At 37.8% G+C, this 221,797-nt stretch carries 187 protein-coding genes, 1 tRNA gene and 1 pseudogene (1 of these 189 cut by a window edge); 126 read left to right on the top strand and 63 right to left on the bottom strand.

Annotation, left to right across the window (positions count from 1 at the left end):
• Positions 1 to 122 precede the first annotated feature (122 nt).
• Positions 123 to 659 carry an isopentenyl-diphosphate Delta-isomerase gene (idi, locus tag ABN212_RS04500; RefSeq protein ID WP_198620624.1) on the bottom strand — a complete coding sequence of 179 codons (537 nt, stop codon included), beginning with the start codon at positions 657 to 659 and terminating at the stop codon, positions 123 to 125.
• Between the two features lie 322 nt (positions 660 to 981).
• Here idi and ABN212_RS04495 point away from each other — a divergent pair, with 322 nt between their 5' ends.
• Complete coding sequence (locus ABN212_RS04495) at positions 982 to 2,085, top strand: glycerol dehydrogenase (RefSeq protein WP_109373143.1); 1,104 nt, start codon at positions 982 to 984, stop codon at positions 2,083 to 2,085.
• Positions 2,086 to 2,140: 55 nt separating this feature from the next.
• On the opposite strand, the gene metA is transcribed toward ABN212_RS04495, so the two are convergent.
• Positions 2,141 to 3,070: a homoserine O-acetyltransferase MetA gene (gene metA, locus ABN212_RS04490; protein ID WP_198620632.1), complete on the bottom strand. Its 930-nt coding sequence runs from the start codon at positions 3,068 to 3,070 to the stop codon at positions 2,141 to 2,143.
• A 338-nt stretch (positions 3,071 to 3,408) separates the two neighbouring features.
• On the opposite strand from metA, the gene aceB reads away from it, so the two are divergent.
• From aceB to aceK, 3 genes are all read left to right on the top strand, one after another.
• The gene (gene aceB, locus ABN212_RS04485) at positions 3,409 to 5,001 is read left to right on the top strand and encodes a malate synthase A (RefSeq protein WP_198632744.1); all 1,593 of its coding nucleotides are present in this window, start codon (positions 3,409 to 3,411) and stop codon (positions 4,999 to 5,001) included.
• A 69-nt stretch (positions 5,002 to 5,070) separates the two neighbouring features.
• Positions 5,071 to 6,378, top strand: a complete 1,308-nt coding sequence (gene aceA, locus ABN212_RS04480; protein ID WP_198626505.1) for an isocitrate lyase — start codon at positions 5,071 to 5,073, stop codon at positions 6,376 to 6,378.
• 87 nt (positions 6,379 to 6,465) lie between these two features.
• Positions 6,466 to 8,175, top strand: a complete 1,710-nt coding sequence (aceK, locus tag ABN212_RS04475) for a bifunctional isocitrate dehydrogenase kinase/phosphatase (RefSeq protein WP_432807461.1) — start codon at positions 6,466 to 6,468, stop codon at positions 8,173 to 8,175.
• An 89-nt stretch (positions 8,176 to 8,264) separates the two neighbouring features.
• On the opposite strand, the gene ABN212_RS04470 is transcribed toward aceK, so the two are convergent.
• From ABN212_RS04470 to iclR, 3 genes are all read right to left on the bottom strand, one after another.
• The gene (locus ABN212_RS04470) at positions 8,265 to 8,906 is read right to left on the bottom strand and encodes a bifunctional 4-hydroxy-2-oxoglutarate aldolase/2-dehydro-3-deoxy-phosphogluconate aldolase (protein WP_198620621.1); all 642 of its coding nucleotides are present in this window, start codon (positions 8,904 to 8,906) and stop codon (positions 8,265 to 8,267) included.
• A 77-nt stretch (positions 8,907 to 8,983) separates the two neighbouring features.
• Positions 8,984 to 10,840: a phosphogluconate dehydratase gene (edd, locus tag ABN212_RS04465; protein WP_349442943.1), complete on the bottom strand. Its 1,857-nt coding sequence runs from the start codon at positions 10,838 to 10,840 to the stop codon at positions 8,984 to 8,986.
• A 308-nt stretch (positions 10,841 to 11,148) separates the two neighbouring features.
• Complete coding sequence (gene iclR / locus ABN212_RS04460) at positions 11,149 to 11,985, bottom strand: glyoxylate bypass operon transcriptional repressor IclR (protein WP_075673076.1); 837 nt, start codon at positions 11,983 to 11,985, stop codon at positions 11,149 to 11,151.
• Positions 11,986 to 12,240: 255 nt separating this feature from the next.
• Between iclR and metH the strand changes: the two genes are divergently transcribed.
• Both metH and ABN212_RS04450 read left to right on the top strand, forming a co-directional pair.
• Positions 12,241 to 15,918, top strand: a complete 3,678-nt coding sequence (gene metH, locus ABN212_RS04455; RefSeq protein ID WP_349442942.1) for a methionine synthase — start codon at positions 12,241 to 12,243, stop codon at positions 15,916 to 15,918.
• Positions 15,919 to 16,051: 133 nt separating this feature from the next.
• Complete coding sequence (locus tag ABN212_RS04450; protein ID WP_232797642.1) at positions 16,052 to 16,630, top strand: hypothetical protein; 579 nt, start codon at positions 16,052 to 16,054, stop codon at positions 16,628 to 16,630.
• Positions 16,631 to 16,670: 40 nt separating this feature from the next.
• On the opposite strand, the gene ABN212_RS04445 is transcribed toward ABN212_RS04450, so the two are convergent.
• Together ABN212_RS04445 and lysC (ABN212_RS04440) are read right to left on the bottom strand one after the other, a co-directional pair.
• Positions 16,671 to 17,348 (bottom strand): hypothetical protein, encoded by a 678-nt coding sequence (locus ABN212_RS04445; protein WP_349442941.1) that lies wholly within the window; start codon positions 17,346 to 17,348, stop codon positions 16,671 to 16,673.
• A 155-nt stretch (positions 17,349 to 17,503) separates the two neighbouring features.
• Positions 17,504 to 18,883 (bottom strand): lysine-sensitive aspartokinase 3, encoded by a 1,380-nt coding sequence (gene lysC, locus ABN212_RS04440; protein ID WP_349442940.1) that lies wholly within the window; start codon positions 18,881 to 18,883, stop codon positions 17,504 to 17,506.
• A 265-nt stretch (positions 18,884 to 19,148) separates the two neighbouring features.
• Between lysC (ABN212_RS04440) and pgi the strand changes: the two genes are divergently transcribed.
• The 3 genes from pgi to ubiA all read left to right on the top strand — a co-directional run bounded on the left by pgi (position 19,149) and on the right by ubiA (position 22,409).
• Entirely contained in the window at positions 19,149 to 20,795 is a 1,647-nt protein-coding gene (gene pgi / locus ABN212_RS04435; RefSeq protein ID WP_198620616.1) for a glucose-6-phosphate isomerase, read from the top strand.
• Between the two features lie 221 nt (positions 20,796 to 21,016).
• Positions 21,017 to 21,526, top strand: coding sequence for a chorismate lyase (ubiC, locus tag ABN212_RS04430; protein ID WP_023583078.1), 510 nt, complete (start codon positions 21,017 to 21,019; stop codon positions 21,524 to 21,526).
• 28 nt (positions 21,527 to 21,554) lie between these two features.
• Positions 21,555 to 22,409: a 4-hydroxybenzoate octaprenyltransferase gene (ubiA, locus tag ABN212_RS04425; RefSeq protein ID WP_100159029.1), complete on the top strand. Its 855-nt coding sequence runs from the start codon at positions 21,555 to 21,557 to the stop codon at positions 22,407 to 22,409.
• Between the two features lie 103 nt (positions 22,410 to 22,512).
• Here the strand turns inward: ubiA and plsB are convergent, their stop codons facing one another.
• Positions 22,513 to 24,996: a glycerol-3-phosphate 1-O-acyltransferase PlsB gene (plsB, locus tag ABN212_RS04420; protein ID WP_109373156.1), complete on the bottom strand. Its 2,484-nt coding sequence runs from the start codon at positions 24,994 to 24,996 to the stop codon at positions 22,513 to 22,515.
• 130 nt (positions 24,997 to 25,126) lie between these two features.
• Between plsB and ABN212_RS04415 the strand changes: the two genes are divergently transcribed.
• From ABN212_RS04415 to ABN212_RS18850, 4 genes and pseudogenes are all read left to right on the top strand, one after another.
• Complete coding sequence (locus ABN212_RS04415; protein WP_006536373.1) at positions 25,127 to 25,498, top strand: diacylglycerol kinase; 372 nt, start codon at positions 25,127 to 25,129, stop codon at positions 25,496 to 25,498.
• 127 nt (positions 25,499 to 25,625) lie between these two features.
• Entirely contained in the window at positions 25,626 to 26,237 is a 612-nt protein-coding gene (gene lexA, locus ABN212_RS04410; RefSeq protein WP_109373157.1) for a transcriptional repressor LexA, read from the top strand.
• A gap of 161 nt (positions 26,238 to 26,398) precedes the next feature.
• Positions 26,399 to 26,653: a type II toxin-antitoxin system RelB/DinJ family antitoxin gene (locus ABN212_RS04405; protein WP_349442939.1), complete on the top strand. Its 255-nt coding sequence runs from the start codon at positions 26,399 to 26,401 to the stop codon at positions 26,651 to 26,653.
• Positions 26,643 to 26,940, top strand: a pseudogene (locus ABN212_RS18850) (type II toxin-antitoxin system RelE family toxin). The gene ABN212_RS04405 and the pseudogene ABN212_RS18850 overlap by 11 nt, the downstream one beginning before the upstream one ends.
• 46 nt (positions 26,941 to 26,986) lie before the next feature.
• On the opposite strand, the gene zur reads toward ABN212_RS18850, so the two are convergent.
• Both zur and ssb1 read right to left on the bottom strand, forming a co-directional pair.
• Positions 26,987 to 27,517: a zinc uptake transcriptional repressor Zur gene (gene zur / locus ABN212_RS04400; protein ID WP_109373158.1), complete on the bottom strand. Its 531-nt coding sequence runs from the start codon at positions 27,515 to 27,517 to the stop codon at positions 26,987 to 26,989.
• 205 nt (positions 27,518 to 27,722) lie between these two features.
• A complete protein-coding gene (ssb1, locus tag ABN212_RS04395; protein ID WP_088494417.1) occupies positions 27,723 to 28,250 on the bottom strand; it encodes a single-stranded DNA-binding protein SSB1 in 528 nt (175 codons plus the stop codon).
• Between the two features lie 252 nt (positions 28,251 to 28,502).
• Between ssb1 and uvrA the strand changes: the two genes are divergently transcribed.
• The 3 genes from uvrA to ABN212_RS04380 all read left to right on the top strand — a co-directional run bounded on the left by uvrA (position 28,503) and on the right by ABN212_RS04380 (position 34,751).
• Positions 28,503 to 31,337, top strand: a complete 2,835-nt coding sequence (uvrA, locus tag ABN212_RS04390) for an excinuclease ABC subunit UvrA (protein ID WP_198620615.1) — start codon at positions 28,503 to 28,505, stop codon at positions 31,335 to 31,337.
• Positions 31,338 to 32,005: 668 nt separating this feature from the next.
• Entirely contained in the window at positions 32,006 to 33,337 is a 1,332-nt protein-coding gene (locus ABN212_RS04385; protein ID WP_109373160.1) for an amino acid permease, read from the top strand.
• A gap of 64 nt (positions 33,338 to 33,401) precedes the next feature.
• Positions 33,402 to 34,751, top strand: a complete 1,350-nt coding sequence (locus ABN212_RS04380; protein WP_198620614.1) for a serine dehydratase subunit alpha family protein — start codon at positions 33,402 to 33,404, stop codon at positions 34,749 to 34,751.
• Positions 34,752 to 34,856: 105 nt separating this feature from the next.
• On the opposite strand, the gene ABN212_RS04375 is transcribed toward ABN212_RS04380, so the two are convergent.
• From ABN212_RS04375 to dnaB, 3 genes are read right to left on the bottom strand one after another with little or no spacing between them, the layout of a single operon-like run.
• Positions 34,857 to 36,053, bottom strand: coding sequence for an aromatic amino acid transaminase (locus ABN212_RS04375; protein WP_109373162.1), 1,197 nt, complete (start codon positions 36,051 to 36,053; stop codon positions 34,857 to 34,859).
• Between the two features lie 53 nt (positions 36,054 to 36,106).
• On the bottom strand, positions 36,107 to 37,198 hold the full coding sequence (gene alr / locus ABN212_RS04370; RefSeq protein ID WP_198620612.1) for an alanine racemase: 1,092 nt from the start codon (positions 37,196 to 37,198) through the stop codon (positions 36,107 to 36,109).
• Between the two features lie 40 nt (positions 37,199 to 37,238).
• A complete protein-coding gene (gene dnaB, locus ABN212_RS04365; RefSeq protein WP_023583065.1) occupies positions 37,239 to 38,648 on the bottom strand; it encodes a replicative DNA helicase in 1,410 nt (469 codons plus the stop codon).
• A gap of 155 nt (positions 38,649 to 38,803) precedes the next feature.
• On the opposite strand from dnaB, the gene ABN212_RS04360 reads away from it, so the two are divergent.
• Together ABN212_RS04360 and ABN212_RS04355 are read left to right on the top strand one after the other, a co-directional pair.
• The gene (locus tag ABN212_RS04360; RefSeq protein ID WP_196532962.1) at positions 38,804 to 39,787 is read left to right on the top strand and encodes a quinone oxidoreductase; all 984 of its coding nucleotides are present in this window, start codon (positions 38,804 to 38,806) and stop codon (positions 39,785 to 39,787) included.
• A gap of 191 nt (positions 39,788 to 39,978) precedes the next feature.
• Complete coding sequence (locus ABN212_RS04355; protein ID WP_109373166.1) at positions 39,979 to 40,293, top strand: hypothetical protein; 315 nt, start codon at positions 39,979 to 39,981, stop codon at positions 40,291 to 40,293.
• A gap of 46 nt (positions 40,294 to 40,339) precedes the next feature.
• On the opposite strand, the gene dusA is transcribed toward ABN212_RS04355, so the two are convergent.
• Positions 40,340 to 41,374, bottom strand: a complete 1,035-nt coding sequence (dusA, locus tag ABN212_RS04350) for a tRNA dihydrouridine(20/20a) synthase DusA (protein WP_198620610.1) — start codon at positions 41,372 to 41,374, stop codon at positions 40,340 to 40,342.
• Positions 41,375 to 41,568: 194 nt separating this feature from the next.
• Between dusA and ABN212_RS18845 the strand changes: the two genes are divergently transcribed.
• From ABN212_RS18845 to potD, 6 genes are all read left to right on the top strand, one after another.
• Positions 41,569 to 41,673: a CbrC family protein gene (locus ABN212_RS18845; RefSeq protein WP_198630301.1), complete on the top strand. Its 105-nt coding sequence runs from the start codon at positions 41,569 to 41,571 to the stop codon at positions 41,671 to 41,673.
• Positions 41,674 to 41,834: 161 nt separating this feature from the next.
• Complete coding sequence (locus ABN212_RS04345) at positions 41,835 to 43,121, top strand: S8 family peptidase (RefSeq protein WP_198626496.1); 1,287 nt, start codon at positions 41,835 to 41,837, stop codon at positions 43,119 to 43,121.
• 546 nt (positions 43,122 to 43,667) lie between these two features.
• Positions 43,668 to 44,783, top strand: a complete 1,116-nt coding sequence (potA, locus tag ABN212_RS04340) for a spermidine/putrescine ABC transporter ATP-binding protein PotA (protein ID WP_311750443.1) — start codon at positions 43,668 to 43,670, stop codon at positions 44,781 to 44,783.
• Positions 44,767 to 45,627, top strand: a complete 861-nt coding sequence (gene potB / locus ABN212_RS04335) for a spermidine/putrescine ABC transporter permease PotB (protein ID WP_109373214.1) — start codon at positions 44,767 to 44,769, stop codon at positions 45,625 to 45,627. The genes potA and potB overlap by 17 nt, the downstream gene beginning before the upstream one ends.
• Positions 45,624 to 46,403 (top strand): spermidine/putrescine ABC transporter permease PotC, encoded by a 780-nt coding sequence (gene potC / locus ABN212_RS04330; RefSeq protein ID WP_036934543.1) that lies wholly within the window; start codon positions 45,624 to 45,626, stop codon positions 46,401 to 46,403. Before potB ends, potC begins: the two co-directional genes overlap by 4 nt.
• A gap of 112 nt (positions 46,404 to 46,515) precedes the next feature.
• Complete coding sequence (potD, locus tag ABN212_RS04325) at positions 46,516 to 47,559, top strand: spermidine/putrescine ABC transporter substrate-binding protein PotD (protein WP_069366989.1); 1,044 nt, start codon at positions 46,516 to 46,518, stop codon at positions 47,557 to 47,559.
• A gap of 149 nt (positions 47,560 to 47,708) precedes the next feature.
• On the opposite strand, the gene ABN212_RS04320 is transcribed toward potD, so the two are convergent.
• The 6 genes from ABN212_RS04320 to ABN212_RS04295 form a co-directional block, all read right to left on the bottom strand.
• Entirely contained in the window at positions 47,709 to 48,011 is a 303-nt protein-coding gene (locus ABN212_RS04320; protein ID WP_198620608.1) for a helix-turn-helix domain-containing protein, read from the bottom strand.
• A 26-nt stretch (positions 48,012 to 48,037) separates the two neighbouring features.
• A complete protein-coding gene (locus tag ABN212_RS04315) occupies positions 48,038 to 49,111 on the bottom strand; it encodes a fimbrial protein (protein WP_198620607.1) in 1,074 nt (357 codons plus the stop codon).
• On the bottom strand, positions 49,111 to 49,629 hold the full coding sequence (locus ABN212_RS04310) for a fimbrial protein (protein ID WP_109373217.1): 519 nt from the start codon (positions 49,627 to 49,629) through the stop codon (positions 49,111 to 49,113). The genes ABN212_RS04315 and ABN212_RS04310 overlap by 1 nt, the downstream gene beginning before the upstream one ends.
• Complete coding sequence (locus ABN212_RS04305; RefSeq protein ID WP_349442938.1) at positions 49,629 to 52,088, bottom strand: fimbria/pilus outer membrane usher protein; 2,460 nt, start codon at positions 52,086 to 52,088, stop codon at positions 49,629 to 49,631. The genes ABN212_RS04310 and ABN212_RS04305 overlap by 1 nt, the downstream gene beginning before the upstream one ends.
• 95 nt (positions 52,089 to 52,183) lie before the next feature.
• Positions 52,184 to 52,864, bottom strand: coding sequence for a fimbrial biogenesis chaperone (locus ABN212_RS04300; RefSeq protein WP_198620605.1), 681 nt, complete (start codon positions 52,862 to 52,864; stop codon positions 52,184 to 52,186).
• A gap of 98 nt (positions 52,865 to 52,962) precedes the next feature.
• On the bottom strand, positions 52,963 to 53,502 hold the full coding sequence (locus ABN212_RS04295) for a fimbrial protein (RefSeq protein WP_198620604.1): 540 nt from the start codon (positions 53,500 to 53,502) through the stop codon (positions 52,963 to 52,965).
• 866 nt (positions 53,503 to 54,368) lie between these two features.
• On the opposite strand from ABN212_RS04295, the gene yddG reads away from it, so the two are divergent.
• The 20 genes from yddG (at position 54,369) to ABN212_RS04195 (ending at position 73,420) form a co-directional block, all read left to right on the top strand.
• Positions 54,369 to 55,283 carry an aromatic amino acid DMT transporter YddG gene (gene yddG, locus ABN212_RS04290; RefSeq protein WP_198620603.1) on the top strand — a complete coding sequence of 305 codons (915 nt, stop codon included), beginning with the start codon at positions 54,369 to 54,371 and terminating at the stop codon, positions 55,281 to 55,283.
• A gap of 211 nt (positions 55,284 to 55,494) precedes the next feature.
• Positions 55,495 to 56,769, top strand: a complete 1,275-nt coding sequence (locus ABN212_RS04285; protein ID WP_198620602.1) for a bifunctional O-acetylhomoserine aminocarboxypropyltransferase/cysteine synthase — start codon at positions 55,495 to 55,497, stop codon at positions 56,767 to 56,769.
• Between the two features lie 128 nt (positions 56,770 to 56,897).
• Positions 56,898 to 57,581 (top strand): hypothetical protein, encoded by a 684-nt coding sequence (locus ABN212_RS04280; RefSeq protein WP_198620601.1) that lies wholly within the window; start codon positions 56,898 to 56,900, stop codon positions 57,579 to 57,581.
• 382 nt (positions 57,582 to 57,963) lie between these two features.
• On the top strand, positions 57,964 to 58,551 hold the full coding sequence (locus tag ABN212_RS04275; RefSeq protein WP_198620600.1) for a TetR/AcrR family transcriptional regulator: 588 nt from the start codon (positions 57,964 to 57,966) through the stop codon (positions 58,549 to 58,551).
• Positions 58,552 to 58,577: 26 nt separating this feature from the next.
• Complete coding sequence (locus ABN212_RS04270; RefSeq protein WP_198620599.1) at positions 58,578 to 59,438, top strand: transcriptional regulator; 861 nt, start codon at positions 58,578 to 58,580, stop codon at positions 59,436 to 59,438.
• Positions 59,438 to 59,956 (top strand): FidL-like protein, encoded by a 519-nt coding sequence (locus tag ABN212_RS04265; protein WP_006536331.1) that lies wholly within the window; start codon positions 59,438 to 59,440, stop codon positions 59,954 to 59,956. Before ABN212_RS04270 ends, ABN212_RS04265 begins: the two co-directional genes overlap by 1 nt.
• A 665-nt stretch (positions 59,957 to 60,621) precedes the next feature.
• Positions 60,622 to 60,900, top strand: a complete 279-nt coding sequence (locus ABN212_RS04260; protein ID WP_004249182.1) for a BMC domain-containing protein — start codon at positions 60,622 to 60,624, stop codon at positions 60,898 to 60,900.
• 20 nt (positions 60,901 to 60,920) lie between these two features.
• Positions 60,921 to 61,205 carry a BMC domain-containing protein gene (locus ABN212_RS04255; RefSeq protein ID WP_006536329.1) on the top strand — a complete coding sequence of 95 codons (285 nt, stop codon included), beginning with the start codon at positions 60,921 to 60,923 and terminating at the stop codon, positions 61,203 to 61,205.
• 14 nt (positions 61,206 to 61,219) lie between these two features.
• Positions 61,220 to 61,498: a BMC domain-containing protein gene (locus ABN212_RS04250; RefSeq protein ID WP_006536328.1), complete on the top strand. Its 279-nt coding sequence runs from the start codon at positions 61,220 to 61,222 to the stop codon at positions 61,496 to 61,498.
• Positions 61,499 to 61,571: 73 nt separating this feature from the next.
• On the top strand, positions 61,572 to 63,239 hold the full coding sequence (locus ABN212_RS04245; RefSeq protein WP_198620598.1) for an acetaldehyde dehydrogenase (acetylating): 1,668 nt from the start codon (positions 61,572 to 61,574) through the stop codon (positions 63,237 to 63,239).
• A gap of 26 nt (positions 63,240 to 63,265) precedes the next feature.
• A complete protein-coding gene (locus ABN212_RS04240) occupies positions 63,266 to 63,529 on the top strand; it encodes a EutN/CcmL family microcompartment protein (protein WP_064721253.1) in 264 nt (87 codons plus the stop codon).
• Positions 63,530 to 63,536: 7 nt separating this feature from the next.
• Positions 63,537 to 64,685: a 1-propanol dehydrogenase PduQ gene (locus ABN212_RS04235; RefSeq protein ID WP_198620597.1), complete on the top strand. Its 1,149-nt coding sequence runs from the start codon at positions 63,537 to 63,539 to the stop codon at positions 64,683 to 64,685.
• A gap of 56 nt (positions 64,686 to 64,741) precedes the next feature.
• On the top strand, positions 64,742 to 68,173 hold the full coding sequence (gene cutC / locus ABN212_RS04230; RefSeq protein WP_349442937.1) for a choline trimethylamine-lyase: 3,432 nt from the start codon (positions 64,742 to 64,744) through the stop codon (positions 68,171 to 68,173).
• A gap of 100 nt (positions 68,174 to 68,273) precedes the next feature.
• Complete coding sequence (gene cutD, locus ABN212_RS04225) at positions 68,274 to 69,224, top strand: choline TMA-lyase-activating enzyme (RefSeq protein WP_198620595.1); 951 nt, start codon at positions 68,274 to 68,276, stop codon at positions 69,222 to 69,224.
• 13 nt (positions 69,225 to 69,237) lie between these two features.
• The gene (locus ABN212_RS04220) at positions 69,238 to 69,765 is read left to right on the top strand and encodes a BMC domain-containing protein (RefSeq protein WP_349442936.1); all 528 of its coding nucleotides are present in this window, start codon (positions 69,238 to 69,240) and stop codon (positions 69,763 to 69,765) included.
• Positions 69,765 to 70,409 (top strand): phosphate propanoyltransferase, encoded by a 645-nt coding sequence (locus ABN212_RS04215; protein ID WP_198620593.1) that lies wholly within the window; start codon positions 69,765 to 69,767, stop codon positions 70,407 to 70,409. The genes ABN212_RS04220 and ABN212_RS04215 overlap by 1 nt, the downstream gene beginning before the upstream one ends.
• A gap of 17 nt (positions 70,410 to 70,426) precedes the next feature.
• Positions 70,427 to 71,131 (top strand): hypothetical protein, encoded by a 705-nt coding sequence (locus ABN212_RS04210; protein ID WP_349442935.1) that lies wholly within the window; start codon positions 70,427 to 70,429, stop codon positions 71,129 to 71,131.
• A gap of 35 nt (positions 71,132 to 71,166) precedes the next feature.
• Positions 71,167 to 71,583: a DMT family transporter gene (locus ABN212_RS04205; protein WP_198620591.1), complete on the top strand. Its 417-nt coding sequence runs from the start codon at positions 71,167 to 71,169 to the stop codon at positions 71,581 to 71,583.
• An 84-nt stretch (positions 71,584 to 71,667) separates the two neighbouring features.
• Complete coding sequence (locus ABN212_RS04200) at positions 71,668 to 71,994, top strand: DMT family transporter (RefSeq protein WP_004245856.1); 327 nt, start codon at positions 71,668 to 71,670, stop codon at positions 71,992 to 71,994.
• A 172-nt stretch (positions 71,995 to 72,166) separates the two neighbouring features.
• Positions 72,167 to 73,420 (top strand): protein-tyrosine phosphatase family protein, encoded by a 1,254-nt coding sequence (locus tag ABN212_RS04195; protein WP_349442934.1) that lies wholly within the window; start codon positions 72,167 to 72,169, stop codon positions 73,418 to 73,420.
• Between the two features lie 70 nt (positions 73,421 to 73,490).
• Here the strand turns inward: ABN212_RS04195 and ABN212_RS04190 are convergent, their stop codons facing one another.
• Both ABN212_RS04190 and ABN212_RS04185 read right to left on the bottom strand, forming a co-directional pair.
• Complete coding sequence (locus ABN212_RS04190) at positions 73,491 to 76,568, bottom strand: MexW/MexI family multidrug efflux RND transporter permease subunit (RefSeq protein ID WP_349442933.1); 3,078 nt, start codon at positions 76,566 to 76,568, stop codon at positions 73,491 to 73,493.
• Positions 76,569 to 76,580: 12 nt separating this feature from the next.
• Positions 76,581 to 77,687, bottom strand: coding sequence for an efflux RND transporter periplasmic adaptor subunit (locus tag ABN212_RS04185; RefSeq protein ID WP_196532939.1), 1,107 nt, complete (start codon positions 77,685 to 77,687; stop codon positions 76,581 to 76,583).
• Between the two features lie 208 nt (positions 77,688 to 77,895).
• On the opposite strand from ABN212_RS04185, the gene soxR reads away from it, so the two are divergent.
• Positions 77,896 to 78,345 (top strand): redox-sensitive transcriptional activator SoxR, encoded by a 450-nt coding sequence (gene soxR / locus ABN212_RS04180; RefSeq protein WP_196532938.1) that lies wholly within the window; start codon positions 77,896 to 77,898, stop codon positions 78,343 to 78,345.
• A 6-nt stretch (positions 78,346 to 78,351) separates the two neighbouring features.
• Here the strand turns inward: soxR and ABN212_RS04175 are convergent, their stop codons facing one another.
• From ABN212_RS04175 to ABN212_RS04145, 7 genes are read right to left on the bottom strand one after another with little or no spacing between them, the layout of a single operon-like run.
• Positions 78,352 to 78,783 carry a hypothetical protein gene (locus tag ABN212_RS04175; protein ID WP_198620588.1) on the bottom strand — a complete coding sequence of 144 codons (432 nt, stop codon included), beginning with the start codon at positions 78,781 to 78,783 and terminating at the stop codon, positions 78,352 to 78,354.
• Positions 78,773 to 79,465 (bottom strand): MoaD/ThiS family protein, encoded by a 693-nt coding sequence (locus tag ABN212_RS04170; protein WP_198626480.1) that lies wholly within the window; start codon positions 79,463 to 79,465, stop codon positions 78,773 to 78,775. The genes ABN212_RS04175 and ABN212_RS04170 overlap by 11 nt, the downstream gene beginning before the upstream one ends.
• A complete protein-coding gene (locus tag ABN212_RS04165; RefSeq protein WP_349442932.1) occupies positions 79,446 to 80,006 on the bottom strand; it encodes a type III secretion protein in 561 nt (186 codons plus the stop codon). Before ABN212_RS04165 ends, ABN212_RS04170 begins: the two co-directional genes overlap by 20 nt.
• A complete protein-coding gene (gene sctJ, locus ABN212_RS04160; RefSeq protein ID WP_349442931.1) occupies positions 79,990 to 80,751 on the bottom strand; it encodes a type III secretion system inner membrane ring lipoprotein SctJ in 762 nt (253 codons plus the stop codon). Before sctJ ends, ABN212_RS04165 begins: the two co-directional genes overlap by 17 nt.
• 2 nt (positions 80,752 to 80,753) lie before the next feature.
• Complete coding sequence (gene sctI, locus ABN212_RS04155; protein ID WP_151436217.1) at positions 80,754 to 81,038, bottom strand: type III secretion system inner rod subunit SctI; 285 nt, start codon at positions 81,036 to 81,038, stop codon at positions 80,754 to 80,756.
• Between the two features lie 23 nt (positions 81,039 to 81,061).
• Positions 81,062 to 81,316: a type III secretion system needle filament subunit SctF gene (sctF, locus tag ABN212_RS04150; RefSeq protein WP_198620585.1), complete on the bottom strand. Its 255-nt coding sequence runs from the start codon at positions 81,314 to 81,316 to the stop codon at positions 81,062 to 81,064.
• 51 nt (positions 81,317 to 81,367) lie between these two features.
• Positions 81,368 to 82,438 (bottom strand): hypothetical protein, encoded by a 1,071-nt coding sequence (locus ABN212_RS04145; protein ID WP_349442930.1) that lies wholly within the window; start codon positions 82,436 to 82,438, stop codon positions 81,368 to 81,370.
• 296 nt (positions 82,439 to 82,734) lie between these two features.
• Between ABN212_RS04145 and ABN212_RS04140 the strand changes: the two genes are divergently transcribed.
• The 19 genes from ABN212_RS04140 to ABN212_RS04050 all read left to right on the top strand — a co-directional run bounded on the left by ABN212_RS04140 (position 82,735) and on the right by ABN212_RS04050 (position 101,625).
• The gene (locus ABN212_RS04140; protein ID WP_198620583.1) at positions 82,735 to 83,490 is read left to right on the top strand and encodes a helix-turn-helix domain-containing protein; all 756 of its coding nucleotides are present in this window, start codon (positions 82,735 to 82,737) and stop codon (positions 83,488 to 83,490) included.
• On the top strand, positions 83,474 to 84,418 hold the full coding sequence (locus ABN212_RS04135; protein WP_349442929.1) for a hypothetical protein: 945 nt from the start codon (positions 83,474 to 83,476) through the stop codon (positions 84,416 to 84,418). The genes ABN212_RS04140 and ABN212_RS04135 overlap by 17 nt, the downstream gene beginning before the upstream one ends.
• The gene (gene sctC, locus ABN212_RS04130) at positions 84,387 to 85,184 is read left to right on the top strand and encodes a type III secretion system outer membrane ring subunit SctC (protein WP_349442945.1); all 798 of its coding nucleotides are present in this window, start codon (positions 84,387 to 84,389) and stop codon (positions 85,182 to 85,184) included. Before ABN212_RS04135 ends, sctC begins: the two co-directional genes overlap by 32 nt.
• Positions 85,185 to 85,188: 4 nt before the next feature.
• Positions 85,189 to 86,265, top strand: coding sequence for a type III secretion system gatekeeper subunit SctW (gene sctW, locus ABN212_RS04125; RefSeq protein ID WP_198620581.1), 1,077 nt, complete (start codon positions 85,189 to 85,191; stop codon positions 86,263 to 86,265).
• Positions 86,266 to 86,292: 27 nt separating this feature from the next.
• On the top strand, positions 86,293 to 88,398 hold the full coding sequence (locus ABN212_RS04120) for an EscV/YscV/HrcV family type III secretion system export apparatus protein (RefSeq protein WP_349442928.1): 2,106 nt from the start codon (positions 86,293 to 86,295) through the stop codon (positions 88,396 to 88,398).
• Between the two features lie 8 nt (positions 88,399 to 88,406).
• The gene (locus ABN212_RS04115) at positions 88,407 to 88,820 is read left to right on the top strand and encodes a type III secretion protein (protein ID WP_196532927.1); all 414 of its coding nucleotides are present in this window, start codon (positions 88,407 to 88,409) and stop codon (positions 88,818 to 88,820) included.
• 3 nt (positions 88,821 to 88,823) lie between these two features.
• A complete protein-coding gene (gene sctN, locus ABN212_RS04110; protein WP_198620579.1) occupies positions 88,824 to 90,125 on the top strand; it encodes a type III secretion system ATPase SctN in 1,302 nt (433 codons plus the stop codon).
• A gap of 13 nt (positions 90,126 to 90,138) precedes the next feature.
• Positions 90,139 to 90,573 (top strand): type III secretion protein, encoded by a 435-nt coding sequence (locus ABN212_RS04105; RefSeq protein WP_311747291.1) that lies wholly within the window; start codon positions 90,139 to 90,141, stop codon positions 90,571 to 90,573.
• Entirely contained in the window at positions 90,551 to 91,861 is a 1,311-nt protein-coding gene (locus ABN212_RS04100; RefSeq protein ID WP_349442927.1) for a hypothetical protein, read from the top strand. Before ABN212_RS04105 ends, ABN212_RS04100 begins: the two co-directional genes overlap by 23 nt.
• A gap of 50 nt (positions 91,862 to 91,911) precedes the next feature.
• Positions 91,912 to 92,781 carry a FliM/FliN family flagellar motor switch protein gene (locus ABN212_RS04095; RefSeq protein WP_349442926.1) on the top strand — a complete coding sequence of 290 codons (870 nt, stop codon included), beginning with the start codon at positions 91,912 to 91,914 and terminating at the stop codon, positions 92,779 to 92,781.
• Between the two features lie 4 nt (positions 92,782 to 92,785).
• Complete coding sequence (locus ABN212_RS04090) at positions 92,786 to 93,445, top strand: EscR/YscR/HrcR family type III secretion system export apparatus protein (RefSeq protein ID WP_349442925.1); 660 nt, start codon at positions 92,786 to 92,788, stop codon at positions 93,443 to 93,445.
• Complete coding sequence (sctS, locus tag ABN212_RS04085; protein ID WP_072069116.1) at positions 93,445 to 93,699, top strand: type III secretion system export apparatus subunit SctS; 255 nt, start codon at positions 93,445 to 93,447, stop codon at positions 93,697 to 93,699. Before ABN212_RS04090 ends, sctS begins: the two co-directional genes overlap by 1 nt.
• Before the next feature lie 5 nt (positions 93,700 to 93,704).
• On the top strand, positions 93,705 to 94,478 hold the full coding sequence (gene sctT, locus ABN212_RS04080) for a type III secretion system export apparatus subunit SctT (protein WP_349442924.1): 774 nt from the start codon (positions 93,705 to 93,707) through the stop codon (positions 94,476 to 94,478).
• Positions 94,471 to 95,529, top strand: coding sequence for an EscU/YscU/HrcU family type III secretion system export apparatus switch protein (locus ABN212_RS04075; protein WP_198626474.1), 1,059 nt, complete (start codon positions 94,471 to 94,473; stop codon positions 95,527 to 95,529). Before sctT ends, ABN212_RS04075 begins: the two co-directional genes overlap by 8 nt.
• Positions 95,530 to 95,681: 152 nt before the next feature.
• Positions 95,682 to 96,197, top strand: coding sequence for a type III secretion system translocator chaperone SicA (gene sicA, locus ABN212_RS04070; protein WP_198620572.1), 516 nt, complete (start codon positions 95,682 to 95,684; stop codon positions 96,195 to 96,197).
• The gene (gene sctE, locus ABN212_RS04065; protein WP_349442922.1) at positions 96,190 to 98,328 is read left to right on the top strand and encodes a type III secretion system translocon subunit SctE; all 2,139 of its coding nucleotides are present in this window, start codon (positions 96,190 to 96,192) and stop codon (positions 98,326 to 98,328) included. The genes sicA and sctE overlap by 8 nt, the downstream gene beginning before the upstream one ends.
• 28 nt (positions 98,329 to 98,356) lie before the next feature.
• Positions 98,357 to 99,208: a type III secretion protein gene (locus tag ABN212_RS04060; RefSeq protein ID WP_198620570.1), complete on the top strand. Its 852-nt coding sequence runs from the start codon at positions 98,357 to 98,359 to the stop codon at positions 99,206 to 99,208.
• Positions 99,209 to 99,211: 3 nt separating this feature from the next.
• Positions 99,212 to 100,429 carry an IpaD/SipD/SspD family type III secretion system needle tip protein gene (locus tag ABN212_RS04055; protein WP_232806295.1) on the top strand — a complete coding sequence of 406 codons (1,218 nt, stop codon included), beginning with the start codon at positions 99,212 to 99,214 and terminating at the stop codon, positions 100,427 to 100,429.
• Between the two features lie 152 nt (positions 100,430 to 100,581).
• Positions 100,582 to 101,625 (top strand): IpaD/SipD/SspD family type III secretion system needle tip protein, encoded by a 1,044-nt coding sequence (locus tag ABN212_RS04050; RefSeq protein ID WP_349442919.1) that lies wholly within the window; start codon positions 100,582 to 100,584, stop codon positions 101,623 to 101,625.
• Positions 101,626 to 101,723: 98 nt separating this feature from the next.
• Here the strand turns inward: ABN212_RS04050 and ABN212_RS04045 are convergent, their stop codons facing one another.
• The 6 genes from ABN212_RS04045 to ABN212_RS04020 form a co-directional block, all read right to left on the bottom strand.
• A complete protein-coding gene (locus ABN212_RS04045) occupies positions 101,724 to 103,670 on the bottom strand; it encodes a TonB-dependent receptor plug domain-containing protein (RefSeq protein ID WP_198620627.1) in 1,947 nt (648 codons plus the stop codon).
• 156 nt (positions 103,671 to 103,826) lie between these two features.
• Complete coding sequence (gene modD / locus ABN212_RS04040) at positions 103,827 to 104,675, bottom strand: ModD protein (protein WP_349442918.1); 849 nt, start codon at positions 104,673 to 104,675, stop codon at positions 103,827 to 103,829.
• Positions 104,672 to 105,496, bottom strand: coding sequence for a class I SAM-dependent methyltransferase (locus ABN212_RS04035; protein ID WP_198626469.1), 825 nt, complete (start codon positions 105,494 to 105,496; stop codon positions 104,672 to 104,674). Before ABN212_RS04035 ends, modD begins: the two co-directional genes overlap by 4 nt.
• Complete coding sequence (locus ABN212_RS04030) at positions 105,483 to 106,277, bottom strand: ABC transporter ATP-binding protein (protein ID WP_198620567.1); 795 nt, start codon at positions 106,275 to 106,277, stop codon at positions 105,483 to 105,485. Before ABN212_RS04030 ends, ABN212_RS04035 begins: the two co-directional genes overlap by 14 nt.
• Positions 106,274 to 107,272 carry a FecCD family ABC transporter permease gene (locus ABN212_RS04025; protein WP_198620566.1) on the bottom strand — a complete coding sequence of 333 codons (999 nt, stop codon included), beginning with the start codon at positions 107,270 to 107,272 and terminating at the stop codon, positions 106,274 to 106,276. Before ABN212_RS04025 ends, ABN212_RS04030 begins: the two co-directional genes overlap by 4 nt.
• Positions 107,269 to 108,300: an iron ABC transporter substrate-binding protein gene (locus ABN212_RS04020; protein WP_349442916.1), complete on the bottom strand. Its 1,032-nt coding sequence runs from the start codon at positions 108,298 to 108,300 to the stop codon at positions 107,269 to 107,271. The genes ABN212_RS04025 and ABN212_RS04020 overlap by 4 nt, the downstream gene beginning before the upstream one ends.
• A 231-nt stretch (positions 108,301 to 108,531) precedes the next feature.
• Here ABN212_RS04020 and gntR point away from each other — a divergent pair, with 231 nt between their 5' ends.
• The 4 genes from gntR to ABN212_RS04000 all read left to right on the top strand — a co-directional run bounded on the left by gntR (position 108,532) and on the right by ABN212_RS04000 (position 112,828).
• Positions 108,532 to 109,527, top strand: coding sequence for a gluconate operon transcriptional repressor GntR (gene gntR, locus ABN212_RS04015; RefSeq protein WP_198620564.1), 996 nt, complete (start codon positions 108,532 to 108,534; stop codon positions 109,525 to 109,527).
• Between the two features lie 323 nt (positions 109,528 to 109,850).
• Positions 109,851 to 110,405, top strand: a complete 555-nt coding sequence (gene gntK / locus ABN212_RS04010) for a gluconokinase (RefSeq protein WP_198620563.1) — start codon at positions 109,851 to 109,853, stop codon at positions 110,403 to 110,405.
• On the top strand, positions 110,402 to 111,739 hold the full coding sequence (gntU, locus tag ABN212_RS04005) for a gluconate transporter (RefSeq protein ID WP_198620562.1): 1,338 nt from the start codon (positions 110,402 to 110,404) through the stop codon (positions 111,737 to 111,739). Before gntK ends, gntU begins: the two co-directional genes overlap by 4 nt.
• Positions 111,740 to 111,889: 150 nt before the next feature.
• Entirely contained in the window at positions 111,890 to 112,828 is a 939-nt protein-coding gene (locus tag ABN212_RS04000) for a methyl-accepting chemotaxis protein (RefSeq protein ID WP_198620561.1), read from the top strand.
• Between the two features lie 67 nt (positions 112,829 to 112,895).
• On the opposite strand, the gene ABN212_RS03995 is transcribed toward ABN212_RS04000, so the two are convergent.
• From ABN212_RS03995 to ABN212_RS03965, 7 genes are all read right to left on the bottom strand, one after another.
• A complete protein-coding gene (locus ABN212_RS03995; RefSeq protein WP_349442913.1) occupies positions 112,896 to 114,128 on the bottom strand; it encodes an SGNH/GDSL hydrolase family protein in 1,233 nt (410 codons plus the stop codon).
• Positions 114,103 to 115,305: an SGNH/GDSL hydrolase family protein gene (locus tag ABN212_RS03990; protein ID WP_349442912.1), complete on the bottom strand. Its 1,203-nt coding sequence runs from the start codon at positions 115,303 to 115,305 to the stop codon at positions 114,103 to 114,105. Before ABN212_RS03990 ends, ABN212_RS03995 begins: the two co-directional genes overlap by 26 nt.
• On the bottom strand, positions 115,292 to 116,710 hold the full coding sequence (locus ABN212_RS03985; RefSeq protein ID WP_198626463.1) for an MBOAT family O-acyltransferase: 1,419 nt from the start codon (positions 116,708 to 116,710) through the stop codon (positions 115,292 to 115,294). Before ABN212_RS03985 ends, ABN212_RS03990 begins: the two co-directional genes overlap by 14 nt.
• A 163-nt stretch (positions 116,711 to 116,873) precedes the next feature.
• A complete protein-coding gene (locus ABN212_RS03980) occupies positions 116,874 to 117,668 on the bottom strand; it encodes a protein bax (protein WP_160230737.1) in 795 nt (264 codons plus the stop codon).
• 275 nt (positions 117,669 to 117,943) lie between these two features.
• Positions 117,944 to 119,098 carry a DUF4056 domain-containing protein gene (locus ABN212_RS03975; protein WP_109373272.1) on the bottom strand — a complete coding sequence of 385 codons (1,155 nt, stop codon included), beginning with the start codon at positions 119,096 to 119,098 and terminating at the stop codon, positions 117,944 to 117,946.
• Entirely contained in the window at positions 119,098 to 120,240 is a 1,143-nt protein-coding gene (locus tag ABN212_RS03970; protein ID WP_198620557.1) for a BamA/TamA family outer membrane protein, read from the bottom strand. The genes ABN212_RS03975 and ABN212_RS03970 overlap by 1 nt, the downstream gene beginning before the upstream one ends.
• Positions 120,240 to 121,226 (bottom strand): hypothetical protein, encoded by a 987-nt coding sequence (locus tag ABN212_RS03965; RefSeq protein ID WP_198620556.1) that lies wholly within the window; start codon positions 121,224 to 121,226, stop codon positions 120,240 to 120,242. Before ABN212_RS03965 ends, ABN212_RS03970 begins: the two co-directional genes overlap by 1 nt.
• Positions 121,227 to 121,581: 355 nt before the next feature.
• On the opposite strand from ABN212_RS03965, the gene ABN212_RS03960 reads away from it, so the two are divergent.
• On the top strand, positions 121,582 to 122,043 hold the full coding sequence (locus ABN212_RS03960) for a regulatory protein RecX (RefSeq protein WP_349442911.1): 462 nt from the start codon (positions 121,582 to 121,584) through the stop codon (positions 122,041 to 122,043).
• 4 nt (positions 122,044 to 122,047) lie between these two features.
• Here ABN212_RS03960 and ABN212_RS03955 read toward each other — a convergent pair whose 3' ends face one another.
• The gene (locus ABN212_RS03955) at positions 122,048 to 122,920 is read right to left on the bottom strand and encodes a LysR family transcriptional regulator (protein WP_198620554.1); all 873 of its coding nucleotides are present in this window, start codon (positions 122,918 to 122,920) and stop codon (positions 122,048 to 122,050) included.
• Positions 122,921 to 123,345: 425 nt separating this feature from the next.
• Between ABN212_RS03955 and ABN212_RS03950 the strand changes: the two genes are divergently transcribed.
• The 10 genes from ABN212_RS03950 to caiF all read left to right on the top strand — a co-directional run bounded on the left by ABN212_RS03950 (position 123,346) and on the right by caiF (position 141,641).
• A complete protein-coding gene (locus tag ABN212_RS03950) occupies positions 123,346 to 130,188 on the top strand; it encodes a neuraminidase-like domain-containing protein (protein ID WP_349442910.1) in 6,843 nt (2,280 codons plus the stop codon).
• A 55-nt stretch (positions 130,189 to 130,243) separates the two neighbouring features.
• The gene (locus ABN212_RS03945; protein ID WP_349442908.1) at positions 130,244 to 134,572 is read left to right on the top strand and encodes a SpvB/TcaC N-terminal domain-containing protein; all 4,329 of its coding nucleotides are present in this window, start codon (positions 130,244 to 130,246) and stop codon (positions 134,570 to 134,572) included.
• Between the two features lie 62 nt (positions 134,573 to 134,634).
• The gene (locus ABN212_RS03940) at positions 134,635 to 134,952 is read left to right on the top strand and encodes a phage holin family protein (protein ID WP_349442907.1); all 318 of its coding nucleotides are present in this window, start codon (positions 134,635 to 134,637) and stop codon (positions 134,950 to 134,952) included.
• The gene (locus tag ABN212_RS03935; RefSeq protein ID WP_349442906.1) at positions 134,949 to 135,338 is read left to right on the top strand and encodes a M15 family metallopeptidase; all 390 of its coding nucleotides are present in this window, start codon (positions 134,949 to 134,951) and stop codon (positions 135,336 to 135,338) included. Before ABN212_RS03940 ends, ABN212_RS03935 begins: the two co-directional genes overlap by 4 nt.
• Entirely contained in the window at positions 135,335 to 135,691 is a 357-nt protein-coding gene (locus tag ABN212_RS03930; RefSeq protein WP_198626458.1) for a hypothetical protein, read from the top strand. Before ABN212_RS03935 ends, ABN212_RS03930 begins: the two co-directional genes overlap by 4 nt.
• Positions 135,582 to 135,863: an Rz1-like lysis system protein LysC gene (lysC, locus tag ABN212_RS18840; protein WP_420094326.1), complete on the top strand. Its 282-nt coding sequence runs from the start codon at positions 135,582 to 135,584 to the stop codon at positions 135,861 to 135,863. The genes ABN212_RS03930 and lysC (ABN212_RS18840) overlap by 110 nt, the downstream gene beginning before the upstream one ends.
• A 31-nt stretch (positions 135,864 to 135,894) precedes the next feature.
• Positions 135,895 to 138,726 carry an RHS repeat domain-containing protein gene (locus tag ABN212_RS03925; RefSeq protein ID WP_349442904.1) on the top strand — a complete coding sequence of 944 codons (2,832 nt, stop codon included), beginning with the start codon at positions 135,895 to 135,897 and terminating at the stop codon, positions 138,724 to 138,726.
• Between the two features lie 387 nt (positions 138,727 to 139,113).
• Positions 139,114 to 139,725, top strand: coding sequence for a lytic polysaccharide monooxygenase (locus ABN212_RS03920; RefSeq protein ID WP_198632564.1), 612 nt, complete (start codon positions 139,114 to 139,116; stop codon positions 139,723 to 139,725).
• A 288-nt stretch (positions 139,726 to 140,013) separates the two neighbouring features.
• Entirely contained in the window at positions 140,014 to 140,676 is a 663-nt protein-coding gene (fsa, locus tag ABN212_RS03915) for a fructose-6-phosphate aldolase (protein ID WP_109373285.1), read from the top strand.
• 572 nt (positions 140,677 to 141,248) lie between these two features.
• Complete coding sequence (gene caiF / locus ABN212_RS03910) at positions 141,249 to 141,641, top strand: carnitine metabolism transcriptional regulator CaiF (RefSeq protein WP_100158920.1); 393 nt, start codon at positions 141,249 to 141,251, stop codon at positions 141,639 to 141,641.
• Between the two features lie 71 nt (positions 141,642 to 141,712).
• On the opposite strand, the gene caiE is transcribed toward caiF, so the two are convergent.
• The 6 genes from caiE to caiT form a co-directional block, all read right to left on the bottom strand.
• The gene (gene caiE, locus ABN212_RS03905) at positions 141,713 to 142,306 is read right to left on the bottom strand and encodes a carnitine operon protein CaiE (RefSeq protein ID WP_198626455.1); all 594 of its coding nucleotides are present in this window, start codon (positions 142,304 to 142,306) and stop codon (positions 141,713 to 141,715) included.
• Positions 142,307 to 142,345: 39 nt separating this feature from the next.
• Positions 142,346 to 143,131, bottom strand: a complete 786-nt coding sequence (gene caiD, locus ABN212_RS03900) for a crotonobetainyl-CoA hydratase (protein ID WP_198620545.1) — start codon at positions 143,129 to 143,131, stop codon at positions 142,346 to 142,348.
• 77 nt (positions 143,132 to 143,208) lie between these two features.
• Positions 143,209 to 144,765, bottom strand: coding sequence for a crotonobetaine/carnitine-CoA ligase (gene caiC, locus ABN212_RS03895; protein ID WP_198620625.1), 1,557 nt, complete (start codon positions 144,763 to 144,765; stop codon positions 143,209 to 143,211).
• A 75-nt stretch (positions 144,766 to 144,840) separates the two neighbouring features.
• Positions 144,841 to 146,061, bottom strand: coding sequence for an L-carnitine CoA-transferase (gene caiB, locus ABN212_RS03890; RefSeq protein ID WP_198620544.1), 1,221 nt, complete (start codon positions 146,059 to 146,061; stop codon positions 144,841 to 144,843).
• A 69-nt stretch (positions 146,062 to 146,130) separates the two neighbouring features.
• Positions 146,131 to 147,273, bottom strand: coding sequence for a crotonobetainyl-CoA dehydrogenase (gene caiA / locus ABN212_RS03885; protein ID WP_099074590.1), 1,143 nt, complete (start codon positions 147,271 to 147,273; stop codon positions 146,131 to 146,133).
• A 41-nt stretch (positions 147,274 to 147,314) separates the two neighbouring features.
• Positions 147,315 to 148,829 carry an L-carnitine/gamma-butyrobetaine antiporter gene (gene caiT, locus ABN212_RS03880; protein ID WP_196532892.1) on the bottom strand — a complete coding sequence of 505 codons (1,515 nt, stop codon included), beginning with the start codon at positions 148,827 to 148,829 and terminating at the stop codon, positions 147,315 to 147,317.
• Positions 148,830 to 149,429: 600 nt separating this feature from the next.
• Here caiT and fixA (ABN212_RS03875) point away from each other — a divergent pair.
• From fixA (ABN212_RS03875) to ABN212_RS03800, 16 genes are all read left to right on the top strand, one after another.
• Complete coding sequence (gene fixA / locus ABN212_RS03875; protein ID WP_198620543.1) at positions 149,430 to 150,203, top strand: putative electron transfer flavoprotein FixA; 774 nt, start codon at positions 149,430 to 149,432, stop codon at positions 150,201 to 150,203.
• Positions 150,204 to 150,214: 11 nt separating this feature from the next.
• On the top strand, positions 150,215 to 151,153 hold the full coding sequence (locus ABN212_RS03870; RefSeq protein WP_198632563.1) for an FAD-binding protein: 939 nt from the start codon (positions 150,215 to 150,217) through the stop codon (positions 151,151 to 151,153).
• A 57-nt stretch (positions 151,154 to 151,210) separates the two neighbouring features.
• Positions 151,211 to 152,503, top strand: a complete 1,293-nt coding sequence (fixC, locus tag ABN212_RS03865; RefSeq protein ID WP_198620541.1) for an FAD-dependent oxidoreductase FixC — start codon at positions 151,211 to 151,213, stop codon at positions 152,501 to 152,503.
• Positions 152,500 to 152,787, top strand: a complete 288-nt coding sequence (gene fixX / locus ABN212_RS03860) for a ferredoxin-like protein FixX (RefSeq protein ID WP_023582978.1) — start codon at positions 152,500 to 152,502, stop codon at positions 152,785 to 152,787. Before fixC ends, fixX begins: the two co-directional genes overlap by 4 nt.
• An 87-nt stretch (positions 152,788 to 152,874) precedes the next feature.
• Positions 152,875 to 154,206, top strand: a complete 1,332-nt coding sequence (locus ABN212_RS03855) for an MFS transporter (RefSeq protein ID WP_198626451.1) — start codon at positions 152,875 to 152,877, stop codon at positions 154,204 to 154,206.
• Positions 154,207 to 154,702: 496 nt separating this feature from the next.
• On the top strand, positions 154,703 to 156,340 hold the full coding sequence (locus tag ABN212_RS03850) for an AMP-binding protein (protein ID WP_198620539.1): 1,638 nt from the start codon (positions 154,703 to 154,705) through the stop codon (positions 156,338 to 156,340).
• 66 nt (positions 156,341 to 156,406) lie between these two features.
• Positions 156,407 to 157,642 carry a CaiB/BaiF CoA transferase family protein gene (locus ABN212_RS03845; protein WP_098941845.1) on the top strand — a complete coding sequence of 412 codons (1,236 nt, stop codon included), beginning with the start codon at positions 156,407 to 156,409 and terminating at the stop codon, positions 157,640 to 157,642.
• 36 nt (positions 157,643 to 157,678) lie between these two features.
• Positions 157,679 to 158,506 carry an acyl-CoA dehydratase activase gene (locus ABN212_RS03840; RefSeq protein ID WP_151436161.1) on the top strand — a complete coding sequence of 276 codons (828 nt, stop codon included), beginning with the start codon at positions 157,679 to 157,681 and terminating at the stop codon, positions 158,504 to 158,506.
• The gene (locus ABN212_RS03835; RefSeq protein ID WP_069369783.1) at positions 158,503 to 159,744 is read left to right on the top strand and encodes a 2-hydroxyacyl-CoA dehydratase subunit D; all 1,242 of its coding nucleotides are present in this window, start codon (positions 158,503 to 158,505) and stop codon (positions 159,742 to 159,744) included. Before ABN212_RS03840 ends, ABN212_RS03835 begins: the two co-directional genes overlap by 4 nt.
• On the top strand, positions 159,744 to 160,877 hold the full coding sequence (locus ABN212_RS03830; RefSeq protein WP_349442902.1) for a 2-hydroxyacyl-CoA dehydratase subunit D: 1,134 nt from the start codon (positions 159,744 to 159,746) through the stop codon (positions 160,875 to 160,877). The genes ABN212_RS03835 and ABN212_RS03830 overlap by 1 nt, the downstream gene beginning before the upstream one ends.
• Positions 160,878 to 160,957: 80 nt before the next feature.
• Positions 160,958 to 162,277 (top strand): GntP family permease, encoded by a 1,320-nt coding sequence (locus tag ABN212_RS03825; protein ID WP_109373297.1) that lies wholly within the window; start codon positions 160,958 to 160,960, stop codon positions 162,275 to 162,277.
• A gap of 95 nt (positions 162,278 to 162,372) precedes the next feature.
• Positions 162,373 to 163,512 carry an acyl-CoA dehydrogenase family protein gene (locus tag ABN212_RS03820; RefSeq protein WP_088494521.1) on the top strand — a complete coding sequence of 380 codons (1,140 nt, stop codon included), beginning with the start codon at positions 162,373 to 162,375 and terminating at the stop codon, positions 163,510 to 163,512.
• Positions 163,513 to 163,565: 53 nt separating this feature from the next.
• Positions 163,566 to 164,342, top strand: coding sequence for a putative electron transfer flavoprotein FixA (gene fixA, locus ABN212_RS03815; RefSeq protein WP_198620536.1), 777 nt, complete (start codon positions 163,566 to 163,568; stop codon positions 164,340 to 164,342).
• 11 nt (positions 164,343 to 164,353) lie between these two features.
• A complete protein-coding gene (locus ABN212_RS03810; RefSeq protein WP_349442901.1) occupies positions 164,354 to 165,295 on the top strand; it encodes an FAD-binding protein in 942 nt (313 codons plus the stop codon).
• Positions 165,296 to 165,358: 63 nt separating this feature from the next.
• A complete protein-coding gene (locus tag ABN212_RS03805) occupies positions 165,359 to 166,645 on the top strand; it encodes an FAD-dependent oxidoreductase (RefSeq protein ID WP_198620534.1) in 1,287 nt (428 codons plus the stop codon).
• Positions 166,642 to 166,926, top strand: coding sequence for a ferredoxin family protein (locus tag ABN212_RS03800; RefSeq protein WP_198626447.1), 285 nt, complete (start codon positions 166,642 to 166,644; stop codon positions 166,924 to 166,926). The genes ABN212_RS03805 and ABN212_RS03800 overlap by 4 nt, the downstream gene beginning before the upstream one ends.
• Positions 166,927 to 167,068: 142 nt before the next feature.
• Here ABN212_RS03800 and ABN212_RS03795 read toward each other — a convergent pair whose 3' ends face one another.
• Entirely contained in the window at positions 167,069 to 168,034 is a 966-nt protein-coding gene (locus ABN212_RS03795; RefSeq protein WP_196532881.1) for a helix-turn-helix domain-containing protein, read from the bottom strand.
• A 608-nt stretch (positions 168,035 to 168,642) separates the two neighbouring features.
• Positions 168,643 to 169,290, bottom strand: a complete 648-nt coding sequence (locus ABN212_RS03790) for a CPBP family intramembrane glutamic endopeptidase (protein WP_349442900.1) — start codon at positions 169,288 to 169,290, stop codon at positions 168,643 to 168,645.
• Between the two features lie 122 nt (positions 169,291 to 169,412).
• On the opposite strand from ABN212_RS03790, the gene ABN212_RS03785 reads away from it, so the two are divergent.
• Positions 169,413 to 170,267, top strand: a complete 855-nt coding sequence (locus ABN212_RS03785; RefSeq protein ID WP_198620531.1) for a helix-turn-helix domain-containing protein — start codon at positions 169,413 to 169,415, stop codon at positions 170,265 to 170,267.
• On the opposite strand, the gene ABN212_RS03780 is transcribed toward ABN212_RS03785, so the two are convergent.
• Positions 170,246 to 171,037: a helix-turn-helix transcriptional regulator gene (locus tag ABN212_RS03780; RefSeq protein ID WP_349442899.1), complete on the bottom strand. Its 792-nt coding sequence runs from the start codon at positions 171,035 to 171,037 to the stop codon at positions 170,246 to 170,248. The two genes, ABN212_RS03785 and ABN212_RS03780, sit on opposite strands and share 22 nt — an antisense overlap.
• 442 nt (positions 171,038 to 171,479) lie before the next feature.
• Here ABN212_RS03780 and ABN212_RS03775 point away from each other — a divergent pair, with 442 nt between their 5' ends.
• The 5 genes from ABN212_RS03775 to ABN212_RS03755 all read left to right on the top strand — a co-directional run bounded on the left by ABN212_RS03775 (position 171,480) and on the right by ABN212_RS03755 (position 181,889).
• A complete protein-coding gene (locus tag ABN212_RS03775; protein ID WP_198630406.1) occupies positions 171,480 to 171,749 on the top strand; it encodes a helix-turn-helix domain-containing protein in 270 nt (89 codons plus the stop codon).
• A gap of 131 nt (positions 171,750 to 171,880) precedes the next feature.
• A complete protein-coding gene (locus tag ABN212_RS03770; protein WP_349442898.1) occupies positions 171,881 to 177,067 on the top strand; it encodes a beta strand repeat-containing protein in 5,187 nt (1,728 codons plus the stop codon).
• A gap of 102 nt (positions 177,068 to 177,169) precedes the next feature.
• Complete coding sequence (locus ABN212_RS03765; protein WP_198621027.1) at positions 177,170 to 178,423, top strand: TolC family protein; 1,254 nt, start codon at positions 177,170 to 177,172, stop codon at positions 178,421 to 178,423.
• A 24-nt stretch (positions 178,424 to 178,447) separates the two neighbouring features.
• Positions 178,448 to 180,613 (top strand): type I secretion system permease/ATPase, encoded by a 2,166-nt coding sequence (locus ABN212_RS03760; RefSeq protein WP_198621028.1) that lies wholly within the window; start codon positions 178,448 to 178,450, stop codon positions 180,611 to 180,613.
• Positions 180,614 to 180,629: 16 nt separating this feature from the next.
• Entirely contained in the window at positions 180,630 to 181,889 is a 1,260-nt protein-coding gene (locus ABN212_RS03755) for an HlyD family type I secretion periplasmic adaptor subunit (protein ID WP_198621029.1), read from the top strand.
• A 178-nt stretch (positions 181,890 to 182,067) separates the two neighbouring features.
• On the opposite strand, the gene ABN212_RS03750 is transcribed toward ABN212_RS03755, so the two are convergent.
• The 4 genes from ABN212_RS03750 to aspA all read right to left on the bottom strand — a co-directional run bounded on the left by ABN212_RS03750 (position 182,068) and on the right by aspA (position 186,104).
• A tRNA-Phe gene (locus tag ABN212_RS03750) sits at positions 182,068 to 182,143 on the bottom strand.
• A 296-nt stretch (positions 182,144 to 182,439) separates the two neighbouring features.
• Positions 182,440 to 183,012: a division control transcriptional repressor DicD gene (dicD, locus tag ABN212_RS03745; protein WP_109374260.1), complete on the bottom strand. Its 573-nt coding sequence runs from the start codon at positions 183,010 to 183,012 to the stop codon at positions 182,440 to 182,442.
• 183 nt (positions 183,013 to 183,195) lie between these two features.
• Positions 183,196 to 184,521 (bottom strand): anaerobic C4-dicarboxylate transporter, encoded by a 1,326-nt coding sequence (locus tag ABN212_RS03740; RefSeq protein WP_198621030.1) that lies wholly within the window; start codon positions 184,519 to 184,521, stop codon positions 183,196 to 183,198.
• A 158-nt stretch (positions 184,522 to 184,679) separates the two neighbouring features.
• Positions 184,680 to 186,104: an aspartate ammonia-lyase gene (gene aspA / locus ABN212_RS03735; RefSeq protein ID WP_109374261.1), complete on the bottom strand. Its 1,425-nt coding sequence runs from the start codon at positions 186,102 to 186,104 to the stop codon at positions 184,680 to 184,682.
• Positions 186,105 to 186,478: 374 nt separating this feature from the next.
• Here aspA and ABN212_RS03730 point away from each other — a divergent pair, with 374 nt between their 5' ends.
• From ABN212_RS03730 to ABN212_RS03700, 7 genes are all read left to right on the top strand, one after another.
• Positions 186,479 to 186,985, top strand: a complete 507-nt coding sequence (locus ABN212_RS03730) for an FxsA family protein (protein ID WP_198621031.1) — start codon at positions 186,479 to 186,481, stop codon at positions 186,983 to 186,985.
• A gap of 169 nt (positions 186,986 to 187,154) precedes the next feature.
• Positions 187,155 to 187,448, top strand: coding sequence for a co-chaperone GroES (locus ABN212_RS03725; RefSeq protein ID WP_036914050.1), 294 nt, complete (start codon positions 187,155 to 187,157; stop codon positions 187,446 to 187,448).
• Between the two features lie 52 nt (positions 187,449 to 187,500).
• Positions 187,501 to 189,147 (top strand): chaperonin GroEL, encoded by a 1,647-nt coding sequence (gene groL, locus ABN212_RS03720; protein ID WP_198621032.1) that lies wholly within the window; start codon positions 187,501 to 187,503, stop codon positions 189,145 to 189,147.
• 336 nt (positions 189,148 to 189,483) lie between these two features.
• A complete protein-coding gene (abiEi, locus tag ABN212_RS03715; protein WP_198630401.1) occupies positions 189,484 to 190,017 on the top strand; it encodes a type IV toxin-antitoxin system AbiEi family antitoxin in 534 nt (177 codons plus the stop codon).
• Entirely contained in the window at positions 190,010 to 190,939 is a 930-nt protein-coding gene (locus ABN212_RS03710) for a nucleotidyl transferase AbiEii/AbiGii toxin family protein (RefSeq protein ID WP_198632390.1), read from the top strand. The genes abiEi and ABN212_RS03710 overlap by 8 nt, the downstream gene beginning before the upstream one ends.
• Positions 190,940 to 191,149: 210 nt before the next feature.
• Positions 191,150 to 192,781 carry a Na+/H+ antiporter gene (locus ABN212_RS03705; protein WP_198632389.1) on the top strand — a complete coding sequence of 544 codons (1,632 nt, stop codon included), beginning with the start codon at positions 191,150 to 191,152 and terminating at the stop codon, positions 192,779 to 192,781.
• A 325-nt stretch (positions 192,782 to 193,106) separates the two neighbouring features.
• Positions 193,107 to 193,451, top strand: coding sequence for a DUF4156 domain-containing protein (locus tag ABN212_RS03700; RefSeq protein ID WP_023582946.1), 345 nt, complete (start codon positions 193,107 to 193,109; stop codon positions 193,449 to 193,451).
• A 106-nt stretch (positions 193,452 to 193,557) separates the two neighbouring features.
• On the opposite strand, the gene epmB is transcribed toward ABN212_RS03700, so the two are convergent.
• On the bottom strand, positions 193,558 to 194,586 hold the full coding sequence (epmB, locus tag ABN212_RS03695) for an EF-P beta-lysylation protein EpmB (protein ID WP_349442892.1): 1,029 nt from the start codon (positions 194,584 to 194,586) through the stop codon (positions 193,558 to 193,560).
• 44 nt (positions 194,587 to 194,630) lie between these two features.
• Here epmB and efp point away from each other — a divergent pair, with 44 nt between their 5' ends.
• The 12 genes from efp (at position 194,631) to hycI (ending at position 207,426) form a co-directional block, all read left to right on the top strand.
• Positions 194,631 to 195,197 carry an elongation factor P gene (gene efp / locus ABN212_RS03690; RefSeq protein WP_088494539.1) on the top strand — a complete coding sequence of 189 codons (567 nt, stop codon included), beginning with the start codon at positions 194,631 to 194,633 and terminating at the stop codon, positions 195,195 to 195,197.
• A 954-nt stretch (positions 195,198 to 196,151) separates the two neighbouring features.
• On the top strand, positions 196,152 to 196,772 hold the full coding sequence (locus ABN212_RS03685; protein WP_198621036.1) for a 4Fe-4S dicluster domain-containing protein: 621 nt from the start codon (positions 196,152 to 196,154) through the stop codon (positions 196,770 to 196,772).
• Position 196,773: 1 nt separating this feature from the next.
• On the top strand, positions 196,774 to 198,789 hold the full coding sequence (gene hyfB / locus ABN212_RS03680; RefSeq protein WP_349442891.1) for a hydrogenase 4 subunit B: 2,016 nt from the start codon (positions 196,774 to 196,776) through the stop codon (positions 198,787 to 198,789).
• Positions 198,790 to 198,801: 12 nt separating this feature from the next.
• Positions 198,802 to 199,752 carry a respiratory chain complex I subunit 1 family protein gene (locus tag ABN212_RS03675; RefSeq protein WP_006536164.1) on the top strand — a complete coding sequence of 317 codons (951 nt, stop codon included), beginning with the start codon at positions 198,802 to 198,804 and terminating at the stop codon, positions 199,750 to 199,752.
• 6 nt (positions 199,753 to 199,758) lie between these two features.
• On the top strand, positions 199,759 to 201,210 hold the full coding sequence (locus ABN212_RS03670; RefSeq protein WP_109374268.1) for a hydrogenase 4 subunit D: 1,452 nt from the start codon (positions 199,759 to 199,761) through the stop codon (positions 201,208 to 201,210).
• 12 nt (positions 201,211 to 201,222) lie between these two features.
• Entirely contained in the window at positions 201,223 to 201,873 is a 651-nt protein-coding gene (hyfE, locus tag ABN212_RS03665; protein WP_349442889.1) for a hydrogenase 4 membrane subunit, read from the top strand.
• A 4-nt stretch (positions 201,874 to 201,877) separates the two neighbouring features.
• Positions 201,878 to 203,446: a hydrogenase 4 subunit F gene (locus tag ABN212_RS03660; protein ID WP_198621038.1), complete on the top strand. Its 1,569-nt coding sequence runs from the start codon at positions 201,878 to 201,880 to the stop codon at positions 203,444 to 203,446.
• A 1-nt stretch (position 203,447) separates the two neighbouring features.
• Entirely contained in the window at positions 203,448 to 205,181 is a 1,734-nt protein-coding gene (locus tag ABN212_RS03655; protein WP_109374271.1) for an NADH-quinone oxidoreductase subunit C, read from the top strand.
• An 11-nt stretch (positions 205,182 to 205,192) separates the two neighbouring features.
• Positions 205,193 to 205,747, top strand: coding sequence for a hydrogenase 4 subunit H (hyfH, locus tag ABN212_RS03650; RefSeq protein ID WP_151436131.1), 555 nt, complete (start codon positions 205,193 to 205,195; stop codon positions 205,745 to 205,747).
• Positions 205,744 to 206,526, top strand: a complete 783-nt coding sequence (locus ABN212_RS03645) for an NADH-quinone oxidoreductase subunit B family protein (protein WP_072064386.1) — start codon at positions 205,744 to 205,746, stop codon at positions 206,524 to 206,526. Before hyfH ends, ABN212_RS03645 begins: the two co-directional genes overlap by 4 nt.
• Positions 206,519 to 206,929, top strand: coding sequence for a formate hydrogenlyase maturation HycH family protein (locus ABN212_RS03640; RefSeq protein WP_198621039.1), 411 nt, complete (start codon positions 206,519 to 206,521; stop codon positions 206,927 to 206,929). Before ABN212_RS03645 ends, ABN212_RS03640 begins: the two co-directional genes overlap by 8 nt.
• Positions 206,926 to 207,426 carry a hydrogenase maturation peptidase HycI gene (gene hycI / locus ABN212_RS03635; protein WP_198621040.1) on the top strand — a complete coding sequence of 167 codons (501 nt, stop codon included), beginning with the start codon at positions 206,926 to 206,928 and terminating at the stop codon, positions 207,424 to 207,426. Before ABN212_RS03640 ends, hycI begins: the two co-directional genes overlap by 4 nt.
• A 128-nt stretch (positions 207,427 to 207,554) precedes the next feature.
• Here hycI and ABN212_RS03630 read toward each other — a convergent pair whose 3' ends face one another.
• Both ABN212_RS03630 and ABN212_RS03625 read right to left on the bottom strand, forming a co-directional pair.
• Complete coding sequence (locus ABN212_RS03630; RefSeq protein ID WP_196532870.1) at positions 207,555 to 207,932, bottom strand: helix-turn-helix transcriptional regulator; 378 nt, start codon at positions 207,930 to 207,932, stop codon at positions 207,555 to 207,557.
• A complete protein-coding gene (locus ABN212_RS03625) occupies positions 207,929 to 209,302 on the bottom strand; it encodes a type II toxin-antitoxin system HipA family toxin (protein WP_198626237.1) in 1,374 nt (457 codons plus the stop codon). The genes ABN212_RS03630 and ABN212_RS03625 overlap by 4 nt, the downstream gene beginning before the upstream one ends.
• Before the next feature lie 378 nt (positions 209,303 to 209,680).
• On the opposite strand from ABN212_RS03625, the gene ABN212_RS03620 reads away from it, so the two are divergent.
• The 6 genes from ABN212_RS03620 (at position 209,681) to ABN212_RS03595 (ending at position 215,924) form a co-directional block, all read left to right on the top strand.
• A complete protein-coding gene (locus ABN212_RS03620; RefSeq protein WP_198621042.1) occupies positions 209,681 to 210,670 on the top strand; it encodes a glycosyltransferase in 990 nt (329 codons plus the stop codon).
• 404 nt (positions 210,671 to 211,074) lie between these two features.
• A complete protein-coding gene (locus ABN212_RS03615) occupies positions 211,075 to 212,658 on the top strand; it encodes an ABC transporter substrate-binding protein (protein WP_349442887.1) in 1,584 nt (527 codons plus the stop codon).
• Positions 212,643 to 213,626, top strand: a complete 984-nt coding sequence (locus tag ABN212_RS03610) for an ABC transporter permease (RefSeq protein ID WP_409281887.1) — start codon at positions 212,643 to 212,645, stop codon at positions 213,624 to 213,626. Before ABN212_RS03615 ends, ABN212_RS03610 begins: the two co-directional genes overlap by 16 nt.
• Complete coding sequence (locus ABN212_RS03605) at positions 213,623 to 214,435, top strand: ABC transporter permease (RefSeq protein ID WP_198626234.1); 813 nt, start codon at positions 213,623 to 213,625, stop codon at positions 214,433 to 214,435. Before ABN212_RS03610 ends, ABN212_RS03605 begins: the two co-directional genes overlap by 4 nt.
• Positions 214,429 to 215,226, top strand: a complete 798-nt coding sequence (locus ABN212_RS03600; RefSeq protein ID WP_198621045.1) for an ATP-binding cassette domain-containing protein — start codon at positions 214,429 to 214,431, stop codon at positions 215,224 to 215,226. Before ABN212_RS03605 ends, ABN212_RS03600 begins: the two co-directional genes overlap by 7 nt.
• A gap of 59 nt (positions 215,227 to 215,285) precedes the next feature.
• The gene (locus ABN212_RS03595) at positions 215,286 to 215,924 is read left to right on the top strand and encodes an ATP-binding cassette domain-containing protein (RefSeq protein ID WP_198626233.1); all 639 of its coding nucleotides are present in this window, start codon (positions 215,286 to 215,288) and stop codon (positions 215,922 to 215,924) included.
• Positions 215,925 to 215,999: 75 nt separating this feature from the next.
• Here ABN212_RS03595 and ABN212_RS03590 read toward each other — a convergent pair whose 3' ends face one another.
• The 4 genes from ABN212_RS03590 to ABN212_RS03575 all read right to left on the bottom strand — a co-directional run.
• Entirely contained in the window at positions 216,000 to 218,906 is a 2,907-nt protein-coding gene (locus tag ABN212_RS03590) for an autotransporter domain-containing protein (RefSeq protein WP_349442885.1), read from the bottom strand.
• 156 nt (positions 218,907 to 219,062) lie between these two features.
• Positions 219,063 to 219,929 carry a YjjW family glycine radical enzyme activase gene (locus ABN212_RS03585; RefSeq protein WP_198632384.1) on the bottom strand — a complete coding sequence of 289 codons (867 nt, stop codon included), beginning with the start codon at positions 219,927 to 219,929 and terminating at the stop codon, positions 219,063 to 219,065.
• On the bottom strand, positions 219,901 to 221,442 hold the full coding sequence (locus ABN212_RS03580; RefSeq protein WP_198630394.1) for a YjjI family glycine radical enzyme: 1,542 nt from the start codon (positions 221,440 to 221,442) through the stop codon (positions 219,901 to 219,903). Before ABN212_RS03580 ends, ABN212_RS03585 begins: the two co-directional genes overlap by 29 nt.
• A gap of 226 nt (positions 221,443 to 221,668) precedes the next feature.
• Positions 221,669 to 221,797, bottom strand: the 3' portion of a protein-coding gene (locus ABN212_RS03575; RefSeq protein WP_196532861.1) for a YtjB family periplasmic protein. The gene runs 600 nt beyond the window's last position; 129 of the gene's 729 nt are visible here — the last part of the coding sequence; the start codon falls outside the window, past its right edge; it ends in the stop codon at positions 221,669 to 221,671.

Below are 221,797 nucleotides of genomic sequence, written 5' to 3'. Positions count from 1 at the left end.
CCAGGCATTAAATAAGACGAGAAAGCCAACCCAATGGGTTGGCTTTTTTGCGTTTGGGGTTTTTAAAAAGATCAAAAGAATAAGCAATTGATTTTATATTTAGGTTGTTAATAAGATAATTGCTAAATAATGCCTTGGCTCCAACGAGAAAATTGCTCAATCCCCATCCTATTTAATATATAACGAAACCAAACACTGTAATTTTGTGGGTTTTTTTCAGTGTCTTGATAGAGAGTATCTAAAGAAACCCAACGATAATTCATCACTTCATCTGGATTGCTATGTGGTAATTCGTTACTAAACCCAAGAAATAGATGATCAAATTCATGCTCTATCAGATCATCTGTCACTTTTTCGTTATACAGAATAGTTCCAATAGATTGCATATCACATTGCATACCTAATTCTTCATCTAAACGACGATGAATAGCATCTGAAAGTAATTCGTTTGGAAGCGGATGACTACAACATGTATTTGCCCATAAACCACCAGAGTGATATTTAGATATTGCACGTTGCTGAATAAGTAATTGTTGTTTTGAATTAAAAATAAATATTGAAAAGGCTCGATGTAAGGCGCCTACAATATGAGCTTCAAGCTTTGGCATTGTTCCTAGCTCATTATCATTTTTATCTACGAGAATAACAGCGTCTTCCACAAGAAATCACCTTAATAAAATAATATATTGTTATAGCGTGAATATAACATGACTGTATATCAAATAACGATTTATTGTGTTGTCCTTTTTATGGCATCACAGTGATGATGCCTTTATTATAGTAATAAATACGTAGGTAATCTGCTTTTTTAAAATTATCTAAAAATAACTATTTGTTTTATATAAATTAAAAATAATGAATTTAAATGATTTAGGTAATGGCTATCAGAGAGTTTACTAGATTCATATTATGATGAGAGGTAAGATGAAATACTAATTCTGCTACTGTTTGTAGCAAAATCTAAAATAAAGGAATTTAGTTATGTCATCTATATTACCTCGCTCTGTAACCTCGCCAAAAAAATTCTTTATTGGTAGCCAATTACTGTCTTCTGTCGGTAAATATGTAAAAGATTTTGGTGATAATGCATTTATTATTAGTGATGAGTTTTTTTTAGAAAAAGTAACTAAAGAAGCGGCTCCTTCTCTAAAAGAAAATGGTATTGTTTCACTGGTTGAAAAATTTAATTACGAATGTACTGAGGCAGAAGTTAATCGCCTTGGTAAAATTGCGGTTGAAAATAAAGCAAACGTTATTATTGGGATTGGAGGAGGTAAGACATTAGATGTGTCTAAAGCCGTTGCTTATTATCAACACATTCCTGTTATTTTATTCCCAACTATCGCTTCAACTGATGCACCTTGTACTGCATTATCTGTTTTATACAAAGAAAATGGTGAGTTTGATAAATACTTATTCTTACCACAAAATCCAGATGTTGTTATTGCTGATACCGCTATTATTGCATCAGCCCCACAACGCTTTTTCTCAGCAGGTGTTGGCGACGCCTTAGCAACTTACTTTGAAGCACGAGCTTGCTATCAAGCAGACGGCTTAAATTTAGTCAATCAACGTCCATCACGTACAGGCCTTGGTTTAGCACAACTTTGTTTTGAAATGTTAAGTGAAAACATTGATAAAGCAATGGATGCTATTCGCCACAAAATTACCACTCCTGCATTAGAGCAAACTATTGAAGCAACAATCTACCTAAGTGGTGTTGGTGCTGAAGCCGGTGGTTTAGCAGCTGCTCACGCAGTAAATAATGGTATGTCTGCTGTTGAGTCTTTACACCGAGTTCAACATGGTGAAAAAGTGGTATTCGGTTTATTAACTCAATTAGTGTTAGAAAATGCACCACAAGAAGAAATTGATGAAGTGATCCGTATTATTAAAGCGGCAGAATTACCACTGACACTTGAAGATATGGGCATGAAAGAATTCATTGAAAGCGAATGGCGCACTGTTGCTAAAATCGCCTGTGCTGAAGGCGACACGATGGGTAATATGCCAATGAAAGTGACTGAAGAAGATGTTTATAATGCAATGATCGCAGCTAACGCATTGGCTCATCGTTATAAATAATTCTTAGTTTAGTAATGATTATCTTAAAACCCCAAATTGATTTTGGGGTTTTTCTTTACTCTAATGTTGGATTCATTTGGGTAAGATCGAACGGTGTTATCTGATAAACATAGTAGTTCAACCAATTAGCAAACAATAAATGTCCATGACTACGCCAAGAAGCGATAGGTTTTTTACTCGGATCATTATTAGGAAAATAGTTTTCGGGTAATTTAGGATCTAGCCCCGCTTTAACATCACGATGATATTCATCTGCTAGTGTATTGGGATCGTATTCTGGATGCCCAGTTGCAAAAACAACTCTTTTATCTTTTGATGCAAATAAATAAGCGCCAGCTTCTTCTGATGTTGCAAGGATCTCTAAATCAGTATTGTTTTGAATAAACTCGATAGGAAAACCAGCATAGCGAGAATGCGGAGCAAAGAAAGTCTCATCAAATCCGCGTGTTAACAGTGAAAATGGTGAGCAAGTGTTATGACTATATACGCCTGAAATTTTTTGTTCTAGCGTGTATTTAGGTAGGTCGTATAAGATATTCAATCCAGCTTGAGCAGCCCAACAAATAAAGAGTGTAGAAGTCACATGCTCTTTAGCCCACGTAATGACTTCTTTTATTTCATCCCAATAAGCCACATCTTCAAATTCAACTAGCCCTAATGGCGCACCCGTGACAATAAGCCCATCGAAATTTTGTTCTTTAATTTGGTCAAAATCACAATAGAAAGTATCGAGATGCTCTACCGGGGTATTTTTAGGAACACGAGAGTCAATACGCAATAATTGAATATCAATTTGAAGAGGGCTATTAGAAAGCAATCGTAGAAATTGATTTTCTGTTTCTATTTTTTTGGGCATTAAATTAAGGATAAGCACTTTTAATGGGCGAATATCTTGAATACTCGCTCTACTGGATGTCATAACAAAGACATTCTCTTTTTGTAAACAACGGACTGCGGGTAGCTCATCGGGCACTCTAATTGGCATTTCAATAACCTCTAAAATACATCTAGACATCTAGAAGCCTGAATTTATCTAATAACCTTTTAAATGTCGAGGTCTTCATGTGGTGTATGAAGAATATTCATATAAGAAAAAGCTATATAGCTAAAATCATCAGACATTAACATTCTTTTTTCCGTCTATTATCGATCTCTTCCAGATCCCTCGAATTATTTTGAAATTCTGATTTTTGTACAATAAAAAAACACCGATGTAATCACATTGTTAAAAATTATTTAAATAAAAATGGAATTCATTTTTGATTTTTGTGAAAACTGCATTAATCTTAATCAGGTATGTAAAAGCTTTTAGGGGAATGCAGAATGTCACAATCGTTAACTACAGAAGAATTAAATTTTACGCAATCTTTTGGTGAACAGGAAAAGGATATATTAAATCATGATGTTAAGTGTTTTTTAACTGATTTAGTAAATCATTTCTCAGATAGACGCCATGCTTTATTAGTTGAAAGAGATAACTGGAAACACAGAGTTGATAATGGTGAACTTCCTAATTTTATTTCGGAATCAGATTCCATTATAAAATCAGAATGGAAAGTTAATCCAATACCTAAAGATCTTCAAGACCGTCGAGTGGAAATAACAGGGCCTGTTGATCGCAAAATGGTTATCAATGCACTAAATGCTAATGTGAAAGTCTTTATGGCGGATTTTGAAGACTCCTTAGCGCCTACATGGGACAAAGTAATTGATGGCCAGATCAATTTGCGTGATGCCGTCAAAGGCACTATTTCTTATACCAATGAACAAGGTAAATGTTATCAACTTAAAGCGTCACCTGCGGTATTGATTGCAAGAGTAAGAGGACTCCACCTTCCTGAGAAGCATGTGCTATGGCAAGGGAAGCCTATTGCAGGGGGATTATTTGATTTTGCTTTGTATTTTTACCATAACCACAAAGCCTTATTAGAAAAAGGGAGTGGCCCTTATTTTTACATTCCTAAATTGCAAACATGGCAAGAAGCTAAATGGTGGAGTGATATTTTTCATTTCACTGAAAAGCGCTTTGGTTTAGCAACAGGAACTATTAAAGCCACAGTATTAATTGAAACCTTACCCGCTGTTTTTCAAATGGAAGAAATTCTTTTTCATATGAAAGAGCATATCGTTGGACTCAATTGTGGTCGTTGGGATTATATTTTTAGCTATATCAAGACATTAAAAAATTATCCTGATCGTGTATTACCTGATAGACAAGGGATCACGATGACTCAACCTTTCTTAAGTGCTTATTCTCGCTTGCTTATTCAAACTTGCCATAAACGAGGTGCGTTTGCGATGGGAGGAATGTCTGCATTTATCCCAAGTAGAGATCCTGAGCAAAATGGCATTATTTTGAAAAAGGTATTTGACGATAAAGAGTTTGAAGCAACAAATGGCCATGATGGTACCTGGATTGCTCACCCTGGTCTTGCTGAAACAGTATTAGCTGCTTTTGATCCTATTTTAGGATCTCGAAAAAACCAACTTGATGTTCAACGTAATGAAAAAATTACGGCAGAAATGTTATTAGCACCTTGTACAGGTGAACGTACAGAAAAGGGCATGAGAGCGAATATCCGTGTTGCTGTGCAATATATCGAAGCGTGGATTTCCGGTAATGGTTGCGTACCTATCTATGGATTAATGGAAGATGCAGCAACAGCGGAAATATCGCGTACCTCTATTTGGCAATGGATCCGTCATCAAAAAACACTGTCTGATGGGCAAGTCGTGACTAAAGATCTCTTTCGTAAGATGCTGAAAGAAGAGCTTGAAGTGATACACCAAGAAGTCGGTGATACTCGTTTTAAAGAAGGGCGTTTTAAAGAAGCGGCTTCTTTGATGGATAAGATTACAACCCAAGATGAATTAGTCGATTTTCTGACTTTACCGGGTTACCAACTTTTAAATTAAAAAAGATACGTCAAAGCGTATTTATAAACTGCAAACATCATCACTACCGTATTTATAGGAGCTGTTTTTATGACTATTAGTAGATCAGAGCAAATCGCCCAATTAGAGAAAGAGTGGGAACAACCTCGCTGGAAAGGCATTACCCGTCCTTATAGCGCTGAAGATGTCATTAAATTAAGAGGTTCGGTTAACCCAGAACATACCTTAGCAAGACGTGGCGCTCAAAGGCTTTGGTCATCATTAAATGGAAAATCGAAAAAGGGTTATGTTAACGCATTAGGTGCTTTAACTGGTGGGCAAGCGTTGCAACAAGCAAAAGCAGGGTTAGAAGCTGTTTACCTTTCAGGATGGCAAGTGGCTGCTGATGCTAACACCGCAGCAAGCATGTATCCTGATCAGTCGCTATATCCAGTTGATTCTGTTCCTAATGTTGTTCAACGTATTAATAATACGTTTAGACGAGCTGATCAAATTCAGTGGTCAAATGGTATTGGTCCTCAACATAAAGATTATATTGATTTTTTCCTTCCTATTGTGGCTGATGCGGAAGCAGGTTTTGGTGGAGTATTAAATGCCTTTGAATTAATGAAAGCAATGATTGAAGCTGGAGCGGCAGGTGTTCACTTTGAAGATCAATTAGCAGCAGTGAAAAAATGCGGTCATATGGGAGGAAAAGTATTAGTTCCGACTCAAGAGGCTGTACAAAAGCTTGTTGCTGCACGTTTGGCCGCTGATGTGTCTGATGTGCCAACATTACTTGTTGCCAGAACAGATGCTGATGCTGCCGATCTCTTAACTTCAGATTGTGATCCTTACGATAGTCCATTCTTAACAGGAAAACGTACTCCTGAAGGTTTCTTCTGTACCCATGCGGGTATTGATCAAGCTATTAGTCGTGGACTTGCTTATTCACCTTACGCTGATCTGGTGTGGTGTGAAACATCACTCCCTGATCTGAAAATGGCAGCTAAGTTTGCAGAAGCTATTCACGATAAATATCCCGGAAAAATGCTGGCTTATAACTGCTCGCCTTCTTTTAACTGGAAAAAGAACCTTGATGATCGCACGATCGCGCATTTCCAAGATGAGCTTTCCGCAATGGGATATAAATTCCAGTTTATTACTTTAGCGGGTATTCACAGCATGTGGTTTAACATGTTCGATCTGGCACATGATTATGCCAAGGGTGAAGGTATGAAACATTACGTTGAGAAGGTGCAAGAAAAAGAGTTTGCTGCACTTAATCAAGGCTACACCTTCTCCTCGCATCAGCAAGAAGTGGGAACAGGGTATTTCGATAAAGTGACCACGATTATTCAAGGTGGTATGTCTTCAGTGACGGCACTAACGGGCTCAACAGAAGAACAACAGTTTTAGGTTTCAGCGAACCACAAGTTTTAAAAATATCATTATCTATTTTTGTGGTGATAATTCAGGAGCAGGATGCTCCTCTTTTTCGTGAGGTTGTTAATGACGCCAGAAGATTTAATTGCTCAAACAATTTTACAAGGCTTTGATGCCCAATATGGTCGCTTCCTTGAGATAACCTCGGGGGCACAATATCGTTTTGAGCAAGCGGATTGGCATGGTGTTCAAATCGCGATGAAAGAGCGCATCCGTTTATACGATAATCATGTTGGATTAGTGGTTGAACAACTTAAGTGTATTCGGCATGATATTGATAAAGAAAGTCTTTTTCTACAAAGGGTGAAAGAAAACTATACGCAATTATTGCCCAATTACCCTCGGTTTGAGATCGCAGAGAGCTTTTTTAATTCTGTTTATTGTCGTCTGTTTTACCATCGTGAATTGAATAAAAAAAACCTATTTGTTTTTTCATCTCAACCCGCTTATCGCTTTACACAAGCACCTCGACCGTTATCAAAACAGTTTGTTATTCAGAGTGATTTACCCACATTACTGCAAGACATTTTATCACGCTTACCTTTGCGACTACCGTGGCAAAATAAACAACGCGACATTCACTCTATTTGTAGTGTACTTATCGCTCAATTCTCTTCTGAACAATTGCAGAGTGCGGTATTTCATATCGCAAACGAACTCTTTTATCGTAATAAAGCAGCTTGGTTGATTGGCAAAATAGTGATTAATAATCAATATATTCCATTCTTATTGCCTATTCATAATGTTGAGCAGCAATTACTGATTGATACCTGCCTTATCTCAGCAGATGAAGCGAGTATTGTCTTTGGTTTTGCCCGTTCTTATTTTATGGTTTATGCCCCATTTCCTGCGGCATTAGTTGCATGGTTAAGAGATATATTACCAAGCAAATCTATCGCTGAGCTTTATATGTCAATAGGGTGTCAAAAACACGGTAAAACAGAATACTATCGTGAATACCTCGCCTTTATGAATTTTTCATCGGAGCAATTTATTGAAGCGCCTGGTGTGAAAGGTATGGTGATGTTGGTATTTACATTACCCACTTATGATCGTGTTTTTAAAGTGATCAAAGACAAGTTTGCACCACAAAAAACGATCACTGCGGAGCGTGTAAAAGAGTGCTATCAATTAGTTAAAGAGCACGATCGTGTCGGACGAATGGCAGATACCCAAGAGTTTGAGAATTTTATGATCGATAAGAAAAGAATTAGCCCTGAATTAATGGCTGTTTTTGAACAAGAGATCCCAAATAAGCTAGAAGATCTAGGTGATAAAATACTGATCCGTCACCTTTATATGGAACGGAGAATGATACCGCTCAATATCTATATGGAACAGTGCGATGACAATCAACTTAAAGCTGTTGCTGAAGATTACGGGCAAGCGTTGAAAGAGCTTATTGCAGCGAATATTTTTCCCGGTGATATGCTGTTTAAAAACTTTGGTGTAACTCGGCATCATCGTGTGATTTTCTATGACTATGATGAAATTAGTTATATGACAGATATGAATTTTCGGGCGATCCCTCCTGCTCGCTACCCTGAAGATGAATTAGCGAGCGAGCCTTGGTATAGCGTTGCACTCAATGATGTATTTCCTGAAGAATTTCGCTATTTTCTATGTAGTGATAAGCGAGTTTGTCACTATTTTGAAGCTCAACATCGTGAGCTTTTATCACCAGAATATTGGCAACAGCAACAGCAAAAAATTAAAGAAGGGTATATCGAAGATGTTTATGCCTATTCCCAAACTAAGCGATTTACTTAATAAATTGCCCTAGGAAAAGATAAAAATAAAGATAGGTACAAGGGGATACCTACCTTTATTGGATAAAACCTATTTTTGTACAGAGATAATTAACGCTGAGTACCCGCAACAGCTTCTTTAGCTAATTCAGTAATGCGTTGGAAATCACCTGCTTTCACTGCATCATTAGGCACTAACCAAGAACCACCAATACAAAGTACACTCTCAAGTGCAAGGTAGTTACGGTAGTTTTCTGGTGAAATACCGCCAGTTGGGCAGAAGCGGATTGTTGAGAATGGCCCTGCAATTGCTTTTAATGCCTTAACACCACCATTAGCTTCCGCTGGGAAAAATTTAAATTCATTTAAACCGTAGCTCATTCCCAGCATTAATTCGGAAACTGTTGAAATCCCTGGAATTAAAGGAATAGTTCCCGCAACAGCCGCTTTGAGTAATGCTTCTGTTAATCCTGGGCTAATAGCAAATTGAGCACCCGCTTCAGTAACTTGCGCTAATTGTTGAGGATTAATTACCGTCCCCGCGCCTACAATAGCTTCAGGAACTTCTTTTGCAATACGGCGGATAGCTTCAATTGCACATTCTGTACGTAATGTCACTTCTAAGACTTTTACACCACCAGCGACTAAAGCTTTTGCAATAGGGACTGCATCATCAATATGGTTGATAACAATAACCGGAACAACAGGCCCTGATTTTAGTACAGACTCTGCACTTGTATTCCAATGATCCATGATTGTATTTCCTAATCAGAAAGTGGTGAGCAAATAAATTTAATTTGCTCCTCGTTAAGCCTCAAAACTTGTCTACATTAAAAATCAATGCAACAAGCACCTTGTTCAGCACCTGATAAATGACGGCGTAAATTAATGAATAACTCACGACCACAGCCTGTATTGTTGGCACTTAAATCAGGGATTTCATCTTGGCGAGCATTTAATGTTTGCTCATCGACAAGCAACGTTAACTCACCTGTTTTACCATTAACACGAATGATATCACCATCACGTACTTTGGATAATAAACCACCATTTACAGCTTCTGGTGTAACATGAATTGCGGCGGGAACTTTACCTGATGCGCCTGAAAGTCGACCATCTGTAACTAATGCGACTTTGTATCCTTTATCCATTAACACCCCTAACGGCGGCATTAGTTTATGTAATTCAGGCATCCCATTGGCTTGTGGCCCTTGATAACGCACAACGACCACACAATCTTTATTTAACTCACCAGCTTCAAATTTAGCGGCAATATCATGTTGGCTATTAAAAATAACAGCAGGCGCTTCGATAATTTTATTCTCATCAGGTACCGCAGAGGTTTTCATTACAGCTCTACCTAAGTTACCTTGCATTACTTGTGTACCACCGTGTGATGAGAATGGTGTATTGATATCAGCAATCACATCTTTATCTAAAGAGCTTATCGCACCTTCACGCCAATCAAGTTTGCCGTCATTTAACCAAGGCTCTAAGGTATAGCGTTCAATACCAAATCCAGCAACAGTGTTTACATCACGATGAATTAAGCCTTTTTTCAGTAATTCACGAATGATGAGAGCAACCCCTCCAGCCGCTTGGAATTGGTTAATATCAGCAGGACCATTAGGATAAATGCGAGCAATAAGTGGCACAACTTGCGAAAGTTCAGAGAAATCATCCCAATTAATAATAATACCTGCTGCACGAGCCATTGCGACTAAGTGCATAGTGAGATTAGTGGAACCACCTGTTGTTAACAGGGCAATAATGCCATTTACAATCACTTTCTCATCAACTAATTGACCTATAGGGAGATAGTTACCAGCGTTTTCTGTGAGACGCACAATTTGGCTAGCGGCTGCGTCAGTCAATGCATCACGCAATGGCGTATTAGGATGCACAAAAGAAGCGCCAGGTAAATGTAACCCCATTATTTCCATCACCATTTGGTTGGAATTTGCTGTGCCATAAAAGGTACAAGTCCCAATACTATGATAAGAAGCAGCTTCCGCTTCTAACAAGGCATTACGATCTACTTTACCTTCAGCATAAAGCTGGCGAATACGGACTTTTTCTTTATTGGGTAAGCCGCTAGTCATAGGGCCCGCAGGAACAAAAATAGCAGGAAGATGACCAAAAGAGAGTGCAGCCATCGCTAATCCGGGAACGATTTTATCGCAGATCCCTAAATACAGCGCACCATCAAACATATTATGGGATAAACCCACTGCCGCTGACATTGCAATCACATCACGACTAAGGAGTGATAACTCCATGCCATCTTGACCCTGAGTGACACCATCGCACATTGCAGGAACACCGCCTGCCACTTGTCCCACGGCACCAACAGCATGTAATGCTTTTTTAATTTTTTGAGGATAATCTTCATACGGCTGATGAGCTGACAACATATCATTGTAAGCAGTGATAATGGCAATATCATTATGAACCATATTTTTCAGGCGATTTTTATCATCGGTCTGACAAGCCGCGAAACCATGAGCCAAATTACCACAAGCAAGTTGAGCACGATGTACTGTTTGGCTTTTTGCGGCTTCAATTTTTTTCAGATAAGCACGACGAGTCGATTGTGAACGAGCGACAATACGCTCTGTAACCTGTTTTACTGTTTCATTTAGAGGTGTAAAATCGTTCTGAAAATGGTCATGATCTTTAGGGTTCATAATGATGCTTCCTTTATTCACACAAGGGTGATGAGCTTTACTATTGGCTATAAAAAGAGAATATAAGTATTAGCTATAGTATTTGTTACCGGTAACATTGTTACGGGTAACAAGCAGAGTTGCAATACTCTTAATGCACCTTAAACAACATCTGTGATCAGCATCAATTTTTTAAGGGGAGAAATAACAGTTTTTTAATATTTAACGGAAATAAAGTGTAAAAGCGGTCATTTTAAAAAGCTGAATCGGTTTAATTGCGGAGATACCTTCCTCATTACTTTGCAATGAGGAAGGTGAAAGAGGGCGAATTAACTTTTTACGCCACCGTATTCACGGCTAATTTGTTTTGCTGCTTTTATCACCATCGCACCCAATTCAGTGATACGAGAATCCGTCATTCTAGACACAGGACCTGAAAGCGAAATTGCGGCAAAAGGCTGGTGGTGTTCATCATAAATACAGGCACCAATACAGCGTAAGCCTAAAGCATGCTCTTCATCATCGAAAGAGAAGCCTTGTTTGCGGGCTTGTTCTAAATTTTCTTTTAAGGATGAAGGAAGTGTTCGTGTATGAGGGGTATAAGCCATTAGGCCTTTTTTCTGGAGCAAAGGCAGTAATTTATTTTCTGGTAAAGTGGAAAGAAACGCTTTACCTGCACCCGATGCGTGCATGGGTAATTTACCGCCAATAGGTGCAGACATTCGCATTAACGCATTACATTGCACTTGATCGACAATCACCGCATCAAATTCAATTTGGTCAAGAATTGCCAAATTTACCGTTTCACCTGAGTCTTCCATTAATTGACGTAAGATGGGGTGAACCATAACAAGTAAGTTACGGGTTTGCAGAAAACTACTGCCGACAATAAAGGCGTGTGTACCTACAACCCATAAGCCTAAATCTCCAACTTGGCGAACAAAACCATGCTGTTGAAGTGTAGTGAGTAGGCGGTGTGTTGTGGAATTGGGTAACCCAGCTTGAAAGGCTAAATCAGTTAGGGCGATACCACCTGGAGATTCGGAAATATATTCCAATAATGTCAGTCCACGACTTAATGACTGAACAGGGCCTCCTTGTGCGGTGCTTTGAGTGGCAGTTGTTTTCGTCTTACGCACTTTTTTATTTGTAGGGGAAACTGTCATGCATACACTCCAGAAATGCTATCCATATTAATATCTATTATGAACTATCTCGTGTAATAAAACTCCTCCGATCACCGCATTTTTCAAAACAAAATGTGTGATAAGAAATATTACTGTAATGGGATTTATCGCTAAGTGAAAATCTCTCATCTTCGTCTTAGAAATCTTTATAAAAAGATATGGTAGGATAAAAAAACAACGAAATAACAATAAAGAAAACAAGAACAAAAACATTCTCTATTAAGAGGGAACAACGTGGCAAACATAAAGCAACAACTGACGGAAGCATTAGCAAAACGTATCTTAGTACTTGATGGTGCAATGGGTACAATGATCCAACAATATCAACTGACAGAAGCCGATTATCGAGGTGAGCGTTTTACTGATTGGCGTTGTGATGTCAAAGGGAATAATGATCTTTTAGTTTTAACTCAACCGCAAATTATTGCCGATATTCATAATGCTTATTTTCAAGCAGGCGCTGATATTGTTGAAACCAACACCTTTAACTCGACATCTATCGCGATGGCGGATTATCAGATGGAGTCGCTTTGTTTCGAACTTAATGAAGAAGCGGCAAAATTAGCTAAAGCCTGTGCAGATAAATGGAGTGCCTTAACACCAGATAAACCTCGCTATGTCGCGGGTGTTTTGGGGCCAACCAATAGAACTGCCTCAATATCCCCAGATGTTAACGATCCAGCTTTTCGTAACGTTTCATTTGATAAGCTGGTGGAAGCTTATCGAGAAGCAACGCGCGGATTAATTACAGGCGGTGTTGATCTAATTATGGTCGAAACTATTTTCGACACACTAAATGCGAAAGCGGCTATTTTCGCCATTAAATGTGAATTTGAATCACTCAATATTGAGTTACCTGTGATGATCTCCGGCACTATTACGGATGCATCAGGAAGAACATTAACAGGTCAAACAACAGAAGCGTTCTATCACTCTTTACGCCATGCGGATGCGCTTTCATTTGGCTTAAATTGTGCTTTAGGCCCTAAAGAATTACGCCAATATATTCAAACACTTTCACAAATTTCTGAAACCTATGTCAGTGCTCACCCTAATGCTGGTTTGCCTAACGCCTTTGGAGGCTATGATTTAGATGCCCAAGAGATGGCTGAGCAAATTAAAGAGTGGGCACAAGCTGGTTTTCTCAATATTGTAGGAGGTTGTTGTGGAACCACTCCTGCGCATATTCTCGCCATTTCACAAGCGGTAGAAGGCATTGCACCAAGAGTATTACCTTCCTTGAAAAAAGCATGTCGTCTTTCAGGTCTTGAACCATTAGTCATTGATGAAAATTCACTGTTTGTGAATGTGGGCGAAAGAACCAACGTTACAGGTTCTGCTAAATTTAAGCGCTTGATAAAAGAAGGTAATTACCAAGAAGCGTTAGATGTTGCACGTCATCAAGTTGAAAACGGTGCTCAAATCATTGATATCAACATGGATGAAGGCATGCTAGATGCCGTCGAAGCAATGACACGTTTTCTTAATCTCATTGCGGGTGAGCCTGATATTGCCAAAGTGCCTGTGATGATTGACTCCTCCAAATGGGAAGTGATCGAAGAAGGTCTAAAGTGTATTCAAGGCAAAGGTATTGTTAACTCAATTTCGATGAAAGAGGGTGAAATTCCTTTTCTTGAGCATGCTAGATTGGTGCGTAAATATGGTGCTGCTGTTGTCGTTATGGCGTTTGATGAAGTAGGGCAAGCGGATACCCGAGAACGCAAAATTGAAATTTGTCGTCGAGCTTATCAGTTATTGACCGAGCAAGCGGGTTTTCCTCCTGAAGATATTATTTTTGATCCTAATATATTTGCCGTCGCAACAGGTATCGCAGAACATAATAATTATGCCGTTGATTTTATTGAAGTCTGTGCGGATATTAAATCTCAACTGCCTTATGCCTTAATTTCTGGTGGGGTATCTAACGTTTCATTCTCATTTAGAGGTAACGATCCTGTTCGTGAGGCCATTCACTCTGTTTTTCTCTATTACGCAGTAAAAAATGGTATGGATATGGGGATTGTCAATGCGGGACAACTCGCCATTTATGACTCACTACCTGATGAACTGCGTAACGCAGTTGAAGATGTCATTTTAAATCGTCATGAAGAGAGCACAGATAATTTATTAGCATTGGCAGAGCGTTATCGTGGCACTAAAAGTGATGAGCAAAATCATCAGCTTGCCGAATGGAGACAGTGGAATGTTGAGAAACGTTTAGAATACGCCTTAATTAAAGGGATCACTGAGTTTATTGTTGAAGATACAGAAGCTTGTCGCCAACAAGCATCAAGCCCTATTGAAGTGATTGAAGGGCCATTGATGAATGGTATGAATACTGTCGGTGATTTATTCGGTGAAGGCAAAATGTTTTTGCCTCAAGTTGTGAAATCAGCAAGAGTGATGAAACAAGCCGTTGCTTATCTTGAGCCCTATATCCAAGCGACAAAACAGGCAGGAACTTCCGCAGGTAAAATTTTACTCGCCACAGTGAAAGGTGATGTTCACGATATTGGTAAAAATATTGTCGGTGTGGTTTTGCAGTGCAATAACTATGAAATTATCGACTTAGGTGTAATGGTGCCTTGCGATAAAATTTTGCAAACAGCGATTGATGAAAAAGTCGATATTATTGGTCTTTCAGGGCTGATCACACCTTCACTTGATGAGATGGTGAATGTTGCTAAAGAGATGGAAAGGCGAGGTTTTTCTTTACCATTAATGATTGGTGGAGCAACAACGTCCAAAGCGCATACTGCAGTAAAAATAGAACCTAATTATAGTCATCCTACTGTTTATGTTCAAAATGCTTCAAGAACTGTAGGTGTTGTTGCTGCACTATTATCTGAAACACAAAAAGCCGATTTTGTTGCTAGAACGCGTCGTGAATATGACGTTGTACGCCAGCAATACGCCAGAAAAAAACCTCGTACTCCTCCTGTTTCTTTAGAGGTTGCGCGAAAAAATGCACTACAAATTGATTGGCAAAATTACACACCACCAAAGCCCAATCAATTAGGAGTGCAAGAGATCACGGCAAGTATTGAAACCTTGCGTGAATATATCGATTGGACGCCTTTCTTTATGACGTGGTCTTTAGCGGGGAAATATCCGCGAATTTTAGAAGATGATGTGGTTGGTGAAGAAGCAAAGCGTGTATTTGCCGATGCAAATGCGATGCTGGACAAATTAAGTCGTGAAAAATTATTAACACCTAAAGGGATTATGGGGCTATTCCCTGCAAATCGTCTGGGTGATGATATTGTGATTTATCAAGATGAAAGCCGCCAACAAGTACTTTTGAAAAGCTGTCATTTACGTCAACAAACGGAGAAAAATGATTTTCCTAATTACTGCTTAGCCGATTTTATTGCCCCTGTTGAAAGTGGTGTTGCTGACTATTTTGGTGCTTTCGCAGTCACGGGCGGATTAGAAGAAGATACTCTTGCGAATGTTTATGATAATGCCCATGATGACTACAATAAAATCATGGTAAAAGCGTTATCAGATAGATTAGCAGAGGCCTTTGCTGAATATCTTCACCAACGGGTCAGAACAAAGATTTGGGGTTATAGCGCGGATGAAAACCTCTCTAATGACGAACTTATTCGAGAGAAATATCAAGGAACTCGACCTGCGCCGGGGTATCCTGCTTGTCCTGAGCACACAGAAAAAGCAAAAATTTGGCAATTACTTGATGTTGAAAATCGCATTGGAATGAAACTGACAGATGCTTATGCCATGTGGCCTGGTGCTTCAGTATCGGGCTGGTATTTTAGCCATCCTGACAGTAAATATTTCGCTGTTGCTCAAATTCAAAAAGATCAGGTTGAAGATTACGCAAAACGCCGAGAAATGAGTGTGAGTGAAGTTGAACGTTGGTTAGCGCCTAATTTAGGGTATGAGTCTTAGTTTATTTTTGTTTTCAGATCTCAATAATGTAATAAATAGTGAGGGGATAGCAATATCTCCTTGTTATTTCCTCTAGCCGTTCTCATTAAAGATGTTTAAGCTATAAGCCTGTATCAGAAAAAAGGACATTACAATGAGCTATACTTTGTACCTTCAGAAAACACCACCTGCTGGCGCTGAGGTGCCGTTTCCTTCTTTAGCAAAAGGAAATTATCCATTAAGTGAAGTTTTAATTAATGCTTTTTTAAATCTGATGCAACTAACAGGAAACTTAGATACTGATGCTGTTTTAGATGAAAAAGCATTTGATAAAATTTGGCTAAAAGCAGAAATGACGCCTGCACGAATCGAAGAAGTCGGGGACTATATTTATCATAAAACTCCGACTTCCCCAGAGCCTGTTGAAGAAGAAATAGCATTATTTAAGCAGGCAATGAAAGAAGAAGAAGCGTTGCTTGCTCAAGAGAGTAAAAAAGAAGGGAATATCCCTATTCATAAATTCGCTACTAATGATGGTTGGATTGTCACACCGAAAGAGTGTGAGATTATTGCTTCTACACTTACTGCTAACTTGTTGGAAGATAACCGGCTTTTTGTTGAAAAAATTGCAAAGATGTCTCATATTGCGCATCGTTCTTTAGAAATTGCCTTAATTGATTTTGGTAAGTTTAATCAATTTGCTAAGAAATATGGTGGTTATCGGGTGTATTAAAAATAAAGAGCTTCTTAGTAAGAAGCTCTTTAAAATAAAATTATTGAGTATAATGGCTGGTCTTATTAATTAATGCTAGGTGCTTATCTATTCTTAACGATGTAGTCGGTGTTTGTTTGAAATTTGGCGATAGGTATTCTTGAATAATTTCTATAAAACTTTCCTTTATATTCTTAAGGTTTTCAGAATATTTTGCTATTTCGGTATTTTCATTAAGACTAATTAATTTTTCAATGTTATTTTCATTAAGACTAATTAATTTTTCAATGTTATTTTCATTAAGACTAATTAATTTTTCAATGTTATTCTCATTAAGACTAATTAATTTTTCAATGTTATTTTTATTAATATAATTTAAAATATTATCTTTTTTTTCTTGATATGTTTTTTTTATTTCTTCATTAATAATGTTATCTGAACTAATTAATCTTTCAAAATTTAAAGATATCTGTTCTATTGTTTCTTTAATTAAATATTCATTATTTTTAGTATTTTGTATGAAATTAGTCAATTCAGTATCTGATTGTATTTTCTTATTCAAAGAATTCACATGATATATTGATTTTTCGTTTTTCTGTTTAGCGCTTTGTAACATTGTGTTATTCGTGTTTTGGGTTGATGTTATACTTCCATTTAAGTCATTATTTACTTCTTTTATATAAGGAATGAAATTTGTTTGGGTGATCCTTAAGTGATTAAAACTACCTATTTTTTTCATTGAGATATCCATATTTTTTAATAAAGTGAGGTTGTAGTTTAAAAAAATATAAATGGAGTATCTTTAATAGATAAAGCATTTTTAATAAAGAGTATGAAATATAAAAGAGAAATAATTTCTTATCTCTCTTTTATATATTGATAATTCGTTATTAATTAAAACAATGTATCATGTAATTTACGCACAATATTATCCGCATCTTTGCCATCAACTAATAAACATAAATTGTGAGTACTTGCACCATGGCTTATCATACGAATATTATAATTTTCTAATGTGCCGAAAATTTTAATGCCTAAACCATTCACCTGTGAAAGTGAATTACCAATCACAGCAACTAATGCTAGATCTTCTTCTACTTCAACACGGCATAATGCGGATAATTCAGTTAAGAGTGCATTGGTTAATAAACTCCCCAATGCGTTGGTAGTGCCAGTTGTATCAAGTGTTAACGCAATGCTCACTTCTGATGTGGTTATCACATCAACAGAGATATGATGGCGCGATAAAATAGTAAATATCTCTGCTAAAAAACCTCGTGCATGAAGCATTTTCAGGCTGTGTAATGTGAGTAAAGTTTGTTTTCTACGTAGTGCAATTGCGCGGAATACAGGTGGATTTTCTGTTTGAGCACAAACTAATGTACCGCCTTCTTCGGGGGCTTTGCTAGACCCCACAAACACGGGAATACCACTACGTACAGCGGGTAATAATGTGGCAGGGTGTAAAATTTTAGCGCCAAAGGTGGCCATTTCAGCCGCTTCATCAAAGGCAATTTGATCGATACGATGTGCCTCTGGCACTATTCTTGGGTCAGTACTATAAATACCCGGTACATCCGTCCAAATATCCACACGAGACATTTTGAGTGCTTCACCAATCAGTGCCGCCGTATAGTCGCTACCACCACGTCCTAAAGTTGTGGTTCTGCCTTTAGGCTCTTGACCAATAAAACCTTGCGTTACAATCACGGTTTCTTCTAGACGAGGTTGTATAAGGCTTTGTGTGAGCTCGGTGAGCTGTGCCATATCAGGTTCAGCGTGACAAAATAGATCATTGGTTTTCATCACTTTTCTGACATCAAACCAATCTGCCTGTATGCCTTTTTCACGTAATAATTCAACAAATAGCAAGGTTGACATTAATTCACCGTGACTGACTAATTCGTCTGTCAAGGCATCAGATGTGGCAAGTGAAGCAGCTTCAGAGAGCATCTCAATATTCTCAAGCAGACGATTTATTTCTTGAGAAATAATTTCTGGCTGAGAAAGCTGGTTGATAATTGCATACTCAATATCACGAACTTGTGAGAGCAAAGCTTCCCGTTGTGAAGGCTCTGTACCTGCTGCAAGCTCAATTAACAAATTAGTAATGCCGGCAGATGCCGAAAGAACCACAACACGAACTGACTTTTGTTTCAGGATAATATCTGCACATTTTTCCATTGCTGAAAAGTTAGCAACACTGGTACCACCAAATTTAGCGATAGTGTATGGCGATGATGAAGATGAAGGCGTAGCAGTATTATCAGTCATTGTCGTATTCCTTTAGGCAAAAATGAGATGTTGGACACACTTAGGAATATCGGTTATTAAGTAGAGAGTCAATGCAGAGTGAAGAATAATCAATTTAATTAATAATCAGCTCCACATTATCGGTTTTACCTATGTAAGTAATTAGTACTAGATTTGTTGAATGGTTTTGACCAATATCATCAAATGAGAAAGAATTGACTGTAACTATTAAATGTCAGGCTACAATCTGAGAATATTGGATTGTAATCTTAAGAGAGTATTGTGAATGAAAAATGTAAACCCAACCCAAACCCTAGCCTGGAAGGCATTAGAAAACCATTTCTCGGTGATCAAAAATACCGAGATGAAAACACTGTTTGCTCAGGAACCATCACGCTTTGAGCAATTTTCAAAAACGTTTTCAGACCAAATTCTAGTGGATTTTTCAAAAAACCGTATTACGAAAGAAACATTAGAAAAATTGCAGGCTTTGGCTAAGGAATGTGACGTTAAAGGTGCGATAAATAGCATGTTTACGGGTGAAAAAATCAACCGTACTGAAGATCGTGCTGTATTGCATACTGCATTACGTAATCGTAGCAATACTCCCGTCATCGTTGATGGCAAAGATGTTATGCCTGAAGTTAATGCTGTACTGAATAAAATGAAAACATTCAGTGAGCGCATTATTAGTGGTGAATGGAAAGGTTATACAGGTAAGGCAATTACTGATGTTGTGAATATTGGTATCGGTGGTTCTGATCTTGGCCCTTATATGGTGACAGAAGCATTACGTCCATATAAAAACCATCTTACTATGCATTTTGTTTCTAATGTTGATGGTACGCATATCGCAGAAACACTGAAAAAATGTGATCCTGAAACGACGCTATTCCTTATTGCATCAAAAACCTTTACTACACAAGAAACCATGACAAATGCGCATTCAGCAAGAGATTGGTTCTTAGCCTCAGCTAAAGAAAGTGCATTTGTCGCTAAACACTTTGTGGCGTTATCCACAAACAGCACAGAAGTAGCTAAATTTGGTATTGATACTGCCAATATGTTTGAGTTTTGGGATTGGGTTGGTGGTCGTTATTCATTATGGTCAGCAATTGGTTTATCTATCGCATTATCTGTTGGTTATGACAATTTTGAGCAATTGCTGGAAGGTGCTCATGCAATGGATAATCACTTTAGAACAACAGATGCTGAAAATAACATCCCAATGATCCTCGCTCTGATTGGCATTTGGTATAACAATTTTTTTGGCACAGAAACTGAAGCGATTCTGCCATACGATCAATACATGCATCGCTTTGCGGCTTACTTCCAACAAGGCAATATGGAATCGAATGGTAAGTATATTGATCGTGATGGAAACAAAGTGAGTTATCAAACGGGCCCTATCATTTGGGGGGAACCGGGTACAAACGGACAACATGCGTTTTACCAACTGATCCACCAAGGTACAAAAATTATCCCTTGTGATTTTATTGCGCCTGCAATTAGCCATAACCCACTATCCGATCATCACGCAAAATTGATGTCTAACTTTTTTGCTCAAACCGAAGCTCTCGCTTTTGGTAAAACGCGTGAGCAAGTTGATGCTGAATTTGCCGCAGCAGGAAAAGATCCTAAGACTATGGGATATGTTGCCCCTTTTAAAGTGTTCGAAGGTAACCGCCCAACTAACTCTATTCTGTTAAAAGAAATTACGCCTTATTCATTAGGTGCATTGATTGCAATGTATGAACATAAAATCTTTGTACAAGGTGTTATTTTCAATATCTTCACCTTTGACCAATGGGGTGTTGAATTAGGCAAACAACTGGCTAATCGTATTCTTCCTGAGTTAAAAGGTAAGGAAAGTGTTAACAGCCATGATAGCTCAACAAATAATCTGATTAATCGTTATAAAGCATGGCGTTAATCGAATAAACTGAATATAAGTAGTTGGTTAGATAGAAAGGAGGTTTTTATGACCTCCTTTGTTTTTTGATTGTTTAGTGCTCCATCTGATTTTCTTTTAACGCTTTTTTAGATTATTTATGCGAAATGTTATCAGCTTTTAACTTCCCTTAGTCACATCATGATATCCTTACGCATCATGACTCATACTAGTTAGGATCATCAAAGCGTGATGATGAATAAATGTTCAAAAAATCAATAATTACCCCTGCACCTATTCATTGGCTACCCAGTGAGGAACATGCAAGTATTCAAGAAAGTACATTAAGTTGGTTAATGGAATTAGGCTCCATGACAAGGCGATTTGAACAATATTGCCAAAAAGTCACCGTAATGCCTTATCAAGAAGGGTTTATTGACATTATTGAGCCCGCTGACGAAAGAGCGTGTTTACCCAAAAGTCAGCGTTATTGGTTAAGAGAAGTGGTATTGTGTGGTGACGATATTCCTTGGTTATTAGGGCGGACGTTAGTACCAGAAGAGACATTGACAGGCGAAGACAGAAAACTGGTCAATCTAAGAACCGTTCCACTTGGGCGTTATCTGTTTCAGGAAACAACATTAAGCCGTGATTTTATTCATATCGGGCAACAAAATGGGTATTGGCTACGCCGTTCTCGTTTCCAGCTTTCAGATAAACCTTTATTATTAACCGAGATGTTTCTACCTGCATCACCAGTGTATGAGAAGTAATTAGGGGGAGCTAAAATTGGAGGGAAGTATGACGCAAAGTAAATGGCAAGCATATAGCCGTTTAATGCGTATAGATAAACCTATCGGAGCGCTATTATTACTTTGGCCAACTTATTGGGCTTTATGGATTGCCGCTAAAGGTTTTCCTGATTGGCATATTCTGATTGTCTTTACTATTGGCGTGTTCTCTATGCGTGCCGCTGGGTGTGTAATAAACGACTTTGCTGACCGGAAAATTGATGGCAGTGTTGAACGAACTAAAAATCGACCATTACCTAGTGGAGCTGTGACAGAAAAAGAGAGCAAAATTCTATTTATCGTTTTGGTACTCTTGTCCTTTGCATTAGTTTTAACACTTAATACTATGACTATTTGGCTCTCTGTGGCAGGGCTTGCACTGGCGTGGTTTTATCCTTTCGTTAAACGGTTTAGTAATTTACCCCAGCTTATTTTAGGTATGGCTTTTGGCTGGTCAATCCCTATGGGATTTGCTGCTGTTTCTGAAAGTTTGCCATTAGTGTGTTGGTTATTATTCCTTGTCAATATTATCTGGTCTGTGGTTTACGATACACAATATGCCATGGTTGATCGTAATGATGATATAAAAATTGGGGTTAAATCCACCGCCATTTTATTCGGTCGTTATGACAAAATTATTATCGGTATTTTACAACTGGTGATGTTGGCATTATTAGTGGGTATCGGTATTTTGCTGAATCTGAAAGGTATCTACTACTGGTCGCTATTGTTAGTAACAGCACTGTTTATTTATCAGCAGAAACTTATTGCAGAGCGTGAAAGAGCGCCGTGTTTCCAAGCTTTTATGAATAATAACTATGTTGGTTTTGTTTTATTTGCGGGCATTTTATTTAGTTATTTTTAACGGATCATAAGTGCTAAATGGTTCTCTACAATCGAGTAGAAACAAAAAGGGATAAGCAATGCGCTTATCCCTTTTCTATTTCGGTTATGGCTCTATTTACTGATTATTCATCAGCTTTAGGCTCACTTTTTTCGTCAATAGTTTGTACTGAATTGTTATCTTCAGTGATCCCCACGCTTTCAATGGTTAAGCGAATTTCTGGTGACATTAATTTTGCAATCACTTGGTAAAGAGCAGATGCATCTGCTTTGAGAATATCTTCATTATCATTGAGATACCCTTCTTCACGTAGCGTTGAAACTAAAGTAGAGAATACCGCTTTATCAAAGAACTCAGGTGCGTTGATACCATGCAAGACTGAAAGACGTTGTGCCAAGATACGGCTCTCTTTCTCCAATAATGCACGACTAATTTCGGGTGCAAAATTGAGTAAGGAGAGTGTAATACCATAGCGTTGTAATGTTTCTCTGACGCTGGCGGCTAAAAGCTGTAATGGACGAATACGCGCTGGGTTGATACGTAGTAAGCCATCACTATCAGAACAAATCAGGCGTTGACGGCACAATTCTGCAATCAAAGTATTAATGACTTCAGGGAGTTCTTCTTTCTCATAACGAATAAATAGTTCCGCTTTAATAAGAGGGAAGATTAGCTCAACTTGTTTCATTAAATCATCACGATGGATTTTTTCATGATGTAAGATGATGCTGGCAATTAATGACGGAGTGACCATTAAGTGGATTGTGTTATTACGGTAATAAGTCATTAATACCGCGCTTTCACGAGGAAGTACCACAATATCACCCAGACTGTCTTTTTCGACTTGGAATTTATCTGATTGTAGAGCGTGTTCTAATAAGGTTTCAGCATTTTTATCAGACACAATCATATCTGTCGAATAAGGCACATTGCGTAATAATTGCAGATAACAATCGACTTGCTCTAACAGTTGCTCTCTTGTGAGTGCGCGCTGACGTGATGCCAGCAAGGCTGTTGAAACAAGGTTGATCGCATTAATCGATGCTGCATTATTGATATGAACCATAATGTTATCAGCTAGTGCGCTTACTGCTGGGTTCAACCAACTTGGACGCTGTGGCTCAATGGGATCAATATCATCACGCCATTGTGGTACAGCCTGATTTAAGTATTGTACAACAGAAATCGGCTCACCAAAGTTCACATAGCCTTGACCAAGGTTACGTAATTTACGTAATCCTCTGACCATCTGCATAAAACCTTCTTTCTCTTTTGTTGCTCCACGTAACTCTTTGGCATAGGTTGCCACTTCCATTACGTGCTCATACCCAATGTAAATTGGAACAACAGAGATAGGGCGTGTTTCACCGCGTAACATGGCTTGTACCGTCATTGAAAGTGTCCCTGTTTTAGGATCTAACAATCGACCTGTGCGAGAGCGTCCACCTTCAACAAAATATTCAATGGAGTAGCCTCGTGTAAATAGCTCACCTAAATATTCGCGGAAAATGGTGGAGTAAAGCTTGTTACCTTTAAAGGTTCTTCGGATAAAGAATGCCCCTAAACGGCGGAAAATCGGACCTGCTGGCCAGAAGTTGAGGTTAATACCTGCCGCAATATGTGGGGGTACTAAACCTTGGTGATAAAGCACATAAGAAAGCAGCAAGTAGTCCATGTGGCTACGGTGACAAGGAACATAAACGATTTCATGCCCATCTTGCGCGAGTTTACGCACGCGTTCGGCATTATAAACGTTAATACCTTGGTAGAGCTTATTCCATGTCCAACTTAATACACGATCACTAATACGCACCGCTTCATATGAGAAATTAGCTGCAATTTCTTCCATGATATCAGTGGCATTTTTACGTGCTTTATCAAGTGAGATTTTCTTCGCTTTTGATTCATCTTCAATTGCTTTTTCAATGGCTTTCGATGAAAGCAATTTATTGAAGAGATCTTGGCGTGCTGGCAATTTAGGGCCAACTGCCGCTAAACGCTGACGTGAAAAATGGATACGCGCAACGCGAGCGAGTTTTCGAGCTATACTGGTGTCAGTGCCGTGTTCGTTCGCCATTTCACGCATTGATACAGTGGGTGAAAAACGAACAAAACTATCACGACCTAACCAGAGGATAGCGATAAATTTTTGGATACCGTTAAGCACACGTAAATGTGGAACACCATTATGGCCTTCACGACCTGGAGAGCGTCCAAACATCACAGAAACTGGCAACATCTCAATATCAAGATGTGGGTTATTACGATGTGCATCAAGATAAGCGTGGAATGTCTTCACGGAATCTTTTCGAGGATCGGGCGAGTAGTAACGGAATACTCTTGGGCCGTCATCAATAAAGACGTATGCAGGAAGTTTTGTTCCGCCTATTTCAATAGGTTGCAGTGGATCTGGCAATCCTAATGATAGACATTGCTGTCTTAAAGTCAGTAAGTCCGCCTTGGAATGATAAGGCAGAACATAAAGAAAAGATCGCGACGTATCTAATCCTAATTCAGTGATAGGGTTAGTCGGAACTCGTTTGCTTTTTACCAGTAATTTTAGTGGTAAATTCAATGTGTTATAATATAGTTTACGCCAAGCTGACATAAATAGTTGTAGCCTCTTATTAGCAATACTTCGAAAGCATAACAGAAAGTCTTTCGTAGATCTGTGGTGCTGTGACAATATTAATAGAGAAAAGTGGCAAAATAATCGTTTGTTTTCGATAGAGTTTATTATGGCTAATCAAAATAAAGGTCTTACCCGAATCATTAAAGCTGGTGGCTATTCATACAAAGGCATTCGTGCCGCTTGGATTAATGAAGCCGCTTTTAGACAAGAAGCTATTGTGACCTTGGTTGCAATTATCCTTTCATTTTTCATCGATGTCAGTGGTCTAGAGCGCATTTTACTCATTGGTTCCGTTGTGTTGGTTGTGATCTTGGAACTGGTAAATAGTGCAATAGAAGCCGTTGTCGATCGAATTGGATCTGAATACCACGAATTATCTGGACGTGCAAAAGATATGGGTTCTGCCGCCGTTCTGATTGCTATTATATTGGGATTATTTACTTGGGTAACCATTCTTTGGGGGCATTTCTTCGCATAAAGTTAAAAAATTCGATTTTTGTCGAAAAATAATCCAAAGATGCGTGTTTTATATTCATTTGAGGTTTCAAATCGTCATATACCTGTATATACTCACAGTCTGACTGTATAAACAAACAGGGGGCGGAATGAAAGCATTAACTGCAAGGCAGCAGCAGGTTTACGATTTGGTTCGTGATCACATTTCGCAAACGGGTATGCCACCAACACGGGCTGAAATAGCTTCCCAACTTGGGTTTCGCTCACCAAATGCGGCAGAAGAGCACTTAAAAGCTCTTGCTCGTAAAGGTGTGATAGAAATTGTCTCTGGTGCATCCAGAGGTATCCGTTTGCTAATGGAAGAAGAGCCAGAAGGATTGCCATTAATTGGGCGAGTCGCAGCTGGTGAACCACTTTTAGCGCAAGAGCATATTGAAAGCCATTATCAAGTTGACCCAATGCTATTTAAACCAAGTGCAGATTTTTTATTGCGCGTTAATGGTATGTCAATGAAAGATATCGGTATTATGGATGGCGATTTACTTGCCGTGCATAAAACGCAAGATGTTCACAACGGGCAAGTTATTGTGGCTCGTATTGAAGATGAAGTGACAGTAAAGCGCCTTAAGAAAAGCGGTAATAAAATTGAACTTCATGCAGAAAACCCAGAATTTTCACCTATTATCGTCGATTTACGCGAACAAAACTTTACTGTGGAAGGTTTAGCAGTCGGGGTTATTCGTAACGGTGAATGGCTGTAATTTGTACCAAAGTAAGTCAACACAACTTATTTTATAAAGATGCAGATGATGTGTAAAAGCACAAAATCATCTGCATTTTTTATTTTTTAATTTGTATAAAAAAACACCACTGCACTACAAATGTAATTACAATATGATGAGTTTTAATTATGGAGGTGTTTATGACAACAATACACGTTAGAGTAGACGATGAGCTAAAAAAAGAAGCTTATCAAGTATTTGAAAAAATGAACCTGTCTCCTTCAGATGCTATAAGATTGTTTCTACGTTATGTTTCTGAAAATGAAAAGTTACCTTTCTCTGAAGTTTCTGTCGTTGTTGGTGAACAAGATGAAGATGAGGATATTTTAGCTGTTGTACGTGAGCGTTTGAAGAAACCATGTAAACGTATAAGAGTAAATATTGATGATCTTTAATATTGAGTTTGATAAGCGTGCATTAAAAGAATGGTAGAAACTCGATCAAAGCATTAAAGAACAATTTAAAAAGAAATTAAAAAAATTACAGGAAAACCCTTATATAGAGTGAGTCTGCTCGCTTAAAAGGTTATCTCTCGGGTTGCTATAAGATTAAATTACGAGCATCTGGTTTTCGATTGGTTTACCAAATCATTGATTCAGAAGTCGTTATTTTAGTTATTGCTATTGGTAAGCGTGAAGAAAGTAAAGCGTATTCATTAGCTGAAATGAGAATTCAAAAGTAGAACACGTATTAGCCAGCATTTAGCTGGCTTTTTGTATTTTATAAGCTTAACGAGGCTTATAGTCACCGGTTTTTTTCTGCTTAAGATTATCATCCATACTGTGATCATGATGACAACCTTCAGGATGAGTACACTCTTGTGCTTCGTGGCACTGTGAACATAATCCATGAATTTCGATTACGCTATGTCGTAAATGAAATCCACTCTCTTGTGCCAGTAATGAAATAGAATTTTCGATTTTATGGCTATTTTTTTCAGTGACAGATAAACAACGGTCACAAATTAGCATTACTGATGTGTGTTCAACATCATCAAAATGATGACAAAGTACATAGCTGTTGGTGGATTCTATTTTATGGATAAATCCTTGCTCAAGTAAAAATTCTAATCCACGATAAACCGTTGGCGGTTTTGCTTGTGGTTCAACTTGGCGTAGTAAATCCAATAAGTCGTATGCGCTGATAGCAGAAGGTTGCTGCACTATCAGACGCAATACTGCCAGACGTTGTGAAGTCAGGCGAACACCTCGTTTCTGGCAGATCTTTTCTGCCTGAGCGAGCAATTTCTCTTCATTCATGGGGATCAGATGCTCTCAGACGTTGTTAATGGCGCAGATCTTACCATATTTTTTGAAAGCAAACCTTTGTGTAAAGTGGGGTTTTGTGAAAATAACTTTTCATAGTGTTCTGTCATGATCATCAACAAAAAACCCAGCCTAAGCTGGGTTAATTTTTTAGATGGTTTTAAGATAATTTTTTCTGAAACTAGGTTTCAGGTAAACCTCAAAACGGAATATCGTCATCAAAATCCATTGGTGGTTCATTGTTTGGCGCTGGTGCTGCTGCAGGTTGTTGTGCAGGACGAGATTGTGCGCCACCGCTAAATTGTTGTGATGCTTGTGGCTGTTGTGGTTGACCCCAACCGCCTTGGCCACCTTGTGAAGGTGCGCCATCTTGACCACCACGGCCGCCTAACATCTGCATTGAGCCACCGATATTGACCACAACTTCAGTGCTATATCTGTCTTGACCGCTTTGGTCTTGCCATTTACGTGTCTGTAATTGACCTTCGATATACACTTGTGAACCTTTACGCAGATATTCGCCTGCAATTTCTGCCAGTTTGCCGAAAATTACCACACGGTGCCACTCGGTTTTCTCTTTCATTTCACCGGTTTGTTTATCGCGCCAGCTTTCTGATGTTGCCAGTGTCAGGTTTGCAACTGCACCACCACTTGGCATATAACGGATTTCTGGATCCTGCCCTAAATTACCGATAAGAATAACTTTGTTTACGCCTCTGCTCGCCATGTGCGGTACTCCTGCGAAAGTAAATTTTTTGAAATCATAAGCGAATAAGTTTATCACGTACGCTAAAATTTGAATATGACGCGTGATGAATTTCTCATTTGTGAACATTGTCGAAATTTTTTTGTCTCAAAATGACAGGTTTTCATCGTCATTCAATTTCACTATATATACTGTATATCCATTCAGTTAACTTTGTGTCATAATTATCCGATTCTTTCTTTTTCGGCGACTCTCTCAATCCGGGATATGTTCATGGATAAAATCGAAGTACGGGGCGCTCGCACCCATAATCTAAAAAATATCAATTTGGTCATTCCCCGCGATAAACTTATTGTTATTACGGGACTTTCTGGCTCTGGTAAATCCTCTTTAGCCTTTGATACGCTTTATGCAGAAGGACAGCGGCGCTATGTTGAATCGCTTTCTGCCTATGCTCGTCAGTTTCTTTCGTTAATGGAAAAGCCTGACGTTGATCACATCGAAGGTTTGTCTCCCGCTATTTCGATTGAGCAGAAATCTACGTCGCATAACCCGCGTTCGACTGTGGGAACGATTACAGAAATTCATGACTACCTACGGCTCTTATTTGCACGCGTTGGTGAACCTCGCTGTCCTGATCACGATATTCCATTAGCCGCTCAAACAGTTAGCCAAATGGTTGATAATGTACTTGAGCAGCCAGAAGGCAAGCGCTTAATGCTGTTAGCGCCTGTGGTGAAAGAGCGTAAAGGCGAGCATATTAAGTTACTCAATAATCTTGCTGCCCAAGGTTATATTCGTGCGCGTATTGATGGCGAAGTGTGTGATCTTTCTGATCCGCCGACATTAGAATTACAGAAAAAACATACCATTGAGGTGGTGATTGACCGTTTTAAAGTGCGTGACGATCTCGCCCAACGTTTAGCAGAATCTTTTGAAACAGCATTAGAACTTTCTGGTGGTACTGCTGTTATCTCTGATATGGATGATAACAATGCAGATGATATTATTTTTTCTGCAAACTTTGCCTGTCCTGTTTGTGGTTATAGCATGAGCGAGCTAGAGCCTCGTTTATTCTCTTTTAATAACCCTGCTGGGGCTTGCCCAACTTGTGATGGTTTAGGTGTTCAGCAATTTTTTGATCCTGAATTAGTGATCCAAAATAGAGAGATTTCTCTTGCTGGTGGTGCAATTAAAGGATGGGATCGCCGTAATTTCTATTATTTCCAAATGCTTCGCTCATTGGGTGAACATTACCATTTTGATGTTGAAGCGCCGTTTGATTCGTTACCAGATAATATTCAAAAAGTCATTTTAACGGGTTCAGGCAAAGAGAATATTGAATTTAAATACACAAACGATCGTGGTGATGTTGTTGTTCGTCATCATCCTTTTGAAGGCGTATTAAATAATATGGAACGCCGTTACCGCGAGACAGAATCAAGCGCGGTACGTGAAGAACTTTCTAAGTATATTAGTAATCGTCCTTGTGCTTCTTGTGGTGGTACGCGTTTACGCCGTGAAGCGCGCCATGTGTATGTTGAAAATACTACATTACCTGAAATTGCAGATTACAGCATTGGTCATGCGATGACCTTTTTCCAAAATCTCAAGCTCAGTGGTCAAAGAGCAAAGATCGCAGAAAAAGTCTTAAAAGAGATTGGTGATCGACTTAAATTTTTGGTCAATGTAGGCTTAAATTACCTCACACTTTCTCGCTCGGCTGAAACCTTGTCAGGCGGTGAAGCGCAACGTATCCGCTTAGCCAGCCAGATTGGTGCTGGATTAGTTGGCGTAATGTATGTCTTGGATGAACCTTCAATTGGGTTACATCAACGAGATAACGATCGTCTACTTGAAACACTGATCCACTTACGTAATTTGGGTAATACGGTGATCGTTGTTGAACATGATGAAGATGCTATTCGTGCAGCAGATCATGTTATCGATATTGGCCCAGGCGCGGGCGTTCACGGTGGTGAAATTGTTGCTCAAGGTACGCTTGAAGATATCATCAATAATCCGAATTCATTAACAGGCAAATTCTTAAGTGGTGAACGTCGTATTGCTATTCCAGAGCAACGCGTTCCAGTTGATCGTGAGAAAATGCTGACGATTTTAGGTGCTAAAGGTAATAACCTAAGAAACGTAAATCTGAAATTACCCGTGGGTTTATTTACCTGCATTACGGGCGTTTCAGGATCAGGTAAATCAACGTTGATTAACGATACGTTATTCCCTATTGCACAACGCCAATTAAATGGTGCTACAAATAGTGTTCCTGCACCTTATTTAGACGTTGAAGGTTTAGAGCATTTCGATAAAGTCATTGATATTAACCAAAGCCCGATTGGCCGAACACCTCGTTCAAATCCAGCAACTTATACAGGGGTATTTACACCTATTCGTGAGTTATTTGCGGGTGTACCTGAATCGCGTACTCGTGGTTATACGCCAGGTCGTTTTAGTTTCAACGTAAAAGGTGGTCGTTGTGAGGCTTGCCAAGGTGATGGCGTAATAAAAGTTGAGATGCACTTTTTGCCAGATGTTTATGTACCTTGCGATCAATGTAAAGGTCAGCGTTATAACCGTGAAACCCTTGAAATAAAATATAAAGGGAAAAACATTCACGAAGCGTTGGATATGACCATTGAAGAGGCGAGGGAGTTCTTTGATGCTGTGCCAGCGCTGGCTCGTAAGTTACAAACATTGATTGATGTTGGTCTTTCTTATATTCGCTTGGGGCAATCAGCAACGACTTTATCGGGTGGTGAAGCACAGCGAGTTAAGTTAGCAAAAGAGTTGTCAAAACGTGGTACGGGACAGACGCTTTATATTCTTGATGAGCCTACAACAGGGCTTCACTTTGCTGATATTGAGTTGTTACTTGAAGTACTTCATCAATTACGTGACCAAGGTAATACCATTGTTGTTATTGAGCACAATCTTGATGTGATCAAAACAGCGGACTGGATTGTGGATCTTGGCCCTGAAGGCGGAAGTGGTGGCGGTCAAATTTTAGTGTCAGGCACACCAGAGCAAGTCGCAGAGTTTGAAGGCTCACATACTGCAAGATTCTTAAAACCAATCTTAGAGCGCGGTTATTAAGATCACACCGCTTATTCCTTTATGATCTAAGCGCTACGAACAATAAACTCTTTACGGTTTGTAGCGCACTTTCTTCAAGAAAAGTAAATCCATGGGATATGATAGAATTTAATTCTATCGAAAAAAGTATTCTCTTTGGGCTATACACTTCCTTATCTATTTTTATCTTATTAGCCACCTATTTTTATAAAAAACAGATCAAATGGTTAATTGTGCTGTTTAGTAACAGTATTTTAACCAAATACGAGATAACAAAGCTAAATAGAAAGGATTATCATAGTATATCGTGATAGACAGCACAGTTTATTTGGTGATTTGTTTCAATTGTTATACTTGACTATTATTGTATAACAATAGTTATTTTTCATTATTAATCAATCATTTATTTGTTTGCAAAGGTTACAATAGAGGGAAGGTTATTATTTACTATGCTCTTTGAACAGATAATCCTATTTTTCTCCTTACGATAGAATTTTTTTCCAAATCATTTCGGGCTATCACGATTTATAACAACTTTTTTCTCCGTAATATTCCCTATCATTTACCCATAATAAATAATACCTGCAAAGAGTAAGGCTATTTCGACATCGCAATGTTAGATAGACTTTTTTTACCCCCAAAAATTCGTTTTGCTATTAACAATTACAATATAAAAAGTGAGTACTAATATGGAAACGGCTTCCTCAAAAATAGAGACAACAAGCTATCCCGCAACTAGTGCTGGCGCTCGCCGCGCAGGTATGACAGAACAAGAATGGCGTGCTGCAATTAAATTCGACGGCAATGATGTGGGCTGGGTTATCATGAGTATCGGTATGGCTATCGGTGCAGGTATTGTGTTTTTACCTGTGCAGGTAGGTCTGATGGGATTATGGGTTTTCCTACTATCCTCGATCATTGGTTATCCTGCGATGTACCTTTTCCAACGCCTATTTATTAATACGTTGGCTGAATCTCCAGAGTGTAAAGACTACCCAAGTGTTATCACCGGTTACCTCGGTAAAAACTGGGGTATTTTATTAGGAGCACTCTACTTTGTGATGCTAGTCATTTGGATGTTTGTTTACTCAACGGCAATCACCAATGACAGTGCTTCTTACTTACAAACATTTGGTGTTACGGAAGGTTTACTGTCAGAAAACCCATTCTATGGTTTGATCTTGATTTGTGCTTTAGTCGCTATCTCTTCTCGTGGTGAACAATTACTGTTTAAAGTATCAAGCTTTATGGTACTAACTAAACTGTTTGTTGTTGCTGCGTTAGGGATCTCCATGATTGGTATGTGGCATCTTTATAACGTGGGAGCATTACCACCCGCTGGACGTTTAATCAAAGAAGCAATCATTACATTACCTTTTACCCTGACTTCAATTCTGTTTATCCAAACATTAAGTCCAATGGTTATCTCTTACCGTGGTCGTAATAAAAACCGTGAAGTTGCTCGTCACAAAGCGTTACGTGCAATGAACATCGCGTTCGGTGTGTTGTTCTGTACTGTTTTCTTCTATGCAATCTCATTCACATTAGCAATGGGTCATGATGAAGCAGTTAAAGCGTATGAACAAAATATCTCTGCATTAGCGATTGCTGCAAAATTCTTCCCTGGTGGTTGGGTAACTGTTGTAAGCGTTATGCTAAATATCTTCGCCGTAATGACTGCATTCTTTGGTGTCTACCTAGGTTTCCGTGAAGCGACACAAGGGATCGTTATGAATATTCTGCAACGCTATATTCCAGCAGAAAAAATCAACCAAAAATGGGTACAAAACGGCATCATGATTTTCGCCGTGCTTTTAGCATGGGGTGCAATCATCCTGAATGCACCAGTACTGAGTTTTACCTCAATTTGTAGCCCAATCTTCGGTATGGTGGGTTGTCTTATCCCTGCATACTTAGTGTACAAAGTACCAATGTTACACAAATACAAAGGTGCATCGCTCTACCTGATTATTTTTACCGGTTTACTGCTCGTTATCTCTCCGTTCTTGGCATTCTCATAGTCGCCGACTTCGGTTCTAGTTAGGCATTGTTTTTAAAAACTAAATTAATCCAAGGTGTTAGATTATGAGCCAGAACAAAAATTCTCATTTATGGTCACAGTTTGTTCGTCAGTTACGTGAAGGTGTTAAGCCAGCAGTGGGTTGTACTGAGCCAATTTCATTAGCATTGGCAGCAGCGAAAGCAACTGCGCTTTTAGGCGAGCCTGTTGTTCGTGTCGAAGCTTGGGTTTCACCAAACTTGATGAAAAACGGAATGGGCGTAACAGTGCCGGGAACGGGAATGGCTGGGCTACCTATTGCAGCAGCATTAGGTGCGACAGGAGGAGATCCTGATGCTGGGTTGGAGGTCTTGTTAAAAGCATCCGCTGATGCAGTTGCTCAAGCTAAGACACTGGTTGCTCAAGGTAAAGTCACTGTGGGTGTAAAAGCACCTTGTGAAGATGTTCTTTACTCTGAAGCGAAAGTGTATAGCCAATCTGGTTATGCCATCGTCAGTATCGCAAGAGAGCATACACATGTTGTTCGTTGTGAATGTAACGGTAACGTTGTTTTTGAGGAAGATAAATCAGCGCTTACCAATAATTGTGAATCTACTGATGAAAAACCTTTTACTGATGTTTGTGCTGAAGATATCTATAATTTCGCACTTAACGTGCCAGTGAGTGAAATTGAATTTATGCTCAATGCCGCTCGTTTAAATGGCGCTTTATCAGAAGAGGGACTACAAAACACCTATGGATTAGCCATTGGTCGTACCTTAATTCTGCAACAAGAGAAAGGTTTGTTAGGTAAAGACTTACTTAATGAAATCATGATCAGAGCATCAGCTGCATCTGATGCTCGTATGGGTGGGGCGGTATTACCTGCAATGAGTAATTCAGGCTCAGGTAATCAGGGTATTGCCGCAACATTGCCTGTAATGGTGGTTGCTGAATTTATTAAAGCCGATGATGAAACCTTACTGCGTGCATTGGTTTTATCTCACTTAATGGCAATTTATGTTCATAGCCATTTTCCACCACTTTCCGCCCTTTGTGCTGCAACAACCGCTTCAATGGGAGCAGCCGCAGGAATGGCATGGTTACTCACAAAAGATTTCACCACTGTCAGTATGTCTATCAACAGTATGATTGGTGATATCAGTGGCATTATCTGTGATGGCGCATCGAATAGCTGTGCAATGAAAGTATCAAGTAGTGCAGCGAGTGCCTATAAAGCAGTATTAATGGCGATGCAAAATCAAAGTGTTGCGGGTACTGATGGTATTGTCAGTGACGATGTCGATAGTTCAATAGCGAATCTCTGTGCATTAGCCAGTCGTGCAATGCAACATACAGATATTCAAATCATTGAGATTATGGAAGAAAAAGCGCGTCGTAATGCTGGGGAAAAGAAGCAAGCTGTCAATATATAAAAGGCGAAAACCTAAAGCGGCAGTGATGTTGTGATGCAGTAAAAAGAAATACCTGCTTATAAAAATAGGCAGGTATTTTTTTATCATGGAATTGCGTTGATTAGATTAAATACTCACAGCCGCAAAGGCTTGCGCAATGCGCTGAACATTACTTGTATTAACACCTGCCATACAAACACGGCCAGTACCGACAAGATAAATACCAAATTCGTCACGTAATCTATCAACTTGCGCTTGTGTAAAGCCGGTATAGCTGAACATACCGCGTTGAGTTAATAGATGATCAAAATTCTTTTCAGGCAGAGCAACTTTTAAAGCTTCGACTAAAGTAACGCGCATCTCTTTAATGCGATCACGCATATGCGCGACTTCTTTTTGCCATTGTGCAGTTAAAACTTGGTCTGATAGCACTTTATTGACAATTTGCGCACCATAGTTTGCAGGGCTTGAGTAGATACGACGTACACCTGCTTTCAACTGACCTAATACATGTTCGCATTCAGTGGCATTTTCACACACAATTGATAAGCCACCGGCACGTTCACCGTAGATCCCAAATATTTTTGAAAAAGAGTTACTGATAAGTATCGGTAATCCTGCTTTTGCCATAGTACGAATAGCGTAAGCATCTTCATCTAAATTTTCAGCAAAGCCTTGATAAGCAATATCTAAGAATGGAATTGCTTGGCGAGCTTTTAATACTTCAGTGACTTGATCCCATTGATCTTTAGTCAGATCAGAGCCTGTTGGGTTGTGGCAACATGGGTGCATCAATACGATGCTTTTTTCAGGCAGTTTTTTAAAGCAATCGAGTAGTGCTTCAAATTTTACGCCTTTGGTTTCAGGATCAAAGTATGGGTAATAATTTACCTTGAAACCCGAGCCCGCAAAAATAGAAGCATGATTATCCCAAGTCGGATCACTTATCCACACTTCTGATCTTGGGAAATAGCGATGGAGAAAATCAGCACCTACTTTTAATGCGCCTGATCCACCTAATGTTTGGATTGTGGCAATTTTCTTTTCTGCAATTAGAGGATTATCTGCACCGAAAAGGAGATCTTGAATTTCGCTGCGATAAGGCGCCAGCCCTTCCATTGGTAAATAAAGTGTTGCGGTGGGGGTCATGGCATTAAGTTGCTGACGCGCAACTGAAACTGTTCCTAAAATAGGGGTCTTGCCTTCTTCGTCATAATAAAGACCAATGCTTAAATTAATTTTATCCTGACGTGGGTCTTTGTTATAAACATCCATCAATGAGAGAATCGGATCTCCCGGAAACGCTTCAACCTGTTGAAACACGGCTTCTTCTCCAATCACTTTTAGTGTGTCATAGGGATACAATATCGTGTGTATTATTGTTCGTCTAGGTATTCCATGATGACGCGCGAGGTTAATTTTGTAATCAACTCATAGGCGCTAATACCACTATATTTGGCAATTTCTTCTACGGGCAACACATCTCCCCATAAAATAGCTTCATCACCAACACTATCAATCAGTTCAGTCCCCAAATCGACGCTGATCATATCCATCGAAACTCTGCCAACAATAGGCACTTTTCGACCATTGATCCACACAGGAGTACCTGAAGGTGCACTACGAGGATAACCATCGCCATAACCAATAGCGATCACACCAAGATAAGTGTCTTTTTCACTTACCCATGTTCCACCATAACCAACAGGTTCACCCGCTTTATGTTTACGAACAGCAATCAGGCTTGTTTTCAGTGTCATTGCAGGGGTTAAGCCAAAATCTTTACCTGTTCTTTCATCACCAGTGGGGGAGATACCATAAGTAATAATACCGGGGCGAACCCACTGATAATGAACTTGAGGCCAAAATAAAATACCCGCAGACGCTGCGATAGACTTATCACCGGCTTTATCTTGAATAAAATTTTGAAATAATGTGATTTGTTTTTGTGTTGCTTCAGGAACATCAGGCTCATCAGCGCGACTAAAATGGCTCACAATATTGACAGGTTGTTGTACATTTTTGCAGGCGGAAAGTCGTAAATAGAAGGCTTGCGCATCTTCAGGACGCACGCCTAAACGGTGCATCCCCGTATCGATTTTCATCCATACTTTGACGGGTTCATCTAAGTCGGCCTGTTCTAATGCTTCTAATTGTTCTTGGCTATGAACAACCGTTTCAATGTGGTTGACGACTAAAATAGGTAGGTCAACGATATCAAAAAAGCCCTCTAACAGAAGAATGGGCTTTACAATACCCCCACTTCGTAAGGTTAATGCTTCACCAATACGTGCAACACCAAAACAATCAGCATTGTCCATTAAGGTATATGCTGTTTCTAATAACCCATGACCATAAGCGTTTGCTTTCACGACAGCTATCAGGTGGCTATGTGGGGCATAGTCTCTCACATGCTGAAAATTGTGACGCAGAGCGCGGCGATCTATCACTGCGGTTGCCGCTTTCATATTATTCCAATACTTCCTTTCATTAAGTCAAGGTTAGTGATTATTCATCGTCGTAAGCAGGGCCCGCATAGTTATCAAAGCGTGACCATTGGCCGTTAAAGGTAAGCCTTACTGTACCAATTGGACCGTTACGTTGTTTACCGATGATGATTTCTGCAACCCCTTTTAAATCACTACTTTCGTGGTAAACCTCATCACGATAAATAAACATGATAAGGTCAGCATCTTGCTCAATAGAGCCTGATTCACGTAAGTCGGAGTTAACAGGGCGTTTATCAGCACGTTGTTCCAAACTACGGTTTAACTGTGATAGAGCAACCACAGGAACTTGTAATTCTTTAGCTAACGCTTTTAAAGAACGAGAAATTTCAGCAATTTCTAGTGTTCTGTTTTCAGATAATGAAGGTACTCTCATTAACTGTAAGTAGTCAATCATGATAAGGCTTAAACCGCCATGTTCACGATAGATGCGGCGAGCACGAGAGCGTACTTCTGTTGGTGTTAAACCCGATGAGTCATCGATATACATATTGCGTTTTTCAAGCAAAATACCCATGGTGCTTGAAATACGTGCCCAATCCTCATCATCAAGCTGGCCTGTACGAATTCTTGTCTGATCGACACGAGATAATGATGCCAACATACGCATCATGATTTGGTTGCCGGGCATCTCTAAGCTGAAGATAAGTACGGGTTTTTCTTCCGTCATTGCTGCATTTTCACATAAGTTCATGGCAAATGTGGTTTTACCCATAGAAGGACGTGCAGCAACAATAATTAAATCTGACTTTTGTAATCCTGCGGTTTTTTTATCAAGGTCTTGATAACCACTTGAAACCCCTGTGACACCATCATGAGGTTTTTGATAGAGCTGTTCTATTTTTTCAACAGTCTCTTCTAAAATTGCATCTATTGCTTTAGGGCCTTCGTCTTTATTGGCGCGTGTTTCAGCAATTTGGAACACTCTTGATTCAGCAAAGTCGAGCAGATCTTCACTGGTGCGTCCTTGAGGATCAAAACCCGCATCTGCAATTTCGTTGGCAACTTTTATCATATCGCGAACAACCGCACGCTCTCGGACAATATCCGCATAAGCGTTGATGTTCGCCGCACTTGGCGTATTTTTTGAAAGTTCTGCTAAATAGGCAAAACCACCTACACTGTCTAACTCGGCATTTTGTTCTAATGCTTCGGATAGCGTAATCAGGTCGATAGGTTTGCCTAATTCCAACAAACGTTGCATTTGCGAGAAGATAGTACGATGAGGTCGGCTATAAAAATCTTCGGCGGTGACGCGTTCAGAAACATTATCCCAACGTTCATTATCTATCATCAGACCGCCTAACACGGACTGCTCTGCTTCCAGCGAATGGGGAGGTAGCTTTAATCCCTCCATTTGTCGGTCTTTAATATCAGACATCAGCTTGTCAGTGGTCTTGTTTCTGGCCATAAATCCTGCATAAAATCGAAAAAGTGTCAGTCAGCGTATTAGTATACGCTAACCCAATTATCTGTGCCTTGTAGAAATAGCTATCCTTTGTCATTATCTCCAAAGGTCTTTTTGCGCTCGCTTATTTAACCTCTCATCCTACAAAGGAGATAGTAATGGCTAATCGTATTCAATTTGCAACTCATGGCGATGCAGATGTTCTTGAGTTAGCAACATTTACACCCGCTCCTCTTGGCGATCATGAAGTTCAAGTTGCCAATAAGGCAATTGGTATTAACTATATTGATACTTATGTACGTAGCGGATTATATCCTGTAAGCCAATTCCCAAGTGGATTAGGCACTGAAGCTGCGGGCATTATTATCAAAACAGGCGCTAAAGTGACTTCACTAAAAGAAGGGGACAGAGTTGTGTATGCGCAATCTCCGCTAGGGGCTTATAGCGATACGCATAATGTACCAGAAAATAAAGTAGCACGTCTGCCTGATAATATCTCTTTTGAACAAGCCGCAGCCTCTTTCTTAAAAGGATTAACGGTTTATTATCTCTTCAATGAAACTTATAAATTACAAGCGGGTGAAACCTTCTTATTCCACGCAGCAGCTGGTGGTGTTGGTTTAATTGCTAGCCAATGGGCGAAGGCCATTGGTGCAAAAATGATTGGTACAGCAGGTAGTGATGAAAAAGTTGCCAAAGCAAAAGCCGCAGGTGCATGGGAAGTGATTAATTACCAGACTGAGTCGATTGTGGAACGTGTTTTGGCGCTAACTAATAACCAAAAAGTGCCTGTTGTTTACGACTCTGTTGGTAAAGCAACGTGGTTAGATTCGTTAGACTGCTTGCAGCGCCGTGGCTTAATGGTGAGTTTTGGTAATGCATCAGGTGCCGTAACAGGTGTCGATTTAGGTATTCTTAATAAAAAAGGTTCTCTATATGTGACGCGCCCATCTATTTCGGGTTATATCACAACGCGTGAAGAGCTAGATGCTGCAAGTGAAGCGCTATTTGCATTAATTGGTAGCGGTAAAATTGATGTAAGTGTGCCAGATAATCAGAAATTTGCTTTAGCAGATGCGAAAGATGCTCATCGTTATCTTGAAAGTAGACAATCTCAAGGATCGAGTTTACTTATTCCTTAATTATTATTTATAAAAACTAAAACCTATTTAAAATAAATTAAATAGGTTTTGAATATTTATTATTAATAAATATAAATAATTTCAAGTTTGATTATCAAAAAAAAGCCTTATTTTTATTTTAGATTTATTTTTAACTCTATCTCTTTTAATTTACGTTTTCGTGATTTTTATTAATAGAATATGGAGTGTTTATGCAAAAAGATGAATTAAAGGATTTTATTGATTTTATTTATGAAGATAATAAAGTCAGTAATGTTGAATTACAATTTATTCGTGATGTCGCAGATGAAAAAACAGAAGCATTATTTAAACGCCTTGGTGAAAATAATAATTTATCTGCATTCCAAAAATCAATGGATGTATCAGTTCAATTAATGCAAAATGCTTTTTTTGATATTAAAAAGAAAGAAGGAACAGAAGAAGGTAAACGTGAAGTTAAAGAAGCATTTGAATTTCAAATTGCTTATTTAGTTGCCAATTATAATCGCTTCTTCTCATTACTTTAATGAAAGTAAAACCAGCCCAATGTGGCTGGTTTTATTTTTAATATCGTTATTTTTCAGTTACAAATTTAAGTGCATTTTCTAAAACAGATAAATCAGCGCCCTGTTTATGGGCATTTTCACTTAAATGACGTCGCCATTGTCTAGCGCCTGGAATACCTTGGAAAATCCCCAACATATGACGTGTAACATGACCTAAATAAGTACCTTGTGAGAGCTCTTTCTCAATATAAGGATACATTGCTCTTACCGCAGTGACTGCATTGGCAATAGGTAGCTGGTTGTCAAAAAGCTCATGATCAACATGCGTTAGAATTGACGGGTTTTGATAAGCCTCACGACCTACCATAACGCCATCCATATATTTTAAGTGCTCTTTGGCTTCTTCTAGTGACTTAATACCACCGTTAATTGCCATAGTGAGATGCGAGAAATCGCGTTTTAATTGATAAACACGAGGATAATCTAAAGGTGGAACTTCACGGTTCTCTTTTGGACTTAAACCCGATAACCATGCTTTACGGGCATGAATAATAAAGGTATCACAGTTATTATCACGGCTAACAGTATCAATAAAATCACATAGAAATTCGTAGCTATCTAGCTCGTCAATACCAATACGGGTTTTTACCGTAACAGGAATATCAACGACATCACGCATGGCTTTCACACAATCTGCAACGAGTTGTGCATCTCCCATTAAACAAGCACCAAAACGCCCATTTTGTACGCGATCTGAAGGGCAGCCCACATTTAAATTGATTTCATCATAGCCACGCTCTTGTGCCAATTTTGCACATTGCGCTAAAGCTTGAGGATCGCTTCCACCTAACTGCAAAGAGACTGGATGTTCTTCTTCACTGTATTTTAGATAGTCGCCTTTACCGTGAATGATGGCACCTGTTGTGACCATTTCAGTATAAAGCAGTGTATTTTTACTGAGCTGACGAAAGAAATAACGACAATGACGATCAGTCCAATCGAGCATCGGCGCAACAGAGAAACGGTTCAAATTATATGTATTTGAATGGCTATTAACACGATGATTTTCTGTTGGTTTATTGAGTTCTGTATTTTCTGACATGCTGTAATTCTTTCGTCTATTTAGGCGTTGCTACCCTTATTTTTTTGTGAGGGTAGAAAATGAGGGCGCATTATAGCATAGAGAATAACTAACGCATGGTGGATCTGTGTTTTAATGAACTCAAGAAGAGTCGTCAGAAACAACAAAATAGGAACTTATATGCCAACAGAAAAAAGAGCATTGCCTTATTTTAAATTAAATATCATCCTGAACCGATAAAAACAGGAGCTTTTATCACAGATGATACCGTTATATGTGATTGTTGTGGAAAACTACGCCTACATATTGATTTTAGTTAATGAACATCATTCAAATAATATTAAGTCTATTTTTTAGAACATAGACTTGATATTTATTTTTATAAAATAGCCTATTTATATTATCTCTATTAAAAATGGAAATAGTCACTGCTCAAGGTTTTACGCTATAAAGCGAAAAAATAAAAAGAGGAGCATTGAATATGAACATTAAAAGAAAGATCCTTATAAAATTAAATAATCTTGATTATGATAATAAAAAACTGTCATTTTCTACTTCCCATGAAATGCATCATTCCCTTTTAACTAATATACCTTTAGTTCCGGTAATATCATCTGTTCATCAATTACCACCCAAAAATTATATAGATTCTATTACAATAAACTTTAATGATCTAAATAAATATTATTACCTTAATTTACCAGAGAATAATCATTATTCTTTAGATGAAGTGATTAAAATATTACAACAACACCCTGATATTGAATATGTACAAACGGTGCCGATACAACCTATTGAACCTCCTAATATTACGCCTGATTTTACTCAATATCAGCAATACTTAAATACGCCAGAAAAAACAGTGAATATTAATAAAATTAAAGGATTAGGGATTTGTGAAGCATGGAAGCAAGAAGCATATGGGCAAGGAATACAAGTCGCTGATATTGAATGGGATTTCAATCTTTCTCATCATGATTTATCAACGGATAATATTACGTCGTTATTACCATTTAATGAAAAAACCAGTCAGGCAGATCATGGTACAGCGGTTGCGGGATTAATAATGGGAAAAAATGATGGTAAAGGGATCACTGGACTCGCTTATAAATTAGATATGTTTTATGCCATCTCTGAATTAACTTGTGGGCGTATTGATGCGATTATTGCGAGTAAACGCATATTACATGCTGGTGATATTGTTTTATATGAAATGCAGACAATTTGTGAACATCAAGCTTATGTACCTGCGGATTATGAAATGCATATTTGGGAAGCGACTCGCGCATTAACAGATGCTGGGATCATTGTGATTATGGCAGCAGGTAATGGGGGCGTAGATCTGGATTTACCTGCTTATGAAAGTTACCGACAACGCCATGATAATAACTCAATACGTGTTGGTGCAGGTTCGCCTTATACATTAAATCGATTACCTTTCTCAACGCATGGTTCACCTATTCATGTACAAGCGTGGGGAGAGGATGTTGCAACAGCGGGTTATGGTGATCTGTTTCGAAGTGATGATAACCATACTTATACCGCTAATTTTAGTGGAACATCGTCAGCCAGTGCTTTAGTTGCGGGAGCCGCTGCTGTGATCCAATCTTGGTATAAAGACCGTACAAACAGTGTGTTAACGCCGATACAAATGCGTGACTTATTAATTAGAACAGGCACTTTTCCACTGTTAAATGACAAAATCGGCCCTTTACCAAATGTGAACAACGCAATTTTGTATTTAAAAAAATTAATAAAACGTCATTAAGTACAATAGTATTAATTCCCTTAACACCTCCTAAATATTAGGAGGTGTTATTTAAATTTCATCTATATGATATATAAAGTTTTTATCATCATAATAAGATGAAAATATAAAAAGAATCGTAATTTAATCAACTTTTCTTGTATAAACAACGACCATAAAATAGCGTTGCAAATAAACGAGCTAATAAGTTTTTATAGGAAAATAAGGCGATTAGACAACTTCTAAGAGAAAATTTATTTAATTATAAACTTAATCGATTTTTACGATTTATATAAATTAATAGCATTATGATTTTATTGTGTTTTTAGCATAAACCCTAAAGGGCATGGTTTATGATGAAAAACTTAAATATGAATAGTTTTTCATTGTTTATGCACCTTTTTGCTTTCAATTTCACGTCACTGCGTTTATCATTTTCCGCTTGTACTATACATACGGCGTCGCTGGTTTTGGGCTTCTGTGGAGCATAATGCTCCGGCAGCTCACACAGTCTTTTCCAGTGGCGGTTCTATCTGCATTATTCTTCGGGATAGAGTATTACCTTAAATGACTGAGAAAACATCTCTGACACCAGTTGTCGAATTAAAATCCTTAAGTAAAGGTTTCGACGGAAAACAAATTATTTCCCGCCTCGATCTCACTATCAACCATGGCGAGTTTTTAACCATCCTCGGTCCTTCGGGCTGTGGTAAGACGACGGTTTTGCGTTTAATCGCGGGTTTAGAAGACGTTGACGATGGGCAAATTATCCTTGATGGACAAGATATTACGGATATCCCAGCGGAACAACGTTTTGTAAATACGGTTTTTCAAAGTTACGCGCTTTTCCCACATATGACTGTTTTTGAAAACGTCGCATTTGGTCTTCGCATGCAGAAAACACCTGCTGATGAGATTAATATTCGCGTTGAAGAAGCATTGCGTATGGTGCAACTTGAAGATTTCGCACAACGCCGCCCAGTACACCTTTCTGGTGGACAACAACAACGTGTTGCGATTGCGCGCGCTGTTGTGAATAAACCAAAGGTCTTATTGCTTGATGAATCATTATCTGCACTGGATTACAAATTACGTAAACAGATGCAAAATGAATTAAAAGCCTTACAACGTAAATTAGGGATCACCTTTATTTTCGTGACTCATGACCAAGAAGAGGCGCTGACCATGTCAGACCGGATCGTGGTGATGCGTGAAGGGCGTATTGAGCAAGATGGTACTCCGCGTGAAATTTATGAAGAGCCAACAAATCTGTTTGTTGCGCAATTTATAGGTGAAATTAATATCTTTGATGCGCGTGTGCTCCATCGTATTGATGAAACACGTATTCGTGCTGATGTTGAAGGTCATGAATGTGATATTTATACCACATTACCTGTGACACAAAATCAGCAACTCAAAGTATTACTTCGACCTGAAGATCTCCGTGTTGAAGAAATTCACGATCTTGAAAACCTTCCTGGGTTAATTGGTTATGTTCGTGAACGTAACTATAAAGGCATGACGCTAGATTCTGTTGTTGAAATGGAAAATGGCAAGGTGGTGATGGTCAGTGAATTCTTTAATGAAGATGATCCAGATGTTGATCACTCGTTAGACCAAAAAATTGCAGTAACTTGGGTTGAAAGCTGGGAGGTCGTACTGGCAGATGAAGAAAACACGTAAACTATTTCAAAACATCGTTATTACTGGTGTTGTGGGTTGGTTGATGCTGTTCGTCTTCTTGCCGAATATCATGATCATTGCGACCAGTTTTTTAACGCGTAATGATGCCAACCTTGTCGAGATGGTCTTTACACTCGATAACTACTATCGCTTATTTGATCCGATGTATGCAGAAGTGTTACTGCATTCTATTAATATGGCGGTAGTCGCAACATTAGCTTGTTTATTATTAGGTTATCCCTTTGCTTATTTCCTCGCAAAAATGCCTAAGAAAATACAGCCATTAATGTTGTTTTTATTGATTGTACCTTTTTGGACAAACTCGCTTATTCGTATTTATGGATTAAAAATATTCCTAAGTACGAAAGGTTATTTTAACGAATTCCTGTTATGGATTGGACTTATTGATAAGCCACTCAGAATTATTTATACCCCAGAAGCCGTTGTGCTGGGACTGGTTTATATTTTATTACCTTTCATGGTATTACCGTTATATTCCAGCATTGAAAAGTTAGATAAACCTTGTTTAGAAGCAGCGCGCGATTTAGGTGCTAATAAATTTCAAACCTTTATTCGTATTATTATTCCATTAACAATGCCGGGCATTATTGCGGGTTGTTTACTCGTGATGTTACCTGCGATGGGCTTATTCTTTGTTGCTGATTTAATGGGTGGTGCGAAAAACTTATTAATTGGTAACGTAATTAAGAGCCAATTCTTAAATATTCGTGACTGGCCTTTCGGTGCAGCCACAAGTATTTGTTTAACATTGGTGATGGGATTAATGCTGTTTGTGTATTACCGAGCCGTGAAGCTACTGCATAAGAAGGTAGAAATAGAATGATAGGACGGTTATTGCGTGGTGGATTTATGTCCATTATTTACGCGTATCTTTATATCCCGATCATCATTCTGATAGTTAACTCTTTTAACTCATCACGTTTCGGGATCAACTGGAAAGGCTTTACCACAGATTGGTACGCCATTTTATTTAATAATGACAGTCTGCTTCAAGCGGCAGGACATTCATTAACAATGGCGGTCACCTCTGCGACATTCGCCACATTAATCGGCTCATTAGCGGCGGTTGCACTTTATCGCTACCGTTTTCGTGGCAAAAAATTTGTCGGTGGTATGTTGTTTGTCGTCATGATGTCGCCGGATATTGTGATGGCGATTTCGTTACTTGTACTGTTTATGATCCTAGGTGTTTCATTAGGATTTTGGTCGCTTCTATTTTCACATATTACATTTTGCCTGCCTTTTGTTGTGGTGACTGTGTATTCACGATTAAGTGGGTTTGATGTAAAAATGCTGGAAGCTGCTAAAGATTTAGGGGCAGGTGAATTTACTATTTTACGTAAAATCATTATGCCTCTGGCAATGCCAGCAGTAGCTTCAGGTTGGTTATTAAGCTTTACGTTATCTATGGATGACGTTGTCGTTTCCTCTTTTGTGACAGGGCCAAGCTATGAAATTTTACCACTGAAAATTTACTCAATGGTAAAAGTGGGCGTTTCGCCAGAAGTGAATGCGCTTGCAACCATCCTTTTAGGTCTATCTTTAGTATTAGTATTAATTAGTCAGTTGATCTTAAGAGACAGAACTGGCAAAGCGTAAACATGCATTAGTGCGAGTTTCTCGTACTTTTTGGGGTCTTGAAGACCAATCTGTTGGAGGTAGGCTCACTGCCTATTTGATATTAACGCATCAACCACTGAAGGAAACATAAATGAAAAAGTGGTCCTCAGTACTTGCTGCCAGCGTAATGGCATTAAGTATCGGCACAGCATCGGCTGATGATGGTAAGACATTATATTTCTACAACTGGACGGAGTATGTGCCGCCTGGTCTGCTTGAACAGTTTACGAAAGAAACTGGGATTAAGGTGATTTATTCCACCTATGAATCCAATGAAAGCATGTATACCAAGTTAAAGACCTATAAAGAAGGTGCTTATGACTTGGTGGTTCCTTCTACTTATTTTATTTCTAAAATGAGTCATGAAGGTATGCTACAAAAAATCGATAAATCAAAATTAACCAATTTTGATAATCTCGATCCTAGCCTCTTACATAAATCATTCGATCCAGAAAACGATTACTCCATTCCTTACATTTGGGGTGCGACCGCTATTGGTATTAATAGCGATGAAGTTGATGTGAGTAGCATTACTTCATGGGCAGATTTATGGAAACCTGAATATAAAGATAGCCTGTTATTGACCGATGATGCCCGTGAAGTTTTCCAAATGGCATTATTAAAATTAGGCTATTCGGGGAATACAACCGATCCTAAAGAGATTGAAGAAGCCTATAAAGAGCTACAAAAGCTGATGCCAAACGTATTGGCCTTTAATTCAGATAATCCTGCTAACCCTTATATGCAAGGGGAAGTCAATTTAGGGATGATTTGGAATGGCTCTGCATTTATTGCTCGCGATGCTGGTGCACCTATTGAAATGGTGTGGCCAAAAGAGGGGGGTATTTTCTGGATGGATAGCTTAGCTATTCCTGCTAATGCCAAAAATGTCGAAGGTGCTCATAAACTTATCGACTTCTTATTACGCCCTGAAATTGCAGCAAAAGTGGCTGAAAACATTGGTTACCCAACACCTAATCTCGCCGCACAAAAGCTACTGCCAAATGTGATCACTAAAGATAATTCTCTTTATCCAACAGAAGAGATTATCAATAAAGGCGAATGGCAAAATGATGTGGGTGATGCGACAGTGTTGTATGAAAGCTATTATCAAAAATTAAAAGCGGGACGCTAATCGCATCTTATTTGCTAAAAAGCCACCTTTATAAAGGTGGCTTTTTTTATGTCGAAAAAGGCATAAGGTTTCCATTAAGTTAACAATAAAAATAAATGAGAGAGGTTGTGTAAGCCAAAGATAATTAAAGAAAATAAGCGTGGCTTGTATTATTTTTTTATACAACATTCAGCAACAAGTCGACTGTTTTTTTCTTGCGTTTTGCGTTGTTGTTCAATATTAATTAAATAATTGCTCTGTAGAAAATAACTAATATGAACATCAAATTTTTCAGAAATCAGATAAATAAATTCAATACTTATCCTGTTTGTTCCCCGTTCATAACGAGAAAGTTGTTGTTGGCTTATTCCTAACTCTTGAGCAAAAAGGGCTCCTGAGTATTTTAATTTCTTTCGTAAATGACGTATTCGTTGCCCTATACGAAAATTAATGGTTTTGCTGTTATCAATCATTTAATCAGCCTTAGAAATTCAAATCATTATTGATAAGAAAAAGTCAGACTGGCTAACCCGTTTGCTTTACCAGGTTTTAGTGTTCCAGTCGTGATATAGCGAGTTGACAGGTTTAATGTGTAGTTTTCGTTATTAGAAGTTGTTATATGAAGTAGACGTTGATTAGGTTGTCCAGTCGCGCTGATATCAGGCCCATAAACGACGGGGGTTGGATTATCATTAAAAAGAAACTGTATCCCAATACCCGAAGCATCAGAGTCTGATGTTAGTGTGAGTACATCTGTATTATTAGAATAGGTAGATTGGTCGGTCATGCTGGCATATAGGTGAACATTGGTATCACAAGTGACAGAAATGGGCTTACTTTGTGTTTTTGACGTTGAACCAATGGTTGCCATATCTCGCATTGAGATATCGCCTAATTCATAGGTGAGATTTTTCGTATTGACCGTACAACCTCTGGCTTTAATGGTGATTGTCACAGGGTTAATAGCAACGAGAGAGGTGTTATTACCTTTATGTGCACCACCATATTCAGACCAAGTATTGGCGATAACGGTATAAGGAATATTATAAATACCCGTTTCTAAGTGTTCATCTGTGACAACAAACACTACTTTGCCTTTTAATGAAATGCGGTCAACATTATGGTTAACAGTAGAGCCTGCCGCTGGATAAATAATGGTTGCACCAGAACCATTATTAACATCAATTGGCACATAAGAAACACTGTCATTGTTATCTTTTAGGCCAAAAGCATAGCCAATACCTTTGACTCCGGGTAGTGAATAAATTGGGTAACGATCTCCCCCTTCGTAATAGTAAATACCACTAATTTTTGAGCCTAACGCATTGGCATACAGTGTTTCTACCCAACATTTTTGTAAGAACTGATTTTCACATTTAAAGCCATTAAAAACGGAAGTTTCACCTATCCACGTTGAGGTTATGGGAGTGCCTGTGGGTGTACCATCCGCTGCGCCATCAAAATTCATTGGCGGCGGTGAAACTACAAGAGGATCTGCCACCGCCCATGCCATTTCTGTGGGAAGACAAACAAGGGAAACCAGTAATGTAAGGGGGAATAAAATACGTTTCATTATTGGTACTCCAATAAAAATGTGGTGGTTGCATTGGCTTGTCCTGCACTGACTGGCACTTGAGTGGCGACATAGCGAGCGTAAAATTGCAGGGTATTATCTTGATTAGGTAACAGGGGATAAGATTGGCTTTTATCATTAACTGCGATTGATGTTCTATTTTTATCCATAATTGAAATAGCGACACCTTTTGCGCCATTATCATTAATCGCCAGTAATGTATTATCAGAGAGATCACCCGTACCGTTAAAACTGACTTTCACCGCACTGGCCTCTGGCTGACAGTCCACTAATTTGATACTAAAAGGAATAACTGGTGTTCGTTGTTGGCTCATCGCCGTTGATGTGAAGTCTTTCGTCGCAATGTCGCCAAGTTTCACTGTAATATTTTCTGAGTTTGTCTCAACGGTGCAGGTGTTGCCTGTCACTCGTGCATGAATTTGCACTAAAGTGTCATAGGCATATCCTTTAGTCATAAAAAGGAGTGATAGAGCCAAAATAAGCGTGAGTTTATGCATTATTGGCACTCCTGTGTCATTTTTACAAAAGGTTCATCTTGTTGATTTTCAGGTAATTTATAATTTACTTGGCACTGTTCAGACGCACGACTTCCCCAACGAATATCTAATACGCCTGATTCAGGGACACCAGAAAGGTAAAGTAAGCCATCATCACCAATAATGCCGGATAGGTGATTTTGCTTGTCGGATGCTATGGCACCAAAAGGAAGTGGGCGCCCTTGTCGCTGCAGTGTTAGGAGTAGGCGATATCCTGTTTTAGCATCAAAATTGACTTTGATAACAGCGCCTTGGGTCGGAATAGCTTGCTGAATATTCTGTTCAATTTCGACATTATCAGGAAGTGCTGTGGTATCAAGCGCGACTTTATTTTGGCGATAAGCGGTTGCATAAGGAATAACGGCAAATCCACGCCAGTCGGTATAAATCCCCGTTGCATTATCGATGGGAACGTCTGCGGTTTTGCGAGCATCAACAAGAATGGTATTTGAGCTTAAAGGCTGGCTTAACGTTAAACCTTCGCTGTGAAGTAACATCCCCCCAGCAACGCTATAATTCAGTTGTTGAGCCTCTTTGTTATAGTTATAACCCACATTAAGGTTGCCATAGCGACTTTGATAACCTAATGCTGCGTTACCCGTATAACTTCCGCCTTGATTACTATAGCCTTGCTGAACACTGTAATTGAGCGTGTTATCTTCAAATAATGTGCCTGCTACACCGGCATTATGTGCTGAATAACCATTATCATTATGACTATAGTTATAAGTGAGATAAGCACTATTTACGGATTGATAGCTTGAAGGCATTAATAATTGCAATGGAATCGAAATACCCAAAGAGAGTGTTTGATCGCGCTGACCGCTATTCATCATGCGGTTGTATCCATAAATAATATTGTAAGAGAGGCCTTTTACATTGCCGTTATAACCAGCTTGAAACAGAACATTTTTTTCATTGGTTTCCCAATAATTTTGCCAATTGGTTGTCATGAAAACAGAACCATAATCTCCAAGTTGCTGTGATAAATTCACTTGAAGACTGCCTTTTTTTCTATTGTGTAAATTAAAATAGCGTAATGGTTCTTCTTTATTATTTTCATAGAGATAGCCTGACATTCGAGTATTAAGTGTTTCATCTAGCGTATAAAAACCCGAAGTGGAATAGCGATATCCTAATAATTGAAAATTTGTTCCAAATTGGTTTAATGATTTGGCATAGAGAAAGCGCAGGGAGTACCCTTCAGAAGTGGAATTATCAGGTAATTTACTATGGGCAAAGGTGATATCCGTTGAGAATGCACCTAAAGTTCCCATATTCCGACCTACACCTAGCGCATAAGATTGATAATCAGAGGTAATTAATGCACCACCGTAAGCGGTACTGTCATAAGGAAGACCATAAATAAGATGACCTTGGATAAAGCGAGGCTTTTTATTTTGGCTATCTTGGCGAACTTCACCCGCTTGAATAACAAACTTTTTTTGACCTTCTCGTTGTAAAATAGGTACAGCAGAATAAGGCACAATATAGTCGTGTTTACTTCCATCGTTCTCTTCAACCGAGACATATAAATCGCCACTATTTGAAGTGGGATAAAGATCGCGAATTTCAAATGCACCAGGAGAGACAAAAGTCTGATAAATAACATAGCCATTTTGTCGAATAACAACTTTGGCATTGCCACTTGCAATACCTCTCACAACAGGTGCAAATCCTCGTTGGCTATCTGGCAACATGGTGTCATCACTTTCTAAAGAAACACCTCGGAAATTAACGCTGTCGAATAATGTTGATGAGGTATAACTATCGCCAACTTTTAACTGACTTCTTAATGACACAATATTTCGTTGAAGATAGGTATTGATGTGATCCCATTGATGCTTTCCATTTGATGAATTCCATGTGGAATAATCTCTCAATCGCCAAGCGCCAATATTGATCCCGCTACGTAGATTAAGGTAATAGCTATTATTATGAGAATTTCCCCAATTATTGGCACCACTAAAACTGTAATTTAATAAACCAGCGGTAATTCCGTTATCCCATTTTTCCGGTGGAATATAACCTCGTGCTTGGAGATTTAATGCGGCTTGAGGTACTTGAATTTTTAATGCTTGTTTTTCAATATCATAATTAACGCTGGTATTAGGAATAGAATCCGAAATATCAATACATTCTTTTTCTGATTTTAAATCAAAGTCAGTAATTAACTTAATGTTAATCCCTAGTGACTGTAAAAAAGCTTTATTTAAACAAGGGATCACATTTTTATTATTGCTAATAAAATGAATACTTTCATTTCGTAGATATTCATTATTAAAAATAATATCCAGAGGATAATCACCGGGTTTAATACTGTTTCCTGCTTCAAAATAGCTTAAATCAGTGACTGCTTCAGGTGAATCAGATAAAAATGCAGGATTAAATCGGTTTGCACTATATGAAGGAAATGGCAATATTAATGAAATCGTAATGATGCCAGAAAAAGAAAACAAACTGTATTTTTATTAACCATGATTTTTAACCAACAAGCTAAAAGCAGATGTAATTGTTAATGAGTAATTTCTTTTTTTAATACTGGGGTCTGTGCGCCGTAATCATTAATTGTTTGGAATGAAATTGTATTTTCATTTCGATTTATTTTTCCCAATGTTAATTGGGATAAAGGATTGAGCATGATACTTGATGGAAGTTGACTACCTGTTACGGCTAGATTTACCATCGTAATATAATAAGGCGTTGGATTAGTGGCAATAAGTTCCCCATTTTGATAAGAAAACTTAATTTCATTAGCAAATTTTTCACTATAAGCCGGTAAAATACTTGGGCGATAAAATAATTTAATTCGACTTTGTATCGCAATTTGCATGGTATTTTCTTTCTCAAGCCCTTTTTGTAATGAAGGTATAACTTTTACATTCATCCAAAATAAACTTTCTTTATCTTTTGGTAATGATTTACCGACATACATAATTCTTAATGCATTTTCTTTATTGGCATCTAAAATATATAAAGGAGGCGTAACAATAAAATCAGTTGTTTTATTTCCATCGATATCTGAAACCCATGATTGAATGAGGAAATTATTTTCTTTATCTGAATTCGTTACTACAAGATTCGTTTGTTTAATATTAGAATTATAAACAATACGTGTTGCACCCAATGAAACACCATTAGAATAAGATAATAATGGAAAGAGAAAAACAACAAGGAATATAAGTATTTTTTTCATAATAAAGATACATTAGGTAATGAATACGGGCAATTGTATTTTTGATAGAAAAATATGCCGTCCTTGGCAATAAGATATCAATCAAAAATAATTAGCAATTAAGAGTAGGTAATCATAAAGTTTGTGGTGACGTTTGCGCTACCTGCCTTAACCGCATCTTCAGTTGAAATAAGGGAGGCGTTGTAATGTAATTGGTTTTCACCATCAATCAGTTTTTGAGTTGTAGAAGCTTGGTTTGGTGCAACAATGGCACTAGTAGAATCAGTAATTTTTAAAGCAATATTTTCTGCTGAATTAGCACCTTGTAATGCAAACGCATTTGCATCACCACTTGAAGCCGTACCGTTGAAGGTAATTGCAGCATTAGCTGATACTGTAGTATCACAATTATTTAATTTGATACTAAAAGGAATTCGGTTTGTTTCATCACCTTTCGCTGCGAATTCAACAACACGGAATTGACCTAAGTGAACGGTTTGGTTTGATGAGCTGCTATCAACACCACAAGCCGCATTAACGACAGAACCTTCGAAGTTAACAGAACCGCCATTTACAGTGGTGGTAGTTGCTGCTAATGCAGGTGCTGCAATAACTGCCATTGTTGAAGTAATAATGGCAGATAATAATAACTTTTTCATGCATTGTTCCTATATTTTCAATATATATCTTTGTTTTTAGCTTAATAAAATAAGCTATATTTAACCCTGCTTAATAAATGAAGAAGCAGTGATTAAAATAGGTTTGAGAAGCGTAAATAGAATTATTAATACACCTATTAAAATAAGAACGAATAGATCAAATTTCACATTAAACAGGAATAAAATTCATATTGCACTTAAGTCAAATTAGCGAAAATTATAGATGGGCTAAAAAAATTATAGAAATCGTTTAAAACGATAATTTTTGATAGGTTCGATAGTTAAAAACTACGGATATTCTATTAACTATAGGTAAAAATTAATGTTAAGAAATGGGAAAATACATAAGTTTATATAATGTATGTTAATTTTGAATTTATCTGATTGATATTTATTGTATTTTTTGCAGTCAAATAATGATTATCCAAAATAGATAAGGTGTTTATACGTATAACATTATGTTTCATAATATATATTTTATGATAAAAATATTTACATGGTGAAACAAAAATTTACACGTATTGAGGGGAAAAGAAACGAAATAGAATGTTTTTTTACAGAAATAAAAGATTTAAATTTGCTTTTTCAAAAAAAAATAGAAGTAATATTAATTCATTTTTTTTTGAAATTAGATGTCATAATTTTACAATTTATAATTCTTCTCTCTTTTTTTACAACCAAGGGGAGTGGATCAATATATTTTATTTTCAATATAAATTGTAACAAAATGTTTCATTGCTCAAGATTTCCTTTTTATTTTTGCCTATTCGTTTTTCATTTTTTGCATGATAGTAATTAAAGCAATTACATTGATTCTGTTTTAATATCGGTTCTAATGACCGGATCTTGAACTCGAAGGCAAAAAAATGATATCTAGCTCATCAAAAGGGACATTATATGGCATTGTTGCCATTCTACTTTGGAGCACCATTGTTGGCTTAATTCGTAATATTAGTGAGTATTTTGGTGCTGTAGGGGGTGCCGCACTGATTTATACCACAGGTACACTCTTTCTTATTTTGATTTTAGGTGTACCTAAGTTATCACGCTTTCCTAAACGCTATCTTTTCTGGGGAGGGCTATTATTTGTTACTTATGAAGTCTGTTTATCTTTAGCTTTGGGATTTGCAACAGACAGAACACAAGCCATAGAGCTAGGAATGGTGAATTATTTATGGCCTAGTTTTACACTAGCGCTTGCCGTAATACTTAATAAGCAGCGATTCTCTATTTTACTGATTGTCGGATTATTATGTGCATTTAGTGGATTAGTCTGGGTTGTGAGTGGCGATAATCCGCTGACAATTGACGGTTTATGGAAGAATATTCAAAGCAATCCATTAAGCTATATATTGGCGTTTTCAGGTGCCATTCTATGGGCGTTTTATAGCAATTTAACTCGCCTTATGTCTGGCGGGAATAACGGCATTGTACCTTTCTTTTTATTAACGTCACTTGCATTGTGGGGGCAATACCTATTTTCAGCACCAGTAGAGTGGATCGTGAATACAAAAAGTATCACACTACTATTAATAACGGGTGCGGCTATTGGGCTTGCAAATGCGGCTTGGACAATCGGCATGATCAGAGGCAATGTGACCTTATTAGCCACACTCTCTTATTTTACTCCCGTTATTTCTACTGCATTCTCATCAATATTATTGTCTACCGCACTCTCTTTCTCATTTTGGCAAGGCGTAATGATGGTGACTGGTGGCTCTTTAATTTGCTGGTTAGCCACTCGTCAAAAAAGGATAAAACCACTTAAAATGGCTAAATAGCACAAAAATTAGCTTCAATATAAACCAAATTGCGTATTTATTGAGAAGTGAATTTTATTCGTCTTCCAGTTAATTAATCGAAGTTGAAATTATTTCACTATGCGATAGGTGGAATATCAGCTTATCTATATTAGTTATAGACTAACAGATCCTACTTCGATTTAGTATCTAAGTAATACGATAAGAACAAATGCAATAAAAAGGGATTGCTATGAAACTTGAGACACTTTCTATTCACGCCGGTTATTCACCTGATCCAACCACAAAAGCTGTTGCTGTGCCTATTTATCAAACGACTTCTTATGCGTTTGATGATACGCAACATGGTGCTGATCTTTTTGACTTAAAAGTGCCTGGAAATATTTATACCCGAATAATGAACCCAACCAATGACGTATTAGAAAAAAGGGTTGCGGCATTAGAAGGCGGAATTGCGTCTGTTGCTGTGGCATCAGGTATGGCGGCAATTACTTACGCTATTCAAACTATTGCCCAAGTGGGTGACAATATTGTTTCTGTCGCGAAGCTTTATGGCGGCACATATAATTTAATGGCGCATACATTTCCACGAATTGGTATTGAAGCGCGTTTTGCTCCTCATGATGATATTGCTGCACTTGAAGCGCTAATTGATGAAAATACCAAAGCGGTATTTTGCGAAACAATAACAAACCCAAGTGGGAATATTGTTGATATTAAAGCATTAGCAGATGCTGCTCATCGTCATGGTGTGCCTTTAATTGTTGATAATACGGTTGCAACACCTTATTTGTGCCGTCCTTTTGAACATGGTGCGGATATTATTATTCATTCGTTAACCAAATATATTGGTGGTCACGGTAATTCGATTGGCGGTATTGTTGTGGATTCTGGTAAATTTCCGTGGGCTGAACATAAAGATCGCTTTGAAATATTAAATACACCCGATGTTTCTTATCACGGGGTAAATTATGTTGAGCATTTTGGTGCAGCTGCTTATATAGCAAGATGTCGTGTTGCTCCTTTGCGTGGAACGGGGGCGGCACTATCGCCATTTAATGCTTTTTTAATTCTACAAGGGTTAGAAACGTTGGCGCTACGCATGGATCGCCACACTGAAAATACACAGAAAGTGGCAGAATATCTGCAAAGTCATCCTCAAGTCGCATGGGTTAAATATGCGGGCTTAACTCATCATCCTGAACATGATTTAGCGGTACGTTATATGTCAGGTAAACCTGCGGGTATTCTCTCTTTTGGGATCAAAGGGGGGGCAGAGTCTGGGGCGAAATTTATTGATGCATTGCAACTCATTGTTCGCCTTGTGAATATCGGTGATGCAAAATCATTAGCATGTCATCCAGCATCAACCACTCATCGCCAATTAAATGATGAAGAATTAGAACGTGCAGGCGTTTCACGTGATTTAATTCGTTTATCTATTGGTATTGAACATATTGACGATATTCTTGCAGATTTAGAGCAGGCATTAATGGCCAGTGTTTAATTAGCCATTCAAATAATTCAAATTAAGCCTTCTTTATTTAAAGGAGGTTTTTTTATATTTAAATTTTGTAGTTTTATTAATATCTGACACTTAATTTAATGCTCATCTATTTAATATAAGGATATATTATGAGTGTTGTTTCATTTCTTAGAGATACCGCTAGTCAATTTACTACAGGAGCGCTAAAATCAATCAGTAATATTGTTGATTTTTTTTCTAGTCTTAGTTCTGGTATAACTCGTTTATTTAATAGTAGTGTTTCTTTTAAAAATGTTAGTTCAGAAAACTCTAGAGATAAAGCTGATTATAAAAATAATATATATATGAGAGTATCTAATAAAGCCCCATATAGAGAAGAAGGGGAGAGATTAAATAATGTAGTGGGAAATAACAAATCAAATGAGAGTTTATATTGTGAAATTAAAAATGATTTATATGGTAGTTTAGATTATGAGTCTAATTTAAATAAGGTTATTGTTAAATTTTCAAGTGAGGATTTTTCAGGTATACCAGAAGGTGGAGAATATAAATTGGAGGGCGTTCAGGAAGAAAATATACATGAAGAAACATATAATATAAAAGAGAATAAAAATAGAATATATTATAATGATTGTATTATTAAAACTATAGAGGATTTTAAAAGAGTAAACAATATAAATGAGAGTAATTCTCTCTCGCTTATAAATATATTTTTTGATACGTGTGAAAGTGAATCCGCCAAAGAAGAGCCTATATATGATATTCTTCCATCACTTGAAAAGACTTTAAATAAATATGAGCATAAATTTATGATGATGGGATATAATATATAAGACATTGGTTTTAACTTGGAAGGTATTTCTAATAAAGCACAGAGTAAATACTCTACAATATAATGAATTATATATTTTAATTTAAAATAAAGAGTTCATTTCTCGATGTTCTCTTTATTTTATTTAATCAATGATTTTAATTTTTTTTTGTTTAATATTTGCACGGGATTTTATTGATAGTAATCAAGTTATATTTATTCTCGTTAGGTAATTATATTATTTAGATCAATTCTGTAAAATAATTTTATTTTTTAAATTAAGTTTGATTAAAAATAAAGGAATGTGAAGTCAACTGCATTATTTACATATAATAAGCATCAGTCGAAATCAAATTGATTTCGATCAATAAGGAACATACCGACTGGTCGGTATTATCCTTGTCATGAATACAACTGCGCATCACCGAAAAAAAGACCCAATCCGAGTTCAAGAACAATTATTGGAAGCGGCAAGCATTATTGTGGCTAATGAAGGAATAGCCTCTCTCTCTTTAAATGCCGTAGCAAAAGAAGCAGGGGTAAGTAAAGGTGGATTACTTCATCATTTCCCCGGAAAACTAGAGTTGGTGCACGCGGTCTTTAAGCGTTTATTAGGTATTATGGATAGCCGTATTGCCGTTATTATGGAAAATGATCCTATTGAAGCGGGGCGTTTTTCTCGCGCATATTTAACTTATATTTCTGATTTAAAACAGTCAGACGAAAGTCGCCAATTAGCCATATTGTCTTTAGCCATGCCAAATGAACCTATTATGCGCAAATGCTGGCGAGATTGGATGTTAGAACATTTAGCCAAAGGCGATAAATTAGATAATAGTTATTTAGGGACTTTAATTCGTTATGCTGCCGATGGTCTTTGGTTATCTGAATTAACAGAAGGCCCTACTATCTCACAAGAAGAGCGTAGCGCATTAGTTCAACGATTATCTGAAATGACATTTGACTATATGACAAACACAGCAAATCAGTAATTTTAATCAGGATGAATGAGGGCACAATGAAATACAAAATAAATGCCTTAATTTATTACGACGCAACGGATGGCGCGATATCATTAGAAAAAGAGAGTGTTGATACACATCTTTCTATTACCGCAAATGCGTTACTCTTTTATTTTATTCAGCACCCTGGAGTGGTTAATCGTGATGAAGTATTAAAACGTGTTTGGGATGATAATGGGTTAGTTTCCTCAAACAGTAATTTAAACCAATATTTGAGTTTATTACGAAAAACATTTCGCCATTATGGTATTGAAAATATCATTGTTACCATTGCGAAAGGACGATTAGAATTTAATCCAGATATTTCAGTTGAACTGATTGATGATTCAACGTTATTACCTTCAATTCAAACGAATGAAGAAACGCCTATTTTAGTTAAAGATGAAAATCAAGTCGCTGTTGAAACAACGACACCTTTATCTTTAACGCAAACTCAAATACCTTTAGAGTCTACGCAAGAAGAAGCGCCCCAAAAAACACAGAAACCTGAAATTTGCTGGTATTTAGCCAGCATTGGTTTTTTATTAGGTACAATATTTCTTGCGGTGATCATCTTTTTTAACCAACATCAATCAAAGCCAATTTCACTAACACCATTAACACACAATGATTGTGAATTACTTTCTAATGAAGCCATGATTAATTCTGCAGTAAGTGATAATTATGTTCGCAATTTTGATGCGGTAAGAAAGAAGCTTAATTTACAGTGTGTAAAAGGCGAGCGATTTGTTTTCTTTTATGGTGATAAATTACAAACAAATGGATTAGGGCGGGTATTTTTAGCACATTGTGCAAAGAACGAAGATAACCCATTTAGTTATTGCGATAATTACTTTTACTATTCTTGGAAATACTAATGAAAATCTCAGGGAAACTTTTATGTTTTTTATCGGCCCTGATTTTTATCTTGGTCGCCACTTATGCAGCAACAAGATTATTAACCATTAAAAATGAAGGTGTCATGGTTTGCTCAACCAAAGGCATTATGCGTTTTGAAAATATGGAAGATGAAAATGTAAATGGTAATATTCATTTTTCATTTGGTGCCAATGGTAAAGGATCGATTGTTGTTGAAGGGTATACCACCTCAAAAGCAGGGTGGTTGTATTTACAACGCTATGTGAAATTTGATTATACAACTAAGCGTGTTTCACCGACTGAACGTCACTATTTTGTTAGCCAATGGGATGCTAGTGCATCATCAATTGATGAATCACCTGATGTGATTTTTGACTATTTTATGCGTGAAATGTCAGACAGTCATGATGGGTTATTTATTAATGCACAGAAGCTAAATGAGAAAACATTACTTTTAAGTTCGCTCAATTCACCCCTCTATATTTGTACCTTAAAACCGGGTAGTAAATTCGATTAATTGCCCTGATTATTTGGTCTCATTTTTGCAAAGGTGGCTTGTACATAGCCGCCTTTTTGTTTGTCTAAAACTCAATATATCCCATCCCCTTAATTAATCTTCTTTTCTCACACATTCCTGATTTTAGCTCTTTTGCTTATTCCTTAATTTGAACCGATTGTCTACATGACATTTATAGTAAAGAGTACCCATCTTTATTTTTTATACACCGTAGTAAAGGTTTAATTTTGATAAATACGTTATCAACAAAAAAATAGCACGATTTGTATATAGACTCTATTTAGCCTTTTTCAATTATTGATCTCACGTTCAAATATCAGTGATATTCCGCACATCTTTCCCGTCGATATGTACTGGCTTTTTTCACCTTTTCAACATCCTTCTAACAAAGTTAATTTGCCTGTTTTTTAATCTGTTTTTTATGAAATTCAATAATTTTATAACGATGAAAAAATGAAATTAACAGTATGAAAAGATAAATAGAGGCATAAATAACGCTAAATAGCAGAGTTAAATTCTATATGTGTTCATATCATGGATTTATATTTTGTTTTCTTTTTTGCGCGTTATAGTGATTTTGAAACCAACGTCTGCGTTTAAAAAATCACCACGCAGACACAATGGGCAAACGTAAACCGTTAAACGGCTTCTCGGAGGAAATGAAAATGGGTGATGCATTAGGTCTGATCGAAACCAAAGGTCTGGTGGCATGTATTGAAGCCGCTGACGCTATGTGTAAAGCCGCGAACGTTGAACTTATTGGCTATGAAAATGTGGGTTCAGGTCTCGTGACTGCGATGGTGAAAGGCGACGTAGGCGCAGTGAAAGCTGCAGTGGATTCAGGTGTGGAGTCAGCACAACGCGTGGGTGAAGTTGTTACATCGCTCGTGATTGCTCGTCCTCACAATGACATCAACAAGATTGTTATCAAACACAAGGCATAGTTTCTGCCTTAGGAGAACGTATGGGTGATGCATTAGGACTTATTGAAACTCAAGGGCTGGTTGCTTGTATTGAAGCAGCTGACGCGATGTGTAAAGCGGCAAATGTTGAGTTAATCGGCTACGAAAATGTGGGTTCAGGTTTAGTAACTGCAATGGTGAAAGGTGATGTAGGTGCCGTTAAAGCCGCTGTGGAATCTGGCTTAGAAGCTGCTCAACGTGTTGGTACGGTTGTGACTTCATTAGTCATCGCTCGTCCACATAACGATATTCAAAAAATCGTTGCCCAGTACAAAGTGACTGAATAACGAAGGAAATAAATATGAAAGAAGCACTAGGTCTAGTTGAAACCAAAGGTCTTGTCGCTTGCATTGAAGCTGCTGATGCAATGTGTAAAGCAGCCAATGTTGAACTGATTGGTTATGAAAACGTCGGTTCAGGTTTAGTGACAGCGATGGTGAAAGGCGATGTCGGTGCAGTCAATGCAGCGGTTGAGTCAGGTGTTGAAGCGGCAAAACGTATCGGCACCGTCGTGACTTCTCGTGTTATTGCAAGACCGCATAACGATATCGAGAAAATCGCACAACAGCACAAAGCCTGATTACTCAGGCGTGCTGTAAAGCAAAGAAATAAGTTATTCAGCTAAATTTTTTAACTCCTGTATGGAGGAAGACATGGTTGCATTAGATAAAGATTTGCAATCCAGACAACTGGCTCGTGAGCTAGTTCGTAACGCGAAAAATGCACAACTTGTTTATGCTAAGTTTTCGCAGGAAAAAATCGACAGTATTGTAAAACACATTGCATTTGAAGCCGCTCGTCATGCAGAAGAGTTGGCGAAAATGGCGAACGAAGAAACAGGCTTTGGTAAGTGGGAAGACAAAGTGCTGAAGAATACCTTCGCGTCATTGCGTGTGTATGAACATATGAAAGACATGAAGACCGTTGGCATTATCAATGACGATAAAGTGAAAAAAGTCATGGATGTTGGCGTGCCTTTAGGTGTTATCACGGCGTTAGTCCCTTCAACTAATCCAACATCAACCATTATCTATAAAACCCTAATTGCACTGAAAGCGGGTAATGCGATTATTTTCTCTCCGCATCCAAATGCAAAACAGTGTAGTTTCCGTGCGTTAGAAATTGTTAAAAAAGCGGCGCTAGAAGCTGGTGCGCCAGCAGGTATTGTTGATGGTGTGACATTACTGACTCTGGAAGCGACAAAAGAATTAATGCACAGCAAAGATGTGTCATTGATTTTAGCTACTGGTGGTGAAGGTATGGTGCGTGCAGCTTATGCATCTGGTACGCCAACCATCAGTGGCGGCCCAGGTAATGGTCCTGCATTTATCGAACGTAGTGCGGATATCAAAAAAGCAGTGAGCGATATCATCACCAGTAAAACATTCGATAACGGAGTTATCTGCGCATCAGAGCAATCCATTATCGTAGAACGTTGCATTTATAACGAAGTTCACCGCGAGTTATTAGCGCAAGGTGCTTACTTTATGAATGACGAAGAAGCAACAAAAGTGGCTTCAATGTTACTGCGTGCTAACGGTACGATTAACCCAGCCGTTGTGGGTAAAGATGCGATTTATTTAAGCCAACGTGCAGGCTTTAGCGTACCCACAAATACGCGTGTATTAATCGCATTACAAGATACTGTTTCACCAAAAAATCCGTATTCACGCGAAAAACTATGCCCAATCTTAGGAATGTATATCGAAGAAGATTGGAAATCAGCGTGCGATCGTGTGGTGCAATTACTGACTAACGAAGGTTTAGGTCATACCTTAGTTATTCATACCAAAAATGAAGATGTTATTCGTCAGTTCTCTTTAGAAAAACCCGTTAACCGTATTCTGATTAATACCCCTGCGGCATTAGGCGGTATCGGAGCAACAACCAATATTACTCCTGCACTTACTTTAGGTTGCGGTGCTGTTGGTGGTGGTTCTAGCTCTGACAACGTTGGTCCAATGAATCTACTGAATATTCGTAAAGTAGGTTATGGCGTGCGTACCGTTGAAGAGTTGAAACAACCTTGTCCTTTAGCACAAGAAGCTGCTCAAGTTGCTGTTTCTGCTTGTGCTGTTTCTAGCGCAAATCACCAGACCAGCATTCTTGATGATGACCGTTTTCGTTCACCTTCTTTAACCCCTGTTCATGCTGAATGTGCCACTGCACAACGTCAAACTCAAGGTGATGATCGCTTTGGTACATCTCCTTATGCAACGACAGTCAGTGCTTGTGCGCAGCAAGTGATTGAACAAGGTGATATTACCGAAGAAAACGTGGAACGCATTATCAAGGAAGTTCTCGGACGTCTGAGTAAATAACTCATTGATATAAGGCGATATAAACCATGATCCTCGCAAAGGTAATCGGACACGTAGTAGCGACACAAAAAAGCCCAGAACTTAAAGGTAGCAATTTATTAATGATAGCCACTTTAGATGATGAGCTTAAACCACTGAAAAACAAAACGTATGTTGCAGTGGACAGTGTAGGTGCAGGTATCAACGATGTTGTGTTGGCTGAAGAATACTTTGCACTGAACAAAGATCGTTACAAGGCGATGTCAGTGGTTGCCATTGTTGAGAAGGTTTATCGGGACAGTAAGGAGTAATAACGACATGAGTGAGTTTCTGATAAAACCCAAAATTCAGTTTGGCGCCAATGCACTGGATTTTCTCTCTGGGTTAACTGCCCGCCGCGCATTTGTGGTGACAGATAAAGCAATGGTGAAGTTTGGCTTTGCAAATAAAGTCACTGATAAGTTAATGCAACGAGGTATCGAGTTTCAAGTCTATGATGATGTGGCATCAGATCCTGATATTTCAGCCATTGTTAGTGGTATGAAAATGATGGATGCCAACTATCCAGACTTGGTTATCGCACTCGGTGGTGGGTCTGTTATCGATGCCGCGAAAGCCGTTATGTACTCCCTATGGCATACCCGTAAAGAGAGCAACAGAACAAAACCACAATTTATTGCGATCCCAACCACAAGTGGCACGGGCTCTGAAGTGACCTCTTTTTCAGTGATCAAATCACGCAGTGAAAAACTGGTCTTGGTTGATGAGTTTATGTTGCCTGATGTCGCCATTCTCGATCCTGAGTTGGTGAAATCTGTACCACCTGCCATTACCGCTGATACAGGTATGGATGTCCTTTGTCATGCGCTAGAAGCTTATGTTTCTAAAGCTGCATCTGATTTCTCTGATGCGATGGCAGAGAAAGCCGTCAAGTTAGTCTTTGGTCATCTTATTGATTGCCACCATCAAGGTGACAACTTAATGGCTCGCGAAAAAATGCATAACGCATCTTGTATTGCAGGCATGGCATTTACTAACGCTTCGCTGGGTATTACTCACAGTCTTGCCCACGCATTAGGCGGTGTATTCCACGTTCCTCACGGTCGTGCAAATGCGTTATTGATGACACATGTTGTCGCCTTTAACGCCAACCTTCATGGTGATTGTAATAGTGAAGCAGCAAAACGTTACGCCTATCTTGCTCAAAGCTTAGGGCTTCCGGCTAGCACCGTAAGAGAAGGGGTAACCAGTTTAATCGTCGCCATTAATGTATTGAAAGATGAAATGGGTATGCCGAAGAGTATTCGCGATACCGGTGTCAGTGAAGCGGACTTTTATGCCCGTTTAATGGAAATGGTCGGACAGGCTTTACGAGATAGCTGTACGCCGACAAATCCGCGTGACGTGAACACACACCAATTAGAAACATTGTATCGTCAGGCATTTGCCGGTGTATCACACAGTTAATGCTCAACCGAATTAATACCGATTAGGTCAAGTAAAGAACATCAGGAGAGCCTCACATGGCCAAATATTCTTTGACGCCACGCGTAAAAATGCTGGCAGAACGTTTAGTTTCACGTAATAGCTCAATCAGTACAGAGCGTGCGACAATTTTTGATTCATTAGACAACAGCATTGCAGGTGTTCCTCAAGCGATTAAACCTGCACAGCGTTTTTATGAGTTTATCCGCCATTTTCCAAGCTATATTGCACAAGATGAACTGATTATCGGCAGCCAGTCATCAACACCACGCGGTGCGATTTTTCACTCTGAAGAAGAAGTGCGTAGTGATTCTATCTACCGTTTCTTAAGTATTAATAATAGCGTTGCATCACCTGATTATATGCTGGTGGTAAACCAAGGTTTCTTAGCAATTAAAGCACAGCTTGAAGACAGAATTAGAAGTATTGGTAGTGCCGTAAATCGTAGCAGTATGGACGAAGCTAATTACTGTAAATCAGCTATTTATGCATGTGATGCAGCACTGTATTTCGCACAAATTCTGTCTGCAAAAGCAGAGAATTTAGCAGCAATGGAAGGTAACCCATACCGTAAAGCTGAATTATTAGATAGTGCGACTGTATTACGTAAAGTCCCTGCAAAACCAGCAGAAACCTTTAAAGAAGCGGTTCAAGTATTCTATTTACTGCAATTAGTTTTACATCTGGAAAATGGTAGTTACGCAATCAACCCAATGGGATTTGATAAAGCGTTATATCCATTCTATCAACGTGATATTGACCAAGGTCGCTTAACGCAAGCACAAGCCTATGAAATTGTTGAAAGCGTATGGCTGAAATTAGCGGAGCTTTCAGAAGTGCGCGCAACCAAAGAAGTTGATGGTTACCCAATGTTTGATGCAATGACACAGGGTGTGGATATTAACGATCCACGAGTCAGCATCAACGAACTGTCAGAGATGCTGTTATCAGCTCGCGCTAATCTGTCAACCTTACACAGCTCACTGCAAGTGCGTTTATATAATGGCCGTGTGAATTCACAACCTCAATACGCTGCACCTTCTGCAAATTTTGTTGCAGCACCAAGTGCTGATGCGGGCGAATTCAAAGTAATGGAAGGTTTAACGCCTCGCTTACAACGCTTACGTAATCGCTATTTAGAAGCACGTCCAAGTGTCTCTATTTATAGAGCATTAGCATTTACTGAAATTGTTCGTAATAACCCGGGGTTACCAGCAATTTTACTGCGCGCTAAAGCTTTCCGTCGCGCATGTGAAACCGCACCTATCTTAATTCAAGATGAAGAGCTGATTGTGGGACATCCTTGTGGAAAAGCGCGTGCTGGTGCTTTCTCTCCTGATATCGCATGGCGCTGGGTTCGTGATGAACTCGATACCATGAGCACACGTCCACAAGATCCATTCCAAATTTCAGAAGAAGACAAAAAAGTTATTCGCGAAGAGATTGTTCCATTCTGGGAAGGTCGTTCTTTAGATGAGATCTGCGAAGCACAATATCGTGAAGCGGGTGTGTGGGAATTTAGTGGTGAAACCTTTGTCAGTGACCTTTCTTATCACCAAATTAATGGTGGTGGCGATACTTGTCCTGGTTATGACGTACTGCTTTTCACTAAAGGTATGAACGGTATTAAAGCCGATGCGCAAGCCAAACTGGCTGAATTAAGCATGGAAAACCCTGCTGATATCGACCGTATCTACTTCTACAAAGCATCTATTGAAAGTTGTGAAGGTGTCATTGCTTACTCACATCGCATTGCAGAATATGCGCGTGAATTAGCATCAAAAGAGCGTGATCCACAACGTCGTGAAGAGTTACTGACGATTGCTCAAGTCAACGAAAATGTACCCGCTAACCCACCAAAAACGCTACAAGAAGCATTGCAAAGTATTTGGACAGTTGAGTCATTGTTTGAAGTAGAAGAAAACCAAACAGGTCTTTCTTTAGGTCGTTTAGACCAATACTGCTTCCCAATGTATGAAAACGATATCAAATCAGGGCGTTTAACGCGTGAACAAGCACTGGAAATGATGCAAGCCTTTATCATCAAATGTGCTGAATTAATGTGGATGTCGAGTGAGTTAGGTGCGAAATATTTTGCAGGTTATCAACCATTTATCAACTTAACTATCGGTGGACAAAAACGCTCTGGTGGCGATGCATGTAACGATTTAACTTACTTGATTATGGATGCTGTGCGCTTTGTGAAAGTGTATCAACCATCACTCGCATGTCGTATTCATAACCAATCACCACAGCAATATATGGAAAAAATCGTTGATGTAGTAAAAGCGGGTATGGGTTTCCCAGCCTGTCACTTCGATGATTCTCATATCAAGATGATGCTGCGTAAAGGCTTCGACTTTGAAGATGCACGAGACTACTGCTTGATGGGTTGTGTTGAGCCACAAAAATCAGGTCGTATTTATCAGTGGACATCAACAGGTTATACCCAATGGCCTATCGCAATTGAATTTGTATTAAACCGTGGTCGTATGGTGCTGTTTGATAGCTATCAAGGTTTAGATACAGGCGATTTACGCGACCTGCGTACTTATGAAGATTTCGACCGCGCTGTAAAAGAGCAAGTGGCACATATCGTTCGTTTATCGGCAATCGGTACGGTGATCAGCCAGCGTGTTCATCGCGATGTTGCACCGAAACCATTAATGTCTCTGCTGGTTGAAGGCTGTATGGAACAAGGTAAAGACGTCACTGCGGGTGGTGCGATGGTTAACCATGGCCCAGGTCTGATTTTCTCAGGTTTAGCGACTTATGTGGACTCAATGGCGGCTATTCGCAAACTTGTTTATGAAGATAAGAAATACACCTTAGAGCAAATTCGTGATGCGCTATTAGCTAACTTTGAAGGTCATGACGAGCTTTTACGTGACTGCTTAAATGCACCGAAATTTGGTAACGACGACGATGTTGTTGACCAATATGCGTTAGATATTACGGAATGGACTGAGCGTGAATGCCGTAAATACAAAATGCTCTATTCCACTCTGAGCCACGGCACATTATCTATCTCTAACAATACACCAATTGGCGAATTAACGGCTGCCACACCAAATGGTCGTTTTGCATGGAAACCATTGTCAGATGGTATCAGCCCAACACAAGGCGCAGATAAACATGGTCCAACAGCAATCATCAAATCAATCAGTAAGATGAATGTTGAAACTATGAATATCGGTATGGTTCATAACTTCAAATTCCTGAAAGGTTTGTTAGATACTAATGAAGGACGCCAAGGTTTAATTACCTTATTAAGAACGGCTTCAATTCTGGGTAACGGCCAGATGCAATTTAGCTATGTTGATAATGAAGTACTGAAAAAAGCGCAATTAGAGCCTGAAAAATACCGCGATTTGATTGTTCGCGTTGCAGGTTACAGTGCTTACTTCGTTGAATTATGTAAAGAAGTTCAGGATGAAATTATCAGTCGTACTGTGATTGAGAAATTCTAATCATAGCCATAGGGATGGCACAGGCTATCCCTTTTAATCGACAAGACAAGATTTAAATTTATCGAACAGGGATGTTTGATGCAGATTTGGAGGCGTAAAGATGGAGACGGCGGCAGAAACAAGAGGTCGGATATTTAATATCCAGAAATACTCTATTTATGACGGTGATGGTATTCGTACTCTCGTTTTTTTAAAAGGCTGTAATATCCGCTGCCCTTGGTGTTCAAATCCAGAAGGTCTTAGCAGTGAATTTCAGGTGATGTACTCTCGCGACAAATGTGTAGATTGCGGTAAATGCGTTGATGTTTGTCCGGCGGGTGTTCATTACATGACAACCAATGAAAGTGGTAAACAAGTTCATCGTGTTGATCGCGCTGTTGATTGTATTGGTTGTCGCAAATGTGAAGAAGTGTGTATCTCTGATGCGCTTGATATTATGGGAAAAGATGTTTCTGTTTCTGAGTTAATGAAAATCATCATGCAAGATTATGACTTTTACATCTCTTCAGGAGGTGGTGTCACAATCGGTGGCGGTGAAATGAGTTTACAAACTGATTTTGCGGTTGCGCTTTTACGAGAATGTAAAAAGATGATGATCAATACCGCCGTGGAAACACAAGCAACCACTAATGTGGCGAATTATGAAAAATTAGCGGAAGTTGTTGATCAATTTCTTATTGATATCAAACACATTGATACCACTCAGCATAAAGCGTTGTTTGGCATTGGTAATGAGAATGTCCGCCGTAATCTAGAGCGTTTAATGGATCTTGGTGCAAATGTGGTTGTCCGTATGCCTTTAGTGCGAGGTTATAACGACTCTTATGATGCGATCACTGGCGCGATTAACTACGCAATGGAACTTTCAAAACGCGGTAATCTTCAGCGCATCGATATTCTCCCTTATCACCAATTTGGACGTAATAAATACGAAAAATTGGAAATGATTTACCCAATGAAAACTGATCCCAGTTATACGCCTGAAGAGCTTGACAGCTTAGAAGCCTTCTTTAAGAAATTTGATTTCGATATCCGTCTTGTCCGCCACTAAGTAGGAGAGAAAGATGAACAGTTTAGGTGTGATTGAAACTCGAGGGTTGACTGCAGCCATTCAGGCAGCTGATGCCGCTTGTAAAGCAGCAAACGTGGAAATTATCGGGTACCGAAAAGTGGGTTCTGGGTTGGTATCCGTCTGTTTTCAAGGTGAGATCAGTGCTGTTAAAACAGCGATTGATCATGGTGTTGATGTCGTGAGCCAAAAAGAGTTGGTTATCGGATCATTAGTGATCGCAAGACCAGAGCTAAGTGTTATTACTAAATTACTGACAGTAAAAAGTAAGAAAAAAGCGCTCGCCGTTGCTGAAATAACGCAAGAGACTGCTCTTGAAACAGTCGTTGAAACAATGGCTGAAAAAATAGCTGAAACAAGAGTTGAAGCCCCTGTTAAAAACGAAGTTGAAAACCCTGAAGCTACAAAAGCAGTTGTAGATTTACAGGTTCAAAAGATTGCCTCTGAAACTAAGGCCGCTACAGATAAAGCTCAAAGCAGTAAAAAAGAGATCAAACCAGAAAGCCGCAAAGGTAAAAAATAATGATTAATCAACAACTCATGGGAAAAATTCTCTCTCGCTTACCCGCACATGGCGTAATGTTGGGAGAGACGCAAGGAATGGCTATCCCTGTTGGTATTTCTAATCGTCATGTGCATCTTTCACAGCAAGATGTTGAAGTCTTATTTGGCAAAGGTTATCAACTCACCCCGTTTAAAGATCTTAAACAACCGGGTCAGTTTGCAGCAAAAGAGTGTGTGATTGTTGTGGGATCTAAAGGCTCGATCAGTAAAGTTCGTGTTTTAGGGCCAGTTCGTCCCCAAAGCCAATTAGAAATTTCAAAAGCTGACTGTTTTGCATTAGGTGTAAAAGCGCCAGTACGTGAATCGGGTGATTTAGCCGGTTCTGGCAATGCTGTTTTAATGGGACCTGCGGGTCATGTTGAATTAAAAGAGCAAGTGATTTGTGCTCAACGCCATATTCATATGAGTGAAATTGACGCCAGAATGTTAAACGTCACTAATGGTCAAAAAGTGCATGTCAAAACAGAAGGCGAGCGTAGCCTGGTTTTTGATGAGGTCGTTGTTCGAGTCAGTGAGAAATTTGCTTTGGAATTTCATATAGATACTGATGAGGCGAATGCAGCAGGACTTCGTAACAACGATAGCGTATTTATTGTCAGCTAAGGCAATGAGGTGACGTAATGGACAATCAGTTAATTGAAAGGATAGTCGCTGAAATAGAAAAAAGAATGAAAAAGTCAGTGTTGTTAGCGCTTACACCTGCACCGGGATACCAAGATGAAATCTGTCAGCGTATCAACACGTTTTCTCATATCCGATTTTCTCTTTTTGTTACGACACAGGCACAAGTCAGCCATGATTTGTCGAAATGGCGTCATCTAGGAGAAATGCATAACGCGAGTGAGTTCGATTGCCAGCAGTTATCGACTTATCACGCACTGTTTGTTCCTTATTTTGATAAAAAGCTGGTGGGTGAAATTATTAATGGGCTATTTATCAGTGAAGAAGGGAAGTTAATTCATTCTGCACTCGCTCAAAATATTCCTGTTATCGCATTACCTTATTTTTGCCAACCAGAAAGTGAATTAAATGAAATTTTAGGTTTAAATAAAAATAAAGAGTACAACCTGCTTATTCAGGAAAATATTAGTCGATTAAAATCAATGGGTATTATGTTTCATCCTATAAATGATGTTGAAGCTAATTTAATAAACCATGATATTAGTTATCAAGCTAAACCTGAATATAAACCTGAAATTAAACAAGAGAATAATAATCGCTATATTACTTTAAATGAAGTAATGAATAAACCTGGAGAATATCATTTATCGAAAGATAAATTGACGGATTCTGCTATTGAATATTTAAAAAGTTTGAAAAATTAATCTTAAATTATATCTGATAACTCAGGAGTCTTATTATGTCACCAAAAGCTAAATCATGGCTTTGGATGCTGGCGGTTATTATTTCAGAAACCTCAGCAACCTCTACCTTAAAAATGTTTGATAATAGTGAAGGTACAACTAAAACATTATTATTAGGCTTAATTGTTGTTCTTTATGTTATTTGTTATTACTCGTTATCGCGTGCAGTAAAAAATATTCCAGTTGGTTTAGCTTATGCGACGTGGTCTGGTACTGGTATTTTAGTGGTTTCTTCTTTAGGTATGTTATTTTATGGTCAACATCCTGATACTGCGGCAATAATAGGTATGGCAGTGATTGCCAGTGGTATTGTGATTATGAATCTCTTCTCCAAAATGGGATCAGAAGAAGAGGAAGAAGAGACAACTGAAACTCCTAATATTAAACAGGCAGCATCGCCAGTTAATAAATAAATCTATTTCTTAATAAATCTAATTTTTAATAAGACTTATCTTTGATAAATAAGAGTTTTGTTAAAATAAATAAGGATAACAATTATGTTTACCGGATTCTTATGGCTGGCGCTGTCTATCGGTTCTGAAATCACCGGCACGTCGATGATCAAAAAGACCAATGGCTTTAGTAAATTAGCTCCTTCTGTTTTAGTGATTGCTGCTTACTGTATTTGTTATTTCGCTTTAACGCGTGCAATGGGATATATTCCTGTTGGTGTAGCGTATTCACTATGGTGTGGGTTTGGTATTGTGGGGGTGACTTTAGTTGCCATGATTCTATATAAACAAAAACCAGACTTACCCGCTATATTTTCAATGGCATTAATTATCTCTGGCGGGATAATTATGAATACATTCTCTACGATGTAAGCTAACTTTATAAATTAGATAGTGATTTTACCTTTTTAACTTAAATGCCGATATGTGATTAAACTGTATCGGTATTTTAATTTGTTTTTTATAAAGTTTATAAAGGTGTTTTTTTTATATATCAAATCGTTCTCTAATAAGATAATACAGTTTTATATTTAAGGGAATAGATATGATATTATCACCAGTTAATTCAATAAGTGTACCTATTACAAATTCATTAGGATCAAGTGGAGAGGTGAAAAATAGTACTCGGGACAATATAATAAGTATTAAAAATAGCCATAATGAAATTAATCCAATACTGTTTCCTAAACCACCAGCAGATTCATCAATATATAAATTATCAAATACGACTTATAGTCTTCCTACTGACTTGTCACCTAAAACACGAATAGTAGATAATAGATTACTTTCTAGACGAAAAATTAATCATGTAGATATGTCAAAGTTAAATTTGTCTCGATCTAATGAAGAAGTAAAGTTGCATAATGAGAGAGAGAATTTTTTAGTTGCAGTTAAAAAATGTACTGGCACAGATAAGTATAATGAAAAAGCTGAACAGTTATTTAATAACTTAAATGGTTTAAAATATAGTTCCGCTGATTATCAATCGGTTGAAAATTCTAGATATAGTCAGGAATTAACGTATCGTACAGATACTTTAATAAAATCAGGCGATGTATCATTGCCAGCGAATAATGTTAGTTCTTATAATTCTTCTAATATAACTATTGCATCTCAATACCCATTAAATAATAAAGAGAGTTTAAAAAATTATTTTAATATGCTATTTGATAATAACATAAATACAGTTTATATTTTAGCTTCGAATGATGATATCAAAAAAGATCTCTCAAAACCGGGTGGTGAATATAATAAAAGTGATTTTGAAAAAGAAGGTTTTAAATATTTTAGAGAAGATTTGAATTTAGATGATATAAACTCTAGTCATATTGAAAAGTGGTTTTTAAGTAAAAAAAATGGAGCATGTTTAGATTGTAAAACATACACTAAATTAGTCACTAAAGAAAACAGTAATGAAAATAGAATAATAAAATTTGTCCATATTTATGATTGGGCTGATCATACAGGAATAGATGCGAAAAAATTAAAAAATACAATTAATGTTATTGGCGATAAATTAAAAATAAACCCAACAAAAGAAAATATAGCGGTTCATTGCCTTGCTGGATTAGGAAGAACAGGGGAATTTATTGCTTTAATGGAGATGATGAAAGCAGAACAATCTGGGAATAAAGAAGGAAAAAGTTTAGAAAGTATTATCTCTTATTTAAGAGAAAAACGCAGTGTCCGAGCGCTTTATCAGCCTGAGCAAATTGCTGAACTATTGAAATATGCAATAAATAATAATATACCGCTACTTAATGATGATATTAAAATAAAACAACATTTGTTTAAATAGCTATAAACAATCCCCATTGCATTCACAATGGGGATTATTTTTACGACATTACTATTTATTATTATCTGGCTTACAACTCACCCACTTGCTGTAACTGTTTTTGACGTTCTGTTTGGGCGCTGATTTGATGGTTTCGCGCTAAAAAGCTGTATATTGTTGGCAATACAAACAAGGTAAACAATGTGCCAACTAACATTCCTGAGACGATAATTAGCCCTAATCCATAGCGGCTATTTGCCCCAGCACCACTAGCGAATAACAGTGGGATAAGCCCAATCACCATTGCCGCCGTGGTCATTAACACAGGGCGTAAGCGGATTTTTGCTGCTTCAATAATGGCATCACGTCGGTTTAGGTTTTTATGAACTTGCAATTCATTAGCAAATTCCACCATTAAAATACCGTGCTTACTGATAAGTCCAATCAGGGTGACTAAACCAATTTGAGTGTAGATATTTAATGTCACTATACCTAAAGCTAATGGCACTAATGCACCACAAATCGATAACGGAACCGTAATCAAAATAATCAATGGATCAACCAAGCTTTCATACTGTGCGGCTAACACTAAATAGATAATGATAAGCGCCGCAATAAAAGCGAAGACTAAGGTATTTCCTTCTTGGGTAAATTGGCGAGAATCAGATTGCCAGTCATGGCTAAAGCCCGCAGGTAATGAATCTGCTACGTTTTCTAAAAAGGCGACTGCTTGCCCTATTGTGATATCCGGTGCGGGGATCGCTTGGAAAATTGCTGCATTTTGTTGATTAAATTGCGTGAGCTTATTAGGCTCAACTTGTGTCGTAATATTTACCACTGTCGATAATGGAATTAACACATTATCTTGAGTACGAATATAGTGCCCAGCAAGTGCTGCTGGCGTTAAACGTTGGTGACGTACACTTTGCGGGATCACATCATAAGATCGACCATCCATACCAAAGCGGTTGATATAATGTTCACCGACTAACAGAGACAGTGATTCACCAATATCCTGCATACGAATACCTAAACTATTGGCTTTTGCTCTATCTATTGCAACTTGAACGACAGGGTTGTTGTAGTCTAAATCGCTATCCACCACGACAAATAGACCGCTTTCTCTGGCTTGTTGTTTGATTTGTTCCATTGTTTCAAATAAAACGGGATAACCTAATGGGCTGCGTAATACCATTTGCACAGGTAATCCCCCCACCGAACCGGGCAAAGAAGCTAATTGGAAAGCAAAAATACTGGTTCCTTCAATATGACTTACGCGGTTTTGCAAGTCAGCTTGGATTTGATCTGCATTGCGGTCACGTAAATCCCAACCATCAAAGTTGATCCCACCAAAGCTTGCCGAAGGGCCATCTGTGCCATTAATTATCCATGTGCTATCTGTTTCAGGCAGACTCATATAAATTTCATCAAGCTTCTGATTAAAACGTTCTGCATAGGCTAAATTTGCATGTTGTGGTGCTTTTACGGCGGTTAAGACGCTCGCCTGATCTTCTGAAGGCGCTAATTCTTGTTTTGTCTGGCTATATAAAAACGGCAAGCTGACAAATACGGCTAAGGCGAAAACGAGGGTTAACCAGCGGTTAGCTAAAGAAAAATTGAGTACGTAACCATAATAATGAGCCAATTTATCAAAGACATACTCGGCAATTTTTGCCATTTTGCCTTCATTTTCTTTTGGTTTTAACATTAATGAGCTCATCACGGGTGATAAGGTTAATGCCACAATACCGGATACAATCACACTACCTGCCAGTGTTATCGCAAATTCTTTAAATAGTGCGCCAGTTAAACCTGCCATTAAACCAATAGGCGCATAAACTGCGGCTAATGTAATGGTCATTGCAATAACAGGGCCTGCAACTTCTCTTGCACCCACTAGCGCCGCTTGAACCGGTGATAGTCCTTCTTCAATATGGCGATGCACATTTTCAACAACCACTATCGCATCATCCACGACTAACCCAATGGCTAAAACCATTGCCAATAAAGTCAGTAAGTTAATGCTAAAGCCAAAGGCAAGCATTAATCCTGCTGCACCCAGCATAGATAACGGAATGGCAAGTACAGGAATAAGAACAGAGCGAAATGAGCCTAAACAGAGATAAATAACAGCAATAACAATTAAAATTGCTTCAATTAATGTTTGTACTACTTGGTCAATAGAGGCTTTGATAAAACGTGAAGTTTCAAAAGCAAGTTCCACTTCAACACTTGGAGGTAAGGTTTTTTCAATATCAGCGAGATTTTCACGAATACCATCAACAATAACGAGAGGGTTGCCTGTTGGTGTGGGAAATAGACCTAAAAATACCGCTTTTTTGCCATTCATAATACCACTGGTTTCGGTGGCCGCCGCACCAAGCTCCACTGTGCCAATATCACGTAAACGCACCAGACTATTGCCATCATTACTAATCACCATATCTTTAAATTCTTCGACATTAGTGAGATCAGTATTGACATAAACGTTGGCAATCACAAACTCACCCTCGACTTTACCCGCAGCGGCTTGATAGTTATTACGACGAACAGCCTCTGCCACATCGCTGGCTGTTAAATTGCGTCCTGCTAGTCGATCAGCATCTAACCATAAGCGCATTGCCAGTTGTTGACCGCCAAATACTTGAACTTTAGCCACACCATTAATAGATGAAAAGATGGGTTCAACAACACGAGAAAGATAGTCGGTTAGTTCAGGAATAGAGAGCTGTTCACTAGAAAAACCAACATATGCAACGGCTGTTGATTCACCAGATGAAAGCTCGATAACGGGATCATAAGCTTGCTCAGGTAGCTTATAGCGCACTTGATTCACCTTTGCCATCACTTGCGTTAAAGCTTGAGTAGGGTCACGGTTTAGCTCCATTCTCACCGTGACTAAGCTTTTCCCTTGTACCGAAGAAGATGAAATATAATCCACGCCCTCAACAGAGGAAACGGCTTGTGTGATCGGTTGTGTCACAAATCCTTGCATTAATTCAGATGAAGCGCCGGGATAATCCGTTGCTATCGTGATCGTTGAATTTTGCAACATCGGATATTGGCGAATGGGCAATTTACTGAACGCAAATGCGCCCAGTAAAAAAATCAGCGTGCTAACAACTAACGCCAAAACAGGGCGCCGAACAAAAATATCGGTAAATTTCATTATTAGCTCCCGTTATGGTTTTGTTGTTGCTGATTGAGCCAACGCCAATGTATCTTGCTCAATGGGTTCAATTGCTATCCCATCACTTAATTTAATTTGGCCTGATGAAACAATTTGATCTCCAAGGGCTAAACCCTCTTTTATTTCAATCATGCCGTTGTAGCGCAATCCAACTTTCACAGAGACACGCTTAGCGATAAGGTTTTTTTGATTGTCAGATTGCGCTACAAACACGGTATCTCCATAAGCAGTATAAGTGACTGCCGTTTCTGGTACGGTTAATACCATAGGACTATCAGGAGAAGTAACTTGAACACGAGCAAACATGCCCGCTTTTAATTTATTGTCAGTATTCGGTAAAACAGCCTGTATTTGCACTGTACGAGAAGGGCCAATAAGAGGATCAATCGCATTTATTGAACCCGTAAAAATAATATCTGGGTAAGCATCGACTTCGATATTGATTGGCTGTTTGGTTGAAATTTTCGGTGCAGCTTGTTCATCAAGGGAGAAATTGAGCTTTAAATGGCTTGCATCAACGAGTGAGGCAACACGTTCACCCGCATTAAGATATTGCCCTTCATGGACAAGTTTTATTCCAACAATACCGTCAAAGGGTGCTTTAATTGCTTTTTGTGCAATCCGCGCTTTCACTTCACGAATGGAGGCCACAATCATATCGCGTTCTGATAACGTGCTATCTAATTGCGCTGTTGCCACCATATTTTTACTATAAAGCTGTCTGGTTCGAGAATAGAGTTTTTCTGCGTTGGTTAATTGCGCTTGTAAACGTAATAACTCGGCTTGTTCAGGTTCATCATTTAATTTCGCTAAAACTTGACCCGCTTTAACAGTTTGCCCCGACTCAAAATTAATCACAGCAATTCGACCATTGGTTTCAGCAGCTAAATAAACTTGGCGCGCAGCTTCTAATTCTCCAACCCCTTGCATATTGTTGGGTAATTTTGATGATTGTACGGTTGCTAATGCCACTTTTGTTGGAGGGTAAGCAAATTGCTGCGTTTCCTCATCATTTGATGAAGTTGTCGCGTAGACCATCGCGCCTGCACTGAGCAAAAAAAGCGAGGCACAGACGGTAAAAGTGAGTTTTTTATTCATATTATTGCCTATCCCATGATGAGCATTTTTCTATTTTTATTGATTGAATTGTTGCCACAGTGCTTTGAAATAACGGTTATTTGCCGTTGCTATAAATCATTTCTCAACGATCTTAAACATAGAAGTCAGTATTCCACTGGCTTGACTTAATTTGAGGAGAGGACTATAAAACCTCAAGTTAAGTTGAGGTCAAGAGGAAAAGTTAAAAATGAAAAAAGAAAAAATAGATTTCAATAGAGCACTTACTGTTGGTGAGGTAGCAAAACGAAGTGGTGTTGCAATTTCAACGTTACATTTTTATGAAGAAAAAGGATTGATAGAAAGCTATCGAAGCGCAGGTAATCAACGTCGTTACCCTCCAGTTGTATTGCGTTATGTGGCAATTATCAAAGCGGCGCAGAGTACAGGTATTCCACTAAAAGAAATTCAGGAAATACTAGGAAAATATCCACCAAATAGTAAATTGACCGCAGAACAATGGCACGAAATATCAACGGATTGGAAAGTGCGATTAGATGAAAGAATTCACCGCCTTAAGCGACTACGTAACGGACTTGATCACTGCATTGGCTGTGGTTGTTTATCGCTAAGTGATTGCCCATTACGTAATCCAGATGACATTTTAGGTGAGAAAGGTGCAGGAGCTCAGATCCTATAATTAACGTTAAAATGAAAACGAAGCGCTATCAGGTTTAAAGAAGCTATCATAATCGTCTTGGTTATCGTTCATTCCTAATAAGTCGAGTGTAAATTGGTGATAAAAACCTTGGTAAGAAAGAAGTGAAATTAACGCCTGATTAATGACCTCTTTATTATCACTATTTTCTAATTCACTTTCTTGGTGAGCATACATTAATAGCGCAACTTGACGTTTTTCTTTTAAGGTTTGATTGCCTTCATTTTTAACATCAAATTGATTTAATAACGCTAAGATATCTTTGACTGTATTCACGTTGGCCGTTTTTAAATTTTGGTAAAAAGTAGGATTTAGTGTCGCCATTAAAGGATCTAATTCCTTATTTACGATACTTTTTGATGCAGGAAAATGAGGCTGTGGTTCATATAAAGTCTGTGTTTTCAAAGCATCAATCTTCATTATTGCCCCCACTGGATGTTTCTATTTGAGGATGCATATCATCCGATATATCAAACGTATTAATAAATTTCAGCAGAGCCTCTTTAATTTCTTGAGTAAATGTTGCTTGATAAGATTCAGAAAAAGGTTGGTGAAATTGTGCTTTTAAATCATTGAGTAACAGTGCAGGATCAAAAAAAGTCACTTGATCACCAGCATGAATAGCAATGACCTTGTTGTCATGAGATACCAATTCAATATTGATATTATTGAGTTCTTTCTCAAGATATGGACGTAGCGTTGCAGGAATATCTAGCGTAATTTTTTTCTCTGAAGGTGTTGCTGAAATTAAACGACGTGTGAGTTCAACTTGTATTTCTGGTGAGTCAAAAAATTGAGCAATAGTTGCGGTTATTTGCTCTCTTTGTTGAAATTCATAGTGTGCCAGTTGCTCTTGATATTGAATTGAGAATTTTAATATATCCCCTAATAATGCTTGTAATCCTTTACTATAAGCTTGGTTTGCTATCTCCTTATTATGCGCATCTAATTTATCATTAAAATCTCGGAGCATTTTTTTTGTCGCGTGTTTGGCCGCTAATCCAGCTTTATAAATATTATCAAGCTGTCGAACATAGCGAGCCCGTATTAATACACCTTCACGAGTGTATGTTAAAAGATCTTTAGACAGCGAGCGCAGCATAATCTAATACCAAAAGAAAAAGTGAACGGGATAAAAAGAGTGACTGAGGAAGTTCAACCAGTGATGATTGTGGTGCAAAAAGCAATGTAAAACGTTGAGCCAGTGCGGTTGAAATTGACTGAATAAAATCAAGCAGTAATTGATAACCAACACTAATTGGATCACTCACTTTAAGTGAAAGCACACTATTTTTATTTCCGTTTAAAACAGGATAAAGAGATAAGAATGCTTTTAATGGTGGATCTAAACGATAGTAATTTCCCGATAATAAAAGTGTTTCTCGAGAATAAAAATAGCCTAAGAATAAAGCACAACGAGGAAGTAATGCCCAATGGGTAAAAATCTTTTCTACGATAATATCAATGTCACAATCTAGTTGATTAATAAGTTGATATCGTTGAATTAATTGGCGATTGGCTAATTTTTGCCATATCGCACTTTCTTCTTTTGAGGCTAATACAGAATAATTAGCATGAATATAACTAAGGGGTTCATACATTACCTTAGATATCGTTTCAAATTGTTCAGGAGTTAGATTCATTATCACTCTCTATCTTCTGTATTTTTTTACGTCGATACATTACTAATGCAATCACAATGACAGCGGCAATAATCACTAATAATAAGCAGGGGAATAACCAAGAGCTAAAAGATGAATTAGGATCATCTTGATGTAATTGGTTGTTTATTAACGTGAATTTATTGATATTTCGTGGATATAGCAAAACGGTAATATTATTCTCATCCATATCGCTAAAAGCATTATGAATGAAAGCACGAACATCTTCGCTTAATTGGTCATTATCTAGCATACCCTCTTCATAAAAAACTAAAGCTGAAGAATGAGGTGTTGGAATAACACGTTCTGTGAGGGATATTGGATAACTCACATGTACCCTAGCATCAATAACATGGTCAATTGTAAGTAATGATTGTTCTAATCGCTGCTCAATAGCTGAAATTAAACGGGCTTTTTCTGCTTGAGGCGACGATACCAATGCGTCTGATGGAAATAATTGAGTAACCTCAATACGGGAGAGTGTGGGTAATTGATATTCTTCTAAGATCTGAATAGCAATTCCCATATCTTCTTTTTTGACCGAAACATCAAATAACCCTTTTCCTAATGCTTTACGAGTACTGGTTATTTGGTGTTTTTGTAAAACAGCTTGAATTTCCGTTGCCTGTCTTTGATCCAAATTAGTGAGTAGAGATTGATCTTTACAGCCACTTAATAATGGAAACAGGCAACATAATAATGCCAAAAACAAATATCGCATTTTCATTACTATTGTGCCTTGAGTAATGTTTCAACAATATTCAGTGATTTTCTGGCTAACGTGCTCGCTAAATTCATTGTAATTGTATAGTCATTAAGTGTTGTTTGTAGTTGTGTGTAACTTTGAACATCACTTAATTGGCTTAATGTTGTTAGCTTTTCTTGGATCTGTTTTTCATATTGAAAACCACTTGTGATGCTGTTTACCATTATTGAGGATAAATTATCATCACTTGTGCTTTTATCGTTTGGTAATGTAGCCAAATGAACAGGAACAACTGGGGTAATCGCCATATACAGCCTCCATTAAATAAAAACTAACGCATATTCCCGATAATGCTCATTGCCAAATCTTTCACAACTTTAATCGACGTTGATTCTGCATTACGCGTAATATTATATTCAGCAAGCTTTGCTTGGTAATCGGCTAAGGCCGCAGCATTTGATGTATCTGTTTTTAATGCATTTAATGCAATTTTTAATGCCTCACTTTGTTTTTGTACAGGCTCTTGAAAATAACTATCAACTTGGTTAATAGTGCTGACATCATCGGCAACAGAATAAGCTGGCATAATAGTATTCCTCTAAGATTGATTCTAAATTATCGGTTATAAATATCGTTATTATCCTTGAGGAAAATAACGATGTTGGTTATCAAGAAAGATATATCCATGATCTTCTTGTAATGTTGCTTTATTTTTCAACATAGGATTGCTTATATTTTCACGGTAAAAAATAAATTTTCTGCCAAAAATAGCCGTTTGTTTTTTGATATAAGTATCCAGTTTTTCTTTGTTACTGATATTTAATGCATCATCAAAAATAAAGGTTAATCCGTTATTTTTTTCTTCAATGGTATAACCTATTGTTTTAGTTAGCTCAAATTCATTTATATCATTAATAATGTTGGGTATTGATATTCCTTTAATGGTTGGCTGGCAATTTTTTGAAAAATCAGAATTGATATTATTGATTATTTTTAATTTTTCAGTTTCATTATGATAAAAAAAACTAACAATAGGTTTGAATTTATCTTTAAAAATTATATGTATTTTTTGATGATTATTACCGGTAGATAAGTTTTTTATTTTTTCCAGATAGATAATTTTATTTTCTAATGTGTTTTCTATTTTTGACGTCGGGTATAAATTATCATAAATGCAATAATACCCATTTTTTCCTTGATATCCTTTAAAATTTAAACTTTTTGATAAAGTTGGAATGATTTTTTCTTCTACCGGTCTCTTTATATAAAAAACTAATGCTATAAAGAATAGCGTTATTAATATTAATAATAAAAGGATTTTTTTATTTATGATGCCTGTTTTTTTCTTTTTTTTAAAATCAAATGATGCGAAAGATAAATCATTTTTATCACTAATAAAAAAGATAGGCGTATCATTGCTATATATTGGACTATCGACTTTCAACGAATATTCTTTATCGATTTCTTTTTGTATTAAGCTACTTTCAATTCTATATTTATTATTTTCACTATTATCTTCATCAAGTATAATAGCGAGCTTTTTCTCATCTTCCTGTTTATCACAAGGGATATAAAGTATGGTTTTATCATTTTCTTCTTTATTTTCAATGTATTCTTTATTATATAAGAATAATGAATAGCGATTGGGTGGTAGAGGAATGATTGTTCCTTTTAATGGGCCACTGAGGATGTAAATATAATAAAGCATGGATTTAGCCTAATGATAAATTGTTATTAATTCATAATATAAATATAGTTTAGCCAAACGAGCATAAAAATTCTTTTAAAAAAAAGCACATGTTTTTTATTTGATAGTGGTATTGATATTTTACTATCACTTTTTTTAAATAATAAACAGAAAAAATTTGTTATTCATCTTTATAGTTAATAATAGGTGATATTATTGTAAGATTATATAAAGTAAAACCATAAAAATGAGTTAGCTAAAAGTTTATTATCTTTAATTTTTTAAATTTACGATAAGTATAAGTCGAGGTATTTGCTATGTTAATAAATGATATAAAAATAAGTGGCGATAAAAATATATTGCTGGGGAATTCATTGTTCTTTTGCATTCCTTTAAATAATGATTTCCCAGTAAAAATATATGATGAAAAAACGACTAAAATTATAAAAGGAAAGGCTTTTATTTATAATGCAAAAAATGAAGATGTTATTTTTCAATCTGAAAATCAGTCATGGAAAATTGAGAAATGTTCATTTTTTATTTGTGCGAGGTTATTGGCGTTTATTGATTATGCTCGTGATTTTTCAAAAATGACAGCAATAGGATCTGAATTTGATATTAATCAACAGATTTTTTATATAGAAGATACTAATAAATCTCTAGAATACGTATTAATAAATGAAGCAATAAAAACAGAAAGTCAATTAGAGCCTTTATTTGTCACGATAAGACACAGTGAAAGTTATTGGCTTATTTTGCATCTCATTAGCTATTTAGATGAGAAGAAAAGTAATATTGCACAAATCGGAGAGCGATATGGAGTATCAGGTACACATTTTAGACGACTATGTAAACGTTATTTAGGTAATTGTGGAAAAAGTCAATTGCGTTCATGGCGTGCAGCATCTTCAATTTTAACCACGCTATCAACCGATGAATCATTGACACAAATTGCAGTCGATAATGGGTTTAGTTCAGCGTCTCATTTCTCTAATGAAATTAAGACATTATTTGGTATTACGCCAACAGAATTTCGCCGAATTGGTCAGCATCTTTATGAAAATAAAAAATAAGATTTATTGTGCTATTGGGCTAGCACTTTGCTGCAGTTTGTCTTTTCAAACTCAAGCAGCGCAAGGAAAAGTTATTTATACACATCAGGTGAAAAAACCTGATGTTTTTATTGCGGTTGATACGCGAGTAGAACAATTCTTTCTTGTGTTATCAGATAAACTAAATAAACCTTTTATTCTGAGTAATGCGGTAAAAAAGGAAAGAGTAACTGGAAATTTTGATATTTCCTCACCAGAAGAAGCATTTGAATTGATGATAAAACGCTTGTCATTACTCTATTTTAATGATGGAAAATCAATTTATATTTATGAGAACAGTGAGATCCTGCAAGAGCTATTTCAGGTACAAAATATAGGTTTAATCGAGCTAAAAGAATATTTACAAGATGTGGGATTATATGATCCTCGTTATCCACTGCGAGCAGGTCGTGATCAACGCACTTTTTATATTTCTGGTCCCCCTGTCTATATTCGGTTGGTTAAAGCGGCGGCTGAATTTTTAGATAATGATGTGCAAAAGCAAATTAATGAAAATATAAATAATCAAGTACCAACGGGAAGTTCTCGTTATGGTGATGAGTTTGTACAAATATTTCCATTAAAAAACACTTTTGTACAAGACCGAGCTTACACTTTACGTGATGAAAAAATTGTTTTACCTGGTATCACTTCTGTTTTACAGCAACTATTTATGTCTTCTGAGGGAATCAAAAGAACAGCAATAGAGCCTAGCCGTAATATAGAAAATGACAATGCACAGCAAGATGATGAAACGATAAATAGCATTCAAGAAGCTAATGCTCCTATTATGACCAAAATGGGACAATACAATGTCGAATTAGTCCCTTTACCGGGCTCAAATAGTCTTTTAGTTAAAACGAGCAGAAGGCTTAGCGCTGATTGGTTCGCTGATTACTCAATTAGATAAACCGAAAAGGCAAGTTGAACTGTCACTATGGATAATCGATATTTCTAAAAATAAAGCCGATAGTTTAGGGGTTAATTGGCAGGCGAGTTATGGCTCGAGTAAAGGTACTTTCTTTTTTAATACGGCAAGTTTAAGTGCAGCATCTGGTTTGAGTTTCTTAGGAAAAATCAAAGCATTGAGTGAAGATGGTGAAGCACAAATGGTGTCTCGTCCTATTTTATTAACTCAAGAAAATACACCTGCTATTTTTGATAACAACACCACTTTTTATACACAAATAAAAGGCGAACGCGTTGCTTCATTAGAATCAACAACGTTTGGTACGATGATCAGTGTATTACCTCGCATTGGTAATTTGAATAAAGATATTGAGATGATCATTAATCTTGAAGATGGTGCTGAGAAAAAAGATGAGAATGGTGATGATGAAAGTGTTGAAAAATTACCGGTTATAAACCGTACAAACATTAGTACTGTTGCCCGTGTTTCTGAAGGTGGAAGTTTATTAATTGGTGGATATACACGCGAAGATAATGTGAAAGCTGAGAATAGCGTTCCTTTTTTAAGCACTATTCCTTTAATTGGCCGAGCATTTAGTTATCAATCTGAGAATAACAAAAAAATGATCCGTATTTTTATGTTGCAACCTCGATTATTAGAAAATTCGGATACTGAAGATTTTGGATCTTTAATTGAAAATCCATTTCAACCGATTGATAAAAAAACATCTCAAGCATTAAAACAACTTCAAGCCTTTATGAGGTAGCACTATGATCGGGCCAATTAATACCTCTACTTCCACAAATTTAGCAAACAACAGTATTGGTAAAAAAAGCCAACAAGAAACAGAATATAAACAACCAAAAATAAATGAAAGTCAAAACTATCAAAATCAATTAATAGAGATATCTGATGATATGTCTATGGTTGCAACACTGTTTTCTCAACGCTTTGGTCAATCATTAGATAAAAAAGCAAATAGAGGGCAAAGCACATTATATATTGCAGAAGAGGGGGCTGATAAGAAACTCGATAAAGTCATGATGTTATTTAGAAAATCAGGGCGAAGTTTGCAAGAATTGCTCAGTTATTTACGTAAAATGTTCCCTGATGAAAGTGATCTCGTGATGGTTTTACGAGAATTACTTAGAAAAAAAAAGTTAGGTGCACAATTAGATGCAGGTATTGAGAATGAGATAAACCGTTTACTTGAGGGGGAGAATGGAAAGCAAATTAGAGCTGGTATTAATATTGCGCTTCAGGCTAAAACATTTGCAAAGTTACTTTCTCTCAATGCTCAGACATTAAGAGATCTTTATCGTAGTTTTATTAACCTTGATTTTGAACCTATTTATTTTTTTAAGATGTGGGTAGAAGAGTATGACATTAAACAATGCACAATTATTTTGAGTTTTTTAACACAAAGCTTGATTTGTGATATGCAATCATTAATGCCCAGTTGTTCTCAAAGTTCAGAGTTTGGTTATTTTCTAGACCGTGTTAATAAGTTACGGACTTTATGTAGCTTTATCGAAATCAATATAGAAAAACTAGAAAAACAAGATTTAAAAAATACAATAACAGATAAAGAGCTGTATCAATTGGTTTTTCATGGAATGACATTTCCAGAAGAAATGGAAAAATATTTAATATCTCTTTTAGAAAATAAATGGATAGATTATTTAGTTAATATAAAAATGAAATTATTACAAGGAATAAAAACGATATTTAATAACTATCCAGAGTCATTATATTTATCTTATGAATTTAGAGATGAATGCCAAATAATCATACAAAAACTTATAGATAATTACCTTCGATTAGAACAATATCAACAGAGAAAATAAACAAAAAATAATTTATGGATAATTTCTATGATTTATAGATTCCTATTGGCAATAAAAAATAGACCAGAACTAATCGTATTATCGGTTATGATTTTGGTTATTATGATGTTAATTATACCTTTGCCAACATATATTGTGGATTTCCTTATTGGATTGAATATTACTATTTCTCTTCTTATTTTTATGAGTTCATTTTATATTACTCGAATATTGAACTTCATGACCTTTCCAGCATTATTACTGATTACGACACTTTTTCGTCTTGCTCTTTCTATTAGTACAAGTCGATTAATCTTATTGGATGCGGATGCTGGTGAAATTATTACTTCATTTGGTGAGTTTGTTATTGGTGAAAATTTAGTGGTAGGTTTTGTTGTTTTCTCAATTGTGACTATTGTGCAATTTTTGGTAATTACTAAAGGTTCTGAACGTGTTGCAGAAGTTGCGGCGCGTTTTTCTTTGGATGGTATGCCCGGAAAACAAATGAGTATTGATGCTGATTTAAAATCTGGGATCATTACTAATGAAGAAGTGAAAATAAGAAGAAAAGAATTAGGTCAAGAAAGTCAATTATATGGCTCCTTCGATGGTGCAATGAAATTTATTAAAGGCGATGCAATTGCGGGCATTGTCATTATTTTTGTTAACTTAATTGGGGGAATTTCTGTCGGTATGGCGCAAATGGATCTCTCAATTTCACAAGCGTTACATACTTATACACTTTTGACCATTGGTGATGGGCTTGTTGCTCAAATTCCTGCATTGCTGATTTCTATCAGTGCGGGTTTTATTGTTACGCGCGTTGGTGGTGAAAATAATAATCTTGGTTTTAGCATAATGAATGAATTGTTAGCTCAAGATTTTGCGTTGTTAGTAACTGCAATCCTTGCCTTTGTTATTGGTTTTTTACCTGGTTTTCCAACCCCTGTTTTTCTTATTTTATCGGTAATATTAGGAGGCTATTTCTTTAAAAAACAATGGAAAAGTAAGAAAAAAGAAGCCTCTACAGAAAGTGGGGATGAAAAAAATGAATATGATGCTTCAGATCCTGATAGTAAAAAAGGCATTATTTCAAATCTATTTTCAAATAAAAATGAATCAGACGATGAAAATAGTTTATTAACTGAGAATATTACCTTATCTCAAGCAGAAACATTACCTTTAATTATTACGGTTTCCGCTAAGAAGAAAGCGTATCTTTCAAAACTAGTTTTTGAAAAATGGTTGAAAAAAGAATTTATTTTACAATACGGTGTGTTGCTTCCCGATATTGTTATTCATTATTCGGATAAAATTGATGAAAATAAAATTATTATCTTAATAAACGAAGTTAAGGCGGATGAATTTGATTGTCCTTTCCCTTTTGTTTATGTTGAAAATCCTAATGATGAACTTTTTTCTTTAGATTTTAAAATGATAGAGATTAAGGATAATGATGTTATCCATTATTGGATTAATAAGAATGATACAGATAAATTAACATCGTTAGGTTATAAAGTAGAATTGCCAGAAATCTATTTTTATAGAAAATTTTCCAACTTGATTACATTGAATATTGTTGAATTTCTTGGAATACAAGAGACAAAAAATATTCTTGATAAAATAGAGGAAAATTCACCTGAACTTTTGAAAGAGTGTTATAGACAAGTCTCTATTCAACGAATTAATGATGTTTTACAACGCCTAGTACAAGAAAAAATTCCTATTAGAAATATAAAAACAATAATAGGAGGTTTAGTACAATGGGGAAGTAGAGAAAAGGACCCTGTACTTTTAACTGAACATATTCGATCACTGCTTTCACGTTATATTAGCCACTTTTTTTCAAAAGATGGAAAATTTAATGTGATTATTTTATCTCATAATGTAGAAGAGATTATTCGTAGTGGAATAAGGCAAAGTTCTTCGGGAACATTTTTAAATTTAGAACCTGCGGAGCTTGATATGATAATAGAAAAAATATCTACTGCTATTGATGAGATTAAATATATTCAAGATTATGTGTTTTTAACAGCAATAGATATAAGGCGATTTGTTAAAAAACTAATAGAAACACAATATCCACAGTTATCTGTATTGTCTTATGATGAAATTACATCTGATATTGAAATTAACGTTTTACAATCTATTTAGGAGAGATTATGTCTTTTGATCTAGCAAGTTTAATTATGGATGCCATGAATGTAATTGGACGCAATGATTTATTCTCAGAGGGAAAATCTGTTGATAATCATTCAACAATAACAATTAGTTTAGGCGATATGCCTGATATTAATTTATTGGTTGTTGATGAGGTTCCTATGATCTGGTCTGTGCTTGGTGAATATGATGAAAATTTATTATCACAATGCAGTACATCATTATTATTAACCAGTATTAATAATCAAATGGAGAGTTTTTATCCGGGGCAGCCTGCTTTAGTGAAAGTAGAATCTGAATTAGAACTACGTGCCTCATTTATGCCCATTGCTTTACAAAATGGTGAATCAATGGCGAAAGCGATTGATGAATATTTCCAAATGATGAATAGCGTTCATCAACAGTTTATTGGGTAAAAAATGAATAACACATTTTCAATATTTCATCACGCGGCTCATCCTATGCGAATACAAGGTAATATTCTTGAAGTCATGCTACGTGATGTATTTATTGGAGAAATTTGTCTATTAAAAGATCCCATCATTAATGGTCAAATTATTGGTGAAGCGATAGTGATTGGTTTCCGTAATGGTATTACGATTTTAAGTATGATGGGAAGTTCGCAAGGTTATTCTTTGCAAATAATCGTAGTACCGACGGGAAATGCTTTTTCAGTCGCTTTAAGCCCTAATGTTTTAGGGAGTATGATTGATATTAAAGGTAACTATTTATTACGCTTTAGTAATAAAAAAATGGAAGAAGAAAACTTCTATTCATATTTACCTATTGATGGTCATCCTCCCTTATTTAGTGAAAGACGGCCTATCACTACAATTTTTGAATCAGGTGTTCGTGCAGTTGATGGATTATTAAGTTGTGGATTAGGGCAACGAATGGGAATTTTTGCCAGTGCAGGAACGGGTAAAACAATGCTTATGAATATGTTTATCCGTTTTTCTCAAGCCGATGTTTTTGTTATCGGGTTAATTGGTGAAAGAGGGCGTGAAATCACAGAGTTTGTCGAGGAATTAAAAGCAGATAAACGATGCGAAAAAACAGTATTAATTTGCTCAACTTCAGATCAACCCGCAATAGAGCGTTGTAACGCAGCATTAGTTGCCACCACAGTTGCTGAATACTTCCGAGAACAAGGCAAGAATGTCGTATTATTTATTGACTCAATGACACGTTATTGTCGAGCTTTAAGGGATGTCGCTCTTACGGCTGGCGAACTTCCTGTTCGTAAAGGTTATCCTGCTTCTGTCTTTGATAAATTACCCGCGATCCTAGAAAGACCTGGAGTGACTGAAAAAGGTTCAATCACGGCATTTTACACTGTCTTGCTTGAAAGTGATGATGAACCAGATGCCATAGGAGAAGAAATTCGTTCTATTTTAGATGGACATATCTATCTTTCACGAAAAATTGCCGCTTCGGGTCATTATCCTGCGATTGATATTTTAGGCAGTGTGAGCCGTATTTTTCAGCAAATAACCCATGTTGAGCAACAAAAAGCAGCATTGAAAATAAGACAAATATTGATGCGTTTACAGGATATTAAATTATTACAAGAGGTGGGTGAATATCGTGTAGGTGAAAATGAATTAAACGATCTTGCTGTAAATAAACAATCAGCAATAGAGGCGTTTCTTGTTCAATCCTTCAAAGAAAAAGCCGATTTTCAACAAACTTTGAACCAACTTTATGCGCTTACCTCTTAATCAACAGGTATTGATGAATGCTATTGCTAAGCGCCAGCAAAGAATAGAAAGAGAGCAACAAAAGCATCAACAGTTAATAAAAGAGGCTGAAGATAAGAAAAAAGAACAAATGCGATTAGCTTCTGCGCTAGAAAATGAAATCCCTATGTATGAAAGAGTGGGGCATTATTCAACGCTTTCGTTAAATCAACAAAAACGTAAACAAGCTATTGTCTTAGCGTCATTGAATATTTCCATTACTCAAATTAAGGAAATAGAGTATCAATTAGATAAATTAAAAAAAGGAAGTCTAAAGTTACAAAAAGAAAGGGAAGTGGTGATCAAAAAACAAAAGAAAATGAAGCTTTATCTTGAAAGAAAAGCATTAAAAAAAGAGTTATATATTGAAAGATTAGAACAGAACGAAATACAGGAGATGGTATTGTATGATATTAATAAAGACAGATAATGTTATCTTAAATACAAATTTATCAAATGAAAGAATTAGTGAAAATAAGTCTGTTTTTTCTAAAAAATCATCACTTTCTTCTACTGATTTAGAATTATCAATGACTGATAATGAGAGTGTTTCTTCTGAAAATGTCAGTAAGATAAAACAAAAACTAGATGACTTTTATCATCTAAATCATAAGGATGATATTGACCTAAAAAGTCATCTAAAAATAAATTCCAATAAAACAAAAACTAAAGACGAAAAGGATAAAAAGGATGAAACCGATTTTTTAAATTTAGAAGGATTATTATTAACACAAAGGAAAATATATTCACAAATTTGCGTTCATGCAAAGCAAGTGAAAATAGAAAAAAAATCACTATCTAATCATGAAAGTAAAAAAATACCTGTTTCTCATAAGATAACGGTAGAGAGTAATTTAAAAGTTACGAATGATCTTAAATCAAGTAAAGACATAAGTGTTGGTGCTTCTGATGGCAAAAAGGAAAATAAATTAGATATTAATGGGGCAGGTTTGCTTGATGAAAGGAAAGTCGTCAATCAGAAAGTAAAAAGTGTAGAGAAAAATAAAGTTATTAATCATAATGTAGAAGAAATAGATAATAAAATTAAAACTCATAAATTTATCAAGAACAATGAAAAACAAGTAGAAAACAACATAGAGAAAAATACAGAGAATAAACAGTATTCCTATGGGGAAGAACGCTCTTTTTCTAAAGATAATACTGCATTTAAAATAAAAGAGAATACATTGGGTATTCAAAATGACCTAATAGAAAAATTAGATCATTTAGCCCATAAAAATAGTCATTCAAAGAGTAATGAAATAGAGAAAAATAGTCTTTCATTTAATACTGAAAAACGAAATTCGAATATAGATAAATTGGATGAAAAAAAAGTAAAAGAAGAAGTTAGTAATATATCTATATTTAATAATATAAAGCCAGAATATCAACAGAAAATACAAGAACCCTTAATTGATAAAAAACTGCTTGATATACCCGCTTTAAGTCTTCTTTATAAAGAAGTATCAAAAATGACTCAACCTCCTAGTATTACTTATGTTTTTAAAAAATGGGGAAGTGAGCTTCATCAGATGAAAGTTAATTTTGATATCAATAAAAAGATCGAATTGATTGCTTCTACTGGACGCGTTTATCAGTCCTCTTTAGACAATTTTAATCAATATCAAGGGCGATTAGCGCTTTCATTAGAAAATGATAATTCTCATTGGCAGATTAATGCAATTGATCCTTCCGATGATAAAGAAGATGAAAAATGATCTTATCAGATGTTAAAGAAAGTATTACTCAAGATTAAAATAGCGATTCAATGAATATTCTATCTTCTTTATACGAAGCACAATTGCCGATCACTTCTGCTTATTATTTTAAAATAAAAGGTAAAAATACATTAGGTTCATTTACAGGGCTTATTGCCGTTAACCAAGTCATGGATAGCCTGTATTCTGAAAAAAAAATAGATTGGGAGCAGGTTCCAGAAGCTTATCTTCGCGTTCTATTCTCACAGAAATGTTCACAATTATTGTTTCCTTTTTCGAAAGAAGAGATGTCAGTAGCGGTAGAAAATATCTGTTTAGGAGAGCAAAAAGAAGTTAGCTATCCCGTTGTAAATACCTCAATAGGAGATGTATTTATTTGCTCTTTTGAGGGGCATTATGAATGGATGTTATCTTCAAAAAATAAAATAAATGCTATTGCTCAATTCCAGCTTGGTAATAGCAAAATGACCGTTTCGTTATTAAAAACCCTTTCTTTGGGGGATATTGTGTTGATTGATAGCATTGATTCTTCACTTATTATTGGTGAAAAAAAATGGATGCGTTATCAATGGCAAGAAGGAGAAAACACGGTGGTTTTAGATGAAGAGTTACTAGCTAATGAGGTAGAGGAAGAAGCATTAATTGAAGATATTGATACAAATACAGCGACACAAGAAAATGAGGATTTAAAATCAATTGGTACTATTCCCATCACCTTGTCTTTTTTACTCGCAAGTAAAGTATTATCTATTGAAGAAATTGAAAAACTAGCCCCAGGACAACAAATTATATTACCTGATAATGCTTCACGACAGATTACATTAGTTGTTAATGGTGTTGCTATTGCTCAAGGGGAATTAATTAAAGTGGGTGAGCGATTAGCTGTAGAAATTCAACGTTCCCATTTACAGCAAGATTAAATATATGGAAAGCTCAACGACGCTCATTTTAACGTTAGCACTAGCAACATTAGCTCCTTTTATTATTGCTGCCGGAACCTGCTACTTAAAATTCTCTATCGTACTTGTGATGACTCGTAATGCTTTAGGTGTTCAGCAAGTGCCTTCTAATATGGTACTCAATGCGATTGCATTAATGATGGCTTTGTTTGTTATGACACCAATAGCAAAAAATACCTATCATTATCTTATTGAAAACCCGGTTGATATAACTTCTCCTGATTCTTTTGAGCGATTTTATGACGATGCATTAGGGGAATATAAACAATATTTATACAAATATTCTGATCCTGAGTTATTAGATTTTTTTGAACAAGCACAAGGAAACCGACCTGATAGCTATGGCGAGAAAGAAAATATAGAAAAATCGTTGTTATCACTGCTTCCCGCATATGCATTAAGTGAAATAAAGTCTGCTTTTATTATTGGTTTTTATCTTTATCTACCTTTTATTGTTATTGATTTAGTTGTTTCTTGTATTTTATTAGCGCTGGGGATGATGATGATGAGCCCAGTCACATTATCAGTGCCGTTAAAATTAATTTTATTTATCGCTATGGATGGTTGGACTCTCTTAGCTAAAGGACTAATTAATCAATATCTTGAACTCATGGCGGTAAGGTAATGGATATGGTTTATGCGGCTAATAAAGCCGTTTATTTAGTGATATTACTTTCAGCGGGACCTATTGCCATTGCGACATTTATTGGATTGGCGATTGGCTTATTACAGACCATTACACAAATCCAAGAACAAACATTACCTTTTGGTGTAAAACTTGTTGGTGTTTTTGTTTGCTTATTAGTCACTATGGGTTGGATGGGCGATAAAATATTAGTGTATGCAAAAGAGATGATGACGTTAGGATTTGCAGGATAAATAATATGTTAATACTGCTAGGGTATATACAGACTTATTTAATCGATCTTTTTTTACTTGTTGCAAGATTATTTCCTATCTTTCTTTTTATTCCTTTTTTAAATAGTCGAGTTCTTAATAGCCAATTATTAAAATATATTATTATTTTTTATATTGCTATGGGAATTAGACCCAGCATTATTATTACAGATGAAGTAAGAAATATATGGGAAATTATATTATTAAGTGAATTACTTCTTGGCGTTTTAATAGGGCTTCTTTTTGCTACTCCATTTTGGATCGCGTCTGCATTTGGCGAGTTTGTGGATAACCAACGGGGCGCTAGTATTGGGGATACTATTAACCCAACTACGGGAATTGAATCTTCTGAATTCGCTTCATTAACGGGTTTATTTTGTGCTGCCTATTTTTTATCAACAGGTGGCTTAACCTTATTGATGACTACGATAAAAGATAGCTATGACGTATTTCCCATTGGTTATTTTAACAAAGAAATTGGTTACTCTTTTATTGGGCACTGGCTTAATAGCATGATTCATACTGCGCTTGTTTTAGTCTCACCCGTACTGATTATTATGTTTTTAAGTGAAGTTGCACTAGGTGTTTATTCTCTATTTTGTCCTCAACTAAATGCATTTTCACTGTCATTATGTATAAAAGGAATTATTGCCTTTATATCATTACTTCTTTTCTTTACTTCGGCGATGACCACAGAACTTTATGCATTTTTTAATAATAGATACTTTTATACGATCTTTATGAGTATTTATCATGGCTGAAAAAACAGAAAAACCCACCCAGAAAAAACTCGATGACTCTGCAAAAAAAGGGCAAAGTTTTAAGAGTAAAGAGTTAACGTCAGGACTTGTTTATCTTATTGGTGTTATGTATTTATTTCATCAAGTTGATTTAGGTGAATTTAGTCGTTTTTATCAATCTCTTTTACTTCATCCAACAAATATTACATTAAAGAGTTACGTCGATGTGATATCAAAACTATTCTTTGATATTGTTTTGCCGATACTTGTTGTTGCTTTTTTATCTGGTGCTATTCCTTCTTTATTTAATTCGCGTTTTAAACTTGCAACTGAAGCTATTAAGATTGATCTTAATCATATCAATCCAATTTCAGGATTTAAAAAAATATTTAGTATAAGAACAATAAAAGATTTATTAAAAACATTATTATTTATAGTTATATTTTTAATTACTTGTTATGTTTTTATTATTTTACATGGTAAGGAAATATTTATATTATACCGCTCTGATTTAAATGTTGTTGTTGATAAATGGTGTTCACTCGTCGTTAATTTTGTATTTATATTTTTTATTCTTTCAATACCTATTCTTATTTTAAATATTATTGCTGATTTCTTTATCTTTATGAAAGATATGATGATGGAAAAACATGAAGTTAAGCAAGAATATAAAAATATGGAAGGCGATCCAGAAATAAAATCAACTCGTCGACAGTTTCATCAAGAATTGCTTGATGAACCGATGAAAAAAGTAATTCGAGATTCATCTGCTGTTATTGTCAATCCAACCCATGTGGCTGTTGGTATCTATTTTGATCCTGATAATGGCATTATGCCTTTAGTTTCATTGAGCTGTATTAATGATAAAGCATTGGCGGTGAAAGCTTATGCTAAAAAAGTAGGAACACCAGTTGTTCGTTATCCTGAACTGGCGAGAAAAATTTATCATAAATATCATTTATTTGATGTAATGATAGATCAAGATTTATTAGATGTTATGGATATTCTTATTTGGCTTAAGAAAATAGAAATTGAAGGATTATTAAGAGAAGAAATGGACTATATAAATTAGTAATAAATCAACCTAGCGCATATATATTTTAATTATAAAAATAATGTATTTATTTTTATAAATATAGGCGTGTGTTTTATTAAAGTAATTAATTAATGATTAAATTAGAATTTCATTATTAATTATTCATCATCGATGAAAGGATTAACATCATGTCAGTATATAAAAAAATGTCAGAAAATGAACTTGATCAATTAGCAAACTACATTGTTTCTATTGTTCAGAACGGGACATCACTCAAGGACGAAGGCGCTATCCCAGAAGGATTTATGGAAGGAATCTATTCATTTGCTTATGACTTTTACCAGAAAGGAAAACTGGATGAGGCCGAAGCAATTTTCAAATTTTTGTGTCTCTACGATTTTTATAATGTTGATTACATTATGGGGCTTGCTGCTGTTAAACAATTGAAAAAACAGTATCAAGCGGCAATTGATCTTTATGCTTTAGCTTATCTCAATGCGAAAAATGATTATCGACCTGTCTTCTATGCTGGGCAATGTAATTTATCGCTTGGTGAAAAAGAAAAAGCAAAATATTGTTTTAATCAAGTTTCAGAAAAGATTAACGATCAATCTATCAAAGAAAGAGCCAATGTTTATTTAGAATCATTAAAAGATATTCCTCTTGTTGTTCTTAATGCAGATAAGGAAGAACAGTATGAATGATATTAATAAGGTTAATGATAAAATTATATTTTCTACACCTCTACCTTCTAAGGAGGTAGAAAATGTCACTATAAATACGACACAGCAAGCTCAAAGAATTAATACTGTAAATGAGCATATTGTATCTTCACAAATTAAAGATAAAGAAAATAAAATTTCTGCACCTGCTCTTAGAGCACCTATTGAGCAGAAGAAAAATAATCAAAGAATTAATGTTCAAAATGATGTGCAGTATAAAATCAATGTTTTTTCTCAACAAAATAAAAAAGAAAATGACAAGGCTGCTTATAGCCAAGAAAAAGGTAATACACTAGATATATCTCAAAATCAAAAATCCTCTTTAGCATTCTCAGCACCAAGCCAATCAGAGAATAAAAAATCGACGAAAGATTATGATTTTTTATTTTTACAACTCTCTTATCAGAATGTCATTCATCAGAATGTTTTAGATAAAATTAAAGATCCAGATAAGCTTGATTATTATATAGATAAGCTAAATAAATTAGCTCAAGGCATTGATGGCTTAAAAGAAAAATTTAACTCTGTTCTAGATACTATAAAGAATAGTAAAGATGCTTATGTTGATTATTGGATGGAAATTGATAGTCAAATTAAATCGAATAAATTCAAAACAGAAGCTGAAGTCGAAAAATTCTTAAAAAATAATAATATTCCTAGGTCATTAATTAAAGATTTATTATCAGGAAATATTAAATCTAAAAGTGATATGGAAAATTCACTTAAAAAAGCATTTCCATTTTTGAATTTACCAGATGATATTTCTAAATTATCGTTAGATGATTTAGATAAATTATACAGTACGTTATCTGATTTTTTTGATAATGCTTTTAAATATATGCCTAATGTTTCTATTAGTGAAGATAGAATTAATCAGATCACTTCACATAAGGACGAATTAAAAGCCTTAATAAATAAAAAAGAAAATACATCAATAAAAACAAATTTAGATGAAATCAGAGAAACCTATAGAGTCCTTACATCTACTCAAAGTGCATTAGAACTTGAAATAATGTCAGACTCCTTATCAGGAATGGCATTATTAACTTTCTTATTAGCGAAAACACGTGAATTAACACTCAAAGTAATGTTGCAGCGTTCTGAAAATGAACAAGCGCTCTTTGAGGAAATGCAAAAAGTGACGGAAAAATCACTTAAAGAAAAAATTGACGATCAAAAAGCTCAAATAAAAAAGCAAGAAGAAATCCAATTTTGGGCAGGTATTGGTTTGAAAATATTAGGAGGGTTATTAGCCATCGTTGCGGGTATTGCGTCTATTTTTACCGCGGGTGCTTCAATGGCTTTAATGGCCGTTGCCGTGGTTTTATTTGTTGCTGATGCGGCATTAACCGTCGCCGATGAAGTGTATCAAGCGATACATGGCACATCGTTTATGGATGAATTAATGCAACCTCTTACTGAAGCTTTGATGGAGGCTTTAGATAAGGTGGTCGATTTTCTAGCGGATATGATTTATGGCTCTTTAGATGCATTAAAGAAATTAGGTATAGATAAAAAAATCATTGAGGATATAAAAAACTCAATACAAGATAAATTAAAAATGGGACTTAAGGCTTTAATTACCGCGGTTTTATTTATTGCCGCAATTGCATTAAGTTTTGTTGTTGGTCCAGCTGTAAATGGTATAACCAATGTAGCCAAGAAAATTGTTAATCAACAAGTCAGAGATATGTTGAAAAGAGTCTTCAATGAAGCACTTGAACTTATGATGGGAAAAATGATTAAAGAAATCATTGTTCAAGCACTTGAAGAAGCCATGAAGAAAATTAATAAACTACTTGCTAAAGAGTTCAGTCAGAAAGCAGGTGTTATGTTAAACAGAACCGTAGTTATTTCTAAGTTAGCCAATGCAACAGCAACAAATGCAGTTAATATTTATAGTAGTGTTCTTTCTGCAAAAATTCTGCAATCTATGGCTGATAGTAAAAAGCTAGAAGCCATATTAAATCTTATTCAAAAATTAATGGATAAGATAATGGAAAGTTATCATGAGAATATCGATACCATAACTGAAATTTTAAAAAATATGAGTGAAAAATCTTCTATAAGTAATCGGACTAAATCAGACACGATCAGAAATATATCTATTTAATCAAGTTTATCTTTAATAAGGTATGAATATGAATATGAAAGTAAGTAATGATAATGTATTTTATGACTATAAGCCTAAAATTAATGAAGCCATTGATAATAAAGATATTATTAATGATAGTAAACTAACTAAAGAAAATTTAGAGAGTTTAAGTAAAGATATTGATAATAGATTAAATAGTATTTTAGAAAAAGCAAAAAGCATATCAAAGCCAATTCTAACTGAACCAGAAGTAAAAACACCGGATATAAAAAAGATATTAAAATCACTCGAAGTTGATAACGATAATGATATTTATGATCATATAAAAACAGAAAGTTTAGGTATGTTTAATTTTGTATCTTCGGATATGATGAAATTAATCAATTTGATTGTTAAGTATTTAGAAGCAATGATTAAAAAGTTCGAAGCATCTAGAGAAATGGGTGTGATGCTGATGAATATTGAGTTAAATATCGCTGATCAAATAAAAGATAATCTTAATAAAAAAGCCAATATTATGATTGGTGCCGCAATTACGAGTGCGGGTATTTCAATGGCAATACATGGTATGGGGGCTTTTGTTTCTATTAAAGGTATGGGTAAAGATCTTATTGGTCATTCTAACCCAACGATGATAACCGGTAACTTAGTGACTTCAACTGCGGATCCTTTGGCTAGAGTAGCAGACCAAACTTTGCAATCTCAAGGAATTGTACTGGATGGTAAACAGAAAGTATTAGAAGCAAGAGGAAGTATTAATAATCACGTTATTAGTAATAATAATGAGATGCAACGCGAAGTAACGGAAGTGATAAAAGCATTGTTACAAGCCATTGAAGCAATTATTCATGCGCAGCAGGATGCTGCTTCTGCAATTGGTTCGAATGTAAGAGGATAATTTATGGCTAAAGCTATTGATTCAGGGATGTCTAATATAGCAAGTCATTCGAAAATCTATTCTTCAGATAATGATATTGTTTCTACATCTAAAAATGAAAAACATGTTTTAGATGATATGAAAGAGTTATTAATAAATATAAGGCGAGAAAAAAAAGATTTTGATCTTGATAACTGGATTGATTGTAATAATTTAAAAGGAAAAACAGAGAGGGAAATATATGTTTCTCTCTCTGCACAATATGATAAAAATATTATTTTTCATAATCAATGTTTAAGCTCTATAAAAAAATTAGAACCCATTATAAAAGATGTACGTCCAAATCATGGTTATCCTACTGATTCATTAAGTGATTTTTTTTATGAAGTTAAGCAATCAATCGTTGTAGGTAAAAATGATTATTTAGATATTCTAAAGGATGTTTTTTCCAATTATATGGATTATGTAAGGGACTTAAGAGCAGCAATAACATCCATTACCCAATATACCAAAGCGGGTAAGAAAGATGGGTGTATTGCAATTAATTATATTGAACTTAAAAAAGTATTGGTGAATGTTAAAAAAAGTTATCATGAAAAATTAGGAGAGAAATCATTTTTTTACACTAAACTTTTATTTGAATGTCAAAATGATGGGAGTTACATTAGAAAATTAGGGGGGTATTTAATAAGTTATAAAGAGAAAGAACAAGTTTATCAATCATTAAATACAATAGAAAAATTATTAAAAGATATAAAAGGTATTAAGGTAATAAAAGAAAATTACTCATTAGAAATAAAAAATAATATTGAATTTAATTTTATTGGCCATATCGATTTTGATGATCTTGATAATCTCTTGGAAAAAATAAATACTGATATTTCTATGGATGGCGTATTATCGGACGCTGAGATAGAGAAAAAAAGAAAACAACTACTTTATGATAATACATCTTTATTTGGTTTAGTTAAACCTGGTTTTGATATTGAAGAAGAAATGAGAAAGATAAAAGCAGATAATGAAAATAAAAAAGAAGAAGTAAAATATAAAAATGTTTTACAAACTGAATTTGATTTATTTAAAAAATCGCTTGATTCATTAGAAAAGAGAATGAATTCTAATCTTGATGAACTCTCTAAAAAATACAGCTCAGCAAATAGCAATTATGATAATTTTGTTAAAATAGTGAGCAGTACAATGAATACATTATTAGAAATGGCGAAAGGTTTTTTACGATTTTAACTCTTTAGAGAAATTGAAAATAGAGATTATATTTTTAGAGATAATAGCCTAATAATGCTAACGTTTATGTGTTGTTTTAAGTTTTGTTAAAATATTAGTTTTAATTTTTTCTTGAAACAACTTCTTTTATTTTTATATAAAAGGTTAATGTTATGGCTACTGCTATTAATTTTGATGTATCTAAAAGTAACAATAAATCACATATAGAAAATAAATCCTATAATGCGATAGTACATAATCAGGAAGAGTTTTTAAATAATACAAATTTTTTATTAGAAGATGTGAAAAGAGAGTATCAAGAATTATCTCTTAATGATGTTAAAGATGATAATAGATTTGAACATCTCTCTAGTAAAGAAAAAGGTTTTTACCTTGATGAACAATATGTAAAAAATAATATTAATCAAAAGAAAAGTTTAAATGAAATTAGTTATGCTTCTCGTGCAATAGAAAATGCGCAATCAAATGACAGTTATCCAACAGATTCATTAAGTGATTTATTTGATGAAGTAAAACAATCTATTGTCGCGGGTAAAAATGATTATTTAGATGTTTTGAAAGATATTTTTTCCAAGTATATGGATTTTGTAAAAGAATTAAGAGAAATATTGACTGAATTAAGTCAGGCAACAAAGGCTGGAAGTAAAGATGGATATATAAATATAAATGTAGATTCGTTATCTGATAAATTATATTTTTTAAAAGCGAAGTGGAAAAATAAAAACGTTTTTAGTACGTTAATGGCTTTCAATAAAGAGAATGATGGCCGATTTTATAGAATTATTAATGGAGAAAAAATATATTATAAAAATAGTATTGAGGTCTATAATACTGTTGATGCAGTAGAAAATTTACTTAATCAACTTAAAGGTGTCGCATCAAAGAAAGACGATCAATCGCCAGGTGTTATACCTAATATGTATTTTGTATTTAATGTAGGTTTAGATTTATCGGGATTGGATAAACTAGTTAGCTATTTAGATAATATGCCGAATGGTGAACATGATATATTACAAACAGAGTTTGATTTGATAAAAAAAACATTAGATGCTGTTGAAAAAGGCGTTAATACTAACTTGGATGAACTGTCAAAAAAATACAGCGCAGCCAATAGTAATTATGATAATTTTGTAAAAATAGTGAGTAGTACTATGAATACTTTATTAGAAATGGCAAAAGGTTTTTTACGATTTTAATTATATTTAGAGTATCATCATGGAAAGTAAAGTTATTTTAGGGATGAAAAGAGCTGATATTAAAATAAATATCAGCTCTTAAATTTATAGAAAATAAATTAGAATTTATATTCAATACCTAACCAGTAATTACGGCCGTCTTCCATATAGCCTTGTGTATACTCGTAAGACTTATCGAATAAGTTATTGACAGAGGCATTAGCAGAAACACCATAACCAAAGTCATAATCTAAACGTAGATCGGTTTTTGCATAGCCTGCGAGTTTGTCATCTTCATCAATACGGTTATATGTCCAACCTTGCGCTTCTTCCATAACAGTAAAGCGAACGTGTTCTACTGGAATAAACGTTATCCACATATAGGCTTTATGTTTTGGTAAGCCTTCAATATGTTCGATTTTTTTCGGGTCACTGTGAATATAGCTATAGTTTACACCAAGTTCTAACCAATCAGTAACGTTGCCTTTCGTGCCTAAATCAAGACCTACATAGTCGATGCGTCCACTATTTTGGTTTTGGAAAAATGCTTTGCCATCACGATAAACTGTGTGTGCCATAATTGCATCACTGACACGGTTGTAGTAAATGCTGGTTTGGTAACCCCATTTATCAGTAATGTGCCCTTCATAGGTTAAGTCGAACGATAATGCACGTTCTGGATCTAAATCTGGGTTAATAATCCCTTTTGAGCCATCTTTGGGTTTTTCAGTAGTGTAACGTTCTTTTTGCGTCGGGAAGCGACTACGATCAGATACGGAGAAGCGGACTGCATCATCATTGGCTAAAGAATATTTCGCCATCATTTCCCAGTTAAAAGCCGTTTGCTTGTTGTCATCAGCCCCTTTATCGGTATCAACACTATCACGCCAGTCATAGCTAATGGCACCCACTAAATCGAGATCATTGGTGACAACCCATTGGTATTCTGTGGCTAAAGACCATGTTCTGTCTTTATAACGCATCCAATCGCCACCTTTCTCTTTTTGAGCGCGGTGAACGTCATCTTTCCAATGTGCGGCAAAAGAGAGTAGGTCACTGTCGCGTGTATCAATACCTAATTGCAATGCAGCGCCCGTGCTGTAGTCGTCATAGTGGCTATAGTCAGGTGTATCCCCTTTTTTGGGATACATATAGAGGGTATTTTCGAATTTATCGTGATAAGCACGGCTTTGTAGATTAATACTGTCTGTGATTTGTGTTACGCCGCTATAGTAATAGCTCTCTTTGTTGTAATCCGGCCATGCCCAATATTTAAATTTACCTTTACCTAATGTTGACGGCGGGCTATTTTTTTCACCGTCTTGTTTTACATAAGTCAGGGTATATTCGTCAGAAGCGCGTGGCGTCCAACCCACTTTGATCATGCCACGTTTATCATCTGTTGCCGAATTATCACGGCGTCCATGTGTACCGGCTGCTTGATTATTTTCATCAGCGCCCGGAATTGGGGTAAAGCGTTGCTTTAATTGGCTACCACTGATTTGAATAAAACCTAAATCATTACGTGCGCCTAAACGTGCACTCATGTTATGTGCATAATCAGCACCGCGTGCAAAACCTTGTGAGTAAGCAATACTCCCTTCTAAAGGTTTTTTCGGTGATGCAGTAGTAATATTGATAGCGCCACCCATTAAGTTAGGGCCTTGTAGTAATGAGGTATAGCCTTTGTTGACTTCAATACTTGCTAGATCATTGGTGGTAAAGCGGGCTAAGTCTAAGTTGCCATCATAAGGAACATACGTTGGAATACCATCAAAGAAGACTGGCACTTGGCGGCTATCAAAGCCTCGCACTTTAATGGTGTATTCATTGCGGTTGCCCGATTTTTGCATCACAACACCGGGTAATGTAGCAATAGCTTGTGCCGCATTGACTTTATTTTGTTCAAGCATCTGCTCTTGTGTTAACACATCTGGATTGGCTGCAATCGGGCTACTCCAAACGGTTAATAGATCAGGGGTTGATTGCCCATAAGTGGTGTCGGCGATTGCAATACTTGGTAATAGAGCAAAAGATAAACAGTAGCATAGAGGTTTTAATTTCATCATTCCAATCTCAATTTGTAATCTATATATAATTTTTTATATAACGAATTACGTAAAAATAAATGGATAAAATGAGTGCTGACAATATGTTAGCACTCGGTTTTGTTTATTATTGATTAAATATGTAAATACTTACTTATAAGTTATTATTTTTATTTAATCTTTTGGGTAAAGACGAACTTTAATATCTGTCGGTGGAGCATAATAAGGCGCAGACGTTACCATTAAATGGATACCTGTTTGTGCGTATTTTTCAATTGTGTTCAGGTTAATTCCGCCAGCTAACGAAAGATGGCATTGAGGCGCAACTTGAGGCGCTTCATATTGAAGCCGAGCAATATCTTCAACGGAGAATTTATCAAGCTGTAAAATATCTGGTTGGGCTTTTAACGCTTCTCTTGCTTGTTCAATATCATCAGCTTCTACCACGATACATTTTTCAGGTGCCGCTTGGCGTAACTGTTTAACATGCTGTGCCCAATTATCTGGCTCTGATAAAAATCGACGATGATTAGCAAAGAGTAAAATTGTTTCAGAACAACCTTGGCGATGAATAACACCACCGCCTGCAAGTATCGCTTGAGTTGCTAATAGTTTGGTATTCGGGATATTTTTACGTGTACACGCAATTTGCCCTTTAGGTTGATAGCGATGATAGATTTCTAGCATTCTTGCCATATAGTCACTAACACCACAACTCCACTCCAGCACATTTTGCACTACTTTCCAGCCTTGATGCAGCGCATCGGCTCGACCTTCCGCGGTGATTAAGCAATCACCTTTATCGGCAAAATCACCATCTTGTCGATGCGCTTTTACCTCTAACCCTAACTTTTCCAATAAACGGCAACCTAGCGTGATCCCACTAACACAACCCGCTTCACGGCGTGTAAATGTCATCGTACCTAATTGATCACTGATATTCAGGGCGCGACTTGTTAAATCACCATACTGAATATCTTCCATCAATAAATTATCAAGAAAGGCATCAGTGTAATAAATCATAGTGTTAACTCACTTTCTGGCACGACATCCCAAGAAACCATCGCCCAATCACGCGTAGGCGAAATCAGTGAAACGCCATTTTTAATGCTGTCATGATAGTAGTTCGTTAAATGTGTTATTTCATCTTCACTTAAAGGCCCTACGGAGAAGTTGATCCCCTCAATAAATTGCTCAAGGCTATTGAAATTGCTTTGACAATTACGGCTACGGATATAATCCACTTTAGGGTGAATGCCCATTTGGTTAAGCATATTTACAGCATAAATGTAGGTTGGTAGCGTAGGAACATCTCGACCCAGTAAGCGAATAATGCGTTGATCAACAAAAGTTGGGGATACGGTGTGTGTCGTATAAACACGTAATTTAGCTTGGCGATTAAGCTTTAATAGCGCGGCTTTTAAATCCATCACGAGCGTTGAGCGTGAAGCGACCGCAATATCACAACGAGGAAGTGCATCCCAGCTATCTTCCCATGAGCAAGTGATAAAGTCGGCGTGATTGATGCCTGCTTGTTCTGCTCTACGTTTAGCCACTGTGAGCATGCCTGTACTGTAATCAATACCAATGACTTTTTTGAATTTATCCGCAACATGAATGCTGATAGAGCCAGGGCCACAACCCACATCTAGTAAGGTTTCAGCACCCGTAAAATCCATCATTTCACGAAACTTGATTAAATAAGGATCGTTAGGATTGGCACAGGTTTCTGCCATTTTTTCAGCACGTTTATCCCAATGTTCTGGCTCTTTTTTGGTTCTTTCAGCCTGTACCATGTGGTTTTTATAAAGTTCAGCAAAATCCGTGGTTTCAATGGTGTTCATATTCTTGCCTATATTCATTGTTATTATCCGAGTAGGCGTGAAAATGCGCCTGAATATCTGTGGGTTTTACACCATAAAGGTGCGCTAAATTGTTGGGTGTTAGCAAAATTTCAGGACTATTTTGCAAAACAGGAGTATGAGGTGTCAGTAAAATGACTTCATCAGCCAATGAAGCGGCATGTTGTGGATGGTGTGTTGACATAAAAACACTGATCCCTAACGCTTTTAGTGCCTTAACTTGGGTAAGCAGCTTTATTTGATTACCAAAATCAAGGCTGGCCGCGGGTTCATCCATAATCAGTAATTTGGGCTGTTGTACTAAAGCACGAGCAATCAAGACCATCTGCTTTTCACCACCACTTAAGGTATCAAAAGTTCGGTGAGCAAGATGAGAAAGCGAGAGCATTTCTAAGGTTTCCATTGCCATTGTTTTATCTTGAGAACTTGGCATTGAGAAAAAGGATAAATGTGCGCCTCGTCCCATCACAACCATATCGATAACATTGAAAGAAAAGGGGATATGCGTTGCTTGAGGAACATAAGCCACCACTTTGGCAAGTTCTGTTGGTGACCACTCACTTAGTTTTTTCCCCGCAACATTAATCTCACCTTCAATACAAGGTATTAGCCCTAACAACGTTCGCATCAGTGTGGTTTTTCCACAACCATTTGCGCCTAATAAGCAGATGATTTGCCCTTGTTCGATGTGGAATGAGAGATCTTTAATTAAGGTTTTGCCTTTATAGCCAATGGCGAGCTTTTTTGCATTAGCAATGATCATGCGTCTTTCCTTGTTCTAAGTAACAACATTAGGAAGAATGGCGCACCAATGGCGGAGGTTAAAATACCCAATGGAAGTTCGATATTGGCAATAGTGCGAGCTAATGTGTCAGTGATTAACAGCATAATGGCGCCCACAAGCAAAGAAACAGGCAGTTGTTGGCTAAAGTTAGCGCCCACTAACAATCTTGCAATATGAGGCACTATTAAGCCTAGCCAGCCAATAATGCCCGCAATAGAAACGGCACTTGCGGTTATCAATGTTGCTGACAAAATAAAAACTAGCCGCGTCACTTCGACATTTAAACCTAATGCTCTGGCTTCTTCATCAGATAAACTGAGGATATTCATACGCCAGCGCAGTAAAATCAGTGGAATAAAGCCAATCAACATTAAAGGGGCGACAGAAATTAAATCAGAAGCCGTAATGGTCGAAAGCCCCCCTAAAAGCCAAAAGGTAATTGAGGGCAATTGCGTATAAGGATCAGCGAGAATTTTCATTAATGAAATTGCTGAGCCACATAATGCACTAATCGCAATACCAACCAAGACAAGCGAAAGAACAGGATCGTGTTGTTTAGCAAGCCTTGCAATAAAATAGACTAAGGCAACTGTTGCCAAACCGCCTGCAAAGGCAAATAGCTGAATAGACAACATCGATTGCCCAAGGAAAATACCTAAAACCGCACCCACGCCCGCACCTGATGAAACGCCAAGAATATCAGGAGAAACCAAGGGGTTACGGAACATACCTTGATAAGCTGCTCCTGCAATAGCGAGTCCTCCACCAATTAAGATTGCCGCAAGAACACGGGGAAATCTGATTTGCCAAAAGACGGTTTCAGTTCTGCTGTATTCCACATTGCCTATTAATTTATTACTTACCAGTGTCCACAGTTCATTAGCGGTAAGTGAATACTTACCACTAGTGATTGCAATTAAAGCAACGATGGAAAATACCGCAAATAAAAGCGTGATACGTACTGATTGACTCATGAATACCCCAGCAATTGCTGACATTGTTCAGCACTTAATTGCGTGTGGTAAAAATGAGCAAAGTAATTTTGTAGATCTTGAGTGGTTTGTTTTTCTATTCGAACGTCAAAATGACTTTGTAAGCGACGCATCCCCATTAAACGGTTGATACCCGGAGGACCATCTAACCAACCAAATGGTAATCCTTTAAACAGTAACACTTTGTTGTTTTTAACGGCTTGAATGCTGTTCCATACAGAACTTTGAGTGATTTGCTGATAGGCATTTTCATCTTGTGTGATGATAATTTCAGGGTTCCACATTAACAGTTGTTCAGGGGAAACATCAGTCAAACCAGTAAAATCAGGAACATCAACCACGTTTTCAAAACCTAAGGCTTCAATGGCTTCTGTGTGAATAGAGCCTCTTGCACCCGTTTGCAATCCTTTAGCACCCCGAGCAAGGTAAAAACGTGGACTCTCTTTTTGTTCAGATACAAAAAGCGCAGCATCACTAAGATATTGCTCTGCAATCTGCGCTAATGTTTCTGCTCTTTCAGCAACACCTAATAAAGCCCCTGTTTGACGTAACTGAGCTGGGCTATCTTTTAAAGTGCCATCAATTAACACATAAGGTACACCCGTTTGATCAGAGACACGCTTCGCCAATGAACGGTAGGTTTCATCCACGTTACCACTATCAATAATGATATCGGGCTCTAACGTCAGTAAAGCTTCTAAAGAGAGTGTACTTCCTCGCCCTGATAAACGTCCTAAACGGGGTAATTTGCGTAGTTCATCTGAAAATAAAGGACTTTTTTCTAAATTAAGTGAGGAAAAACCCAATAATTTTTCAGGCGCTAATGCGAGTAACAATTGATCAGTAGGAGGCCCCGCACTAATCACACGATGGATTGTGGTTGATGCAGGAATATGACCAAATTGTGCTGCAATACGCGAGGTTATTGTGGCTCTTACCGAATGTGGAAGTGCCGATAATGTCGCAATAGTTGCGAGGTAAGTTAGAAATTGTCGTCTGTGGATCGCCATAGGTTCACGCTGTTTATTGTTTTATATTGATATCGTTATTTCATTTATTATACAGCGAAGAATACTATCTTTCCTTTGGCTTAAGTCAAGGGATCATCAGTCAAAATCAAATCTAGGCACACATCTGAAAAACTTTATTCGAAATAGTGTATAACCTAGGGCTATAATCAGCATTCTTGGAAAATTAAAGCGCGTATTAATACGAGTGTTTTTGGATAGTTGCGATATAAAATGAAGAAAAAACGCCCCTCATTACAGGATGTAGCTTCGCGAGTTGGTGTTACCAAAATGACCGTGAGTCGTTTTTTGCGTAACCCCGAACAAGTCTCTGAAGCTTTACGAGAAAAAATTGCGCGTGAATTAGAGAGCCTTAATTATATTCCTAATCGCGCTCCTGATATTTTATCTAATTCGACCAGTCATGCGATTGGGGTATTACTACCTTCTTTAACTAACCAAGTTTTTGCCGAAGTTATTCGTGGCATTGAATCAGTGACCGATAAATACGGTTATCAAACTATGTTAGCACACTATGGATATCGTGCTGAAAAAGAAGAAGAGCGCCTGCTTTCATTACTCTCTTATAATATCGATGGGCTTATTCTTGCTGAAAGAACGCACACACCAAAAACAATGAAAATGTTAGAAACCGCGGGTATTCCTGTGGTAGAGATCATGGATAGCGTTTCGCCTTGTTTTGATTCGGCGGTAGGATTAGATAACGTTGAAGCCTCACAACAGATGGTCAATGAGATGATCAAACGTGGATGCAAACGTGTTATCTACCTTGGCGCAAGACAGGATGAACGAACCTTAATGCGTTTAAACGGTTATGAAAAAGCAATGCAAAATGCGGGTTTACCTGTTGGTAATGTGATGACTCCAAAAAGTTCATCTTATTCATTAGGGGCTGAATTATTACATGCTGCACGTAAGCAATATCCTGATTTAGACGGACTTTATTGCACCAATGACGATATTGCGATTGGTGCTGTTTTTGAGTGTCAACGTTTAGGTATTTCCGTGCCAGAGGATATTGCAATATCGGGTTTCCACGGACATGATGTTGGACAAGTGATGACGCCTCGTCTGGCGAGTATCTTTACCCCTCGTGATGAAATGGGGCAACAAGCAGCTGATTTATTGCTTAAACGAATGAAAGGTAAAATTGCGCGAGGCCAAGTGATTGATGTTGGTTTCCGCATTATTACTGGTGAAAGTATTTAAATATTTAACTTATTGATATTGAAATGAATTAATAATTTTACTAACCCTATTGTTATATGATTAACAGTAGGGTTTTTTATTGAGATACCTTCTCTCTTTCAACGTTATTACTCCCCTATTTTGCGGCGAATAAAAGGAAGCTGATCAGATGTTTTGTTGTCAGTTTGTAGATCATCTTACTTTCATTTGAGAGTCGCTTCACATTTTCGCTCCTTAGTTGATCTTCGTTGTTGTATTCACCTTACCACTTCGGATATGTTACCCGTAACAGTTACGGGTAACATTACAAAAAAGACTTAATATCTGCCTTAAAGGAGCATTCTATGAACGATACCCAATCCCTACACCATGTTTTTATCTTAATGGGGGTATCAGGCAGCGGTAAATCTGCGGTCGCAAGTGGTGTGGCACAACGTACAGGTGCGGCATTTTTAGACGGTGATTTCCTGCACCCTCGCTCAAATATTACTAAAATGGCATCAGGGCACGCTTTAAATGATGAAGATCGTAAGCCTTGGTTACAAGCATTAAATGATGCAGCATTTGCGATGCAAAGAACCAATGAAGTTTCGTTAATTGTTTGTTCTGCATTGAAAAAACAGTATCGCGATATGTTAAGAGAGGGCAATCAATGTCTACACTTTTTATATTTAAAAGGTGACTATGAGCTAATTGAAAGCCGCTTAAAAGCACGTAAAGGGCACTTCTTTAAACCTCAAATGTTAGTGACTCAATTTGAAACCCTAGAAGAGCCAGCAAAAGCTGAAAATGATGTATATGAAATTGATATTTCAGTGCCACTTGATGACGTGATTGAAAGTGCAATTAAGACAATAAATTCAGTCACTCAAAAGACTTTTGAAGGGGAAACGGTATGAGTACATTAACACTGGTGCTAACCGCAGTTGGCTCGGTTTTATTATTGCTCTTTTTTGTGATGTACGCGCGTTTACACGCTTTTATAGCGTTAATGATTGTCGCTATTGGTGCTGGTATTTTCTCTGGTATGCCTTTAGAGAAGATCACACAAACCATGCAAAACGGGATGGGGGGGACGTTAGGTTTCCTCTCAATCGTCGTCGCGCTAGGGGCAATGTTTGGTAAGGTGCTACATGAAACAGGGGCATTAGATCAAATTGCAGTGCGATTATTAAAATACTTTGGTGAGAAACGGGCTAACTACGCATTAGGTATTGCAGGTTTAATCTGTGCTTTACCTCTGTTTTTTGATGTTGCCGTTGTCTTGTTAATTGGTGTTGTATTTGCTGTTGCTCGTCGTACTGGTGGCAATGTGGTGAAAATGGCCATCCCTCTCTTTGCGGGTGTCGCAGGTGCAGCCGCCTTCTTATTGCCAGGGCCAACACCAATGCTGTTAGCTGACCAAATGAATGCTGATTTTGGTTGGATGATTTTAATTGGTTTATGTGCAGCTATTCCTGGGATGTTATTAGCAGGTCCTATTTTCGGTAACTTTATTAGCCGTTACGTCACATTAGAATTACCAAAAGATTTGTCAGAACCGAGTTTAGGTCAAAACAAAATGCCTTCTTTTGGTTTTAGTCTTGCACTTGTGTTATTACCGCTAGTTTTAGTGGGCTTTAAAACCATTGGTGCGCGTTTCGTTGAGAAAGAGACTGAGTTATACAATATTCTTGAGTTTGTAGGTCATCCTTTTATCGCTATTCTTGTTGCTTGTTTAGTGGCTATTTACGGCTTAGCTATTCGCCGTGGTATGAGCAAAGAAAAAGTGATGGAGATTTGCTCCGCAGCAATTCAACCTGCTGGGATCATTTTATTGGTCACTGGTGCGGGTGGTGTCTTTAAACAAGTGTTAGTTGATTCTGGCGTTGGTCCTGCATTAGGTAATGCGTTAATTGGCGCGGGTATGCCAATTGCAATTGCGTGCTTTATTCTTGCAGGTGCTGTGCGTGTGATCCAAGGTTCTGCGACCGTTGCATGTTTAACCGCTGTTGGCTTAGTTTTACCGGTTATCAATGAGCTGGGCTACAGTGGCGCTCAAATGGCGGCATTATCAATCTGTATTGCGGGCGGCTCTATTATTCTTAGCCACGTTAATGATTCGGGTTTCTGGTTATTCGGTAAATTTACTGGAGCAACAGAAGCGCAAACATTAAAAACATGGTCATTGATGGAAACTATTCTCGGTACAACAGGTGCTGTCGTAGGTATGATTTTCTTCGCTTTTTTATAAAATTGAATCTTTATTTTCTTGTAATTAGCGCGTCTTTTGACGCGCTTTTTTTCATTGCTATAAATGACTATGAAATGTGACAGAAAATATCCCGTTTCTCATTAATCTATAGGTTTATTTATTAAGTGGGCAAACTAGGGCTGTTATTTTATGGTTGACTATAATTCGCTTTTTATTAAACACACGGATTGTAATATCCACACCATCACGCTAATTCGAGATTCGATTTTAGCATCAAGTAATAAATTACAAGATAAGCTCAATTTACTTGATGAAATGGAACATCTCTTTAGCAAGATGTTGGATAATTCGCAGTCATTGACTCAATTTCTAAATGAAGTGGATACGCATTTTACACATAGCCGAGAAGAGATAGAAGATTTCTCAAGTTGGTTGAAAAAAATTAAAGATAGCGCCAGCAATATTGATAGGCTTTCCAGTCAGGCGAATATTTTATCCATTAACTCAGCAATTGAGGCTGGACATATTGGGCGTGAAGGGGCGGGATTTGCAGTCTTAGCTCAAGAGATGAAAAAGTTGTCATTAGAGATCCAAAAACAAGCTTCTTCTATTGCCAGCATTAATAATAATTTAGGTGCTCGCTTTATTTCCGTTAAAGAAACCACAGAAAAAAACCAACAGCAAGTTCAACAAGTTAAAACACTGGTTGAAGAAGGGCATCAAAATTTAACGTCATTGTCAGAACAAGCCAATGAGCTTAAACATATTTTTACCTTTCTTTCGATGCAGCAATTTTTTAATACGGTCAAACTCGACCATGTTTTATGGAAAGAGGCGATTTATATTCACTTATTAAATAATGATGATGAACACTGTGTTAATCAGCATACAGAGTGCCGTTTAGGGAAATGGTATTATCAAGGTGATGGTAAAAAATTTGCAAAAACTGACGCCTTTCGTCGCTTAGAAGAACCCCATAAATTAGTGCATGAATGTGGTCGTTTAGCATTAAAGGCCAATATAGAAGATAATCAAGAAGCGGTTGCACACTATATAGAGAAAATGGAACAAGCCAGCGTTGATGTTATTAAATATGTCGATGTTTTATTAAATTCAGATAATTACTAACCTGATGAATAAAATGAGAAAAATAAAAAGGAGCGAAAGCTCCTTTTTATTTGTTAAACAGAGTGGGTCAGCCTTTGTTTATTAAGGTATTCAATTGGCTATAAAGTGTATTGGCACTGCTTTCATAACCTTCACGAGAAAGATGAACACCATCAGGTCTTGCCAAATCATACAGCGCCCATGCTTTTATCGAACATTCGCCACCCATATAATCACGCCAATCCCAAAAGAGCGTCTTCTCTTGTTGAGCCACTTCTTTTTGAATTCTGATAATATCGCTTAGCCATTGAGGCTGTTGTGAGCGACAATCAAGTGCTTCTTTATTTTTGATTGAGTCAGAAGGCCCAATTAATAAAATGGCGCTATTAGGAGCTTGCTGTCGAATTTGGCGAATTTTATCCGTAAGCTGTTGGCGATAGGTGTTCAAATCGAAAGTGTCATTAAACGCTTCATTTGTGCCATACGCTAAAATCACCATATCAGGGTTTAATTGACCAAGTGTTTCAGTCCATTGTGTTCCCCATTTATCCATCATATTGATAGTGGCACCATTAATGCCTAATGAGGATAACATTACGCCAGGCTGTTGATTAGTGATCAACCAACCGCCTAATTTAACTGGTTGATTTTTGCTGATGGTAATACTAACAGGGAATGTCATGGCTGTTGGGTTTGAAAACTGCCATTTACCTTGCGTTTGCGATAATGAAAGCACTTTATTTGTTGACGATTGTACATTCATTTGTGCTGTTGTTGGGGCTTTATAGAGCGCTTGCAATTGATAACGTTGCTGAGTGACTGGATTTTCAGATAACTGTAATTTTGCCCATTTCGCTTGAGGCTCACTAATAAAGCCACCTAATGGAAAATCAGGATCGCTATCTTTTCTGCTCGAAAGCAGTGTCCACGCTTTTTTATCACTCTGATATTGTACGTTTGCAATACGTTGACCCGCGATATTAGTCGGGGGAATAAAACCAATGCCGCCATTGCCATAGTCTGCTTGAAAACGCTCACGCAACTTACCACTGAAAAAGTCAGCCGCAGTATGGGAATCACCTAACTGAACGATATGCACAGTTTGGCGGCCTTGTTGTAATTTCTTAACAAAACCCGCAAAGTGAGGATCGTGATAGTTGTAAAGTTGTCTTGAACCATCAGCAGGTAATACTGTGGGTGTCGGCAACTTCACCGTTTTTTCAGTGTCTTGGTTACAAGCGACTAAGAGTGAAACCAAGGCCAGTATGATTGAACTACTGACTAAGGTTTTACGCTTAAGGACGTGCGTTAGTTGTTTCATTTACAATGACCGTGTTTTTATCTTTTACATCATCAACTGCATTATCTTCTTTCGTTTCTTCTTGAAGATGAATACGTGAGAATACGTGTTGAGCAATAATTTGCTGACCTTTTAAGCTAAAATGAATGCCATCACCGGCTCTTAACTTAACACGACTACTACCATCACCCATATAATCAGAATAAATATCTTTCTCATATTTAAACATATCATTGACGGAAAGGTAAATTTCGCCCATTTTCTCTGCTTCTTCACGGTAAAGTTTATCAAGATATGCCATCCCTTCGGACAACTTCTGCTTGCGCATATTGGGTGGTCCAACCCAAATAACCGTGACATTATTCTGTCTGGCATTTTCTATAATGCTTGCAATTCGCGCTCGGTAGGCTGATTCCCATGCTTCGCTTGCAAATTTTAAGTAGCGTCCTCCACCATCTGGAGGCATATCCCAAGGATCGTTAGGGCCTAAAAAGACCACTAATAATTTAATGGAGTCGTCGCTGGCTAATCGCGTTGCAATCGTTTGAGGCCAATTGAAAAAGCGAGGATAAGCCAGCCCTGTACTTTGCTTACTTAAATCAATACTACTGATGTTGTAGTCCGTTTGAAGTTGGCGTTTAAGTAAAGGAGCAACACCCTGCATCATTGAGTCGCCTGCAAATAAGACTTTATCTTTAGGTGATAAAATAATTTCTGTTTTTTGTACGATAGGTTTTAAGGCTTCTAAGGCCGCATCAGACACATCCGTGACCGAATGGTAAGGTAATCCTCCCATTGCTTGCTTACGTTGCAGTAATTGCGGGAAGCGTTGCGTCAATTGAGATGCAGGTCGTGTATAACCATTAAAGAAATGCAATCCCACCGCAAAGCCTTCTGGAAGTTGCTCCGATGTTGAGATTTGTTCTATTGGCTTTGCCTGATTATCAGGATGATTAACCTGTAGATAATCTCCATAGCTTTCTACCGCAACAAATACGCCATCACGCAGTTGTCCTCCCACTTGCCAAGCATAATAGTGAGAAAGCCCAGACCAAGGCGCAGGACGATGATATTGCTGTTGCCAAAAGCGCTCTAGTGATGTTTGGTTTAGCCAAATCAGCAAGAGGGTACTAAATAGCACCATTAAAGCGACTTTTGCTGTCTTTTTTAAGTTTGAGCAGAAATCAAAAGCTGGCATAAATAAATCCTGGCACCCCATCTGGAGACAACATAAAAATAATCGTGAGGATCAACGCAAGTGGTAGAGGATAAACATACCACGGCACTCTTTTCTCAAGACGAGCCACAATATCCCTTAAGGTGACAAAGCAAGGGTAAAGTAAGAAAAGTCCCCAGAACATAAAGAGCGTTAAGCCTTCAGCTTGTAATGAAGCCCAAGCACCTACACTAAAGAGTTGTTGTATCAGAACAAGAGCATCTCCGATTGTTTGGCTGCGGAAAAAGATCCAAGCAAAACAAACAAAGTGGAACGTGATAATCCATGACAACAACATATTTAACGAAGATAGCGCAGTGGGTGGCGCATTTTTCCTCACAGGAAACAGGCGGTGTTTAATATTTAATAACACCACGCCAATTCCATGAATTGCGCCCCAAATAATAAAGGTCATTGCTGCGCCATGCCACAATCCTGAAATGACCATTGCTGCAAAGGCATTAAAGTTCTGTCTGATAACGCCTTTACGATTGCCCCCTAAAGGAATATAGACGTAATCGCGAATAAAGGTAGATAGACTGATATGCCAACGACGCCAGAAATCAGCGAGGTTGATCGCTAAATACGGCGCATTAAAGTTACGAGGCACGACAAAGCCGAGTAATAAGGCAATACCTGTCACTAGATTGGTATAACCCGAGAAGTTGAAATAGATATGCCATGCGTAGGCATAGATAGCCGTTAAGACTTGCCCACTTTGCGCTAAATCGGGTGCATTAAAAACAGGATCAACATAGTTTGTTGAGAACCAACCACTTAACCAAAAGAGTTTTGCGATAGCTAAAACAATCAGCATGATCGCCCCTTTATAATCAATGATTTTTCGTGTTGGTGCCTGAATTTGAGGGAGAAATTCTTTGGCGCGATTAATTGGCCCGGCCACAATGCTTGGGAAAAAGCATAAATAAAGAACGACATCTAAAAAAGGCGCTTTGGGGATCTCTTTTCGACAAACGGAAACCACATAACTGACCGAGTGAAAAATATAGAAAGAGAGTCCTAATGGTGCCAGTAATTCAATAAGAGGAAGCTCAATACTGAGTCCCCATTGCTGGAATGCCTGTGTCAGTGATTCTTGGAAAAACGAGTAGTATTTAAAGGCAGTAAAATAAACAGCAACCAATAATCCCAATAGCCAATAGATGACTTTAGAAGAAGTGTACTTAGTTAATATATTTGCCAGTAAATAAATAAAGAGTGTATAGCTTAATAAGATAATCGCAGGACGATAATCCGCATAAAAGAGAAAAGCGTAACTGACTGTAATCAGTAGAATATTTTGGATCTTAATCTGCTTTTGAAAGAGCCAGTATAGAATAAAAAAGCTAACAAAGGCTCCGAGAAACTCGAATGAAAAAAAATTCATAAATGGCTCTAAGGGTGTGATTTAAAAGTCATACCAAACGTATTACCACATATATTATGAATTCTAAGCCGGCTTTCAATCAAAAGATTGTCTTGTGATAAATAAAAGCCACTTTTCTCTAGAAAGAAAAGTGGCTTTTTACACTATGAAAGCCTGCTAAGGCCTAACTTTCTTGTTTCGACTGCAACTGAACTTGGGTGATCAGTTTTTTATTTGAGTCGAACATTTCGGTCAGATAATCGTTATAACTTGAGCCCATTTCTGAGTAACCTTTCAAGTCAGTGATTAACTGGCGAGAGTCGAGTTGCTGTTGCGTCATTCTTTGCTGTGCTCTTGAGGAGCGCAATGAATTGTAGGCGCGGTGCGTATTGAGATTACGCATATAAGCAATCACAGAGCCTTCAATATCAGGGTAGGCTGCATAGCCTTTGGTTTTCCCTGGTACATTATTGCAAGACTGACTCCCACATCGCATACCGAATAAGTTATTGTTTTGCTGTGCCAACTTCGATGTGCCCCAACCTGATTCTGTAGCGGCTTGCGTTGCGACAAAGTGTGTCGGAATAATGTCAACGCGAGTCAATAACGAATCCCAATTTACTTTTTTGGGGCTGGTACATGTAACGCCATAGTATTGACAGATCTCACGCAGTTTTTTTAACTCTGCGCTGCCCCAGTGCTGGGCTTTACGTTGAGCGAGTAACCACTCACGATCTCTCAAAATCTTATTATTAACATTGTCAATAATAGGAACTATGACATTTAAAAACGCTTTCTTACGCTGCGTTCCCGATGGGTATTTTTTCAAATCTGGCAACGGTGTTGACGTGCTTTTGAAAGAATACGCCTGCAGCATTTGGGAACTGCCGGTACTGGTTGAAGCAAAGCTTACACCAGTAAAGAGTAGTGAAATCAAGAAAGCGAAGACGGCACTTGTCCTCATCAATTGAGAGGGCATTGCTTCTCCTCGTTTAACTGGATAAAAATCGAACGAATACTAACAAATTACTTTTTTCATAGCTACAAAATATCGCCTCACATTAGGATAACTACGAGTGGTTTGTTAAATAAATGTATAAGGTTTACTGGAAAGCCTCGTTTTATAATCGATTTTTTCCTTTAACAAAAAGTGCTTTTTTTGCGAAAACTTTAATTTATCTTATATAAAAAGGTGTGACTTAACCAAAATTTAGCAAAATTAAGGGTTTTTAATGTGTCAATTTTGTTTGTTATTTAGTCAATTTTTGTTGTTTTTGGTCTAGTTTTATTATCAATTTCGCGTGCTTTTTCTGTTAAATCAGTAAAATCCGCTTCACGCCAATAGGTTTTTGGGCGAGGTAAATCTTCCATTTGATTTGTTGGCCAAAGCTGAAATTCTGCTAATTGTTCTAGAATGTAACCGGAATAAGCACTAGGTAATGTGAGGTAATGAGGCGACGCCATTTCCTCAAAAGGTAAGACCGGATAGCGTTTATCAGAAATGTGATAATCACGCATTAAAACTAAAAATTTATCAGGTACACGTTGCTGACTATCCCACCATTGCCCATCAATCACATCAAACCATTGCTGAGTTAATTGACGAGGTTGAGCCTCTAATTGATAAAGCGCAGAAGGAATAATACCTTGCATCGATTGATTATATTGCTCAAGGCTGGTGGCGTGACCATTAAGGATCAAGGTGAGAGAAAGGCGAGCGCCAATCAAGTTAGAGTAGAGATCTTCGGGTGAAAATGCGGATATTCCTTCTGGAAATCCGGGCACCGAACGTAAACCATACCACTGTGCAATCTCATGCCATATTGCAAGGCGATAACCTAATCGAGCAGCAAGATAGGCACTTAAGGTATAACGCTGTGCTTCATTTTTAGGCGGTGTAAAGGCGTTAAAGTGTATTTTACGTTGTGCCAACTCATTACTTAGCGTTAACGTCCACTCTTGCCCTAATTTTGGATAGATATGACTAAAGAGATAATAAGTATAATCTGCGGTGTCACGAATATGGGCAATATCAAGAAACCCACCCTTATGAGAGTAAATTAAACCCGATTTTTCGCTGCCAATCCCTAATACTGCCGCGGTGCCGAGCCAAAAACTGTCGTTATAGCGATGATTGCCCAATGCAGAGGCTTCAACAACATTATCAATACGATAAAACGGGATAGGAATTTCGAGCGCTTTGACTTTTAAGTCATAGCCAAAAGCACAGCAAGGTCTTAATCCATTAGGCGCGGTAAGAGGAGGTGGTGTTTGCCAAGCTTGTGACGCTTCTTCATGAGTGACACTTTCAAGATTGGCATGAATGGGATTAACAGGTGTGACTTGAGTGCAACCTGCAATAAATAAGAAGAAGGCAATGGTGTTAATAAAAAGAAAACGCTTGAACATCAAAATGCTTCACCTACTTGAAAATAGAATCCTGTACTTTCTTTACCTATACCAAAATCGAGACGCACATTCATGCGTGGCTTAAATTCAAATCGATAACCCACACCAACACTAGGTAGCCAATGACCTTGACCTAAATCACGGGCTTGATCGCTTAACGTACCACCACCAATCCAAAGTGCGATGCCATGGCGCCAATTGAGTTTTTGGCGGTATTCTAATTGCGTAGAAAAGACGTGATTATCTTGATATCGCCCTTCGTAATAACCGCGCATCTGGTGCCCATTACTTAACTTAGAAAGTTGGCTCCAAGGTACATCGCCTGATGTGAAGCGGGCATAATTATCAAAAGCTAAAACCGCACTGTCACTTAAAGGATAATAGTAGTTATATTGCATCTGTGTCGCATTAAAGCGGTTATTACTGCCTGTATCAGGAGAATAGTGAGTATAACTAATATCAAATGCTTGCCCTTGACTCGCATTAGGTAAAAAATCACGGCTGTCGTAAGTAAAGCGGAGACTTAACCCAGAGCTTGTGGAGCGCAAAGGTAAATTGTGTTTATCCATATACGCTTTGAAGGGAGCGTCTGGGGCTGCGGCTTGTAAATTTGAATAGTCCCATCCTAATCCGATATAGGTGTTTTGGGCGATTTGACGCAATAAAGTCGGTGTTAAGTGCAATTCTTGAGAGCGGTATTCACCAAAATGATCTTTTACACGACCTTCATGATAACCCTCTCCCCAATAATTGGTTGGCACATTGTTTAACGAGCCAGTGAGATAAAAGCGCCAAGTATCATCCGCGAGATAAGTGTAGTTGCTAAAGGTCATCCCAAAAGCACCCGTTGATGAACCAAAGCCACTTAAAGAGAGTGACGAGATTTTGCTATCAGGGCGACTATCTGCTTGATAAAGACCAACAAGCGCAATACCTACACCAAACTCTAATTCTGGTGTATAGAAAGGTCCAGGCAAAACTCCCCAATCAATGGTTTTACTGCGGTCGAAACTATTTTCTCCTCCTAAGCCAACTAACCATTGGTCTATTTGTTGTCTATCTGGGAAGAGTTGTGCTTGTGCTGTGTGTGAAATAAAGAGGCTGGCAAATGCCAGCCCCAAAATAAAAGGGTATTTAACCATTAAAAACGGAACTCACCAGAAACAAAGAAGCTATTACGATTATTAAAGCCAAATTCGGTTATCACGTTAAAATTACGCGTTAATTCTAAACGGGCACCTAAAGTTTGGCTCCATTTATGGGCAAGATGCTGTTCAACATCGAATTTCATGCCAGGATCATCTAATGCTTGGATTAAGCCTGCAAATGCTGGTGGAAGGTTTAACTTATTAATATCCCCTTTAAAACGTTGGGTAATATCTTGGTACATTGCACCTGTCCACACTTGTAATTTGGTATTTCCTTGTCCAGCAATGAACGGTGAAAAGACAAATTCATAACCCACGCGAGGTGAAATCACTAATGCTTTAATATCACCATCTAAGATATCAAGGTTAGTTTTGGTGTAGTTTAAATCGAAAGTAGCGAAATATTGGTTATATCCTCCCGCCAAAGTAAAACCACCACCATAAGTATCACCTTTAAAATCAAGATCAAAAGGCATACCTTCTATAAACGGTAAAGGAAAACCAGCAAAACTACCTCCATTCAGGATTGTTTTTGATGTACCTTTAGTTCGACCATATAAGCCATAAACGTTCATAAAAGGGAATACCCAGCTATCGAGTTTTAGCATATGGGTTTCACTTTTTTCACGCGTATGACCTGCATCTATTTTTAACGCGTCTGCTGTTTCTGGATTTTTAGGCATGATAAAACCAATTTTATCTACGATGATATCTTGGCGTAGATTCATATAGCTGTAGCTGGCACCAAAAGGCTCTGGTAAATCATAACCACGGGCGCGGGCTTCATCGCCCCAAATAGGTAAAACGCGAGATTGGCTTGCTGGGGTGCGAGTATCTAACGAACCTTCGCTATTTAAGGCAGTACCGCCGGATTGGCTCACACTTAAAGAGAGCAGGGGGCGATCGCTATCAGCATAAGAAAAGCCAGTAGCAAGAAGAGAGGCAGTTAACACCACCTTATTTAAATTGGAAAAGTTCATACATAACCCACAGAAAATGTTTAAAAAGAAAGTAGTAAGTAAAAGAGTAGCCGGAAATTTTAATCTTTTTCTTTTTAATGGTCACCAGCTATAAGTGCGATATACAGTAAGAGATGCTTATATTCTGTATTATTATAGGATTATTAAAGGTTTATTAAGGGAAAAGCGCGATATTTTCTAAGTTAATCTTAATAAAAGTAGAATTTATAAAGAAGAATGATAACGTTTCTTTTAATTATTCTTATTTTGTTATTTTTCTTTTTATTGACTAAATAAACATCGAAATAAGATATTCGTGTGATAAACAGTTATGATAATAATCATCTAGTATGGATTATTTTTATAAAGGAACGTTATGACCTATCAAGAGCTTTATCAGTACGCTATTTTTATGCTCTCTCGCCGTGATTACGGCACAGTAGAGCTACAACGTCGCCTAGCACGAAGAATAAGAGAAAGCGATCGAGAAGCACAAACTGTCACTGATGAAACCTGCTTACCTCAAGTGGTGGAACATTTATTAGAAAATCATTATCTTGATGATAATCGTACTGTTTATGCTTTCTTTCGCAGTTATTTAAATAAATCTTATGGTCCTTTGCGTATTCGTCAAGAATTACGCGTAAAAGGTTTCCCCGGTGAAATTATTGAACGTCTCTTCGAAGAAGATGAAACAGATTGGTATACTCTTTGCCAAGAGGTTCATGAAAAAAAATTTGGTGGTAGTAAACCCAAAGATTTTAAAGAGAAAGCGAAACACATTCGTTATCTACAATACCGAGGATTTACCTCTGACACGATTAATGCCCTGTTTTAAATCATTAACGTAGTGTCATTGCGATATCATCTAATTTCTTATTATTCTCTTTTTTAAAATAGACTTTTTGATGTAAGAAAATATCAAAAGGAAAAGGAGAACGAATAAACTGTACTTCATCGTTTGTAATGGTTGAAATATAATGAATATTTTCAGGCATAAAGCAGTAACCCGCCCCTTCATCAACGCAGTGCAAAACATCCGCCATTTCTGTTAAACCTAAAGTATGGTATTGATAACCTTGATTTTTTAGCTTGTCTAAAATCGTTGAAAATATGGGGTTTTGCAAAGTACTACTTCTTTGTATTAAGGTTTCTTTGGCAAAAAATGTTTTGGTATTGGGATATTGTTCAAAGAGTTTTTTGCTCACCAATAATCCGACTTTTTGTGTGCATAAATTAATTGCATTGATATTTTTTTGTGGATAGTCAAACTCAAGAGAAGAAATCACAAGATCAAACTCTTTATCAAAAAGTTCCTCTTTAATATCATCAATATAACCATCTTCTAAAGATAGGCTATATTGACTGTTTTTTTGGCGGATCTCCAACAGTTTTGTTTTTAGATCAGGGTAATAAAGACCATCTAATTTAATGGAGAGCGAGGTTTTATCCTCATTGGGATTCATTATCTGATTTTCAATTTTTCTAATTTTTTCATAATAGGGATATAAACGTTCATAGAGTGTTTTCCCCGCAGGGGTTAGATCCATTCCGTTTTTGGAGCGTTTAATCAGTGACTTACCTATTTGGCTTTCAAGTTCATTAATACCGTGGCGCAGTGCAGATGGGGTAACATTGATTTGTTCCGCTGCTTTTACTAGGCTTTGACAAGTCGCAACGGCAAAGAACTGATTTATTTTTCGTGAGAAAAACATGCAGACGTTCTCCATATTTATTTGTATATATATTTAAAATGAATAATCCTCTTGAATGAAATTTTTATATTGATATTTATCAATAATCATTTTAGCGCGACTAAAAATAAAAAAAAGCACAACGAATAATTTAAAAAATAACATTACCGACTAAAATTGATAATAAATCAGAATGTTTTTTATAAAAATAAAATCAAATGATTGATTGTATTATGTTGTCATATTTTGTTTGTTATTTACATCTCTTTTCTTGTTTTTTTTTCTTATTTAGAATCGCATTTAGCCGACAAAGAGTAAAAAAACTCAATAACAGATTATAAAAAATTCAATTTTCAATTTTTATTTTCTTGATATTTTAATTTTCGAGATGAAACGATGATTCCATTCTCTTAATTTTAAATTAACTTATATTAGGAAAATATTTAATGAAAAACATTAATACACTTTTAACGAAAATGAACTCTTCTACTTCAGAAGTGATTACATTAAAAGAATTAGCACCATTGTCACTTCATGAAATTCGTGCATTAAGCGAAGAGAAATTAAGTTGGCATGAGGCAAAAATATTATATACACACGCACAAGAAGCAACAAAAATTAATAAGCTTAATGAAGCTCATCATTTAGCACGTAATAACCCACAAGTGCAAAATGCCGTGGCGTTAGGTATTCAACAACAATCAGCACAAAGCCGTGCATTAGGTGATTGGATCCCAAATAGAGACAACCATTATGTCGATTCTAAATCTGTTGCATCAATGTTTTCACCCGCTGGTTATTTGACCGAGCTTTATCGTGAAGCAAAAGCCTTACATGCAGAAAATTCAATTTATCACTTGGATAAACGTCGTCCTGATTTAGCGCAATTAGTGTTATCTCAAGACAATATGGATAAAGAAGTTTCTACCCTTTCTTTATCAAATCAAATTTTAACCACAGTATTACAGAGTAAATTAGGTAGTAGCAAAGATCTATTTCGTGAATTAGCCACCAACCGTTTAACCGGTGGTACACCTTATCACCAACCTTATGAAACCATTCGCCAAGCTATTTTACTGCAAGATAAAAACCTTGAAGGATTAATGTCAGCCACTGATATCACTAAAACCTTCGACTCAGCAATACTAGCCTCTATTCAAGCCGATATTTCCCCTGAGCTTTATAATATTTTAACTGAAAATATTGATAAAGATACGAATGCACTTTTTGAGAAAAACTTTGGTAATATTAACGAAAAATTATTGAATAACTCTCACTTTATCGCTGAATATTATGATATTGATATTAAAGATGCTCAATCTGTTATCAAAGCATTTAATAAAAGAGAAACACTGTCAAATAAAGAGCTATTAAATTTAAATAAAATTATTCGATTATATAAAGCCACAGGAATGCCACTACTATCTGTGCTTACCGCCATTAAATCTAAAAATACTCTGTTTAATATTGATAAAGAAACGTTAAGTAGTTTTTTCCACTTGCAAGTAATAATGAAAAATTACCCTATTACCGTGGAACAAGCGATTGTGCTTAATGGAGGATTAATTTCAAAAATATCTTTTGATAATACACCATCTCAATTTGATCAATTATTTAATCATCCACTACTTAATGATACTTTTTTTATTGATGACAATCATTCTCTTGATTTAGTTAATGCAACATCTTCTACCGATATTACTCGTTTAAATACCTTAAAGCGTGCTTTTAATGTCAATAATATTGAACTGGTGATGTTATGGCAATTAGCATCGGATAATGCTAACTTTGCGTGTTCATTAGCGAATCTTTCTTTACTTTATCGTACCCATTTATTGGCTCAAATTTATGGCTTATCCGTTAATGAATTAATATTGCTTATTAATATTTTGCCATCACCTTTTAATAAACAGATTGTGAAACATGAAACTTCTGATGATATGGGTCATTTAATTCACACTATTAATGATGTAGTGCAATTTGCCAAAAAAGAAAAATGGACAATTAGTGAACTATTTTTAATTTGTACGCAACAATATGAGTCTGAATTTAGTTCTGAACTTGAAGTGTTAATTAATACTTTAAAAGTCATATTAAAAAATACACTGACAGATTATGAAGCACAATTCTCAGCTGTTGCATCATTTATTGCCTCTGAGATGGGTGTTGATTCTATTGAAAAAGCAAATTCGATATTACAATGGGTTGACCTAGAAGTGGGTAATAAATATCTAAAAGATGTATTGCCAATAATTATTAAAGATACTCTAACTCAACAAGACAAAGTAGATATTGCACAATTCTTTAACAGGCTTAAAAAAATTACCTTGGTTTCCAATAAAGTGGGATTGAATAAGTATGAGTTGGAATTTATTAGTACTAAATTGAATTATCTTTATTCTAAAGAAGATTATATTTTAACAATTGATAAAATAAAATATGTCACTCAATTCCATCATTTTATTTCACAATGTGGCGATAGAGCGAATGATTTCTTAAATGGCCTTGAAAATAAATCACTAACCGCGAAAAAACTGGCATCTATTTTAAATATCGATGAAACAACGCTTACTCAAGCTTTGGCATTAACGCCAACCAATGCATTAAATGATTTTCAAAATATTACTGTTCTTATTCAATATCTTGAATTATCTAAGATGCTGGGTATTTCACCGAAAGATTTTGAATTATTCATTGAGTTAAAATACACCGAAAATAATAATGTTGCTGCTACATATGATAGTTGGGATAAACTTAGCCAAATTATTCAGGCAGGTTTAAGTCGTGAAAAAACAGCACAACTTGTTCAATTAATGGATGAGAAAAAAGCAACAGTATTAACTCACTATTATGCCAATCAAAGTAACAACCTATCGTTAACGGGTCGTGATGATGTTTATCACCACTTATTAATTGATAATCAAGTTTCTTCTGAGATTATGACAACGCCGATTGCACAGGCAATTGCCAATATTCAGTTTTATATTAATAACTGCTTATCGGGTGATGAAAAGGATGTTGATAAGAATGTGAAAGGCCGTACTTTCTTTGTGCAATGGAATGAGTTTAATAAACGTTATAGCACATGGGCAGGTGTCTCTAAATTAGTTTATTATCCTGAAAACTATGTTGACCCAACCATGCGTATTGGGCAAACCAAAATGATGGATACCCTATTACAATCCATTAGCCAAAATAGTGTGAACCGCGATACGGTAGAAGATGCCTTTAAAACCTATTTAACTTCATTTGAGCAAATCGCCAATTTAGAAGTATTAAGTGGATACCATGATAGTGTGACATTAAATGATGGTATAACCTATTTTATTGGACGTAACCCTGCTGACCAAATGAGTTATTACTGGCGCAGTGCTAATCATAGCAAAATTAAAGGTGATAAATTAGCCGCTAATGCTTGGACTGAGTGGACTAAAATTGAAAATGGTTTAAATCCGTATAATGATTTAATTCGTCCAGTTATTTTTAATAGCCGTTTATATATTGCTTGGATTGAAAGAACAGAAGTTGCTAAAGATAAAGCATCACAATCTATTGAAAAAGAAATTAAATATAGTTTAAAGCTATCTCATATTCGTTATGACGGTTCTTGGAGTGCGCCGGTTAGTTTTGAATTACAGGATGAAATGATTAAGGATAATAAAGGAAGTTTTCATTTAACTTATAATGAAGAGTTAGATGAGCTATTTGTTTTTTTATATAAAATGAAATCATCATATGATAGTGATAATAGTGATTATCATCTTTACTCTATTAATAATGAAATGAATATTTCGTCAATTTATGATTCAGGAAGTCCAGGTGAAAATATAAAAATAATATATAGTAGTGTAAAAAGTGAGTTTGATAAATTTAATGATGGTATTCAAAGAATTGTCAATAATAAATATACAAGAAGAGATAAAACAAATTATAATATATCAAAAGATGCAGTAAATATTAAAAATGTAAGTGATAGTACTGATGCGTCATTATATGGATCTATATTAAATAATGCGAGTATAACTTATACGGGGGAGGGTAAAATAACAAGTCACCTATCTGCATCTATACAATGTGGAATAAAAGAGACTCTATCAGCTTCTTATAAAATAAACGAAATTATTAGTTCTATATTACAAGATTTAAATGATAATAGTGAACTGGAAGATATTTTTTACTGCTCTTTTCCTTTTTATTTACAGAAATATTATCAGGGAGGTGTAACAACAACAAATCACGAAGCTTATTATTGTTTTAGTATTAAGACTAATAATGTTTTATTTTTTATTTTTGATAAAGAAAATGAAAAATTGGTAACTGATATTCCTCATGGAATTAATAACTCCAATCCTACATCTGACTATATGGCTAACGCTTATTTTGTTTATTATGATTCATTTTATTTTAAATTAAAGGATAGTTATGGTTATTATTCTTTAACTGATTATAAAGTAAGTGATTTAATAAATTCTAAAATAATGTATAATGCTTTTTTTAGTGGAATATTTAATACGTTAGATTCTGGTATTCCTGCAGAGGATGTTCCGTGTAATAAGCTCAATCAACTTTACAATAATTATGCTGATCATATAAAAGATATTAAAATTTCATTATCAGCAAATTCAAGAGTGAGTAATTATTCAATAAGCGATTGGAGTGATGATTATAATGGATTTTATGAAGATATAAATTCTCATACTAGTAAAGATGATATTCTAAAGCTTGATATTCCAATTAGTGATTTTGGTGCTAGTGGTGTTATTACATTAAATGCAAATATCTCTGTTATTAATAAAAAAGATCAAGTTTTATCAGAAAAAATATTTGAATTTACGATAAAAAAAATCATCTATAATGAAACTGAAAATGTAATTAGCTTAAATCGTAATACTAAAGGTGCCCAATATCTCTCTATGAAACTGGCAGATAAAACCATGTTAGTGCGTTTAAATACTTTATTTGCGCGCCAATTGGTTAAACTCGCCAATAACGGTATTGATAGCATTTTAACTTTGGATACTCAGCGTTTACCGGAACCCGCATTAGAAGGTAATACTGATAAAACCATGGACTTTAATGGTGCTAATGCACTCTATTTTTGGGAGCTGTTCTATTACACCCCAATGATGGTCGCCAATGTGATGCTAGAAGGTCAAAACTATGATGAAGCGGGTCGTTGGTTGCGTTATGTGTTTAGTCCTAATGGTTATATTGACGTCGGTCAACATACTGATATCGTTTGGAATTCACAACCGCTCTTAACCGATACTGAGTGGGATAAAGAACAACTGGATTCAACCGACCCAGATGCCGTGGCACAAACTGACCCAATACATTATAAGTTAGCCACCTTTATGAAGTGCCTCGATATTCTTATGGAGCGTGGTGACAGTGCTTACCGTGTTTTAGAGCGCGATACCTTAAATGAAGCCAAAATGTGGTATATGCAGGCGCTGAAATTACTGGGTGATGAAACAGAACTACTAGGTGACAACGTTTGGTTAGCACCTAAATTAACCGAAGCGGCATCAAAAACAAAACAACCAACACGTGCTATCAATGAAGAAAGCGAAGAAACCGCATCACCGCGTACCGCTAATTCATTAACGTCGCTGTTTTTGCCACAAATTAATGAGAAGTTAGCACAGTACCATGACACGTTAAAAGTGCGTTTATTTAATTTACGTCACAATTTATCGATTGATGGACAACCGCTATCACTGCCTATTTATGCAACACCAGCGGATCCTAAGGCGTTGCAAAATGCAGCCGTTAATCAATCACAAGGTGGCAGTGCATTGCCAAATGCGGTGATGCCGACACAGCGCTTTCCTGTGATGTTAAACAGTGCAAAATCTGTAGTAAATCAGTTAATGCAGTTTGGTAGCTCGTTGTCTAGCATTACCGAACGTCAAGATGCCCAAGCATTGTCAGAATTACTCACTACGCAAGGTAGTGAAATTATTCTGCAAAATATGAAGTATCAAACAAAGAGTATTGAGGAATTTACCTATAACGAGAAAGCATTAAAAGCGTTACGAGAGGGTGCACAAAAACGCGTTGAGCACTATAGCAAATTGTATGATGAAAATATCAGTACCTCAGAACAACAAGCGATGGATCTCTATCTTGCCTCTTCGGTACTCAATACTGCCAGCCAAGGTCTGAATATCGCTGGTGCAGCTGCCGATTTAGTGCCGAATATTTACGGTTTAGCTGTCGGTGGCTCGCGTCTAGGCGCTATCTTTAATGCTACATCGATTGGTCTACAATTGTCTGGCTCTGCAACCCGTATTGCGGCAGATAGATTAAGTCAGTCAGAGTCTTATCGCCGTCGCCGTGATGAGTGGGCGTTATCTCGTGATAACGCAAAAGTGGAGTTAAAACAAATCGATGCGCAAATTGACGCCCTGAAAATACGTAAAGAAGCGGCAAATCTGCAACTAGATAGTTTGAAGTTACAACAGCAACAAACACAAGAACACTTAACTTTCTTGCAAAATAAATTTACCAATAAAGCCCTGTATAATTGGTTACGCGGTAAATTGATGGCGATTTATAAACCGTTCTACGACTTAACTGTTTCTCGTTGTCGTATGGCAGAATTAGCTTATCAATATGATTTAGGTGAAACACAAACCTTTATTCGCCCTGGTGCATGGCAAGGTAGCTATTCCGGTTTGATGGCAGGTGAAAGCCTAATGCATAACCTGACTCAAATGGAAAACAGTTACCTTGAAAAAGATAAACGTGCGTTGGAAATTACCAAAATTGTGTCGTTGAATGATGTATATCAAGGCTTAAGTAGCAATCAGTTTGGTTTTGAACAAGTCGCTGATGTGATTAATAAATCAAAAACACAGTTAGGTACGGCAGAAAACGGTGTTACGTTGAAAAATGGCCAATTACAAGCCTCTGTAAAACTCTCTGGTTTAGCTATCGACAAAGATTACCCTGCTGATTTAGGTCAATTACGTCGTGTTAAACAGATTAGTGTGACATTACCTGCATTAACTGGCGCTTATCAGAATATCAGAGCGGTGTTGAGTTATGGCGGTAGTGCAGTGAAACCTCGTGGTTGTAATGCGATTGCGATTTCTCATGGCATGAATGACAGTGGTCAGTTCCAACTGAATTTCAATGATGATCGTTATCTGCCATTTGAAGGTTTACCAGTGAATGACACCAGTACACTGACTTTAAGCTTCCCTGATGCGACAGATAAGCAAAAAGAGATGTTACTGACACTGAGCGATATCATTCTCCACATTAATTACACCATTCGTTAATTATCCAAATCTTAATTAATTACAGGCTCCTTAGGGAGCCTGTCAGGAGTTCTACATGCAAAATTCAGAGAAATTGACCTTTGATGCGCCAAATTTACCCAAAGGGGGCGGTGCAGTCACAGGATTAACCGGCAATATGGGCGCCGTTGGCCCTGATGGTGCAGCCACTTTTAGCTTGCCGTTGCCCATTAGCCAAGGCCGTGGTTATGCCCCTTCTTTAGGCTTAACGTATCAAAATCAGGCCGGTAATGGCACGTTTGGTTTTGGTTGGTCTGTGGGTGTGATGTCGATTCGCCGTCGTACGACAAAAGGTGTACCAACTTATACTCAATTAGATGAGTTTGTTGGCGCTGATGGCGAAGTTATTGTGCCGATGATTAATAAAAAAGGTGAAATTGAAGCAACACAACACAATGAATTATTAGGCGTAAAATTAGCCCATCAATATCAAGTGACGACGTATCGTTCTCGTATTGAAAAAAGCTTTAGTCGTTTCGAATATTGGTCACTCAATGACAGCAAAGCACCAGCGAATACACCAACCCAATTTTGGGTAATGTATAGCGCAAATGGGGATGCACATTTATTTGGTTATGAAACCACAGCACAGATTGTAGATAGCCAAAACAGTGCGCATATCGCCCAATGGAACCTAAATGCTTCAGTTTCAGCAACCGGTGAACAGATCGAATATCACTATCGCTCTGAAGATGAACAAGGTTGTGATAAACATGAAATTCAATCACATACCAATGCCAATACACAACGTTATTTAGACAAAGTGTATTACGGTAATTCTATCGGTGAGCGTGCTTTTTCATGTACGAAAACGGATAACACCTTACCTAACAATGCGTTATTTACGTTGGTGTTTGATTACGGTGAGCGCAGTAGTGCATTAGCAACTTATCCTCAGTGGCAGAGCAATTCAACATGGCCATTGCGTAAAGACTGCTTTTCACTTTTCCATTACGGTTTTGAAGTTCGTACGCGTCGTTTATGTCGCCAAGTGCTGATGTATCACCGTATTGAAAGTTTAGAAAAACAAACCGCACTAGCAGAAACTCCAGAATTGGTTGCCAGATTAACGCTCACTTACGATGAGTCAACATCAGGTACTGTTTTAGTTTCAGCACAACAATCAGCGTTTAATGACAATAAAGACACTCAATCGTTAGTGACATTACCGCCAGTAAAATTTGATTGGCAGAGGGTCGGTGCGACTCAACAAGCACAGTGGCAATCACTTGAGGAACTTGCATCATTTACGCCACAACAACCTTATCAATATGTCGATCTATTTGGCGAAGGGCTTGCGGGAGTACTTTATCAAGATAGCGGTGCTTGGTGGTATCGCGCACCGATTAGAAAAGAAGATAAGCAAAATCCTAATGCCATAACATGGGATAAAGCGAAAAAACTTCCTGTTATTCCGTCATTGCGAAATTCAGCCATGCTGACCGATGTCACGGGTGATGGAAAACTGGAATGGTTAGTCACACAAGGTGAGGTAAATGGCTATTACACCCAAGATGAAACAAAGGCAGAAAATTGGCTCAACTTTGTGCCACTTGATGCACTACCGATAGAATATTTTCATCCTAACGCTGAAATTACTTCATTAACAGGCAGTGGTTTTGCTGATTTAGCTTTAATTGGTCCTCGCAGTATTCGTCTTTATGCAGGCTCTGCGCAAGGCTGGAAAAAAAGCAAAGAGGTGCAAACAGAAGGGGTGACGTTGCCGATTAAATACGTTAATCGACGTACCTTAGTGGCATTTAGTGACGTGTTGGGTTCAGGTCAACAACATCTAATTAAAGTGGATTATCAAGGTGTAACCTGTTGGGTGCATTTAGGTGAGGGTAAATTTAGTTCACCTATTACTATTCCTGGTTTTTCTGCGGATCGTCTCAAATTTAATCCTAATCAACTCTATTTAGCGGATTTAGATGGTAGTGGCACAACGGATATTATTTACGCCCAATCGACCCACTTAGAAGTGTATTTTAACCAAAGTGGCAATCAATTTGTACGTGGTGATGATATCGCATTACCTAAAGATGTGCGTTTTGATAATCATTGCCAGCTACAAGTGGCGGATGTGCAAGGTCTTGGTGTGGCCAGTATTTTATTGACGAAATTGTATCCTGTACCACAGCATTGGGTGCTTTCGTTACAAAATAAAAAGCCGTGGTTATTAACGTCCATTAATAACAATATGGGGCTTATTCAGAATTTGCATTACCGTAGTTCGGCGCAATATTGGTTAGATGAAAAATCAACTCGCCAACAACAAAATGAAGCTAAAGCGGTTAGCCACTTACCTTTCGCGTTGCATACGCTTTGGAAAACTGAAACGGTGGATGAAATTACCCAAAGCCGTTTCACACAGACTCTAAATTATCGTCATGGTGTTTGGGATGGTAAAGAAAAAGAGTTTCGTGGTTTTGGCTGTGTTGAAGCCACTAATGCCGAGTTATTTAAAAGTGAAGAAAACACCACGGGTAAAACGCCAAGTGTGTTAACGCGTCAGTGGTTTTTAACGGGTAAATCCTTAGTTGATAACCAGTTTTTTAATGAGTTTTGGCAAGGCGATAATGTGGCATTTCCTCACTTCTCACCACGCTTTACCCAAGATGAAGGGAGCGACGAAAAGGCGTGTGATAACACAGTGCGTCAAGAACACGCCTATTGGCTTGAGCGTGGACTGCAAGGTCAACTGTTCAGAAAAGAGGTCTATGGATTAGACAATATCGTTGTATCTGATGTGCCTTATACCGTTACGGAACAACGCCCGCAAGTGCGTTTAATTGAAGCGCAAGGGCGCTCACCCGTGGTGATGCCTTCAGTGGTGGAAAGTCGTACATACCATTATGAACGAATTGCAGCTGATCCGTCTTGTCATCAACAAATCACATTAGAGCAAGACGCCTATGGTGTTGTGACCAAAGCGGTTGCAATTGATTATCCAAGACGCGCTAAAGGTGCAAAAAATCCTTATCAGCATTATGAAAGCTTGCCTGAAACGTTATGGGCATCAAGTTATGATGAGCAACAACATACATTGCGTTTAGGTTTATCGCGTCAGACTTGCCATCATATTTTTCATCCTGAAAAACAGGTTTATCAGCTCGCGATCACCAACGCCAGTCGCCAAGATCGTTGGACATTCGGTGCGGAAAAACAGCCGAAAGAAGGCCTGAATGTCGAAGCCTTATTAGCGAGTAATAATTTGCTCACGCAAAAATCAGCTTCGGTATTTGCTGGGCAACAACAGCTTGCTTATCTGGATGCGAGTGGTAATGCGACATTAGCAGAACCCGATTTCCCTGTGCGTTTAGCGTATAGCGAAACCGCAGAATTAGACGAAGAAACCGCCAAAATCATTTCACAACCTTATCCAGATTTAAAACTGGATGAAGTGATGAAAAATGCGGGTTATCAGCAAAAAGATTACTTATTTGCAGACACATCAGAAAAAGGCAAAAAACTGTGGGTAAAACCGTTATTAGGTATCAAAGCCTATGGTTCATTAGCACAATTTTATAAGCCTTTAGTGTATAAAAAATCTGAGCTTTCTTGCGATTATATACTGTTATGGGATAAGCAATTCTGTGTGTTAATGGGGAAAGAGTCACCTTTAAATACACAAGATTTCCATCTTACTTATGATTGGCGTTTTTTATCACCTAACTCTATTACTGATGAAAACAAAAATATTCATCAGGTGACCTTTGATGGTTTTGGACGAGTCACTACAACCCGTTTTTCAGGCACTGAAAACGGTAAACAAAGTGGTTATAGCGATAAATCTTTTGTGATGCCAACGAATGTTGATGAAGCGTTAGCATTGACATCAACACTGCCTATTGCTTCTGGTTCTGTATATGTGACTGACAGTTGGATGTCAGCATCCTCAAAAATGCCACCTCACGCGCTGCAAATCATGACAGACCGTTATGACAGCGATCCACAACAGCAAATTCGCCAACAAATCGCCTTTAGCGATGGTTTGGGACGCCTACTGCAAACTTCTGTCAGAGTGGAAGCGGGTGAGGCCTTTTTGCGTAGTGAAAAAGGTGAGTTAGTGGTTGATCGTGCACAACAGGCACAACAAAAAAGTACCACAACACGTTGGGCAATTTCAGGTGAAACCGAATATGACAACAAAGGGAATGTAAAGCGCGTTTATCAGCCTTATTTTCTGAATGATTGGCGTTATGTTTCGGAAAGTTCATCTCAACCTAATCGTTTTGCGGATACCCATTATTACGATGCATTAGGTCGTTTATATCAAGTGATTACTGCAAAACAATATCGCCGTCATACGATAATGACGCCGTGGTTTGTGGTTCAGGAAGATGAAAATGACACCTTAGTGTAGGTTATTTATTACGCGGATTAATTAACAATGTCGTTTAATCCGCTCTATTTAGGAATTTTATTATGCTGGTAGCAATCCCATCTGAAAGCGATGCGCTGGCTTGGATGATTATCGGTGGATTTTCAGCCTGGGGAGGTATCGTGAGGTATTTAATGGAAATTAGACAAAAACAAATTAAGTGGTCTTGGTGTGGCATTGGTAGCCAGATCGTGATTTCAGTGTTTACAGGATTATTAGGCGGATTATTAAGTTTTGAAAGTGGTGCAAGTCGCTATATGTCTTACATGATTGCAGGGCTTTTTGGATCAATGGGGAGCACGACATTGATTTGGCTATGGAATCGTATTATGGGCATGAACAATCTTAAGGAGCCTAAATGAATACCTATACATTAAGTCAACGTAGCCAAAACAACCTAAACGACGTACATCAAGATTTAGTACGTATTGTTTATCTGGCACTGACACTCAGTGAATATGATTTTGTTGTTATTGAAGGTGTGCGTTCATTGATTCGACAAAAAGAGTTGATGAAAGAAGGTAAAAGCAAAACCCTCAATAGTCGTCATTTAACGGGTCATGCCGTGGATATTGTCCCGTTAGTGAATGGTGTTATTCCTTGGCAAGATTGGTCAGCGTTTGAATCAGTATCAAAAGCGATGAAGAAAGCCGCACATCAATTGGGCGTTTCGATAAATTGGGGAGGCGATTGGGTTTCTTTTCGTGATGGCCCTCATTACGAATTATGTCGTGGAGCATATCCATGAATATGAGTGCTTTTTTACGTTTAGGTATTAAAGGGGGGATAGCGATCATGATTGTTGTTGCTTTATTAGTACTTCGCTATCAATACAACCAAATTAATCGACTTTCAGAGCAAAATAGTCAGCTTGAATATCAACAACGTACATTGCAATCACAATTAATTCAATGGCACGAGCAAGCAGAAAAAGTCTCTGAAACACTCACGCACCAACAAGAGGAACAACGTTATTTAGAGGAAGAAAATCATGCTATACGCCAAGAGTTACGGTTACTTCTGGCTCAAACGCCTTGTGCTAATGAGCCTGTGCCTGACGCTGTTATCCAGTTGCAGCAAAACGCCTTCAATCATCGTTAAAGTACCTGAGAAATATGTGCCTTCACACCTGTTACAGCCTTGCTCAGCACCGTTTTTTAATGTGCAAGTGTGGGGAGATTACCCTGATTATGTGGCACGTTTAATATTGGTTTTAGAAAAATGCAATACTGATAAAAAGGCGATAGAAACATTATTATCATCAACAAGTTAATAAATTGACAAAACAATTTAAGGAAAGATTTATGAATAAATCAAATCAACAATTACATACACGAACGCCAACGGTGGTGGTTCGTGATAATCGCGGATCAACAATCCGTGAAATTAGCTATTGCCGTCATCCTGATGCAATTAACCAAACGGATGAGCGTATTACGCGCCACCATTATCACGCGCGTGGTTATTTAGAGCAAAGTATTGATGCAAGATTGTATGAAACACAACAATCAAATTCAGCAATACAACCGAATATTCAACAAATAGTGAGTTTAGGTGGGGCATTATCTTTCTCAAAAGGCATTGATAATGGTAGTCACGTTAATCTCAATGATATTGAAGGCACTGTTGCACAACAGATTAATGGCAAAGGTACTGTTACAACTTATGAATATTCAGATCAACGCTTTGAGCGCTATTTAGAACAAGTCAAAGAAGGAACACTGGGTGAAAGCAGTATTGCCGTAGTACAAAAATTTAAATGGGGACAAGGATTAGATGAAGGCATCGTACAAAATCAGGTAGGAAAATGTATTGAACATTATGATACCGCAGGAAAAAAAACAGTCGATAGCTTTTCATTATTAGGAGCCGTGTTATCCGAAACGCAACAATTATATTACGGTAGTTATATTAACTGGGATTCAGATAATGAAGATGATAGTATTGAGCGAGCTGAAAAATTTATCACTCAATATACTTATGATGCAACAGGCGCGGTATTAGAAGAGACGGATGCAAAGGGGAATAAACGCCGTATCGCCTATGATATTGCAGGATTTGTAAAACAAACTTGGTTGACCTTAAAAGGGCAATCTGAACAAACTATTTTGCGTTCACTTTCTTATTCAGCAGCGGGGCAAAAACTGCGTGAAGAGAATGGTAATGGATTAGTTACCACTTATGAATACGAGCCTGAAACCCAACGTTTACTGCATGTCAAAACCCAGCGTCCTCAAGGGCATGTTTTGGGTGCGAAGATTATGCAAGATCTGCGTTATGAGTACGATCCTGTCGGCAATATTATTTGTCTGAAAAATGATGCTGAAGCGACTCGCTACTGGCGTAATCAGAAAATCGTGCCTGAAAATCGTTATGTGTATGACTCTCTGTATCAATTAGTGAGTGCAACAGGTCGTGAATCTGCCAATCAGCAAACACCCGCATCTATGCAATCTCAAACTATTACCACGTTAGTGAAAGATGCACAAAGCTATACCAATTATACCCGTTTATACGCTTATGACAGAGGTGGTAATTTAACGCAAATTCGCCATAACTCTCCTATTGCGCAACAAAATTTTACCCAAGATATTACCGTATCTAATAAAACTAATCGCGCCTTATTAAAGTCACAGTGTTCAGAACCTCAAAACGTAGATAGCTATTTTGATGAGAGTGGTAATTTAATCAAGCTGTTAAATGGCGATGCCATTATTTGGGATAGCCGTAATCATCTGAAAGAGACAAATGATATCGGTGAAGGTGGACACTTTTATGAAAGGGAAACCTATCAATATAACAGTGCGAGCCAACGTGTGACGAAAATACGCGGGCGTAAAACTGCTAACGGTCATTTAGAAAGAGTCACTACGCACTATTTACCGAATATTGAAATATGGGAAGTGAATGATAATCCTGTGACGGAAAAATATGCGGTAGTGAACGTTAAGGCGGGTACTAGTGCAAAAGTCAGAGCATTGTGTTGGGAGATTGGTACACCGAAAGGAATTGAAAATAATTCACTGCGTTATAGCTATGATGACGGTGTGGGTAACAGTGGATTAGAAACCGATGGTCAAGGGCAATTAGTCAGTTATGAGGAGTATTACCCTTATGGGGGAACTGCGATTTGGTCTAGCGAAAATGCAGTGGAGGCTGATTACAAAACCATTCGTTATTCAGGTAAAGAAAAAGACTCTACAGGCATGTATTACTACGGTTATCGTTATTATCAGCCGTGGATTGGCCGTTGGTTAAGTGCTGATCCCGCAGGTACGATTGATGGGCTTAATTTATACCGCATGGTGAAAGGGAATCCGGTATCGTATATTGATGACAATGGCTTGATGTTCAAAAGATTAAATGCAATTAGAGCTGGTGGAAGAGAGCGCAATTCCTCAAACGATATATCCACCGTTAGTGGTACTTTTGGCGCATCTGAATCAGGCAGGCAATCCCAGTTGAATGTTTCTAATTCCAAAAACGAACTAATTATTAACACTATTGAACGTCTGGTAGGAATTGTTGAAACAGGGAGAGGTGGAATGCGTACGTTACAAGGAGAACAGTTTAATGAAACGATGACTAAATTAGCCGCTTTGTATATTGACTTACAGCCTGAAGGCGTTCTATCCGGTGGAAGCAATATCATGCGTAAATCAAAAGGTTTCAGGCGACCACCTAAAGATTTAGTTAATCAGAACAAAGAACGAGGAAATTTATATGATTTTATGACTCCTTACCTTACCAGAGATTTAGATTCTGAAAATTTTTGCCTCCAAAATGTAACTTCAGACTTATATAAATGGACTGAACATATTATCGATAAACAACAGAAGCGTCTTCCGACAGGAAAAGCAGAAGAGTTACTTATGAGGATGAATAAGGCTGCAAACCCAGAAATTACTCAAGCAGAGTTCACAAAAAATCCTACGTCACGTCCTCCTGAGGATCAAGAGGAGGCAATACAGTTTATATATTATATGGCTGGCCAATTTGAAAGTGAAAGTGAATGGAAAGATTTTGCCCGTGATATGTATTCGGATGAATATCCTCAGCTAAAAAATGTAACTTATGAAAGAGCTAAGAGGGTTTTCAATAAAAACAAATCCTTATCGGTATATAAAGTTGATTAAGGCACCATCATTTTTTACTCAGCTCATGGGATATGAGTGATTAGATAATAATGTCTACTTAAAGTAGACCCAAAAAAGGCAGTCCAGTGAGACAGTTTTCCTGTCTCATTTGGGTTGTTTTTATCTTATGTTGATGATTTTAGTTTTATTAATAAAATATAAAATAAAGTATTAAAAATAATTAAATTTATTATTTTTATGATTGATAGTTATCTAATAAATATTAAATAACAGTGTTAGTTCCATTTTAATATTAAATTAAATCGCGATATTGCTCACAGTTCTTAATAAATGGATATTCAATTATCTATTTTCGACTAATATCTAATGTGATTGATGCAATCATTATATTTAAAAACATTTATTAATAATTATTGAGGCTTTATTATGAAGAAAAATAAACTTATGGTATTTACTGCAACATTATTATTATCATCAGCGGGTTTTATCTCAACGGCATTAGCCGATGTGACGCTAAAACATGGTTATATAGATAAGCCACCTAGCAGAGCTTTTCTTTGTTCATCCAAAGGCAACAACTTAAATAAAAACTGTGGCGATATACAATATGAGCCACAATCTGTTGAAGGCCCTAAGGGATTTCCTGAGACGGGGCCTAAAGATGGCGAAATTGCGAGTGGAGGAAAAGCTAAATTTTCTCAATTAAATCAACAAAGTGCCGACCGTTGGCATAAAGTTGATATAAAAAGCGGAGAATATACCTTTAAATGGACATTAACAGCCCCACATAGTACCGCTTCATGGCGGTTTTTTATTACTAAACCGGAGTGGGATGTCAATAAACCGCTTACTCGAGATGATTTTGATTTAACCCCTTTTTGTCAGCGATTTGATAATGGAACAGTACCAATGAAAACAGTAGAATTAAACTGCAATATACCAAAAAGAACGGGGTATCAAGTTATTTTAGGAGTTTGGGATATTGCAGATACAGGGAATGCATTTTATCAAGTGATTGATGCTGAATTTAAAGAGTAATCAATTTAACTTAATGTAAATAATTATTTAATATCAATAATAGTATTATTTTTAATACTGTTTATTTTCAAATATAAATAAATTCTCAATCTAAATTTTAAATTTAGATTAGAGCTCATATTTTTTATTAAATAAAAAACAACTATTTATTATCGTTATTCAATTAATAGTGCCTTAACATGGGCGCTATTTTCATTAAATCGACTAGAAATCCACCGCTCACAATGTTATTTTCTATGTTATATCTATAATTATTTAGCTTAAAACCAACATCATTAAGGTGCGATTATGGAAATCTATTTAGATACAGCGGATATCGACGAAGTCAGAAAACTCTCTCAAGTTCTTCCTATTGCGGGTGTGACCACAAATCCTTCCATTATTGCTAAATCCGCACAAAATATTGAAACCCTATTACCTGAATTAAAAGCCGCTATGGGCGGTAAAGGTCGTCTATTTGCGCAGGTTATTGCCAGTGATGTGGACACCATGATTGAAGAAGCATTGCATCTTGGGAATATTGCCGATAATACCGTGATTAAAATACCGGTTACTGAAGCAGGTTTAGTTGCCATTAAACAATTAAAACAAAAAAATATGCTGGTATTAGGCACGGCGATTTACAGTGTTTCTCAAGGTTTAATGGCGGCATTAGCAGGCGCTGACTATATTGCGCCTTATGTACATCGAATGGATAGACAAGGTTCTGATGGGGTCAGAGTGGTAAAGGAATTACAAACGCTGATTACCATGCATAATTTACCCACAAAAATCCTAGCCGCGAGTTTTAAAACACCACGTCAAGTGGTCGATTGTTTATTAGCAGGGGCTTCTTCGGTGACATTACCGATTGAGCTTGCTTACTCAATTATCCGTTCACCTGTGGTTGACGATGCTGTGAATAGATTTGCTGACGATTGGCAAACTGCATTTGATCGTCGTTCTTTATAATCAAATTAATAATATGAGATTAAGTGCTATATCGCTATATGGCACTTAATTTATCGATTTTTGCGTATGTAGATATTTATCTTCACTTTTACTAATGTATTAATAACTAGGTTAATATAGCTTAAAATAAACGATTATTGATTTACATCTAATAATAAGCCACCTTTCTGGCATTCTAAATTTAGATCTATTACTATAATGTTAGTCTATAAATGGATTATTAATATAATCTATTTATTTTTTGTTTTGTTGTTAAAAATATCTTTTATATCAATAGGTTATTGTTGGTTGCTTGAGGTGTTTTTTATATTTTAATATTTAATTAATTTTTTGTTTTTACTCGGTTTAATTGTTATTACTTTTGCTTTAATAACAAAATAATAAATTGTGACAGGTGTGTTAATTAAAGAGTTTGGTTGTTAAAAATAAACTAATATTATATTGATGGGGTAGTTAACTTACCTATATTAACAGGGAAAACCGATACTCCGCGGTGCAATGATAATTAACATATTCAGTTATTATCTTTATTTAGCGATAAATAAAACTTTATTTGTGATACTGGAGTAAATATGTGTGAAGAATACATGAATAAACCACTCTATCTGTCAATTGCTGATTGGGTTCAAGAGCAAGAGCGCTGGGTAAGTGCAAAAGAGATCGCGAAAAAATTCGATATTCCTCAATGCAATGCGATTAATATCGTTTCTTACATTCTTTCTGATGTAAAAGAAATTGAATGTGAAACAAAAAGCGTGCCTAATCAGCTTGAAGGCAGAGGTTGCCAATGCCAACGTATGATCAAAGTGAGTCATATCGATCCTCAGCTTTATTCTCGCATAAAAGGACATATTCAAGGTAAAAGCAGTCAAAGTTCACCTGAAAAATTGGCAACGATGATCCCTCATGGATTAAACCATGAGCAAAAATGGCAATGGATGTTGTCGAAATCGCAACGTCGCTAATCTGAGAAATTAAGTTTTACTCAAAAAATCGAATAAATTCGACAGGCGTTAATGACGCCTGTCGTCATTTATTACTGACCTTTAGGTTTAACGTTTGTTGTGCCACGTAAACGTGGGCGATTAGGTTCAGGCGCCGTTAAAGGTGTTGTTTCTACCAAGCTTTGGCGACAACGTACCGCTAAATCTTGGTATTCACGGGTGTTCATCCGTTTCCACTCCATATCTTGATCAGTAATATCACGCACATGTTTTGCAGGGCTTCCTATTAACATTTGTCGCGGCTGTCCTTTAAAACCCGCTTTTACAAAGCTCATGGCGGCAACAATACTTTCTTCACCAATGACGGCACCATCCATAATCACGCTATTCATACCGACTAAACTGTCACGCCCGATAATACAACTGTGAAGGATTGCACCATGCCCAATGTGTCCATTTTCTCTCACAATGGTGTCCATATCGGTATAACCGTGCATGATACAACCGTCTTGAAGGTTTGCGCCTGCTTCAACAATCAAGCGTCCATAGTCTCCCCTTAGTGAAGCTAGAGGGCCGATATAAACGCCAGCACCAATAATCACATCACCAATTAATACAGCAGATGGATGAACATAAGCTGTTGGATGAACCACAGGAACAAGACCTTCAAACGCGTAGATACTCATCAGTTTTCCTCATTGTTGTATTATCGAGATTAACAATAATTACCGTCCTTTCCATTCAGGTGTGCGTTTTTCAGCAAAGGCAAGAGGCCCTTCTGTGGCATCTTCTGAATGTAAAACACTTGGGTAATGTTTTAATACGCCACTGCGCATTAATTTGTAGCCCTCTTCAATAGAAAGCTCGCTGGTGGCACGATAAATCTCTTTTAAAGCCGCTACAGCCAATGGGGCGCTATTAGCGATTTGATCGGCGAGTTCGCGTGCGCTATCCATTAATTCAGCAGAACTGACAACACGGTTTGCAATACCCCAACGAAGTGCTTCATCTGCATTCATACGACGACCTGTCATCAGCATTTCGTTGACGATAGCAGGCGGTAAACGTTTTGGTAAACGCAGGACTCCACCACTATCAGGGACAATGCCCAATTGCGCTTCTGGCAAGGCAAAAGAAGCATTGTCTGAACAAACCATCATGTCAGCGGCGAGCGCTAATTCAAAGCCACCACCAAAAGCATAGCCGTTAACTGCCGCAATGACGGGTTTATTGAGATCAAAAAGCTCGGTTAAACCTGCAAAACCACCCGCACCAAAGTCTGCATCAGGCGCTTCACCTTCTGCGGCGGCTTTTAAATCCCAACCTGCGGAGAAAAAGCGTTCGCCCGCGCCCGTAATAATGGCAACACGTAAGCTTGGATCATCTCGAAAACGCAGAAAAACTTCACCCATTTCATGGCTGGTTTTTGCATCAATAGCGTTTGCTTTTGGTCTATCTAATACAATTTCAAGTACTGAACCACGCGTTGTTAGGTGTAATGATTGGCTCATGTTGTATTCCTTTTCGTCATCAAAAATAAGCATTTATGATTGAGGTTATTGGGTGATTGTTAAAACCGACCTATGGCTTATTTCAAATGCTTTTTGATCACCTTTCCTGAGCAATTACGCGGCAAACCCTCTTTAAACTCAACCGCGGAGGGAACTTTAAATTTCGCCATATTTTGCTCACAGAAATGGAAGAATTCTTCTTCACTTAAGGTTTCACCTTCAACGAGCACCACAAAAGCTTTAATGGCTTCATCACGAATATCATCAGGTACACCAATAACCGCCACATCTTGAATTTTGGGATGTGAACTAATGATGTTTTCAATCTCAACACAAGAGACGTTTTCGCCTCCACGTTTGATCATGTTGCAACTGCGATCAACGAAATAGAAAAAACCTTCATCGTCTCGGTAACCATAATCACCAGTATGTAACCAACCTTCAGGCTCTAATGCTTTAGCTGTTGCATCAGGTCGGTTGTAATACTCTTTGAATAAGGTTTTCCCAGGTTCGCCTTTTACGCAGATCTCACCCACAACGCCATCAGGCACTTCGTTGTTTTGTTTGTCTCTGATTTGAGCTTGATAGCAAAAACCAGGTCTACCGATTGACGGCCAGCGACGTTTATCGCCAGGTCTATCACCGATTAAACCAACAATAGTTTCTGTCATGCCGTAAGAGGTGAGTAATCGCACGTTAAAGCGTTCAATAAAGGCGTCTTTCTCTTCATCTGCGAGATTGAGATAGAACATCACTTCGCGTAATTTGTGTTGCTTTTCTTCTGATGAAACGGGCTGTGCCATTAAGGTTCTCATCATCATTGGAATGCACTCTGTTACTGTTGCTTGATACTTAAGGATCTGCTTCCAAAAGGCTCTTGCACTGTATTTTTCGAGTAAAACAAAGGTGGCACCCACAGAAAAAGCAGGGAGTGATGCCGTGCATTGGCAATCAATATGAAATGCTGGCATCACGGTAAGATAAATATCGTCTTCCCGTAATGCGTTTTGCCATGATGAGTAATAACCCGCAAAGCGTAAGTTATAGTGCGTGATAACCACACCTTTAGGTTGCGATGTGGTGCCCGATGTGAAAAGAATTTCAGCAGTATCATCCACACTTAATGGGGTGTGATGATTAAGCGTAACAGGATGTTTGGCTTTTTCTTTTAAAAAATCTACAACCCCTTTTTCAGTAGATATCGCATTTTCAGAAATTAAAAACAGCTGCGTTAAAGGGTTTTGTTCATCCTGCAACATAGGTTGGTAAATCGGATAGAAATGATCACGAGTGACCACGTAATGGGCTTGGCAGTGATTGATTATCCATGCGCTCTCTTCATACATAAAGCGCGCATTAATGGGCACCATTACAGCACCAATTTTTGCCAGCCCAAACCAGCAAAAGAAAAATTCAGGGCAGTTATCAAGATGTAAGGCAACATGGTCGCCTTTTTTTATGCCACCAGCATGGAAAAGATTTGCGGTTCTATTGATCTCTTCATTTAATTCACTGTAGCTAAATTGTCTCACGAGTCCTTGTGCGGATTCAAAAATTAGCGCTGTTTTTGTGCCATAAACCTCTGCCAAATCATCCCACATTTGACGTAAGTTTTGTTTGCCAATCACATCCATTAAACTGTTATCCCATACTTTTGCCGTGAATTCAGACACGATTTGAAAGGAGTGCTGTGTCTGAATTTTACGGTGTTACTTTACGATTTTAGCCAGCCCTTTATCGACCAGCCCCCTGATTTGTTCGTCGCTATAACCGATGTTTTTCAAGATAGCGTCAGTGTCCATGCCGTGAGATGGCATACCACGCCAGATTTTTCCCGGATTATTTTTGAATTTCGGCATCACATTTGGCCCTTTGCAGGTTTCGCCATTCATGGTTTGCCATTGGGTAATAGACTCACGTGCGACATATTGCGGGTTGTCTTCAAGCTCAGGAATAGTCAGCACTTTAGCGCTGGCAATATTGAGTTCAGACAGGCGTTGCAGCACGTCAGTAATCGGTTGTTTTGCCAACCATTCATCTAACTTATCTTCGAATAATTGACCATGAGGGCAATTAATACGGTGAATAAGTTGAGTGCCTTCTGGAACTTCTGGTGTACCCAGTAGATGTGCAAGGCCGATATCTTTGAAGATCTCTTCAATTTGAGTAATACCCACCACTTCCATCACGATAAAACCATCTTGGCAACGGTAAAGCCCACAGCCTGCGTAGTACGGATCTTTCCCTTTGGTCATACGAGGACAGATTTCGCCACCATTGAAATAATCCATCATGAAGTATTGCCCCATACGCAACATGACTTCATACATGGCGATATCAATACTTTCGCCTTTGCCTGTTTGTTGAACTTTATACAGTGCAGCTAAAGCGGAAGTGGTTGCGGTCATTCCTGAGAAATAATCTGCGGTATAAGGGAAAGCAGGCATTGGCTGATCTTTGTCACCGTTTTGGATCAAGTAGCCACTGAATGCCTGAGCAATAGTGTTATAAGCGGGTAAGTTGGTGTATTGCGGATCGCCATATTGGCCAAAGCCCGATAAATGCGCGATAACTAATTTAGGATTATGCTCCCATAAAACTTCATCGGTAATACCACGACGTGCAAAGGCAGGGCCTTTACTGGCTTCAATAAAGATGTCGGTGGTTTCCATTAATTTTAGGAATGCATCACGACCTTCGTCTTTAAAGATATTTAACGATAGTGCATGTAAATTACGGCGAGAAAGTTGAGGGTAGTGAGGTTGAACGCGAATGGTATCAGCCCATGCAACGTTTTCAATCCAAATCACTTCAGCTCCCCATTCTGCGAACATTTGTCCTGCGAATGGCCCTGCAATTTCAATTCCTGAAAACACAACACGAACCCCTGAAAGTGGGCCGAATTGTGGCATTGGTAAATGTTCTGTCATAGCGTCACCTCGTAAGTGGTCTGAGTGAAAACTCTCTCACCGAGTGATGAGAGAGTTATTCGTGATTAATTAGCGATACTGTTTAAGTACTGAACGTCCTAATGTCAGGATCTGCATTTCATCAGAACCCCCAGACACACGATCAACACGAAGGTCACGCCAGAAACGAGAAATACGGTGCTCGCCAGCAATACCAACACCACCAAGCACTTGCATTGCGCTATCAACCACTTCAAATGCCGCATTTGCGCAGAAGTATTTACACATTGCAGCATCACCAGAAGTGATTAAGTTGTTGTCACTCTTCCATGCAGTTTCATATAACATGTTGCGCATTGAATTGAGTTTGATCGCCATATGAGCGAATTTTTCTTGAATAAGTTGGAAACGACCGATAGCTTCACCAAATTGCACACGTTGGTTGGCATAACGAGCGGCATCTTCAAATGCACACATTGCTGTACCGTAGTTAGTGAGTGCCACTAAGAAACGCTCGTGATCGAACTCTTCTTTAACACGGTTAAAGCCGTTACCTTCGCGGCCAAACATATCTTTTTCTTCAAGCTCAACGTTATCAAACGTGATTTCACAGCAGCTATCCATACGTAAACCCAGTTTTTCCAACTTGTTTACTTTGATACCCGGCTTACTCATATCCACAAACCATTCGGTGAAGATAGGTTTATCAGGTGATGCTGCGTCACGGCTCATCACGACAACATAAGGGGTGTATGCACTACTGGTGATAAAGCATTTGCTACCATTAAGGTAAACTTTGCCATCTTTACGGGTATAAGTCGTTTGTAAGCTACCGACATCTGAACCTGCGCCCGGCTCTGTAATTGCAGAGTTCCACATCTGTTTACCTGTACCGCGGAACGCCATAATTTTATCGATTTGCTCTTGTGTGCCTTCACGCAATACAGTGTTAAAACCACCTGGTAATTGATAAAGCACGTAAGTTGGCGCACCTAAACGACCTAACTCCATCCAAATAGCCGCAACAGTGACAAAACCCGCATTTAATCCACCGTGCTCTTCAGGGATAAGCAGATTGTCGATTTCCATATCCGCTAAGGCTTTGACAAAACGCTCTGGGTATTTACTTTCGCGATCACACTCGGCGAAATAAGCTTCCCAGTTTTCACTGGCCATTAATTCGCGGACACCGTCAACAAACAGTTCCTGCTCATCATTCAATCTAAAATCCATGTTAATAACCTCTTAATGTGTCATTCTTTGCGTATAGCGGATCAGTCTTTCCAATGTACTTTGGCATCTTTAATAAAGGACAAGGTGACCATGATATTGACGAAAAATAGTGGGCATCCTCCAGCAATAATGGCGGTTTGAATTGGTTTTAAACCACCAAGTGCTAATAGAATGATGCCGATAACACCAACCAGCACAGACCAGCCGATGCGTACTAATAAAGGTGGCTCAGAGCCTTCTTTCATTGAGCGGCAAGTGGACATTGCCAGTGTGTAAGAACAGGCGTTAATTAAGGTGACAGTGGCAATAAAGCAGAGGATAAAGAAGCCCCACATTGTCGCTGTGCTTAGTGGTAATGCTGCCCATGTTTCGATAATGGCGCGTGGAACACCGTATTGTTCAATCAGTTGTGGAATGTTGAGAATGTTTTGGTCAATCAGTTGTAAGGTGTTACCACCAAGGATTGTCCAAATTAACCAAGTCCCTGCGGTTAAACCGGAAACCATCCCTAAACACAATTCACGAACAGTACGACCTTTAGAAATACGGGCTAAGAAGATACTCATTTGAATGGCGTAGATAACCCACCAAGCCCAATAGAAAACGGTCCAGCCTTGAGGGAATCCGCCTTTGCCGATAGGGTCTGTATAGAACAGCATCCGAGGCATATACATCATCAATGTACCGACAGAATCGGTGAAGTAATTGACGATAAAGCTCGCACCACCGACGATAAACACCCAACCCAACATTAAGAAGCTCAGGTAAGTACGAATATCACTAGCGATTTTCACCCCTTTTTGCAGACCGAATGCCACGCAAATTGCATTTAATAAGATCCAGCAAGAGATAATAATGGCGTCTAATTGCAAGGTATGAGGAATACCAAATAAGTATTGAATACATTCAGTAACTAACGGTGTTGCTAAACCAAGGCTAGTACCCATTGCCAGAATTAACGCAACGAGATAGAAGTTATCAATGATAGTACCCACAATACCATTAACGTGTTTTTCACCGATTAATGGCGTTAAGGTACTACTTGGGCGGATAACCTCCATTTTGCGAACAAAGAAGAAGTAAGCGAAAGCGACAGATAAGAAGCTATAAGTTGCCCAAGGTAAAGGACCCCAGTGGAACAAACTATAAGCTAGACCAATTTCTTTTGCTTGAGTTGAGTAAGCTTCCATTCCAAAAGGAGGGCTTGAAATGTAGTAGTATATTTCAATCGAACCCCAGAAGAGGACGGCTGCGGATGTACAAGACGCAAACATCATAAAGATCCAGCTTGCGGTACTAAATTCTGGCTTATCGTCCCCAAGACGTTTATTGGCATAACGTCCAAAGACTAACCAAAACCAACCCCCGAACATAATGACCATATACCATTCGAAGGCCCAACCCCAGACATTGGTAACATAGCTGAATACGGCGTTAATCACTTCATTTGAAGCGTCAAGATCACGTACCGTTAACCAACATAAAATACCAACAATGATTAATGGCGGAAAAAAAACCTTCGGTTCTATTCCAGCCTTTTTATTATCTTTGCTCATAGGTAAATTTTCCAAATATATTTAGCGCAGAAGTTTAAGTAGTGTTAATTCCTAATATCTAATAAAGCATTTGAGTTTAATTCTATCTATTTAGTCTATTGAGTTTTCATCATAATAGAAAAATAAAGTGATTGGCTAATCCATAAATCCATTAATGATAAAGAATGATGGATATTATAAGAAATCTATTCTGTTATTCACTTCACACTATTCTTTTTGTCGATTTTATGTTACGTTTTATAACGTTTTATTTTCATTGTAACTTATTGATAGTTATCGCTATCAGCTGGTATGTAATAGGGTTGTTATATTCTGTCTTTCAATATTGTTGATCTCGGTGGCAATATTGAACGTTAAATAACATTATGCTTATTACCTTCAATATTGTTGATCAAAGTAGCAATATTGAAAGTTATTCACTTCAATTAAAATTAATTTCAATATTGGTGATGTATTTGGCAATATTGAAACCTATCGATTCATTATTTAATAATGTTCAATATTGGTGACCTAGGTTTAATTTTTTAAACACTTAATTGTGTTAATTCTATATTACATTGCCAGAGCAAATGACATTATTTATTAATTTCAGGAGATGTAATGAATATTATTACATGTTACAAGAGTGTTCCCGATGAGCAGGATATTACGGTAAATAGCGCAGACAGTTCGCTGGATTTTTCTCGTGCTAACACCAAAATCAGCCAATATGATTTAAATGCGATTGAAGCCGCTAATCAGCTTAAAACTCAACTTGAGGGCATTCAAATCACGGCAATGAGTGTTGGTGGTAAATCACTGACAAATGCGAAAGCACGCAAAGACGTTCTTTCTCGTGGTGCTGACGATTTAGTGGTTGTAGTTGATGATCAATTTGAAGCCTCTCTGCCTTATCAAACGGCGGTTGCACTGGCTGCGGCTGCGACTAAAAAAGGTTATGACTTAATTCTTTGTGGTGATGGATCTGCGGATCTAAGTTCACAACAAGTTAGCTTGCTGGTGGGTGAAATCCTAAATATTCCAGCAATAAATGGTATTAACAAAATTGTTTCTCTTTCTAATGATTCAATTACGGTTGAGCGTGAATTAGAAAATGAAATCGAAACACTGACAATTCCATTACCTGCTGTTATTGCGGTATCTACCGATATTAACACTCCTCAAATTCCTTCGATGAAAGCCATTCTTGGCGCCGCCAAGAAACCTGTTCAGCAATGGAGTGTTGCCGATCTTGGTCTGGATGCGATTACTGCGCGTTCAGAACAAAAAGTGGCTGCACCAAAACAGAAAGTTCGTCAACGCATCATTATTGAAGGTGATGGCGATGATCAGATTGCTGAGTTGGCAGAACATTTACGTAAAATTCTTAAGTAATAGGGGGAGTTATGAGCCAGTTTTCAACTGTTTGGGTATTTAGTGATGCACTTTCCCGTTTACCAGAATTAATGGGTGGCGCTTCTTCATTAGGACAATCTATCAATGTATTTACATTGAATGATGAGCAAAGCGTTGCTGCCTTTAAATTAGGTGCAACAGCCGTTTTCCAATTAGAAGGCAAACCTGACGATCGCATTATTGAAGACTATGCACAAAGCATGGTTGAAACCATCAAACAGAAAGGCGATACAGGTTTAGTGCTACTGCCTAACACGCGCCGTGGCAAATTATTAGCCGCTCGCTTAGGTCATCGTTTAGAGGCGGTTGTGTCTAATGATGCACAATCTTTAAAAGCAGACGGTGATTCTCTTGTGACAAAACATATGGTTTACGGTGGTCTTGCCTTTGGTGATGAAACCCTGAAAACCCCTTACTGTGTTGTAACTGCAAGCGTGGGTGCTTTTGATGTTGCACCCGAAACTGACGCTACAGGTGATGCACAAAAAGTCGCATGGATTGCCCCAGCTCAAACCATCGTTCGCAATTCAGTTCAACCACGCGCAATCAATGCCGTTGATTTAGACAAAGCACGTTTTGTTGTCAGCGTGGGTCGCGGTATCGGCAGCAAAGAAAATATCGCTATTGCAGAAGAACTCGCTAAAGCCATTGGTGCTGAAATCGCCTGTTCTCGTCCTGTTGCTGAAAATGAGAAGTGGATGGAACACGAGCGTTATGTCGGTATTTCCAATCTGATGCTGAAACCTGAACTCTATTTAGCTGCGGGTATTTCAGGGCAAATTCAACATATGGTCGGCGCTAATGGCGCTCAAATCATTGTTGCTATTAATAAAGACAAAAATGCACCTATCTTCCAATTCGCTGACTACGGTATTGTCGGTGACTTAATGAAGGTTCTACCTGCATTAACTCGTCAATTATCTAACTGATTTATTTAAGCAGGGAAGGGAACTTCTCTGCTGTTTATCGCAAATTCTGGAGATGTTATGTCCGATTCCGAAGATATTTTCGATGCCATTATTGTTGGCGCAGGATTAGCAGGATCTGTGGCGGCTCTTGTTTTAGCAAGAGAAGGCGCACAAGTATTGCTAATAGAAAGAGGTAACTACGCTGGCGGGAAAAATGTAACCGGTGGTCGTATGTATGCACATACCCTTGAGCGCATCATTCCTGAGTTTGCGCAAGAAGCGCCTGTTGAACGCGTGATCACTCATGAAAAATTGTCATTTATGACGCAAACAGGCGCAATGACGATTGATTACCAAAATGCTGAAGGGAATAACCCAAAAACGGCCTCTTGGTCTGTATTACGGGGTGAGTTTGACCAATGGCTAATGGAGCAAGCCGAAAACGCGGGTGCGCAATGTATCACAGGCATTCGTGTTGATAAGTTAGTCGAGCGTGATGGCAAAATTGTTGGCGTTGAAGCCGATGGTGATGTGTTAGAAGCCAAAGCAGTGATCCTTGCTGATGGTGTGAATTCCATCTTGGCTGAACAACTAGGCATGACCAAACGTGTTGCGGCCGAAAATGTGGCGGTAGGCGTAAAAGAGATTATCGAACTCCCTGAAAGTGTGATTAAAGACCGCTTCAACCTAAAAGATAATGAAGGTGCAGCTTGGTTATTTGCGGGTTCGCCCACCGATGGATTAATGGGGGGCGGTTTTTTATATACCAATAAAACCACGCTTTCTTTAGGTCTGGTGTGTGGGCTTCACCATATTAAAGACGCTAAAAAGTCGGTACCACAAATGCTAGAAGATTTTAAACAGCATCCCGTTGTCGCACCGCTGATTGAAGGCGGAAAAATGGTGGAATACGGTGCGCACGTTGTTCCTGAAGCTGGGTTAAGAATGCAACACGAATTAGTACGTGATGGCGTATTGATTGCTGGTGATGCAGCAGGGATGTGTATGAACCTTGGCTTTACTATTCGTGGCATGGATTTAGCGATGGCCTCCGGCGAAGCTGCTGCAAAAACCGTGCTATCGGCAATGGAGAAAAATGATTTTAGCAAACAAACGCTAAATGAATATCTCAAGCATTTAGAAGATGGTCCTTTACGCGATATGAAAGCTTATCAGCGTATGCCTGATTTACTTGATAACCCTCGTATGTTCACCGCTTATCCTGAAATGGTCGTTGGTATTGCCAAAGATCTCTTTACTGTTACGGGTGAAGCGCCAGTACCTATGCGTAAAACCCTAATGCGTCATACCAAAAAGGTCGGCTGGATGAACCTAATCAAAGATGGGATCAAAGGAGCAAAAGCAATATGAGTTCTCCCGTAAATGTCGATGTCAAATTAGGCATCAATAAATTTAATGTCGATGAGGAAAATCCACATATCGTCGTCAAAGAGCAACCTGATATGCAGGTGCTAGAAACCTTAGTTAAAGCCTGCCCTGCGGGTCTTTATAAAAAACAAGAAGATGGCACTATCAGTTTTGATTATGCTGGTTGTTTAGAATGTGGAACTTGTCGAATTCTCGGTTTAGACAGTGCGCTTGAAAAATGGGAATATCCACGCGGTACATTTGGCGTGGAATATCGTTACGGATGACGGCTCGCTACTTTTCTCCCAGTGCTGTCTCCGGCCTGGGAGCTTTTCTTTCTTTGTTTTATTTAGAAAAAATACCAGGACGCAGTCATGCAACCCAGAAACTTTGATGATATTCGTTTTACCTCTGTGCATCGTCGAGTGATGTTATGGGGCAGTGGCGGCCCTTTTCTTGACGGCTATGTATTAGTGATTATCGGTGTGGCATTAGAGCAACTCACACCGTTATTACAACTTGATACACGATGGATTGGTCTGCTTGGTGCAGCGACATTAGCAGGGCTTTTTATTGGCACATCACTCTTTGGTTATATTTGTGACAAAGTGGGTCGCCGTAAAATGTTCCTTGTGGATATTGTGGCTATTGCCATTATTTCTATCGCGACGATGTTTGTTTCAACCCCAGTGGGTTTGTTGGTGATGCGATTCCTTATTGGGATTGTGATTGGTGCTGACTATCCTATCGCAACGTCAATGATCACCGAATTTTCCAATAAAAAACAACGCGCTTTTGCGGTCGGATTTATTGCCGCTATGTGGTATATCGGGGCGACTTGCGCCAATTTGGTCGGTTATCTTTTATATGATATTGAGGATGGTTGGCGTTGGATGCTTGGTAGTGCCTTTATTCCTTGCGTTATTATTTTAATTGGTCGTTTTGATCTCCCTGAATCACCCCTTTGGTTAATACGTAAAGGGCGTATTCAAGAGTGCAATGAAATGATGATCAAGCTCTTTGGTGAGCCTGTGGTTTTTGAAGCGGAAGATGCCAAAACAACACGTTTTATCGAGTTATTTAATAAGCGTCACTTTTCTTTCGTGCTCTTTGTTGCAGTGATTTGGACTTGCCAAGTGATCCCGATGTTTGCCATTTATACCTTTGGGCCTCAAATTGTCGGTTTATTAGGATGGGATGCGGGAAGGAGTGCGGCGCTGGGTAATGTAGTCATTAGTCTATTCTTTATGTTTGGTTGTATTCCTGCCATGTTTTGGTTAAACCAAACAGGGCGACGTCCGTTATTAATTGGTAGTTTTGCCATGATGACGTTGGCATTATTAGTGCTCGGCGTTTTTCCTGATCTACCTATCTTATTTGTTATCTTAGCCTTTGCGACTTACGCGTTCTTTTCTGGTGGCCCCGGAATTTTACAATGGCTCTATCCTAACGAATTGTTTCCGACAGATATTCGGGCATCAGCAGTGGGCATCATTATGTCAATAAGCCGTATTGGTACAGTTATCTCAACGTGTGCTCTTCCTGCCTTTATTGCCACTTATGGCATTAACACCACCATGCTGGTGGGAGCCGCAATTTCACTGTTTGGTATGATAATTTCAGTCTTGTTTGCACCAGAAACTAAAGGATTAACGCTTAATCAGACTTCAACCATGCCGATGAAACGAGGTAAAAAACATATTTAGCTGATTTGCCCAAAATTAAAACCCAATGAATTTCATTATTTTTTCTGATAAAACTAAAAGATATTATTTATTAAGCTTTCTGGAAATATTTTATTAACATGTTATAAAAGTTAATAATTGTTTATTATTTTAATTTAAATTACATCTTTTATTTATTGATAAGATTTATTTATAACTTAAAATAAGTAGAGTATAGTTTTATTAAAAAGAGAGTGATTTTATTTTCTTTATTTAAATAAAATAGCTCTCTTTTTTATTTTTAATAATAACACATTTATAACGCATCAGTTTCAAATCTATTTCATTCCAATTAATTAATCTTTAATTAGTAAATATATTTAACTCGCTAAATCTAGACGCCAATCACAAATCTCACTCGTACTATTCAAATGACGAAAAACAGTTCGTTATTTACCAAGAATGAATAATTTCCCCTACTCAGAATAAGGTCATTACAGACGTAAACACCAGCAAAGAAGCGGTTGAGTAGGTATTTATGACCTTATTAGAAACGACAGTTAAAGAATGTCTAAACAGTGTAGTGAAGCAATATTCTTCACAAATAGCCTTGATTGAGAATCAAAGTAAAAAAACACTCACTTGGCAACAATTACAACAAGAAGTGGATCAAGTTGCCCGTGGTTTTTTATCTATTGGTTTAAAAAAGGGGGATCGTTTAGGTATTTGGTCTGCTAATAGTGTGGAATGGATAATCTGTTTTCTTGCCGCCGCTCAAATTGGTGTGCCCGTCGTTTGTATTAACTTTCATTTTAAAAAAAGAGAGTTATTAGATTTATGTCGATTAACTGGAATTAAAGCGCTCTGTTTTTCTGATGGTTTTAAAAGCAATCATTTTATTGAGGTTATTAATTGTCTTTCTAAAAAAGCATCCGAAAATAACGATGTATTACCTCAATTATTTATTAGCATGGGAAATGAACATGCAGAAAAAAGTGTCTCTTTATCTCAATTAAAAGAAAAAGCAATACACGTATCCGACGCTGTTTATCAGCATGCTGTTGAACAAGTTAGTGCAAAAGATTTGCTGACTATTCAAATGACCTCTGGCAGTACAGCGATGCCTAAAGGTGTCATGTTAAGCCAATATAATGTCATCAATAACGCCATGTTATCAGCACAGCGCTTAGGTGTGACTCATGACGATGTAATTTGTCTTGCGGTTCCTCTGTTCCACTGCTTTGGACTCTCTTCCTGCCTCTTTTTTGCATTAACAACAGGATGCCAATTAGTTCTGTTAGATAACTACTGTGCTGAAGATGTTTTAAAAGTCGTTCAAGACTATCGTTGCACTATTATGCATGGCGTTCCGACAATTTTTAGTCGCTTAATGAAGCATGAGCAATTTTCTCACTATGATTTATCTAGTCTTGATAAAGGCATTATTGCAGGAGCGAGTTTTCCTCCCGCATTAATCGATGACATCGAAAATATCCTCGGCATGAAAGGCATCACCGTCTCTTATGGTCAAACAGAAGCCTCACCTTGTTGTACCCAAACATTACCTAACGATCCTTTAACAATAAAACGTGGATCTATTGGTAAGCCTTTACCTTTTGTTGAAATGAAAATTATCAATCCGAAAACAGGTAAATCTGTGCCAGTAGGTATTTTAGGTGAAATTTGTACGCGTGGCTTCCATGTGATGATGGGCTATGACAATGCCCCTGATAAAACTAAAGAAGCGTTAGACGAAGAGGGTTGGTTACACACGGGTGATATCGGCTGTATCGATGAACAAGGAAATTATCACTATGCCTATCGCATGAAAGAGATTGTGGTGCGCGGTGGTGAAAATATCAGCCTTTGTGAAATAGAAGAAGCTATTGCTGAATATGCTGGTGTTGATGCGACAAAAGCATTTGGCATTCCGTCTGCTGATTTAGGTGAAGAAGTGATTGCCACCATTTGTGTGCAAAAAGGCCACAGCATTGGTGAAAGTGAATTACGTGAATTTCTACAAGAGCGACTGGCTCGCTACAAAATCCCCAAAGAACTCCATTTCTTTACAGAATTTCCTCATACCCCTTGCGGAAAAATTGATGTGCAAGCGCTGAAATTGCAACTGGGTTATAGCGTTTCAATCAAGGATGAAAAAAACAAAGTAGCGAGTTAAGTGACAACGGATTTATCCACATTCTGACAACAGCAGTATGAAGTCTAAAAATAATTAGGAGAAGAAATGACAAGTCATAAAGCACTGGAAGGCGTCACCGTAGTTGAGTTGGCGACCTTTATCGCGGTACCGGCAGCGGGTCGTATTTTAGCTGATATGGGTGCGAACGTAATCAAAATCGAATCTCCAAGTGGTGATAACTTACGCTATACAGCACCAACAGAAGGCCGCCCATTAGATCAACATGAAAACACCAGTTTTGATTTAGAAAACGCCAATAAACGTGGGATTGTGTTAAATACCAAAACAGAAGCAGGGAAAAAAATCCTGTTTGAACTGTTAGAAAAAGCAGACATTTTCTTAACTAACTGGCGTCCTGGAGCAAGAGAGCGTGCGGGTTTAGATTATGAAACGTTAAAACAGCGCTTTCCAAAATTAGTTTACGCCAGCGTGACGGGTTATGGCGATGAAGGCCCAGATAAAGACTTACCAGGATTTGACTACACAGCATTCTTTGCGCGTGGCGGTATTTTAGGCTCTCTGTACCAAAAAGGCACAGTACCTATGAACGTGATCCCTGGCCTTGGCGATCACCAGTGTGCATTAGGTTTGGTTTCAGGTGTGTTAGCTGCTTATATTCGTGCTCAAAATATCGGTCAAGGCGAGTATGTTTCAACTAACTTGTTGCATACTTCTATTTACACTCAAGCCATCATGATCCAAGCGGCACAATACCCAGATTATGGTCAGCCTTATCCTATCGATCGCCGCAATACCACCAGCCCATTTATTTTGGCTTATAAAACGAAAGATGATCGTTTTATTCAAGTCTGTATGCCTGTTTACGATGCTTATTACCCAACCTTTATTTCCTGTATTGGTCGCCCAGATTTAGCAGAAGACGCCCGTTATACACGTCTACAAGAAGTGGCGAAAAATAATCGCTCCCCAGAATTATATGACCTGATTTGGCAGCAAGTTGAGCAAAAAACAGCGTCAGAGTGGGCAGATATTTTCACCAAAAACGATATCCCATTCAGCATTGCGCAAACTTGGGAAGAAGTGTTGGAAGATAAACAAGCTTGGGCAATCAACACCTTCTACAACATGAAATATAAAAATGGCAGTGAAAAAGCCTTAGTTCGTCCACCGATTGATTTCTTAGAAAGTGGTTTACCTGAATATCGCCGTGGCCCTTTGTTAGGTGAAGACACACCGTCTGTATTAGCTGAATTAGGGTATAGCGCTGAAGAGATAGCAAACCTTGAAGCCAATAAAGACGTGATGACGTGGAAAGAATAATCCACTTACTTTTTTAATTTTCAGGAGAGCAAAGGCATGCAACAAGACATTTTCACAATGGGCGTTGATATCGGATCGTCAGCCTCGAAATGCATCATCATGAAAAATGGTGACGCGATTGTCGCGAAATCATTGGCATCTGTTGGCGCTGGTACATCTGGACCTGAAAAAGCGATCAATGAAGTATTGCGTCAATTTGGCGGCGATCTCAGTCAGATCAGCTGGATTTGCGCAACAGGCTATGGCCGTAATTCTTTGAAAGAAGCCAACAAAGAAGTGAGTGAACTTAGCTGCCATGCGAAAGGTGCGCACTTTCTTTTTCCGGGTGTGAAAACAGTGATTGATATCGGCGGTCAAGACGTTAAAGCACTTCATATGGATGGTGCAGGCCGTTTATTGAACTTTGTGATGAATGACAAGTGCGCTGCGGGTACAGGACGCTTTTTAGATGTGATGTCGCGAGTATTAGAAACCAAGATTTCCGATCTCGCTCAAGAGGGCGCTAAGTCCACGAAGAAAGTCACGATTAGCTCCACCTGTACCGTGTTCTCTGAATCGGAAGTTATTTCTCATCTCGCGAATAACGAAACAATACCCGACGTCATTAATGGTATTCACCGCTCTGTGGCTAGCCGTATTGCAGGTCTTGCAAAACGAGTCGGTGTTGAAGCCCCTGTTGTCATGACAGGCGGTGTTGCCAGTAATTTTGAAGTTGTTCGTTATGTTAGCGAAGAGCTGAACGCGCCTATCGCCACCTCACCATTATCACAATATAACGGGGCGATAGGTGCCGCCATTTATGCCTTTGAAGCGTACCGCCATCAACTGGAAGACGATGCGTTAACAATAGGAACATCAAAATGAGCAATGTAGATATGAATGCGCCGGATTATATTCCTGCGAAAAAACGACTGCAAAAAATTGCCGCTGATGCTTATCAGCGTGCGTGGGATGCCAAAAACAGCGGTGAAAAAATAGGGTGGTGCGCCTCAAACTTCCCGCAAGAAATCGCTGAAACACTGGGTTTATGTGTGGTTTATCCTGAAAACCAAGCCGCTGCGATTGCCGCAAAAGGTGCGGGTTTAAAAATGTGTGAGCACGCAGAAAGCATGGGTTATTCCAATGATATCTGTGCTTATGCACGCATTAGCCTTTCTTACATGGATATTAAGCAGTGTGAAGAGATGGATATGCCACAGCCTGATTTCTTGCTGTGCTGTAACAATATCTGTAACTGCATGATCAAATGGTATGAAAATATCGCTTATGAGCTGAATATCCCGATGATCCTTATCGATATTCCTTATAAAAATGACTATGACACCGATGATGTAACGGTGAAATATGTTCAAGCGCAATTTGATGATGCCATCAAACAACTCGAAAAAGTCACAGGCAAAGTGTTCTCAGAAGAGAAATTTAAAGAAGTCTGTGAAATTTCGCAGCGTACAGGACGTGCATGGTTAAAAGCGGCGGAATATTGCCAATATGAACCTTCGCCAATGAATGGTTTTGATCTCTTTAATCACATGGCTGTTGCTGTTTGTGCTCGCGGTAAATTAGAAGCCGCACTGGCTTTTGAGCAACTGTGTGAAGAGATGGAACAAAATATCAAAGAGAAAAAATCGACTTACCGCGGTGAAGAAAAATACCGAGTTCTCTTTGAAGGTATTGCCTGCTGGCCTTACTTGCGTGCCACATCTACTCCGTTAAAAGAGCAAGGTATCAACGTAACTGCCACTGTTTACGCCACCGCATTTGGTGTGATTTATCAAAATAGTGACGAAATGATGCGTGCTTACTCCTACGTTCCTAACTGTGTCTCTGTTGAACGTGCTGCTGATATGCGTATTAACGTGAGCCGTCAGAATAAAGTTGATGGTGCGATTATTCACGTTAACCGTAGTTGCAAGCTCTGGAGTGGCATTATGCCTGAAATTGAGCGCCGTATTCGTCATGAACTTAAGATCCCAACAGTGACTTTTGATGGCGACCAAGCTGATCCTCGAGTTTTCTCTGAAGCGCAGTATGTCACCCGTGTTGAAGCATTGACTGAAATTATGGCTGCTAACAAAGCAGAAATGAAAAAGGGGGACATCTAATGAAAACATTAGCGGAGTTGTTTGATGAGTTACAAGCCGTGGTTGATAACCCTGTTGCTCAATTAGATGGGTTTATTCGTAGTGGCAAAAAGGTTGTTGGCTGTTTTCCTGAATATACGCCGAATGAAATTGTCTATGCCGCAGGTATGGTGCCTTTTGGTATTTGGGGTGCAGAAGGCCGTGAGATCTCAGAAGCGAAGAAATATTTTCCTCCTTTCTATTGTGCACTAGTGCTTTCTTCTCTTGAGATGGGATTAGATGGGGCATTAAATAAATTGTCTGCGGCCTTAATTCCTTCTCTTTGTGACACCTTAAAATGCTTAGGGCAAAACTGGAAATCTGGTGTACCACAAGTTCCTTTCATTCAATTGGTTCATCCACAGAACCGTAAAACGCCAGCAGGTATTGCATTCTTAACTGAACAATATAAGAAAATTGCACTGCAATTAGGGGAGATTTCAGGTCAAGCGGTAACAGACGATGCACTGAAAAATGCCATCCATCTGTTTAATCAGCGCCGTCGCGCATTACGCGAGTTTTCAGATATCGCGGCACTTCATCCAAACTTGGTCACACCACAACGTCGTAACACTGTGATCAAAAGTGGTTATTTTATGGATGTCGTTGAGCATACAAAAGCCGTTGAAACCATTGTTGCACAATGCAAAACCTTGTCTCCAGAACCTTGGAAAGGACACAAGATTGTTGTAACAGGCATTATTGCGGATAGCCCTTCTATTCTACAAATTTTGGCTGACAACAAAATGGCGATTGTGGCGGATGAAGTCGCGCATGAGTCTCGTCAGTTTCGCCAAGATATTCCTGAAAACAAAGCACCTTATGAAGCGATGGCTGAGCAAATAGCCCATCTTGAAGGGTGTTCACTTTTGTATGATCCAGAGAAAAAACGCGGTCGTTTAATTGCCGATATGGTGAAAAACACAGGCGCCGATGGTGTCGTCTATTTACTGACGAAGTTCTGTGATCCTGAAGAATTTGATGCCCCTATTGTGAAGAAATTCCTCGATAGAGAAGGCATTCCTTCCATCATTATCGAAATCGATCAGCAAACTAAAACATATGAACAGGCAAGAACAGCACTGCAAACTTTTGCAGATGTGCTTTCTGCTTAACAACGTTAATTAATAGTCACAAAAGACCTGCGTGATTTACGCAGGTCAATTGAACCCTAACACATATAAGTGGGGCAATCATGGGTATTATTTGTTTAATCATCGGGCTAGCGATATTAATGATTATGTGTATGAAAGGCATACATATTTTTATTTCTGTCTTTACCACCAGCCTATTTCTTGCTGTGACTGCATGGCTTGTATCACCAGATATGCTTAATCCTGTCGATGCACTATTACAAGTGTATACCGGCGGATTAGGTGGCTATTTTGGCAGCTTCTTCTTCATTTTCGTACTAGGTGCGATTTTTGGCAAATTAACCGCTATCAGTGGCGCTGCTGATAGTGTTGCCTCTTTTATTATTGGTAAATTTGGTGAAAGAGCCGTTATTCCATCATTAGTGGCGGCTTGTGCCATTTTAGCCTACGGCGGTGTGTCAGTGTTTGTTGCACTGTTTACCGTCTATTCAATGATGGTGAGTTTATTCCGTAAAGCGAATCTTCCTCGCAGACTTATTCCGGCTGTCTATTTTGCAGGTGCGGGTACGTTTGTGATGATCATGCCGGGATCGCCTCAGATCCAAAACCTTATCCCAATGAAATTTCTAGGCACGTCAGCAACTGCGGGTTTAGTACCAGGTATGTTGACAGCATTGTTCCAAGTCACCTTAGTGATTATTTATCTCACTTGGCTCTTTAAGCGCGTAAAAGCGAAAGGTGAAGGTTGGGTTGAAGATGAAAAAACGGCGAAAGCAGAAGAGGGTAAAAAAGATCGCCAATTACCGAATGTGCTCGTTGCATTACTGCCGATGCTTATTCTGCTTGTCGTGCTGAATATCCTGAAATGGGATCCCGCTATTGCACTGTTCTGCGCCATTATTGCTGCCTTGATTGTGTACTTACGCTATCTAGATTGGAAAAAACTCATACCTAATTTAGCCGCAGGGACGATGGAAGGGGTGACCTCCCTCTTTAACACGGCGGTTATTGTTGGATTTGGTGCGTTAGTCATGACGTTACCTGCCTTCAAAGAATCATTCCAAGCGATTGCTCAATCGGGTCTTAATCCACTTGTTGTGACTGCAATTTCAGTCGGTGCGCTAGTGTTTATCAGTGGTTCAGGCTCTGGTGCGTTAAGTATCGCCATGCCAATGATTGCTGCGATGTTCCCTGCAACCGTGGTTGATCAAGGTTCATTACACCGTGTTGCCACAATGGCATCTATGAGTACAACACCGCCATTTAACGGATTGATTATTACTGTCTTTAGCGTCTGTGGTGTCAGCCATAAAGAGGGCTATGGGCCAGTGGGGACATTAACCCTCGCTATCCCACTGTTAGCCATGATGTTTATGTTGCTGCTGTACACCTTTTTACCTGCATCAATAGCAACGATGTAGAAATAACGTTAACCCATTAATGCGTGCGATAAGACGACAAACGTGAAATCGCACGCCATAGAGATAACCATCAATATTCTCAGAGGAAGATAAACATGGATTTTCAGCTAACAGAAGAACAAGTCCTGATCCGCGATATGGTCAGAGAGTTCGTTGAAAACGACATTAAACCAATTGCGGGTGCTATTGATAAAGAACATCGCTTTCCTAGTGAGAGTGTTGCACCGATGGCTGAATTGGGACTCTTTGGTTTCAACATTGATGAAGCTTATGGTGGTACAGAAGCAGATGCTATTAGCTATGTATTAGCCACAGAAGAGATGGCGAAAGTGAGTGCCTCTCACGCCATGATCATGGGATCACAATGTTCTTTAACAGGACCAATTATTCAAAAATATGCTGATGAAGAAACTAAAGCACGCATTTTACCAGGTGTGGTTTCTGGCGAAAAATTAGGGTGCTTCTGTTTGTCAGAGCCTAGTGCGGGTTGTGATGCTGCGGCTCAGGAAACAACAGCGGTTCGCCAAGGCGATAACTATGTGATTAATGGCTCTAAATTGTGGATCACTGCGGCGCCTCAAGGTGCTTTCTTTATCGTGTTTGCTATGACCGATAAAAGCAAAGGCGTAAAAGGGATCACCGCATTCTTAGTTGAGCGTGATAACCCTGGTATTAGCATTGGTTTACCTGAAGACAAAATGGGTATGAACGGCTCTGAAACCTGCTCTGTGAGCTTCAGTGATTGTGTTGTTTCAGCCAGCGCTATGTTAGGCGAAGAAGGCAAAGGCTTTAATATCGCGATGGAAACCTTAGATGGCGGGCGTTTAAGTTGTTCTGCATTGGCATTAGGGATCGCACAAAGTGCCTTAGATGCCACTATTGCTTACACCAAAGAACGTATTCAATTTGGTAAACCTATTGCGGCTAATCAAGGTATTCAATGGGTATTAGTGGATATGGCAACGCGTGTGGATTGCGCACGTATGCTAGTTTATCGCGCCGCTGCCGCCAAAATGGCAGGTCTTCCTTACACTCGTGAATCAGCTCAAGCCAAACTTTATGCAGCAGAAGCTGCCACTTATGTAACTCAAAAAGCCGTTCAATTACATGGCGGTATGGGTTACACCAAATCCTATCCTGTTGAACGTTTGATGCGTGAAGCAAAACTTACTGAGATTTTTGAAGGCACAAGTGAAGTGCAACGTATGGTCATCGCTAAGCATATTTTAGCGTAATGAGATTTGAGCTTATTAATTTGTTGCATTGTGCAAAACGGAGAATGTGAATTATGAAACTTATTGCCTGCTGTAAGGTTGTTCATGACGAACAAGACATCACAACACGGCCTGATCGTACACTCGCAACCGATAATGCGGGTTTAAAAATTAGTTTGTATGACTTGAATGCAATTGAAACCGCAGTAGAAATAGCCTCTACCCTTGGTGATAGCACTGTAACTGCATTAAGTGTGGGTACAAGTGCAATGGTTGAAAACGCGAAAATCAAAAAAGATATTTTATCGCGTGGCCCAGATGCATTAACGCTGGTTGCTGATGATGCATGTAGCGCGCTTTATTCAACAGATACTGCCAATATTATTGCGCAAGCAGCAAAAAAAGTGGGGTTTGACTTGCTCATTTTCGGCGAAGGTTCAGGTGATTTATACGCTCAACAAACGGGTTTAGCCGTTGGTGAATATTTAGGTTTACCTTGTGTGAACGCTGTAAACAAAATCACCGTTGAAGGCGACAAAATCATTGTTGAACGTGATTTAGAAAATATTACTGAAGAACTTGAACTGACATTACCTGCCATTGTGTGTGTCACTTCAAGTATTAACACACCAAAACTCCCTTCAATGAAAGCCATTTTAGCGGCGAATAAAAAACCAGTTGAAAAGCTGGGGTTAGGAGATATCGGTGTTGATATTTCTTCTCTGACTGTTGTGCAAACACAAGTTTGTGCGCCAGAGCAATCTGATCGCCTTGGTATTATTTTAGAAGGTGATTCAGATGAAAATATTGCCACTTTTGCTGAACATTTACGCCAAGCGGTTAATCAATAAGGAGATTAAAAATGGCTAGTTTACTACCTACTACCTTTGTTTATGCCGAAAAAGCGGATGATTTAGCAAAGCTGATTGCGTTTGCTCGTGGTCTTGGTGAAAAGGTTAATGTGCTGTTTATTGGTGATGATGAAAGTACGCGTGAATGTGTCAACTTAGGCGCTGATTGTGTGTACTGCTTTGCACCTCAAGAGGGTGTGATTGCTGAAGATTATGCGGCCTCTTTTGCCGCAATTATTAAAGAAGCGGGTGCGAATGCATTGGTTCTACTTGCTTCATCAAAACGAGCAAAAGCGATTGCGGCTCGTCTTGGTGTGACTTTAAACGCTGGTGTTGTCAGTGATGCATTAAGTATTGCTATTGAAAACAATACTGTGATTGCTACACACCAAGTCTATGGTGGTTTAGCGCATGCTAAAGCAGAAATTTGCTCACCTTATGCCATTGCGACTGTCGGTAGTGCATTAGATGTGGAAGCCATCAAAGACGCACCCAATGCACAAGTGGTGCAAAGTGCCTTTATCGCCCCTGCACATACATTAAAAGTATTAGCGCGTAAGCCAAAACATGGCAGTACCGTTGATTTAGGTAAAGCGCATTGTGTTGTGGGTGTCGGACGCGGTTTTGGTAAGGCGGATGATATTGCACTTGCGGAGGCATTAGCGAAAGCCCTTCAAGGCGAAGTGGGCTGTTCACGTCCGATTGCTGAGGGTGAAGGCTGGATGGAACATGACCGCTACATTGGTGTTTCAGGCGTGACTTTAGGTGCGGATGTTTATGTTGCTGTCGGTATTTCAGGGCAAATTCAGCATATGGTGGGTGTGGATAGAGCAAAAGTCATTGTTGCTATCAACAAAGATAAAAATGCCCCAATTTTCAATATGGTGGATTACGGTATTGTTGGCGACCTCTACAAAGTGTTACCTGCATTAACCGCGAAGCTTGGCGGCTAATCACCGTAGGTCGCTTAGTGATAATTTGCTAAGCGACCACACATAATAAAAGGATAGGAAAGTATGTCAGACGATATTTTTGACGCCATTATTGTGGGTGGTGGACTTGCTGGTGGTACTGCTGCCTATGTATTAGCACAAGCAGGGTGTGATGTTTTAGTTGTAGAGCGAGGTAATTTCGCTGGCAGTAAAAATATGACAGGTGGACGTTTATACGCGCACAGCCTTGAAAAAATCATTCCCAATTTTGCCCAAGAAGCACCTGTTGAACGCCTTGTGACGCGTGAAAAAATTTCCATGCTCACGGAAACAGATGGTGTGACTTTAGATTATCAACACACGCAACAAGAAGAGGAAGCTGCACGCTCTTATACCGTATTACGTTCTTCATTTGACCAATGGTTAATGGAAAAAGCAGAAAACGCTGGCGCACAAGTGATCACGGGTGTTCGCGTTGATGAAGTGTTGGTGAAAGAAGGCAAGGTGTGTGGTGTAAAAGCGGGTGATGATGAAATTGAAGCCCATGTGGTTATCCTCGCTGATGGTGTTAATTCATTATTAGCAAAACAATTAGGTATGACACAAAAAATTAATCCTCACACTGTGGCGGTAGGGGTTAAAGAGTTATTGGAATTCACGCCACAACAAATGGAAGACCGATTTGGTTGTACTAATGATGAAGGCTTAGCTTGGCTTTTTGCTGGCGCACCATCAGGTGGATATTTAGGTGGCGGATTCTTATATACCAATAAAAATACCGTTTCTTTAGGCCTTGTTTTAGGGCTACATAATGTCGATAAATTCGAAAAAACGGTTCCTCAATTATTAGAAGATTTTAAACAGCACCCTGTTGTTGCACCACTTATCAAAGACGGCAAATTATTAGAATATTCAGCGCATATGGTGCCAGAGGGTGGCATGAATATGGTATCTGAATTAGTCAAAGATGGCGTATTAGTGGCGGGAGATGCCGCAGGTTTTTGCCTTAATGTCGGCTATACCGTAAGAGGAATGGATTTAGCGATTGCTTCAGGTGAAGCGGCTGCAAAAGCGGTATTAATGGCGAAAGAGCAAAACAGTTATAGCCAAAAAGAATTAAGTTGCTACCAATCTTTATTAAATGACAGCTTTGTGATGAAAGATATGAAGTTATACAAAGACTTGCCTTCTTTCCTCGATAATACAAGATTCTTTACGGATTACCCGCAAATGGCTGCGAACGTGATGCACGACTTATTTGTGATTAATGGTCCAGAAAAACCTGTGCGTAAGAAAATACTGTCTCAAGTTAAGAAAGTGGGTGTGATGAACTTAATTAAAGATGGGTTTAAGGGGGTACGTTCTTTATGAGTCAAGTCAACGTAGACGTTAAATTAGGCGCCAATAAATTTAATGTGGATGAAGAAAATCCACATATTGTGTTAAAGGATGATATCGATCCTGTACAATTTGACATCTTAATGAAAGCCTGCCCTGCTGGGTTATATAAGAAAGATGAAAAAGGACAATACCTTTTTGATTACGCGGGCTGTTTAGAGTGCGGAACTTGCCGTGTTTTATGTGGTGAAACAATTTTAAAGAAATGGGAATATCCATGTGGCACTTTAGGCATTGAATTTCGTTACGGTTAATGTAACAACACCAATCCCCCTCTAACATAACCTCCAAAATTTTAACTAGAGGGGGAATGAGCATTCTGAGTACATATTGATTCATATATGGATCATAATGCTTGAAATGATTTTTATATGCTCTATAACCCTGTTTTAAAACTTATCTTAACGAATGTATTTTTCGATATTCTGAAGGCGTCATAAAAAATTCGGATTTAAATTTTCGACTTAAATTAGAAATATCGCTAAATCCGCATTCATAAGCTAATTGTGTAATATTTTTCTCTGCCAAGAGAGGATTAACTAAAGCCGCTTTATAATTCTCAAGGCGTTTTTGGTAGATCCAACGAAGTACAGAGGTATTTTGTTCTTTAAATAACATCTGTAAATAGCGCACGGAGATCCCACAAGCATTTGCACATTGATTAACACTTAAATCTGGATCGGAAATATGTTGCTCTAAATAGTGCTGGGCAAAATAAAACAGTGTTGATCTTCCTAAGCTTTGAGGTGGAGTTGCAATACTGTATTCACTGAAAGCAGACGTAATTAAATTCAATAAAATATCGGCAAGTTGTTGTGCATGTTGTGGTGGCATTGAATCTAAGAACGGAATATAGCGCATCACAAAGCTATAAACGAGGGAGCCTGTAATGCTATTGCCTCGTATTGCTCTTGCAGTAAGATTTTGGGTATTACCTAAACGTGATGCTAGTTTTTCCCTTGGGATCAAAATTTTAAATAATGAGTAATCGTTATCAAAAGACCATGATACGGGTCTTGCCATATCAAAAATACAAAAGTCTCCTTGCCGTAGAAATGCGGTTCTTCCATCTTGAGTAAGATGGCTAGTTCCTGAACGCTGTATCTCAATTTGAAAATGCTCTTCCAAGCTAAGTTTATGAGTTAAAGGACGGCTACTCGCCCAGTGACCATTAGACTCTAGCTGAATAAAGCGAATATTTGTCACCTTCTGCTCGACAATGTTGGCATAAAATCGAGAATGAGGAGGCAATTCGACTTCATTGCATTCATAAGACGATAAAAAGCGGTCTTTTATTGTATCCCTGAATACGGAAAACCGATCTACGTCAGGGAGCTCCCGAGTCGTAAACATGCTTTTCATAGTACGCCCACTTTTATTGAAAGTATTTTTGTTGTGTTGCTATCAATCTAGTATAAAAACGACTTAAACCAGGTTGAAATAGAATAATGTTTTTATAACTTTAATTTTAAAATTAGAATAGTAAGTTTAAATAATTATTAACAGAGATATTCATTATCTTTCTTGTTAATAAATTGAAGACAATATATTTAAAAGTTTTTAATTTATTTAAACTAACATCATGTAAATTATAGAATTAATTTATAGCATTTTTTATGCTAGCATTTCTATGCTATTAATCCTAAGTTAATTTCCTATCTTTAGAGAGAGATCTCATAAATAGATTAAGAGTGATTCTTATTAATATCTTATTTATTTCATTCTTTTCAGAGTGTGAGTTAATATGGATTTTATGTAATTTAAATAATGGCTTGTTAATAAGATGATTTTTTATGGTTAATAATGTAATTTGTTTTTAAGATGCGTTAGTAAGATAATTATAGATAATAAATATTTTTTTATTATAAAAATATTTAGCTAAAAATAATAAAACTCTTTAAATATTATTATATTAGTTATTAATAATAACCATTTTTCCATATCAAAGAGAGTTTTATTAAATAAAAATGCTATATCATTAAGAAAAGAATAGTGATTGAATTATTGATGCAGTGTAGGGCAATAGGTGCGATTAATAAACGAAATCCTATTCTTACTAAACAAAAGATAACTCCCACAATAAAAATAAGAATAAATGTAGTGATTGATTCATATTGATAGTGCATAGTTGAAAATAGCAGTGAAGAAAGAATAATCGCTATCCATTTTCCTGTATTGCCATACCACATGCCTGCATTTAATAGAAAACCTCTAAAAATGATCTCTTCAGTAATCAGAGCAATAAACATAGCAGCAAGGGCAAACAGGAAGAAAGCAAATCCTGTAATGGGTTCAACTTCGGCTATCCATGAATCATCGTCAAAACCTAAAAACATGCCGATAAATAATAATCCCAGTAATGTTAAGACAGGGGCTTTTAATGTTCGCCATTGAAGCCGGCCTAATGGCATTAATGTAATGTGTTTTTGATAGGCAAACCAAATAATTAGGCAGTAGGGAAGGTAAATAAAAAAGCTCACCAATGAGATGATATAAGTTGATTGAAATAGTGCAACAGATGAAGGCGTTAGCAATAGGCTAAAAGAGGAAAAGAAGTAGCCTATAAAGGCAAGTACGCAGATGACTGAATGGTAAACTCGATCTTTGGGAAATTCCATTTATGTTTGTCTTTGAGGGGTAATAAGATAAGTAATTTGTTTTATTTATTATGCATGATAAAAATAATTTTTGTGTTAATGTAATAAATATAAATAACTTATAGCTAATATAAGGCTAAATTTTGAAAGAAAATCTTTTACAGGCTATCCTCGATTGGATTGAAGAAAATTTAAATAGTCCTTTATCTCAAGGTGATGTTATAAAAAAATCAGGATACAGTAAAAGGCATTTTCAAGATTTGTTTTATCATTTTACTGGTAAGACGGTTGCTAGATATATCCTAGCAAGACGTTTGTCGTTGTCTGCAACTTTATTACGATTAACAAGTTTATCTGTATTAGATATATCGATTATTTATCAATTTAATTCTCAACAGAATTTTTCAAGAGCTTTTAAAAGATACTTTAAAGTAACACCAAGTGCTTACCGAACCTGTAAATACTGGGATTTTTCTTATTATATACCACAACACAAATATTTAACTTTCCAAAAATTAATAAGTAGTGAGAGTTTTGTCAATTTATTATCTTCTGAATATGAGGAAAGTGTTTTTTATGTTGATATTCCTTTTGAGCTTAAGGCTAAAATTGCTCGAACTGGGTTAGGTTTTAAGGATAAAAATAAAATAGATAAATTAAAAGGTTTAATAAAAAATAGTTCTGATTTTTATTTGAATGTATATTATCGATGTGAAAAATCCACCTCCACTAAAAATTTGTTAGCTGTATATAACTTTTTTGAATTTAGTAATAAGCATGAAGTTTTTTTGTCTATAAATGGTGATAGGTATTATAAATTTTCATTTTATGGTACATGGGATGAATATTTAATATTATCTAATGTTATTTATTTTAGAGAGTTACCAAAGTTAAAAGCTAAAAAAAGGGATAGCTATGATATTGAGGTTTTTAATATTAAACAAATGAAAGATAAAAGTAATATATGTTCATTGGATTACTTCGTTCCTGTAGTGTAATTTTTTAGTAATTTTTTTGGGGTTGTATTGTAGTATTCTTTAAATTTTTTTATGAAATATGACGTTGTTTTATACCCTAATTTATTTGATATGGTATTTATATTTAAATTTGTTGTTGTTAATAAATTTATAGCATGCTCCATTCTTGCTTTGGTTAATATTTTTGTAAAATTTGTTTTTTCTGCCTCAAGCTTTTTTCTCAAAGATGATGTCCCAATATATAATCTTTTACTAATATCTTTTAATTTCCACTCATAACTTAAATCTTCACTAATGATATTGGTTATTTTATTTGTATATGATGAATTGTACATATTATAGATAAAACTCATAATATTTATTTCTAATCCACTTAATAAGTATGCTATTTTTAATATATATTCATGTTCTATTTTGTCAGATGTAATAATTTCGTTATTAAATTTGGTTTTTAATTTATTAAATAACAGAATATCTTCTGGATGAGTTTTTTTTATCAAAATATTGTTTTCAATATTCTGTGTATTCTCTTTTAATATAAGATGATTAGAGGCAAAATTTATTTTTAAAGCATCTCTAAGGACATCACAAGATAAATAAAGTAAGGTTGGTTTGTTTTCTTTAGAAAAAAATACATCAAACTTTATATCTTTTGATATTAGAGCAATACTATTTTTATTTATTGATTTTTTAAATTTACTCGTTTCTATTCGTATTTCGCTATCTTTTGTTAATAACATAATGTAATTAGATAGGGTTAAGTTTTTTAAATGAAAATAATAATCTTTCATATAAATAGACTCACTTTAATCCAAATTTAATTAGTTAAATAGTAATGATAAATATATTAATGATTAGTCTATGGTTTTATTTTTATAAATGAAATTACATTTTTTGTGGTGTAGCAAATAGTGGTATTTATTTATCTTTTAGTGTTATTTTTTTATGTGGGTTATCATAAGTAAAGACTAATTCTCACAGTAAATTACATAGGTGTAAGTATAACTTTGATTATACGAGTATGTTTTAACATTTTTGGCAGTTTAATTAAAAAAATTAGTTGTTGTATCTTTTTTAGGGTTCCTACTTTATTGATAAATATCTTATTTATTGTTTTGTGGTATTTATTTATTTCTTTGTTTGATTTGGGGCGCAGGGCTAGGTGATACACTGAACTTAAGTGAAATCATATTTGTAGTGTTTCTATGTTCATCCCCTTCTTAGGTAATTAAGATGCATGGCTGGAATATTAATTATGTAATAGGAAACGAGGTTAAAGCTATAAGGAAGGCTCAAAAGCTGACAGGGATTAATGTGGCAAAGAAAATGAATATAAGCCAACAACATTATTCTCGCCTCGAACGAGGTGATGTTAAATGGAGTGTTTCTACACTAATAGAAGTTTGCTTTATTTTAAATATTTCTATCCTTCATTTTATAAAAATATTAGACAGTAAAAAGAGAATAATTATTGATTGTAATCGCGAGTATATTCATAAATAGAAAACAATGCAAATACAAGGGGGAGAATAAGGAAAGACTATTATTTTGTAACTGATTCTTAATAAAGAATTTTTAAATAAACAGCGCGTATTTACTGTTTAGAAGTTCTATTCTAATGCTAGGTAATTATTATGAAATTTATCTTTTCTGAAAAAAATTCAGATATACAAGTGCAGTTAAATCCGCATGCAAAGCATGTGATAACGGCAAAACCCAATGAAGTTTACCAATTAATTGATTCTGAAACAAATCTTTCACCGCTAGATATTAAAGCACTTCGTAAGTCAGATGATCTTATTTTATCTAGTAAAGAACAAGAGTTCGAAGTTGTAATTAAAGATTTCTGGGAAGAATGTAAACCAGGAGAAGAACAGTGTTATGCAACTTTAAATGTATTAGATCAAAACGGGGTCATGGGGGAAGTCACTATTACTCAAGATGGTCCTGTTTTAGAGCATTTAGTTGCTGGTGAAACCGGTACTCTTTCTGATAATGATGATGGAATTGGTCTATTTTTATGGGTTGCTGGTTCTATCGGTAGTGCATTAGCGATCTTTTTAGCTAATAGAAACCATGGTGGTGATAATAAAGGTAATGATGCCGATGTTACCGCACCAAGTAAACCAGGATTAACAGCTGAAGATGATGGTTCTGTGTCTATTGATTTACCAAAAGATGCAAATAAAGGTGATTCTGTAGATGTTACTTTTGAAGATGAGAATGGTAACTCAAATACTGTCACATTAGAGAAAGGCGATAATGGCTGGACATCAAGCAATCCGGACTTAATTCCTGATACAGATAACAATCACGTCACCATTCCGAATGACAATATAAAAGATAACAGTGATGTTACCGCAAGTGCGAAAGATCCGAGTGGTAATAAAAGTGATGATGTTACTGTAACAGCAAAACCAGATCCCGTAACAGACACACCAGTTTTAAGTATTCCCGAAGTGGCGGATGGTTATGCGAATGCAGATGAACTGAAAGATGGTTTACAGGCCGAAGTGACCTTGCCAGCAGGCACTGTAGAAGGTGCAGAAATTACACTGACTATTACTCGTCCAGATAACACCACTGAAACTATTACACATACCGTCACGAAAGATGAAGTAACGGCGGGCAAAGTGTCAATGGATATTCCGAAAGGCGCGGTACAAGACGGTCAAAATAGCGTAGGTGTCAGCTTGTCACAAGGTAGTAATCCAGCTAAACCAGGGAATAAAGTGGAATTTGCTGTTGATGGACAAATTCCAGGCGACACCGACGGTGACGGCGTGGTAGATACTACTCCGGTGGTGACCATTCCAGAAGCAGCTGACGGCGTGAATGCTGACGAGCTAAAAGACGGCGTACAAACCGAAGTGACCGTGCCAGCAGGCAGTGCGGAAGGGGATAAACTCACCCTGACGATCACCAAACCTGACGGTAGCACTGACACCGTTGAACACACACTGACGGCGGATGAAGTGACTGCGGGTAAAGCCGAAGTGACTATTCCGGCAGATAAAGCAACTCCGGATGGCAATTATTCTGTGAAAGCAGAAATTACCGATCCTGCGGGTAATACGAGTGGTGAGGGTAAAGCAACAGACTTTACGGTCGATACGGTTGCCCCTTCAGCACCAGAATTAAAAGCAGAAGATGACGGTTCGGTGTCTATTGAACTGCCAACGGATGCCAATAAAGGTGATACCGTAGAAATTACGTTTGAAGATGAAAACGGTGACAAACATACGGTGACCTTAGAAAAAGGTGACAATGGTTGGACATCGGATACCCCTGCTTTAATTCCGGATAGCAATGGTGATAAAGCGACGATCCCTGCGGATAATGTGAAAGACAACAGCGAAGTAACGGGTGTTGCCAAAGATCCAAGTGGCAATGAAAGTGACCCTTCAACTGTGACTTCAAAAACCGATGGTGTCACCGATGCACCAGTGCTGACTATCCCAGAAGTGGCGGATGGTTATGCGAATGCAGATGAACTGAAAGATGGTTTACAGGCGGAAGTGACCTTGCCAGCAGGCACTGTAGAAGGTGCAGAAATTACGCTAACTATCACTCGTCCAGATAACACTACTGAAACTATTACACATACCGTCACGAAAGATGACGTGACGGCAGGCAAAGTGTCAATAGATATTCCGAAAGACGCAGTACAAGACGGCCAAAACAGTGTTGATGTTAGTTTAACTCAGGGAAGTAATCCGCCGAAACAAGGGAATAAAGTGGAATTTGCTGTTGATGGACAAATTCCAGGCGACACCGACGGTGACGGCGTGGTGGATGCATTACCGCAAGTGACTATTCCAGAAGCAGCTGACGGCGTGAATGCTGACGAGTTGAAAGACGGCGTACAAACCGAAGTGACCGTGCCAGCAGGCAGTGCGGAAGGGGATAAACTCACCCTGACGATCACCAAACCTGATGGTAGCACTGACACCGTTGAACATACGCTGACGGCGGATGAAGTGACTGCGGGGAAAGCCGAAGTGACTATTCCGGCAGATAAAGTGACGGCAGACGGTAACTACGCTGTTACGGCTGAAATTACCGATCCAGCGGGTAACACCAGTGGAAAAGGTCAGCCAACCGACTTTACGGTCGACACTCAAATTCCAGGCGACACTGACGGTGACGGCGTGGTAGATACTACTCCGGTGGTGACTATTCCAGAAGCAGCTGATGGCGTGAATGCCGACGAGCTAAAAGATGGCGTACAAACCGAAGTGACCGTGCCAGCAGGCAGTGCGGAAGGGGATAAACTCACCCTGACGATCACCAAACCTGACGGTAGCACTGACACCGTTGAACACACACTGACGGCGGATGAAGTGACTGCGGGTAAAGCCGAAGTGACTATTCCGGCAGATAAAGCAACTCCGGATGGCAATTATTCTGTGAAAGCAGAAATTACCGATCCTGCGGGTAATACGAGTGGTGAGGGGAAAGCAACAGACTTTATGGTCGATACAGTTGCACCATCAGCACCAGTATTAAATGCGGAAGATAATGGTTCTGTTTCCGTTGAACTGCCGGGGGATGCAAATAAAGGTGATACAGTTGAAATTACCTTTGAGGATGAAAATGGTGATAAACAGACTGTAACAATGGAGAAAGGGGATAATGGCTGGACATCTAGTGATCCTAATTTGATCCCAGACAGTCAGGGTAATAACACTACTATTCCATCTGATAATGTAAAAGATAACAGTGAAGTGACCGCAGTTGCTAAAGATCCAAGTGGTAATGAAAGTGATCCGGCAACAGCAACATCTAAAACAGATGTGTTACCGACAGTGAGTATCAGTGTTGATACAACATCAACGGATAGCAAAGGGGATAAGATTAGTGCAGATGCCTCTGTTTCCGGTGAAGTAACTGAAGTTCCTGCAACCGTTGAAGACACAGATGGTACTACCGGATTAGTGTATACCGTTGCTTTGGATTCTGTTGCAGCACAAGATGTGACTGTGACAATAACCTTAACAAATGGTGTGGGTCATGCCAGTGCGCCAGATTATTCAACGCTTGCAGGCTCTCAGCACGACGGAAAAATTGTCCTGCATGGTGACACAGGCAAAGTAACGTATGATGGTGCATCAACAGTAACGGTTGTTATTCCTGCTGGCTCTAAGAGTGTTTCATTTATGGTTGATCCAACAATGGAAGCTAACCAAAATGCATTTAATGCCGAGGGTATGGAAAAAGTGGTTGCAACCATTACGGGAACATCTGACAACGCTACAGCCGCAACAGATATAGTAAATAATGCGGGTGCTTCAGCAACGGGTGTTATTTATGATGGTAACCCGATTTCATTACGTAATCTGGATGGTGATTTTACGCTGAAATATTCGTTATCCTCATCTAAAGCGGGAACAAACGATTTTGGATATACCATCGGTGTTAACAGCGGTGATGCTGATCCTATGTTAACAACTGATTATAACGATACAATTTATGTTGGTTATTATCAGGATGGTAGCGAAACTTCATCATACAGCAATGTGGCTAACTCTTCAGATAATGGACCTGATGGTACAAAAACAGATGGTAATCAAAGTATTACAACTGTTGATTTAGGGGCTGGTGATGATCTGATGGTGGTTCGCGGTAATATGTTAGCCAATACCCGAGTCTATGCTGGTGAAGGTAATGATACTTTTACTATGGATGGTATGAATACGGCGTTGCGTGTTATGTATGCTGGCAGTTATCTCTTTATGGAATCTGGTGATGACACCGTTACGATTAAACGTACAGGGGTAACAAATGCTGGCCAAATCTATCTTGGCTCAGGCAGTGATACTTTTACCCAAGGTGATGCTAATTCTCAAAATAATACTGAATTATCTGGTTTATTAGATCTGGGGAGTGGTACTCAAGCTAAGTCAAATCTGCCAAAAGAGTATCTTTCTGTTTATCAGGATGGTGGCAATTTCAGTCTGGGTAATGACAATAATATTGACGCGGTTACGGATGTTAATACTGTCACTATTTATGGTTCTGTATCTGGTGAAATTCTAGGTGGATACGGTAGTGATAATATCACTATCACTAAAAACCTAACTGGTAATGTTTCTGTTGGTGATAATGCTGATACCTTAACTGCTGGGTGGATTTATGGTGGTGCTACTGTTTCTATGGGGGACGGCAATGATACTGTTACCGTTACTGAGGGAGCATATAACACAACTATTTCACTAGGGGCAGGAGATGATGTATTTGATTCCACTGGTGCAACTTTAGGTTCAGCTGCGACGACCATTGATGGTGGTGACGGGAATGACACAATCAAAATAGGCACTATTTCAAATGGTAAAATAACCATTGATGCGGGTGCTGGTGATGATATCGTTGTTCTGACAAAAGACTATGATCCTAAACCTATTGGTAATCAGGGTTATATTAATGGTGGAGAAGGTAGTGATACTCTGGTTCTGACAGGGACTATTTCTGTCAATCTGGCGACAGGGAAAGATGAAGGTATTGCTGGCTTCGAGAAAGTTGATATGACTGTTGGCAGTGATCTGAAAGTAGATAATGCATCTCAAACCGTCAAATTAACAGCATCGGATGTATTGGGAATGAATGCAAATTCAACGATTTATATTTCCGGTGATGCTAATGATAAAGTTGATTTAGGGGCTGACGGAGTTAACACCTTAGGGACATTTACCGCTACAGCCACAACAACTAAAGCAACTGCATTAGATGGCACTGAGCATACTTATACGCTTTACAGTAGTGCAAGTGGTGCTAATGTCTATATCGATAATAATATTATTGATAATGGAGGTGTTTTCTAATTATCTGTTTTAATTAAATCTAAGGCTGCTCGTTCGAGCAGCCTTATTATCCAATCATAAATTTCTATATTTAGATTGTATTTTTTATTAGAGGTAATATCTGTGTTTTCTATAAATAAACTCAAAATAATAACGTTTGTTATTTTTGGAGGCGTATTATTTAATTCACATGCGAATTCTTTAAAATATATATTAAATAACTCATTAAATAATGCGCCCGAATTATTAGAAGCTAAAGCCGATATAGATATAGCGGTTGCAAGAGTTAATCAGGCTAGGGCTCAACATTTTCCCGTAATAAGCGTCACTGGAAATAAATTATTAGGACAATATCATCGTGATGAAAGTGATTATGATAATAATAGTTTTACTCCAGGACTAAGAGGAGAATTAAATCTCTATTCTTTTGGTGGAATAGAAAATGATGTTGAACGTAATGAAAAAGAACAGCTCTATTATCAATTTAAATATAGCGAAACGAAAGAAAATGTCGCTTACACCATATCAGATCTCTATTTAAAAGCATTGTTAGCCAAAGAATCTATTGCGGTAAAGAAAAAAAGCTTAGATAGGCATAATAGAATTATCTCTGAATTAAATGTGATAGCCCGTAATGATGAAGGGCGTATTTCTGAATATGTTCAGGCAGAAGCAAGAAAAATATTAGTAGAGCAAGATATTAACTATTATGAAAAAGAATTAATGACAACGCTGAGTACGTTATCAAAATATACAGGGTTTCCGGTTGGAGAGAGTGATCTTGTCAATCCTTTTGATGGAATGACAGTCAGTGATATGTATAGAGAATTCACTGCGGAAAATAATAATCAAAATCCGGCCTATCTTGTGAGCCAAGCCGATATAGACGCTAAAAAAATGGGCGTTAAAGTTGAAAATAAAAAACAATTACCAAGAATTAATTTAACTGGAAATATGACTAAAGATGATCGTCAGATAGGTATTGATGTGACATGGGATATTATTAATTTTTCATCATTATATTCTGTTGATGAAAAAGTAAGTCAGTTAAATGCGGCTCAACAGAGAATGGATAGGGTTATTCGAGACATTGAAGAAGCAAGACGTTTATCGGTAATTAATATCCAAAAAAGTACTCAAAAATTAAAGATATTAGATGCACAAATTTTATCATCGACAAAAGTAGTCGATTTTTATCAATTACAATTTAATGTTGCACGCCGTTCTTTGTTAGATGTTTTGAATGCAGAAAAAGAGTTATCTGATGTTGAATTATCTTACGCCACAACATTGGGCGATCTCAGACACGGGATGCTTGATTATTTGTATGCACAAGGAACACTTTCTCGCTGGGCACTTAATTCACTCACACACTAATAAATTAAGGTAAATATTGTAGTTATGAAATTGATCATAGAAGGTCTTTCTCTTACAACTCAGTTATTAGGCACACATTTATCCGTGGCTACACTAACTGCGCATACAATCCGTACCGCAAAGATGGGAATTGATTTTTCATCACTGATTGAATATCTGAAGAGTGAAGGATTTGAAAATACATTATCACAACGTTTATTAGATGATATTCCCTCTCTGGCTATGCCAGTATTATTATTATTAAAAAATGAAGAGAGTGCCGTTTTAACAGAAATTTCATTTGATGAAACTGGGCAGCGTAAATATAAAATTCAGCAAGTCGATGGTTTATCTGTTTGGTTAACTCAATCAGAATTAAATGAAAAGTATTTAGGTTATTGTTGGTTTATTAAGCCTCGTATCGCAACAGATGTACGTTCAGAATTGCCCGAATATACGATGCCTAAGGCATGGTTTTTTAAAGTTATTTGGCGCTTTAAAAAATATTATTATCAAATTATTCTCGCCACTTTTGTGATTAATTTTCTAGCACTTGTTAGTTCATTATATGTCATGAATGTTTATGACAGAGTGATACCAAATAAGTCATATCAAACTCTCTGGGTTTTAAGTATTGGTGTAATTCTTGCAATATTATTTGAATTTACAGCAAAGATGATCCGAGGACGGTTAACTGATATTGCTGGTAAAAAAGCTGACCTAATTATCAGCTCGGCTTTATTTAGAAAGGTTACCAATCTTAAATTACAGGAAAGACCTATATCATCTGGTTCCTATGTTAATAATTTACGAGATTTCGAATCTGTCCGTGATTTTATGACGAGTGCGAGTTTATTAACATTAGTAGATATGCCTTTTTTAATTTTATTTGTATCTGTAATTGCGCTTGTTGGGGGCAATTTAGCTTTTGTACCACTTACGATAATTCCACTGGTTATTATTGTTGGGCTTTTAGCTCAAATACCTTTATCAAAATATATTAATGAATCGATGAAGGAATCATCTCAAAGACAAGGATTAGCAGTAGAAGCTATTGAAGGTATAGAAACGTTAAAAACGAATAATGCAATGAGTTGGGCACAAAAGCGTTGGGATTATTACACGGCAAAAACAGCTTCTTCATCAATGAAAGTTAAAAATATCAGTAATTTTGTTATTTATTTTGCTGTTATGATGCAACAGTTAAATACGATATTTTTAGTTATTATCGGTACTTATTTAATTCATAGTGATGATCCCGCAAATAAAATTACGATGGGGGCTTTAATTGCAACAGTTATTTTATCCGGTAGAGCATTATCACCATTAGGGCAAATTGCGGGTTTAGCTATACGTTTTCAACAGGCTTGGGTCGCATTAAAAGGTGTAAACGGCATCGTTGAAAGACCTTCAGAACGTGAACCTGATAGGAAATATATTACGTTAAAACAAATGAATGGAAATATAAAATTCCAAAATGTTTCATTTGCTTATAATCAAGATAGTAGCAGTGTAGTGAAAAATTTATCATTTGAAATAAAGCCGGGTGAAAAAGTTGGAATACTTGGGCGTATTGGCAGTGGTAAATCAACGACTTTAAAATTAGCAGCTGGGTTATATCCGACGGAACAAGGGAACATCACATTAGATGATGTCGATATTCGCCAAATAGATCCTCATTATTTGCGTAATCAGGTGTTGTTATTAGAGCAGGAACCAAGGCTATTTTTAGGTAGCTTAAGAGAGAATCTTGATTTAGCTCGTATGGATGGTTTTTCTAGTGATCAAGATTTGATTGTAGCACTAAAGCGATTTGGTTTAGATAAAGTCATTAAAAAGCATCCAAGAGGCTTAGATATGTCCTTGGGGGAGAATGGGTTAGGTCTTTCTGGTGGGCAAAAACAAATTGTTGCTTTGGCTAGAATGACGATGAGAAATCCAAAAGTTGTCTTACTTGATGAACCAACAACGGGACTTGATCAATATTCAGAAATTCAGGCATTAAATGCCATTTCAGCATGGTGTCGCACAAGAACATTATTAGTTGTTACTCATCGACCTCAGGTTCTGAGTATCGTCAACCGAATAATTGTTGTTGATAACGGTAAAGTTGTGATGGATGGCCATAGAGATGCGGTTTTACAGCAGTTAGCTAAAAATGAAAAAGAAAAACAAATGACTGTTCACTCAAAAGCCAAAATAGATAAGTAAGATTGAGAACGTTGAAATGAATGAATTAAATAAAAAACAAGTGACGCCTCCAAGTCATTCTAAAGAAGCTTTTTCTAATAAGGATTTAGCACTTCTAAATGACTTACATGCAGCACTTCAGCACGAAAAACATCATAAGAGCTTTATGATGATCACAATGTTGCTGATTTTTTTGATTATTTTTGTTATTTGGGCATGGAACAGTAGTCTTGAAGAAGTTACTCGTGGGCAGGGTAGTATTATTCCCAGCAGCCGGGAACAGATCATTCAGACACTGGATGCCGGAATATTAAAAAGCATGGAAGTCAAGGAAGGGGATATTGTTGAAAAAGGACAGGTATTGCTGACTCTGGATGATACCCGTTCCTCGGCTATTTTGAGAGAGAGTGAAGCGAAAGTTGATAATCTTGAAGCCATTCGAGCAAGACTTAAAGCGGAGGCATATTCTACTGAACTAAAATTCCCTGAGGGATTAGCCGCTGATTTAGTGGCGCGTGAAACAACGGTATACAATATACGTAAAGAGGCGCTGGGATCAGGGGTAAATAATTTACAAAAAAGCAAAGCTTTATTAGACAGAGAGATCGCAATAACAAGACCTATTGTTGCACAAGGTGCGATGTCTGCTGTGGAATTGTTGCGAATGGAGCGACAGTCAGCCGATATTCAATCTCAGATAAATGAAAAGAAAAATAAATATCTAACGGAAGCAAGTGCTGAATTAGTTAAAACGGAAGCAGAATTAGCTCAGGCAAGGGAAAATATGGCAGGGCGTGCTGATCCGGTCGAACGAGCATTAATACGGGCTCCATTAAGAGGTATAGTCAAAAATATACGTATTAATACTGTTGGCGGAGTAATTTCAGCAGGGCAGGATATTATGGAAATTGTCCCATTGGAAGACCAACTATTAGTTGAGGCTTATATCAGCCCGAGAGATGTTGCTTATGTCCGTACAGGAATGCCTGCATTAGTCAAACTAACTGCTTATGATTACGCTATTTATGGTGGATTGGAAGGTATTGTTACTTTAGTTAGCCCAGATACATTGCATGATCAAAAGAGACCTAGTGATTTAAAACTCAATCAAGATGAAGCTTTTTATCGTGTGTTAGTCACTACACAGAGTAGTCATCTTACTGACAAAAACGGAAAGGAATTACCTGTCATTCCAGGGATGATTGCTGGTGTGGATATTAAGACGGGTGAAAAAACAGTATTTCAATATTTGATTAAGCCAATAACTAGGATGAAACAAGCATTACAAGAAAGATAATTCTATTTTTAATATTATGCAGTCTTGTTCATATAATAAGGCTGCATTAGAAATAATATTTTAAGAGAACAAGAAAAGTCATAATGCAATAAAGGGATTGTCTCGTTTGAAAAGAGATATTGAAAATTATGAAGAGTAGAAAGCAAAAAACCAGCCCTAAGGCTGGTTTTTCTAAAGATGGTGCCCGAACTCGGAATCGAACCAAGGACACGGGGATTTTCAATCCCCTGCTCTACCGACTGAGCTATTCGGGCTAACGAGGCGCATTAAACCGTATTCAGCGTGATGCGTCAACGTCTTTTTAATAAAAAATGCAAAAATAAGTTTGTTTGCTTTCTTTTTACTCTATTCGAGTTTAAATTTTCATCATAAGCTATTTTTTAGTAAAAAATGCTTAAATAACAATCAGTAAAGATATTCACTTTTTTGCATATCAAAGAGAAAACCTTCTCTTTTTTTGATGATTAAATTTGTTTTTTGCTACTCTACAGATAGAAATTGAGTACAAACAAAAAAACAGATCATTTGTCTCGTTTTCTAACGCTTACAACTAACTTAATGCACCATTTTTTCGGCATTGAGCAATCTTAAGAATATCTTCTGCCAATAATTTTGCTGTAATAATATCATCAGCATGATGATTCACCATTAAACGGCTTAAACAGCCTTCTAAGATGAGCTCCATCTGTTTGGCAACTAACTCGCTATCTTCGATATCAAGCTCGCGTAGTAGCGTTCTAGAGTAATCAAATGAGCTTTGTTTTTGACGTTGGCTTAATTGGTGGATTTGAGAGTGCTCATCAGGATATGCGCTACAAGCAGCAACAAATAAACAACCTGGGAATCGGTTTTTTTCTAAACGCATAGCGAGTTGATCGTAACGTGCCAGTAGTTTTTGTTCGATAGAGAGTTCTTCATCTAACATTACTTGGCGTTGCCAAATATCAATTTGTTGTCCGTGGTGGCGAAGACAATCAAAAATCAATGCATCTCTATCAGGCCAGAAAGGGTGAAGATCAGATTCGTTGATACCCGAATCTTGAAGAAGCTCAGGTAAGGTTGCAGCTAAGCCGTATTGCTCTAATTGGATAAGTACGTGGTCTAATAACGCTTCACGTTGCACGGAAATCTCCTTAAATCACGTTGTCGCGAGAACATCATAATTAGCAGACTTTAGCTAAAAATGAAAGCGAGGAGCGATAAGCTAAAATGAAAATACCCCATCTTGCGACAGGGTATTTTCTTATTTTTTATTTCTTTTAAGTGCTAAGCACTTTTTTGCAATGTTTTAATTTTTTACTTCAAACTACAAAATCATACCGCCGAAGAGGAAACCAAATCCGACAGCTAATACCACACCAATAGTACCTGGGATAAAGAATGGGTGGTTGAAGACTAATTTACCGATACGAGTTGTACCTGTGTCATCCATTTGAACTGCTGCAACCAATGTTGGGTAAGTTGGCAGAATGAACAGACCAGAAACCGCAGAGAAAGAAGCAATTGCAGTTAATGGAGTTACACCTAATGCTAAAGCCATTGGCATTAACGCTTTCGCTGTTGCTGCTTGAGAATATAACAGAGCAGAACAGAAGAAGAAGATAACTGCTAATAACCAAGGATGGCCAGTGATTAAGTCACCCGCAGTCAGTTTGATCCAATCGATGTTACTTGAAACGAAAGTATCACCTAACCATGCAACACCCAGAATACAGATACATGCACTCATACCTGCTTTAAAGGTGCTTGAGTTTAGGATGTTGTCAGTTTTCACTTTACAGAAAACAGTGATTAAGGTTGCAACACTCAGCATGATGATAAGAATGGCGTTAGTGGTGTTCATTAACGGTTCTTTCACGATACCTAAGCTTGGGCTGTTGATAATTGCATAAGTTACAACACAGACAACACCCAGTAAGAACAGCATTACAGATGATTTAGCACCTGATAATGTTTCTCTACGTTCTTGGCTACCACGTAATTCAACCAGACCTTGTTCTAAACGCTCACGATAGACAGCATCATCAGACAGTTTTGAGTTAAATACCCAAGACACGATAAATGACATCAGAATGATAGCAAGGAAAGTTGCTGGTAATAAGATAGACAGCAGAGTGATATAACTTACAGTGTTACCTTCACCCACCATTGCAGGGTTTTCCATGACAGAAGCCATGTAAACAACAGCCGCAGAGATAGGAGATGCAGTAATACCGATTTGAGCTGCAACAACACCGGTTGATAAAGGACGGCAAGGTTTGATGCCTTGTTCTTTTGCAACTTCAGCGATAACTGGTAGTGTTGCTAAAGAGATGTTCCCTGTACCTGCAAATAGAGTTAAGAAATAAGTCACAATAGGCGCAAGAATTGTGATGTATTTTGGATTGCGTCTTAACAGTTTTTCAGTTTGGCCAACAAGATAATCCAAACCACCAGCAACCTGCATCGCAGAGATTGCGGCAATAACAGCCATAATGATGGAGATAACATCAAAAGGGATTGAACCAGGTTTAACACCGATAGCAGCTAAAACTAAAACCCCTAAACCACCGGCAAACCCGATACCAATTCCCCCAAGTCTCGCACCGAGGAAAATGGCCAGCAGAACGATAATCAATTCTACGGCTAACATAGCGTTTACTCCTTGAGATAATTAAAAAAATGAGAAAGATAAGTTAAATTTTTGTTTTTACAATCAAGTAAAAAGGCACGTCCCTTAAAGAGTCCGTGCCTTGTATTTTTAAGAGCTCATTCTTATGTTTAACATGGTTATGTTATGAAACATAATTATTAATCATCAAAGCGTTTTGCTTTGTAAGCCGGGTTTTTTAAGTTCTCAACAGAGAAGATATCATCCAGTTGTTCTTCGGTTAATAAACCACGTTCTAGAACAACTTCACGTACACTCTTACCTGTTTCTGCACAAATCTTACCAACGATGTCGCCGTTATGGTGACCAATGAATGGGTTCAGATAAGTAACGATACCGATTGAGTTAAATACGAAGTGTTCACAGATTTCTTTGTTCGCAGTGATACCATCAACACATTTTTCTACTAAGTTACGGCAAGCGTTGCTTAACAGAGAAATTGATTCGAACATTGCTTGACCAATTGCAGGTTCCATTACGTTTAATTGTAATTGACCAGCTTCAGCTGCCATAGTGACACAAGTGTCATTACCGATAACTTTAAAGCAAGCTTGGTTAACAACTTCTGGAATAACTGGGTTTACTTTAGCTGGCATGATTGAAGAACCTGCTTGTAGTTCTGGAAGATTGATTTCTTTCAGACCTGCACGAGGACCAGAGGACAGTAAACGTAAGTCATTACAGATTTTAGACATTTTCACAGCTAAGCGTTTTAATGCACCGTGAACCATGACATAAGCACCACAGTCAGAAGTTGCTTCAATTAAGTCTTCTGCTGGAACACAAGCTAAACCAGTTACTTCTGCTAATTTTTTAACAGACAGTTCTTGGTAACCAGGCGCTGTATTCAGACCAGTACCGATAGCTGTTGCACCTAAGTTCATTTCTAACAGTAACTCAGCAGTGCGTTTCAGGTTTTTGATTTCTTCTTTCATCAGTACAGAGAAAGCGTGGAATTCTTGACCTAAAGTCATTGGTACAGCATCTTGTAATTGAGTACGACCCATTTTCAGGATGTCTTTGAACTCAACTGCTTTTCTATCAAAACCTGCTTTCAGCAGTTCGATAGATTCTGTTAATTTGATAATAGAGTTATAAACCGCTACACGGAAACCACAAGGATAAGCGTCGTTTGTTGATTGGCTCTTATTGACGTGGTCATTTGGGTTCAGGTATTGGTATTCACCTTTTTGATGGCCCATTAATTCCAGACCGATGTTTGCGATAACTTCATTGGTATTCATATTTAATGAAGTACCTGCACCGCCTTGGAATACATCAACTGGGAATTGATCCATGTGTTTACCTGTTTCTAATACTACGTCACAGGCTTTGATAATCGTATCAGCGATTTCACGAGGAATAGTGTGAAGCTCTTTGTTTGCTAATGCAGCAGCTTTTTTCACCATTACCATACCGCGAATGAATTCTGGAACATCATTGATGGTACGATCACTGATGTAGAAGTTTTCAATTGCACGTAAAGTGTGGACGCCGTAGTAAGCATCAGCAGGAACTTCTCTTTTACCTAACAGGTCTTCTTCGATACGAGTTTTATTTGACATGAGAACCTTCTTATTAAAATTTTAACTGTCTAGTTATGCGCTTGTTAATAAAATATATCGTTAACGGTTAATAATGTAATATAACTTACCGTTTTGCTTGGTACTGACACGATCATATTCGGGTTGTGAACAAATACCTTTAAGCTGGATCACTTTATACGTAAATAACCTCTAAATATTTTCTTTTTGTGATCTATCTCATGGATTTTGCAGTTCTACTTCTCTTTTTAACGCCCCTTGAAAAGGAGTGTTAGGCTCCCCATTATTATGTAGATAAACTAAGAAAAAGCGAGTTCGTAAACCATCACCTTAGATGTAGTTCACACTCCTTTCTATTAATAATATGAATCTTTTTTTATAAAAAGGAGAACCAAGTGCGTTGGCTCCCATTAATTGTTATCTGCCTTCTTATCTATATAGAAGCCGTTATTTTCGTCAATGTGGCATCTTCTATTGGCGTTCTTACAACACTATTCCTTGTGGTGCTGACTTCTTGTGTTGGTGTCTCACTGGTAAAAAATCAGGGCGTAAAAAATATTGCTTCAATGCAACAAAAACTTGCAGTGGGTGAAGTGCCAGCAGCAGAAATGGTGAAAAGCGTTTCATTAATACTGGCAGGTATTTTACTGTTGATCCCAGGCTTTTTTACAGATTTCTTGGGCTTGCTGTTGTTATTACCACCATTGCAAGCACTATTAGTGACGAAACTGATCTCTCGAATTCAAATTTATTCAGCAGGTCATGGTCAAAGTGGATTTTCTTCTAATCAGAATGGATCAACCTTTGAAGGCGAGTTTCAGCGTAAAGAGGATTCTCCGAGTAACCAACTGAATAATAAGACGGAAGATCAGGATAACGACCATTTTTCTGACAAAAAATAATTAGCCCAAAGCATAATCAACTGAAATGGGGAAAATTTGAAAAAAAATCACACTTCTCCCCTTGAAGTTTTACTGGATGCCCCCACCTGTATCGTCATGGTACTGGTTCATCTTGGGCACTGGTATCAACCTTAATCCTGATATGGACTTTTTTATAGGAGCACTATTAATGAAGATTCGTCCATTACATGACCGTGTTATTGTTAAACGTAAAGAAGTCGAAGCTAAATCAGCAGGCGGTATCGTACTGACTGGCACTGCGGCGGGTAAATCAACTCGTGGCGAAATTTTAGCCGTAGGTCAAGGCCGTATTATGGAAAACGGCGACGTTAAACCGCTGGATGTTAAAGTTGGCGATATCGTAATTTTTAACGACGGTTATGGCGTTAAAACAGAAAAAATTGATAACGAAGACGTGCTTATCATGTCTGAAAGCGACATTTTAGCAATTGTAGAAGAATAATTTTTCTCTTTTAAGATCTTCTTAAACTGAACGAATTCAAAGGAAATATACGATGGCAGCTAAAGACGTCAAATTCGGTGTAGATGCTCGTAATAAAATGTTACGTGGTGTTAATGTTCTTGCAGATGCAGTTAAAGTAACTTTAGGTCCTAAAGGTCGTAACGTTGTTTTAGATAAATCTTTCGGCGCACCTGTTATTACTAAAGATGGTGTATCTGTTGCTCGCGAAATTGAACTCGAAGATAAATTCGAGAACATGGGCGCACAGATGGTGAAAGAAGTTGCTTCTAAAGCCAATGATGCGGCAGGTGATGGTACTACAACTGCAACAGTATTAGCACAATCAATCATTGCCGAAGGCTTAAAAGCAGTTGCCGCTGGCATGAACCCTATGGATCTGAAACGCGGTATCGACAAAGCTGTTCTTGCAGCCGTCGAAGAACTGAAAAAACTGTCTGTTCCATGTTCAGATACTAAGGCGATTGCTCAAGTTGGTACAATTTCTGCTAACTCTGATGAAACCGTTGGTACTCTGATCGCGCAAGCGATGGATAAAGTGGGTAAAGAAGGTGTTATCACCGTTGAAGAAGGTACTGGCTTAGAAGACGAGCTAGACGTTGTTGAAGGTATGCAGTTTGACCGTGGTTATCTGTCTCCTTACTTCATCAACAAACCTGAAACGGGTACAGCAGAATTAGAAAACCCATTCATTCTGTTAGTTGATAAAAAAGTTTCTAACATCCGTGAATTACTGCCTGTCTTAGAAGGTGTTGCTAAAGCTAACAAACCTCTGCTTATCATTGCAGAAGACGTTGAAGGTGAAGCACTGGCAACATTAGTTGTGAACAACATGCGTGGTATCGTTAAAGTTGCTGCTGTTAAAGCACCTGGCTTTGGTGACCGTCGTAAAGCAATGTTGCAAGATATCGCAACATTAACTAACGGTGCTGTGATTTCTGAAGAAATCGGCATGGAGTTAGAAAAAGCAACATTAGAAGACTTAGGTCAAGCAAAACGTGTTGTTATCAACAAAGATACAACCACTATTATTGATGGTTTAGGTGATCAAGACGCTATCAGCGGTCGTGTATCTCAAATCCGTCAACAAATCGAAGATGCAACTTCAGATTATGACCGTGAAAAATTACAAGAACGCGTTGCTAAATTAGCTGGCGGTGTTGCAGTAATTAAAGTTGGTGCAGCAACTGAAGTTGAAATGAAAGAAAAACGTGCTCGTGTTGACGATGCTCTGCATGCAACTCGTGCAGCGGTTGAAGAAGGCGTTGTTGCGGGTGGTGGTACTGCGCTGGTTCGTGTTGCTAACGCTCTGCGTGATATGGTTGGTGATAACGAAGAACAAACAGTGGGTATCCGCGTTGCATTACGTGCAATGGAATCTCCAATGCGTCAAATCGTTGCTAACGCAGGTGAAGAGCCATCTGTTGTTGTAAACAACGTGAAAGCGGGTGAAGGTAACTACGGTTATAACGCGGCAACTGATGTTTACGGCGATATGATTGATATGGGTATCTTAGATCCAACTAAAGTTACTCGTTCTGCACTGCAATTTGCAGCATCTATCGCAGGTCTGATGATCACAACAGAAGCAATGATCACAGATTCACCTAAAGATGACAAAATGGATTTAGGTGGCGCTGGCGGTATGGGCGGCATGGGTGGAATGGGCGGCATGATGTAATTCATCAGCTTACCGTTTTACAGAGAAAACCCGAGCTTAGGCTCGGGTTTTTTTATGTCTAAATACGATCGAGATTTGAAAATCACTATTGTAAATTAATACTTAGTGGGCAAAGAATTTCGAAAACTTTCAAAAAAATATTTGATATTTTCTCGTCAAATCCGATATTGGGCACGAATTGTCACTTCTGGAGTTTGGATCAGATCCTGTATATCTTATTATTAGTATACATAATATCCCCTTTTTTGGGGTTTATTTGTTAACATAATTCGCATATCATACCTTTAGTACACAAAATCACCCCTTATAAAGGGTGGTTTCGTTTGAGGTAACACTATGGATTTAATAATCGCTGTTAATACTTTTGAAAAATTCGCTAATCAAGGCAGAAATATTTTTCTCACCAGAGATTTAGAAATACTCTTTCCTGATGAGTCCCAAAAAACACTGCAAAAATCAGTCGATCGATTGGTCTCTGCTAATGTGTTGAAGCGAGCGTCAAAAGGTGTATACATCTATTCGCATGGCTCGTTAGGACCTTATCCTTTGGAGCGCTTAGCCGAAAATATTAGACGAGGCCATTACAACTATGTCAGCCTTGAATCAGCTTTGTCTCAGTATGGTGTTATTTCACAGATTCCCATCGATAGATTAACCATTATGTCAACGGGGCGTTCAGGTGAGTTTAAAACCCCTTGGGGAGTTATTGAAATTACTCATACGAAAAAGAAACCGTTTGAAATCATCAATACAACCATAAAAGGAAGAGGGCCGATGAGGATCGCGACGAAGGAAACGGCTGTTAAAGACTTGATACGGGTTGGTAGAAACACACACCTCATTCAACCAGAGGAACTTTATAATGACTGACCTCGTTGATTTTAACAAATTGGTTGATGATATTGTCATGCAAAAAGGCTATGTCTCCAATAGACCTGTCGTAGAAAAGGAATTGTTTTACTATGACATTATTTTTGCTTTATCTTCGGCAGGTCTTTTAAAGAGTCTTACATTTCAAGGTGGTACATCACTCAGGCTTTGCTATAACTCAAACAGGTTTAGTGAAGATCTGGATTTTGCTGGTGGTCGTGACTTTTGTTCAGAGCAGATGCTTGAAATTAAAGGCTGCATTGAAAAGTATGTTGGTGAACGTTATGGATTAGAGGTCGTTGTTAAAGAACCTAAAGAATTGAGAAAGGAGCCGGAATACGCTGATGTTAAAGTTGATAAATGGCAAATTTCAGTGACGACCAATCAGGGTAAAAATGATTTGCCGAAACAGAAAATCAAAATAGAAATAGCCAATATCCCAGCGTACACACAAAGTATAAAAACACTTGTTTCAAACTATGAGCAGCTCCCAAGTGGATACTCTGATCTCATTATTCGCGTGGAAGATCTCACAGAAATTATGGCTGATAAATTGGTATCTTTCCCAGCAACGACAAGTCATATTCGATATCGAGATATGTGGGATTTGGTATGGTTACATCAGCAAGGTGCAAAACCTGACGCTGAATTGGTCATGAAAAAGATTGCTGATTATAAACTGAATGATGAATTTGAAGGGGTGTTACAGGAAAGGATTGGCTCTTTACCCATACTGGTGAAAAGTGCCAGATTTGAAGGTGAAATGAAACGCTTTTTACCCGTATCCGTAGTAGAGAGAACCATCAATCAGCCGGATTTTCTGATATTTCTACAATCAACCCTTCACGAATTGCTGATTACTATCCAAACAGATATCTATGGTAGCAAAGATCCGAAATCAGAGAAAAAATTTGAAATGTAGATAACAATTTAAGCCCAGATCTAGATAATGCAGTGACCCTAATGACTAAGGTCACTTCGTAGACTCGGGTCTTTTTATGCCGTTTTATTTCAGAATTATCAGATAATTCATTTTATATATAATTAGAAACAACTTATTTCTTTACAATTAGGCAACAGATCGTTTTTACTGCACCGCTTAAAAAATATTAAATAAATTGGGGTGCTCACCATGTCTGTCGTCGCAATTGTACTTATCTTTCTTTTTGCCGTGATTGTGAGTGTGTTTATCTCACGATTACTGTCAGAAAAAATTCCTTTGCCATTAATCCAAATTGCGGTTGGCGCATGTTTGTCGATCTTTGGCTTTGAAGTGGCGTTTGATCCACATCTTTTCTTGTTCCTCTTTATTCCTCCATTGCTGTTTTTAGATGGTTGGCGTATTCCCAAAGAGGCGTTGTTCCAAGAGATTAAACCGATTATGTCGTTAGCGATCGGTTTAGTTGTTGTTACCGTAATTGGGATGGGCTTTTTTATTCATTGGCTTATTCCTTCTATTTCGCTTGCGATTGCTTTTGCATTAGCCGCGATTTTATCGCCAACCGATCCTGTTTCTGTGTCTGCAATGACAGTCAATTCGCCACTTCCTTCACGTATGACACATATTTTAGAAGGCGAGTCGTTGCTTAATGACGCTACAGGCTTAGTCTGTTTTAGCTTTGCGGTCGCAGCAGCATTAACAGGTTCTTTTTCTATTACTTCAGCAACGGGGCAATTTTTATTAGTTGCTTTAGGTGGTGCTGCGATTGGTTTGATTGTGGCTGGCGTGATTGGGCGATTAAATCAGTTTTTGGTTAAACGTACTGGTGAAGATCCAGCTATCCAAATCTTGATCAGCTTATTGATGCCGTTTATTGCTTATTTATTAGCGGAGCATTTCCATGTATCTGGGATCTTAGCAGCGGTTGTTGCTGGTATTGCAATGCACTACGAAAAAATCGTGGGTCGTATGCAAGCAGCGACACGTATGCAAAGTAAAGCGGTTTGGGATACGGTTCAGGTTGCACTTAATGGCATGATTTTTATTCTATTAGGCGAACAACTTCCTGCAATGTGGAAAATTTTACCTGAAGTGACGCAATCGGCGGGTGCAACTAATCCTTGGGCAGTTGTAGGTTATATTATCGTTATTACAATCGGACTTGCTGTACTGCGTTTTTCGTGGGTATGGGTATCGATGTCGCTGACGGTATTCCGTTCTCCTAATAAACGTTTATCTCGTCATGATCTGCGCTTAATGGCGATTATGGCAACAGCGGGTGTTAGAGGTGCGATTACACTAGCAGGTATCTTAACCCTTCCTTTATTAATGACAGATGGTTCACCTTTCCCAACACGAGATCTCGCCATCTTTATTTCCATGGGCGTTATTCTCTGTTCATTATTGATAGCCACAATTGCATTGCCGATTTTAACTAAAGGGCTATCAGAAGATTTACCTTATGAAAATGATGAAATTCGTACGCGTTTGGCGTTAAACGAAGCGGCGATTGCGCATATTAATGAGCTAATGAACCAACCTTGTGAAGATCTTGATGAGATGTCACTACGCAATGAGGCAGGTTCACATTTATTAGAAATTTATAGCCGTCGTCTTGATAGTGAAGACAGTGTGCAAGAAGGGGCGCTTGATCTGAAACGCTTGTTTAGCATGGAGCGTCAGTTGTCTCGCAGTGCATTAAAAATAGAGCGCGATACATTACAGCAGTTACGTAAATCACGTCATATTAGCGAACATATTTTTCATCGTTTACGCCATGAATTAGATTTAAAAGAAGAAGCGTTGAATCATCATTTGAGTTAATTTGTTCAATATTATCTTCAGATAGCGGTTTGCTGTCTGAAGACTTTTAAAAAAATGAACTAATTGTGTGTTCATTCTCGCACTGTGTAGGCTGAAAATAGGTCAGATCGTTTTAAAAGCATAAAAGCGGTGTAGAATAGGGGCATTATTGCTTTGTCTATCTCAAAGCTGAATTTGTACGTTAAAATAAGTTTGAAGCGAAAATAATATCTTAAGGCTATTGGCTAATGTGAGATAGTGATGATGATTTATTTTTGCGCATAAGAGAGATGACAAGGTATATTGTTGTCATTACTAAACGGACACTCAAATAAATGAGGGGATCATGCGAATTAAATTGTTATTGGGAGCTGCTGCTGCGTTGTTACTAGCAGGCTGTTCTGCAACAAACACATTAAGCACTGCGGGCTCACAGGTACAAATCACTGATACGCAACCAGGCAGTGAATGCCAATTATTAGGAACAGTGACTGGTGTTCAAAATAACTGGTTATCAGGTTCCCGTACTGAAAGCCAATCACTGCGAGGTGCTGCTAACGATCTACGTAATAAAGCAGCCGCAATGGGTGGTAACGTTATTTTTAACGTTGGTACTGGCGCAGGTAGCTTTGTTGATAGCTTTGCACCATTAGATAGCAAAATGAGTGGACAAGTTTACAAATGCCAATAAGGGCATTTTATTTATTCACTATTTATTAGTCTGCTAATAGATAAAAAGCTGTAGTCACTTCATCTATTTGAATTGAGCTACAGCTTTTTTGTTTTTGTGATATGGATTATTGCTGGCGTAATCCAAGATCTAACAATGTTTTACTAGGTTCACCACCAATTTCACGTGTGAGTTTAGGTACCATATAACCTGAAACTAAGCTCATTAGTGCTTTCATGATCTCTCTTGCTTCACTGTCTGGCACCATAAAGTGAGCAGCACCTTGCACTTTATCTAGAACATGTAAGTAATACGGCATAATGCCGGCATCAAATAGTGTGCGACTTAAATCCGCAAGGACTTCAGCACTGTCATTGACACCTCGTAATAACACACCTTGATTCAATAAAGTGACGTTGGCATTTTTTAGCTTTGAACAAGCTTCTCTCAATGCGTCATCAATCTCATTGGCGTGATTGATGTGCAATACCATGATATTTTGCAAACGTGATTGTTGCAGGCGTTTGCATAGCGTATCCGTAATACGTGCAGGGATAACCACAGGTAAGCGAGAGTGGATACGTAAGCGCTTAAGATGAGGAATAGCCTCTAATTGTGCTATCAACCAATCAAGCTCATCATCTTTCGCCATAAGGGGATCTCCCCCTGAGAAGATGATTTCATCGAGTTTTGAGTTATTTTTGATATACTCAATTGCTTTTTGCCAATTCGCTTTGTTTCCTTTGTTATCTTCGTAAGGAAAATGACGACGAAAACAGTAGCGGCAATTGACAGCGCAACCACCTTTGACCAGAAGCAATGCACGATTCTGATATTTATGTAATAAACCTGGCACCGTATTTTGTTGCTCATCTAACGGATCCGTAGAAAATCCTGGTGTTATGGTAAATTCAGCATTTGCAGTTAATACTTGTAAAAGTAATGGATCGTTAGGATCGCCTTTTTTCATGCGTGCAACGAATTCACGGGGAACCCGTAGCGGAAAAAGCCGTCGCGCCTGAGCCCCTTTTTGGAGATCAGCGTGATGTTCCAACGCTAAAAGTTGGAGTAATTCAACAGGATCACTGATTGCCTGCGCGAGTTGTGTTAACCAGACTTCTCTGGTGGGGTGATTATGAGTTACAATGTGTGCCATTTTTTGGCTATGCCATTTTAAATTAAAAAAGTTAGAGGATATTCATGGCTTCTTATAATACCAACGATTTTCGTTCAGGTCTTAAAATCATGTTAGATGGCGAGCCAGCCGTCATTACTGAATGTGAATTTGTTAAACCAGGTAAAGGTCAGGCATTTGCTCGTGTGCGTCTGCGTAAACTGATTTCTAACAAATTACTGGAAAAAACATTTAAATCTACTGATTCAGCAGATGGTGCTGATGTCATGGATATCAACTTAACTTACCTGTACAACGACGGTGAGTTCTGGCATTTCATGAACAACGAAACCTTCGAACAATTAGCAGCAGACGAGAAAGCTGTTGGCGAAAATGCTAAATGGCTGATTGACCAAGCTGAGTGTATCGTAACACTGTGGGATGGTCGTCCTATCGCTGTTGTTCCACCAAACTTTGTTGAATTAGAAATCGTTGATACTGATCCAGGCCTGAAAGGTGACACCGCAGGTACAGGTGGTAAACCAGCAACATTAAGCACTGGTGCGGTTGTTAAAGTTCCACTGTTTGTACAAATCGGTGAAGTTATCAAAGTTGATACTCGTTCAGGTGAATACGTATCGCGCGTAAAATAATCGCATAGGTTATTTTACTGAGCGAAACGATAAGCACAATAAATAATTACCGCAGATAATGTTAAATATCTGCGGTATTTTTTTATTTTAATTTATAAATATTGATTAATAGGTAGTATTTTCTTTCTAAAAATTTGAGTGATTTGTATTACTGCATTATTTAATTTTATGTGTTATTATTTTGTTTCTAACTTATTTACCCCTTCATTATTCCTGATGCCAAAATAGAATGTGATATTCAATATTGGAATTGGTAAAAAATAACCATTTTTTTAAAATAAGCGTGTAGGTTGTTTTGGTAAAGACAATCCACAGCAATATTTATTTAAGTTATTTTGACTTTCCTTTAAGAGATATTGAAGAGTATAGATAAAAACATTAATCCTGTAATATTATTGATCTTTATTTTATATTTTAGTTGTACTAGGGAAACCCTTTCAATATAGACATTTACTTTGATATATCTCTTTTATTTTTTTCTTCTTTTCTTTTATTCTGTGATTAATATTAACTAAATTAGGTTTTTTAAATAAAATCTCATATCTTTTCATCTCTCTTTTATTATTAATTTTCTATCCCTAAATAACGATAATTGAATCATTAACTAGATTATTATTTAGTTTAAAATAATCATTTTCGGTTAATGCTTTTAACTCTGAAATAAAATAATTGCTAACACTAAATAAAACTCTATCAAATATTATGGTATTTGAGTAATAACGCCAATTAAGCAGAAAAAATCGATTTTTATCTGTCTCATTTCATTTCTTACACTCTAGTTAAGTGTCAACGTCATTATTGTCGATACGTCATTCTTAGTTCCTTCTTGTGTTTCTATCTTAATGATTTTTATCATAAATAAATTAAATCCTCTCTTGGCATGAAATATGCTTTATCTAAAGAAAAATTGACGACAGTAATGCTGTTAAACGTTTTTCTCGGAGGATGTGGCGAATGAATCGCTTTGTAATTGCAGAGCCACAACGATGCATAGGGTGTAATACCTGTATGGCAGCTTGCTCAGAAGTTCACCAAGCTGTGGGTTTACAGGCGCATCCGCGTCTTACAGTGGTAAAAGTGGAGGATCAGACAGCACCGATGCTTTGTCGGCACTGTGAGGATGCTCCTTGTGCTCGCGTGTGCCCAGTCAATGCCATCACTCATGAAGATAATATGATCTTTCTTAATGAGAGCCTGTGTATTGGCTGTAAGTTGTGTGGTCTAGTTTGTCCTTTTGGTGCAATTACACCATCAGGTAGTAAACCCGTTAACTTACCGGCTGTTTTTGAACACTTTGTGCCTGAAGAAATGTTGGCAGATGTGCCAGCAAGTCTTCCAACAACCAACCCATTCCTTGCATGGAATGCAGGTATCCGCGCAATCGCAGTGAAATGTGATTTATGTGCTTTCTCTGATGAAGGCCCTGCTTGTGTCAACGTATGTCCAACCGATGCATTGCATTTAGTTGAAGAAGACAAACTTGAAGAGCAGATGAAAACGCGTCGCTTAGGCTCTGTGATGGAACCCATTACGAATCTTGACGATTTATCTACTTTGACACAGGAGCGGAAGTAATATGGAACCTCTTCAGTTACTGCTGTGGTCAGTCATCCTGTATGTTGTTGGTGGCGTTATTGCACTGTTTTTAAAAAAACAGGAAGGGTTGGCAATCCTTATTTCAGGGATCAGCGCAATCATTGGTGGTGTCTTAGGTATTTTAAGTGCATTACCGGTTATTTTTGGTGGTGAAATCGCTACTTTTACCGCCGCAGGGCCTTTCGATTTTGCCGCCTTTGTGGTGCGCATGGATATGTTAGGCGCCTTTATGGTGTTCGTCATTTCATTACTGGTCAGCGTGTGTGCGCTTTATTCTCTTGCTTATGTGCAAGAATATAAAGGACGCGGTGCTTGGAGCATGGGATTCTTTATGAATCTGTTTATTGCTTCTATGGTTGGCTTAGTGGTGATGGATAATGCGTTCTACTTTATTATCCTGTTCGAAATGATGTCACTGGCTTCTTGGTTCTTAGTTATTGCTGACCAAGATGACGAATCTATTCACGCAGGTTTACTCTACTTCTTTATTGCTCACGCAGGCTCCGTGTTAATCATGATTGCCTTCTTCTTGATGTGGCGTGAAAGTGGTAGCCTTGATTTTGATTCATTCCGTCAACTCTCACTTTCTCCTGCGATGGCCTCTGTGGTGTTCTTACTGGGCTTCTTTGGTTTTGGTGCCAAAGCCGGTATGTTGCCATTACATAGTTGGTTACCAAAAGCTCACCCTGCAGCACCTTCACATGCATCGGCATTAATGTCAGGTGTAATGGTTAAAATTGGTATCTTCGGGATAATTAAAGTCGGTATCGATTTGTTGGGTGCTACTGAAATGTGGTGGGGAATTGTTGTCCTCGCATTCGGTGCGGTTTCTTCTGTATTGGGTGTTATGTACGCATTAGCAGAGCACGATTTAAAACGTTTACTTGCATGGCATACCGTTGAAAATATCGGCATCATTTTAATGGGTGTTGGTGTCGGTATGGTAGGAATGGCAACAGATCATCCTGTTATTGCCGCACTTGGCCTGTTAGGTGCTTTATATCACTTATTAAACCATGCGGTGTTTAAAGGATTATTATTCCTCGGTGCTGGCGCCATTATTAATCAAATTCACACTCGTGATATGGACAAAATGGGTGGGTTAGCCAAACTGATGCCTTACACTGCAACGGCATTCTTAATTGGTTGTATGGCGATTTCAGCGTTACCACCATTAAACGGTTTTGTTAGTGAATGGTATACCTATCAGTCTCTATTTACGATGAGTAACGAAGGTAACTTTGTGATGCGCTTAAGTGGTCCTATTGCCATTATTATGCTGGCAATTACAGGGGCATTAGCGGCAATGTGTTTCGTTAAAGTCTATGGTGTTAGCTTCTGTGGCGGTCCTCGTAGTGAGCAAGCAACAAAAGCAAAAGAAGTACCACTACCAATGACGATTGCGATGGGTTTATTAGCACTTTTCTGTGTTGTGTTAGGTGTGGGAGCTGCTTTTGTTGCACCAATCATTGCCAATATTGCAATGTCTCTTAGCGAAACCAGCGCATTAACTGTGGCTCAAGGCTCAATGCTTGTTCCTGATACTGCATCACAAGCAATGTTCTCTCCAGCATTAACATTTGTTTTATTAATTGCTCTACCGCTTATCCCATTCCTGATTTACCTCGGCCTAAAAGGCAATCAACCTGCGTTTCGTCGTAAAGGTAATCCTTGGGCGTGTGGTTATGTGTGGGAAAAAGATATGGCAGTGTCAGCAGGTGGCTTTACTCAAGCATTACGCAGCATGTTTGCACCACTTTATCGTATGCGTAAACAACTTGATCCATCTCCATTGCTGTCTCGTGGTTTTAATAAAACACAGCTCGGTGCTGAAAAGGTCGAACCATTCTGGGATGAACGCATTATTTATCCTCTGGTTCGTGGTATCCAACGTTTTGCAAAACGTATCCAATGCCTACAAGGCGGGGATTTCAGACTCTATTGTCTATACGTTGTTGCAGCGCTGGTCATCTTGCTTTTAGTCATCGCAGCGTAAGGAGAGGGACTTATGACTTTCCAAGAAGCACCTACGTTAATGATGGGTATATTCGCACTAATACAAGCACTCTTTTTGTTGGCGATAACCCCATTATGTACAGGTATTTCGCGCACAATTCGCGCCAAGATGCATTCGCGTCAAGGCCCTGGGATTTTGCAAGATTATCGAGATATCTTTAAGTTATTTAAACGTCAATCAGTAGCACCTGAGCAATCTGGCGTGATCTTCCAAGTGATGCCTTATGTATTACTTGGCAGCATGCTGGTGGTTGCAATGGCACTGCCTGTCTTTACCGCAACGTCACTGTTTGCGGGTGCAGCCGATCTTATCGCACTGATTTATCTGTTTGCACTTTATCGTTTCTTCTTCTCTTTATCGGGTCTGGATTCAGGAAGCCCATTTGCTGGTATTGGTGCTAGCCGTGAATTAACTCTGGGTGTGTTAGTAGAGCCTATCTTAGTGTTATCACTGATTGTGGTGGCTTTAATTGTGGGTTCAACCAACGTCGGCACTATTAGTGCAACACTTGCTCAAGGGTGGGTATCACCAACTGCCACACTGTTAGCCTTATTAGCTTGTGCTTTTGCTGCATTTATCGAAATGGGAAAAATGCCATTCGACGTTGCAGAAGCTGAGCAAGAGTTACAAGAAGGACCATTAACTGAATATTCAGGCTCTGGTTTTGCCATGGTGAAACTGGGTCTTGGGTTAAAACAAGTGGTAGTGGCTGAACTGTTCTTAGCCATATTTATTCCTTTTGGTAAAGCAACAGAATTCACCTTTATTGCACTGATCATTGCGTTAGTTTTAATGGCAGTAAAATTGTTAGTGGTGTTTGTATTAGCGTCATTGGTTGAAAACAGTTTAGCGCGTGGTCGCTTCTTACTGACTCACCATGTGACATGGTTAGGATTCGGTGTTGCGGCACTGGCTCTTGTTTTCTATTTAACCGGTCTATAAGGAGCGATGATTACAATGGAAAATATAGCTCTTGCGACCTTACTCATCCCATTTGCGGGGGCGTTGATTACGTCCTTAATGCCAAATCGGATGGCGAAGTGGTTATGTACACTGTTCGCTTTATTAGCCACATTAGGAACGGTTGTTTTAGGTTGGCAGTTCCTCGCTGAAGGTAAAGTCGATACCACAATTACGCTAGTACAATATGGCGATGTTGCGCTCTTTGGTTTTACCATTGATCGTGTCAGTACATTGATTGCTTTCGCTGTTGTGTTCTTAGGATTGTTGGTGAGTTTTTACTCCACTGGCTATCTAACCAATGGCAACCGCGAGCATCCACATGATGGTACTCGTCGCTATTATGCCTTCTTGTTGATTTTTATTGGTGCAATGGCGGGGTTAGTCCTTTCATCGACTATTCTGGGGCAACTCCTGTTTTTCGAAATCACCGGGGGATGTTCTTGGGGATTAATCGGTTACTACCAATCTGAAAAATCGCTCCGTTCAGCAATGAAAGCGTTGTTGATCACTCACGTTGCTTCAATCGGTCTTTATCTCGCAGCTGCAACTCTGTTTGTGAGTACGGGGACATTTGAATTAACCGCAATTGCAACCTTAGATGAGCCAACCAAACTGATTGTGTTTGGTGGAATTCTCTTTGCTGCTTGGGGTAAATCAGCGCAATTACCACTGCAAGCTTGGTTACCTGATGCGATGGAAGCACCAACTCCTGTGAGTGCTTACTTACACGCCGCGTCAATGGTAAAAGTCGGTGTTTACATCTTTGCTCGTGCGATTATGTCAGCAGATGGTGATGTTCCTCACCTTATTGGTTGGGTGGGTATTACCATGGCGGTTATCACGTTGATTTATGGCTTTATGATGTATCTGCCACAAAAAGATATGAAACGCTTGTTAGCATGGTCAACTATCACTCAGCTCTCTTATATCTTCCTTGCATTATCTATTTCAATCTTTGGACCGCGCGAAGCGTTTGAAGGTGGTATTGCTTATATCTTTAACCATGCCTTCGCTAAAAGTTTGTTCTTCTTAGTTGCTGGTGCATTGAGTTATAGCTGTGGTACTCGTATGTTGCCGCGCTTAAAAGGGTTAATTAATAAATATCCATTATTGGGTGTGGGTTTCTGTGTTGCTGCGCTGGCAATCGCAGGTGTTCCACCAATGAATGGCTTCTTTAGTAAATTCCCAATTTTTGCCGCAGGTTTTGAACTGTCGAGTGTTTTCTGGGTGATGACACCAATTATGGTGCTAGTACTGATTGAATCTGTTGCTAGCTTCACTTGGTTTATCTACTGGTTTGGTCGTGTCGTTCCTGGCAAACCAAGTACAGAAGTTGAGGAAGGACAGCCTGTTCCTATGGCAATGCAAATTGTAATTGGAATACTGATTATTATGTCCTTTGCATCCAGTGTTATCGCAGTCACTTGGCTAGGATAAGGGAGATAAATCATGACTGGAGCACTTATCGTAAACAATCTGGCGGGGTTAATGATGATCACCTCGCTACTGGTAATTGGCGCGAAAAAGCCAATTGCATCCTGTTGGTTCTATGCATTGCAATCTTTCGTTTTAGTGATGATTTTCGTCACTTTAGCCAATACATTAGATGCACACCAACTCACACTTTGGGCCATTACCGCTTTCTTCACTAAAGTTCTGCTTGTGCCACTTATTCTAGGATTTGCATTCCGTAAGTTATCCGATCCTAGTGCGAATGCTGGCGTTATCAGCCCAGCAATATTAATGCTGCTAGCCGCAGTGATTGTGGTCTTAAGCTGGTTCGTCGTTGAGCCAATTCAAATACCAATGGTCGTTGATTTGAAACCTGCACTCGCAGTTTCTCTGGGACATTTTATGTTGGGTCTGCTGTGTATCGTGACTCAGCGAAATATCCTAAAACAAGCTTTTGGTTATTGTTTAATGGAAAACGGCTCTCACTTAACACTGGCATTATTGGCGTGGAGAGCACCAGAACTGGTCGAAATCGGGATCGCCACTGACGCCATCTTCGCTGTGATTGTGATGGCAGTGTTGGCTCGTAAGATTTACTGCACGCTCAACACACTGAACGTGGATCAACTGACCGCGCTGAAGGGGTGAGGAGATGAACCAAACAACCATGTTAACGATTTTAATGTTTTCACCGTTGGTATTTTCAATACTGGCGTTTCTAAGTCCGTTATTAAAAGCCGGTGCGCGCCCTATTGTGACGGGTATTCATGCTATTGGTATCACCGTATTGTTAATCGCTGCATTAGGGACTGTGGCAGATGTCATGTCTCATGGCGAAATATTGGCTGCTGCTAATTGGGTTCATGTGGATAGCCTCGGCGCATTATTTCTCGCTATCTTAGGTATTATCGGCTTTTTAACGGGGCTTTATTCTATTGGCTATATGAATCATGAAGTGGATGAGGGCGAAATCTCAGTACGCACTTTGTGTAATTACTATGGTTTCTTCCACCTCTTTTTGTTCACCATGTTATTGGCAATCACCAGTAATAACTTGATCTTAATGTGGGCGGCAATTGAAGCAACAACCTTAAGCTCTGCATTCTTAGTCGGAATTTATGGTCAACGTTCTTCTTTGGAAGCTGCGTGGAAGTACATCATCATTTGTAGTGTGGGTGTGGCGTTTGGTCTTTTCGGGACTATTTTGGTTTATGCCAATGCCGCAAGCTTTATGCCTGATCCAGATCAGGCGATCTTCTGGACTGAAGTGTTGAAATATACAGACCAGTTAGATCCAACATTGATGCATTTAGCTTTTGTCTTTATTTTAATCGGTTTCGGTACCAAAACGGGTTTATTCCCAATGCACGCATGGTTACCAGATGCACACAGTGAAGCACCAAGTCCTGTCAGTGCGTTGTTATCAGCGGTTTTACTGAATTGTGCGCTGTTAATCATCATTCGTTACTACATCATTATTGATGCGGCAATTGGTACTGAGTTTACACGTAACTTATTGTTAATCTTTGGTTTCCTCTCTGTTGCTATCGCGGCGTTCTTTATTCTTATTCAGCGTGATATGAAACGTCTTTTAGCGTATTCCAGTGTGGAAAACATGGGATTAATTGCCGTCGCATTAGGGATTGGCGGACCAATTGGTATTTTGGCTGCTTTATTCCACACCTTAAACCACAGCTTAGCGAAAGCACTGTTGTTCTGTGGTTCAGGTAACGTGTTATTGAAATATGGTACTCGTGATTTAAATGTCGTGAAAGGCATGTTTAAAGTGATGCCATTAAGTGCAGCCCTTTTTGCTGGTGGTGCTTTAGCGCTAGGTGGTATGCCGCCTTTCAATGTCTTTATTAGTGAATTTATGATTGTTGTGGCAGGTTTAGCTTCTCAGCACATTGGCTTAACTATCCTACTATTATTGTTATTGACCGTAGTATTAGGTGGTCTAGTTCGTATGGTGGCTAAAACTGTCTTTGGTCCAAAACCTGATGTTGTTGCTAAAGGTGAACTGGGAATTTTAACCACATTACCAATGGTCATTCTGATTGCACTTATGCTGTTAATGGGAACTCACATTCCTAAGCCTGTCAGCGAGCTGTTAGAAAATGCCGCTAATATCGTGATGAATATTGATAAAAGTGAGTCACCTACTTATGCATGGCCAACGGCTTTAATCAGCAATCCATCCACATCGGTTCAGGAGATGTAACGTGAGCTACCAAAATTATGTCAGTAGAAAAGAGGGAAAAGAACTAGGCGGAGATTACGTTGCCAAGGTTCGTGAGAAATTCCCATCAGCCGTTCTTGATGAAGAGCGACAAACCGCTGATCAATTGACGATAACAGTAAAAACGGAATCACTCCCTGAAGTGGTGGAATATCTGTATTACGGCTTAGGCGGTTGGTTACCTGTTTTATTCGGTAATGACGAACGTAGTTTAAACGGGGACTATGCTGTTTATTACGCATTATCAATGGAAGAGGGTGAAAAATGCTGGGTTGTTGTAAAAGCCCATGTTAGCCCAATCACTTTAGAGTTTCCGTCAGTGACACCGCGTGTACCAGCCGCAGTGTGGGGTGAACGTGAAATCCGTGATATGTATGGTCTTATCCCTGTTGGTTTACCTGATGAACGTCGTTTAGTGCTTCCAGATGACTGGCCTGAAGAGATGTATCCACTGCGTAAAGATGCGATGGATTATCGCCAACGTCCAGCACCCTCAACTGAAGTTGAAACTTATCCCTTCTTGAACGAAGGTAAGCAAGATGCACGCGTTGTGCCAATTGGTCCAATGCACATTACTTCGGATGAACCAGGACACTTCCGCTTATTTGTAGACGGTGAAAACATTGTCGATGCCGATTACCGCATGTTCTATGTTCATCGTGGTATGGAAAAACTGGCAGAAACCCGTATGGGTTATAACGAAGTGACATTCTTATCAGACCGCGTGTGTGGTATCTGTGGTTTTACTCACAGTGTGGCGTATGTGACTTCTGTTGAAAATGCGTTAGGCATTGAAGTACCACGTCGTGCGCATACTATTCGTTCTATCTTATTAGAAGTTGAACGTCTTCATAGCCATTTATTAAACATTGGTTTAGCTAGTCACTTTACAGGCTTTGATACTGGCTTTATGCAATTTTTCCGTATTCGTGAAAAATCAATGCAGATTGCAGAGATGCTCACCGGTGCGCGTAAAACGTATGGCTTGAACTTAATTGGGGGTATTCGTCGCGATATCTTAAAAGATCAGCGTCTGAAGACTATCCAACTTGTTAGAGAAATGCGCAAAGAAGTCACTGAATTAGTGGATATATTGCTATCAGCGCCGAATATGGAACAACGTACTGTTGGTGTTGGTATCTTAGATAAGAAAGTGGCTCGTGATTTTAGCCCAGTAGGTCCAATGATAAGAGCGAGTGGTTTTAAACGTGACGTGCGTTTTGACCACCCATTTGCAGATTATGGCAATCTTCCACTGACGCTCTTTAGTTATGAAGGTGGCGACGTATTTTCCCGTGTGATGGTACGTATTAAAGAAGTCTTGGATTCAATGGCAATGATTGAATATGCCTTAGATAACTTGCCAGAAGGTCCATTATTAACCGAAGGCTTTACTTATCAGCCATATAAATTTGCTCTGGGCTTTACTGAAGCACCACGCGGTGAAGATGTTCACTGGAGTATGTTGGGTGATAACCAAAAATTATTCCGCTGGCGTTGCCGTGCTGCAACTTATGCTAACTGGCCAGTATTACGTTATATGTTGCAAGGAAATACCGTCTCTGATGCGCCGTTAATTATCGGTAGTCTTGACCCTTGTTATTCCTGTACTGACAGGGTAACGCTCGTCGATGTGAAAAAACGTAAATCTAAAACAGTTTCTTATAAAGAAATTGAACGTTACAGCATCGAACGTAAAAATTCGCCGCTCAAGTGAGGGAATGAACGATGTTAAAATTGTTTAAAACCATAATCAAAACAGGCGAAGCAACGACCAAATATCCGTTTAAGCCTCTGGATTTACCTGATGGTTTCAGAGGAAAGCCTGAATATGATGCACAGCAATGCATTGTCTGTGGTGCCTGCACCTCAGCATGTCCTGCTAATGCGTTAACGATGGAAACGAATTTGGAAACAGGCGAGCGTCATTGGCAATTATTCATTGGTCGCTGTATTTATTGCGGTCGTTGTGAAGAAGTTTGCCCAACAAGAGCGATTGTTTTATCCGATATGTTTGAAACGGCAGTGACTAAAAAGTCAGATCTTTATATTAAAGGCACTTTTAAATTATTGAATTGCCGTGAATGCCATCAACCATTTACGCCTAGAAAATCAGTTGAATATGCGATGGAACTATTAGTGCAATCAGGCTGGGATGAGCAAACCGTAGAAGCGATGCGCCCACAATTTGAAACTTGCCCTGAATGTAAGCGTAAACATAACTTGTTATCTGATGGTCGTGAAAATATTAGTGTGGGCGAAATTGGGAGTACAATAAAATGAGTCTACCAGAAATTCCCATTAATCATCATGTTAGCCAGCCTATCACCCTTGATGATCAGGTTAAAAAGCTAAAGCAGACATTGTTGAAAGATATTCAGCGTTCAGCTTATGTTTATCGTGTTGACTGTGGTGGTTGTAATGGTTGTGAGATTGAAATTTTCTCCGCAATTACACCGGTTTTTGATGCTGAACGTTTTGGTATCAAAGTGGTAGCCTCGCCTCGTCACGCTGATATTTTATTATTCACTGGCGCAGTAACGCGCCAGATGCGTGTTCCTGCATTACGTGCTTATGAATCAGCGCCTGATCCAAAAATCTGTATCTCTTATGGCGCTTGTGGCTGTGGTGGTGGGATTTTCCACGATCTTTATTGTGTATGGGGTGGTAGTGAATCTATCGTGCCTATTGATGTGTGGATCCCAGGTTGTCCTCCAACACCTGCGGCGACGATTTATGGATTTGCTGTTGCACTGGGCTTGTTAGACCAAAAATTAAAAGGCGAATCGCACATTGAAGTAGAGAATGAAAAAGCCTCTCTAATTCTGCCTTCGATTCCTTTAGATGCTCGCGTGATGATTGAGCGTGAAGCGCGCCGTCTTGCTGGCTATTATCAGGGAAGACAAATCAGTGATCATTTCCTCACCTTATTAGAAGGCGCTACTATTCAGGAAGTCAGCGGACGTGTAGATGAATGGCTACGACAAGCGAATGATCCTCGTTTATCTGAGATTGTAAAACGCCTTGTTTATTCATTAAGCCAAGGGGGGATTTATGCCTGATGATGCTAACGTTTACTTTTGGTCATTAAGACAAAAGTTTGTTGATAGCGATGATGATATTCCTGCGGAAGCGCAACAGGTCATGTATTACTCACTCGCGATTGGTCACCATGTGGGTATGATTGATTGCTTAAAAACAGAGCTAGTCTGCCCTTTAGAAAAATATAAAGCATGGATTGACTTATTACCTGAAGGTGAAGCCAAACGCAAAATGCAAGGATTGCTAACATTTGGCGAAATCAATATTAACTCTGAGCATACTCACTTATTAGCGTTAGCATTTGATCCTATTATCAAAAATGAAGATCCCATTTTTAGTGAGTGGAGTCAAACGCTGATTAAATTACTGGGTGAGATCCACGCAGAGCCTGCTATTTATTTGATTGTGAAGAGAAAGCCATGAGTAAAGCAATGACAGCACCTAAAGTGGTATTAACAGTCGGCAACAGTATGATGGGCGATGATGGTGCAGGCCCTCTGCTTGCTGAGTTAATGGAAGCAAACCCTATTGATGGATGGATTGTTATCAACGGAGGAAGTGCGCCTGAAAATGTCTCTTATCAAGTAAGAGAGTTACAACCTCAATGTGTTGTCATTGTTGATGCCGCAGATATTGGTTTAAACCCTGGTGAGATTAGGGTGATAGATCCTGACTACATAGCGGAAATGTTTATTATGAGCACTCATAATATGCCGCTGAATTTTCTTATCGATCAATTAAAAGATGATATTCCAGATATTACTTTCTTAGGGATACAACCCGATCTCGTTGGTTTTTATTATCCAATGACCGAAGCGGTAAAAAATGCCGTTGATGAAGTGTATCAAGGGATCAAGTCTTGGAGAGTTGATTACTTTCCAGCGCTTGAAGTCTGCGATGAAGAAGATATTGAAGAATAAAAGTACAACAAGTATCCACCGATTTTTGATATAAATAAAAAAGAAAAACATCCGCTTTGCGGATGTTTTTCATTAATGAGTGATATAAGTGTCATTAGTTATAAAAAAAGTGTTTTTTGTAACTTATATTACGCATTGTTATTGCTGTGCTCTTTTAGTAATGAAAATAAGACATGAGGAGAAAAAGGGATCAGTCCAATCTTTAATCCAAATGGTTTAAATGCTTTATTAATAATGTCAGCAGAATAATTACCTTTGTCATTTTCTATTTCTGATAGTGTCTTGCGTGAAATATTAATAAGTTTTGCATAGCGTTCTTGGTTTAAACTTAATATTTTTATTCTTAATATTTTTAATGCCTCTCCTTGGCTTATTTCTCCAAATAACAACTGAGACATGATCTGATTAATCACTTCTTTTCTGTCCACGGTTGCAACAGATTGACGTGTTTTAGATACTCTAGCCGGAGATTTGCTTATTTGGATTTTATTTTTGACATTACTCATGATAGTAATCCCCAGCGTTCTAGTTTATTAGGTATAAAATCAAAACCAAATGAAGGCATTGTGAGGATTTGTATTGGCACACCTCTTACCTCTAATCTTTCTTTTAACGTAATGAGTTGTAAGGCGGTTTCTTTTAGCGCGTTAATTAACTGTTCTTGTGGTATTAAATCAGATAAAGAATTTGCGATATTAATAAAATTATACTCTCCTCCCATTTCACTTTGTGAATGCCATTTTGTTGTTCTAGCAATACCTTCAGGATCAGCCTTCATCGGTGCAAAGTCATAGATAGGGGCAAGATAAATTGAGTTATTGTTTCTTATAAAAGAAGTATTTCGACCATGGTTATCACTATTACCAAAAATGATATTCAATAAATCTCGCCTTACCCATTCAATAATAAAATCGTTTGTATCAAATTGAAAATCAAATTGGGTGACCATATTACTTTGATTAATTTTATCAATTAATTCTCTGATCACTGTTTCATGATATAGAGTTGTGCCTGGTGCTTTATTCAATATGGAATAGACAGATTCTATAGCTAAACGAATAACTTTATGATTTTCTCTTTTGATATCAAAACGAGGAAGCCATAAAGAAGGGTAATTATTTCCTTCTTCTAGACGCATACCTTCAATAGAAATAGTATTGAAACCCATTGCAGTAAGTTCATGATAAAAATGATATTCTGTTCTTAAAATATCACAATCTATACTTGAACGTTTTCCTCTCGGAAATTTAACTAAGTAATATTTATCATGGTTAGATATATCATCTTGATAAGTATCAATCCAAACTTCTTCATTATCACTGCATCTTAATAACAATTTCGGAGCTTCGCCTCCGGCACCTGTTGCACCACCAGCGGCTGCGCCTTTACGTTGTGCGTAATCTAGAAAATCGCTGGCTCTATTTTTGACATCATCAATAGTAAAAACAAGGTGTTCATTTAAGTTAGAAGGGGCTGGCAGTGATTCTTTTACACGTAAGTTACCAATAGGTGAAATAGTACCATGATAAAGTAATTCATAGTTTTGTTGTTCTACAGTCAAATTCGAAATATCAAGATATTGAACCCAATATCTCCGACTTGCTCCACTAGGTACAATATCATCTAAAAATTTAAGCCAACTTGGAGAGCCATTATCATCAAAATAAAGGGCAACAGGATGATTAATAGAAACAGAGTGGTTGTCGTCTTGATACAGGTAATCCACTGAATAATTTGTTTCATACTCTAATTCAGTGATTGGATAGGTAATATCATACTTGCTTGCATATAATGTGCGATCATGATCAGGAAAGTTAATAATAGCAATATCTCTCCATTCTTGATCAAGGAATGCTTGTAATGTTACTTTTTCCATATTGATTGCCTTATAAATACAATGAGTGATATTTCACTCATTAAAACATAAAAATGAGTTTTTTGTAACTTATATTACGCATTGTTAAATTGAATGCCTGCTAATAACATTTATTCTCCACGCTAACCTTAATTTTCCCTTTAGTTATCTCTTTTAAAAAACAAACCACCTTAACCCTTTCTTCATAAGAGATAAAAAGAAGTTAATTATACTTATCTTCATTAAATATCATTTTCACCTTTAGTTAGTTAAAAATTAAGTTTTCATTAAGAATGAATTAAGGGTAATTAACTCTGTGAATTACTCTGTTTGCTTGTTTTCAATACTAACTATTTAAGGAGAAATTCTTTTCTTAGCTAAGAATATAAAAGGTGGGTTATGTCTTCTTCTATACCTCAACTGAGTATCGTCGTCGCCATTTATAATGGTGAGAGATTTTTATCTCAATTTTTCAATGGATTACAATCTATTAAATTAAATGATTGGGAACTCATTTTAGTTAATGATGGCTCTAGAGATAATTCACTTAAAATATTGCAAAAATGGAAAGAAAGATTTCCTCGAGTCACTATTATTGATCAGGAAAACCAAGGTGTATCTGTTGCTCGTAATGTTGGATTTAATATTTCAAAAGGTCAATATATTGTTTTTCCTGATATTGATGATGTAATTCATCCTAATATGTATGACAGAATGCTTAATGTAGCTAAAGATGATAATTTGGATATTTTAACCTGTAATGGTAATTATGTTTATACAGATGGGCGTCCTTCACGACCTATATTTCCATCTAATCGCTTGCAGACAACGGGCGTTTTAACGGGGCCGCAATGGCTAGAAATTGCATTAAACTCTAAAAAATTCTTACATGTGACTTGGCTAAATATTTATCGTCGTGAATTTTTACTTGATCATGGTTATTATTTTGAACCAGGTTTACATCATCAAGATATTCCGTGGACAACTGAAGTGTTATTAACAGCGCGACGGGTTAAATATATCGATGAACGCTATTACGATTACTTGATTCATTCCGGATCGGTTTCTCATGCAACACCTAATGACAGTATTCATGTTAGAACAATTCATAATTACATGAAAATATTAGAAATGCTTGATGCTATTAATCAAAAACATAAGAAAGTGGCTCAAAATATTAATGCGTGTTATTGGCAAATCGCAAAAGAGGGTTTGGGAATTATTCACTCAATTGTTGCTATTCAATCTATTGAAATTAAAAAACAAATCATTAAAGAATTTTTTGATAGAGGGATATGGACGCTGATCTGGAAAAATGCGAAAGATCTAAGATTACGTTGGCGTTTAGGTCGACGCTATTTTAAATTAAAAAGAATATTAAATTCATGATCACAAGAGGGCACAATAATGTGCCTTTTTTATTTTCAATGTATATTAAATAAAAGGAAATAATCTAATTTCGTTAAAAATTCATTTTATTTCGTTTTGCGCTCACTAATAAATTCAATGATAAATATATAACTTATTTATTAGAAAAATACTGTGCACTTGCTAGAATTTTGCCATAATGAGTATTACTCCTTAATAAAAGTTTATGTAAAATCAATAAACTGGCGAATATTATTCGAGTAGTTGAATAAAAAAACTTATTATGATGTCACAGGTTTAGCCTTTATCTGCATCAAGTTGCAGAGCATCACAATTACCATTGTTATTTATCTTGCTTCAGCCTCTTCATCTTATTTAGATAGAGATTGATGATAAGTCGTATCTAAAAAATCGGAGAATGTTTTATGTCTATTCGGTTTGGTTGGCGTCAATCATTAGCAACCTTAACTTGCTTAGCCGCGTTAAGCGTCCCTTTTGCTGCATCTGCTCAAACGTTAAAATTAGCTATTGGTGAAGAGCCAACAGAAGGCTTCGACCCAATGCTGGGCTGGAGTCATGGCAGTTATTTACTTCTCCATAGTCCATTGTTAAAGCAAAATGCGGATCTCTCTTGGTATAGCAATATGTTAAGTGACTATCAACCAAGTGAAGATGGTAAAACATGGAAATTAACGTTAAAGCGAGATTTAAAATTCTCTGATGGCTTACCGCTTACAGCAAAAGATATCGTATTTACTTATAACAATGCGGCTGCCAGTGGCGGTAAAGTTGATATGGGTAACTTCCTCTTTGCAAAAGCAGATGATGATTTGCATGTCACTATCACGCTAAAAGCACCACAAAGTACTTTCGTAAACGTGCTCGGCTCTTTAGGTATTGTTTCTGCCGATAAGTATGATGAAAAAACCTACGCACAAAAGCCAATTGGTGCAGGTCCTTATCGCATGGTCAGTTTCCAACCAGGTCAGCAATTAATTGTTGAAGCAAACCCTTACTATGCGGGACAGAAAAATGATTTTGAAAAATTGATTTTCGTTTTTCTTGATGAAGATGCCGCTTTTGCTGCTGCGCAAAGTGGGCAATTAGGTATTGTGCGTATTCCACCCGCAACGGCTGCAATTGCTAAGAATTTACCAAATACTAAATTGTGGGAAAGACCAAGTGTTGAAAATCGCGGTATTGTTTTCCCAATGGTAAAATCAGGTGAGAAAAACGCCCAAGGCTATGATATTGGTAATGATATCACCGCTGATATCGCTATTCGTAAAGCCATTAACTACGCGCTAGATCGTAAGTTGCTTTCAGAACAAGTCCTTGATGGTTATGCCGTTCCTGCATATACCGGCGTAAAAGGTTTACCTTGGGATCAAACCGAAGCTGCCTTCAAAGATGGTGATATTGTAAAAGCAAAACAAATTCTTGAAGATGCAGGCTGGAAGCTGAATAAAAATGGTATTCGTGAAAAAGACGGTTTAGAAGCAAAACTCACTTTATGGTATACCAGCGGTGATGCAACACGTCGTGATTTAGCTGAGTCAATTCGTGCGTTAGTGCAACCTCTTGGTATTCAAATGGATCTTAAATCAGGAAGTTGGGATACAGTAGAGCGCTATATGCACTCAAATCCAACTTTATTTGGTTGGGGTAGCCTTGATCCGATGGAGTTATATCATCACTACAGTGCTAATGCCGCGGGTGTTGGTTATTATAACCCAGGTTATTACAAAAACCCTGAAGTCGAAAAACATCTACAAGCCGCGCTTGATGCTCATACATGGCAAGAAGCCGTTCCTCATTGGAAAGCGGTAGAGTGGGATGGTAAAAACGGTGTGGGTGTAAAAGGTGATGCTGCTTGGGCTTGGCTGATGAATGTGCAACACACTTACTTAACTAATCCTTGTGTTGATCTGGGTACAGGAACACCTGAAATCCATGGTTCATGGTCATTATTAAATAGCGTAGATACTTGGAAGTGGACTTGTCAGTAATACGTCAAAGTGCAGGTTTTTTCCTGCGATTACTCTGCCTGCTGTTGGTGACAACAGCAGGTGTTTTTATTTTATTAAGTTTTTCACCAATCGATCCCATTAAGGCTTATATCGGTAGTGATCTACTGAATGTTCCTCCTGAACAATATCCTTTAATTGCAGCGCGTTGGGGAATTGACCAACCTTTATGGATGCGATTTTGGCTTTGGTTTAGCCAAATCATTCAAGGGGATTTTGGCTATTCTATGTTGTATAACATGCCTGTTATTGATGTTATTCGTGAACGTGCAGGGCCTTCGTTTATTTTGCTTTTTTCAGCGTGGGTATTTTCCGGTGTTATTGGTGTTGCGATGGGATTAGTCGCGGGTCGATACCTTAATCGCTGGCCAGATAGAATTATCTCTACTTTATCTTATTTATTAGCCGCGTTACCGACATTCTGGGTAGGATTACTGTTGTTATCTCTGTTTTCTGTCACTTTACATTGGGCGCCAATTTGTTGTGCGTGGCCAATGGGAAGTAGTGCCGAGACCGCAACGTTAAGCCAGCGTTTTTCTCATCTTATCTTACCTATGATTGCGCTTGGTTTATTAGGAACAGGGAATATCGCACTGCATACTCGGGCTAAAGTTGCGGAAGTAATGGGGAGTGAGTTTATCCATTTTGCTAAAGCGCAAGGTGATAAAGGTTGGGCTATGATGATATTTCATGTTCTACGTCATGCCATTACGCCTGCACTTTGCTTACAGTTTGCATCCATTGGTGAACTGCTCGGTGGCTCTCTCTTAGCAGAGAAAGTATTTGCTTATCCGGGATTAGGACAGGCAACCGTTGATGCGGGGTTACGAGGTGATATTCCTCTGTTAATGGGTATTGTGGTTTTCAGCACTATTTTGATTTTCTTCGGTAATAGCATTTCTAACGGTCTATTACGGCGTATTAATAAAGGAATTTTGCGAGACTCATGATTTACGATCCGAACAAGCCATTGTTGCGACTTTTGTTAGTTACCCTCGCGTTAATTGGGTTAGTGGCGTATGGCTTTTCTGTTTCTCATACTGATATCGCAATGGATTTTCTGGCTAGGAATCAAGCCCCATCAGGTCAATATTGGTTTGGGACGGATAACTTAGGTCGTTCATTATGGCTACGTTGTTTTCAAGGCATGTTAAGTAGCTTAAATATTGGTGTAACAAGTGCGGTTGTGAGTGGCACGATTGCGTTGATTTTTGCGGGAATTTCTTCCATTAATCGCTATTGCGATTTTTTTGTAAGAGGTGTTGTTGATGCGCTCTTAGCTCTACCTCATTTATTACTGCTGATTTTGATCTGTTTTACGTTAGGTGGTGGGCAACAAGGGGTGATTTGGGCAGTGGCATTAACTCACTGGCCTAAACTTGCATTGATTTTACGAGGTGAAATACAGCGTATCCGTGAAGCGGATTATGTGATGTTATCGCGTCGTATTGGCAATTCACCTTTTGAGTGCGTAAAAAAACACTATATTCCAATGCTATTACCTCAGTGGATCGTGGGAACCTTGTTAATGTTCCCTCATGCAGTATTGCATAGCGCAGCGTTAAGTTTCCTCGGTTTTGGTCAGGCTGCGCATGAACCTTCACTCGGCTTATTACTGGCAGATGCACTACGCTATTTAAGTACTGGCTCTTGGTGGATGGTGGTGTTTCCGGGGTTAATTTTGATGTGCTTAGTATTGATTTTCGATCAATTTGCTAAAGCAATGCAGCAATTATGGCTAAGAGGGGCAGGATGTTAAGTTTTGAACAGCTTTCCATTGATATCGCACAGTTTCGTTGGTTAGGAAAACGAAATTGGCAGCCGTTGCTAAAATCAATCTCATTGGATATTAAACCCGGAAAGATGCTGGCATTAGTGGGCGGCAGTGGTGAAGGTAAAAGTCTGTTATTACAAAGTGCGCTAGGACTTTTGCCTGCCAATATGCGAGTTCGTGGCGCGATTAAACTGAATGGGCATACATTAAGTGAACGAGAGCTTATTGCTTATCGTGGCAATACTTTTTGTTATATTCCACAAGGCGTCAGTGCTCTCAATCCATTGATCTGTATCGGTGAGCAGCTTAGCCGTTCTGCGCGTTTAAGTGGTGCTGATATCACAACCGAAGATATTGTCGAGCAGCTTGGGCTTTACCATCTTTCTAGCTCATTAGTAAAAACCTATCCAGCAAAACTGTCTGGTGGAATGGCAAAACGAGTATTAGCCTGTAATGCAACACTCTCTAATGCACAATATATTTTGGCTGATGAAATCACCTCGTGGCTTGATGATGAACATGCGTGTTTGTTATTAGGGCATTTAAGAGCGTTATGCAATCAAGGTAAATCAGTGCTTTGGGTTACACATGATTTAGCTTTAGCTGCACGGTTTGCGGATACGATAGCGGTGCTTAATCAGGGAGAGGTTAACGAAATTATTCCCGCTAATGTGCTTAATCGTCATGAAGGTAGTGAGTGGTTGAAGACACTCTGGAGTGCATTACCTGAACAACAATTTATAAATACAAAAGAAACATCACTTAACCCATTATAATATTGTGTTCTTAAGTCTTATTTTTATACATTTCATCTGTTATTTCTGGAGTTATCTTTATGCCACTTTTAGAGTTAAAACAATTATCTGTGGAACAAGCAGGTAAGGTGTTATGGCAAGATCTCTCCTTTTCGTTAAATGCGGGAGACCGACTTGGTATTTCAGCGCCAAGTGGCACAGGAAAAACAACCTTAGGTCGTGTTTTAGCACAGTGGCAAGCACCCACTCAAGGTTCAATTCTTGTTAATGGCAACCCATTGCCTAAAAAGGGTTATTGCCCCATTCAATTAGTTCCTCAACATCCTGATAAGTGTTTTAATCCTTTTCGAACAACAGGGGATAGCCTCCGAGATGCTTGGACGCCTGATGAAAGTTGGTTTGAGAAATTACGGATAAAGCAAGAGTGGTTAACGCGTAGGCCTAATGAATTATCGGGTGGAGAGCTGGCGCGTATTGCTTTATTAAGAGCGTTAGATCCTCGCACTCAAATATTGATTGCGGATGAAGTAACGGCACAATTGGATGCCCAAATTCAAGCTGAAATTTGGAAAGTTTTAATTGATGAAAGCCAAAAAAGACCTTTAAGCTTGATTATCTTTAGTCACAATAAGGCGTTACTTGAAAAAGTCTCGACTAAAGTGTGGTGGGTTGATACGGAAAAAAGTATTTCTACTATTAAAAATAACGGACTATCTTAATCCGTTAGTGAAAAAAATGGCTTCCTATATTTTTATAGGAAGCCAAATATTACTGCTAAACGTAACAATATGGAATTAGAAACGATAGGTGTAGTTAATACCAAATTGCATATCGTGATTGCGATACGTGGTCATTTCCCAATTTGCTTTAGTACCAATAGATGAGTGTTTATCCACTTGATACGTTAATCCAATATGAGCAAATGGGCGTTGTTTTAACTGCTTTTTATTTTCTGAATAATCAATATCCTGTTGACCTAAATAATCAATATGGCTACGAAAATCACCTTGATGATGTGATAGGTTCCATAATAAACCCGCTTTGGTGTTTAGTATGAAAGATGAACCCAATAAATGATCCATGCCTAATCCCATTTTGGCTAACAATGAGTGTGCGTTAAGCGCATCATAGTGTACGGCAAATTGTGCATTTTGAGTTTCACTATAAGCTGAACGTGAGATTTGATTAAAAGTAAGCCCAGCAAAGGGTGTCAGTAATAAATCATCGTTTATTGAATAAGGGTAGTAACCTTGTAACTCAATGTGATAACCAGAAATCTTAGCATTACCTTTACCCGCTTCAGTATCTTCTAATACCAGTCTTTCGATAGAAACTTTTCGATTTAAATAAGCCCCTTTTAATGACAGATGTAATGCATTGTTATTTAATTCTGCATTGAGTGATGGCATTAAATCTAGGCTAAAACCAATTAAAGGTAATGCATAACCTTGATATTGATACCCTTTAGGTAATGAGGAATAGACATCAGTATCAATGGCAAGTCCGACAACGAATGGAATAGCGTTGATATCAAAACGATAAGCACCACTTAATCCCGTTTGTGTTGCATTGGCTTTATTTATGTTTTGGTAGTGTGCAAAGCCACTAATACAGGCTTTTTCAGTACCCACAGAACAAGTTGCTGAAGCTAAATGGCGCAGCTGTCCTTGTTGCATATCCATCAGTTTATAACCGTTTTCAGCCATTAATTGCATTGATTTAGAAGTATTTTCAATGTCGATAGGTTTGCTGATAACGATCGATGGTTTTGTGTTTTCTTTCTCTTTGGCCTTTTCTTTAGTGCGTTGTGCAAGTTCATCTTCTACAGAGATAGTGTTTTCAATATTTTTATCTATCTCAACATTAGTATTTTCTTGGCGTTGTTTCTCTTCTTGTTCAAGGCGCTTAGCTTCTGCTTGTTCTTGGCGTTTAGCCTCTTCTTGTCGCTGTTTCTCTGCGAGTTCTTGGCGTTTAGCTTCTTCTTGTCGCTGTTTCTCTGCGAGTTCTTGACGCTTAGCTTCTTCTTGGCGTTGTTTCTCTGCTAGTTCAAGGCGCTTAGCTTCTTCTTGGCGTTGTTTCTCTGCTTGTTCTTGGCGTTGTTTCTCTGCGAGTTCTTGGCGTTTAGCCTCTTCTTGTCGCAGTGTTTCTTCATCGATAATTTGTTTATCTTCTTTTGTATTATTTATTTTCCATGCGACAAGTTTCCATTTATTATCTCCATCTTGTGCAACACCAAAAATAGAATGACCATCTCTAGACAATGAGTGGGCTTCGGATTCATTATCAGCATTTCCTAGACCTTGTAATGAAATCATTTCGTTCTTATTATAAAAATAAGCAAAGCCATTTCTCAGATTTTCTGATTCAATATCACTATTTTCATCGTTGTATTCTTTTACAAAATTCTTTCTTTTTTTATTATTTTCTGACCAACCAACAATAATGTTACCATCACGAGAAATATCGGTTGCTTCGGAGTTGTAATTTTCGTTTTTAGTGAATGCTTGAGGTGTTATTATTTTATTTAATTTTGCATCATAGACGAATGCTTTACGTAACAGTTTGATATCTTTGCCAATAACATTATCAATACCATAATCAATAGCTACTTTTTCGGTTAACATTGTCTCTAACCAACCAATGGCTATATTGTTATCAGAAAAAGCATTTATTTTTGATGAACCATAACCATAAGTAGTTTTTCGAATAATATTTAACTTATTTTTTTTTCTATCATAAACATAACCTAATCTTATTCTTTTTATTACCTCGTAAGCTAATGCACCAGTTTTCTCTATTTCTTCAATATCTTTTTCAGTTAGTTTTAAATCTTTTCCATCCTTTAAACTGGGTATTATTTTCTCTAATTTTTTCCATTGAGCCGGAAAGCGTGGATTACCTTTTCTGTCTAGTGAACCATATAGAAAATGACCATCTGCTGATACTCCCATAATATCAGGACTTTGATCTTCGATTATGTTATCACGATCATATTCATCTTGTTGATTATCTTTTAAAAAATCGAGAGTTTGATAAGCTTTAAATTTCTCTTTTTCTTGATGATCTTTTAGTGCGCTATTTTCAAGTTCAGAAAGTAATATCTTTGTTTTATTATTAAGATCATAAATAAAAAATGTTCTTTTTTTAAAAGGAACATAAGTTTTCTCTCTATCATTATCTCTTGAATAAAGACTGAATAAACCGTCATGAGTAGTGAAATAATGATTGTCTATATCATCAATAGTTACAATTTCTTTTGATTGTGTATCATAGATGAAAAAAACATTTTCTTTGTCATCTGTTTTTCCATAACCTGTCGCAAATTGTCCATTATCTGATAAAGACAAAAAATTTATTCTGTGCAAGTTGTCTATTTTTATTTCTTCAAAGCTCGCTCCAGAATTGTAGCTAATAAGATTTCTTTTTCTTTTACTTAAAATTTTATCTTTACCATCAAGGATTATATCTGTAATAATTAGAGTGTTTTTCTGATTTAAAAAATGAGGTAAATCTCTATCGGAAAACGTACCATGTAAATGTCTATTATTACCTAAGTTTAAATTATTACGATTAATCTCCTGAAATTTAAATTCAATGTCATTTGTTTCTATTAATGGTGATGGACTATTTAAAGCGTAGCTATATGTAGAATTAATTATTATTGAAGCAATAATTGATAGTTTTAGTTTTTTTTTATTCATAAGCATAAATTGTATTCCATTTATATTGGCAGGTTTTTTTGAAGACTAATTTGATCTTCTTTTTCTGTCAATATAAATGGATTTTATTTTAAAATGCATTGCTAATTATATTTATTATAATTTTAAATTATTATTTTTTGTTTTTATTGATTTTTGTTATGAATATATTTCAGGGGTTTTAACGTTGAATATATTTCTTTTATTTAATTCTTTACTAAATAAATCAATATGTTGTTTTTGTGCTGATGTCCATTTACTTGCTTCGCCATATACGCCATGCTGATGAAAAGCATTAATTCTAACTAATACTGATTTACCAAGCGAATTAATAAACTGAGAAAGTAATTCAATATTCTCTAAATAATCAGTTTTTTCTGGAATATATAAAAGGCGTAATTCTGTAAGCAAATTATTATTAGCTAACCATTTGATTGATTCTTTAATACGCTGATTGCTACGACCGGTTAAATAAACATGTGTCTTTTCACTCCAACTTTTTAAATCGATCATGGCACCATCCATATAAGGGGCTATTTTTTGCCAACCATTAAGAGAAAGTGTGCCATTGCTGTCGATTAAACAGGTGAGATGCTTGAGATCGGGGGCTTGCTTAATTGTTTTAAAGTATTCGATTAAAAAAGGAAGTTGTAACGTCGATTCTCCGCCACTGACAGTGACACCATTAATAAATGCAGCGTATTTACGTGTAATAGTGATTAATTCATCAACGGTATAACTTAATGTCATCGGGCTTGATTGACGAGGGCATTGCTGAATACAGGTGTCGCATTGTTCACAACTGGCACTGTTCCAACTTATAACACCATTTTGTAATGAAAGTGCTTGTTGTGGGCAAGTCGGAATGCAGTCACCACAATTGTCACAGATCCCCATTGTGTAGGGATTGTGGCAATTTTTACAGCGTAGATTACACCCTTGTAGGAAGATGGCTAGGCGATTGCCCGGGCCATCGACACAAGAGAAGGGCAGTATCTTATTTATCGAAACGCATCTGCTGTTCATAACTGATCACACGCGGTTTACGCTCAGTAATATGGCAGTTCGCGGTGGCTTCATCGCCTAACCAAGTGGTGTTTAAACGAGAGCCTTCTTCTTTGTATTTTTTCAAATCAGATAAGCGCACCATATAACCGGTGACTCTCACTAAATCATTTCCACCCACGTTTGCTGAGAACTCCCTTAGCCCTGAAGCGAAAGCGCCTAAACACAGTTGCATTAATGCATCAGGGTTTTGTTTAATGGTTTCATCTACCGTTAAAATATCGCTAATACCTGAAGTATAAAACGCATGATGTGGTGCAACAGTCATTAAGTGGGTAACGGGATCTGGCTCTTTACCATAAGGAATACGCGTTGCAGGAGTGGTGCCAATATCCGAGCTAATGCCTGATTGTGCATGTAGCATGGCACGCTGTTTCCAGCCATATTTCACAGGGGTATCCGCGACAAATTGCGCTAATTTTTCACTAATAATATAGCTGAGTTTATTTGCTGATTCGTTATCGCCATAAGCGACTTGTTTGCCTTCTTTTTCAAGTAATAAAGCAACGGCTTCTGCCATACCGTAAATTCCAAACATAGGGGCAAAGCGATCAGGTGAGATCAAACCTTCTTCCACTAAGAAGCTTTGTTTAAAGAAATGGGATTTTTCATAGAGAAACTCACAGCGGGCATCGATGATCTCGATTTGTTTTTGCATATAAAATGGCAAGACATTTTCAAGAAAATCGTGGCTATTTTGGCTGCGCTTTGCCACTTCTTTAAGGTTAATCCGTACTAAAGTGCTACCACCACCACTTTGAGGTAAAGAGTTATAACAACTCACAATACCGTATTCATCTTTACCAAATACGGCATCTTGTAAAGTACCGTTGGCAATATGGGGTTTACTGCTATGGCAAATATTGGTTATAGCTTGATGCAATAGGTCAGAAGGCGTCGAATTCGCATCATAAATAAAGGTGAGATTAGGCGCGACTTGTTGAAGCTCGACATCTACTTTTAGAATTAATCGCGTGATGATGGAGTCTTCAGGGCCAATATTGGCATGCATAAACGCATCAGGCAGTGTTCTATCAAGATAGCGCCAAAAACGTTTTAATTTAGGATAAAGCTGCTCTTCGGTAAGAGAACCGACATAAGGCAGTAAAATTTTATCAATACGTCCTAAGTAAACGGGCATTGAGGTAACTGATGGAACATGATGATAAAGAATGGTCAGCATGTTTAGTGCATCATCAAAATCTTGTGCAGGTTCTAGCTCTAAATAGCGAGAGCCTTGTGCTAAAAATTTCGCGTAATCAGGTAATACATAACGAGGTTTATAAGGTGCATGACCTTCATACATATCGCAAATGACCCGTTCATCTAATGCGCTAGCTGCATCTTTAGGAAGTGCAGGATAAGGCAGCATATTTTCAGCTTCTAAAGCGAGAAAATGACGTTTTTGTTCAGGGGAAAGGGTTGGGTTTTCTACGATTTGTTGACAACGTTGGATAACAGATTGTTCAGTCATAACCACCTCAGCACTCAAAGAGCCAGAAAAAGATTTAAAACTTATCTTTTTAGATTAATGAATTGGCTAAGGTTTACTGTGATTTTAAACAAATCCCTTTTAAAGATTAAGGGAATAGCACGAAAATACGCATAAATTAGATATATCTAAATTCAGTTTGTGTTGGCTAAAAAGTGAGTTCAGCTCATCACTCAACTCACTTTTTATTTTTTAATCGGATAAGAGTTTATGCTTTATTTGAGCTATTTTCGGTGTCGTTATCTCTCTCTTTGACATTATTTTCTTCTCCTTCTTCTTCATCACTTTCTTTTTCTTCAATATCATCTTTTTCAGTGCGAGGTGGTAAATTGGCCGT

Origin of the sequence: Proteus genomosp. 6 (assembly GCF_040139785.1) — a bacterium.
Classification (GTDB): domain Bacteria; phylum Pseudomonadota; class Gammaproteobacteria; order Enterobacterales; family Enterobacteriaceae; genus Proteus.
This window is presented reverse-complemented; position numbering and strand designations above follow the sequence as displayed.

What these genes read in the sequence shown, in the direction of transcription:
- ABN212_RS04495 (WP_109373143.1), top strand. Translation starts at nt 982, where the DNA reads ATGTCATCTATATTACCTCGCTCTGTAACCTCGCCAAAAAAATTCTTT.
- metA (WP_198620632.1), bottom strand. Translation starts at nt 3,070, where the DNA reads ATGCCAATTAGAGTGCCCGATGAGCTACCCGCAGTCCGTTGTTTACAA.
- aceB (WP_198632744.1), top strand. Translation starts at nt 3,409, where the DNA reads ATGTCACAATCGTTAACTACAGAAGAATTAAATTTTACGCAATCTTTT.
- aceA (WP_198626505.1), top strand. Translation starts at nt 5,071, where the DNA reads ATGACTATTAGTAGATCAGAGCAAATCGCCCAATTAGAGAAAGAGTGG.
- ABN212_RS04470 (WP_198620621.1), bottom strand. Translation starts at nt 8,906, where the DNA reads ATGGATCATTGGAATACAAGTGCAGAGTCTGTACTAAAATCAGGGCCT.
- edd (WP_349442943.1), bottom strand. Translation starts at nt 10,840, where the DNA reads ATGAACCCTAAAGATCATGACCATTTTCAGAACGATTTTACACCTCTA.
- iclR (WP_075673076.1), bottom strand. Translation starts at nt 11,985, where the DNA reads ATGACAGTTTCCCCTACAAATAAAAAAGTGCGTAAGACGAAAACAACT.
- ABN212_RS04450 (WP_232797642.1), top strand. Translation starts at nt 16,052, where the DNA reads ATGAGCTATACTTTGTACCTTCAGAAAACACCACCTGCTGGCGCTGAG.
- ABN212_RS04445 (WP_349442941.1), bottom strand. Translation starts at nt 17,348, where the DNA reads ATGAAAAAAATAGGTAGTTTTAATCACTTAAGGATCACCCAAACAAAT.
- lysC (WP_349442940.1), bottom strand. Translation starts at nt 18,883, where the DNA reads ATGACTGATAATACTGCTACGCCTTCATCTTCATCATCGCCATACACT.
- pgi (WP_198620616.1), top strand. Translation starts at nt 19,149, where the DNA reads ATGAAAAATGTAAACCCAACCCAAACCCTAGCCTGGAAGGCATTAGAA.
- ubiC (WP_023583078.1), top strand. Translation starts at nt 21,017, where the DNA reads ATGTTCAAAAAATCAATAATTACCCCTGCACCTATTCATTGGCTACCC.
- ubiA (WP_100159029.1), top strand. Translation starts at nt 21,555, where the DNA reads ATGACGCAAAGTAAATGGCAAGCATATAGCCGTTTAATGCGTATAGAT.
- plsB (WP_109373156.1), bottom strand. Translation starts at nt 24,996, where the DNA reads ATGTCAGCTTGGCGTAAACTATATTATAACACATTGAATTTACCACTA.
- ABN212_RS04415 (WP_006536373.1), top strand. Translation starts at nt 25,127, where the DNA reads ATGGCTAATCAAAATAAAGGTCTTACCCGAATCATTAAAGCTGGTGGC.
- lexA (WP_109373157.1), top strand. Translation starts at nt 25,626, where the DNA reads ATGAAAGCATTAACTGCAAGGCAGCAGCAGGTTTACGATTTGGTTCGT.
- ABN212_RS04405 (WP_349442939.1), top strand. Translation starts at nt 26,399, where the DNA reads ATGACAACAATACACGTTAGAGTAGACGATGAGCTAAAAAAAGAAGCT.
- zur (WP_109373158.1), bottom strand. Translation starts at nt 27,517, where the DNA reads ATGAATGAAGAGAAATTGCTCGCTCAGGCAGAAAAGATCTGCCAGAAA.
- ssb1 (WP_088494417.1), bottom strand. Translation starts at nt 28,250, where the DNA reads ATGGCGAGCAGAGGCGTAAACAAAGTTATTCTTATCGGTAATTTAGGG.
- uvrA (WP_198620615.1), top strand. Translation starts at nt 28,503, where the DNA reads ATGGATAAAATCGAAGTACGGGGCGCTCGCACCCATAATCTAAAAAAT.
- ABN212_RS04385 (WP_109373160.1), top strand. Translation starts at nt 32,006, where the DNA reads ATGGAAACGGCTTCCTCAAAAATAGAGACAACAAGCTATCCCGCAACT.
- ABN212_RS04380 (WP_198620614.1), top strand. Translation starts at nt 33,402, where the DNA reads ATGAGCCAGAACAAAAATTCTCATTTATGGTCACAGTTTGTTCGTCAG.
- alr (WP_198620612.1), bottom strand. Translation starts at nt 37,198, where the DNA reads ATGAAAGCGGCAACCGCAGTGATAGATCGCCGCGCTCTGCGTCACAAT.
- dnaB (WP_023583065.1), bottom strand. Translation starts at nt 38,648, where the DNA reads ATGGCCAGAAACAAGACCACTGACAAGCTGATGTCTGATATTAAAGAC.
- ABN212_RS04360 (WP_196532962.1), top strand. Translation starts at nt 38,804, where the DNA reads ATGGCTAATCGTATTCAATTTGCAACTCATGGCGATGCAGATGTTCTT.
- ABN212_RS04355 (WP_109373166.1), top strand. Translation starts at nt 39,979, where the DNA reads ATGCAAAAAGATGAATTAAAGGATTTTATTGATTTTATTTATGAAGAT.
- dusA (WP_198620610.1), bottom strand. Translation starts at nt 41,374, where the DNA reads ATGTCAGAAAATACAGAACTCAATAAACCAACAGAAAATCATCGTGTT.
- ABN212_RS04345 (WP_198626496.1), top strand. Translation starts at nt 41,835, where the DNA reads ATGAACATTAAAAGAAAGATCCTTATAAAATTAAATAATCTTGATTAT.
- potA (WP_311750443.1), top strand. Translation starts at nt 43,668, where the DNA reads ATGACTGAGAAAACATCTCTGACACCAGTTGTCGAATTAAAATCCTTA.
- potB (WP_109373214.1), top strand. Translation starts at nt 44,767, where the DNA reads ATGAAGAAAACACGTAAACTATTTCAAAACATCGTTATTACTGGTGTT.
- potC (WP_036934543.1), top strand. Translation starts at nt 45,624, where the DNA reads ATGATAGGACGGTTATTGCGTGGTGGATTTATGTCCATTATTTACGCG.
- potD (WP_069366989.1), top strand. Translation starts at nt 46,516, where the DNA reads ATGAAAAAGTGGTCCTCAGTACTTGCTGCCAGCGTAATGGCATTAAGT.
- ABN212_RS04320 (WP_198620608.1), bottom strand. Translation starts at nt 48,011, where the DNA reads ATGATTGATAACAGCAAAACCATTAATTTTCGTATAGGGCAACGAATA.
- ABN212_RS04315 (WP_198620607.1), bottom strand. Translation starts at nt 49,111, where the DNA reads ATGAAACGTATTTTATTCCCCCTTACATTACTGGTTTCCCTTGTTTGT.
- ABN212_RS04310 (WP_109373217.1), bottom strand. Translation starts at nt 49,629, where the DNA reads ATGCATAAACTCACGCTTATTTTGGCTCTATCACTCCTTTTTATGACT.
- ABN212_RS04300 (WP_198620605.1), bottom strand. Translation starts at nt 52,864, where the DNA reads ATGAAAAAAATACTTATATTCCTTGTTGTTTTTCTCTTTCCATTATTA.
- ABN212_RS04295 (WP_198620604.1), bottom strand. Translation starts at nt 53,502, where the DNA reads ATGAAAAAGTTATTATTATCTGCCATTATTACTTCAACAATGGCAGTT.
- yddG (WP_198620603.1), top strand. Translation starts at nt 54,369, where the DNA reads ATGATATCTAGCTCATCAAAAGGGACATTATATGGCATTGTTGCCATT.
- ABN212_RS04285 (WP_198620602.1), top strand. Translation starts at nt 55,495, where the DNA reads ATGAAACTTGAGACACTTTCTATTCACGCCGGTTATTCACCTGATCCA.
- ABN212_RS04280 (WP_198620601.1), top strand. Translation starts at nt 56,898, where the DNA reads ATGAGTGTTGTTTCATTTCTTAGAGATACCGCTAGTCAATTTACTACA.
- ABN212_RS04275 (WP_198620600.1), top strand. Translation starts at nt 57,964, where the DNA reads ATGAATACAACTGCGCATCACCGAAAAAAAGACCCAATCCGAGTTCAA.
- ABN212_RS04270 (WP_198620599.1), top strand. Translation starts at nt 58,578, where the DNA reads ATGAAATACAAAATAAATGCCTTAATTTATTACGACGCAACGGATGGC.
- ABN212_RS04265 (WP_006536331.1), top strand. Translation starts at nt 59,438, where the DNA reads ATGAAAATCTCAGGGAAACTTTTATGTTTTTTATCGGCCCTGATTTTT.
- ABN212_RS04260 (WP_004249182.1), top strand. Translation starts at nt 60,622, where the DNA reads ATGGGTGATGCATTAGGTCTGATCGAAACCAAAGGTCTGGTGGCATGT.
- ABN212_RS04255 (WP_006536329.1), top strand. Translation starts at nt 60,921, where the DNA reads ATGGGTGATGCATTAGGACTTATTGAAACTCAAGGGCTGGTTGCTTGT.
- ABN212_RS04250 (WP_006536328.1), top strand. Translation starts at nt 61,220, where the DNA reads ATGAAAGAAGCACTAGGTCTAGTTGAAACCAAAGGTCTTGTCGCTTGC.
- ABN212_RS04245 (WP_198620598.1), top strand. Translation starts at nt 61,572, where the DNA reads ATGGTTGCATTAGATAAAGATTTGCAATCCAGACAACTGGCTCGTGAG.
- ABN212_RS04240 (WP_064721253.1), top strand. Translation starts at nt 63,266, where the DNA reads ATGATCCTCGCAAAGGTAATCGGACACGTAGTAGCGACACAAAAAAGC.
- ABN212_RS04235 (WP_198620597.1), top strand. Translation starts at nt 63,537, where the DNA reads ATGAGTGAGTTTCTGATAAAACCCAAAATTCAGTTTGGCGCCAATGCA.
- cutC (WP_349442937.1), top strand. Translation starts at nt 64,742, where the DNA reads ATGGCCAAATATTCTTTGACGCCACGCGTAAAAATGCTGGCAGAACGT.
- cutD (WP_198620595.1), top strand. Translation starts at nt 68,274, where the DNA reads ATGGAGACGGCGGCAGAAACAAGAGGTCGGATATTTAATATCCAGAAA.
- ABN212_RS04220 (WP_349442936.1), top strand. Translation starts at nt 69,238, where the DNA reads ATGAACAGTTTAGGTGTGATTGAAACTCGAGGGTTGACTGCAGCCATT.
- ABN212_RS04215 (WP_198620593.1), top strand. Translation starts at nt 69,765, where the DNA reads ATGATTAATCAACAACTCATGGGAAAAATTCTCTCTCGCTTACCCGCA.
- ABN212_RS04210 (WP_349442935.1), top strand. Translation starts at nt 70,427, where the DNA reads ATGGACAATCAGTTAATTGAAAGGATAGTCGCTGAAATAGAAAAAAGA.
- ABN212_RS04205 (WP_198620591.1), top strand. Translation starts at nt 71,167, where the DNA reads ATGTCACCAAAAGCTAAATCATGGCTTTGGATGCTGGCGGTTATTATT.
- ABN212_RS04200 (WP_004245856.1), top strand. Translation starts at nt 71,668, where the DNA reads ATGTTTACCGGATTCTTATGGCTGGCGCTGTCTATCGGTTCTGAAATC.
- ABN212_RS04195 (WP_349442934.1), top strand. Translation starts at nt 72,167, where the DNA reads ATGATATTATCACCAGTTAATTCAATAAGTGTACCTATTACAAATTCA.
- ABN212_RS04190 (WP_349442933.1), bottom strand. Translation starts at nt 76,568, where the DNA reads ATGAAATTTACCGATATTTTTGTTCGGCGCCCTGTTTTGGCGTTAGTT.
- ABN212_RS04185 (WP_196532939.1), bottom strand. Translation starts at nt 77,687, where the DNA reads ATGAATAAAAAACTCACTTTTACCGTCTGTGCCTCGCTTTTTTTGCTC.
- soxR (WP_196532938.1), top strand. Translation starts at nt 77,896, where the DNA reads ATGAAAAAAGAAAAAATAGATTTCAATAGAGCACTTACTGTTGGTGAG.
- ABN212_RS04175 (WP_198620588.1), bottom strand. Translation starts at nt 78,783, where the DNA reads ATGAAGATTGATGCTTTGAAAACACAGACTTTATATGAACCACAGCCT.
- ABN212_RS04170 (WP_198626480.1), bottom strand. Translation starts at nt 79,465, where the DNA reads ATGCTGCGCTCGCTGTCTAAAGATCTTTTAACATACACTCGTGAAGGT.
- ABN212_RS04165 (WP_349442932.1), bottom strand. Translation starts at nt 80,006, where the DNA reads ATGAATCTAACTCCTGAACAATTTGAAACGATATCTAAGGTAATGTAT.
- sctJ (WP_349442931.1), bottom strand. Translation starts at nt 80,751, where the DNA reads ATGAAAATGCGATATTTGTTTTTGGCATTATTATGTTGCCTGTTTCCA.
- sctI (WP_151436217.1), bottom strand. Translation starts at nt 81,038, where the DNA reads ATGGCGATTACCCCAGTTGTTCCTGTTCATTTGGCTACATTACCAAAC.
- sctF (WP_198620585.1), bottom strand. Translation starts at nt 81,316, where the DNA reads ATGCCAGCTTATTCTGTTGCCGATGATGTCAGCACTATTAACCAAGTT.
- ABN212_RS04145 (WP_349442930.1), bottom strand. Translation starts at nt 82,438, where the DNA reads ATGCTTTATTATATTTACATCCTCAGTGGCCCATTAAAAGGAACAATC.
- ABN212_RS04140 (WP_198620583.1), top strand. Translation starts at nt 82,735, where the DNA reads ATGTTAATAAATGATATAAAAATAAGTGGCGATAAAAATATATTGCTG.
- ABN212_RS04135 (WP_349442929.1), top strand. Translation starts at nt 83,474, where the DNA reads ATGAAAATAAAAAATAAGATTTATTGTGCTATTGGGCTAGCACTTTGC.
- sctW (WP_198620581.1), top strand. Translation starts at nt 85,189, where the DNA reads ATGATCGGGCCAATTAATACCTCTACTTCCACAAATTTAGCAAACAAC.
- ABN212_RS04120 (WP_349442928.1), top strand. Translation starts at nt 86,293, where the DNA reads ATGATTTATAGATTCCTATTGGCAATAAAAAATAGACCAGAACTAATC.
- ABN212_RS04115 (WP_196532927.1), top strand. Translation starts at nt 88,407, where the DNA reads ATGTCTTTTGATCTAGCAAGTTTAATTATGGATGCCATGAATGTAATT.
- sctN (WP_198620579.1), top strand. Translation starts at nt 88,824, where the DNA reads ATGAATAACACATTTTCAATATTTCATCACGCGGCTCATCCTATGCGA.
- ABN212_RS04105 (WP_311747291.1), top strand. Translation starts at nt 90,139, where the DNA reads ATGAATGCTATTGCTAAGCGCCAGCAAAGAATAGAAAGAGAGCAACAA.
- ABN212_RS04100 (WP_349442927.1), top strand. Translation starts at nt 90,551, where the DNA reads ATGATATTAATAAAGACAGATAATGTTATCTTAAATACAAATTTATCA.
- ABN212_RS04095 (WP_349442926.1), top strand. Translation starts at nt 91,912, where the DNA reads ATGAATATTCTATCTTCTTTATACGAAGCACAATTGCCGATCACTTCT.
- ABN212_RS04090 (WP_349442925.1), top strand. Translation starts at nt 92,786, where the DNA reads ATGGAAAGCTCAACGACGCTCATTTTAACGTTAGCACTAGCAACATTA.
- sctS (WP_072069116.1), top strand. Translation starts at nt 93,445, where the DNA reads ATGGATATGGTTTATGCGGCTAATAAAGCCGTTTATTTAGTGATATTA.
- sctT (WP_349442924.1), top strand. Translation starts at nt 93,705, where the DNA reads ATGTTAATACTGCTAGGGTATATACAGACTTATTTAATCGATCTTTTT.
- ABN212_RS04075 (WP_198626474.1), top strand. Translation starts at nt 94,471, where the DNA reads ATGGCTGAAAAAACAGAAAAACCCACCCAGAAAAAACTCGATGACTCT.
- sicA (WP_198620572.1), top strand. Translation starts at nt 95,682, where the DNA reads ATGTCAGTATATAAAAAAATGTCAGAAAATGAACTTGATCAATTAGCA.
- sctE (WP_349442922.1), top strand. Translation starts at nt 96,190, where the DNA reads ATGAATGATATTAATAAGGTTAATGATAAAATTATATTTTCTACACCT.
- ABN212_RS04060 (WP_198620570.1), top strand. Translation starts at nt 98,357, where the DNA reads ATGAATATGAAAGTAAGTAATGATAATGTATTTTATGACTATAAGCCT.
- ABN212_RS04055 (WP_232806295.1), top strand. Translation starts at nt 99,212, where the DNA reads ATGGCTAAAGCTATTGATTCAGGGATGTCTAATATAGCAAGTCATTCG.
- ABN212_RS04050 (WP_349442919.1), top strand. Translation starts at nt 100,582, where the DNA reads ATGGCTACTGCTATTAATTTTGATGTATCTAAAAGTAACAATAAATCA.
- ABN212_RS04045 (WP_198620627.1), bottom strand. Translation starts at nt 103,670, where the DNA reads ATGAAATTAAAACCTCTATGCTACTGTTTATCTTTTGCTCTATTACCA.
- modD (WP_349442918.1), bottom strand. Translation starts at nt 104,675, where the DNA reads ATGATTTATTACACTGATGCCTTTCTTGATAATTTATTGATGGAAGAT.
- ABN212_RS04035 (WP_198626469.1), bottom strand. Translation starts at nt 105,496, where the DNA reads ATGAACACCATTGAAACCACGGATTTTGCTGAACTTTATAAAAACCAC.
- ABN212_RS04030 (WP_198620567.1), bottom strand. Translation starts at nt 106,277, where the DNA reads ATGATCATTGCTAATGCAAAAAAGCTCGCCATTGGCTATAAAGGCAAA.
- ABN212_RS04025 (WP_198620566.1), bottom strand. Translation starts at nt 107,272, where the DNA reads ATGAGTCAATCAGTACGTATCACGCTTTTATTTGCGGTATTTTCCATC.
- ABN212_RS04020 (WP_349442916.1), bottom strand. Translation starts at nt 108,300, where the DNA reads ATGGCGATCCACAGACGACAATTTCTAACTTACCTCGCAACTATTGCG.
- gntR (WP_198620564.1), top strand. Translation starts at nt 108,532, where the DNA reads ATGAAGAAAAAACGCCCCTCATTACAGGATGTAGCTTCGCGAGTTGGT.
- gntK (WP_198620563.1), top strand. Translation starts at nt 109,851, where the DNA reads ATGAACGATACCCAATCCCTACACCATGTTTTTATCTTAATGGGGGTA.
- gntU (WP_198620562.1), top strand. Translation starts at nt 110,402, where the DNA reads ATGAGTACATTAACACTGGTGCTAACCGCAGTTGGCTCGGTTTTATTA.
- ABN212_RS04000 (WP_198620561.1), top strand. Translation starts at nt 111,890, where the DNA reads ATGGTTGACTATAATTCGCTTTTTATTAAACACACGGATTGTAATATC.
- ABN212_RS03995 (WP_349442913.1), bottom strand. Translation starts at nt 114,128, where the DNA reads ATGAAACAACTAACGCACGTCCTTAAGCGTAAAACCTTAGTCAGTAGT.
- ABN212_RS03990 (WP_349442912.1), bottom strand. Translation starts at nt 115,305, where the DNA reads ATGCCAGCTTTTGATTTCTGCTCAAACTTAAAAAAGACAGCAAAAGTC.
- ABN212_RS03985 (WP_198626463.1), bottom strand. Translation starts at nt 116,710, where the DNA reads ATGAATTTTTTTTCATTCGAGTTTCTCGGAGCCTTTGTTAGCTTTTTT.
- ABN212_RS03980 (WP_160230737.1), bottom strand. Translation starts at nt 117,668, where the DNA reads ATGCCCTCTCAATTGATGAGGACAAGTGCCGTCTTCGCTTTCTTGATT.
- ABN212_RS03975 (WP_109373272.1), bottom strand. Translation starts at nt 119,098, where the DNA reads ATGTTCAAGCGTTTTCTTTTTATTAACACCATTGCCTTCTTCTTATTT.
- ABN212_RS03970 (WP_198620557.1), bottom strand. Translation starts at nt 120,240, where the DNA reads ATGGTTAAATACCCTTTTATTTTGGGGCTGGCATTTGCCAGCCTCTTT.
- ABN212_RS03965 (WP_198620556.1), bottom strand. Translation starts at nt 121,226, where the DNA reads ATGAACTTTTCCAATTTAAATAAGGTGGTGTTAACTGCCTCTCTTCTT.
- ABN212_RS03960 (WP_349442911.1), top strand. Translation starts at nt 121,582, where the DNA reads ATGACCTATCAAGAGCTTTATCAGTACGCTATTTTTATGCTCTCTCGC.
- ABN212_RS03955 (WP_198620554.1), bottom strand. Translation starts at nt 122,920, where the DNA reads ATGTTTTTCTCACGAAAAATAAATCAGTTCTTTGCCGTTGCGACTTGT.
- ABN212_RS03950 (WP_349442910.1), top strand. Translation starts at nt 123,346, where the DNA reads ATGAAAAACATTAATACACTTTTAACGAAAATGAACTCTTCTACTTCA.
- ABN212_RS03945 (WP_349442908.1), top strand. Translation starts at nt 130,244, where the DNA reads ATGCAAAATTCAGAGAAATTGACCTTTGATGCGCCAAATTTACCCAAA.
- ABN212_RS03940 (WP_349442907.1), top strand. Translation starts at nt 134,635, where the DNA reads ATGCTGGTAGCAATCCCATCTGAAAGCGATGCGCTGGCTTGGATGATT.
- ABN212_RS03935 (WP_349442906.1), top strand. Translation starts at nt 134,949, where the DNA reads ATGAATACCTATACATTAAGTCAACGTAGCCAAAACAACCTAAACGAC.
- ABN212_RS03930 (WP_198626458.1), top strand. Translation starts at nt 135,335, where the DNA reads ATGAATATGAGTGCTTTTTTACGTTTAGGTATTAAAGGGGGGATAGCG.
- lysC (WP_420094326.1), top strand. Translation starts at nt 135,582, where the DNA reads ATGCTATACGCCAAGAGTTACGGTTACTTCTGGCTCAAACGCCTTGTG.
- ABN212_RS03925 (WP_349442904.1), top strand. Translation starts at nt 135,895, where the DNA reads ATGAATAAATCAAATCAACAATTACATACACGAACGCCAACGGTGGTG.
- ABN212_RS03920 (WP_198632564.1), top strand. Translation starts at nt 139,114, where the DNA reads ATGAAGAAAAATAAACTTATGGTATTTACTGCAACATTATTATTATCA.
- fsa (WP_109373285.1), top strand. Translation starts at nt 140,014, where the DNA reads ATGGAAATCTATTTAGATACAGCGGATATCGACGAAGTCAGAAAACTC.
- caiF (WP_100158920.1), top strand. Translation starts at nt 141,249, where the DNA reads ATGTGTGAAGAATACATGAATAAACCACTCTATCTGTCAATTGCTGAT.
- caiE (WP_198626455.1), bottom strand. Translation starts at nt 142,306, where the DNA reads ATGAGTATCTACGCGTTTGAAGGTCTTGTTCCTGTGGTTCATCCAACA.
- caiD (WP_198620545.1), bottom strand. Translation starts at nt 143,131, where the DNA reads ATGAGCCAATCATTACACCTAACAACGCGTGGTTCAGTACTTGAAATT.
- caiC (WP_198620625.1), bottom strand. Translation starts at nt 144,765, where the DNA reads ATGGATGTGATTGGCAAACAAAACTTACGTCAAATGTGGGATGATTTG.
- caiB (WP_198620544.1), bottom strand. Translation starts at nt 146,061, where the DNA reads ATGACAGAACATTTACCAATGCCACAATTCGGCCCACTTTCAGGGGTT.
- caiA (WP_099074590.1), bottom strand. Translation starts at nt 147,273, where the DNA reads ATGGATTTTAGATTGAATGATGAGCAGGAACTGTTTGTTGACGGTGTC.
- caiT (WP_196532892.1), bottom strand. Translation starts at nt 148,829, where the DNA reads ATGAGCAAAGATAATAAAAAGGCTGGAATAGAACCGAAGGTTTTTTTT.
- fixA (WP_198620543.1), top strand. Translation starts at nt 149,430, where the DNA reads ATGAATATTATTACATGTTACAAGAGTGTTCCCGATGAGCAGGATATT.
- ABN212_RS03870 (WP_198632563.1), top strand. Translation starts at nt 150,215, where the DNA reads ATGAGCCAGTTTTCAACTGTTTGGGTATTTAGTGATGCACTTTCCCGT.
- fixC (WP_198620541.1), top strand. Translation starts at nt 151,211, where the DNA reads ATGTCCGATTCCGAAGATATTTTCGATGCCATTATTGTTGGCGCAGGA.
- fixX (WP_023582978.1), top strand. Translation starts at nt 152,500, where the DNA reads ATGAGTTCTCCCGTAAATGTCGATGTCAAATTAGGCATCAATAAATTT.
- ABN212_RS03855 (WP_198626451.1), top strand. Translation starts at nt 152,875, where the DNA reads ATGCAACCCAGAAACTTTGATGATATTCGTTTTACCTCTGTGCATCGT.
- ABN212_RS03850 (WP_198620539.1), top strand. Translation starts at nt 154,703, where the DNA reads ATGACCTTATTAGAAACGACAGTTAAAGAATGTCTAAACAGTGTAGTG.
- ABN212_RS03845 (WP_098941845.1), top strand. Translation starts at nt 156,407, where the DNA reads ATGACAAGTCATAAAGCACTGGAAGGCGTCACCGTAGTTGAGTTGGCG.
- ABN212_RS03840 (WP_151436161.1), top strand. Translation starts at nt 157,679, where the DNA reads ATGCAACAAGACATTTTCACAATGGGCGTTGATATCGGATCGTCAGCC.
- ABN212_RS03835 (WP_069369783.1), top strand. Translation starts at nt 158,503, where the DNA reads ATGAGCAATGTAGATATGAATGCGCCGGATTATATTCCTGCGAAAAAA.
- ABN212_RS03830 (WP_349442902.1), top strand. Translation starts at nt 159,744, where the DNA reads ATGAAAACATTAGCGGAGTTGTTTGATGAGTTACAAGCCGTGGTTGAT.
- ABN212_RS03825 (WP_109373297.1), top strand. Translation starts at nt 160,958, where the DNA reads ATGGGTATTATTTGTTTAATCATCGGGCTAGCGATATTAATGATTATG.
- ABN212_RS03820 (WP_088494521.1), top strand. Translation starts at nt 162,373, where the DNA reads ATGGATTTTCAGCTAACAGAAGAACAAGTCCTGATCCGCGATATGGTC.
- fixA (WP_198620536.1), top strand. Translation starts at nt 163,566, where the DNA reads ATGAAACTTATTGCCTGCTGTAAGGTTGTTCATGACGAACAAGACATC.
- ABN212_RS03810 (WP_349442901.1), top strand. Translation starts at nt 164,354, where the DNA reads ATGGCTAGTTTACTACCTACTACCTTTGTTTATGCCGAAAAAGCGGAT.
- ABN212_RS03805 (WP_198620534.1), top strand. Translation starts at nt 165,359, where the DNA reads ATGTCAGACGATATTTTTGACGCCATTATTGTGGGTGGTGGACTTGCT.
- ABN212_RS03800 (WP_198626447.1), top strand. Translation starts at nt 166,642, where the DNA reads ATGAGTCAAGTCAACGTAGACGTTAAATTAGGCGCCAATAAATTTAAT.
- ABN212_RS03795 (WP_196532881.1), bottom strand. Translation starts at nt 168,034, where the DNA reads ATGAAAAGCATGTTTACGACTCGGGAGCTCCCTGACGTAGATCGGTTT.
- ABN212_RS03790 (WP_349442900.1), bottom strand. Translation starts at nt 169,290, where the DNA reads ATGGAATTTCCCAAAGATCGAGTTTACCATTCAGTCATCTGCGTACTT.
- ABN212_RS03780 (WP_349442899.1), bottom strand. Translation starts at nt 171,037, where the DNA reads ATGAAAGATTATTATTTTCATTTAAAAAACTTAACCCTATCTAATTAC.
- ABN212_RS03775 (WP_198630406.1), top strand. Translation starts at nt 171,480, where the DNA reads ATGCATGGCTGGAATATTAATTATGTAATAGGAAACGAGGTTAAAGCT.
- ABN212_RS03770 (WP_349442898.1), top strand. Translation starts at nt 171,881, where the DNA reads ATGAAATTTATCTTTTCTGAAAAAAATTCAGATATACAAGTGCAGTTA.
- ABN212_RS03760 (WP_198621028.1), top strand. Translation starts at nt 178,448, where the DNA reads ATGAAATTGATCATAGAAGGTCTTTCTCTTACAACTCAGTTATTAGGC.
- ABN212_RS03755 (WP_198621029.1), top strand. Translation starts at nt 180,630, where the DNA reads ATGAATGAATTAAATAAAAAACAAGTGACGCCTCCAAGTCATTCTAAA.
- ABN212_RS03740 (WP_198621030.1), bottom strand. Translation starts at nt 184,521, where the DNA reads ATGTTAGCCGTAGAATTGATTATCGTTCTGCTGGCCATTTTCCTCGGT.
- aspA (WP_109374261.1), bottom strand. Translation starts at nt 186,104, where the DNA reads ATGTCAAATAAAACTCGTATCGAAGAAGACCTGTTAGGTAAAAGAGAA.
- ABN212_RS03725 (WP_036914050.1), top strand. Translation starts at nt 187,155, where the DNA reads ATGAAGATTCGTCCATTACATGACCGTGTTATTGTTAAACGTAAAGAA.
- groL (WP_198621032.1), top strand. Translation starts at nt 187,501, where the DNA reads ATGGCAGCTAAAGACGTCAAATTCGGTGTAGATGCTCGTAATAAAATG.
- abiEi (WP_198630401.1), top strand. Translation starts at nt 189,484, where the DNA reads ATGGATTTAATAATCGCTGTTAATACTTTTGAAAAATTCGCTAATCAA.
- ABN212_RS03710 (WP_198632390.1), top strand. Translation starts at nt 190,010, where the DNA reads ATGACTGACCTCGTTGATTTTAACAAATTGGTTGATGATATTGTCATG.
- ABN212_RS03705 (WP_198632389.1), top strand. Translation starts at nt 191,150, where the DNA reads ATGTCTGTCGTCGCAATTGTACTTATCTTTCTTTTTGCCGTGATTGTG.
- ABN212_RS03700 (WP_023582946.1), top strand. Translation starts at nt 193,107, where the DNA reads ATGCGAATTAAATTGTTATTGGGAGCTGCTGCTGCGTTGTTACTAGCA.
- epmB (WP_349442892.1), bottom strand. Translation starts at nt 194,586, where the DNA reads ATGGCACACATTGTAACTCATAATCACCCCACCAGAGAAGTCTGGTTA.
- efp (WP_088494539.1), top strand. Translation starts at nt 194,631, where the DNA reads ATGGCTTCTTATAATACCAACGATTTTCGTTCAGGTCTTAAAATCATG.
- ABN212_RS03685 (WP_198621036.1), top strand. Translation starts at nt 196,152, where the DNA reads ATGAATCGCTTTGTAATTGCAGAGCCACAACGATGCATAGGGTGTAAT.
- hyfB (WP_349442891.1), top strand. Translation starts at nt 196,774, where the DNA reads ATGGAACCTCTTCAGTTACTGCTGTGGTCAGTCATCCTGTATGTTGTT.
- ABN212_RS03675 (WP_006536164.1), top strand. Translation starts at nt 198,802, where the DNA reads ATGACTTTCCAAGAAGCACCTACGTTAATGATGGGTATATTCGCACTA.
- ABN212_RS03670 (WP_109374268.1), top strand. Translation starts at nt 199,759, where the DNA reads ATGATTACAATGGAAAATATAGCTCTTGCGACCTTACTCATCCCATTT.
- hyfE (WP_349442889.1), top strand. Translation starts at nt 201,223, where the DNA reads ATGACTGGAGCACTTATCGTAAACAATCTGGCGGGGTTAATGATGATC.
- ABN212_RS03660 (WP_198621038.1), top strand. Translation starts at nt 201,878, where the DNA reads ATGAACCAAACAACCATGTTAACGATTTTAATGTTTTCACCGTTGGTA.
- hyfH (WP_151436131.1), top strand. Translation starts at nt 205,193, where the DNA reads ATGTTAAAATTGTTTAAAACCATAATCAAAACAGGCGAAGCAACGACC.
- ABN212_RS03645 (WP_072064386.1), top strand. Translation starts at nt 205,744, where the DNA reads ATGAGTCTACCAGAAATTCCCATTAATCATCATGTTAGCCAGCCTATC.
- ABN212_RS03640 (WP_198621039.1), top strand. Translation starts at nt 206,519, where the DNA reads ATGCCTGATGATGCTAACGTTTACTTTTGGTCATTAAGACAAAAGTTT.
- hycI (WP_198621040.1), top strand. Translation starts at nt 206,926, where the DNA reads ATGAGTAAAGCAATGACAGCACCTAAAGTGGTATTAACAGTCGGCAAC.
- ABN212_RS03630 (WP_196532870.1), bottom strand. Translation starts at nt 207,932, where the DNA reads ATGAGTAATGTCAAAAATAAAATCCAAATAAGCAAATCTCCGGCTAGA.
- ABN212_RS03625 (WP_198626237.1), bottom strand. Translation starts at nt 209,302, where the DNA reads ATGGAAAAAGTAACATTACAAGCATTCCTTGATCAAGAATGGAGAGAT.
- ABN212_RS03620 (WP_198621042.1), top strand. Translation starts at nt 209,681, where the DNA reads ATGTCTTCTTCTATACCTCAACTGAGTATCGTCGTCGCCATTTATAAT.
- ABN212_RS03615 (WP_349442887.1), top strand. Translation starts at nt 211,075, where the DNA reads ATGTCTATTCGGTTTGGTTGGCGTCAATCATTAGCAACCTTAACTTGC.
- ABN212_RS03605 (WP_198626234.1), top strand. Translation starts at nt 213,623, where the DNA reads ATGATTTACGATCCGAACAAGCCATTGTTGCGACTTTTGTTAGTTACC.
- ABN212_RS03600 (WP_198621045.1), top strand. Translation starts at nt 214,429, where the DNA reads ATGTTAAGTTTTGAACAGCTTTCCATTGATATCGCACAGTTTCGTTGG.
- ABN212_RS03595 (WP_198626233.1), top strand. Translation starts at nt 215,286, where the DNA reads ATGCCACTTTTAGAGTTAAAACAATTATCTGTGGAACAAGCAGGTAAG.
- ABN212_RS03590 (WP_349442885.1), bottom strand. Translation starts at nt 218,906, where the DNA reads ATGAATAAAAAAAAACTAAAACTATCAATTATTGCTTCAATAATAATT.
- ABN212_RS03585 (WP_198632384.1), bottom strand. Translation starts at nt 219,929, where the DNA reads ATGAACAGCAGATGCGTTTCGATAAATAAGATACTGCCCTTCTCTTGT.
- ABN212_RS03580 (WP_198630394.1), bottom strand. Translation starts at nt 221,442, where the DNA reads ATGACTGAACAATCTGTTATCCAACGTTGTCAACAAATCGTAGAAAAC.